General features: G+C 55.2%; 205 protein-coding genes, 6 tRNA genes and 3 pseudogenes (2 of these 214 running past the window's edge). 60 read left to right on the forward strand and 154 right to left on the reverse strand.

All coding sequences use genetic code 11. The features are described from left to right. From nuoL to lrhA, 12 genes are all read right to left on the reverse strand, one after another. Positions 1-1,305 carry the 5' portion of an NADH-quinone oxidoreductase subunit L gene (nuoL, locus tag L362_RS11435; RefSeq protein WP_023344584.1) on the reverse strand. The gene continues 537 nt to the left of window position 1, outside the view, so only the first 1,305 of its 1,842 coding nucleotides appear in the window; it begins with the start codon at positions 1,303-1,305; its stop codon lies beyond the left edge, outside the window. After that, positions 1,302-1,604, reverse strand: coding sequence for an NADH-quinone oxidoreductase subunit NuoK (gene nuoK, locus L362_RS11430; RefSeq protein WP_003861496.1), 303 nt, complete (start codon positions 1,602-1,604; stop codon positions 1,302-1,304). Before nuoK ends, nuoL begins: the two co-directional genes overlap by 4 nt. Further along, positions 1,601-2,155 carry an NADH-quinone oxidoreductase subunit J gene (nuoJ, locus tag L362_RS11425; protein ID WP_023344585.1) on the reverse strand — a complete coding sequence of 185 codons (555 nt, stop codon included), beginning with the start codon at positions 2,153-2,155 and terminating at the stop codon, positions 1,601-1,603. The genes nuoK and nuoJ overlap by 4 nt, the downstream gene beginning before the upstream one ends. Positions 2,156-2,165: 10 nt before the next feature. After that, a complete protein-coding gene (gene nuoI, locus L362_RS11420; protein ID WP_003861491.1) occupies positions 2,166-2,708 on the reverse strand; it encodes an NADH-quinone oxidoreductase subunit NuoI in 543 nt (180 codons plus the stop codon). A gap of 13 nt (positions 2,709-2,721) precedes the next feature. After that, positions 2,722-3,699 (reverse strand): NADH-quinone oxidoreductase subunit NuoH, encoded by a 978-nt coding sequence (gene nuoH, locus L362_RS11415; RefSeq protein ID WP_008500211.1) that lies wholly within the window; start codon positions 3,697-3,699, stop codon positions 2,722-2,724. After that, positions 3,696-6,419: an NADH-quinone oxidoreductase subunit NuoG gene (gene nuoG / locus L362_RS11410; RefSeq protein WP_023344586.1), complete on the reverse strand. Its 2,724-nt coding sequence runs from the start codon at positions 6,417-6,419 to the stop codon at positions 3,696-3,698. Before nuoG ends, nuoH begins: the two co-directional genes overlap by 4 nt. 55 nt (positions 6,420-6,474) lie before the next feature. Next, on the reverse strand, positions 6,475-7,812 hold the full coding sequence (nuoF, locus tag L362_RS11405) for an NADH-quinone oxidoreductase subunit NuoF (RefSeq protein WP_008500209.1): 1,338 nt from the start codon (positions 7,810-7,812) through the stop codon (positions 6,475-6,477). Then, positions 7,809-8,309 carry an NADH-quinone oxidoreductase subunit NuoE gene (gene nuoE, locus L362_RS11400; RefSeq protein WP_023344587.1) on the reverse strand — a complete coding sequence of 167 codons (501 nt, stop codon included), beginning with the start codon at positions 8,307-8,309 and terminating at the stop codon, positions 7,809-7,811. The genes nuoF and nuoE overlap by 4 nt, the downstream gene beginning before the upstream one ends. 2 nt (positions 8,310-8,311) lie before the next feature. Further along, positions 8,312-10,114, reverse strand: coding sequence for an NADH-quinone oxidoreductase subunit C/D (gene nuoC, locus L362_RS11395; protein WP_008500207.1), 1,803 nt, complete (start codon positions 10,112-10,114; stop codon positions 8,312-8,314). Positions 10,115-10,203: 89 nt separating this feature from the next. Then, positions 10,204-10,878, reverse strand: a complete 675-nt coding sequence (nuoB, locus tag L362_RS11390; protein ID WP_003861482.1) for an NADH-quinone oxidoreductase subunit NuoB — start codon at positions 10,876-10,878, stop codon at positions 10,204-10,206. A 15-nt stretch (positions 10,879-10,893) separates the two neighbouring features. Continuing rightward, the gene (gene nuoA / locus L362_RS11385) at positions 10,894-11,334 is read right to left on the reverse strand and encodes an NADH-quinone oxidoreductase subunit NuoA (protein WP_006176516.1); all 441 of its coding nucleotides are present in this window, start codon (positions 11,332-11,334) and stop codon (positions 10,894-10,896) included. 630 nt (positions 11,335-11,964) lie between these two features. Beyond that, positions 11,965-12,903, reverse strand: a complete 939-nt coding sequence (gene lrhA / locus L362_RS11380) for a transcriptional regulator LrhA (protein WP_021241557.1) — start codon at positions 12,901-12,903, stop codon at positions 11,965-11,967. A 938-nt stretch (positions 12,904-13,841) separates the two neighbouring features. On the opposite strand from lrhA, the gene alaA reads away from it, so the two are divergent. Beyond that, positions 13,842-15,056 carry an alanine transaminase AlaA gene (gene alaA / locus L362_RS11375; protein WP_008500204.1) on the forward strand — a complete coding sequence of 405 codons (1,215 nt, stop codon included), beginning with the start codon at positions 13,842-13,844 and terminating at the stop codon, positions 15,054-15,056. A 118-nt stretch (positions 15,057-15,174) separates the two neighbouring features. After that, entirely contained in the window at positions 15,175-15,774 is a 600-nt protein-coding gene (gene yfbR, locus L362_RS11370; RefSeq protein ID WP_023344588.1) for a 5'-deoxynucleotidase, read from the forward strand. 80 nt (positions 15,775-15,854) lie between these two features. Here the strand turns inward: yfbR and L362_RS11365 are convergent, their stop codons facing one another. From L362_RS11365 to yfbV, 4 genes are all read right to left on the reverse strand, one after another. Further along, positions 15,855-17,687, reverse strand: a complete 1,833-nt coding sequence (locus tag L362_RS11365) for an SLC13 family permease (RefSeq protein WP_023344589.1) — start codon at positions 17,685-17,687, stop codon at positions 15,855-15,857. A gap of 75 nt (positions 17,688-17,762) precedes the next feature. Further along, entirely contained in the window at positions 17,763-18,422 is a 660-nt protein-coding gene (locus L362_RS11360) for a sugar phosphatase (RefSeq protein ID WP_021241560.1), read from the reverse strand. A gap of 11 nt (positions 18,423-18,433) precedes the next feature. Further along, positions 18,434-18,928 (reverse strand): YfbU family protein, encoded by a 495-nt coding sequence (locus L362_RS11355; protein ID WP_008502874.1) that lies wholly within the window; start codon positions 18,926-18,928, stop codon positions 18,434-18,436. 91 nt (positions 18,929-19,019) lie between these two features. Then, positions 19,020-19,475, reverse strand: a complete 456-nt coding sequence (yfbV, locus tag L362_RS11350; protein WP_008502875.1) for a terminus macrodomain insulation protein YfbV — start codon at positions 19,473-19,475, stop codon at positions 19,020-19,022. A gap of 337 nt (positions 19,476-19,812) precedes the next feature. On the opposite strand from yfbV, the gene ackA reads away from it, so the two are divergent. Further along, positions 19,813-21,015 carry an acetate kinase gene (gene ackA, locus L362_RS11345; RefSeq protein ID WP_008502876.1) on the forward strand — a complete coding sequence of 401 codons (1,203 nt, stop codon included), beginning with the start codon at positions 19,813-19,815 and terminating at the stop codon, positions 21,013-21,015. 76 nt (positions 21,016-21,091) lie between these two features. Beyond that, positions 21,092-23,233 (forward strand): phosphate acetyltransferase, encoded by a 2,142-nt coding sequence (pta, locus tag L362_RS11340; protein ID WP_023294122.1) that lies wholly within the window; start codon positions 21,092-21,094, stop codon positions 23,231-23,233. A 111-nt stretch (positions 23,234-23,344) separates the two neighbouring features. Here the strand turns inward: pta and L362_RS11335 are convergent, their stop codons facing one another. The 5 genes from L362_RS11335 to L362_RS11315 form a co-directional block, all read right to left on the reverse strand. Further along, on the reverse strand, positions 23,345-24,298 hold the full coding sequence (locus tag L362_RS11335; RefSeq protein WP_023344590.1) for a transketolase family protein: 954 nt from the start codon (positions 24,296-24,298) through the stop codon (positions 23,345-23,347). Beyond that, on the reverse strand, positions 24,291-25,121 hold the full coding sequence (locus tag L362_RS11330; RefSeq protein WP_023344591.1) for a transketolase: 831 nt from the start codon (positions 25,119-25,121) through the stop codon (positions 24,291-24,293). The genes L362_RS11335 and L362_RS11330 overlap by 8 nt, the downstream gene beginning before the upstream one ends. After that, the gene (locus L362_RS11325; RefSeq protein WP_023344592.1) at positions 25,118-26,509 is read right to left on the reverse strand and encodes a PTS ascorbate transporter subunit IIC; all 1,392 of its coding nucleotides are present in this window, start codon (positions 26,507-26,509) and stop codon (positions 25,118-25,120) included. Before L362_RS11325 ends, L362_RS11330 begins: the two co-directional genes overlap by 4 nt. 21 nt (positions 26,510-26,530) lie before the next feature. Beyond that, positions 26,531-26,803, reverse strand: coding sequence for a PTS sugar transporter subunit IIB (locus L362_RS11320; RefSeq protein WP_003861447.1), 273 nt, complete (start codon positions 26,801-26,803; stop codon positions 26,531-26,533). An 80-nt stretch (positions 26,804-26,883) separates the two neighbouring features. Beyond that, the gene (locus L362_RS11315; protein WP_023344593.1) at positions 26,884-27,327 is read right to left on the reverse strand and encodes a PTS sugar transporter subunit IIA; all 444 of its coding nucleotides are present in this window, start codon (positions 27,325-27,327) and stop codon (positions 26,884-26,886) included. Between the two features lie 234 nt (positions 27,328-27,561). On the opposite strand from L362_RS11315, the gene L362_RS11310 reads away from it, so the two are divergent. Continuing rightward, complete coding sequence (locus L362_RS11310) at positions 27,562-28,581, forward strand: LacI family DNA-binding transcriptional regulator (protein WP_021241565.1); 1,020 nt, start codon at positions 27,562-27,564, stop codon at positions 28,579-28,581. A gap of 3 nt (positions 28,582-28,584) precedes the next feature. On the opposite strand, the gene yfcD is transcribed toward L362_RS11310, so the two are convergent. Genes yfcD through yfcF form a run of 3 tightly spaced genes read right to left on the reverse strand, consistent with a single transcriptional unit; the run spans position 28,585 to position 30,447 of the window. After that, positions 28,585-29,139, reverse strand: coding sequence for an NUDIX hydrolase YfcD (yfcD, locus tag L362_RS11305; protein WP_008502582.1), 555 nt, complete (start codon positions 29,137-29,139; stop codon positions 28,585-28,587). A gap of 55 nt (positions 29,140-29,194) precedes the next feature. After that, positions 29,195-29,746 carry a phosphodiesterase gene (yfcE, locus tag L362_RS11300; protein ID WP_023344594.1) on the reverse strand — a complete coding sequence of 184 codons (552 nt, stop codon included), beginning with the start codon at positions 29,744-29,746 and terminating at the stop codon, positions 29,195-29,197. A gap of 56 nt (positions 29,747-29,802) precedes the next feature. Beyond that, entirely contained in the window at positions 29,803-30,447 is a 645-nt protein-coding gene (gene yfcF, locus L362_RS11295; RefSeq protein WP_008502584.1) for a glutathione transferase, read from the reverse strand. A 140-nt stretch (positions 30,448-30,587) separates the two neighbouring features. Between yfcF and yfcG the strand changes: the two genes are divergently transcribed. The 4 genes from yfcG (at position 30,588) to L362_RS11275 (ending at position 33,122) form a co-directional block, all read left to right on the forward strand. After that, positions 30,588-31,217, forward strand: coding sequence for a GSH-dependent disulfide bond oxidoreductase (gene yfcG / locus L362_RS11290; protein ID WP_008502585.1), 630 nt, complete (start codon positions 30,588-30,590; stop codon positions 31,215-31,217). 75 nt (positions 31,218-31,292) lie between these two features. After that, positions 31,293-31,661, forward strand: coding sequence for a dihydroneopterin triphosphate 2'-epimerase (folX, locus tag L362_RS11285; RefSeq protein ID WP_008502586.1), 369 nt, complete (start codon positions 31,293-31,295; stop codon positions 31,659-31,661). Positions 31,662-31,674: 13 nt separating this feature from the next. Further along, positions 31,675-32,568, forward strand: a complete 894-nt coding sequence (locus L362_RS11280; RefSeq protein WP_023344595.1) for a TIGR01777 family oxidoreductase — start codon at positions 31,675-31,677, stop codon at positions 32,566-32,568. A 44-nt stretch (positions 32,569-32,612) separates the two neighbouring features. Beyond that, the gene (locus L362_RS11275) at positions 32,613-33,122 is read left to right on the forward strand and encodes a GNAT family N-acetyltransferase (RefSeq protein WP_023344596.1); all 510 of its coding nucleotides are present in this window, start codon (positions 32,613-32,615) and stop codon (positions 33,120-33,122) included. Positions 33,123-33,220: 98 nt separating this feature from the next. Here the strand turns inward: L362_RS11275 and hisP are convergent, their stop codons facing one another. The 15 genes from hisP to pdxB form a co-directional block, all read right to left on the reverse strand. Continuing rightward, entirely contained in the window at positions 33,221-33,994 is a 774-nt protein-coding gene (gene hisP / locus L362_RS11270) for a histidine ABC transporter ATP-binding protein HisP (RefSeq protein WP_014832781.1), read from the reverse strand. An 8-nt stretch (positions 33,995-34,002) separates the two neighbouring features. Further along, positions 34,003-34,719 carry an ABC transporter permease gene (locus tag L362_RS11265; RefSeq protein WP_023344597.1) on the reverse strand — a complete coding sequence of 239 codons (717 nt, stop codon included), beginning with the start codon at positions 34,717-34,719 and terminating at the stop codon, positions 34,003-34,005. Continuing rightward, positions 34,716-35,402 (reverse strand): histidine ABC transporter permease HisQ, encoded by a 687-nt coding sequence (locus L362_RS11260; protein WP_008502591.1) that lies wholly within the window; start codon positions 35,400-35,402, stop codon positions 34,716-34,718. Before L362_RS11260 ends, L362_RS11265 begins: the two co-directional genes overlap by 4 nt. A gap of 88 nt (positions 35,403-35,490) precedes the next feature. Continuing rightward, complete coding sequence (gene hisJ / locus L362_RS11255; protein ID WP_008502592.1) at positions 35,491-36,273, reverse strand: histidine ABC transporter substrate-binding protein HisJ; 783 nt, start codon at positions 36,271-36,273, stop codon at positions 35,491-35,493. Positions 36,274-36,499: 226 nt separating this feature from the next. Beyond that, positions 36,500-37,282, reverse strand: coding sequence for a lysine/arginine/ornithine ABC transporter substrate-binding protein ArgT (argT, locus tag L362_RS11250; protein WP_008502593.1), 783 nt, complete (start codon positions 37,280-37,282; stop codon positions 36,500-36,502). A gap of 291 nt (positions 37,283-37,573) precedes the next feature. Beyond that, complete coding sequence (locus L362_RS11245; RefSeq protein WP_023344598.1) at positions 37,574-38,143, reverse strand: UbiX family flavin prenyltransferase; 570 nt, start codon at positions 38,141-38,143, stop codon at positions 37,574-37,576. An 89-nt stretch (positions 38,144-38,232) separates the two neighbouring features. After that, complete coding sequence (gene purF, locus L362_RS11240) at positions 38,233-39,750, reverse strand: amidophosphoribosyltransferase (RefSeq protein WP_021241570.1); 1,518 nt, start codon at positions 39,748-39,750, stop codon at positions 38,233-38,235. 33 nt (positions 39,751-39,783) lie between these two features. Then, positions 39,784-40,272, reverse strand: a complete 489-nt coding sequence (cvpA, locus tag L362_RS11235; RefSeq protein ID WP_000262116.1) for a colicin V production protein — start codon at positions 40,270-40,272, stop codon at positions 39,784-39,786. Between the two features lie 165 nt (positions 40,273-40,437). After that, positions 40,438-41,136, reverse strand: a complete 699-nt coding sequence (gene dedD / locus L362_RS11230) for a cell division protein DedD (protein WP_008502596.1) — start codon at positions 41,134-41,136, stop codon at positions 40,438-40,440. Next, positions 41,126-42,394: a bifunctional tetrahydrofolate synthase/dihydrofolate synthase gene (gene folC, locus L362_RS11225; RefSeq protein ID WP_023344599.1), complete on the reverse strand. Its 1,269-nt coding sequence runs from the start codon at positions 42,392-42,394 to the stop codon at positions 41,126-41,128. Before folC ends, dedD begins: the two co-directional genes overlap by 11 nt. Positions 42,395-42,464: 70 nt before the next feature. Further along, positions 42,465-43,370 (reverse strand): acetyl-CoA carboxylase, carboxyltransferase subunit beta, encoded by a 906-nt coding sequence (gene accD, locus L362_RS11220; RefSeq protein ID WP_008502598.1) that lies wholly within the window; start codon positions 43,368-43,370, stop codon positions 42,465-42,467. A gap of 154 nt (positions 43,371-43,524) precedes the next feature. After that, positions 43,525-44,184, reverse strand: coding sequence for a DedA family protein (locus tag L362_RS11215; RefSeq protein ID WP_008502599.1), 660 nt, complete (start codon positions 44,182-44,184; stop codon positions 43,525-43,527). 28 nt (positions 44,185-44,212) lie between these two features. After that, on the reverse strand, positions 44,213-45,025 hold the full coding sequence (gene truA / locus L362_RS11210; protein WP_008502600.1) for a tRNA pseudouridine(38-40) synthase TruA: 813 nt from the start codon (positions 45,023-45,025) through the stop codon (positions 44,213-44,215). Further along, positions 45,025-46,038 (reverse strand): aspartate-semialdehyde dehydrogenase, encoded by a 1,014-nt coding sequence (locus tag L362_RS11205; protein WP_023344600.1) that lies wholly within the window; start codon positions 46,036-46,038, stop codon positions 45,025-45,027. The genes truA and L362_RS11205 overlap by 1 nt, the downstream gene beginning before the upstream one ends. A gap of 67 nt (positions 46,039-46,105) precedes the next feature. Continuing rightward, on the reverse strand, positions 46,106-47,242 hold the full coding sequence (pdxB, locus tag L362_RS11200) for a 4-phosphoerythronate dehydrogenase PdxB (RefSeq protein ID WP_023344601.1): 1,137 nt from the start codon (positions 47,240-47,242) through the stop codon (positions 46,106-46,108). A 113-nt stretch (positions 47,243-47,355) separates the two neighbouring features. Here pdxB and flk point away from each other — a divergent pair, with 113 nt between their 5' ends. Then, positions 47,356-48,360 carry a flagella biosynthesis regulator Flk gene (gene flk, locus L362_RS11195; RefSeq protein WP_023344602.1) on the forward strand — a complete coding sequence of 335 codons (1,005 nt, stop codon included), beginning with the start codon at positions 47,356-47,358 and terminating at the stop codon, positions 48,358-48,360. Between the two features lie 90 nt (positions 48,361-48,450). On the opposite strand, the gene L362_RS11190 is transcribed toward flk, so the two are convergent. Both L362_RS11190 and fabB read right to left on the reverse strand, forming a co-directional pair. Continuing rightward, positions 48,451-49,629, reverse strand: a complete 1,179-nt coding sequence (locus L362_RS11190; RefSeq protein ID WP_023344603.1) for an MFS transporter — start codon at positions 49,627-49,629, stop codon at positions 48,451-48,453. Positions 49,630-49,836: 207 nt separating this feature from the next. Continuing rightward, positions 49,837-51,054 carry a beta-ketoacyl-ACP synthase I gene (gene fabB, locus L362_RS11185; protein WP_008502605.1) on the reverse strand — a complete coding sequence of 406 codons (1,218 nt, stop codon included), beginning with the start codon at positions 51,052-51,054 and terminating at the stop codon, positions 49,837-49,839. A 158-nt stretch (positions 51,055-51,212) separates the two neighbouring features. On the opposite strand from fabB, the gene mnmC reads away from it, so the two are divergent. After that, on the forward strand, positions 51,213-53,210 hold the full coding sequence (mnmC, locus tag L362_RS11180) for a bifunctional tRNA (5-methylaminomethyl-2-thiouridine)(34)-methyltransferase MnmC2/FAD-dependent 5-carboxymethylaminomethyl-2-thiouridine(34) oxidoreductase MnmC1 (protein WP_023344604.1): 1,998 nt from the start codon (positions 51,213-51,215) through the stop codon (positions 53,208-53,210). 97 nt (positions 53,211-53,307) lie between these two features. Here mnmC and L362_RS11175 read toward each other — a convergent pair whose 3' ends face one another. The 6 genes from L362_RS11175 to prmB are packed head-to-tail and all read right to left on the reverse strand — an operon-like array spanning position 53,308 to position 57,856. Then, entirely contained in the window at positions 53,308-53,583 is a 276-nt protein-coding gene (locus L362_RS11175; protein WP_008502607.1) for a YfcL family protein, read from the reverse strand. A gap of 13 nt (positions 53,584-53,596) precedes the next feature. After that, positions 53,597-54,142, reverse strand: coding sequence for an elongation factor P hydroxylase (locus tag L362_RS11170; protein WP_008502608.1), 546 nt, complete (start codon positions 54,140-54,142; stop codon positions 53,597-53,599). Further along, positions 54,142-54,951, reverse strand: a complete 810-nt coding sequence (locus L362_RS11165; RefSeq protein WP_008502609.1) for a sulfite exporter TauE/SafE family protein — start codon at positions 54,949-54,951, stop codon at positions 54,142-54,144. The genes L362_RS11170 and L362_RS11165 overlap by 1 nt, the downstream gene beginning before the upstream one ends. Continuing rightward, positions 54,951-55,775 carry a penicillin-insensitive murein endopeptidase gene (gene mepA, locus L362_RS11160; RefSeq protein WP_008502610.1) on the reverse strand — a complete coding sequence of 275 codons (825 nt, stop codon included), beginning with the start codon at positions 55,773-55,775 and terminating at the stop codon, positions 54,951-54,953. The genes L362_RS11165 and mepA overlap by 1 nt, the downstream gene beginning before the upstream one ends. A gap of 2 nt (positions 55,776-55,777) precedes the next feature. Then, positions 55,778-56,863, reverse strand: a complete 1,086-nt coding sequence (aroC, locus tag L362_RS11155) for a chorismate synthase (RefSeq protein ID WP_023325780.1) — start codon at positions 56,861-56,863, stop codon at positions 55,778-55,780. Positions 56,864-56,923: 60 nt separating this feature from the next. Then, positions 56,924-57,856: a 50S ribosomal protein L3 N(5)-glutamine methyltransferase gene (gene prmB, locus L362_RS11150; protein WP_023344605.1), complete on the reverse strand. Its 933-nt coding sequence runs from the start codon at positions 57,854-57,856 to the stop codon at positions 56,924-56,926. A gap of 145 nt (positions 57,857-58,001) precedes the next feature. On the opposite strand from prmB, the gene smrB reads away from it, so the two are divergent. After that, on the forward strand, positions 58,002-58,553 hold the full coding sequence (smrB, locus tag L362_RS11145) for an endonuclease SmrB (RefSeq protein ID WP_023344606.1): 552 nt from the start codon (positions 58,002-58,004) through the stop codon (positions 58,551-58,553). 46 nt (positions 58,554-58,599) lie between these two features. Here the strand turns inward: smrB and sixA are convergent, their stop codons facing one another. From sixA to L362_RS11125, 4 genes are all read right to left on the reverse strand, one after another. Continuing rightward, positions 58,600-59,085, reverse strand: a complete 486-nt coding sequence (gene sixA / locus L362_RS11140) for a phosphohistidine phosphatase SixA (RefSeq protein ID WP_014884683.1) — start codon at positions 59,083-59,085, stop codon at positions 58,600-58,602. Positions 59,086-59,294: 209 nt separating this feature from the next. After that, positions 59,295-61,442, reverse strand: coding sequence for a fatty acid oxidation complex subunit alpha FadJ (fadJ, locus tag L362_RS11135; RefSeq protein ID WP_023344607.1), 2,148 nt, complete (start codon positions 61,440-61,442; stop codon positions 59,295-59,297). Continuing rightward, positions 61,442-62,752 (reverse strand): acetyl-CoA C-acyltransferase FadI, encoded by a 1,311-nt coding sequence (gene fadI / locus L362_RS11130; protein WP_021241580.1) that lies wholly within the window; start codon positions 62,750-62,752, stop codon positions 61,442-61,444. Before fadI ends, fadJ begins: the two co-directional genes overlap by 1 nt. A gap of 278 nt (positions 62,753-63,030) precedes the next feature. Then, positions 63,031-63,315 carry a YfcZ/YiiS family protein gene (locus L362_RS11125; RefSeq protein WP_023344608.1) on the reverse strand — a complete coding sequence of 95 codons (285 nt, stop codon included), beginning with the start codon at positions 63,313-63,315 and terminating at the stop codon, positions 63,031-63,033. Positions 63,316-63,687: 372 nt separating this feature from the next. Between L362_RS11125 and fadL the strand changes: the two genes are divergently transcribed. After that, positions 63,688-65,010 carry a long-chain fatty acid transporter FadL gene (gene fadL / locus L362_RS11120; protein WP_023344609.1) on the forward strand — a complete coding sequence of 441 codons (1,323 nt, stop codon included), beginning with the start codon at positions 63,688-63,690 and terminating at the stop codon, positions 65,008-65,010. Positions 65,011-65,054: 44 nt separating this feature from the next. Here the strand turns inward: fadL and mlaA are convergent, their stop codons facing one another. Further along, positions 65,055-65,807, reverse strand: coding sequence for a phospholipid-binding lipoprotein MlaA (gene mlaA / locus L362_RS11115; RefSeq protein WP_008502619.1), 753 nt, complete (start codon positions 65,805-65,807; stop codon positions 65,055-65,057). Between the two features lie 315 nt (positions 65,808-66,122). Here mlaA and L362_RS11110 point away from each other — a divergent pair, with 315 nt between their 5' ends. Beyond that, positions 66,123-67,052: a formate/nitrite transporter family protein gene (locus tag L362_RS11110; RefSeq protein WP_023325783.1), complete on the forward strand. Its 930-nt coding sequence runs from the start codon at positions 66,123-66,125 to the stop codon at positions 67,050-67,052. A 75-nt stretch (positions 67,053-67,127) separates the two neighbouring features. Then, positions 67,128-67,199: transfer RNA gene (locus L362_RS11105), tRNA-Arg, on the forward strand. A gap of 40 nt (positions 67,200-67,239) precedes the next feature. Here L362_RS11105 and L362_RS11100 read toward each other — a convergent pair. The 35 genes and pseudogenes from L362_RS11100 to tssB form a co-directional block, all read right to left on the reverse strand. Beyond that, a complete protein-coding gene (locus L362_RS11100; RefSeq protein ID WP_023344610.1) occupies positions 67,240-68,577 on the reverse strand; it encodes a VasL domain-containing protein in 1,338 nt (445 codons plus the stop codon). A 46-nt stretch (positions 68,578-68,623) separates the two neighbouring features. Further along, positions 68,624-69,867: pseudogene (locus L362_RS11095) on the reverse strand (GIY-YIG nuclease family protein). A 78-nt stretch (positions 69,868-69,945) separates the two neighbouring features. Then, the gene (locus L362_RS25105) at positions 69,946-70,350 is read right to left on the reverse strand and encodes a YdcA family protein (RefSeq protein WP_071787683.1); all 405 of its coding nucleotides are present in this window, start codon (positions 70,348-70,350) and stop codon (positions 69,946-69,948) included. 113 nt (positions 70,351-70,463) lie between these two features. Next, positions 70,464-70,934 (reverse strand): hypothetical protein, encoded by a 471-nt coding sequence (locus tag L362_RS11090; protein ID WP_023344612.1) that lies wholly within the window; start codon positions 70,932-70,934, stop codon positions 70,464-70,466. Between the two features lie 14 nt (positions 70,935-70,948). Beyond that, positions 70,949-71,401 (reverse strand): type VI secretion system baseplate subunit TssE, encoded by a 453-nt coding sequence (tssE, locus tag L362_RS11085; RefSeq protein WP_023294209.1) that lies wholly within the window; start codon positions 71,399-71,401, stop codon positions 70,949-70,951. Between the two features lie 658 nt (positions 71,402-72,059). Further along, positions 72,060-72,371: pseudogene (gene tssJ / locus L362_RS0123045) on the reverse strand (type VI secretion system lipoprotein TssJ); the annotation flags it as partial. Positions 72,372-72,652: 281 nt separating this feature from the next. Next, positions 72,653-73,015, reverse strand: a complete 363-nt coding sequence (locus L362_RS11080; RefSeq protein WP_008502625.1) for a DUF6201 family protein — start codon at positions 73,013-73,015, stop codon at positions 72,653-72,655. Continuing rightward, positions 73,016-73,885, reverse strand: a complete 870-nt coding sequence (locus L362_RS11075) for a DUF6402 family protein (protein ID WP_023344613.1) — start codon at positions 73,883-73,885, stop codon at positions 73,016-73,018. After that, positions 73,885-76,356: a type VI secretion system Vgr family protein gene (locus L362_RS11070; RefSeq protein ID WP_023344614.1), complete on the reverse strand. Its 2,472-nt coding sequence runs from the start codon at positions 76,354-76,356 to the stop codon at positions 73,885-73,887. Before L362_RS11070 ends, L362_RS11075 begins: the two co-directional genes overlap by 1 nt. Positions 76,357-76,360: 4 nt before the next feature. Continuing rightward, complete coding sequence (tssJ, locus tag L362_RS11065) at positions 76,361-76,885, reverse strand: type VI secretion system lipoprotein TssJ (protein ID WP_023344615.1); 525 nt, start codon at positions 76,883-76,885, stop codon at positions 76,361-76,363. A 35-nt stretch (positions 76,886-76,920) separates the two neighbouring features. After that, complete coding sequence (gene tssG, locus L362_RS11060; protein WP_023344616.1) at positions 76,921-78,003, reverse strand: type VI secretion system baseplate subunit TssG; 1,083 nt, start codon at positions 78,001-78,003, stop codon at positions 76,921-76,923. Further along, positions 77,967-78,155 (reverse strand): annotated as a pseudogene (locus tag L362_RS11055) (type VI secretion system baseplate subunit TssF); the annotation flags it as partial. The gene tssG and the pseudogene L362_RS11055, both read right to left, overlap by 37 nt. 55 nt (positions 78,156-78,210) lie before the next feature. Next, positions 78,211-78,828: a hypothetical protein gene (locus L362_RS11050; protein WP_023344617.1), complete on the reverse strand. Its 618-nt coding sequence runs from the start codon at positions 78,826-78,828 to the stop codon at positions 78,211-78,213. Then, positions 78,825-81,056 carry a hypothetical protein gene (locus L362_RS11045; RefSeq protein ID WP_023344618.1) on the reverse strand — a complete coding sequence of 744 codons (2,232 nt, stop codon included), beginning with the start codon at positions 81,054-81,056 and terminating at the stop codon, positions 78,825-78,827. The genes L362_RS11050 and L362_RS11045 overlap by 4 nt, the downstream gene beginning before the upstream one ends. 15 nt (positions 81,057-81,071) lie before the next feature. Beyond that, on the reverse strand, positions 81,072-81,248 hold the full coding sequence (locus L362_RS24665) for a hypothetical protein (protein WP_023344619.1): 177 nt from the start codon (positions 81,246-81,248) through the stop codon (positions 81,072-81,074). 33 nt (positions 81,249-81,281) lie between these two features. Then, a complete protein-coding gene (gene tssF, locus L362_RS11040) occupies positions 81,282-83,051 on the reverse strand; it encodes a type VI secretion system baseplate subunit TssF (protein ID WP_023344620.1) in 1,770 nt (589 codons plus the stop codon). A 33-nt stretch (positions 83,052-83,084) separates the two neighbouring features. Further along, on the reverse strand, positions 83,085-84,692 hold the full coding sequence (tssA, locus tag L362_RS11035) for a type VI secretion system protein TssA (RefSeq protein ID WP_023344621.1): 1,608 nt from the start codon (positions 84,690-84,692) through the stop codon (positions 83,085-83,087). Positions 84,693-84,746: 54 nt separating this feature from the next. After that, entirely contained in the window at positions 84,747-88,118 is a 3,372-nt protein-coding gene (locus tag L362_RS11030; RefSeq protein ID WP_023344622.1) for an ImcF-related family protein, read from the reverse strand. Continuing rightward, a complete protein-coding gene (locus L362_RS11025; protein WP_023344623.1) occupies positions 88,111-89,319 on the reverse strand; it encodes a hypothetical protein in 1,209 nt (402 codons plus the stop codon). The genes L362_RS11030 and L362_RS11025 overlap by 8 nt, the downstream gene beginning before the upstream one ends. A 2-nt stretch (positions 89,320-89,321) precedes the next feature. Continuing rightward, positions 89,322-89,585, reverse strand: a complete 264-nt coding sequence (locus L362_RS11020) for a PAAR domain-containing protein (RefSeq protein WP_023344624.1) — start codon at positions 89,583-89,585, stop codon at positions 89,322-89,324. Between the two features lie 620 nt (positions 89,586-90,205). After that, positions 90,206-90,592, reverse strand: a complete 387-nt coding sequence (locus L362_RS24670) for a hypothetical protein (RefSeq protein ID WP_155249605.1) — start codon at positions 90,590-90,592, stop codon at positions 90,206-90,208. A gap of 1 nt (position 90,593) precedes the next feature. Then, entirely contained in the window at positions 90,594-90,881 is a 288-nt protein-coding gene (locus L362_RS25110; RefSeq protein ID WP_369796350.1) for a hypothetical protein, read from the reverse strand. 183 nt (positions 90,882-91,064) lie between these two features. Next, positions 91,065-91,460 carry a DUF4087 domain-containing protein gene (locus L362_RS23920; RefSeq protein WP_071787684.1) on the reverse strand — a complete coding sequence of 132 codons (396 nt, stop codon included), beginning with the start codon at positions 91,458-91,460 and terminating at the stop codon, positions 91,065-91,067. Between the two features lie 144 nt (positions 91,461-91,604). After that, complete coding sequence (locus L362_RS0123055) at positions 91,605-92,048, reverse strand: hypothetical protein (RefSeq protein WP_032637820.1); 444 nt, start codon at positions 92,046-92,048, stop codon at positions 91,605-91,607. Between the two features lie 110 nt (positions 92,049-92,158). Next, positions 92,159-92,602, reverse strand: a complete 444-nt coding sequence (locus L362_RS24675) for a hypothetical protein (protein ID WP_155249606.1) — start codon at positions 92,600-92,602, stop codon at positions 92,159-92,161. 1 nt (position 92,603) lies between these two features. Beyond that, positions 92,604-94,991: a lysozyme family protein gene (locus tag L362_RS24935; protein ID WP_369796358.1), complete on the reverse strand. Its 2,388-nt coding sequence runs from the start codon at positions 94,989-94,991 to the stop codon at positions 92,604-92,606. Positions 94,992-95,343: 352 nt separating this feature from the next. After that, on the reverse strand, positions 95,344-95,826 hold the full coding sequence (locus L362_RS23455; protein ID WP_023344627.1) for a DUF3828 domain-containing protein: 483 nt from the start codon (positions 95,824-95,826) through the stop codon (positions 95,344-95,346). Between the two features lie 75 nt (positions 95,827-95,901). After that, on the reverse strand, positions 95,902-98,259 hold the full coding sequence (locus tag L362_RS11010; protein WP_023344628.1) for a type VI secretion system Vgr family protein: 2,358 nt from the start codon (positions 98,257-98,259) through the stop codon (positions 95,902-95,904). Beyond that, positions 98,256-100,928, reverse strand: coding sequence for a type VI secretion system ATPase TssH (gene tssH, locus L362_RS11005; RefSeq protein ID WP_023344629.1), 2,673 nt, complete (start codon positions 100,926-100,928; stop codon positions 98,256-98,258). The genes L362_RS11010 and tssH overlap by 4 nt, the downstream gene beginning before the upstream one ends. Before the next feature lie 163 nt (positions 100,929-101,091). Further along, complete coding sequence (locus L362_RS11000; RefSeq protein WP_023344630.1) at positions 101,092-101,583, reverse strand: Hcp family type VI secretion system effector; 492 nt, start codon at positions 101,581-101,583, stop codon at positions 101,092-101,094. A 3-nt stretch (positions 101,584-101,586) separates the two neighbouring features. After that, positions 101,587-103,266 carry an OmpA family protein gene (locus tag L362_RS10995; RefSeq protein WP_023344631.1) on the reverse strand — a complete coding sequence of 560 codons (1,680 nt, stop codon included), beginning with the start codon at positions 103,264-103,266 and terminating at the stop codon, positions 101,587-101,589. Then, entirely contained in the window at positions 103,266-103,955 is a 690-nt protein-coding gene (gene tssL / locus L362_RS10990) for a type VI secretion system protein TssL, short form (protein WP_021241776.1), read from the reverse strand. The genes L362_RS10995 and tssL overlap by 1 nt, the downstream gene beginning before the upstream one ends. Then, the gene (tssK, locus tag L362_RS10985) at positions 103,952-105,301 is read right to left on the reverse strand and encodes a type VI secretion system baseplate subunit TssK (protein WP_023344632.1); all 1,350 of its coding nucleotides are present in this window, start codon (positions 105,299-105,301) and stop codon (positions 103,952-103,954) included. The genes tssL and tssK overlap by 4 nt, the downstream gene beginning before the upstream one ends. 13 nt (positions 105,302-105,314) lie before the next feature. Beyond that, entirely contained in the window at positions 105,315-106,859 is a 1,545-nt protein-coding gene (tssC, locus tag L362_RS10980) for a type VI secretion system contractile sheath large subunit (RefSeq protein ID WP_025912767.1), read from the reverse strand. Between the two features lie 32 nt (positions 106,860-106,891). Beyond that, a complete protein-coding gene (gene tssB, locus L362_RS10975) occupies positions 106,892-107,389 on the reverse strand; it encodes a type VI secretion system contractile sheath small subunit (RefSeq protein ID WP_008501580.1) in 498 nt (165 codons plus the stop codon). A gap of 789 nt (positions 107,390-108,178) precedes the next feature. Here tssB and lpxP point away from each other — a divergent pair. Together lpxP and ypdK are read left to right on the forward strand one after the other, a co-directional pair. Continuing rightward, positions 108,179-109,099 carry a kdo(2)-lipid IV(A) palmitoleoyltransferase gene (gene lpxP, locus L362_RS10970; protein ID WP_025912768.1) on the forward strand — a complete coding sequence of 307 codons (921 nt, stop codon included), beginning with the start codon at positions 108,179-108,181 and terminating at the stop codon, positions 109,097-109,099. A gap of 357 nt (positions 109,100-109,456) precedes the next feature. Further along, positions 109,457-109,528, forward strand: coding sequence for a membrane protein YpdK (gene ypdK / locus L362_RS24680; RefSeq protein ID WP_099458937.1), 72 nt, complete (start codon positions 109,457-109,459; stop codon positions 109,526-109,528). A gap of 52 nt (positions 109,529-109,580) precedes the next feature. On the opposite strand, the gene alaC is transcribed toward ypdK, so the two are convergent. Continuing rightward, complete coding sequence (gene alaC, locus L362_RS10965; RefSeq protein WP_008501582.1) at positions 109,581-110,819, reverse strand: alanine transaminase; 1,239 nt, start codon at positions 110,817-110,819, stop codon at positions 109,581-109,583. A 386-nt stretch (positions 110,820-111,205) separates the two neighbouring features. Between alaC and L362_RS10960 the strand changes: the two genes are divergently transcribed. Then, a complete protein-coding gene (locus L362_RS10960; RefSeq protein WP_023344633.1) occupies positions 111,206-112,912 on the forward strand; it encodes a sensor histidine kinase in 1,707 nt (568 codons plus the stop codon). Between the two features lie 3 nt (positions 112,913-112,915). Next, positions 112,916-113,647, forward strand: coding sequence for a LytR/AlgR family response regulator transcription factor (locus tag L362_RS10955; protein ID WP_021241782.1), 732 nt, complete (start codon positions 112,916-112,918; stop codon positions 113,645-113,647). Between the two features lie 35 nt (positions 113,648-113,682). Here L362_RS10955 and glk read toward each other — a convergent pair whose 3' ends face one another. Beyond that, the gene (glk, locus tag L362_RS10950) at positions 113,683-114,648 is read right to left on the reverse strand and encodes a glucokinase (protein WP_008501585.1); all 966 of its coding nucleotides are present in this window, start codon (positions 114,646-114,648) and stop codon (positions 113,683-113,685) included. A gap of 205 nt (positions 114,649-114,853) precedes the next feature. Between glk and L362_RS10945 the strand changes: the two genes are divergently transcribed. Beyond that, positions 114,854-116,089, forward strand: a complete 1,236-nt coding sequence (locus tag L362_RS10945; protein ID WP_008501586.1) for an ion channel protein — start codon at positions 114,854-114,856, stop codon at positions 116,087-116,089. Here L362_RS10945 and ipdC read toward each other — a convergent pair whose 3' ends face one another. Next, on the reverse strand, positions 116,090-117,748 hold the full coding sequence (gene ipdC / locus L362_RS10940; protein WP_021241783.1) for an indolepyruvate decarboxylase: 1,659 nt from the start codon (positions 117,746-117,748) through the stop codon (positions 116,090-116,092). A gap of 185 nt (positions 117,749-117,933) precedes the next feature. Here ipdC and mgrA point away from each other — a divergent pair, with 185 nt between their 5' ends. Continuing rightward, entirely contained in the window at positions 117,934-118,932 is a 999-nt protein-coding gene (gene mgrA / locus L362_RS10935; RefSeq protein ID WP_023344634.1) for an L-glyceraldehyde 3-phosphate reductase, read from the forward strand. A 127-nt stretch (positions 118,933-119,059) separates the two neighbouring features. Beyond that, the gene (locus L362_RS10930; RefSeq protein WP_008501589.1) at positions 119,060-119,401 is read left to right on the forward strand and encodes a DUF2502 domain-containing protein; all 342 of its coding nucleotides are present in this window, start codon (positions 119,060-119,062) and stop codon (positions 119,399-119,401) included. Between the two features lie 32 nt (positions 119,402-119,433). Here L362_RS10930 and L362_RS10925 read toward each other — a convergent pair whose 3' ends face one another. Continuing rightward, positions 119,434-120,672 carry an Nramp family divalent metal transporter gene (locus tag L362_RS10925; RefSeq protein WP_008501590.1) on the reverse strand — a complete coding sequence of 413 codons (1,239 nt, stop codon included), beginning with the start codon at positions 120,670-120,672 and terminating at the stop codon, positions 119,434-119,436. Between the two features lie 348 nt (positions 120,673-121,020). On the opposite strand from L362_RS10925, the gene L362_RS10920 reads away from it, so the two are divergent. Further along, entirely contained in the window at positions 121,021-122,208 is a 1,188-nt protein-coding gene (locus tag L362_RS10920) for a NupC/NupG family nucleoside CNT transporter (protein WP_008501591.1), read from the forward strand. 44 nt (positions 122,209-122,252) lie between these two features. On the opposite strand, the gene L362_RS10915 is transcribed toward L362_RS10920, so the two are convergent. The 4 genes from L362_RS10915 to L362_RS10900 all read right to left on the reverse strand — a co-directional run bounded on the left by L362_RS10915 (position 122,253) and on the right by L362_RS10900 (position 124,967). Continuing rightward, a complete protein-coding gene (locus L362_RS10915; RefSeq protein WP_032622932.1) occupies positions 122,253-124,442 on the reverse strand; it encodes a sensor domain-containing phosphodiesterase in 2,190 nt (729 codons plus the stop codon). A gap of 215 nt (positions 124,443-124,657) precedes the next feature. Continuing rightward, positions 124,658-124,733: transfer RNA gene (locus tag L362_RS10910), tRNA-Ala, on the reverse strand. A 41-nt stretch (positions 124,734-124,774) separates the two neighbouring features. Next, a tRNA-Ala gene (locus L362_RS10905) sits at positions 124,775-124,850 on the reverse strand. Between the two features lie 41 nt (positions 124,851-124,891). Continuing rightward, positions 124,892-124,967 (reverse strand) — tRNA-Ala (locus L362_RS10900). Between the two features lie 217 nt (positions 124,968-125,184). Between L362_RS10900 and L362_RS10895 the strand changes: the two genes are divergently transcribed. Both L362_RS10895 and L362_RS10890 read left to right on the forward strand, forming a co-directional pair. Then, positions 125,185-125,547 carry a YfeC-like transcriptional regulator gene (locus L362_RS10895; protein WP_008501593.1) on the forward strand — a complete coding sequence of 121 codons (363 nt, stop codon included), beginning with the start codon at positions 125,185-125,187 and terminating at the stop codon, positions 125,545-125,547. Position 125,548: 1 nt separating this feature from the next. After that, positions 125,549-125,941 (forward strand): YfeC-like transcriptional regulator, encoded by a 393-nt coding sequence (locus L362_RS10890; RefSeq protein ID WP_023344635.1) that lies wholly within the window; start codon positions 125,549-125,551, stop codon positions 125,939-125,941. Between the two features lie 44 nt (positions 125,942-125,985). On the opposite strand, the gene gltX is transcribed toward L362_RS10890, so the two are convergent. After that, a complete protein-coding gene (gltX, locus tag L362_RS10885) occupies positions 125,986-127,401 on the reverse strand; it encodes a glutamate--tRNA ligase (RefSeq protein WP_023294239.1) in 1,416 nt (471 codons plus the stop codon). A gap of 258 nt (positions 127,402-127,659) precedes the next feature. Here gltX and L362_RS10880 point away from each other — a divergent pair. From L362_RS10880 to L362_RS10870, 3 genes are all read left to right on the forward strand, one after another. Further along, positions 127,660-127,735 (forward strand) — tRNA-Val (locus L362_RS10880). 4 nt (positions 127,736-127,739) lie between these two features. Further along, positions 127,740-127,815 (forward strand) — tRNA-Lys (locus L362_RS10875). A 126-nt stretch (positions 127,816-127,941) separates the two neighbouring features. Continuing rightward, positions 127,942-128,283: a FlxA-like family protein gene (locus L362_RS10870; RefSeq protein WP_023294240.1), complete on the forward strand. Its 342-nt coding sequence runs from the start codon at positions 127,942-127,944 to the stop codon at positions 128,281-128,283. On the opposite strand, the gene L362_RS10865 is transcribed toward L362_RS10870, so the two are convergent. Further along, complete coding sequence (locus tag L362_RS10865; protein ID WP_023294241.1) at positions 128,280-129,215, reverse strand: LysR family transcriptional regulator; 936 nt, start codon at positions 129,213-129,215, stop codon at positions 128,280-128,282. The two genes, L362_RS10870 and L362_RS10865, sit on opposite strands and share 4 nt — an antisense overlap. Before the next feature lie 89 nt (positions 129,216-129,304). Here L362_RS10865 and L362_RS10860 point away from each other — a divergent pair, with 89 nt between their 5' ends. After that, entirely contained in the window at positions 129,305-130,300 is a 996-nt protein-coding gene (locus L362_RS10860) for a bile acid:sodium symporter family protein (protein ID WP_023344636.1), read from the forward strand. Here L362_RS10860 and L362_RS10855 read toward each other — a convergent pair. From L362_RS10855 to zipA, 3 genes are all read right to left on the reverse strand, one after another. Then, positions 130,297-130,512, reverse strand: coding sequence for a DUF3820 family protein (locus L362_RS10855; protein ID WP_003861328.1), 216 nt, complete (start codon positions 130,510-130,512; stop codon positions 130,297-130,299). The genes L362_RS10860 and L362_RS10855 overlap by 4 nt on opposite strands. 1 nt (position 130,513) lies before the next feature. After that, positions 130,514-132,529 carry an NAD-dependent DNA ligase LigA gene (gene ligA, locus L362_RS10850; RefSeq protein ID WP_032637822.1) on the reverse strand — a complete coding sequence of 672 codons (2,016 nt, stop codon included), beginning with the start codon at positions 132,527-132,529 and terminating at the stop codon, positions 130,514-130,516. 69 nt (positions 132,530-132,598) lie between these two features. Then, a complete protein-coding gene (zipA, locus tag L362_RS10845) occupies positions 132,599-133,582 on the reverse strand; it encodes a cell division protein ZipA (RefSeq protein WP_023344638.1) in 984 nt (327 codons plus the stop codon). A 230-nt stretch (positions 133,583-133,812) separates the two neighbouring features. On the opposite strand from zipA, the gene cysZ reads away from it, so the two are divergent. The 5 genes from cysZ (at position 133,813) to crr (ending at position 138,606) form a co-directional block, all read left to right on the forward strand. After that, positions 133,813-134,574 (forward strand): sulfate transporter CysZ, encoded by a 762-nt coding sequence (cysZ, locus tag L362_RS10840; RefSeq protein ID WP_008501602.1) that lies wholly within the window; start codon positions 133,813-133,815, stop codon positions 134,572-134,574. A 163-nt stretch (positions 134,575-134,737) separates the two neighbouring features. Next, a complete protein-coding gene (gene cysK, locus L362_RS10835) occupies positions 134,738-135,709 on the forward strand; it encodes a cysteine synthase A (protein WP_008501603.1) in 972 nt (323 codons plus the stop codon). Between the two features lie 317 nt (positions 135,710-136,026). Beyond that, positions 136,027-136,284 carry a phosphocarrier protein Hpr gene (gene ptsH / locus L362_RS10830; protein WP_000487600.1) on the forward strand — a complete coding sequence of 86 codons (258 nt, stop codon included), beginning with the start codon at positions 136,027-136,029 and terminating at the stop codon, positions 136,282-136,284. 44 nt (positions 136,285-136,328) lie between these two features. After that, positions 136,329-138,056, forward strand: coding sequence for a phosphoenolpyruvate-protein phosphotransferase PtsI (ptsI, locus tag L362_RS10825; RefSeq protein ID WP_008501604.1), 1,728 nt, complete (start codon positions 136,329-136,331; stop codon positions 138,054-138,056). Between the two features lie 40 nt (positions 138,057-138,096). Then, positions 138,097-138,606 carry a PTS glucose transporter subunit IIA gene (crr, locus tag L362_RS10820; protein WP_003861316.1) on the forward strand — a complete coding sequence of 170 codons (510 nt, stop codon included), beginning with the start codon at positions 138,097-138,099 and terminating at the stop codon, positions 138,604-138,606. A gap of 44 nt (positions 138,607-138,650) precedes the next feature. Here the strand turns inward: crr and pdxK are convergent, their stop codons facing one another. The 10 genes from pdxK to L362_RS10770 all read right to left on the reverse strand — a co-directional run bounded on the left by pdxK (position 138,651) and on the right by L362_RS10770 (position 146,996). Beyond that, positions 138,651-139,487: a pyridoxine/pyridoxal/pyridoxamine kinase gene (gene pdxK / locus L362_RS10815; protein ID WP_008501605.1), complete on the reverse strand. Its 837-nt coding sequence runs from the start codon at positions 139,485-139,487 to the stop codon at positions 138,651-138,653. A 5-nt stretch (positions 139,488-139,492) separates the two neighbouring features. Next, positions 139,493-140,404 (reverse strand): cysteine synthase CysM, encoded by a 912-nt coding sequence (cysM, locus tag L362_RS10810; protein ID WP_021241793.1) that lies wholly within the window; start codon positions 140,402-140,404, stop codon positions 139,493-139,495. A gap of 118 nt (positions 140,405-140,522) precedes the next feature. Then, on the reverse strand, positions 140,523-141,617 hold the full coding sequence (cysA, locus tag L362_RS10805) for a sulfate/thiosulfate ABC transporter ATP-binding protein CysA (protein WP_008501607.1): 1,095 nt from the start codon (positions 141,615-141,617) through the stop codon (positions 140,523-140,525). Further along, positions 141,607-142,482, reverse strand: coding sequence for a sulfate/thiosulfate ABC transporter permease CysW (gene cysW, locus L362_RS10800; protein WP_008501608.1), 876 nt, complete (start codon positions 142,480-142,482; stop codon positions 141,607-141,609). The genes cysA and cysW overlap by 11 nt, the downstream gene beginning before the upstream one ends. Then, positions 142,482-143,315 carry a sulfate/thiosulfate ABC transporter permease CysT gene (gene cysT, locus L362_RS10795; protein ID WP_023344639.1) on the reverse strand — a complete coding sequence of 278 codons (834 nt, stop codon included), beginning with the start codon at positions 143,313-143,315 and terminating at the stop codon, positions 142,482-142,484. Before cysT ends, cysW begins: the two co-directional genes overlap by 1 nt. Then, entirely contained in the window at positions 143,315-144,328 is a 1,014-nt protein-coding gene (locus tag L362_RS10790; RefSeq protein WP_023344640.1) for a sulfate ABC transporter substrate-binding protein, read from the reverse strand. Before L362_RS10790 ends, cysT begins: the two co-directional genes overlap by 1 nt. Positions 144,329-144,503: 175 nt before the next feature. Next, on the reverse strand, positions 144,504-145,403 hold the full coding sequence (locus L362_RS10785) for a Dyp-type peroxidase (RefSeq protein WP_023344641.1): 900 nt from the start codon (positions 145,401-145,403) through the stop codon (positions 144,504-144,506). A gap of 92 nt (positions 145,404-145,495) precedes the next feature. Continuing rightward, on the reverse strand, positions 145,496-146,071 hold the full coding sequence (locus L362_RS10780; protein ID WP_023344642.1) for an RpoE-regulated lipoprotein: 576 nt from the start codon (positions 146,069-146,071) through the stop codon (positions 145,496-145,498). A gap of 63 nt (positions 146,072-146,134) precedes the next feature. Next, positions 146,135-146,584, reverse strand: a complete 450-nt coding sequence (locus tag L362_RS10775; RefSeq protein WP_023344643.1) for a DUF2919 domain-containing protein — start codon at positions 146,582-146,584, stop codon at positions 146,135-146,137. Continuing rightward, positions 146,571-146,996, reverse strand: a complete 426-nt coding sequence (locus L362_RS10770; RefSeq protein ID WP_008501614.1) for a GNAT family acetyltransferase — start codon at positions 146,994-146,996, stop codon at positions 146,571-146,573. Before L362_RS10770 ends, L362_RS10775 begins: the two co-directional genes overlap by 14 nt. Positions 146,997-147,208: 212 nt before the next feature. Between L362_RS10770 and amiA the strand changes: the two genes are divergently transcribed. Together amiA and hemF are read left to right on the forward strand one after the other, a co-directional pair. Continuing rightward, a complete protein-coding gene (gene amiA / locus L362_RS10765) occupies positions 147,209-148,084 on the forward strand; it encodes an N-acetylmuramoyl-L-alanine amidase AmiA (protein WP_008501615.1) in 876 nt (291 codons plus the stop codon). After that, the gene (gene hemF / locus L362_RS10760; protein ID WP_023344644.1) at positions 148,084-148,983 is read left to right on the forward strand and encodes an oxygen-dependent coproporphyrinogen oxidase; all 900 of its coding nucleotides are present in this window, start codon (positions 148,084-148,086) and stop codon (positions 148,981-148,983) included. The genes amiA and hemF overlap by 1 nt, the downstream gene beginning before the upstream one ends. 79 nt (positions 148,984-149,062) lie before the next feature. Here hemF and maeB read toward each other — a convergent pair whose 3' ends face one another. Beyond that, the gene (maeB, locus tag L362_RS10755) at positions 149,063-151,342 is read right to left on the reverse strand and encodes an NADP-dependent oxaloacetate-decarboxylating malate dehydrogenase (protein WP_023344645.1); all 2,280 of its coding nucleotides are present in this window, start codon (positions 151,340-151,342) and stop codon (positions 149,063-149,065) included. 289 nt (positions 151,343-151,631) lie between these two features. Between maeB and tal the strand changes: the two genes are divergently transcribed. Both tal and tkt read left to right on the forward strand, forming a co-directional pair. Next, the gene (gene tal, locus L362_RS10750) at positions 151,632-152,582 is read left to right on the forward strand and encodes a transaldolase (protein ID WP_008501618.1); all 951 of its coding nucleotides are present in this window, start codon (positions 151,632-151,634) and stop codon (positions 152,580-152,582) included. Between the two features lie 19 nt (positions 152,583-152,601). Further along, positions 152,602-154,590 (forward strand): transketolase, encoded by a 1,989-nt coding sequence (tkt, locus tag L362_RS10745; protein ID WP_008501619.1) that lies wholly within the window; start codon positions 152,602-152,604, stop codon positions 154,588-154,590. Between the two features lie 96 nt (positions 154,591-154,686). On the opposite strand, the gene L362_RS10740 is transcribed toward tkt, so the two are convergent. The 3 genes from L362_RS10740 to aegA all read right to left on the reverse strand — a co-directional run bounded on the left by L362_RS10740 (position 154,687) and on the right by aegA (position 158,471). Further along, positions 154,687-155,730 carry a DUF1176 domain-containing protein gene (locus L362_RS10740; protein ID WP_008501620.1) on the reverse strand — a complete coding sequence of 348 codons (1,044 nt, stop codon included), beginning with the start codon at positions 155,728-155,730 and terminating at the stop codon, positions 154,687-154,689. A 101-nt stretch (positions 155,731-155,831) separates the two neighbouring features. Next, positions 155,832-156,425 carry a GDP-mannose pyrophosphatase NudK gene (nudK, locus tag L362_RS10735; RefSeq protein ID WP_008501621.1) on the reverse strand — a complete coding sequence of 198 codons (594 nt, stop codon included), beginning with the start codon at positions 156,423-156,425 and terminating at the stop codon, positions 155,832-155,834. 66 nt (positions 156,426-156,491) lie between these two features. Beyond that, positions 156,492-158,471: a formate-dependent uric acid utilization protein AegA gene (gene aegA, locus L362_RS10730; protein ID WP_023344646.1), complete on the reverse strand. Its 1,980-nt coding sequence runs from the start codon at positions 158,469-158,471 to the stop codon at positions 156,492-156,494. Positions 158,472-158,623: 152 nt separating this feature from the next. Between aegA and narQ the strand changes: the two genes are divergently transcribed. Further along, positions 158,624-160,318, forward strand: a complete 1,695-nt coding sequence (narQ, locus tag L362_RS10725) for a nitrate/nitrite two-component system sensor histidine kinase NarQ (RefSeq protein WP_023344647.1) — start codon at positions 158,624-158,626, stop codon at positions 160,316-160,318. Positions 160,319-160,460: 142 nt separating this feature from the next. Continuing rightward, positions 160,461-163,574, forward strand: coding sequence for a multidrug efflux RND transporter permease AcrD (gene acrD, locus L362_RS10720; protein ID WP_023344648.1), 3,114 nt, complete (start codon positions 160,461-160,463; stop codon positions 163,572-163,574). A gap of 109 nt (positions 163,575-163,683) precedes the next feature. Here acrD and ypfM read toward each other — a convergent pair whose 3' ends face one another. Continuing rightward, a complete protein-coding gene (gene ypfM / locus L362_RS24685; protein WP_015572204.1) occupies positions 163,684-163,743 on the reverse strand; it encodes a protein YpfM in 60 nt (19 codons plus the stop codon). Between the two features lie 387 nt (positions 163,744-164,130). Here ypfM and L362_RS10715 point away from each other — a divergent pair, with 387 nt between their 5' ends. Genes L362_RS10715 through L362_RS10705 form a run of 3 tightly spaced genes read left to right on the forward strand, consistent with a single transcriptional unit; the run spans position 164,131 to position 165,841 of the window. Continuing rightward, positions 164,131-164,481, forward strand: a complete 351-nt coding sequence (locus L362_RS10715) for an ArsC family reductase (RefSeq protein ID WP_008501625.1) — start codon at positions 164,131-164,133, stop codon at positions 164,479-164,481. A 10-nt stretch (positions 164,482-164,491) separates the two neighbouring features. Beyond that, positions 164,492-165,619: a succinyl-diaminopimelate desuccinylase gene (gene dapE / locus L362_RS10710; RefSeq protein WP_023344649.1), complete on the forward strand. Its 1,128-nt coding sequence runs from the start codon at positions 164,492-164,494 to the stop codon at positions 165,617-165,619. 24 nt (positions 165,620-165,643) lie between these two features. Further along, entirely contained in the window at positions 165,644-165,841 is a 198-nt protein-coding gene (locus tag L362_RS10705) for a YpfN family protein (protein ID WP_008501627.1), read from the forward strand. A gap of 39 nt (positions 165,842-165,880) precedes the next feature. On the opposite strand, the gene ypfH is transcribed toward L362_RS10705, so the two are convergent. The 6 genes from ypfH to dapA all read right to left on the reverse strand — a co-directional run bounded on the left by ypfH (position 165,881) and on the right by dapA (position 172,338). Next, entirely contained in the window at positions 165,881-166,576 is a 696-nt protein-coding gene (gene ypfH, locus L362_RS10700; RefSeq protein WP_023344650.1) for an esterase, read from the reverse strand. Positions 166,577-166,649: 73 nt separating this feature from the next. After that, positions 166,650-168,596 carry a tRNA(Met) cytidine acetyltransferase TmcA gene (locus L362_RS10695; protein ID WP_023344651.1) on the reverse strand — a complete coding sequence of 649 codons (1,947 nt, stop codon included), beginning with the start codon at positions 168,594-168,596 and terminating at the stop codon, positions 166,650-166,652. After that, on the reverse strand, positions 168,596-169,465 hold the full coding sequence (locus L362_RS10690) for a KPN_02809 family neutral zinc metallopeptidase (RefSeq protein WP_008501630.1): 870 nt from the start codon (positions 169,463-169,465) through the stop codon (positions 168,596-168,598). The genes L362_RS10695 and L362_RS10690 overlap by 1 nt, the downstream gene beginning before the upstream one ends. A 120-nt stretch (positions 169,466-169,585) precedes the next feature. Beyond that, entirely contained in the window at positions 169,586-170,299 is a 714-nt protein-coding gene (purC, locus tag L362_RS10685; RefSeq protein WP_008501631.1) for a phosphoribosylaminoimidazolesuccinocarboxamide synthase, read from the reverse strand. 109 nt (positions 170,300-170,408) lie between these two features. Beyond that, positions 170,409-171,443, reverse strand: a complete 1,035-nt coding sequence (bamC, locus tag L362_RS10680) for an outer membrane protein assembly factor BamC (RefSeq protein WP_008501632.1) — start codon at positions 171,441-171,443, stop codon at positions 170,409-170,411. Positions 171,444-171,459: 16 nt separating this feature from the next. After that, entirely contained in the window at positions 171,460-172,338 is an 879-nt protein-coding gene (dapA, locus tag L362_RS10675; RefSeq protein ID WP_008501633.1) for a 4-hydroxy-tetrahydrodipicolinate synthase, read from the reverse strand. Positions 172,339-172,483: 145 nt separating this feature from the next. Between dapA and L362_RS10670 the strand changes: the two genes are divergently transcribed. Beyond that, positions 172,484-173,053: a glycine cleavage system transcriptional repressor gene (locus L362_RS10670; RefSeq protein ID WP_023325845.1), complete on the forward strand. Its 570-nt coding sequence runs from the start codon at positions 172,484-172,486 to the stop codon at positions 173,051-173,053. After that, entirely contained in the window at positions 173,053-173,523 is a 471-nt protein-coding gene (gene bcp / locus L362_RS10665) for a thioredoxin-dependent thiol peroxidase (protein WP_008501635.1), read from the forward strand. Before L362_RS10670 ends, bcp begins: the two co-directional genes overlap by 1 nt. Before the next feature lie 83 nt (positions 173,524-173,606). Here bcp and L362_RS10660 read toward each other — a convergent pair whose 3' ends face one another. After that, entirely contained in the window at positions 173,607-174,671 is a 1,065-nt protein-coding gene (locus L362_RS10660; protein WP_023344652.1) for an AI-2E family transporter, read from the reverse strand. Between the two features lie 221 nt (positions 174,672-174,892). Between L362_RS10660 and bepA the strand changes: the two genes are divergently transcribed. After that, positions 174,893-176,356: a beta-barrel assembly-enhancing protease gene (bepA, locus tag L362_RS10655; protein ID WP_021241809.1), complete on the forward strand. Its 1,464-nt coding sequence runs from the start codon at positions 174,893-174,895 to the stop codon at positions 176,354-176,356. An 18-nt stretch (positions 176,357-176,374) separates the two neighbouring features. Then, positions 176,375-176,731: an arsenate reductase (glutaredoxin) gene (gene arsC / locus L362_RS10650; RefSeq protein WP_023344653.1), complete on the forward strand. Its 357-nt coding sequence runs from the start codon at positions 176,375-176,377 to the stop codon at positions 176,729-176,731. 84 nt (positions 176,732-176,815) lie between these two features. On the opposite strand, the gene L362_RS10645 is transcribed toward arsC, so the two are convergent. From L362_RS10645 to L362_RS10630, 4 genes are all read right to left on the reverse strand, one after another. Beyond that, entirely contained in the window at positions 176,816-177,517 is a 702-nt protein-coding gene (locus L362_RS10645; RefSeq protein WP_213014348.1) for a DnaA inactivator Hda, read from the reverse strand. A gap of 95 nt (positions 177,518-177,612) precedes the next feature. Then, the gene (uraA, locus tag L362_RS10640; protein ID WP_023294266.1) at positions 177,613-178,902 is read right to left on the reverse strand and encodes a uracil permease; all 1,290 of its coding nucleotides are present in this window, start codon (positions 178,900-178,902) and stop codon (positions 177,613-177,615) included. A gap of 86 nt (positions 178,903-178,988) precedes the next feature. Next, on the reverse strand, positions 178,989-179,615 hold the full coding sequence (gene upp, locus L362_RS10635) for a uracil phosphoribosyltransferase (protein WP_008501641.1): 627 nt from the start codon (positions 179,613-179,615) through the stop codon (positions 178,989-178,991). A gap of 224 nt (positions 179,616-179,839) precedes the next feature. Then, complete coding sequence (locus tag L362_RS10630) at positions 179,840-181,270, reverse strand: 6-phospho-beta-glucosidase (RefSeq protein ID WP_008501642.1); 1,431 nt, start codon at positions 181,268-181,270, stop codon at positions 179,840-179,842. Between the two features lie 266 nt (positions 181,271-181,536). Here L362_RS10630 and purM point away from each other — a divergent pair, with 266 nt between their 5' ends. From purM to ppx, 4 genes are all read left to right on the forward strand, one after another. Then, positions 181,537-182,574 carry a phosphoribosylformylglycinamidine cyclo-ligase gene (gene purM, locus L362_RS10625; RefSeq protein ID WP_008501643.1) on the forward strand — a complete coding sequence of 346 codons (1,038 nt, stop codon included), beginning with the start codon at positions 181,537-181,539 and terminating at the stop codon, positions 182,572-182,574. Further along, complete coding sequence (gene purN, locus L362_RS10620; protein ID WP_023344654.1) at positions 182,571-183,212, forward strand: phosphoribosylglycinamide formyltransferase; 642 nt, start codon at positions 182,571-182,573, stop codon at positions 183,210-183,212. The genes purM and purN overlap by 4 nt, the downstream gene beginning before the upstream one ends. Before the next feature lie 204 nt (positions 183,213-183,416). After that, positions 183,417-185,477 carry a polyphosphate kinase 1 gene (gene ppk1 / locus L362_RS10615; RefSeq protein WP_023344655.1) on the forward strand — a complete coding sequence of 687 codons (2,061 nt, stop codon included), beginning with the start codon at positions 183,417-183,419 and terminating at the stop codon, positions 185,475-185,477. Between the two features lie 3 nt (positions 185,478-185,480). Next, positions 185,481-187,019: an exopolyphosphatase gene (gene ppx, locus L362_RS10610; RefSeq protein WP_008501646.1), complete on the forward strand. Its 1,539-nt coding sequence runs from the start codon at positions 185,481-185,483 to the stop codon at positions 187,017-187,019. A gap of 4 nt (positions 187,020-187,023) precedes the next feature. Here the strand turns inward: ppx and L362_RS10605 are convergent, their stop codons facing one another. Continuing rightward, a complete protein-coding gene (locus tag L362_RS10605; protein ID WP_032638026.1) occupies positions 187,024-189,264 on the reverse strand; it encodes an EAL domain-containing protein in 2,241 nt (746 codons plus the stop codon). A gap of 352 nt (positions 189,265-189,616) precedes the next feature. On the opposite strand from L362_RS10605, the gene L362_RS10600 reads away from it, so the two are divergent. Beyond that, entirely contained in the window at positions 189,617-189,805 is a 189-nt protein-coding gene (locus tag L362_RS10600) for a YfgG family protein (protein WP_021241815.1), read from the forward strand. Here the strand turns inward: L362_RS10600 and L362_RS10595 are convergent. After that, positions 189,802-190,692 carry a LysR family transcriptional regulator gene (locus tag L362_RS10595; protein ID WP_023344657.1) on the reverse strand — a complete coding sequence of 297 codons (891 nt, stop codon included), beginning with the start codon at positions 190,690-190,692 and terminating at the stop codon, positions 189,802-189,804. The two genes, L362_RS10600 and L362_RS10595, sit on opposite strands and share 4 nt — an antisense overlap. Before the next feature lie 97 nt (positions 190,693-190,789). Here L362_RS10595 and L362_RS10590 point away from each other — a divergent pair, with 97 nt between their 5' ends. The 3 genes from L362_RS10590 to L362_RS10580 are packed head-to-tail and all read left to right on the forward strand — an operon-like array spanning position 190,790 to position 193,291. After that, complete coding sequence (locus tag L362_RS10590) at positions 190,790-192,019, forward strand: MFS transporter (RefSeq protein ID WP_023344658.1); 1,230 nt, start codon at positions 190,790-190,792, stop codon at positions 192,017-192,019. Between the two features lie 49 nt (positions 192,020-192,068). Further along, positions 192,069-192,536 carry a DUF6130 family protein gene (locus L362_RS10585; RefSeq protein ID WP_023344659.1) on the forward strand — a complete coding sequence of 156 codons (468 nt, stop codon included), beginning with the start codon at positions 192,069-192,071 and terminating at the stop codon, positions 192,534-192,536. 11 nt (positions 192,537-192,547) lie between these two features. After that, the gene (locus L362_RS10580) at positions 192,548-193,291 is read left to right on the forward strand and encodes an alpha/beta fold hydrolase (RefSeq protein WP_023344660.1); all 744 of its coding nucleotides are present in this window, start codon (positions 192,548-192,550) and stop codon (positions 193,289-193,291) included. 54 nt (positions 193,292-193,345) lie between these two features. Here the strand turns inward: L362_RS10580 and iolB are convergent, their stop codons facing one another. From iolB to L362_RS10530, 10 genes are all read right to left on the reverse strand, one after another. After that, positions 193,346-194,170, reverse strand: a complete 825-nt coding sequence (gene iolB / locus L362_RS10575; protein WP_023344661.1) for a 5-deoxy-glucuronate isomerase — start codon at positions 194,168-194,170, stop codon at positions 193,346-193,348. 9 nt (positions 194,171-194,179) lie between these two features. Further along, a complete protein-coding gene (iolE, locus tag L362_RS10570; protein ID WP_023344662.1) occupies positions 194,180-195,070 on the reverse strand; it encodes a myo-inosose-2 dehydratase in 891 nt (296 codons plus the stop codon). Between the two features lie 11 nt (positions 195,071-195,081). After that, complete coding sequence (iolC, locus tag L362_RS10565) at positions 195,082-196,986, reverse strand: bifunctional 5-dehydro-2-deoxygluconokinase/5-dehydro-2-deoxyphosphogluconate aldolase (RefSeq protein ID WP_023344663.1); 1,905 nt, start codon at positions 196,984-196,986, stop codon at positions 195,082-195,084. A 12-nt stretch (positions 196,987-196,998) separates the two neighbouring features. Further along, positions 196,999-198,132, reverse strand: a complete 1,134-nt coding sequence (locus L362_RS10560) for a Gfo/Idh/MocA family protein (RefSeq protein WP_023344664.1) — start codon at positions 198,130-198,132, stop codon at positions 196,999-197,001. A gap of 8 nt (positions 198,133-198,140) precedes the next feature. Continuing rightward, complete coding sequence (locus L362_RS10555; RefSeq protein WP_008502116.1) at positions 198,141-199,169, reverse strand: ABC transporter permease; 1,029 nt, start codon at positions 199,167-199,169, stop codon at positions 198,141-198,143. A gap of 11 nt (positions 199,170-199,180) precedes the next feature. Further along, positions 199,181-200,728: a sugar ABC transporter ATP-binding protein gene (locus L362_RS10550; protein ID WP_021241823.1), complete on the reverse strand. Its 1,548-nt coding sequence runs from the start codon at positions 200,726-200,728 to the stop codon at positions 199,181-199,183. A 54-nt stretch (positions 200,729-200,782) separates the two neighbouring features. Next, positions 200,783-201,712 (reverse strand): sugar ABC transporter substrate-binding protein, encoded by a 930-nt coding sequence (locus L362_RS10545; protein ID WP_008502118.1) that lies wholly within the window; start codon positions 201,710-201,712, stop codon positions 200,783-200,785. Positions 201,713-201,743: 31 nt separating this feature from the next. Further along, a complete protein-coding gene (iolG, locus tag L362_RS10540) occupies positions 201,744-202,730 on the reverse strand; it encodes an inositol 2-dehydrogenase (protein ID WP_023294280.1) in 987 nt (328 codons plus the stop codon). Positions 202,731-203,035: 305 nt separating this feature from the next. Then, a complete protein-coding gene (gene iolD / locus L362_RS10535) occupies positions 203,036-204,961 on the reverse strand; it encodes a 3D-(3,5/4)-trihydroxycyclohexane-1,2-dione acylhydrolase (decyclizing) (RefSeq protein ID WP_023344665.1) in 1,926 nt (641 codons plus the stop codon). A gap of 11 nt (positions 204,962-204,972) precedes the next feature. Then, entirely contained in the window at positions 204,973-206,478 is a 1,506-nt protein-coding gene (locus L362_RS10530; protein WP_023344666.1) for a CoA-acylating methylmalonate-semialdehyde dehydrogenase, read from the reverse strand. 291 nt (positions 206,479-206,769) lie between these two features. On the opposite strand from L362_RS10530, the gene L362_RS10525 reads away from it, so the two are divergent. Beyond that, entirely contained in the window at positions 206,770-207,603 is an 834-nt protein-coding gene (locus tag L362_RS10525) for a MurR/RpiR family transcriptional regulator (protein ID WP_023344667.1), read from the forward strand. 82 nt (positions 207,604-207,685) lie between these two features. Here the strand turns inward: L362_RS10525 and L362_RS10520 are convergent, their stop codons facing one another. From L362_RS10520 to L362_RS10500, 5 genes are all read right to left on the reverse strand, one after another. Beyond that, positions 207,686-208,066: a helical membrane plugin domain-containing protein gene (locus L362_RS10520; protein ID WP_023344668.1), complete on the reverse strand. Its 381-nt coding sequence runs from the start codon at positions 208,064-208,066 to the stop codon at positions 207,686-207,688. Beyond that, a complete protein-coding gene (locus tag L362_RS10515; RefSeq protein ID WP_023344669.1) occupies positions 208,066-209,262 on the reverse strand; it encodes an NAD(P)/FAD-dependent oxidoreductase in 1,197 nt (398 codons plus the stop codon). Before L362_RS10515 ends, L362_RS10520 begins: the two co-directional genes overlap by 1 nt. A gap of 217 nt (positions 209,263-209,479) precedes the next feature. Then, positions 209,480-209,842: a YcgJ family protein gene (locus L362_RS10510; RefSeq protein WP_023344670.1), complete on the reverse strand. Its 363-nt coding sequence runs from the start codon at positions 209,840-209,842 to the stop codon at positions 209,480-209,482. A 455-nt stretch (positions 209,843-210,297) separates the two neighbouring features. Next, the gene (locus L362_RS10505) at positions 210,298-210,732 is read right to left on the reverse strand and encodes a hypothetical protein (RefSeq protein WP_023344671.1); all 435 of its coding nucleotides are present in this window, start codon (positions 210,730-210,732) and stop codon (positions 210,298-210,300) included. Positions 210,733-210,740: 8 nt separating this feature from the next. Beyond that, positions 210,741-214,430 (reverse strand): RNA-directed DNA polymerase, encoded by a 3,690-nt coding sequence (locus L362_RS10500; protein WP_023344672.1) that lies wholly within the window; start codon positions 214,428-214,430, stop codon positions 210,741-210,743. A gap of 582 nt (positions 214,431-215,012) precedes the next feature. Here L362_RS10500 and L362_RS10495 point away from each other — a divergent pair. Further along, complete coding sequence (locus L362_RS10495; protein ID WP_023344673.1) at positions 215,013-215,231, forward strand: DUF7661 family protein; 219 nt, start codon at positions 215,013-215,015, stop codon at positions 215,229-215,231. A 145-nt stretch (positions 215,232-215,376) separates the two neighbouring features. Here the strand turns inward: L362_RS10495 and guaA are convergent, their stop codons facing one another. Continuing rightward, the gene (gene guaA / locus L362_RS10490) at positions 215,377-216,954 is read right to left on the reverse strand and encodes a glutamine-hydrolyzing GMP synthase (RefSeq protein WP_023344674.1); all 1,578 of its coding nucleotides are present in this window, start codon (positions 216,952-216,954) and stop codon (positions 215,377-215,379) included. 67 nt (positions 216,955-217,021) lie between these two features. Beyond that, positions 217,022-218,488: an IMP dehydrogenase gene (guaB, locus tag L362_RS10485; protein WP_008502128.1), complete on the reverse strand. Its 1,467-nt coding sequence runs from the start codon at positions 218,486-218,488 to the stop codon at positions 217,022-217,024. Between the two features lie 158 nt (positions 218,489-218,646). Here guaB and xseA point away from each other — a divergent pair, with 158 nt between their 5' ends. Genes xseA through L362_RS10470 form a run of 3 tightly spaced genes read left to right on the forward strand, consistent with a single transcriptional unit; the run spans position 218,647 to position 221,449 of the window. Beyond that, positions 218,647-220,020: an exodeoxyribonuclease VII large subunit gene (gene xseA / locus L362_RS10480; RefSeq protein ID WP_023344675.1), complete on the forward strand. Its 1,374-nt coding sequence runs from the start codon at positions 218,647-218,649 to the stop codon at positions 220,018-220,020. 58 nt (positions 220,021-220,078) lie between these two features. Next, entirely contained in the window at positions 220,079-221,098 is a 1,020-nt protein-coding gene (locus L362_RS10475; RefSeq protein WP_023344676.1) for a M4 family metallopeptidase, read from the forward strand. Beyond that, entirely contained in the window at positions 221,099-221,449 is a 351-nt protein-coding gene (locus L362_RS10470; RefSeq protein ID WP_021241848.1) for a protealysin inhibitor emfourin, read from the forward strand. It abuts the gene before it with no gap. Here the strand turns inward: L362_RS10470 and L362_RS10465 are convergent. The 9 genes from L362_RS10465 to rodZ form a co-directional block, all read right to left on the reverse strand. Beyond that, positions 221,446-221,667: a zinc ribbon domain-containing protein gene (locus tag L362_RS10465; RefSeq protein ID WP_023344677.1), complete on the reverse strand. Its 222-nt coding sequence runs from the start codon at positions 221,665-221,667 to the stop codon at positions 221,446-221,448. The two genes, L362_RS10470 and L362_RS10465, sit on opposite strands and share 4 nt — an antisense overlap. A gap of 50 nt (positions 221,668-221,717) precedes the next feature. Beyond that, positions 221,718-222,752 carry a Gfo/Idh/MocA family oxidoreductase gene (locus tag L362_RS10460; protein ID WP_023344678.1) on the reverse strand — a complete coding sequence of 345 codons (1,035 nt, stop codon included), beginning with the start codon at positions 222,750-222,752 and terminating at the stop codon, positions 221,718-221,720. Between the two features lie 57 nt (positions 222,753-222,809). After that, the gene (locus L362_RS10455; protein ID WP_008502133.1) at positions 222,810-224,354 is read right to left on the reverse strand and encodes a peptide MFS transporter; all 1,545 of its coding nucleotides are present in this window, start codon (positions 224,352-224,354) and stop codon (positions 222,810-222,812) included. 300 nt (positions 224,355-224,654) lie between these two features. Continuing rightward, a complete protein-coding gene (der, locus tag L362_RS10450) occupies positions 224,655-226,130 on the reverse strand; it encodes a ribosome biogenesis GTPase Der (protein ID WP_008502134.1) in 1,476 nt (491 codons plus the stop codon). A gap of 112 nt (positions 226,131-226,242) precedes the next feature. Beyond that, positions 226,243-227,421, reverse strand: coding sequence for an outer membrane protein assembly factor BamB (gene bamB / locus L362_RS10445; protein ID WP_008502135.1), 1,179 nt, complete (start codon positions 227,419-227,421; stop codon positions 226,243-226,245). A gap of 10 nt (positions 227,422-227,431) precedes the next feature. Next, positions 227,432-228,052 carry a YfgM family protein gene (locus L362_RS10440; protein WP_008502136.1) on the reverse strand — a complete coding sequence of 207 codons (621 nt, stop codon included), beginning with the start codon at positions 228,050-228,052 and terminating at the stop codon, positions 227,432-227,434. Positions 228,053-228,065: 13 nt separating this feature from the next. Next, complete coding sequence (gene hisS, locus L362_RS10435) at positions 228,066-229,340, reverse strand: histidine--tRNA ligase (protein WP_032637825.1); 1,275 nt, start codon at positions 229,338-229,340, stop codon at positions 228,066-228,068. Between the two features lie 80 nt (positions 229,341-229,420). Next, on the reverse strand, positions 229,421-230,539 hold the full coding sequence (gene ispG / locus L362_RS10430) for a flavodoxin-dependent (E)-4-hydroxy-3-methylbut-2-enyl-diphosphate synthase (RefSeq protein ID WP_008502138.1): 1,119 nt from the start codon (positions 230,537-230,539) through the stop codon (positions 229,421-229,423). A gap of 26 nt (positions 230,540-230,565) precedes the next feature. Then, on the reverse strand, positions 230,566-230,686 hold the final stretch of the coding sequence (gene rodZ, locus L362_RS10425) for a cytoskeleton protein RodZ (protein ID WP_023325867.1). The gene runs 896 nt beyond the window's last position; the window shows 121 of its 1,017 coding nt (coding positions 897-1,017); its start codon lies beyond the right edge, outside the window; the stop codon is at positions 230,566-230,568.

Raw genomic sequence — 230,686 nt, forward strand, 5'->3', positions numbered from 1 at the left:
GATGAAAATCATACGGAAGGTATACAGGGAGGTCATGAACGCACCGACCAGACCCGCAACCATCAGATTGATATGACCATTCGCCATGGCACCCGCAAGGATTTCGTCCTTACTGAAGAAGCCCGCGGTGATCAGCGGCAGAGCCGCCAGCGCCGCGCCGCCCACCAGGAAGCAGACATACACCAGCGGGATGGACTTACGCAGTCCGCCCATTTTGAAGATGTTCTGCTCGTGATGGCAGGCCAGAATCACCGAACCGGATGAGAGGAACAGCAGCGCTTTAAAGAACGCGTGCGTCATCAGGTGGAAAATGGCCGCGTCCCACGCCTGAACGCCCAGCGCGAGGAACATGTAACCAATCTGGCTCATGGTGGAGTACGCGAGAACGCGCTTGATGTCGGTCTGCACCAGCGCGGCAAAGCCTGCCAGCACCAGCGTGACCGCACCGACGATACCCACCAGGTGCAGAATTTCCGGAGTCATCAGGAACAGGCCATGGGTACGCGCAATCAGGTACACACCGGCGGTGACCATGGTCGCAGCGTGGATCAGCGCGGAGACAGGGGTTGGACCCGCCATCGCGTCGGCCAGCCATGTCTGCAACGGCAGCTGCGCGGATTTACCCACGGCACCACCCAGCAGCATCAGCGTTGCCCACCACAGCATGTTGTTGCCTGCGGCGAAGTGCGCTGGCGCCAGTTCCACCATTTCGCGGAAGTTCAGCGTGCCCAGTTCGTTGTAAAGAATAAACAGCGCGAAAGCGAGGAAGACGTCACCCACGCGGGTCACGACGAACGCTTTCATGGCCGCTGCGCCATTCTTCGGATCGGTATAGTAGAAACCGATCAGCAGGTAAGAGCACAGGCCCACGCCTTCCCAGCCCAGATACATCAGCAGCAGGTTATCGGCCAGCACCAGAACGACCATGCTGGCGATAAACAGGTTGGTGTAGGCGAAGAAGCGGGAGTAACCCTCTTCACCGCGCATATACCAGGAGGCGAACATGTGGATCAGGAAGCCGACGCCGGTCACCACGGAAAGCATGGTCAGGGAGAGACCATCCAGCACCAGGTTGAAACCGATGTTGAAATCACCGACTGACATCCAGGTCCACAGCGGCACGCTGAAAGGCTGACGCCCGTTGTTAAAGAAGTCGATACCCGCATACGCTGTCACCAGCGCGGCCAGGCCAACAGAGCCCATGCCGACGGTTGCAGACAGATTCTCAGACCAGCGGCCGCGAGAAAACGCCAGCAGCACGAAGCCAATCAGCGGAAAAATAATGGTTAAGGCAAGCATGTTCATCCACGCAACTCACTTACTGAATCGATGTTCAGATTCTGGCGGCGACGATGGAGCTGCAGCAACAGCGCCAGGCCAATACTCGCTTCGGCAGCCGCAAGGCTGATGGCGAGAATGTACATCACCTGACCATCGGTCTGGCCCCAGTAGCTTCCGGCGACCACGAAGGCCAGCGCGGAGGCGTTAATCATGATTTCCAGCCCGATCAGCATAAACAGCAGATTGCGGCGGATAACCAGACCAGTAAGACCCAGAACGAATAAAATCGCAGCGAGGATCAGTCCATGTGTTAAGGGGATCATGCGCGCTCCTCCGTTTTTCTTTTCGCGCGGTCGTCAGCGCGGTTGCTCAGCACCTCGCCAGCACGCTCTTCGCGGCCAACGTGGAAGGCCACAACCAGACCTGCCAGCAGCAGCATGGAGGCCAGTTCAACCGCCAGAACGTATGGGCCAAAGAGCGTAATACCGACCTCTTTAGCGCCGATCGGCGTGCCGTCGATGCCCTGATCGTTAACACCCAGAATGGCGTACACGATCACCACCAGCATGATGGCCGACAAAATTGCCGGGCCGATCCACACCTGCGGTTTTAACCACTGACGTTCCTGCTCGATTTCAGAGCCGCCCAGGTTCAGCATCATCACGACGAACACGAACAGCACCATGATGGCCCCGGCGTAGACGATGATTTCCAGCGCACCGGCGAAGTGCGCGCCCAGTGCGAAGAACACCCCGGAAATGGCCAGCAGCGAGATGATTAAGTACAGCAGCGCATGCACCGGGTTGGTGTGCGTGATCACTCGCAGCGTAGCCAGGATGGCGATAAGGCCACAGATATAAAAAGCGAATTCCATTGCCCTCTCCTTACGGTAACAGGCTCTTGACGTCGATAGGCTTGGCTTCGTTCTCTGCTTCGCCCTTATCTTTGCCGTCGATTGCCATACCCGCCATCCGGTAGAAGTTATATTCCGGGTATTTGCCCGGACCGGAAATCAGCAGATCCTCTTTCTCGTACACCAGGTCCTGACGCTTGTACTCACCCAGCTCGAAGTCTGGAGTCAGCTGAATCGCCGTGGTTGGGCACGCTTCTTCACACAGACCGCAGAAAATGCAGCGTGAGAAGTTGATGCGGAAGAACTCAGGGTACCAGCGGCCGTCTACCGTCTCGGCTTTCTGCAGAGAGATACAGCCAACCGGGCACGCTACCGCACACAGGTTACAGGCAACGCAGCGCTCGGAACCGTCCGGGTCGCGCGTCAGCACGATACGGCCACGGTAGCGCGGCGGCAGATATACCGGCTCTTCCGGGTACATCCGGGTTTCGCGTTTGGCAAACGCGTGCAGGCCGATCATCCAGATACTGCGTACCTGGGTACCGAAGCCTACCAGTAATTCTTTTAAGGTCATGGTCTATTGCCCCTTATGGCTGCTGCCAGAGAATGACAGCGGCCGTTACCAACAAGTTGACGAGCGTCAGCGGCAGGCACACTTTCCAGCCGAAGGACATTACCTGGTCATAACGCGGACGCGGTAACGCTGCGCGAATCAAAATGAACATCATCATGAAGAACGCGGTTTTCAGCGCGAACCAGATGAACGGCGGTAAGAACGGGCCATGCCAGCCACCGAAGAACAGCGTTACCATCAACGCGGAAATGGTGACGATACCGATGTACTCGCCCACGAAGAACAGACCGAACTTCATACCGGAATATTCGATGTGGTAACCGTCGGCCAGTTCCTGTTCGGCTTCTGGCTGGTCAAACGGGTGACGGTGACACACCGCCACGCCCGCGATAGCAAAGGTAATAAACCCAAAGAACTGCGGAATCACGTTCCAGATGTCGGCCTGGTTGTTGACGATGTCGGTCATGTTAAATGAACCGGCCTGCGCCACCACGCCCATCAGGGAGAGACCCAGGAACACTTCGTAGCTCAGCGTCTGCGCAGACGCACGCATCGCACCCAGCAGCGAGTATTTGTTGTTACTGGACCAGCCTGCGAACAGGACCGCGTAAACCGCGAGGCCTGCCATCATCAGGAAGAACAGAATGCCGATGTTCAGGTCAGCGACCACCCAGGTCGGGCTGACCGGAACGATAGCAAACGCCAGCAGCAGCGAGGTGAAGGCGATCATCGGTGCCAGAGTAAAGATCACGCGATCCGAGAAGCGCGGGATCCAGTCCTCTTTAAAGAACATCTTGATCATGTCCGCCACCAGCTGGAGTGAACCACCCCAGCCCACGCGGTTCGGTCCGTAACGGTTCTGGAACAGACCGAGCAGACGACGTTCACCAAAGCTCATGAACGCGCCGCAGGTGACCACCACCAGCAGGATAACAATCGCTTTCAGAATGCTCAGCAGGATGTCGATAAGATCCGGCGTTAACCAACTCATGCTTTTGCCTCCTGCAGATTATCAAGACGCGCACCCGCCAGAACCGGCGCGATGCCAGGCATACCCATCGGCAGACCGACCTGCCCTGCTGTCAGGCTTTCAGAAATAATCAGCGGCAGGCTGATGGTCTGGCCGTCATAGCTAAAGGCAATGTTCGCGCCCGCGTTAACGCCAAGCTTCGCAGCGTCCGCCGGGTTGAGCTTGATGTACGGCTGTGGCATGCGGGTCTGGAAGACCGGTGAACGCTGGGACAGCTCGTCGCTACCGAACAGGTGGTAGTACGGGGCAATACGCCAGCTACCGTCCTGCGCCTGGAAGCTCGTCGGAACGGTGGTGAAGAAGTCCAGACCGGTTTCGGAGGCTTCAATCAGACGCACGCCCGGATCGCCGTGGCGCAGGGAGCCGCCCACTTCAGCCTGGAACTTGTTCCATGCCTGCGGGGAGTTCCAGCCCGGTGCCCATGCGAACGGGATTTGCGAACGCGGCGCAGACGGCTGGTTGTTCCCTTCCATGGAGAAGGCGAACATGGTGTCTTTATCCTGCGGCTGGCGCGGTTCGTGCACGCTGATGTTGGCGCGCATTGCGGTACGGCCGCTGTAACGGTGCGGTTCACGCGCCAGTTTCTGGCCGCGAATGCGGAAGCTCGCTTCAGGCGCGGCATCTTTAATGCCTGCCAGCTGAGGCAGCTTTTCCACCACCGCGTCGATAACGTGGTCGAGCTGCGTCCAGTCCACTTCACGGCTCTGCACGGTGCTGTGCAGGGAGTGTAGCCAGCGCCAGCTCTCCAGCATCACGGTGTTGCTGTCGTAGTACGACGGGTCATAAACCTGGAAGAAACGCTGCGCGCGGCCTTCGTTGTTGATAACGGTGCCGTCGCTTTCTGCGAAGCTTGCCGCAGAGAGCACCAGGTGCGCTTTGTCCATAATCGCGGTGCGCTGATGGTCAATCACCATCACCAGCGGGGCTTTGGAGAGCGCGGCGTCTACGCGAGCGGCAGACGCATGACGATGCAGGTCGTTTTCCAGCACCACCACGGCGTCAGCGGCACCGGATTCCAGTTCGCTTAACGCAGCTTCCAGCGAGCCGCCGCCAATCATGCCCAGACCGATGCTGTTCACCGCACGGGCGATCATGGTCACGCCAACGTCAGCACCGCGGCCTTTCAGAGCTTTAGCCACGTTGGCTGCTGCCTGAATGATCGCTGCGCTACCGGCGTTGGTACCGGAAATAATCAGCGGTTTCTTCGCACCGGCCAGGGCCTGAACAATCACGTCAACCTTGTTTTGCAGGTCGCGATCCAGCTCAACGGCCGGTGAGTTGTTGTCCAGCGCGTGGGCAATGGCAAAGCCAAGACGCGCCTGATCTTCAACCGGTGCGCAGTAGGTCCACGCCGCAATATCGTCCAGACGGGTATTGTCGACGTTGGTCACAAACAGAGGATGCTTCGCGCGCTGGCCGATGTTCAGGATTGCCGCAATCTGCCAGTCAGCCACTTTCTGCGCCGCTGCCATTTCACGTGCTTTCCCCTTCACCGCCTGACGAACCGCCAGAGCCGCGCGGGCGCCGGTCTGCGTCAGATCTTCGCCCAGCACCAGAACCGCATCATACGATTCGATTTCGCGCAGCGCAGGGGTATGAATACCGCCTTCGCGCAGCACTTTCAGTACCAGCTGCAGACGTTCCTGCTCGCCCTGAGCGATACCGGTGTAGAAGTTTTCCGCCCCCACCAGCTCGCGCAGCGCGAAGTTGCTTTCGATGCTGGCGCGCGGGGAGCCGATACCAATCACTTTCTTCGACTGGCGCAGAATATCTGCCGCGCCCTGCATCGCCTGTTCAGCGTTCAGGGTAATGAAGTCGTCGCCACGGCGCTGAACCGGCTGACGCGGACGGTCTTTCAGGTTCACATAGCCATAGCCGAAACGACCGCGGTCGCACAGGAAGTAGTGGTTAACGGTACCGTTGTAGCGGTTTTCGATACGACGCAGTTCGCCGTAGCGCTCACCCGGGCTGGTGTTACAGCCGAGAGAACATTGCTGGCAGATGCTTGGCGCAAACTGCATGTCCCATTTACGGTTGTAACGCTCGGAGTGGGTTTTATCCGTGAAGACGCCGGTCGGGCAGATTTCTACCAGGTTACCGGAGAATTCGCTTTCCAGTACGCCGTCTTCCGGACGACCGAAGTAGACGTTGTCATGTGCGCCATACACGCCCAGATCCTGACCGTCTGCATAGTCTTTGTAGTAACGCACGCAGCGGTAGCAGGCAATGCAGCGGTTCATTTCGTGAGAGATGAACGGCCCCAGATCCTGATTACGGTGGGTACGCTTGGTAAAGCGATAGCGACGGAAGCTGTGACCGGTCATCACGGTCATATCCTGAAGGTGGCAGTTACCGCCCTCTTCACAGACCGGACAGTCGTGCGGGTGGTTGGTCATCAACCATTCCACAACGCTTTCACGGAACTGTTTCGCTTCTTCGTCATCAATCGAAATAAAGGTGCCTTCGGTGGCTGGCGTCATACAGGACATCACCAGGCGACCACGCGTGTCTTCCGCGTTTTGATATTGCTTCACCGCACACTGGCGGCAAGCACCGACGCTGCCCAGCGCCGGATGCCAGCAAAAGTACGGAATATCAAGGCCAAGAGACAGACAAGCTTCCAGCAGGTTGTCCGCCCCGTTGACTTCGTATTCTTTGCCGTCTACATGAATCGTAGCCATTAGCATGCTTCCAGTTGGCTCGGTCGAAACCGAGCGTTAATCAAAATTCTTGTCGTTACCAGCGCGCTTTAAGCAGGTTCGGCTGAATCCCATTAATCGCATGGGTATTGCTGAACGGCTGCTTGATGCCTGCTTCGAACTCGTCGCGGAAATATTTGATCGCGCTCTGCAGAGGTTCGACGGCACCCGGTGCGTGGGCACAGAAGGTTTTACCCGGGCCTAAGAATCGACACAGTTGCTCAAGCGTTTCGATATCGCCAGGCTGGCCTTCGCCACGTTCGATTGCACGCAGGATCTTCACGCTCCACGGCAGACCATCACGGCACGGTGTACACCAGCCGCAGGACTCACGGGCGAAGAACTCTTCCAGGTTACGCACCAGCGAGACCATGCCGATCTCGTGGTCGACGGCCATCGCCAGCGCCGTACCCAGACGGCTGCCTGCTTTACCAATGCTTTCGAATTCCATCGGCAGGTCAAGGTGGGCTTCGGTCAGAAAGTCTGTCCCTGCCCCACCCGGCTGCCAGGCTTTGAATTTCAGGCCATCGCGCATGCCGCCCGCGTAGTCTTCAAGAATTTCACGTGCGGTAGTACCGAACGGCAGTTCCCAGACGCCAGGATTTTTCACGCGACCGGAGAAGCCCATCAGCTTGGTACCGGCATCTTTGCTTGAGGAGATGCCCTGATACCACTCCACGCCGTTTGCGAGGATAGCCGGAACGTTGCACAGGGTTTCGACGTTGTTGACGCAGGTCGGTTTACCCCACACGCCGGAGCTTGCCGGGAACGGCGGCTTGGAACGCGGGTTCGCACGGCGGCCTTCCAGGGAGTTAATCAGCGCGGTCTCTTCACCGCAGATATAACGCCCGGCACCGGTGTGCACGAACAGTTCGAAGTCAAACCCGGTGCCGAGAATGTTTTTACCCAGCAGTCCCGCTTCGGTGGCTTCTGCAATCGCGCGACGCAGGTTTTCTGCCGCTTCGATGTACTCACCGCGCAGGAAGATGTAGCCACGGTACGCTTTCAGCGCGAACGCGGAGATCAGCATGCCTTCCACCAGCAGGTGCGGCAGCTGCTCCATCAGCAGGCGGTCTTTATAGGTACCCGGCTCCATTTCATCGGCGTTACACAGCAGGTAACGGATGTTCATGGATTCGTCTTTCGGCATCAGGCTCCACTTCAGACCGGTGGAGAAGCCCGCGCCGCCGCGGCCTTTCAGGCCCGACTCTTTTACCGCGTTAACGATGTCGTCCGGCGCCATGCCGCCAAGGGCTTTACGCGCACCGGCATAGCCGTTTTTGCTCTGATATTCGTCGAGCCATACCGGCTGTTTGTCATCACGCAGACGCCAGGTCAGTGGATGCGTCTCAGCAGTACGAATTACAGTTTTCATTTGTACTGCTCCAGCAGGTCAGGAATCGCTTCCGGCGTCAGATGGCTGTGAGTGTCCTCATCAATCATCATGGCCGGCCCCTTGTCGCAGTTACCCAGGCAGCAGGTTGGCAGCAGAGTAAAGCGCCCATCGAACGTGGTCTGGCCCGGCTTGATATTGAGCTTCTTCTCAATCGCAGCCTGAATGCCCTGATAACCGGTGATGTGGCAGACCACGCTGTCACAGTAGCGGATCACATGGCGGCCTACCGGCTGACGGAAGATCTGGCTGTAGAACGTGGCTACGCCTTCTACGTCACTTGCCGGAATACCCAGCACTTTCGCGATCGCATAGATCGCCCCGTCCGGCACCCAACCACGCTGTTTCTGTACGATTTTCAGCGCTTCAATGGACGCCGCACGCGGGTCTTCGTAGTGGTGCATCTCGTGCTCAATGGCGGCACGTTCTGCTTCACTCAGCTCAAAAGCCTCGGTTTGTGGTTGTTGATTCTCGTGCATAATTAGCGGTCCACATCTGACATAACAAAATCGATACTACCCAGATACACAATCAGGTCGGAGACCAGACTGCCGCGGATGGCGGACGGGATCTGCTGCAGGTGCGCAAAGCTCGGCGTACGCACGCGAGTACGGTAGCTCATGGTGCTGCCGTCACTGGTCAGGTAGTAACTGTTAATACCCTTGGTCGCTTCAATCATCTGGAAGGATTCTTGCGCCGGCATGACCGGACCCCAGGAAACCTGCAGGAAGTGGGTGATCAGGGTTTCGATATGTTGCAGCGTGCGCTCTTTCGGTGGCGGCGTGGTCAGCGGGTGATCCGCCTTGAACGGGCCTTCCGGCATGTTGTTGAGGCACTGCTCAAGGATGCGCAGACTCTGGCGCAGCTCTTCCACTTTCAGCATCACGCGGGTGTAGCAGTCGGAAACGCCGCCGCCCACCGGGACTTCAAAGTCGAAGTTCTCGTAGCCAGAGTAAGGACGGGCTTTACGCACGTCGAAATCAATACCGGTCGCGCGCAGGCCAGCACCTGTTGTCCCCCACTCCAGCGCTTCTTTCGCGCCGTAGGCAGCAACGCCCTGGGAACGGCCTTTCAGAATGGTGTTACGCAGCGCGGCTTTCTCGTAAGAGGCCAGTCGTTTCGGCATCCAGTCGAGGAATTCACGCAGCAGACGGTCCCAGCCGCGCGGCAGATCGTGTGCCACACCGCCGATACGGAACCAGGCCGGGTGCATACGGAAACCGGTAATGGCTTCTACCAGATCGTAGATTTTCTGACGATCGGTAAAGGCGAAGAAGACCGGGGTCATTGCGCCGACGTCCTGAATGAACGTGGAGATGTACAGCAGGTGGCTGTTGATACGGAACAGTTCTGACAGCATGACGCGAATCACGTTTACGCGATCCGGCACGGTAATGCCTGCCAGTTTTTCAACGGCCAGCACGTATGGCATTTCGTTGACGCAGCCGCCGAGGTACTCGATACGGTCAGTATACGGAATGTAGCTGTGCCAGGACTGACGCTCGCCCATCTTCTCAGCACCACGGTGGTGGTAGCCGATGTCTGGCACGCAGTCGACAATCTCTTCGCCGTCGAGCTGAAGAATAATACGGAAAGCACCGTGCGCAGACGGGTGGTTCGGACCGAGGTTGAGGAACATGAAGTCCTCGTTGTCGGTACCGCGCTTCATGCCCCAGTCTTCCGGTTTGAAGGTCAGCGCCTCCATCTCCAGATCCTGCTTGGCTTTGGTCAGCTCAAACGGATCGAATTCGGTAGCACGTGCCGGGTAGTCTTTACGCAGCGGGTGGCCGGTCCAGGTCTGCGGCATCATGATGCGCGTCAGGTGTGGATGGCCGTCGAAGGTCATCCCGAACATTTCCCATGTCTCACGCTCGTACCAGTTGGCGTTCGGGAAAAGTTTGGTGATCGTCGGCAGATGCATGTCGTTTTCAGACAATGCCACCTTGAGCATGATATCCGTATTACGGTCTATTGAGATCAGGTGGTAGAAAACGGAAAAATCCGCAGCAGGGAGACCCTGGCGGTGCGTTCTGAGACGTTCATCCATGCCGTGTAAGTCAAACAGCATGACGTATGGTTTTGGCAATTTCTTGAGGAAATCGACAACTTCCAGCAATTGTTCACGCTTCACCCAAACAACGGGTACCCCGGTGCGGGTAGCCTGAACAGTAAAGGCATCCGGCCCAAAACGGTTGCGCAGTTCGCCAATGACTGGGTCATCCAGATGATCCCGGGTCTGCCAGGCGGCTTCTTGCGCGGTTAAGTCGGTCATATTGTTCACCATTGCAAATGGTCCGTGGTGACTGTTGAGCCTGGCTTCGCGCTATTTGAGTAGTGATATGCGAAGGTGTTCTCCAGGCCTACAGGCGCAAATTAAATTTCGTCAGGCGTACGCAGATTGGTGACGGCAATACGTTCACCACGTTTACGCTCGCGCTCAGACTGCATGTTCGCGCGATACACACCCTGATCGCCAACGACCCACGACAGTGGGCGACGTTCTTTACCGATGGACTCCTGCAGCAGCATCAGCGCCTGCATGTAGGCTTCCGGACGAGGCGGACAACCCGGGATGTACACATCCACTGGGATAAATTTATCTACGCCCTGTACGACAGAATAGATGTCGTACATACCGCCAGAGTTAGCACATGCGCCCATGGAGATAACCCATTTTGGCTCCAGCATCTGGTCATAAAGACGCTGAATAACAGGTGCCATCTTGGTAAAGCAGGTACCGGCCACCACCATCAGGTCAGCCTGACGTGGGGAAGCACGCAGTACCTCTGCCCCAAAACGCGCAACGTCATGCACCGCAGTGAATGACGTCACCATTTCAACGTAGCAGCAAGAAAGGCCAAAGTTGTAAGGCCAGATGGAGTTCTTACGACCCCAGTTGACCATATCGTGCATGGCATGTTCGAGTTTGCCCATGTACACGCTTTTATTGACTTCTTGCTCCAGGGGGTCGGTTACGATCTCCTGTTTTTGCAGGGGGTAACGGTCATTCTCACCGTTAGGATCTATGCGGGTGAGCGTATAATCCATCTTATTGCCTCGCTGTTACTGCTGACGATTAGAGATACTGTTTTCCGGGTTGATGTGTTCACGACGTGAACGCGCAGGCGTCCAGTCAAGCGCGCCAATACGCACCAGATAAACCAGACCGGCCAGTAGCACTAAAATGAAAATTGCGGCCTCGACAAAGCCCACCCAACCACTTTCGCGAATGGAGGTAGACCACGCGAAGAGGTAAAGCGCTTCCACGTCGAAGATGACGAAGAACATGGCTACCAGGTAAAACTTGGCAGACAGGCGTAAGCGAGCGGTACCTACTGAATCAATACCTGATTCGAAAGGTGTGTTTTTGTGCCTTGCACGGGCGCGACCGCCCAGGAACCAGCCGCCGACTAACATCAGGCAGCACAGGCCAATGGCTACAATAAGAAAGATTGCGAATGCCCAGTGATGAGCGATGACTTCTGTGGATGTTGACATACTCATTGCTTACTCATCAAAAGTGATACCAACGACACTGCTCTTGCTGGCAGATGGGCATCACATCGATTCATGGGGAGGAACAAATAACCTTACACTAACTGTCAGAAATGAGACGTAGACAGCAAAATGATGGGGTTTTTTACTCCTTTCTATAACCTATTGTCAACTTTAACAAAGGTTTCTTCACATTAAATTACATCGAGCGATTCTCATTAACATTTGGTGCCCTTTAACCCTGGTGGGTACATGACTTTCCGTCAAATGTATGTTGTTGAATCGTGTCCGTTTCGGAAGTAAAAAAAATAACCCTCCTATTTTGACAGGATTTGCCAACGATTCCTCCCCCCAAATAGGAGTATTTTCTTGATCTGCGACACGCTTTTGTTAATTCAACCTGGAAAACGGCAACATATTTCCTGTTTTTTTAACATAGGGGGGATATGGATGAAGTTAGAACGGAAAACGGATGAGTTTTAATCAAAAGCATTTAGCTTATTGATAAATAGAGGATATCCCGGAAATCCACACGGCATACACGGGTATTATTGCTAAAAAAAAGCCACTGCATGTGAAAATCACACGAGTGGCTTTTTTTTACACTTACATTTTGTTACCAGAATTTTGAGCTGGCGATCACTCAAAATCCCCTTCAACGATCAGGGAATCATCCCCCCCTTCGGAGGTAACGCGCTCGAACTGCCACGGGTTATGGTAGTTTTCCATCGCCTCGAACACCACCTTTGCCAGCTCGTTATGGCTGGACGAATTATGGCAGAGCAGATATTCCGTATCCGGCAGCGCAGGCAGGCCATCGGATTTTCCCAGAACGCGCAGATCGGGGCTCATCATTTCTACCGGACGGGCGGTAACACCCAGACCGGCTTTCACGGCGGCACGCACCGCTGGCAGCGTGGACGCCACATACGCCAGACGCCACGGAATATTGGCCTCATTCAGCGCCGTCAGCACCATATCGCGGAACGGGCTCGGGTCATCCAGTAACACCAGCGGCACCGGCTCGCCTTTTTGCAGCACGTATTCGGCCGCGCAATACCAGTGCGTAGGTGATGTTCGCAGCGTCAGGCAATCAAACTGCCCGGGACGATGCGTGGTGACCACCAGGTCGACTTTATTCTCATTTAACATCTCAACCATAAAAGCATTACGCTTTACGCTAACGTCCAGCGCAAGCTTCGGATAAACCGAACTGATGCGATTGAGAAGAAACGGCAATATAGTATCCGCCGACTCATCAGATGCACCTAATGTTAGCACGCCCTGAAGGTTGCTAAACATTAATGACATACATGCTTCATCATTAAAGCGAAGAATTTTCCTGGCATAACCCAGAAGCTGAATACCGTGTTCCGTTAAGAGCTTATTACGCCCGTGACGGGCAAATAGCTCTTTACCAACCAGTTGCTCCAGCCGCTGCATTTGCTGGCTGACGGCGGACTGAGTTCGGCAAACGGCGGCAGCAGCTGCTGCAAAAGTGTTGAGATCGGCGACCGCAACAAACGTTCTCAGCAGATCGAGGTCGAGATTCATTATCGGACGATTTGCATTTATCATATCTATTCACTTTCAGGTTGCTCGTGCGGAGCTGCCCGGGTTGAAGCTGTGTGTGTACAGTTAAGCAATTCCCTCTGAAGATTTTCCCTCGCATCCCGGCCCGGCAGACTGCCTGACAGATAGTTATTGTGCTGCTTTATATCAACAGTCAGAAAGCACGTTTCATGACGTTATTTTTATTCTCTTAAACGTTCAGGATATTTAGATGTTCGCAGGTTTATGTAAATTACATTAAAGGTATAACACCTTTTCTGCCATCTGTATCGCAGCGCTGTCAACGTAGCAGGAGATGTGCGACACATTCCAGCCAGAGATAACTCTAACAATAACAATCAATTAATTCAGAAAACCAGTGTCAGATATACAAAAAACGTGCATCTGTCCTCTGCTTTCCTTGAAGACATCTTAACCCAAATCCACTTTATTTATAAGTCTTATTGCAATATTAAGGATTAAAGAAGAATGTTAAGCTTCTAAACTAATTTTATTAAAATTAACTAAAGTTGCATTTTATAGGTTAATAATAAATAAATTTTAATTTAGATTAAGACTATTCATTAATGGCACTTAACATTAATTTCACATGAGTAACTTTTATCCACAGTATGCTATTACAGAAACAGGTATCAAGCATTCAGGTTTTACGAAAAGTCACTCAGGGTGATTGCCACCTCTGTCCAGCTTACCACTTATTTTTAACAGCACATTATACAGTATTTTGGCAAATGGATAGCACATTTAACCTAACCTCTCGCTAAGCGCGCAACTTTAAGACAGTGAAAAAGCGTACGCGCAGCGAAAAAGATTCATCAATAATTTTCTCCGGGCACAAAATCTTCTCCTGCACACCCTTCAAAACGAAGCGAGGGGGGAGTACATTATTCCGTGCTGACTTCCACGGCAGGGAGCGGCAATAATAGCGAAAAGGTTAAAGGTTCATGTCCCCTATCGAAAAATCCAGCAAGCTAGATAACGTCTGTTATGACATCCGCGGCCCGGTTCTGAAAGAGGCAAAACGCCTTGAAGAAGAAGGCAACAAGGTTCTGAAACTCAACATTGGTAACCCTGCGCCGTTTGGTTTTGAAGCGCCGGATGAAATTCTGGTTGATGTGATCCGCAACCTTCCGACTGCACAAGGCTATTGCGATTCAAAAGGACTTTACTCCGCACGTAAAGCCATTATGCAGCACTACCAGGCACGCGGTATGCGTGATGTTACCGTTGAAGATATCTATATCGGCAACGGCGTCTCCGAACTGATTGTGCAGGCAATGCAGGCCCTGCTGAACAGCGGGGACGAAATGCTGGTACCCGCGCCGGACTATCCGCTGTGGACGGCTGCCGTATCACTGTCCAGCGGTAAAGCAGTGCATTATCTGTGCGACGAATCCTCCGACTGGTTCCCGGACCTGGATGATATACGCGCAAAAATTACGCCCCGCACGCGCGGTATCGTCATTATTAACCCCAACAACCCGACGGGCGCGGTCTACTCAAAAGAGCTGCTGATGGAGATCGTCGAGCTGGCCCGCCAGCACAACCTGATCATCTTTGCAGACGAAATTTACGACAAGATCCTCTACGACGCGGCGCAGCACCATTCCATCGCCGCGCTGGCCCCGGACCTGCTGACCGTCACCTTTAACGGCCTGTCCAAAACCTACCGCGTGGCCGGTTTCCGCCAGGGCTGGATGGTGTTAAACGGTCCTAAAAAACACGCCAAAGGCTATATTGAAGGGCTGGAGATGCTGGCCTCCATGCGTTTATGCGCCAACGTGCCGGCGCAGCACGCGATCCAGACCGCGCTCGGCGGCTATCAGAGCATCAGCGAGTTTATCGTGCCCGGCGGTCGCCTGTACGAACAGCGTAACCGCGCGTGGGAACTGATTAACGATATTCCGGGCGTCTCCTGCGTGAAGCCGAACGGGGCGCTCTATATGTTCCCGAAAATTGACGCAAAGCGCTTCAATATCCACGACGACCAGAAAATGGTGCTCGATTTCCTGCTGCAGGAAAAAGTGCTGCTGGTTCAGGGCACGGCGTTTAACTGGCCGTGGCCGGATCACGTGCGTATCGTGACGCTGCCGCGCGAAGATGACCTGGAAATGGCCATCAGCCGTTTCGGCCGCTTCCTCTCAGGATACCATCAGTAACGTTGCCTTTCTGCCGGGTGGCGCTGCGCTTACCCGGCCTACAAAATCCGCAAATTTGCATCTTGCCTCCCCTCCCCGCACAATGAACGCCTGTCGCAGTGAAGACAAAAGGTAACCTATGAGTCAGAGTCATTTCTTTGCCCACCTCTCCCGCCTGAAACTCATCAACCGCTGGCCGCTGATGCGCAATGTCCGCACGGAAAATGTGTCAGAGCACAGTCTGCAGGTTGCGATGGTCGCTCACGCGCTTGCCGCGATTAAAAATCGCAAATTCAACGGTCAGGTTAATGCGGAACGCATTGCCCTGCTGGCGATGTACCACGATGCGTCAGAAGTGCTCACCGGCGACCTGCCTACGCCGGTGAAATATTTCAATTCGCAGATTGCGCAGGAATATAAGGCCATTGAGAAAATTGCCCAGCAGAAGCTGATTGAGATGGTGCCCGAAGAACTGCGTGATATCTTCGAGCCGCTTATCAACGAGCATCAATACACGGAAGAGGAGAAGTCGCTGGTTAAACAGGCCGACGCGCTGTGTGCCTATCTGAAGTGTCTCGAAGAGTTGTCCGCAGGGAATAACGAATTCTTGCTGGCGAAAACGCGCCTGGAAAAAACGCTGGAATCCCGCCGCAGCGAAGAGATGGATTACTTTATGCAGGTGTTTGTACCGAGCTTCCATTTATCGCTGGATGAGATCAGCCAGGATTCTCCCCTCTGATTTACGCCCAGCGGCGCTGCGCTTGCAGGGCCTGCTGGCTTGTTGGCCGGGTAAGGCGCAGCCGCCACCCGGCAAAATGCTCAGAACGGAAACAGGACCGGTATCAATACCACGCACACCACCATCACCAGCACGGTGAACGGCACGCCCAGCTTCACGAAATCGCTGAATCGATAGTTCCCCGGTCCCAGCACCAGCGTGTTTACCGGTGAAGAGACCGGCGTCATAAACGCCGCGGAAGCGGCCATCGCCACCATCATCGCAAACGGATACGGCGATACGCCCATGGACTTCGCCATCGCCAGGGCGATAGGTGCCATCAGTACCGCCGTTGCGGTGTTCGAGATAAACAGGCCGATGGTGGCGCACATGATAAACAGGCAGACCATCATCATGTATGGCCCATACCCGCCGCCCACGTCCATTAAGCCTTTAACGATCAGATCTACCCCGCCGGTTTTTTGCAGCGCCAGGGCAAAAGGCATCATCCCGACAATGAGAATGATGCTCGGCCAGTGAATGGCCTTATAGGCGCTTTCGGCGTCAATGCAGCGGAATTTACCCATCAACAGGCAGGCGATGATTGCGGCGACCGGATTGGGGATCTCATCGGTCAGCATCAGCGCCACCATCAATACCAGGCAAAAAATCGCATGGGGCGCCTGGCTGTGCGCGGGCGACGCGTCGCTCTCCTCAACGGGCATGTTGAGCACCACAAAATCACGCCCTTTTTGCCCGAGCTGGCTAATCAGCTTCCAGTTACCGACGACGAGAAAAATATCGCCCAGCAGGATCGGCTCATCCACCACCGCCCCTTCCATCGCCACGCCATCGCGCTTCAGCCCCACGACGTTCAGGCCATAGCGGGTGCGGAACCCCATCTCCCGCACGGTTTTACCCAGCAGTTCCGACTCCGGGATCAGCGACACCTCGGCCATGCCGACATCCAGCGCCTGATCGGAGAAATACTCCCCGCGCAGCACCATCGGCTCCAGCAGCTGTTCGCTGCAGAACTCGCGCAGGTCCACATCCGCGGTGGACATATCAATCAGCAGGACGTCACGCGCGCGGAATTCCGACACCCCGTTGACGTTGACGATCACCCGGCGAAACCGTCGCCAGCGCTCTACGCCGATCACATTCGCGCCATAGCGCTCACGCAGCTTCAGGTCATCCAGCCGCTGCCCCACCATCGGCGAGCCGGGCCGGATCGCCAGACGGCGCGCGCGCCCGGTAAGGCGGTACTCTTTAATCAGATCGCGGAAGGTGCGTCGCTTCCATCCTTCTTTATTTTTGTCCTGTTTTTCACCTTTCAGGGCAAAACGGGTCAGCAGCATGTAGACCACGCCCATGACCAGAATGACCAGCCCAAGCGGGGTGACGCTGAAAAAGCTAAAGCCCTCAAATCCTTCCCGGATCAGTTCGCTGTTGACCACCAGGTTCGGCGGCGTGGCCACCAGGGTCATCATGCCGCTGATAAGCCCGGCAAAGCTCAGGGGCATCATCAGGCGCGACGGCGAGCTCTGCATCCGCATGGAGACGCTCAGCACCACCGGGATAAAGATAGCGACCACGCCCGTGGAGCTCATAAACGCCCCCAGCCCGGCGACGGTCACCATCAGGTAGATTAGCATCTTGGTTTCGCTGCTGCCCGCCACCTTCACCAGCCACGACCCCATGATGGTCGCTACGCCGGTGCGCACCAGCCCATCACCGATAATAAACAGGGCGGCAATCAGGATAACGTTGGGATCGCTAAATCCGGAGAAGGCTTCCGGCAGCGTCAGCGTTCCGCTGAGCACAAACGCGACGATGACAAACAGGGCGACGGCGTCCATGCGTACCTTGCCCGTGGCAAAAAGAATGATGGCGATTAAAAGCAGGCTCAGGACCCAAATCAGTTCACCGTTCACAACCTATCCTTGTCAGTGGAAGATGAGGAATTTTGCCATAAAAAAGCCCCAGCAATGTGGGGCCATATCATGGGATTACATTTTTAGCGAGACGGTTACAACTCCGTCAGAGGCTTTTGAAACAGACAGTGCCGTCAGTGAATCCAGCACCAGGTCTGCCTCGTCCAGGCGGGGAGATTCCGCCGGAACGTTAACGGCGATGACGTGGCTTCCTGCGTTCAGCCCGGCCAGTACGCCAGCCGCCGCATCTTCGACCACCACGCACTCTGCAGGGTCCAGGCCCAGCAGTTCAGCGCCCAGTAAAAATGCGTCAGGCTCCGGTTTACCCCGCTTCACGCGCTCCGCCGTGATAAACACGTCCGGCGTTGGCAACCCTGCAGCCTTGTGCCGGGCGTGGGCCACCGGCACGGAACCGGAGGTGACAATAGCCCACGGGATCTGCGCCTCGTTCAGATGCTCAAGCAGTTCGCGCGCGCCCGGTAACGCGGTGATGCCGTCCGTATCGGTGGCTTCAATGTGTTCCAGGTACTTGAACTCCGCCTGAATGTCCTCCTCAGAGCGTCCGGCCAGGAAGTGCCGTAGCGAGGTAATGGCCTGTTTGCCATGGATAAAATTCAGCACGTCCTGATGGTCGATGCCATGTCTGTCAGCCCAATGGCACCAGGAACGTTCCACAACCGGCAGCGAGTCCACCAGCGTACCGTCCAGATCAAACAGAAAACCTCTACACTGCACACGCACCTCCGTCAGGCATTAATGATTTGTTGAATTTCGTTGCTGCTTAAATGGTACTGACGCGGGCAGGCGTGCCACGCGCTCAGCATACGCTGATATTTATCCCACATCGGGGTCTGCGCGTTGAAGCCGTGGGTGCCCGCGTCAAAGTGGGTATAACGCCCTTCTGTATTCACCATAAAGCGAACATAGCTCAGATAACGCGCTTCCGTTGCGGCATCAAAGCCTAAGAAGGTCACGCGGCGCTCGTCAATGGACTGCTGATCTTTGAGATTCGTCCAGGACACATGCAGGGCGTGATACATCTCCATAATGTCGATCACGATGCGACAGGTTTCTTCTTTCAGCTCGCCAAACTCGCGGTCCAGTTCGCGCATTTGTAGACCAAAGCCGCGTTCGACGATGGTTTGCAGGCGGCTGTAGCGCGCAGCGTTATCGGGATCAAGCATAGTCATCATCTTGTACTGGTTAGACAAAATCAGACGTTGGGCATGGGTCATTTCCATCTTTCGACTCCTGTAGCGCATTGCACTTAAAAAAAAGACACGGTAACTGATTGTTACTGTGCCCTCTTTTCTTGGTCGTTTCGATGATCAATCACAAGTCATCGAGGAATGTTTTATCCAGTTGCTTAAATGCACGCTTTAACGTGTCCGCCAGCGCCTGGTAATCCGGCTTGCCTTCCACCGGGGCGAGCGCCTGCCCGGCCTCTTCCAGTTTACCGCGCACTTCATAAAACCAGTGTAAAATAGAAGGGGGAAGTGGCGTGATGGACCGTTTACCTAACCACCACAGGCCCTGCATTGGCAGGCTTAATGCGAAGAGCGCCGTGGCAACGGCAGGACCAAGCTGTCCACCCAACGCAATCTGCCAGCACAGCGTAAAGATAGCGACAGGCGGCATAAAGCGAATCGCATAGCGCGTAGCGCGGATGGTGCGATTCTCAATAAACATCGGCGCAAGGCGCTTTTCCATCGGCCACGTCTTTGCGTAATGCTGTCCCCGACGAAACAGGCTAAAGAAATTAACGGACGGGTTCTCTGGTGTCGACATGGCTGTACCTCAACTTCACATATAAAAATTAAAATTTTCGTGCAAAACCACAACAAGCTATGACAACGTTCAAAATATTTTGTCATCACTACCCCGTATCGGGTATCCTGTGCCAGCCTGATAGGGCCTTAGACGAGAATCATTAGCTCGTCAAATTATTGCATATTATGCCTTTGGCTGAAAATTGTGCAAAATGGCATAAAATCATAGTTATTTCTTCCATCATGCCACAATGTTCGTTTGGCATGATGTTAATCATAAATGTCCGGGTCATCATGCGTTACGCTGTTAGACTCACTGACGTTTTTTTAGCCACGTATCAATAATAGGTACTTCCATGTCGAGTAAGTTAGTACTGGTTCTGAACTGCGGTAGCTCCTCACTGAAATTCGCCATCATCGATGCGCTCAACGGTGACGAATACCTCTCTGGTTTGGCCGAATGTTTCCATCTGCCTGAAGCACGTATCAAGTGGAAGATGGACGGCAGCAAACAAGAAGCGGCTTTAGGTGCAGGCGCCGCTCACAGTGAAGCGCTGAACTTTATCGTTAACACTATTCTGGCACAAAAACCAGAACTGTCTGCTCAGCTGACTGCGATTGGTCACCGTATCGTCCACGGCGGCGAAAAATACACCAGCTCCGTGGTGATCGACGACTCTGTGATCCAGGGCATCAAAGACTCTGCCTCTTTCGCACCGCTGCACAACCCGGCTCACCTGATCGGTATCGCTGAAGCGCTGAAATCCTTCCCGAATCTGAAAGACAAAAACGTGGCCGTATTCGACACCGCGTTCCATCAGACCATGCCGGAAGAGTCTTACCTCTATGCCCTGCCATACAGCCTGTACAAAGAGCACGGCGTACGTCGTTACGGCGCGCACGGCACCAGCCACTTCTATGTGACTCAGGAAGCGGCAAAAGTGCTGAACAAGCCGGTTGAAGAACTGAACATCATCACCTGCCACCTGGGCAACGGTGGTTCTGTTTCTGCTATCCGCAACGGTAAATGTGTTGATACGTCCATGGGTCTGACCCCGCTGGAAGGTCTGGTGATGGGTACCCGTTCCGGTGACATCGACCCGGCGATCATCTTCCACCTGCACGACACCCTGGGCATGAGCGTTGACCAGATCAACAAAATGCTGACCAAAGAGTCTGGCCTGCTGGGTCTGACCGAAGTCACCAGCGACTGCCGTTACGTTGAAGACAACTACGCAGAGAAAGAAGACGCTAAACGTGCAATGGACGTTTACTGCCACCGTCTGGCGAAATACATCGGCTCTTACACTGCGCTGATGGAAGGCCGTCTGGACGCGGTTATCTTCACCGGTGGTATCGGTGAGAACGCGGCAATGGTTCGTGAACTGTCCCTGGGCAAACTGGGCGTTCTGGGCTTCGACGTTGATCACGAGCGTAACCTGGCTGCCCGCTTCGGCAAGTCTGGCTTCATCAACAAAGAAGGCACCCGCCCTGCTCTCGTTATCCCAACTAACGAAGAACTGGTCATCGCGCAAGACGCGCACCGCCTGACTGCCTGATTCCACACCGCCAGCAATGCTGGCGGTGCTGTTTTGTAACCCGCCCGATTTGGGCGGTAACGAAAGAGGATAAACCGTGTCCCGTACTATTATGCTGATCCCTACCGGAACCAGCGTCGGCCTGACCAGCGTCAGCCTTGGCGTTATCCGTGCTATGGAACGCAAAGGCGTTCGTCTGAGCGTCTTTAAGCCAATCGCCCAGCCACGTGCCGGTGGCGATGCACCAGACCAGACCACCACCATCGTTCGCAAGAACTCCAATCTGCCGGCGGCTGAACCGCTGAAGATGAGCCATGTTGAGTCTCTGCTCTCCAGCAACCAGAAAGACGTGCTGATGGAAGAGATCATCGCCAACTACCATGCTAACGCGCAAGACGCAGAAGTGGTGCTGGTTGAAGGTCTGGTTCCAACCCGCAAACACCAGTTTGCCCAGTCTCTGAACTTCGAAATCGCGAAAACCCTGAACGCAGAGATCGTTTTCGTGATGTCTCAGGGCACTGATACCCCGGAACAGCTGAACGAGCGTATCGAACTGACGCGCAGCAGCTTCGGCGGCGCGAAAAATACCAACATCACCGGCGTGATCGTCAACAAACTGAACGCGCCAGTGGATGAGCAGGGCCGTACTCGCCCTGACCTGTCCGAGATCTTCGACGACTCGTCCAAAGCGAAAGTCATCAAAGTTGACCCGGCTAAGCTGCAGGAGTCGAGCCCGCTTCCGGTTCTGGGCGCGGTGCCATGGAGCTTCGATCTGATTGCCACCCGTGCAATCGACATGGCGCGTCACCTGAACGCGACCGTGATTAACGAAGGCGACATTAACACCCGTCGCGTGAAGTCCGTGACCTTCTGTGCGCGTAGCATTCCGCACATGCTGGAACACTTCCGCGCAGGTTCCCTGCTGGTGACCTCCGCAGACCGTCCTGACGTGCTGGTTGCAGCCTGCCTGGCCGCAATGAACGGCGTGGAAATCGGTGCGATCCTGCTGACCGGTGCCTACGAGATGGACCCACGCGTCAGCAAGCTGTGCGAACGCGCGTTCGCTACCGGCCTGCCGGTCTTCATGGTGAACACCAACACCTGGCAGACCTCCCTGAGCCTGCAGAGCTTCAACCTGGAAGTGCCGGTTGATGACCACGAGCGTATCGAGAAAGTTCAGGAATACGTTGCGGGCTACATCAACGCAGACTGGATCGAATCCCTGACCGCGACCTCCGAGCGCAGCCGCCGTCTGTCTCCGCCAGCCTTCCGCTACCAGCTGACCGAGCTGGCGCGTAAAGCGGGCAAACGCGTTGTTCTGCCAGAAGGCGACGAACCACGTACCGTTAAAGCGGCGGCTATCTGTGCAGAGCGCGGCATCGCGACCTGTGTGCTGCTGGGTAACCCGGATGAGATCAACCGCGTAGCGGCCTCTCAGGGCGTTGAGCTGGGCGCTGGCATCGAAATCGTTGACCCGGAAGTGGTTCGCGAAAGCTACGTTGCCCGTCTGGTTGAGCTGCGTAAGAACAAGGGCATGACCGAAGCCGTTGCGCGTGAGCAGCTGGAAGACAACGTGGTGCTGGGCACGCTGATGCTGGAGCAGGACGAAGTTGACGGCCTGGTTTCCGGTGCGGTTCACACCACGGCGAACACCATCCGTCCACCGCTGCAGCTGATCAAAACCGCGCCAGGCAGCTCTCTGGTGTCTTCCGTGTTCTTCATGCTGCTGCCTGAACAGGTTTACGTTTACGGCGACTGCGCGATCAACCCGGATCCAACCGCAGAGCAGCTGGCTGAGATCGCTATCCAGTCCGCAGACTCCGCGACCGCTTTCGGTATCGAGCCACGCGTGGCGATGCTCTCCTACTCCACCGGCACATCTGGTGCAGGTAGCGACGTAGAGAAAGTGCGTGAAGCGACCCGTATTGCGCAGGAAAAACGCCCTGATCTGATGATCGACGGCCCGCTGCAGTACGATGCCGCAGTCATGGCTGACGTTGCAAAATCCAAAGCGCCGAACTCGCCGGTTGCAGGTCGCGCTACCGTGTTCATCTTCCCGGATCTGAACACCGGTAACACCACCTACAAAGCGGTACAGCGTTCTGCCGACCTGATCTCCATCGGGCCAATGCTGCAGGGCATGCGCAAACCTGTGAACGACCTGTCTCGTGGCGCACTGGTAGACGATATCGTTTACACCATCGCGCTGACAGCGATCCAGTCTTCGCAGCAGCAGTAATGTACTGCCGGATGGCGCTTCGCTTATCCGGTCTACAAAACCGTAGGCCCGGTAAGCGCTAGCGCCACCGGGCAACAAAAAGGCGACCACTTAACCGGTCGCCTTTTTTATTTACAGCAGCTCTCTCGCCGCCGATACAATGTCATGTGCCGTCAGGCCATACTCTTTCTGCAGGAAATCCTGCGTTCCCACCTGGCCGTAACGCTCCTTGACCCCGACCCGCCGCATCGGCACCGGACAGGTTTCCACCAGCACTTCCGCTACCGCCGACCCCAGCCCGTTGTGAATGCTGTGGTTTTCACAGGTCACGATGCGCCCGGTTTTCTCGGCGTAGTTTTTCACCAGCATCCGGTCGATGGGCTTCAGGGTAAACATGTCGATGACCGCCGCGCTGACGCCCTCCTGCTCAAGCTGCCGCGCCGCCTCAAGAGCTTCTGCAACCATGATGCCGTTGGCAATCAGCGTAATATCACTCCCCTCGCGCAGCACGTTACCTTTTCCAATGGTGAAGGTGGAGCCCGGCGCATACACGCTCGGCGCCTGCTTACGAATGGTCCGCACCCAGTAGAAACCGTCGAGATCGATAAGCTGGCGCAGCACGTCCTCAAACATCACCGCGTCGGTCACCTCCAGCACCACCGAATGCGCCAGCCCGCGCACAATGCCCATATCCTCAAACGACATATGCGTTCCGCCGTTGTGGCAGGCCGTCACGCCCGCGTCTGAGGCAATCACCTTCACGTTGTTGCGCTGATAGTCCAGGGACATAAACAGCTGGTCAAAGCAGCGGCGGCTGGCAAAGGCGGTGAAGGTGTGAACGAACGGCTTGCGGCCGGTAAGCGACAGCCCGGCTGCCGCGCCGATGACGTTGGCTTCCATAATGCCGCAGTTAATCACGTGCTGCGGATAGTCGCGCGCCACGCCGTCCATCGCCATCGAGCTCATCAGGTCGGCTTCAAGCGCAATGATGTCGCTTCCGGCCTCAATCTGCTTTGCCACGAAGCCCGCGTAAACTTTACGCATCTCAACGGCGTCTTTCTGTCCTGCCGGTGCAACCTTAATCATGTGAAGCCTCCAGTTGGCGAATCGTCTCGTTGAGGGCCGCTTTGCTCTCCGCGGTCAATCGCAGGTGATGCGAGTTGCTGAGCTGCTCCAGGTACGGCACACCCTGCCCCTTAATGCTATCGAGGATGACGACTAGCGGACGCGCATCGGCAGTCGGGACCCGCGACGTCACCGCCAGCAGCGCCGGAATGTCGTTCCCCTTGACCGTCACCACGTCAAAACCAAAGGCGCGGAATTTGCCCTCGAGGTCGAACGCGCAGATGATCTCGTCCAGCTCGCCGTCGAGCTGCTGTTTGTTCCAGTCGACAAATACCGTCAGGTTGTTCAGGCGATGGTGGGCAATAAACTGGAACGCCTCCCAGCACTGCCCTTCGTTCAGCTCGCCGTCGCCGACGATGCAGAAGACCCGATTCGGCCGCCCTGCCAGCCTGTGCGACAGCGCCATGCCGCCGGCGATGGAAATCCCCTGTCCCAGCGAACCGGTGGTAGCATCTACGCCGCGCGTTTTCAGACGGTCCGGGTGGCTCGGCAGGCGCGTCCCGTTTTGGTTGAGCGTGCTCAGCTCTTCTGTCGGGAAGTAGCCCTTGATCGCCAGGGTGCTGTAGAGCGCGGGGCCCGCATGGCCTTTTGACAGCACGAAATAGTCTCGCTCCGGCCAGTCCGGGTCCGCCGGGTCGATTTTCATCACCGCGCCGTACAGCACGGCCAGGGTTTCAACCACCGACATGCTGCCCCCGTAGTGGCCAAAGCCCAGCTGCGTCAGGGATTTCAGCGTCTCCAGGCGGATCTGACGCGCGAGTTCGGTTATCTCTTTCTCATTCATGATTTGGCTCCGGTGTTTTCCTGCGCGTTACCGCCCGCAGGTTTGTTTTTCGCGAAGACGTTGTACGCCACCAGCAGCGCGAACAGCGCCACGACCAGCCCGGTGATGGCCAGCGGCGACAGGAAGCGCGCCAGGTTGCCGAGCACAATCCCAACCGCGCCGAAGTCGGCGTCAGAGAAGGTGGTGTTAGCAAAGCCAATCGCGCCCAGTACCGGCAGCAGCAGGACCGGCAGGAAGGTGATCAGCAGGCCGTTGGCAAAGGCCCCTATCATCGCCCCGCGGCGTCCGCCGGTGGCGTTACCGAACACGCCCGCGGTTGCGCCGGTGAAGAAGTGCGGCACCACGCCCGGGAGGATCAGCACCCAGCTAAACTGACCGCAGATGAACAACCCCACAATCCCGCCGAGGAAGCTGAACAGGAAGCCAATCAGCACCGCGTTAGGTGCATAGGGATACACCACCGGGCAGTCCAGCGCAGGACGCGCGTTCGGCACCAGTTTTTCCGAGAAGCCGGTAAAGGCCGGGACGATTTCCGCCAGAATCAGGCGTACGCCCTGCAGGATGATGAACACGCCTGCCGCGAAAGTGATAGCCATGATGATGGCGTACACGAGGTAGTTCTGACCGGCGCTGAAGGTGGCCTCGACGTACTCACGCCCGGCGCTCACCGCCAGGATGAGGTAGATAATCATCATGGTCAGGGAGATGGAGATTGAGCTGTCGCGCAGGAAGCTCAGGTTCTTCGGCAGGTTCATCTCTTCCGTTGAGCGGGAGCCCTTACCGACCTTGCTGCCAATCCAGCCGGACAGGACGTAGCCCAGCGTGCCGAAGTGGCCGAAGGCAATCTCATCGTTGCCGGTTATGCGCTTCATGTAGCGCTGCGCAATCGCCGGGAAGAAAGCCATGATCAGGCCGAGGATCAGCGACCCGGTAAAGACCAGCCCTACGCCTTCAAAGCCCGCCACCGTCAGGATCACGCCAATCATGCACGCCATATAAAACGTATGGTGTCCTGTCAGGAAGATATACTTCAGGCGGGTAAAGCGGGCGACGATAATATTCGCCACCATCCCGAAGGCCATAATCAGCGCGGTCGCTGCACCGTATTTTTCGAGCGCAATGGACACAATGGCTTCATTGTTTGGAATAATGCCCTGAATAGTAAAAGCGTGTTCAAACATGCCGCCTAACGGATTTAACGATCCGACCAGCACGGTGGCACCACCGCCCAGTACAATAAAGCCCAGAATAGTTTTAATGGTCCCTTTCACCACGTCTGAAAATGCTTTTTTCTGCGCAACCAGACCAATAAGCGCAATTAAGCCGACCAGCACCGAAGGGACTTTTAAAATATCAACAACGAAATTCAGCGTTTCAAGGATAAACATATCCACCTCGCCTTATCAGGGTTATTGTCTTTCGAACCAGGCGCGCAGCTGCGCTTCAAGTTCGTTGATGTCGATGATGTTGTTGATCACCACCAGCTGGCTCTCCGGCACGCTGGCGCTGGCCGCAATGTCTTTTGCCATCACGAACAGATCGGCCGCGCCCGGCGTCGCCGAGGAGAGATCGGAGTGTTCAACCTCAGCCTCAATCTCCAGCTTTTTGAGCACCTTTTTAATATTCATTTCGACCATAAAACTGCTGCCCAGGCCAGAACCGCAAATAGCCATGATTTTCATTGTTGTCCCCTTATTTTGAGTAGAGTACGCCCCATCACGCTGACGCGTAATGTTGTGAAAAACCGGATTACAGAATTAAATCAGAAGCGGTTAATAATTGTTTTAATTTCCTCCAGGGTATTCGCCTGATGCAGTTTCTCCATCTCCTCGTCGCTGGAAAATAATTCTGCGAGTGCGGATATCATTTCGATATGGCTATGTTTGTCAGGTGCAGCGAGCATGATAATCACATCGACAGGGTCAAACTCACCGGCACCAAACGAGACGCCCTGTTTTAGTTTTAATAACGACAACCCCAGTCCTTTGGCGCCTTCCTCCGGCCGCGCATGCGGCATCGCCAGCCCTGGTGCCAGCACATAATAAGGTCCTAACGTGTGGTGCTGCTTGATGATGGCCGTGACGTAGTCAGGCTTAATCACCTGCAAATCCAGCAGCGGCTTCGCACACAGCTTCAGCGCCTGCGGCCAGTCTTCCACGCTCTCCTGCAGCGTGATGGTTGTATCATATATCCATTTTTTGAGCACTTTTCACTCCCGCCACACGTTTAAGATGAGCAAACTTTATTCAACGCATCGCGGAATGACTGCGATCGCGATCACAAAGATAGCGCTACCAATCGTTAACATGCAGAAATGTGATAGCGCTATCAAATTGCAATCACGTTGCTAAATCACAGCAAAAAAAGGGATTTAAGGCGTATACTGCCTGTCACGTGAAACGAAGGAAAAAAAGAACGCGTCTGGTCAGCAGGAAGGTGTATGTCTCTAACCCGAAAACGGCGCAGTACTGGTAAAGTGACACTCGCCGATGTCGCACAGCTTGCCGGTGTGGGCACGATGACCGTGTCCCGTGCGCTTCGCACGCCCGAACAGGTTTCCGATAAACTACGAGAAAAAATAGAAGCCGCGGTACAAGAGTTAGGCTATATGCCCAATCTTGCAGCCAGTGCGCTGGCTTCGGCCTCGTCATGGACAATAGCCATGGTGGTGCCCAACCTCTCCGAAGCCGGCTGCTCGGAGATGTTCGCCGGGCTACAGCAGGTGCTGCAGCCTGCCGGATATCAGATCATGCTGGCAGAATCCCAGCATCGTCTTGAGCAGGAGGAGAAGTTGCTGGAGACGCTGCTGGCGTCAAATATCGCCGCAGCGATTTTGCTCAGCGTTGAACATACCGACACCGTTCGCCACTGGCTGAAAAACGCCTCGATTCCGGTGATGGAGATGGGCGCCATGCGCGCCGATCCGATTGACATGAACATCGGGATTGATAACGTGGCGGCCATGTTTGAGCTCACGGAGATGGTCATTAAGCGCGGCTATCAAAACATTGGCCTGCTGTGCGCCAACCAGGAGCAGTGGATTTTCCAGCAGCATCTGCAGGGCTGGTATAAAGCCATGCTTCGCCACCATATGTCGCCTAACCGGGTCATTAACGCGGCGATGCCGCCGAGCTTCTCGACCGGCGCGGCGCAGCTGCCCGAATTCCTGCTGGCATGGCCTGAGCTGGATGCGCTGGTGTGCGTCTCTGACGAGCTGGCCTGCGGCGCGCTGTACGAGTGCCAGCGCAGGCGAATCAAAGTGCCGGACGATCTGGCAGTGGTAGGGTTTGGCGATAGCGACGTGAGCCGCGTCTGTCAGCCGCCGCTGACGACCATGGCGGTGCCGCATCGTAAGATTGGCATCGAAGCCGGGAAAGCGCTACTGGAGCGCCTGAATGGCGGAGACTGGCGCGATCAAAAGCCCATCGCGTCCAGCCTGTGTCTGAGAGAGAGCTGCTGACGCTTACTCAGCCTCTTCCTCTTTTTCTGATTTGGTCGATTCGTTTTTGGCGTTGCGGGTCATCCACAGCGCCAGCGCTTTTAACGAATCCGGCGTGAACTCGTCGCAGCGCGCGGTGATCTCTTCCGGCGTCATCCAGCTGACTTCACTCACTTCTTCTTCCTGCAGGGCGAACGGGCCGTGGGAGACGCAGCTAAACAGCCCGCCCCAGACGCGGCAGTTCTCGTCTTCGAAATAGAACTGACCGTGCTCGGCAAACGGCACGCCGGCGATGCCTAACTCCTCTTCCGCTTCACGACGCGCAGAATCCAGCAGCACTTCATCCGCCTGGACGACGCCGCCTGCAGTGGCATCCAGCATACCCGGGAGAAAATCTTTGGTGTCCGTGCGGCGCTGAACCAGAATTTTACCCATACCGTCATGCACAACGATATATGTCGCACGGTGACGCAGGCGCTCCGCACGCATTTGCTCGCGGCTGGCCTGCGCGATCACTTCATTCTCTTCGTTGACAATGTCAACCCACTCTGTACTTGCCAAATGACTCTGCTCCACCATCGGGAAACCTTCTTTTCTAAGCGCTCTTTCGGCGCGTTTGCAGTTGAGGTGTAACTTACGGATTAATCGCTACCTGCGCAATAACTTGCTGATCATTAAGTGCGATAACGCTCAGGGTATTTCCTTCCAGCATGCCGTAGCTCGCAGGATACCCGCCTTTTGGGATGCTGACCGAGCCCGGATTAAAGTGATAAATCTCACCGCGTTTTTCCGCAACCGGAATATGAGTATGACCGTAAACCAGGACATCGCCAGCCGCGAGGGCCGGGAGATTATCCGGGCTGAAAAGATGCCCGTGGGTCAGGAACAGACGGTGTTGTTCGAGCAGCACCTGCTGCCACGGCGCGGTAATGGGAAAATGCAGCAGCATCTGGTCCACTTCGCTGTCACAGTTGCCGCGAACGGCGATGATGTGCGAGGCATACGGGTTGAGTTTTTCCGCGACCTGCGCAGGGTCATAGCCTTCCGGCAGCGCGTTGCGTGGGCCGTGATTCAACACGTCACCCAGAATAATCAGCCACTTCGCACCACTTTGCTCAAACAGAGAAAGGACACGCTCGGTCGCGGGCAGCGATCCATGGATATCCGACGCAAACATCAGTTTCATCAGTCACTCCTCGGGAAAACAGACTGCCCCCATCATACCTGAAGCGTCAGGGCTTATCAGCCCGCGCGCTTGGCCGAGAGTGCCACATAGCGCTGCACGGAGGCACGCTGCCACTGGAACGCGGCATAATCCACCAGTAGCTGCGGCACTTCATCACCGTTGAGGATCAGGCGGTTTAGCATCAACGCCAGATCGGCATCCGCAATGCACCACTCGCCGAACAGGTTTGGGTTGCCATGGGCGAGCAGTAAGGAGGCGGTTTCAATCAGCTTCTGCGCGCTTTCCTGGCCTTCTGCGCTGAGGGCGGGCTTTTTCACCCCGGCAAACACGACGTCCGTCGAGCGTTCCACGCGAATCGGCACCAGATCGCTGCGCAGCCACGCCTGGATCTGCCGCGCCCGGGCGCGCTTTTGCAGATCGTGAGGATAGATACGCTCCCACTCCGGGGGGGCGAACCGATCTTCCAGGTATTCATCGATCGCCGACGATTCGCTCAGGGCAAATCCGTCAATCTCCAGCACCGGCACGCGACGGGTCAGGTCGTAACCCTGCCACTGCGGCTTGAGATGTTCACCGCCGTCGAGATCAACGGTCTTCAGGGTAAAAGCGAGTCCTTTTTCGGCCAGCGCAACGTAAACGCTCATGACATAGGGAGAAAAGAAGTTCGCATCGGACCACAACGTGATGACGGGCTGGTTCATAACATCCTCATAGGCTGATCGGTTTTTACTCAACATATAATCTCTTTGCCTCGCTGTCACTTGATGAAAACTCACGATTTACAACAACCACCTATACTCATTTGTCATGGCACCACTATTCGCATGGACAGGAGTTGAGAATGATCGACCTTTATTATGCCCCTACCCCAAACGGCCATAAGATCACCCTCTTTCTTGAAGAAGCCGAGCTGGATTACAGGATCATTCGCGTGGATATCAGCAAAGGCGAGCAGTTCAGCCCTCTCTTTCTGGCTATCTCGCCGAATAATAAAATCCCGGCCATCATTGATAACCAGCCGGCGGACGGGGGCAGACCGTTGAGCCTGTTTGAATCCGGTGAAATTTTGCTCTACCTGGCGGAGAAAACCGGCAAGCTGCTGAGCGGCGAACTGCGCGAGCGCCACCATACGCTGCAATGGCTTTTCTGGCAGGCAAGCGGGCTGGGCCCCATGCTGGGACAAAATCATCATTTTACCGCTTACGCCCCGCAACCCATTCCTTATGCGATAGAGCGCTATCAGGTTGAGACGCAGCGGCTCTACGACGTTCTGAACCGTCGGCTGGAGAAAACGCCGTGGCTCGGGGGCGATCATTACAGTATTGCCGACATCGCCTGCTGGCCGTGGGTGAATACGCATGAAAAACACCGAATTGACCTGGCCGCTTACCCGGCGGTGAACAACTGGTTTGAGCGCATCCGGACCCGCCCGGCGACCGAGCGAGCGATGCAAAAAATCCAGCAAATTTAACCCGGTATGAGGCTGGGTGCCTGTGAGGCTCTCATGTATTATGGGCAGGAAATACTGACACGGAGAAGACCTGCAATGTCACAGCCAGACGCCATTATTCGTATAAAAAATTTACGCCTGCGTACCTTCATCGGTATCAAAGAGGAAGAGATCGCCAACCGTCAGGATATTGTTATTAACGTGGTGATTCACTACCCCGCAGACAAAGCGCGCGCCAGCGAAGACATCAATGACGCGCTGAACTACCGCACAATCACCAAGAACATTATCCAGTTTGTGGAGAATAACCGTTTCTCTCTGCTGGAAAAATTAACTCAGGATGTGCTCGATATCGCACGCGAACATCACTGGGTCACTTATGCTGAAGTTGAGATCGATAAACTTCACGCCCTGCGTTACGCCGACTCCGTCTCTATGACGTTAAGCTGGAAACGCCAGGCGTAAACCTGGAGGTTGTATGAAGATTTTGCTGACCGGCGGTACTGGCCTGATTGGTCGTCACCTCATTGCGCGTCTGCAGGCCTTGCACCACGACATCACCGTGGTCTCGCGCAGCCCGGAAGAAGCGCGTCAGGTGCTGGGGGCAGGTGTTGATATCTGGAAAAATCTGGCCGAGCAGCAAAATCTGGACGGTTTCGACGCCGTTATTAACCTCGCGGGAGAACCCATCGCCGATAAGCGCTGGACGGAAGAGCAAAAACAGCTGTTATGCAGCAGCCGGTGGAACATTACCGAAAAGCTGGTCGAGCTGATCCGCAACAGCCATACGCCGCCTTCCGTGCTGATTTCGGGTTCCGCAGTAGGCTATTACGGCGATCTTGGCGAGGTGGTGGTGACCGAGGAAGAGCCTCCCCATAACGAGTTTACCCATAAGCTCTGCGCCCAGTGGGAGCGTATCGCCTGCGCGGCGCAGAGCGATCGGACCCGCGTCTGCCTGCTGCGGACCGGTGTCGTCCTCGCGCCGAAAGGCGGCATTCTGGCGAAGATGCTCCCGCCATTCCGACTCGGCCTTGGCGGCCCGATCGGTAATGGCCGTCAGTATATGGCGTGGATCCATATCGACGATATGGTCAACGGGATTCTCTGGCTGCTGGATAACGATCTGCGCGGGCCGTTTAACATGGTTGCGCCGTATCCGGTGCGAAATGAACAGTTTGCCCACGCGCTGGGACATGCCCTGCACCGCCCGGCGATATTGCGCGTGCCTGCGACGGCGATTCGGCTGCTGATGGGTGAAGCGTCTGTTCTGGTACTGGGCGGACAGAGAGCGCTGCCAAAACGGCTGGAAGCGGCCGGGTTTGCGTTCCGCTGGTATGAATTAGAAGAGGCGCTGGGGGATGTGGTGCGGTGAATATGGTACAGTGACAGGCCATGTTCCGAAGAAATGGCGTAACAATGGCAACCCTCACCACTCCCCGGCTTTACCTCACCCCTTTTGAACCCACTGACTGGGCCTTCTTCCGCTCGCTGCGTGAAGATTGCCGCATCATGCGCTATATGGCCGCCATCGCCCCGGAAAAAGAGACCCGACGCGTGTTTGCCGCGCGACTCGCTGCTGCTCATGTGTTTGTCATTCGCGCCCGGGATGATGATACGCCGCTGGGCGATATCGGCCTGCAAATCAGCGCTGAGAATCGTGAAGAGGCCGACATCGGCTATACGGTTGTGCCTGCCGCGCAGGGGAAAGGTATCGCCAGCGAAGCGCTGCGCGCGGTGTGTGATTACGCCTTTAACCAGACCGGCGTGAAGGCGATTAATGCGTACGTACTGGCGGACAACGGCGGGTCGATACGGGTGCTGGAGAAAGCCGGGTTTGTGCGTATGCAGGTGCTGGAAAAGGCGTATGAGATTGACGGCGTGCGCTATGACGACTGGGTGTACCGGCTGGAGTGTAGTGCGGCCTGAATGCCGGGCGGCACTGCGTTTGCCCGGCCTACGGTTTTGTAGGCCGGGCAAACGCAGCGCCACCGGGCGATTGGGCTGCACTGCGGTCTGATGCCCTCTTACTTCAGAGAGCCTTTAAGGAACTGCTGCAAACGCGGGCTTTGCGGGTTTGCCAGCACCTCGTCCGGGTGGCCCTGCTCTTCAATTTTCCCCTGATGCAGGAAAATCACGTGGTTCGAGACGTTACGGGCGAAGCCCATCTCGTGCGTCACCACCACCATCGTTTTGCCCTCTTCGGCCAGCTTCTGCATGATGCGCAGCACTTCGCCAACGAGTTCAGGGTCCAGCGCGGAGGTCGGTTCGTCGAACAGCAGCACCTCGGGCTCCATCGCCAGCGCGCGGGCGATAGAGACACGCTGCTGCTGACCGCCGGAGAGATGCACCGGGTATTTCATCTGCTGGCGTTCGTCAATGCCCACTTTCGCCAGGTATTTCACCGCGCGCTCGCGGGCTTCATGCTTGCTCAGGCCCAGCACCTGAACCGGTGCTTCCATCACGTTCTCCAGCACCGTCATGTGGCTCCAGAGGTTAAAGTGCTGGAATACCATCGTCAGGCGCGTACGCAGCAGGCGCAGCTGGTTCTTGTCTGCCACCTTCAGCTGGCCGTCTTTGTCACGCACCAGGTTGATATTCTGCCCGCTCACCACAATTGAGCCTTCACTCGGCTTTTCGAGGAAGTTGATGCAGCGCAGGAAGGTACTTTTTCCCGAGCCGGATGAGCCGATGATACTGATCACGTCGCCCGCATTCGCCTGCAGCGACACCCCTTTCAGCACTTCATGTTCGCCGTAGCGTTTGTGCAAATCAATTACGTTTAATTTGTTCTCAGCCATCATCTTTCTCAGTGCGTCGAAGAAGGTTTTATATGCTGCAACCAGCGTTTTTCAGCCTTACGGAACAGGCTAATCAGAACATAAGAGATAATTAAATAGAGCACCGCCGCAATGCCAAACGCGGTAAACGGCTGATAGGTTGCGGAGTTAATATCGCGCGCTATTTTGAGCAGGTCCGGCACCGTCGCGGTAAAGGCGAGCGCAGTCGAGTGCAGCATCAAAATCACTTCGTTACTGTAGGCCGGTAACGCGATACGCAGGGCCGATGGCAGAATGATGCAGCGGTAGAGTTTCACCGACGAGAAGCCGTAGGCCCGGGCAGCTTCAATTTCACCGTAAGGAACAGAACGAATCGCCCCCGCGAAAATCTCCGTGGTGTAGGCGCAGGTGTTAAGCGTCAACGCCAGCACCGTACAGTTCAGACCGCTGCGGAAGAACGCATTCAGCATCTCAGTGCCTTTTACGATCTCAAGCGTATACATTCCCGAGTAGAACACCAGCAGCTGCACGTACAGCGGCGTACCGCGAAAGACGTAGGTGAACAGCCAGATCGGGAACTGGATAAATTTATTGTTCGAGACGCGGCCAATGGCGAGAAACACCGCCAGAATACCGCCCATTACCACGGAGGTGATCAGCAGCCAGAGCGTAATCGCCACGCCGGTAAAGCGGTAGCCATCTGTCCACAGCAGCGATTTCCAGTATTCCTGAATAATCTCAATCACAGGTCAGCCCTCTTCACACCCACGGAGTAGCGACGCTCCAGCAGAAGCAGCACACCATTGGAGACGGTCGTAAAGACCAGATAAATCACGCCACAGACCACCGCAAAATAGAACGGCTCCCAGGTGCTCTTACCCGCCAGCTGAGTCGCTTTCACGACGTCTTCCAGACCGAGCAGCGAGACCAGCGCTGTTGCTTTGAGGATAACCTGCCAGTTGTTCCCGATGCCCGGCAGCGCGTAGCGCATCATGGCCGGGAACATAATCCGACGAAACGTTTGTGATGAGGTAAAACCAAATGCGGTTGCCGCCTCAATGTGACCTTTCGGCACGGCCATGTAAGCACCGCGGAAGGTTTCAGTGAAGTAGGCGCCGTAGATAAAACCGAGGGTAATAATACCGGCCACCATCGGGTCGATATCAATTTGTCCCATGCCCATCGCGTCTGTTATGCCGTTAAGCGCAATCTGCAGACCGTAAAAGATCAGCAGCATCAGCACCAGATCGGGAACGCCGCGAATGAGCGTGGTGTAGCCTTCAAAGATTAGCGCCAGGGGTTTGTTAGCTGAAAGCTTCGCCCCTGCGCCTGCCAGACCTATCAGCACCGCCAGCACCACGGAGCTGATAGCCAGCTCAAGGGTGACAAGCGCGCCCTGTAAAATAACGCCAGAAAATCCGTACAGCATACCGCGAGCCCTGTCGTATCGTGAGTGGTGGAACCGTGTCTTTTCCCCTCCCGCCGTGGGAGGGGCCGCACGTTATATGACGGGGCGATTAGCCGCCGTAAACATTAAAATCAAAGTACTTTTTCGCCAGCTTGTCGTACGTGCCGTCTGCGCGCATTTCAGCGAACGCCTTGTTCAGCGCCTCACGCAGTTCGTTGTCTTCTTTGCGCAGGCCCATACCGGTGCCCACACCAAACAACTTCACGTCCTTAATAGACGGGCCGCCAAACTTGTAATCTTTACCTACCGGCGTTTTCAGGAAGCCTTCGCTCGCCGCGACTTCATCCTGGAATGCGGCATCAATACGGCCTGCCGTCAGGTCAGCGTAGATATTTTCCTGGCCCTGATAGGAGACAATTTCAATCCCCTTCGGTGCCCAGTGCTCGTTGCCGTAGGTTTCCTGAGTGGTGCCCTGCAGCACGCCCACGCGTTTGCCCTTCAGCGATTCCAGCGTAGGCTGAATATCAGACGATTTCGCCACCACCAGACGTGAATCGGCCGCGTAGAGTTTGTCGGTGAAGGCAATCTCCTGCTGGCGTTTTTCAGTGATGGAGAGGGAGGACATGATTACGTCGATTTTTTTCGCTTTCAGGGACGGGATCAGCGCATCCAGCGGGTTCTCAACGTAGGTACACTGTGCTTTGATGCGTTTGCACAGCTCATTGGCCAGATCGATGTCAAAACCGACCAGTTCACCCTTTGAATTCTTCGATTCGAACGGCGCATAGGTAGGGTCGGTACCAATTCGAATTTTCTGCGGAATAGCTGCGAATGCCGCGGTGGCGCTGGAAAAGGCCAGTACCAGTGATAATGACAACACGAGTTTTTTCATATTTGTCCTCAACAAACTGTCTTCATACGGGATTTTTACGACGACGGGGTGGTGCTAATGTGCCATTAATCCCCTCAGTCAGGCAAAGATTAATGCCTTTCCAGCGGGAATTTTTGCATTATTAATGCGTAAGTATGCACACAGCGATCCAATACAGTGCATCAAATGCACCGTATTGGGTCAGCCGCTCCCGTAACGCACCTTTCCGGTGCGTCACCGCCAGGTGTTATTCACCGTATACGTTGAAGTCGAAGTATTTCTTCGCCAGTTTGTCGTAAGTACCGTCTTTACGCAGCTCTGCAAAGGCTTTGTCGAAGGCGGCTTTCAGCTCGGTATCATCCTTACGCAGGCCAATCCCGGTGCCATCGCCAAAGTACTTTTTGTCTTTCACCGACGGGCCTGCAAACGCGTAGTCTTTACCCGCAGGCTGCTTCAGGAAGCCTTCGCTCGCGGCGACTTCATCCTGGAATGCCGCATCCAGACGGCCTGCCGCCAGGTCAGAGTAAATCAGATCCTGGTTCTGGTAAGCCACCACGTCTACGCCCTTCTCACGCCAGTTAGCATTGGCATAGCCTTCCTGAGTCGAACCCTGAAGCACGCCGACATGCTTGCCCTTCAGCGAGTCGATGGTGGGCTTAATCGGGGAGCCTTTAGGCGCAATCAGGCGAGAATCCGCGGCGTAGAGCTTGTCAGAGAAGGCAATCTCCTGCTGGCGTTTTTCAGTGATGGAAAGAGAAGAGATAATGGCGTCGATTTTCTTGGCTTTCAGCGACGGGATTAACGCGTCAAAGTCGCTGCCTACCCATGTGCATTTCACCGCAATGCGTTTGCACATTTCATTACCCAGATCGATATCAAACCCCACGAAATCGCCTTTCGCATCCTTGGAAGAGAATGGCGCGTAGGTTGCGTCTGTACCGATACGAACCGTCTGTGGAAGCGCTGCGTAGCTACCTGCTGCCGCACTTAACCCCACCAGCAAAGACAGAGCCAGAACCGTCTTCTTCATACATTTACCCTCAAGTACCGTGATTTTATTATGTATTGTGTTGTGTGTTGTGTTGCAGGCTTCATCTTGCAGGTCTTATGCCACATTGCCGTCTGGTTAAAACTTCGACGTTAAATATGTTAATAAAACGTTGCGATACTGCCTTAATGGTGAAAGATAGCAGGTCTGCCGAACGAACCGGAGAGAGAAAAAGGGAAAAAACGAATTAAATGTCGAGGATATGATCGCCGTTGCATAATTGCCCTGAAACAGGGCAACGTGTCTTTTCATGCACCGGCTATGTGCACAGATTCAGGCACCCTGCCAGCGGGTGAAGAGATCCTCGGGCAGGTCGATGTCGAACTGATCGAGTACGCGGTTAACGGTCTGGTTGATAATGTCGTCCAGCGTTTGCGGACGATGGTAGAACGCGGGCACCGGCGGCATGATGACAGCACCCAGCTCAGCAGCCTGCGTCATTAAGCGCAGATGGCCCAGGTGCAGCGGCGTTTCCCGCACGCACAGCACCAGAGGACGCCGCTCCTTCAGCACCACATCCGCCGCACGCGTCACCAGGGTGTCGGTGTAGCTGTTCACAATGCCGGAGAGCGTTTTAATTGAACAGGGCAGGATCACCATGCCGGCGGTTTTAAACGAGCCTGAGGAGATGCTGGCGGCGATATCACGGGCATCGTGAACGACATCCGCAAGCGCCTGAACATCACGCAGGGAGAGATCGGTTTCCAGAGAGAGGGTCTGCCGCGCCGCCTGGCTCATCACCAGATGGGTTTCGACGTCCGCCACGTTACGCAGAACCTGTAGCAAACGTACGCCGTAAATCGCGCCGCTGGCACCGCTGAGCCCAACTATGAGTCGTTTCATGATTTTCGCCCTTACTGATTTCAGGGCAGACTTTGCAGGATTTTGCGGGGAGTTGCAAGTGAGGGCATACGCCCTCACCTGCCGGAACATCAACCTTCGTTGTGCATCTCTAGGCTTTCGAGATCGTTTTGCAGCTGAACGGCTTTGGCGTCGTCGTTGCGCAGCGAATCAAGATAGTCGAGGTACTGCTGGTCAACGTCTTTGGTCACGTAAATGCCGTTGAACACGGAGCATTCAAACTGCTGAATTTCCGGATTCTCGGCACGCACCGCGTCGATGAGGTCGTTGAGATCCTGGAAAATCAGGCCGTCAGCGCCGATGATCTGGCGAATTTCATCCACTTCACGGCCATGAGCGATCAGCTCGTTGGCGGTTGGCATATCAATACCGTACACGTTCGGGAAGCGAATCTCCGGCGCTGCAGAAGCCAGGTAGACTTTCTTCGCACCCGCTTCGCGTGCCATCTCGATAATCTGCTCAGAGGTAGTACCGCGAACGATGGAGTCATCCACCAGCAGAACATTCTTGTCGCGGAATTCCGCGCGGTTAGCGTTCAGCTTGCGGCGCACGGACTTACGGCGCAGATGTTGCCCCGGCATGATGAAGGTGCGGCCAACGTAGCGGTTCTTCACGAAGCCCTGACGGTATGGCTTATCCAGAATGCGGGCGATCTCCAGCGCGATATCGCAGGAGGTTTCCGGGATAGGAATCACCACGTCGATGTCGAGATCGTCCCACTCGCGGGCAATCTTCTCGCCGAGCTTCGTGCCCATATTGACGCGCGCGCTGTAGACGGAAATCTTGTCGATGAAGGAGTCCGGACGGGCAAAGTAAACGTATTCAAACAGGCACGGGTTGCTGACCGGGTTGTCGGCACACTGGCGGGTAAACAGCTGGCCCTTCTCGGTGATATACACCGCTTCGCCCGGCGCAACGTCGCGCAGGAATTCGAAGCCCAGGGTATCCAGCGCCACGCTTTCAGAGGCAACCATATATTCGGTACGGCCATCGCCGAGGTCGCGCTTGCCGAGCACCAGCGGACGAATGCCGTTTGGATCGCGGAAGGCCACCATGCCGTGACCGATGATCATCGCCACGCAGGCGTACGCGCCGCGGATCTGACGGTTTGTCGCGGCAATCGCGGCAAAAATGTTGTCCGCTTCCAGCGGATAGTGACGGAAGTTATCCAGCTCGCTGGCGAACACGTTGAGCAGGATTTCAGAATCAGAGGTGGTGTTAATGTGGCGACGTTTCTCTTCGAACAGCTTTTTACGCAGCTCATGCGCGTTGGTCAGGTTGCCGTTATGGGCAAGGGTGATGCCATACGGTGAGTTGACGTAGAAAGGCTGTGCCTCAGAGGCGCTGGAACTGCCAGCGGTAGGATAACGAACGTGACCGATCCCCATATTACCTTGCAGACGCTGCATATGGCGGGCTTCAAACACATCGTTTACCAGGCCATTCGCCTTGCGTAAACGGAAGCAGTTGTTTGCATCAATGGTGATGATACCCGCAGCATCCTGCCCACGGTGCTGAAGCACCGTTAACGCGTCATAAATCGACTGGTTTACCGGCATGAAACCGGCGATACCGACAATACCGCACATTCGTCTTTTCCTCGTTAAGCCACATCTCAGGGTTTATGCCCTGGGCAAAAAACTCGACGAGCTTTGCAGATAGTCAAAGAACCATCTGATGATGAAGCTGAACTCTGGAATGAGCTGCGATTTCTGCCAGTCTTCACTTTTGGAGAACCCGGTAAAGGTATCCAGGAAGAACAGGATCGCGGCCACAATCAGCACGCCTCGCAACGCCCCGAAACAGATCCCGAGTACCCTGTCCGTTCCTGACAGACCGGTTTTCTCGACCAGCTGACCTATCACGTAATTGACGATAGCGCCAACAATCAGCGTCGCGATAAACAGCACCGCGATGGCGATTCCATTTCGGACCAGTTCATCTTCAAAGCCCGTGAACCAGACAGACAGGTAAGTGTAGTAATGACTGGCGACAAAGAAAGCACAACCCCAGGTCACCAGCGATAACGCTTCACGAACAAAGCCACGGATCAGGCTAACCAGACAGGAAAAACCAATCACCGCAATGATGGCGTAATCAATCCAGACCATATGTGTCCCACGATTAAACGCCCTGTCATCCAGTTCGGGGCGAATTCTAACAGAAAAAGAAAACGTTTGCGTAGGGATTTCCTTCCCGCGCGTAAATAAAAAAGGCGCTGAAAAAATGTTCAACGCCGTGGCTTATCGCCTCTCTCTTACAGGAGCAGGTCGTACTTAGTTCGCGCTGTAGCCCATCACCACACCGCTCAGGCCGGAGATCTGCTTCAGCTCACCCAGCGACCCTTTCAGTTTGTCTTTAGACGCTTCTGGCCCCACGAGGATACGGGTAATTTTACCCTGCACCGGCGTGGAAGGTGAAGTGTAAACACGATATCCCGCACTGCGCAGTTTACCCACCACCTCATTCACCTTGTCCGCATTTTTCAGCGCACCGAGCTGCACCACGTAGGCTTTGCCCGTTGGGGCAGCAGCGTCCTGCTGCGTCGGTTTTGCTGGCGGAGGCGTCTCTGACGCTGCGGCGAGCTGTTCTGCCGCTTTATCACGCTGCGGTTTCGGCTGCGGCTTCTCAACCGGCTTCGGTTTTTCAACCGGTTTAGGCTGCTCGACCGGCACAGGATCGATATCGCTGTTGCTCGTGGCCGCCAGGCGAGATGGATCGAGCGACGGTGCGGCGGCATCGCCCGCGCGCACCTCTTCCGCCGCCCCTTCCGGAGGCTGAGCAGGCAGCGCCTGCGTCGCCGCGGGCAGCATATCCGGCTCATCGCGGTCGCCCGGTTTCGGCACCAGCGGAATCGCGGCAAACTCATCCTGATAATGCTTTTTCTGCCCGTCGAGCAGCCCGGGAAGAATAATCACCCCGAGCGCGACCAGCACAATGGTTCCTGTTAAACGGTTCTGAAACTTACTCGCCACCGGTTCTCCCCGCGTCCATCACTTCCATGACATGTGCCACCGTGTGGAATGAACCACACACCAGCACGGTATCTTCTGGTTTAGCCTCCGCCATCGCGGCATGCCAGGCCTGCGCCACGCTACTGTAGATTGCGCCTTTGCCGAGATGTTCCATCAGCTGCTCAGCCGTCGCGCCGCGTGGCCCCTCCAGAGGAGCACAATACCAGCTATCGACCACACTCTCCATGCAGGCCAGCGTCCCGCCGATATCTTTATCATGAAGCATACCGATAACCGCCAGCACGCGCCCGGTTTTTGGTAGCGATTTGAGACGTCCCGCGAGATACGCCGCCGCGTGGGGGTTGTGCGCCACATCCAGAATCAGGCGCGGTGACTCGCTCACAATCTGGAAACGTCCTGGCAGAATCGCGTTTTGTATACCCTCGCGGATCGCCTGTTCGCTGACCATGAGACTGCTGGCGCGCAGTGCCGCCAGCGCGGTTGCCGCGTTTGGCTGCGGGACCTGCGGCAGCGGCAGGTTATCCAGCGCCCCCTGCGCGTCGCTAAAGCGCCAGCCGTTGTCCTGAACCTCATACTGCCAGTCAACGCCGCGGCGCAGCAGCTGTGCGCCCTTTTCGTTCGCCACGTCAGCAATGGTGTGCGGCATGTCCGGCTCGCCCACCACGGCAGGTTTATTTGCCCGGAAAATACCGGCCTTCTCGCGGCCAATGCTTTCACGATCGGGCCCCAGCCAGTCGATATGATCCAGCGCGATGCTGGTCACTACCGCCACGTCTGCATCGACGATATTGGTCGCATCAAGACGTCCGCCAAGACCAACCTCAAGGATCACCACGTCCAGCTGGGCCTGTTTGAACAGCCACAGGGCCGACAGAGTGCCGTATTCAAAATAGGTTAATGAGGTCTCTCCGCGCGCGGCTTCAATTTCCGCGAACGATGCCGTATGCGCCGACTCCGGCAGCTCGCGGTTCTGCACACGAACCCGCTCGGTGTAGCGTACCAGATGTGGCGAGCTGTACACGCCGACCCTGTAGCCCGCCGCCATCAGGACGGATTCCAGCGTGCGGCAGGTGGTACCTTTGCCGTTGGTGCCTGCGACGGTGAACACGAAAGGCGCCGGTTTCAGCACATCAAGACGCGCGGCAACCTGGCTTACGCGCTCAAGCCCCATATCGATGGTTTTACTGTGCAGGTTTTCCAGATAAGAAAGCCACGCGGCCAGGGGCGACGTGGCTTGGGGAATGCTTTTATTTTCCATAATGCCCGGTTGTCATTAACAGATTAGAAAGCAAAAGGGCAGCGCCAACCGGCCCTGCCCTTTTCAGTTATCAGGCCTCGGGTTCCTGATCCGGTACCACCACGCCTTCACGCGGCTCATCCGGGTTCGGCGCTGGCAGATTCATCAGCTTCGCCAGGATGCGCGCCAGCTTCAGGCGCATTTCCGGACGGCGGACGATCATGTCGATGGCGCCTTTCTCAATGAGGAACTCACTGCGCTGGAATCCCGGCGGCAGTTTTTCACGAACGGTCTGCTCGATAACGCGAGGACCCGCAAAGCCGATCAGCGCTTTTGGCTCAGCGACGTTCAGGTCGCCCAGCATCGCGAAGCTCGCGGAGACGCCGCCCATGGTTGGGTCGGTCAGCACGGAGATGTACGGCAGACCGCGCTCCTGCATCTTCGCCAGCGCTGCAGAGGTTTTAGCCATCTGCATCAGGGACATCAGGGCTTCCTGCATACGTGCTCCGCCGGAGGCAGAGAAGCAGATCAGCGGACAGTTGTCTTCCAGCGCCTGCTCAACGGCACGCACGAAGCGCGCACCGACCACGGAGCCCATTGAGCCGCCCATAAAGGAGAACTCAAACGCAGCGGCAACAACCGGCATCCCATGCAGGGTGCCTTTCATGACGACCAGCGCGTCTTTCTCGCCGGTCTCTTTCTGTGCGGAGGCCAGACGATCTTTATATTTTTTGGAGTCGCGGAACTTCAGCACGTCTTTTGGCTCAAGCTCGCTGCCCAGTTCTACCAGAGAACCTTCGTCCAGCAGGCTATGCAGGCGGTTGCGCGCCGACATACGCATATGGTGGTCACACTTCGGACACACCTCAAGGTTGCGCTCCAGCTCTGCGCGATACAGAACCTGGCCGCAGCTATCACACTTCGTCCATACCCCTTCAGGAATGCTCGCTTTACGCGTTGGGGTAATGTTGCTTTTAATTCGTTCAATCCAGCTCATTGATAACCTTTCTGCCTGAACCTGGTCGTATGCCAGTTTTGCTATAAGAGGCGAATAATGCCATTTTTGCCTCCAACAGACCATGAATGTTGCACATTAAAACATAACAGCCCGAAACTTTGGATAAAAAAGTGGTCGAACCGCCAGTGTGCATTTACTTCGCTTGCTTTGCCGCCGCACGTTTATGACGAATGATTTCGATAACGCCCGGCAGTACGGAAAGCACAATAATCGCTACAATCAGTAACTTAAGATTTTCCTGAACCACAGGGAGATCGCCAAACAGGTAGCCCGCATAGGTAAACAGCAGTACCCAAAGCAGCGCCCCCACGACGTTATACATGGCAAAATGACGATAGGACATATGTCCCATTCCCGCCACAAACGGTGCAAATGTGCGCACAATAGGCACAAAGCGCGCAAGGATAATGGTTTTTCCGCCATGGCGTTCATAAAACGCATGAGTTTTATCTAAATAGCTGCGACGGAAAATTTTTGAATCGGGATTGCTGAACAGCCGCTCACCGAATACGCGTCCAATCGTGTAGTTGACCGCATCACCGACGATGGCGGCAATCACCATCAGCACCACCATAAGATGCACATTCAAATCGTTGGTGGGCAGCGCCGATAACGCCCCGGCGACAAACAGCAGTGAATCGCCCGGCAGGAACGGCGTGACAACCAGCCCGGTTTCACAAAACAGAATGAGGAACAGAATGGCATAAACCCAGACGCCATACTGCGCGACCAGTTCTGCCAGGTGAACATCAATATGCAGGATGAAATCAATCAAAAAACGAATTACGTCCATATTGTCTAAGCCTTAATTGCACCTTTGTTTAGTCCGCTAAAAACAGCGGCCCCATTGGCGGTTTCGGCAGGTCAAACCGATCCGGATAGTCTACCGAGACCAGATACAGCCCTTCCGCTTTCGCCGTGGCTGCCGCAAGCGTTCTGTCCTTCGCTGCCAGCAGGTCTGCAATCCAGCTCTCCGGCTGGTGTCCGGCACCCACTTCCATCAGGCTGCCCACAATATTCCGCACCATATGATGTACAAAGGCATTGGCTTTGATATCCACCACCACATACGCGCCAAAACGGCTGACGTTAATGTGCATGACATTACGCCACGGCGTGCGGGACTGACACTGCACCGCACGAAACGAGGTAAAGTCATTTTCACCAATCAGACACTGCGCCGCGCGATGCATGCGTTCCGCATCGAGCGGTTCATAAAAATGCGTCACGCCCTGGCTTAACACCGCCGGACGCAGACGCTGGTTGTAGATGACATAACGGTAACGACGCGCGGTGGCGCTGAAACGCGCATGAAAATCATCCGGCACAGCTTTCACCCAGCGCACCGCAATGTCACCAGGCAAATTCGCATTTACACCCAGCGTCCAGGCGGCATCCTTACGCACGGCGGTGGTCTCAAAGTGCACCACCTGCCCCGTGCCGTGTACGCCCGCGTCCGTACGGCCTGCGCACAGGACGTTAATCGGCTCGTTTGCCACCTGAGAGAGCGCTTTCTCCAGTTTCTCCTGGACGCTGCGCACCTCATTCTGACGCTGCCAGCCATAATATTTACTGCCATCGTACTCAATACCGAGGGCAATTTTATGAACCGGCTTTTGTTCCACGTCTGACATCAGTACAGGTACTCCTGCACCAGTTTTTCAGCGATCTTGACCGCCATCAGCGCGCCGCCGAAACGAACGTTGTCGGCAACGGACCAGAACTGAACCTGCTCCGGCATACCGTAGTCGTTACGCACGCAGCCAACGGAAAGATGCGCGCTACCGGTGGCGTCGCCCACCTGCGTCGGGAACTCGCTCTCTTCAGAGAGGACGATGTCTTCCCCGCGGCCAAACGCATCGCGCGCCTCTTCTGCCGCCAGGGGACGCAGCGCTTCAAAGCCGACCATCTGCGCGTGACCGTAGAAGACCGGGGACTGCACGACGCTTGCGGAGATCATCAGGCCATCGTCCTGCAGAATTTTACGCACCTCATCAACGATACGACGCTCTTCGCGCACGGAACCCTCGCGGTCCGGCAGCAGCGGCAGCATGTTGAACGCCAGCTGGCGGCCAAAGAAATCATCTTCGTCAATCGGGATGCCGTTCAGCAGCTTCGCGCTCTGCCCGGCCAGCGCGTCAACGGCCTTTTTGCCGTTTGCGGACGCGGAAAGCAGACTGGTCACGGTAATGCGCGACAGGCCGCCGTCGTCGATCAGCGGTTTCAGGGCGGTCAGCAGCTGGCTGGTCAGGCTGTTCGGTACCGCAATGACGTTACGGTTGCGGTAGTCAGCCAGTACAAACGGGTTCACGTCAGGCACCACCAGCGGCACATCCGGCTCCATGGAGAACAGACCGCTCAGATCGATGACCAGGCACCCTGCGTTGGTCGCCTCTTCAACGTACGCCGCAGTGGCTTCAGCGCCCGCTGCGAAAAACGCCAGCTGCGCCTGCGTCCAGTCGAACGCCGCCGCATCCTGAACCATGACGGATTTATTGTTAAAACGCAGATGCTCACCCGCGCTATCCGTTTGCGCCAGCGCATAGATATCGCCCACCGGGAACTGACGCTCAGCAAGCGTTTCGAGCAGGGCTTCGCCCACGGCACCCGTGGCACCTAAAATGGCAATGTTCCAGCCTTCAGACATGGTGGTTTACTCCAGAAATAAAAAAGCGTCCCTGTCGGAGTATCCGACAGGGAGCATTAAGAAGACATTAATGCGCCGGGTGATGAACGGCGTTAAACCCCAGCTTGTGCAGCAGCGTCGCCGCCGACGCGTCGTCGCACATCACATAGAGGGAAGACCACTCGCGGCGCTCAACGTAGTTCTTGCGCAGCTTATCAAACTCACCCGGGATCCCCGCCACTTTACGCAGCAGCGCATCATCGCGGCGCACATCATACACCAAATGCACCAGCCTTTTCAGCGTTGCCTGATCGAGCGGGCCGTGAAGGGTAATGCGGCCAAATTCAGGCGCGGGGAGTAAGGTATCCAGCGCCACCTGCTGCGGATGGCCGATAAAGGCGCTGTAGGCTTCGAAGACCTGCGTCGTACCGCGGGCTTTCCCTTCGAGGGTATAACCAGCGATATGCGCCGTGCCCACATCAACCTGATTTAGCAGCTCAACGTTGAGGTCCGGCTCCGGCTCCCAGACGTCCAGCACCACGCTGAGGTCTTGTCCTTCGTTCAGACACGTCAGCAGCGCGGCGTTATCGACTACCGGACCACGGCAGGCATTTATCAGAATAGTGCCAGCCTTCAGACGGCGAATTAACGCCTCATCGGCCAGATGCAGAGACTTATACGGCCCCTCTTTAAACAGCGGCGTGTGGAACGTCAGCACGTCGCACTGTTCAACCAGCTCGTCCAGCGAACGGAAATCCCCATCATCGCCGTTGTCTTTGCGCGGCGGATCGCACAGCAACGTGCGGATCCCTAACGCTTCCAGGCGCTTTTGCAGGCGTCCGCCGACGTTACCCACGCCGACAATCCCCACGGTGCGGTCTTTCAGCGCAAACCCGTCGCGCTCGGCCAGCATCAGCAGCGAGGAGAAAACGTATTCCACGACGGCAATCGCGTTACAGCCCGGCGCGGCGGAGAAACCGATTCCGGCCTGCTTCAGCCATTTATCATCCACATGATCGGTCCCTGCTGTTGCGGTCCCAACGAACTTAATCGCCTTACCGGCGAGCAACGCCTCATTTACTTTGGTCACCGAGCGCACCATCAGGGCGTCGGCATCGTCCAGTTCGTTGACCGGGATCGGGCGACCAGGAACAGCCTTAACGTTACCCAGGCGGCTAAACAGCTCACGGGCGTAAGGCATATTTTCATCAACGAGGATTTTCACGTCTGAGTACCTGTTTGAGAGGAAGAAAACCTGCCAAGTGTGCCATAATCTGGCCGCCAGGCATATACGTCTGCCAGGTTTACGCTGAGTTTTGACTTTAAGGATTTTTGACGATGCAGCCCATTTCAGGTACGCCGCCACGCCCTCCGGGTGAAGGCCCCGTCACGCCAAACGTTGCCGGTGAACAACCGCTATCTACGCAACAGCGCACCGTGCTGGAGCGACTGATCACGCGCCTGATTGCGCTGACTTCGCAGCAAAACGCGGAAGTCTGGGCCGGGGTGAAGCATGATTTAGGCGTGAGGAACGACGCACCGCTGCAGTCGCGCCATTTCCCCGCTGCCGAGCAAAATCTGAACCAGCGTATTACAACCGCGCAGCAGAACCACACCACGCGCCAGATTGTTTCTCAGCTGACGGAGCTGCTGGGCCAGGGAAATAACCGCCAGGCGGTGAGTGATTTTATTCGCCAGCAGTATGGTCAGACCGCGCTGGGCCAACTGACGCCCGACCAGCTCAAAACTGTGCTGACGCTGCTGCAGAACAATGAGCTGTCGATTCCGCAGCCGCTGGTGCGCCCGGCGACCGAGCGCCCGCTACTGCCCGCCGAGCACAATACGCTCAAGCAGATGGTGACGAAGCTGGCCGCGGCCACCGGCGAACCGACGAAGCTTATCTGGCAATCCATGCTGGAACTGTCGGGCGTGAAGGCAGGAGAGCTGATCCCGGCCAAACAGTTTACCCATCTGGTGACCTGGCTCCAGGCACGCCAGACGCTCAGCACCCAGAGCGCCCCGACTCTGCATACTGTCCAGGCCGCGCTGAAACAGCCGCTTGAGCCGCACGAGTTCGAGGTGATTCGGGATTATGCCCAGCAGAACTGGCAGGCCACGCCGCAAACGGTACTGACTACCGCGCAGGTGCAGGATCTGCTCAACCAGATCTTCGTTCGCCGCGCCGAGCGCGAAGGCGGCGTACCGGAGGTGAGAAATATTCAGCCGATCTACAGCCCGCTGTTTGCGCCGGTCGTGGAGATCTTCAGAACACTTTCTGCGCGTCCGGGATTGATGTTTATTGCATTACTGATTGCGCTGGCGATTTTCTGGCTGGTTGCCTGATATTTTGCCCGGTGGCGCTGCGTTTACCGGGCCTACAACGGCTTGAACCGTAGGCCGGGTAAGGCGCAGCCGCCACCCGGCAACAACGACTCACGTTCTGCGAAACGCCATCAGCGTCACCACGATCCCCACCACCGCGGAAACCGCACCGGCCAGGAAGACGGACGGATAGCCAAACGAGGTGGCTAACACCCCGGCCAGCGGCCCGGTTACCCCGTATGAGATATCCTGAAACGCCGCATAGCCGCCGAGCGCCGTCCCGCGCACCTGCGGAGCCACGCGCTTCACCACTTCTACACCGAGTGCCGGGAAAATCAGAGAACAGCCGCAGCCGGTCAGCGCCGCACCAAGCAGCGCAACGGATGCCACGGGTGCATTCCACAACAGCAGAAGACCGATGGTTTCAATGACCAGCGACGCCACCGCCACCTTCACGCCACCAAAGCGATCCGGCATCCAGCCAAAAAGCACGCGCATCAGAACAAACGCGCCGCCAAACGCGGTAAGCGTAAAACCGGCCATTGCCCAGCCGCGGCTCATAAAATAGAGTGAGACGAACGTCCCAATCACCGCAAAACCCACGCCCTGCAGCGCCAGGCCCAGGCCCGGCTGCCAGATTTGGCCGACCACGCTCCACAGGGAAGGACGCTCGCCTTTGTGCGCGGGCACCTTACGCACCGAGCCGTTAAACGCCCATGCCACCAGCGGCAGCGCCATGGTGGTGGCAGCCAGCGCCGCAAAACCGAACTGGCTGTTGATCAGCAGACCAAGCGGTGCCCCGGCGGCCAGCGCGCCGTAGATGGCCATGCCGTTCCAGGACATCACCTTGCCGGAACGTGCTGGCCCCACCAGCCCCATTCCCCAGGTCAGGGTGCCGGTCAGCAGCTGGCTTTCACCAAAGCCCAGGATTAAACGGCCCAGTACCAGCAGCGCAAATTTATACACGGCGTCTACCGGCAGAACAGCCGCCAGCAGCCATGCGCCGCCCGCCAGGCCGCAGGCAAACATCCCCTGCAGCGCCGAACGTTTGGCACCGTGCTGGTCCGCCAGCCGTCCGGCGTAGCCGCGGGTTAAAACCGTCGCTAAAAACTGGATACCCACGGCGATGCCGACCATGGTGTTGCCATAGCCCAGCTCCTGATGAACGAACAGCGGGATCACCGGCAGCGGCAGGCCAACGGTCATATAGGTCAGGAATACCGCAAAGGCGATACGGAACAGCGAGACGTTCGCTGAAGGGGTTGTTTCTGTTTGAGTTACTGCAGTCATGCTTTACTCCGAAATGAAGAGTAAGGCGGGGAAATGCCACGCCCCCTCTACCTGATTATCAGGATTAAGGTGCGTTGGTTGACGTTAAACGCTTACGCATTATCGTGCGGATAATGTTGAGTGGTGAAGTTTGCCTGTGAGATCAGCCGCTTGTCAATGCATAAAAAAGGGAGCCTTATGGCTCCCCTTTCGAATCAAACATAAAACTTATGCTTTCAGCTTACGCATGACCAGCGTGGCGTTGGTGCCGCCGAAACCGAAGCTGTTGGACATGACGGTAGTCAGCGTCGCGTCCGTTGGTTTGGTCACGATGTTCAGGCCAGCAGCCTGCTCGTCCATCTCTTCGATGTTGATGCTTGGCGCGATAAAGCCGTTTTCCAGCATCAGCAGAGAGTAGATCGCTTCCTGTACGCCAGCCGCACCCAGAGAGTGACCGGTCATGGCTTTGGTCGCGGAGATTGCCGGGCTGTTGTCGCCGAAGACTTCACGGATCGCACCCAGCTCTTTCACGTCGCCTACCGGCGTAGAAGTACCGTGAGAGTTCAGGTAGTCGATTGGGGTGTCAACGCCGTGCATCGCCATCTTCATGCAGCGCACCGCGCCTTCGCCGGATGGCGCAACCATGTCGGCGCCGTCGGACGTTGCACCGTAGCCCACGATCTCAGCATAGATGTGCGCGCCACGTGCCAGCGCGTGCTCCAGCTCTTCAACCACAACCATACCGCCGCCGCCCGCGATAACGAAACCGTCACGGTGCGCATCGTAGGTACGGGAAGCTTTGTCCGGGGTCTCATTGTACTTGGTGGACAGTGCGCCCATCGCGTCGAATTCACAGGCCATTTCCCAGCCCAGCTCTTCGCCGCCGCCAGCAAATACGATGTCCTGTTTACCCAGCTGGATCTGCTCAACAGCGTTACCGATACAGTGTGCGGAGGTCGCACACGCGGAGCTGATGGAGTAGTTCACACCGTGGATTTTGAACGGGGTGGCCAGGCACGCGGAAACCGCAGAACCCATGGCTTTCGTGACCACGTACGGACCTACCGCTTTCAGACCACGCGGGCTACGCATGGCGTCAGCACCGAATACCTGCGCTTTAGATGAGCCGCCAGAACCGGCGATCAGACCCACGCGCGGGTTGTTCTGATAAACCTCTTCGCTCAGGCCAGAATCTTTGATCGCTTCCTGCATGGAGAGATAAGCATAAATAGAGGCATCGTTCATGAAACGAACCACTTTGCGGTCGATCAAACCGGTGGTGTCCAGTTTGACGTTACCCCATACGTGGCTACGCATACCTGAATCTTTAAACTCTTCAGAGAAAGTGATCCCGGAGCGTCCTTCACGCAGAGATGCCAGGACTTCCTGCTGGTTATTACCGATGCTGGAAACAATGCCCAGGCCAGTAATCACTGCACGTTTCATTCAATACCTCTGTAAGTCGCACTATAGTAAGTTTCGAGTCGCACAATAGCGTACACTTGTACGCCGAACAAGTCCGATCAGACATTTTCTGCGGAAATTTGCACCGATGGACTCACATCGTTAAGATCGTGCCACTGCCTGTCAGACGAGTAACTTACGTGAAACAAAACGCAATACAACCCGCCAACCTCGAATTCAACGCTGAGGGTACACCTGTTTCCCGAGATTTTGATGACGTCTATTTTTCTAATGATAACGGACTCGAAGAAACTCGCTATGTTTTCCTCGACGGAAACCAGCTCAGCACCCGCTTCCCGGCGCACCCGCGGAGCCTGTTTGTGGTCGCGGAAAGTGGATTCGGCACCGGTCTGAATTTTTTAACCCTCTGGCAGGCGTTTAATCAGTTCCACGCTGCTCACCCTGAGGCTACGCTACAAAGATTACATTTCATCAGTTTCGAAAAATTCCCGCTCACCGCGCACGATCTGCGGCTTGCCCACCAGCGCTGGCCGGAGCTTGCGCCCTGGGCAGAACAGCTTCAGGCGCAGTGGCCGCCCCACATCGGCGGCTGTCACCGTCTGATTCTGGACGGTGGACGCGTCACGCTGGACTTATGGCTCGGCGACATCAACGACCTGACCGACAGGCTCGATGATTCGATGAATCAGAAGGTCGACGCGTGGTTTCTGGACGGTTTTGCCCCTGCCAAAAACCCGGACATGTGGAGCCAGCATCTGTTTAACGCGATGGCGCGGCTGGCGCGCCCTGGGGCTACCCTTGCCACCTTCACCTCGGCGGGCTTTGTCCGCCGTGGGCTGCAGGAGGCGGGCTTTACCATGCAGAAGACCAAAGGCTTTGGCCGCAAGCGCGACATGCTGGTCGGCAGGATGGAGCAGACGCTGGACATCCCCGCTCAGACGCCCTGGTTTGCGCGCCGCGCCAGCGCATCGCGCGACGTAGCGATCGTTGGCGGCGGGATCGCCAGCGCCCTGCTCTCTCTCGCGCTGCTGCACCGGGGCTGGCAGGTGACGCTCTACTGCGCTGACGAGGCGCCCGCCAGCGGCGCGTCCGGCAACCGCCAGGGCGCGCTTTACCCGCTTTTAAGCGCACACGATCCGGCCCTGTTCCAGTTTTTCCCCGCGGCCTTTACCTTCGCCCGCCGCCTGTACGACGCGCTGCCAGTGGCATTCGACCACGACTGGTGTGGCGTGACGCAGCTCGGCTGGGATGAGAAGAGCCAGCAGAAGATCGCGCAGATGCTGTCGCTGGGCCTGCCGGAAGAGATTGCCCGCGCGGTCAGTGCGCAGGAGGTGGCGGACACCGCTGGCGTAGAAACCGGGTGTGGGGGCATTCAGTACCCGCTCGGCGGCTGGCTGTGTCCGGCTGAACTGACCGCGGCGGTCATTGCCCTGGCGCAGTCGCGCGGGCTGACGACGCATTATGCCCACAAGGTGGAATCGCTCAGCCGGACAGAACGCTGGGATCTGCGTTTTGCTGATGGCAGGGAGGCGAGCCATGCCAGCGTTGTGCTGGCCAACGGGCATCACATCAGCCAGTTTATCCAGACAGCAGCGTTGCCGGTTTATCCGGTCGGCGGCCAGGTAAGCCATATCCCCACCGCGCCTGCGCTCGGCAAACTGCGCCAGGTGCTGTGCTATGACGGCTATCTGACACCGCAAAATCCGTCTAACGGCCATCACTGCATCGGGGCCAGCTATCATCGTGGCGAAACGGATATGCACTACAGCGAAGCGGATCAGGCGCAAAACCGCCAGCGCCTGATTGACTGTTTCCCGGATGCGGCGTGGGCGAAAGAGGTTGACGTCAGCGAGGGTGACGCGCGCTGCGGCGTGCGCTGTGCCACCCGCGATCATCTGCCGATGGCGGGCAACGCGCCGGACTATGACGCGACGCTTGCGGCCTATGAAGATCTGGCTGAAAACAAGGAAACGGCGGTGGCCGCACCGGTGTATCCGGAGCTGTTTATGCTGGGCGGGCTGGGTTCCCGTGGGCTGTGCTCCGCGCCGCTGCTGGCTGAAACGTTAGCCGCGCAAATGAGCGACGAGCCAATTCCGCTGGACAGGGTTACGCTTGCGGGACTGAATCCGAATCGCTTGTGGGTAAGGAAACTGCTGAAGGGGAAAATGGTTAAGTAAGGTGCGGTCTGGTGCCCTCACCCTAACCCTCTCCCACAGGGAGAGGGAAAATTAGTAGGCCCGGTAAGCGCAGCGCCACCGGGCGAAAAACAATGACTTAGCGTTTAGCCTGCTGGAACAGGTTGTCCCACATGCCCAGCACCAGTGACTGGTCGCGCGGAGAGAGCTCCCCGGCCTGAATGGCTTTCTCCAGACTGCGGGTCACTTCCTCATGAACAGCGTCGGCAGAGTGATCGTCACCTGCTTCCAGCTCGGCTACCGCGAGCGTCAGGTGACCACGCAGATAACCGCTGGCGAACAGCTCATCATCGCTGGCGTGTTCCACCATGTCATCAATTAACGCCAGAATGCGTGATTCAAATTCTGCGATCATCTTCTTTCCTCTGTTAAAGATCTTCCGGCCAAGGGAAGCTTTCCGCCGCAATCGCCGGCGTGTGGTAATAATTCTGTAAGGCCTCGATCAGGCGCGCCGGACGTGCCGGGATGCCTTTCTCAAGGTATTCCATCACCTGCGCATGCACGCGGCGCTGGAAGACAATACGATCTGGCTCGAAGTCGCCTTCGAGGTTGTCGCAGCTGACGTTGAACGGGAAACCCGCCGCCACGCAGAACAGCCATTCCAGCGCCTGCGGCTTCACTTCCACATCCTCAAACTGCCCCTGCGTCGCGGCGTCTCGCCCGTCCGGGCAATACCAGTAACCGAAGTCCACCAGTTCGCGACGCGCTTTTCCGGCGATGCACCAGTGCGAAATTTCGTGCAAACCGCTGGCGTAAAAGCCGTGCGCAAAGACGATGCGGTTATACGGAACCTCGTCATCAGCAGGAAGATAGATCGGTTCGTCGTCGCCTTTAATCAGACGGGTATTAAAATCGTCAGCAAAACAGCCGTCAAAGATCTCAATCAGCTGTTCGTATTTATGCGTACTGTTCATTAGTGCATCCCCAACCAGGTGAGGATCTCCTGTCCATGGCTGTCATAAAGAAGTTTGGCGCTCATCACGGCCGAGACGATAACGATCATCGGACGGATCAGCTTTTGCCCTTTGCTTAATACCAGACGCGAGCCTGCGCGCGCGCCCAGGAACTGCCCTGCCATCATCACAAACCCGGTTGCCCAGATAACCTTGCCGCCAATGATAAACAGCAGCAGGCCGCCGACGTTCGAGGTCGCGTTGAGCACTTTGGCATGGGCGGTCGACTTGGCGAGGTTAAACCCGGCCAGCGTCACAAACGCCAGCGCATAAAACGAGCCTGCCCCCGGGCCGAAGAAACCGTCGTAAAAGCCGACGCAGCCCCCGGCAATCAGCGCAAACGGCAGGCCGTGCAGACGACGCTGACGGTCTTCCTCGCCGAGCTTCGGCATCAGCAGGAAATAAAGCCCGATGCAGATGACCAGAACCGGCAGGATCTGGCGCAAAATATCCGACTGCACGTGCTGAACCAGCAGCGCGCCCGACGTGGAACCGATAAAGGTCATCAGGATATTGAGCTTCTGGTCGGCCAGGCTCACCACCTTACGGCGGATAAAATAGAGCGATGCTGAGAGCGAGCCGCCGCAGGCCTGCAGCTTGTTGGTGGCAAGCGCCTGCGCCGGGCTCATGCCCGCCGCCAGCAGCGCGGGTACGGTTAATAGCCCGCCGCCGCCCGCAAGGGCATCAATAAAACCGGCCAGCATAGCCACAAAGAACAACACCACCAGCAGCAGCGGTGACACCATAAACAGATCGACGAAATTATCCATTAAAGTACATGCTCATCCAGTAGCGCCTGGCAGGAAGGCGGCAACGGAGGCGGTGTCTTCTTCTCAGGCTTAGAGGTTCCAGGTTTTGCCGGTTCAAACCAGCTTTGCAGTTCCGCACCACAGCCATCGCCTGGCGGCGGTAGCGGCTGATCTTCGCATTCCAGGCTGTTCGCCGGGCAGCGCAGACGAACGTGCATGTGCGCACGATGCTGGAACCACGGGCGCACTTTGCGCAACCAGTCGCGATCGGTTCCCTCATCGAGGCAGAGCTGTTGCTTGATAGCCGGGTTGACGAAGATCCGCGTGACGTCGTTATCTTTTGCCGCCAGCTTAATCAGGCTGAAGATATCCGGCGTCCACAGTGAGGGCACAACGCGCTTACCGTCGCTCGACACCAGATCCAGCGCCTGCGGTTTCAGCAACTGGGCTGAACTCCAGCGCGCTTTAGGCAGCTGCAGGAAGATATCGACATCCAGTCCGGTCTGGTGACTGGCGTGTCCACCGTTAAAACGCCCGCCCGCAGGCATCCCCATATCGCCGATCAGCATCGTGCCCAGCCCCAGATTATGCACCTGGTTTCCCAGCCGCTGGATGAACAGCACCAGATCCGGGTGGCCGAAGTAACGACGCTGGTCGGTACGCATCACCTGATAGGTATCCGATTGCAGCGGAAGTTCCTGCGCGCCGACGATACAGCCGTTGGAAAAGGCGCCGATGGACTGCGCGCTCCCCGCCACCGGATGGGTGATTTTTTGCCACGGCGTGGCGGCCAGACTGGCTCCACTGGCAAGCAGCGCCAGCAGAGCAATTGCGGTTTTTTTCATGTTTACCAGCGTGGAATGGTGGTCGTCACATCCGCATTCTGCGCGCGCTGACGCAGGAAGTGATCCATCAGCACGATCGCCAGCATCGCTTCTGCGATCGGTACCGCGCGGATCCCCACGCACGGATCGTGACGTCCTTTAGTGATCATCTCAACTTCTTCGCCATCGCGGTTAATCGTGTGGCCCGGCACGGTAATGCTTGAAGTTGGTTTCAGCGCGATATTGGCAATAATCTGCTGCCCGCTGCTGATCCCGCCCAGAATGCCGCCCGCGTGGTTGCTCTGGAAGCCCGCTTTCGTGATTTCGTCGCGATTCTGGCTGCCGCGCAGGGATACCACGTCAAAACCGTCGCCAATCTCAACGCCCTTCACCGCGTTGATGCTCATCAGCGCGTGCGCGATGTCGGCATCGAGACGGTCAAATACCGGCTCGCCCCAGCCTGGCGGGACGCCGTCGGCCACGACGGTGACTTTCGCCCCAATGGAGTCGCCCTCTTTTTTCAGACCGCGCATCAGTTCGTCCAGCGCGTCCAGCTTGTCGGCATCCGCACAGAAGAACGGGTTTTGCTCGACCTGATCCCAGTCTTTGATCGCCAGCGGAATGTCGCCCATCTGGGTCAGACAGCCGCGGATCACGATGCCAAATTTCTGCTGCAGGTATTTCTTAGCAATGGCGCCAGCCGCCACGCGCATCGCGGTTTCACGCGCGGAGGAACGTCCGCCGCCGCGATAGTCGCGGAAGCCGTACTTTTGTTCGTAGGTGTAGTCGGCATGGCCCGGACGGAACACGTCTTTGATGGCGCCGTAGTCCTGGGAGCGCTGATCGGTGTTTTCAATCAGCAGACCAATGCTGGTGCCAGTGGTGCGTCCTTCAAAGACGCCGGAGAGAATTTTGACCTGGTCCGGCTCGCGACGCTGCGTGGTGTAGCGAGAGGTGCCCGGACGACGACGGTCCAGGTCATGCTGCAAATCGGCTTCGGTCAGTTCGATGCCTGGCGGTACGCCATCAACGATACAGCCCAGCGCCAGCCCGTGCGACTCGCCAAAGGTGGTCACGCGGAATACCTGTCCAATACTGTTTCCTGCCATCACGGCTCCGATGTTGTTGTTTGTGTTTGAGCGTTGTGAAACGGGCCGAAGCCCGCTGGATTAATCTTTATAGATGCTGAAGTGTTCGCGCGCGTCGAGCAGCTGCGCTTTGGTCAGCATAAAGACGCCGTCACCGCCGTTGTCGAACTCAAGCCAGGTGAACGGCACATCCGGGTACTGCTCTATCAGATGTACCATGCTGTTGCCCACTTCACAAATCAGAACGCCGTCATCGGTCAGGTAATCCGGCGCGCAGGCCAGAATACGGCGGGTCAGCTTCAGGCCGTCAGAGCCTGACGCCAGACCCAGCTCCGGCTCGTGACGATATTCGTTCGGCAGATCGGACATGTCTTCCGCATCGACGTAAGGCGGGTTAGTGACGATCAGATCGTACTGCAGCATCGGCAGATCGCGGAACAGATCGGAGCGAATTGGCGTAACGTGATGGATCAGGCCGTGCTCTTCAATGTTGTGCTCGGTCACGGCCAGCGCGTCGGTGGAGATATCAACCGCGTCCACTTCCGCTTCCGGGAAGGCGTAAGCGCAGGCAATGGCGATACAGCCGCTCCCGGTACACATATCCAGAATGTGCTGCGGCTGATGGCCGATCAGGCCTTCAAAGTGGTTGTTGATCAGCTCACCAATCGGCGAGCGCGGCACCAGCACGCGTTCATCGACATAGAACTCGTGGCCACAGAACCAGGCTTTGTTGGTCAGATAGGCGACCGGAATACGCTCGTTCACGCGACGGATCACGCGCTCAACGATGCGGTGTTTTTCGCTCGAGGTCAGGCGCGCGGTGCGCATGTCTTCCGGAATATCCAGCGGCAGGTAGAGGGACGGCAGCACCAGCTGCACGGCTTCATCCCACGGGTTGTCGGTACCGTGTCCGTACCAGATATTGGCGGCGCTGAAGCGGCTAACCGACCAGCGCAACATGTCCTGTATGGTATGCAGCTCGTTTACTGCTTCATCGACAAATATTTTATCCACTCTTTCCTCCAGGGCATGCTCGCATAATTTTCGGCGGCTAGTTTGCCATGAAGACGGCGATAAATCAGCAATGACGCGTACCGCTTGAGGTTAAAAAATGCGTTTAGTCGGGTACACTATCGGAAATACGAGATGAGAATGACGAATGAAAAAGAAAACATCGCTCAGCGAGGAGGATCAGGCGCTCTTCCGACAGCTGATGACCGGGACGCGGAAAATCGCGCAGGACACCATCGTCCATCGCCCGCTGCGTAAAAAAATCAGCGAAGTTCCGGTCAAACGGCTGCTGCAGGAGCAGGCCGATAACAGCCACTACTTTTCAGACGAGTTTCAGCCGCTGCTTAATACCCAGGGCGCGGTGAAATACGTGCGCGAGGACGTCAGCCATTTCGAACTGAAAAAGTTACGCCGGGGAGATTATTCGCCGGAGCTGTTTCTGGATCTGCACGGCTTAACGCAAATGCAGGCGAAACAGGAGCTGGGGGCGTTGATTGCCGCCTGTCGCCGCGAACATGTTTTTTGCGCCTGCGTGATGCATGGCCACGGGAAACATATCCTCAAGCAACAAACGCCGCTGTGGCTGGCTCAGCACCCACACGTAATGGCGTTTCATCAGGCACCGAAAGAGTACGGCGGAGATGCCGCCTTGCTGGTATTGATTGAAGTTGAGGAGTGGCAGCCGCCAGAGTTGCCCTGACAGAAGGGCGGGAAAGATATAGCACCCCGCCCTGTCACACGTCACGTCAGATCGCTTTTGCCATCTTCAGGTTGCACGGGCTCATTTGCCAGTTGAAGACCCCTTTGCCGGTTTCGTCGAGGGTGACGTTGGCAATCGCGGAAGTGGTGAACATAGGCGGCGTTTCGCCCGGGCACAGCTCAGATACCAGATAGCCGACCAGCGGCAGGTGGGAAATGACCAGTGCGGAAGCGACACCTTCATTGCACAGCGCCTGAAGATAAGCGCTGACAAGGCCGACATCACCGCATGGTGTCAGTTCGGGGAGAACATCCACACTGGACGGCAGGTTCATACACTCCCCTACCACATCCAGCGTCTGTTCTGCACGCAGGAACGGACTCACAAGAACGCGTTCAATGTCCACTTTTTGACCTTTAAGCCAGGTTGCCATCAGACGGGATTCGTCGCAGCCACAGACGGTTAAAGGACGTACTGAGTCACTGGCGGCATCGAGTGCCGCGTCGCCGTGACGCATGATGAAAACTTGCATATTGCACCGCTTTTGTTAACCAGAATCACCGGCGTTAACTACCCGCGATAAATGCTAAGAGGTAGAAAACCCGATGTCCGGGCATTGTGCCTGATCCATTCGATGAATGAAACGCTGTTTTTTACCTCAATGGCGTAAGTATAGTCAATCTCTGTTTACAAAATCGCCAGAACAGGTTCATTCACCTCAGGATTTACCCTTCTTTGACTTCAGTTTACGAAATCAGTTTCCCGTGCAGGCCAAAATGTCTGGCCCCGTTCCGCCATCTGCAATAATTCGTCGCACGGTGTAAACCGTGGGCCATATTGCGAGGCCAGACGTTGCAAAATGGCAACCACTTCACCCGCGCCGAGTGTATCCATGTAACGGAACGGGCCGCCAAGGAACGGCGGAAAACCAATACCAAATACCGCGCCGATGTCGCCATCGCGTGCGCTATTGATCACCTGCTCACCAAAACAGCGCGCCGCTTCATTGAGCATCATCATCACGCAACGTTCAGCGCACTGAACGGCAGACAGTTTTTCCTGACCGGTGGTCGAAATAAGCCCATAAACCGAAGGGTCGACCTGTTTCTTGCTTTTACGCCCTTTCGCGCCGTAAAGATAGAAACCGCGTTCATTTTTTCTGCCTTTGCGATCGTCCTTCAAAATTGCAGAAACAATGTTTGCAGGCGGGCTAAAACGATCGCCATAAGCCGCCTCCAGCACAGGTATAATTTTAGTGCCGGTGTCTATTCCCACCTCATCCAAAAGTTGGATTGGGCCAACGGGGAAACCAAACTTTACCAGCGCCTCGTCGACGTGCTCGATCTTCTCGCCTTCCGTCAGCAGCCGCATGGCTTCATTAATATAGGGTGCCAGAATACGGTTGACGTAGAAGCCAGCTTTATCTGCGACCACGATCGGCGTTTTACCCTGCTTCTTCGCAAGTTTGACTACCGTGGCGATGGTTTGCGGACTGGTAGTCTCGTGTGGAATAACTTCCACTAGCGGCATTTTTTCTACCGGGCTAAAGAAGTGCAGCCCGATCACCTGCTCCGGACGCGCGGCTTTCGCCGCGATATCGCCAATCGGTAATGACGACGTGTTAGAGGCAAAAATGGTATGCGGGGCGCAATGCTGCTCAACGTCTGCCACCATCTTCTGCTTAAGCGCCAGATCTTCAAACACGGCTTCAATCACCAGATCGCGGTGCGCAAAACCGCTGTAATCCGTCGTACCGGAGATCGTCGCCAGGGTTTTATCACGCTCGCTTGCCTTGATATGGCGGCGTTTGACCTTTTGATCAAGGTTCTGCCAGCTGTACTGCAGCGCGTGGTTGATTCCCTTAGGGTTAATGTCTTTGATGCGTACCGGCAATTTGCCTTTGCTGGCGGTAACAAAAGCGATACCGCCGCCCATGAGCCCCCCACCCAGTACGCCAATGGCACGCAGAGGCGCAGGCTCCGCCTTGCTGCCGGGATCTTTTTTGACGTCAGTGCTGGCGAAGAAGATGCTGCGCAATGCCTGTGACTGCGGCGTCATCGCCAGTTCACCAAAGGCTTTGGCCTCCGCGGCATAGCCGCTGCTGCTGCCCTGCGACAGCCCGGTTTCGATCACGTCGAGGATCCGCTTTGCCGCCGGGTAATTGCCTTTGGTTTTTTGTTCGGTCTTTTTGCCCACCATATTGAACAGGAGCGTTCTCCCCAGCGGACCGGCCAGCACGCGCTCGCGAACCGGCAGAGGACGTTTTGCCTGACGCCCTTTCAGCGCAAGCTCAACGGCGGCCTCCAGCAAAATGGACTGCGGCACGACGTCATCGACCAGACCGGCTTTCAGCGCCTGACGGGCACGCAGCTGTTTACCGGTTAAGATCATCTCCAGCGCCGTGCTGACGCCCACCAGCCGCGGCAGACGCTGCGTTCCGCCAGAACCTGGCAGCAGGCCCAGCTGCACTTCCGGCAGGCCCAGAATGGTTTTCGCATCGTCAGTACAGATGCGGCTGTGGCAGGCCAGCGCCAGCTCCAGCCCACCGCCCAGACACGCACCGTGGATCGCTGCGATGACCGGGATTGGGAGACTGTTGATCTCCGACATCACCTGCTGGCCCTGACGCGCCAGCTCTTCGGCTTCCAGCGCGCTTTGCGCCCGGGCAATCATGTTGATATCCGCCCCGGCGATAAAGTTGTCGGGTTTGGCAGAGATAAACACCAGGCCGCGAATGGCTTTGTTCTCGCGGATCTGCTTTAGCATCGCGCGCACCTGAACGCCAAATTCGGCCTTCAGGGTATTCATCTTTTCATCAGGCACATCAATAGTAATAACGGCCACGTTATCGAGGCGAACCGTCAGATTAAATGCAGATGGCATATCCATTATTCAGCCTCCAGAACCATTGCTGCGCCAAGGCCGCCCGCCGCACAGGCGGTAACAAGGCCAAACCCGCCGCCACGGCGACGGAGTTCATGTAATGTTTGCGTGATCATCCTCGCACCTGTAGCGGCAAACGGATGACCGTAGGCGATAGAGCCGCCCAGCACGTTGAATTTACTCTGATCCACTTCGCCCGTGGCATGCGCGCGGCCCAGCACATCACGTGCGAAACGCTCGCTTGCCAGCAGCTGGACGTTTGCCAGGGTTTGCGCGGCAAACGCTTCGTGCATATCAATCAGGGTTAAATCAGCCAGCGTCAGCCCCGCGCGATCCAGCGCCAGCGGCGTGGACCATGCCGGACCCAACAGCATGTCCTGCCAGACGTCAATGGCGGTGAAGGCGTAGCTGCGTAAATAGCCCAGGGGAGTAATGCCCAGCTCTTTCGCACGGGATTCGGTCATCAGGATCACGGCGGCAGCCCCGTCCGTCAGCGGCGTACTGTTCGCCGCCGTCACGGTGCCGTGCTTGCGGTCAAACGCCGGGCGCAGTTTGGCGTAATCCGCCAGCGTTGACGTGCCACGAATATTGTTATCTTCCGCAAGCGGTTCGCGATAGGGCGGAATATAGGCGGTCATGACCTCATCGGTCAGCTTGCCTTCCGACCAGGCTTTTGCCGCAAGCTGATGTGAACGATGCGCCAGCGCATCCTGCTGTTCACGAGTAATGCCGTAGGTTTTGGCCATCTGCTCGGCGGTGTCGCCCATGCGCAGGCCGGTGGAGTATTCCGCGACGGCAGGAGGTACAGGCATCAGGTCGCGCAGACGTAAACGCGAGAAGAGTTTGAGCTTCTGACCCGTCGTACGGGCTTTGTTGGCATCCACCAGGATGCGCGCCAGCTTTTTACTGACCCCAATTGGCAGTACCGAAGAGGAGTCCGCTCCCCCCGCTATCCCGGCGCGAATGGTGCCCGCCATCAGGCTTTCGGCGACGTTAGCCACGGCCTGGAAGCTGGTTGCGCAGGCGCGGCTGACGCTGTAGGCGTCGGTATGAACATTCATCCCGGTACCGAGGACGATTTCCCGCGCAATGTTGGGGGCTTCAGGCATCTGCACGACCTGGCCGAAGACCAGCTGTTCGATGACCTCCGGCGGAATTTCGCTGCGAGCCAGCATCTCCCCCACTACCATTTTCCCCAGGTCGACGGCCGGTATGCCATGAAACGCCGTTGCCTGACGCGCAAATGGCGTGCGCAATCCACTGACTATGGCAATGCGATCGCCCTGACGGGTAATAAGCGGTAATGCCTGACTCATAACACTCCCCTGTAAAAAAATATTCGCAAACACTAAGTGGTCTGACCTGATAATAGTCTTAACCATTTTTTTACATTCAGCCAATCGGGGAAACGAAAAAGTGCGAGCTAAAACACAGAGAAGAAAAAGAAAATGCCCCTGTATGGCAGGGGCATTTGTGCGGTATGTTGCCGGGTACGCAAGGTAAAAGCAAAACGGTAACCCGTAGGTTACCGTTTTTAATGCTTGCGCCCTCTCCCGTGGGAGAGGGTCGGAGTGAGGGCATCAGGCCGCAGAAATTAACGCAGACCCAGCTGGAAAATCAGCGTTTCAGCTTCGCAGGCAAAAACAAAGTCGATGTCCAGCTTCACGCCGCCTTCCACTTCGGTAAAGGTCGACTTGATTTCACACGGATCGGATTCAACATCACGCGCACGCTTGCTCAGCGCGGCCAGGGTCTTTTCCGCTTCGGCGCGGTTGGTGAACACACGGCTGTAAGACGCGGTGCAATCGGAGTTGTCCATGATGGTGCCAACATCCATACAGCAGCAAACCGGGGTTTCATCAGCACTGCATTTACTCATAGCTCAATTTCCTCTGTATTCGCGCAGCGCGCGAGATAAACACGATGCTGATATTTTACGCCCCGGCGCGGGCTCTCTCCAGCCGTTAATGGCGCAAAATCGGATAAGTGACCAATATCACACTAAAAAATGATCTAAAACAAAAACCACCCTTTTGGGTGAGTCGCGATGGTCACAATTTTGCCAACCAGATCTCGTTTCAAGAAACATGTTTGAAAATATTAATAAACAAACTTGCAACATTTAGGCTGGTCGGACCTATACTCTGGCCACTGGTCTGATTTGTCTGTCATACCTCAGACCCTACACTTCGCGCTCCTGTTACGGTATGTAACAATTATTGAATAAAAATAACTCAATGAGGTTATGGTCATGAGCCAGAAAACCCTGTTCAACAAGACTGCGCTGGCAGTCGCAGTGGCACTCGTCTCCACTTCCGCATGGTCAGCGGGCTTTCAGTTAAACGAATTTTCTTCCTCTGGCCTTGGCCGCGCGTATTCAGGGGAAGGCGCTATTGCTGATGATGCGGGTAACGCAAGTCGTAACCCCGCATTGATCATGATGTTTGATCGTCCGACCTTCTCTGCCGGTGCGATTTTCGTTGATCCGGGCGTTGATATTACGGGCCGTTCACCTACCGGTGCCAGTCTGAATTCAGATAACATCGCGCCAACGGCGTGGGTGCCAAACATGCATTTCGTGGCGCCTATTAACGACCAGTTTGGTTGGGGTGCCTCCGTGACCTCTAACTACGGTTTAGCGACCGAGTTTGGTGATAACTATGCCGCAGGGGCATTTGGCGGTAAAACCGATCTGGAAACCCTGAACCTAAACCTCAGCGGTGCTTACCGTCTGGATAGCCACTGGAGCTTCGGCGTTGGCTTTGATGCTGTGTATGCCAAAGCGAAAATCGAACGTTACGCGGGCGATTTGGGCAAAGTCGTTGCTGGCTCAGGTGCACTGCCGCCTGCCCTGGCGCGTCAAGTTGCGGGTATCCCAGCAGACACTCAGATCGCTTATCTGAAGGGCGATGAGTGGGGCTTTGGCTGGAACGCCGGTATCCTGTATGAACTTGATAAAAACAACCGTTACGGCTTTACCTACCGTTCCGAAGTTAAAATCGATTTCGATGGCGATTATAAGAGCAGCCTGCCTTCTGCCTATAACCAGATCCTCGGCAACTTCGGCCTGCCGATGGGTACCAACGGTAGTACCACTGGCGGTTCTCTGAGCCTGCACCTGCCGGAAATGTGGGAACTGTCAGGTTATAATAAAGTGGCGCCACAGTGGGCAATTCATTATAGCCTAACCTATACCAGTTGGAGTCAGTTCCAGGAGCTGAAAGCAACCAACAGCAAAGGCGACACGCTCTTCTATAAAGATGAAAGCTTCCGCGACGCTTACCGCATCGCGCTGGGGACAACCTACTATATGGATGATAACTGGACGTTCCGTACCGGTATTGCCTTCGATGACAGCCCGGTTCCTGCCGACAAGCGCTCCATCTCTATTCCGGATCAGGACCGTTTCTGGCTGAGCGCAGGTGCTACTTATGCCTTCAACAAGGATGCCTCAATTGACGCCGGTATCTCTTATATGCACGGTCAAAAAGTTTCCTTCAAAGAAGGCCCGTATGAGTTCTCTTCCGAAGGTAAAGCCTGGCTGTATGGTATGAACTTCAACTACGCGTTCTAATCGCGCAGGAATTGAAAAAGGTGAGCATTGCTCACCTTTTTTATTTACTCCGAATCGATATCTTTTAGTTCGTTCTCGATCGCCTTCGCGTTTGGATTCTCTTCCGGTTTCAGCTTACCGCCGTTAGCAATAAAATCATGATTCTGGAAGTACGCTTCTCGCACCATAATATACGGGTCAGAAGACTGGCGCAGTAGGCCATCAGAGTCGAGCAGTTGCGCACGGGTTTCAATCCCTTCCACCGTCCATTTACCCACCGACAGCGGCCAGGTCAGCCACGACAGAACCGGATACAGCGTATCAACCATATCGCCGCCGTCATCACGAAGGGTGAAACTGCCGTAGAACGGTAATTGCATGTACGGACCGTACCCGACGCCATAATGTCCCATTGTGCTGCCGAAACGGTGCGGCTGCTCACGCTGCAGTTTCGGGTTCGCCATGCCTGCCACGTCAATAAAGCCGCCCATCCCCAGAATGGAGTTCAGGAAGAAGCGGGTAAAGTGCACCATCCCCTGATACGGGTCGCCCTGCAGGAAGTAGTTCACCATTACCGCAGGCTCTTCGAGGTTGCTAGTAAAGTTACTTAACCCGTTACGCGCGGGCTGGGGAACATAATCGCGCCATGCCACTGCCACCGGGCGAACCACATACGGGTCCAGCACGTTGTAGTTGAAGTTATACATGGAGCGGTTAAATCCTTCGAGAGGATCGGAGCGTCCCGTTTGCTCCCCGGAGCTGGCGCAGCCCACAAGCATCGTCGCGCCAAGCGCAAGCGCCGACAGCCGAAGTTTCATAAATATCTCCCTGTTCAGTATGGCTATCGTTGATTGCCATCCGTAACGGAGCCGTTGATGCTCCGTCTGTAAACGTGCAAGCGATTGTAACAGCACGTTTACCGATGTCTATGAGCACAATTACGGGCAGTAATCACCGTGACTCTGATCTCAGCATAGCCTGGCTTTTGGAATTCGTTTCGCTGGCAATTTTATAATGTCTTTGAAAGAGATGTATCACCTTTGTTGTCATTGCCGCCAATTTAAGAGCATCCCCACAGGCATCCCGATAAAAGCCGCTACGCTTAACAGAAAGATCAACCTCCGGGAGCAGATATGAAAGACGTGGGCGAAGAAAAAATTGGCGAGAGCGATGAGGAACTTGAAATTGAAAGCGAGGAGAAAGCGCGTGGCGAGAAAATAGAAATTGATGAAGATCGCCTCCCTTCCCGCGCGATGGCCATCCATGAGCATATACGCCAGGACGGTGAAAAAGAGATGGAGCGCGATGCCATGGCCCTCTTCTGGTCAGCTATCGCCGCAGGGCTCTCAATGGGCGCCTCTCTGCTCGCCAAAGGGATATTTCATGTTCAGCTGGAAGGTGTGCCGGGCGGTTTTTTACTCGAGAATCTCGGCTATACCTTCGGCTTTGTGATTGTCATCATGGCCCGCCAGCAGCTGTTTACCGAAAACACGGTGACCGCCGTTCTGCCGGTGATGCAAAACCCTACCCTCGGCAATTTCGGTTTATTGATGCGTCTGTGGAGCGTCGTCCTGCTGGGTAATATCATCGGCACGGGCATCGCGGCCTGGGCGTTTGAGTACATGCCGATCTTTGATGAACCCACCCGGGACGCATTTGTAAAAATCGGCATGGATGTGATGAAAAACACCCCGATCGAAATGTTCTCTAATGCCATCATCTCTGGCTGGATTATCGCCACGATGGTCTGGATGTTTCCTTCAGCAGGGAGCGCCAAAATTGTGGTGATTATATTGATGACCTGGCTGATTGCGCTGGCTGACACCACGCATATTGTGGTCGGTACCGTAGAAATACTGTATCTGGTCTTTAACGGTACGCTTCACTGGAGCGACTTTTTCTGGCCGTTCGCCTTACCGACACTAGCAGGAAACATCTGCGGCGGAACGTTTATCTTCGCGCTGTTAAGCCATGCCCAAATCCGTAACGACATGTCGAACAAACGCAAAGCGGAGCTTAAAGCGCGGGAAAATGATGATAAATCGACAAAAAAATCGTCCTGAATGGTGACTCTTTGAGCAGTCAGGCGGCGATGCGCTTAACGCAAAGTGTAAATGACGCTATACTCGTGCCGCCTCGTCCCCTTAGTTAAATGGATATAACGAGCCCCTCCTAAGGGCTAGTTGCAGGTTCGATTCCTGCAGGGGACACTTTGACCTTCACGCGCATTCACCTGTCTATCGCCAGAATTCACTGAGCAGAAGAATCCTGTTTTATTTGAGCGTAACGCGCAGCAAGCTGTCTTAGGCGCAACTCCAGTTGGGTCTTTTCGGCTTCAGGAAGCGCATCTCCATCTGGATGCTGTGACAGGCGTCTGAGTTGTTCTTCAGCCGGTATTGTTTGGTTAAATGACTGTATAGTCGAAAAAACCACCGATTTAAGCTCACTCACCGTGATATATTTTCCTTTTTGCTCATCCAGACTGCTCAGCCGATGACTCAGTTGCTGAAGCTTCATCATTCCTTCATACCAACTGTTCATAGCGTCGACAGGCAACGCTGCCGCGTTAAATTTTTGCTGCCACTGTGAGGTGAGCGGCTTCGCCTCCTCCGGCCGCAATGTCTGGAGTTGCGCTAACAGCTGAAGGCTGTAGGAAATATTCCAGTCAGGAGGCAGCTTATCCAGTCGGACAAGCTGCTGCTGCGTTTCAGTGATAAATGTGGACGGCAAAGTACCTTGCTGTGCTAACGCGTCTTGCTGAACAGGTGTAAGCACTTCAGGTAACGGCGCCAGAGATGCATTAGCCTGAGTCGTTAAGGGATCGGGTCTGGACAGAAAGCCCCCTCCCCACGCCGCGGCGAGGCTGACCACCAGCATAGAACACATCCCGGCGACAAAGGGTTTCCATGGTCTGACCGCCCCGTGCGCTGTCGTAAGACCCTCTGCATCAGGCTGATTCTCCGGCTGCACAACATAGACCCATTTCACTTCGCCAACCGATTCCGCCCTCTCCTGAGGTAAGTCACGACCGGGCAGCTTAATCGCATTCAAATCTGATGCGTCATTACGGATTTCCAGCCGTTCAGCATTCGAACGTACCAACGTTCGTAATGTATCGAACTGGCTAAGGTGCTTCAGTTCAAGGCGCTGGAGCACCGAACCCAGCCGGGTAAGCAACGCTTCAGCGCTATAAAGCTCGCTAAGATGGCTGTTGTTGAGTGGAAGCATACGCATGCGCTGCTGCAGGCGCTGGCTCAAGCCGCTAAGGATTTCCATACGAGCGTGTAGCGTCTTCGGCCAGAAAACGTCCCACTGGTGGCTAATCAGGGCCTCCAGAATCGCCAGCCCTTCGTTCAGGCCTGCTAATCCAGACAGATGAGTCCGGGCAAGGGTGTACCAGGCTGCAGTCTGCAACTCCACACCGTTCTGTTCGAACAGAGAGAGACAGCGTCTTTCGACATATTGCCAGTTCACATCCGGGCGAGCAGGATGCGTCAGCTTGCTGAGCTCATCGCGGAAAGCAGCGTAATCTGGCAGCGTGCGCGGGTCGCCACCGGTTTTAATTGTATGTGGGATGATGTCATTCATGACCTATTGTCCATTTGACGTATCTGGAGCTAATAAAGGTTATTGTTTATGCGGCTTCGCTTTCTGCATATTCGAGACTCTGCAGATACTGTAGCGCTACCGGGTCAGCAATATATTCAATCTGCCCGTGGTGACGCTCCACCTCTTCAATAATTCGCTAAGCTCGATCCGGAAAAACTCTTTACGCAGATTGATTCGGTTAATCCGGTAGCGTTCCAGATGTTCATGTAACGTCCTTTCTAGCGCAGGGGCGTCATCGCAAGAAATCATGGCGTGGACATCAAAATCAAACGGCACAGCTGCCCCGCTCAATTCTTTCACGCGCTCCATGGGCTCCAGTCGTCGGGTCATACCGATTTTGAAGACGTTTTCACCGAAGGAGCCGATATTCGAAATGACATACACGTATCCCTGTTTGGTGAGCTGGGCCATGGATTTGGCACGTTCATACTGCTGATGCACGTCCTGGATTTTCTGCTCCAACTCCAGGCGCTGTCTTTCCAGTTCTACCCTGTGAGCACCTTCAGCGGCGAGCAGGGCTTCTTCCAGTAAACGCTGCTGTTCGGCGAGACGTTGCTCCTCCTCTTCCGCTTCGCGCTGCTGCTGTTCCAGCTCATCCTGACGCTGTTTTTCTTCACGCATCTGGCGCTTGAGCTCAGCCTGATATTCTTTTTCTTCCTGCGCTTTTTCCAGCAGTGCAACCTTATCCAGAAACTGCTGTTTTACGCCTTCCCAGTCGGCGTTATCTTCCAGTTCCAGAAAGGCGATTTTCTCGCTGATAGCAGCGTAAGCCTCTCTTTCCTTCCTGAGCTGGTCGTACTTGCTTTGCCAGTTATTCACCGTGGTGCCAGAAAGCAGGGTTTTGACTTTGAATTTGTACGCGGAGTCCACAATACGCTGCAGTGTCCGGGAGGCTTTATTTTTGGCATTGTGGAAGTCATCCCACTGACCGGAAAGCTGTTTCTTTTCCTGATACAGACCGCGAGCCACTTCAGTACTGACGGTTTCTTCAAAGGCTTTCTCTTTCTGAATGAGGTTCGACATAGCCTGTTCCAGCTCCGCTGTTTTCTTACGGAAGCCCCGGTACATGAAAACCCGCATTATCAACGCAACGGCTATCAGTAAGCCAAAGAATAAACTGATGATTCCTGCTGGATTAGACACAGACTCGATAAATCGCTCATTAAAATTTATTAATGCTCTTACCGTGACATAAATACCCCAGGCAATTACACCGATAACAACCAAAATAATTCCTGCGGCATTGTCATCTTTTTTCCTTCGTGCCATATGTTATTTATTTCCTTGTTTCATATAAATCTGATTATTTAATCTTTAAAACAAATAGGGCATCTTTGCTATATCTTATTAATATTGACTCCCTGAGCAAACCGGTAAATGGGTATATCCGGGTTTGTTGGCCATATAGAGGGGTACGCATGTTGGCTGTCGGGCTTTTGTGCTGGCCGGTTCGTCGTTTTCTGTCACGCGTTGCTGTTTCTGCTTTTTCGCAGTTGTTATCTTTTTCATCTGCTTTTTTCGGGAGGAAGTTGATGGTGTTAAACGATTGCTGCCTTCTGAGGGACTATACCCGGAACAGAATCGTTTCGACTGACTCAAAGTCCCGTCGTTACAGACAAAGCGTCCATCCGATGTGCAGTGCGCTATACCTCCTTTTGAACCTGAGCAAGGCTGCCTTCCGCGTGCCGCATCGGCCTGTGTTGTCAAAATAATTCCTGAGACCAAAAGGAAGATTAATTCTCTCTTTTTCATACTCGTTACTTACTCTGTTATTTTGGAGTTCCGCTTCCCGCTAGTTTTGTTATTTCTTCTGATGAGAACGGAATAGCTAACGGCACCAAAAATTATTACTCATTCCGTTTTCGCTATGAAAGAAGCGCGATAATTAGCCCAAAAAATGTGCTCTCATCAAATTGCTGTCTTGAGCAGGATAAAGCACCAGGCGGAGTAAAGGTCCAGTCACTCACGGTACCTGATCTCATGAATAAACGGCCCAGGGAGGTCATATGCCCTCGCTCATGGAAAATTGCCTCTACGCACCCAGTCACCCCCTTACCATACAGAAATACCGGCGTAAACTTTACGACCCGGCCATCGTAACGAAGAACGATACCTGAAATTTCAAAAGTGCCGTCCACCACCATCAGGTCCGAGACGAATGCTGTGTACGGTTCTATATTAAGTCCGGTATCCACCAGCCACGCATCCATCTGCTCCTGAAGCTTTACCATTCGCAGGCGAAACTCTGCAATATCGGCCTGACTCTTACTGACAACAGGAACAGGTGCGGGTTGTCTGGCCTGTAGTTTTTTCATAAATTGTGATTTTGCTGACATGGTATTACCTGATATTAATGGGGGGTTACTGAGCCCAGAAGCTGCTGGTTCTTAAGATGTCGCAGCATAACGCGACCTTCGGGCATAAACTGGGTTCCATACCGTACAAGCCCAATACCTCTCAATTCAGCATCAATGGCGTAGCGGAGTTCACCGGGCACTTGCTGTTCGAGTAAAGTGACATTCAGAGACTGCACACGGGGTTCATACTTAAGCAAGACACCAGCCAGCGTATCGATTAACTCATGGGCAGTTCCAGGCATTCCTTGCAGAATTTTAGTCATATCGGGCAAACCATAATCTGGTAAATGGCTTACGGTTCCAGTACGGGCATTTAAAATACGCTGGATATTATCCAGTACTGATAAAATGACCTGGTCTTCTTCGTTTACAACTTCAAGGGAAAGCTCCCCTGTAAAGTTGCCAGTAAGAATTTCATATAAAGATGGGGATTTTCTGTCTGGCATTTTGACCTCAGGAAACTTGCTGAAATGGTTGATTTCTATTTTTAATTAATGTTGAAGACTTCATGTGATGTCCTCTATCATTTCAATGATTACGGATTTTGCACCCTGGTAAAGTCCAGCCTGAAAACCCGCTGTCAGATGGGTATAGAAAATCGGTTCCTGACCATTCAGGTGCAACTAGATCTGAGAACTGATATTCCCAAAAATATCAAGCTGAAATTTTTATTTTTCCTCCAGATTTATCATAGACGGCGAAAAAAGGTTGATTTGAAAAAAGACGTAATACCCGTCCCAATCCGCCAAAAGGTTTGTAGTTAGGAATGTAAGTAATGGCATAGCAAGTGTTGTTCTCATTTCACATTTTTCACCAGGTGTGGTTTAAATATAAGCCAGCATCTTTATAGAAAAAAGGATAAGAAATAATAATATAATACATTAGAGCATCATTTTTAAGATCGATTTAATTGCCCTGCGCACGTTTATTCATCCTCGTCATGAACTCTTCATTGTATAGTCATGAAGTTAAGCCTATGGAATTAATGAATTAAAGAAATGATTCGGCTACACCACTTTTTATGTTGAGAGGAAATCGAGTACCCATCCACACAATTACCTATGTAATTGATTGATAAGAAATCATCTCCAGTTAACTCGCCCGGGAAGAAAACGGCATCACCAGCAGTTCTTTTGATACCAGTACGTCGTATTTAAGTACCGTATCAGCCCTGCGCAATAGCGTCTGGTAATCGCTGGCATCAACTGCTTTACGATCCCTGAGCTGATAAATCCGTACCATTGTCGCCAGCGGCGTCTGTGCGCCATCAGCGTTAATGGCCGTACGCGGGGTAAAATCAAGATGCAGCGTTTTGATTTTCTTGTAGAAGATGGATTTCGTGATGCTGACCGTACCGTCCGTAACGGTCTGAGTCAGACCGCAGCCAGCGAGCAAACCACAGGCAATAAGCGTCAGCGCCCGCTAGCGAGCTATATTTAAAGTGAATACTAACTATAATTAACAGAAAAGATTCGCAACATGGGGAAAAATAATTACGGATTATGTTATTAAAATCACTAATTAATGGCCCGCAATATATACCCAACAAACCTCAAAATGCATGAGCGACTCATCGCTAAGCCCGGAACAACTCGACTGATAAGCCATCTCACCATGCAACTTCAAGTTAATCGAGTATAAACATTACAGAAAATAGCATTTGAATAAGCATCAAAGTAAAAATATAATACATGGATTTATTTTAAAACAAACCCGTCATAGCCTAATTCACCAGGAAAAAGAAGTTCTTTATCCTTACCGTACAAAAATTCAATGGAGTCATATGCCGCAATTTCAGACATACCGTAAAATAGTGAAGGCTTAAATATCACGCCCCCATTAGAATCATATAAAACAAAATAATAATCTTCATCTTTCAGGTATTTATAAAGTGATAACGGAGATATTATTTTAGCATGATATATGTTTACCTTATATTGTTTATCAGGACTGACTATATCAAATACCTTTGTTTTTTCATTGATAAACAAAGTAGAAGGCAAAAATGCCCAAATGATTAGCAATAAAAAAAATGCAAGATATATTTTTTTGATTTTCATTTACAGAGGAATTTCCTTGTCAGTTTCTCTCGGCGAGACCCATAATACATCAGAAAAAACAATGTAATCACCACCTGAATCATGTTTTTTTTGCCACTTCCGGAAGTCTTTGTTAAAAATCGGCACAAATCCTGAAAAACTCCTCACCAGATGCCCCCAAAAACCAGATAAGTAAGTGGACATGTAAATGCCAGTTTCTTCCTTGTTTAGTATACGGTTTTTACTCCAAACCCCTAAAGGCTCTGATGAATTTCCTTCATCAACGAAATCATAAGTATCCTTGAGGTAAAAGCCCAACTTATCTACAATAAAAAATACTTTCCCCTCCCTGGCTTGCGTCATTCCACGAACACACACTTTAAGATTCGAATTTCCCATTGCACCATACCAATCGTTTACCGTATCAAATTTACTTCCTATGGTTATTAGATTTACTTGGGATGTGTTATCCAATTCCATAACATCGTCAGTATACCCAAGAGATATCGCATCTTTATTAATATCACCTTTATTTTGAAGCAATTTTCTTAATCGAGCAATACCTTTCATACTTTTCCAGCGACCAGTAAGCTCTTCAATCCCAGCGCTAACCTGCTCAAATTTAAGTGCCCATGACATTTTGACTATTTCAGTACTAACTTGAGTTGATGGTAAGTTTTTTGCATCTTCATCTAATTTTTTTCTTTTACTTTCAGTAGTAAAAATAAATGCTGGTGAAATTTCAAACCAATGCTCCATTAACTTAGGAGCCATTTCCCATCCCATTTCTCTCATCGCGTTAGGGATCATATCAATATGGAAGAAGTCTACACTGACTTTCTTTTCCTGCTGCTCCGGTTCTTTTGTGGTAGTCGTTGATGAAACTGCCATTACCTTGTCCCCGCTCTGATCTGGAAAACATAGTCCAGGTTTACGTTTTCTTCGGTATCTGAATTTATTGCATGCGTCAGAGCTGAATCAGTTCTTCCTACCACTGTACCGGTAGATGTCTGTAATTGATATGCAAATTCCATATCTTCAGAACCTGTTAAGGAATCCAGGACCCTGAAACACGCTGTATTTGGACCACATGATAAATTTGGTAATGGAGCGGGCATTTCAGCAGTTCCCTGCCCCAGGGTACTGCTTCCCGCCGCCATAGTCCGCTTCACTTTGCGCATATACATCGCCGTCGTACCATACTCGACCTTTCCCGCCTCCAGCCGCAGGTAGCTTCCGCCCCCAATCAGCGTGATGCGTTTTTTCCCCGCAAACGAGATGTCACTCGCTGAACTCAGCGTCAGCTTCTGCTCCGCAAAGAGTCGCAGGCTGGCGTTCTGCGCCTGGACATCCACCGGGCCTTCCGACGCCTTCAGACTCAGTTGCCCCGTCCGCGCAAACAGCCCCAGCTTTTCGCCTGCCAGCACCGTCATGTTCCCCATCACGCCGGTGCTGATATCCCCGCCCGCATTAATGGCGACGTTCTTCGCGGCCGTCATCTGCAGGTGCTCCCCGCTGGTCAGGGCTATCCCTTCCGGAGCGGACATCAGCAGCGCCTCATTGAGCGGCTTCAGCCGCTGCTCAAACATCTTTATCTGGCTGTCAACGTCCGCCTTCAGCGCCTGTGCCTGCTCCGCCGCGATTTCCAGCTGCTGCAGTTGCTGATTCAGCCGGTCGATTTCCTTCAGTGCAGCGTCCCTGTCCAGCGCTTCCCCCTGCGCCTTAGGCTGTGCATCCGCGCTGACAAACAGTCCTTTACCGGCACGTATCGTGCCCCACTCATCGGTGCGCAGCTCTGAGCCTGTGCCGCGACGCTGTCCCTGTGCGTCCACCAGATGCCCGCTGTTTAGCTGCGTTTTGCCGTACTCCGTGGCGAGCTTGATGTGCTCCTCGCCACGTTTATCCTCCATCCGCAGCTTGTTGTTCGCCGGGGTGCGCAGCACGTTGCGGGTGTGGTTGTCGCGGGAGACAGGGTCCGGATGTTCAGAATCGTGCAGGGCATATGCGATATACGGCAGGTCAATATCGCCGTTGCTGTACGCAATCGCCACTTCGGTCCCGTCGGTGAGCGGTGTGTGCCACCCCAGCGTGTCTCCGGCATAAGGCTTTGCCATCCGCAGCCACAGGTAGCCGTACCCGGGTTCCGTCCCCTCCCGGTCGAAGTCGGGCTTCACCCGGTAGCGCCCCTGTTCGTCAAGGTGGGCGTAAATATCATTTTTCTCCCGGCTCTCGACCCGGGCCGGAAGCGTGCCGTGGATTTCCGGGCGCGGGATGTCCGCCGGGCGGAAACAGTAACGCTCGGTGTAGGGCATGCCCCACACCGACACGTGCAGGCGGGAATCACGGGCTCCCCGGAAGGTCACGAGCGTGAGGACAACACCCTCTTTCAGGGCCGTAATGACGTCGCCCTGTGGCTCCAGCACCTGCCCGGGCGTGAGGTGGGCAGCATTGCTGAACAGGTGGATGCGGGCTGATTTGTTCAGTTCCCGCTCATGATGGATGCGGGCATAAAAAGCGCCGGATTCGGTTTCCGGCTCCGGGCTGGTGTCGTCACCTGCGTCACGGTAAGGCGCTGCGTAGCGGTAATGCTCCCCGGTGGTCACCGCATCACTGCGCACACTGACCGTCGCATCCATCGGCGTGGTGGCTGTCCGGTAGTTGTAATCCCGCGTGGCGACGGTGCCGGTGGCAATCCTGTGCCAGGTCCGCACATCCCAGACCGATTCTGCCGCGCCGTCAAACAGGCCCGAGGGCTCGCGGTACGGCAGGCGCACGTCAAACCGGTAGTTCAGCTGGCTGTCGGCAAAAATGTACGTATCCAGACCGCGCACGTCGTCCATCTCCGTGCGCCAGTAAATCCCCACCTCAGACAGAATGCGCCGGATAAACTCCAGGTCCGTTTCCCGCCACTGGGTGATAATTTCACGCGGCGGGTAGGTGCGCTCCAGGCGGAAGTCAAAATCAGGTCCCTCCAGCCCGTGTTTGCGCAGCACCTGCTCAACCACCTCAGGAACGGACTGGTTCTGATATACCGCGCACTGCCGGGTGTATCCCAGCAGCGCCAGGCGGGAACTGAGCGTAAGCCGGTAGTGAGACTGGTCCCTGGATGTGGACAGCCATTCCAGGCGGGTCACCCTGCCGTGGACATTTTTGCCGCTTCGCATCCGGAAGGTGGCATATTTCATCAGCACCTGTTCCGGGGGGATGTTCGCCTGCAGGCAGGTGAACTCAATATCCCACCGGAACGGCTCACTCAGGGCTTCCCTGCCGCGAAAGCGCAGAACATCCGGCTTTACTGGACTGTCATTAATATCCAGAAAATATCGGGTTTGTCCGTCAAAAAGCGCTAACCAGTTATCCATCACGTCACTCCTTCACCGGCACGAGGCTGAACCAACCATCACCCAGTTCAATCGTGCGCGGTTTGTCCGGGTCGAGGTCGTCACGGGTCAGCACCAGACGCCAGCGGTTGTCCTTCTGATCCGGTCGGTTAAACAACCCCACCACCGCCACGAACTGAGTGTCCTCATCCATGGGCATATTGAGCGTCACGCTGCCTTCGGGCATCACCAGCAGCTCTTTTGATGCCAGCACGTCGTCCTTAAGTACCGTATCGGCCTTGCGCAGCAGCGTCTGGTAATCAGCGGCATCCACCGCCTTACGATCCCGGAGCTGATAAACCCGCACCATGGTCGCCAGCGGCGTCTGTGCGCCATCGGCGTTGATGGCCTTGCGCGGGGTAAAATCCAGATGCAGTGTTTTAATTTTCTTGTAGAAGATGGATTTCGTGATGCTGACCGTACCGTCCGTAACGGTCTGAGTCAGACCGCAGCCAGCGAGCAGGCTACAGGCAATAAGCGTCAACGCCCAACAGCGGGTTACTGTTGCCATTCAAAAATTCCTTAATTGAAAGTGGGAATACGTGATTAGTCGAAGCGATAATGTCCGTCTTCAGCGGGGGAGAAAGCAGAACATTGCAACCCTTCATAGCGGCCCAGACTGACGGTCAGAGTTTCCCGGTCATTGCTGAGCTTGCCTTCTTTGAGACCCAGTAAACCGGTCCGGTCCAGCTGGATACGCCTGCCTTTACCAAGGCGCGGTTCAGGCAACAGCCGCACGGGTACCGTGAGGCGCAGTCGGGCATCACTTCGGTAGCCGAGATAGACGCGCAGCAGGACCAGTAAATCGGTATGGAGGACGCCACCGGGTAACCAGCTTTCCGCCTCGGCTGGATCCTCTGTCTCCAGCGTCACCAGCACACGGCTACATGCTTCCTTTGCCGTTTTACCCAGCGTGGCCCGCTGCGAAAGGCGGATGCGGTTTCCGGCACCCAGCCCACTAGGGTTATCGATATGGACCTTCACCGGATCCGGTTCGGTGATAATTGCCCAGGTATTCGGTGCCAGCAGGCTCACCAGGGCCCGGATGCCTTCTGCATTGCGGGTGGGTAATCGCATGGTGCCCAACAAGGCCAGAAAGCGGGAAACCGGCGTTGCCACCTGCTCAGCCGTGCCCGGTATACCGAGTCCCACCAGCCCCAGCAGACACTGTGATGTGGCATCGCGGCCACCCGCCTCGAAGGTCGCCGGATAGGCGTATTTTCGCCAGATCCGGTAATACTGCGTGGTGATCCGGTGGCTAAAAATGTCCAGAAATGAGGTGACCGCCTCATGGCCTTCACGACGCTGCGCAATGTCATCCAGATAGGACGTTGGCAGAGGGGAGTCCACGCCATACACCCCGAGAAATGTCGTGCGGACCGTTGGGGGTAATGTCGGATGGTCTTCGTCGGTCTCAACCGCTTTCAGGGTACTGACCGGGAATCCCATACCAGGCCAGGGCCTGAACCGTACCGGATCGTTGGCCGGATGGCTGGTGGTGCCCAGTTTCGGCGCATCCGGATTTTCCTGCTCCAGCAGCTGGCAGAAACGATAAAAATTGGCCCGCCAGATATCTTTGTTCAGGACCAGAGTCAGCCCGGTACGTGCTGGCTGTGATTCTCGCGCCATCTCAGTCGTTTCCCTGTTGGTTGCAGCACCAGCGTGAGCTGGTTAAAGAGGTGAATATCGGCATAGAGCGCGAAGAACCGGTGCAGCGTCTCGCCGAAGAGATTCACATCGCCTTCGCCTGTAAAATTATCCATGTTAGTCGTAAGATTAATAATCATTTTAAAGTTGGGGCTTGATGTGGTTTTATTGACAATGGTGAATAACCATTTATTTTTCTCTTGTACCAAGCGTTATTTCCTGTATGCGACTGGAGTCTATCCAAGAGGAGTAAATTGTCCCGTTCTTTGCTTGATATTTAATATGCGAGGCACTCCCGGAGTTGTCTTCGACCTCTACATACTCCCCTGGCAAAATGAATAAACCTTGACTTGGAATAGATAACTTATCATCTTTATAGAACTGCAATCGAGCAGTACCAATAACTTTGTAGACTGTTTTTTTGTTCAAGCAGTTAAGATATACTGAAGCATATCTTTCATCAAATTTTAATTTTTCTGGTTTATCTGGGTCAATAGTAATGTCTTCCAAACTGAATTTGAGATAATCATACTTCATCCATAAAAGAAAACCTTCGCCCGGAGTGTCGACGGATTGATTGCTATTGAATTGAACTTTAGCATATATATTATCATTACTGACACGGTCGATGTCTGCTGTAATCAGATCTCTGTCCACTTTCAATTCATTTATCAGATTTGCATCGCTGGAAGCCACTATTTTATCTAGATATTTCGAGCAATTATCAAAATCATCATCAGTAACACCTGAAAATGCTGAGATAGAGTATGTTAGTAACAATAGAGGAAATACTTTAAACTTGATCATTGTTTAGTCTCGGAAAATTCGTTAGTAAATTTAGGTATAATCGCCCCACATTCTTTTCTATATAACTTTTGTGCTGAGTCTTGGGTTGAATACCACCGAGCATAGTTTCCGTCGTGCTTATTGATGTAATACACAATATATTCCATAGAGCTTTCAACGGAATCGAACACTACAAATTGCTTTGGTTTATCCGTGACTTGGGTATTACCTCCCTGTCCACTTAATCCTTTTCCTTCTTTTTTACTCCAAATCCCCGTTGGCTGATATTCTGGGTGCTGCGCAAAAAAATCAGAACTCCATCCATATGCTGGCGGAGTGCCATGTACTTCCATTCCTGGAGCACCACAATGCTGGTATTGACCAGAAGTAAAATGTGTCGTCTCAATGCGAAACATTCTTTCAACTATTACAGACATGTCTTTACCATAATTATCATATATCTTACGTAAAGCATCTTTCCCGTCTTGCACAGTAAAAAGTCCCGCATGTTGTTTTTTTATGTTAATAATCGCCCCCAAAAACATTATTGGGTGCATATGCCAAAGTTCGGGTCCCAGTTTCTCAGTCGTGACATCCTGCATCCATACCATCTTATCGAGAAAATCTTCGCTGTACTTCTTCCATTCCGGCGCTTCTTTCTTCAGCGCATTCAGGAACGGTTGCCAGATAGCATCGCCTTTTTTGAAGTACCAGTCGCTGGGATGTTTTACGATAGTTTTCTGAATGACCTCACGATAGTCAGGATTATGTAGAGCTCTCCAGTATTCCATTGGAGAATAACGATCGCTTCCACTGTCTATTTTATCAAGAAGGCGCTGATAATTATGCTTTACCAGGGCGTGACTGGTTCGCGTATCACCGGTCGCGGCCTCGTAAAGTGAGTTGATAAGGCTGCGGAAGAATCCAACAGGCTGATTCTTTCCATCAAGGTAATCAAAGCTGGTCGGTTCTGCGGTTTCAGTTCTGAAACCAAGCTTTGCCAGATCATACTGTGACAGAAGCTGCGGTTCTGCCTGGCCTTTGGGTACGTAGGCATTCTCTGGTCGCAACTGCCAGTATTCCTGTCTGGTCGATTTATCGACTTCTGTCTGCACCTGTTTCAGTGGCAGGATCCCTGTTCTGGTCGTCACTCTGGTATCCTTTGTGAATGTACCGGTTGCAACATCCTTTTTGTACAGCGCCAGGCCAGGAGTGTATTTCAGCCAGAGCGGATTCTTTTCTCCCGCCTGTTCGGGATTGGTCAGAAACTTTTCCAGATTGTCATCCATGCTCGTGCATTCAATATGTACCTGGTATCGGGCCTCATATCCCCCGTCCTTAGGTGCCTGATAATATCCCATATGACCAACAGGATCACCGGCAGTGATGGAGAACGGAGACGGACACACAACCTGGTCAAATTTCATGGCCTCTTTGGCTGGAGGCATAAGCTTGCGCCACCATGACGGACCAGCGCCGGGAGCGGGTTTAATATTATTATTATCCACTACCACCCAGTAACGTTTACCGAGGATCAATGAGGTACTGACCTTTTGCTTATCATCTGTATTACCATCGGCATCAGGTAAACTTTTCAACGTCACAAGACCATACCGGCGCTGGTTATACCCCGCCGCGTTAAGACTGGTATCAGAGGAGTCCCATTCAACGCCTGCCCCCACAGGCATATACCCTGCAATCTGAGGCTGAAGTTGTTCAGAAGTCAGTTTTGCCGTGAGCCAGTCCATTTCAGAAAACGCTTTAAGTGTATCCTGAGTAATCCACTGATTTTCCGATTCCGACTCATAAGCAGAATACGGAGCCAGGTGCATATACAGGGTATAGAAATGAAGCCCGCTGGATTCCGTTTCACCCGGCTGAATGTAGTGTTTTACCAGGACGAATGAACCGGAGAAACTCAGCGGTCCGGATTCCCATGCAATCGTCTGATAATCCTTGCAGATACGATAAGCAACCACTTCCCCGTCAGCCATGCATCGAATCGCCTGCTCACCTTTAAAGGGAACCGGGAAATCCATCGCTTCAAGAGGAGATTTACCACTGAGTGCGCACCACGGGGTCGTGGCTTCGGTGATATGGATCCCGCCATGCCACATTCCACAGCGGCCTATCGCATATTGTCCGGTAGACTCCCCCGCTAAATGGGAGAGAATATCTTCCTGGTTAATAAATTCCTTGCCCCGGTTGTTAGAGGGAATTGGCCAGACAATTTTGGGTAACACAGACACGATTCACACTCCCTGTCAGTCACTAAACGATTTACAGACGACCTGATTGACATTCATGATCTCAGCCAGGTCGAAAACCGACAATAAATCTTCCGCTGTTAACGAATCAGGTTCATCTTTAGCTGGACTTGGGTTCTCGTCCTCTTCACAAGCTATGTCTGCATCAATATGTGTATTCAAACTCTTAGGCATAAGCTGACTCCATTTTATAATTTAGGGCTAACGTCAGCCCGGTACGTACTGGCTGTGATTCTCGCGCCATCTCAGTCGTTTCCCTGTCGGTTGCAGTACCAGCGTGAGCTGGTTGAAGAGGTGAATATCGGCATAGAGCGCGAAGAACCGGTGCAGCATCTCCCCAAAGAGATTCACATCCCCCTCGCCTGCAAAATTGTCCATATTCAGCGTGACCTCAATATCCACACCCCGGAGCATAAAGCCCTTCTCAAAACGGCGGATCAGGGTGTGCTTCACGGCAACTATCGCTTCAAGACGACGGCGGTTCATCTCATCGTCAGTCCAGTCATAGAGCGCCAGCGTTCCCCGCAGGACCTCCGGATTGTCCATCATACTGAGGAAGTTTGAGCCGAGATGGCTCATCACCCGCCAGTGGAAGCGATCGTTTGCCGGGGGGTACAGCGGCATCGTTGGTGCTGTGACATTCAGGACCCTGACGGGCACTTTGCCGGTTTTGACCACCCTGTCCAGCAACGTACTTTCCAGTGCTTTGCGCGGAAGCTGGCCGTTGGTGCCGGTTATTCGCATCGAGAGGGACTCCGGTTTATCGGACAGCTGCTCCAGTTCGAACGAGCGGCCCCCGAGAATTAACCAGGTGTCATACAGGCCAGAGGGGCCTCGTTTCACGCGGGTGTGGTAATAACGTTCAGGGGCATCGTGGCGCATCATACCGCCCCGGTGCCGGAAACTGGTAAAGGGCACATAGGGATGTTTGCCATTCTTCACCGCGCCGTGGATGTTATCGACGCTATAAATCTCTGTGTGACCATCCTGAAGACGCAGCGGCCTGAGCAAATATTCGTTTTCCAGCGGGTTAAGCGTCAGCGGGTCGGCTTCAAGGGTAAAGAGATTGATGACCGGCGCACAGTGCAGCCGGAAGTTTTCTGTCTCAAAAGGCAGATCGGATGACCAGGCTTCACTGAGCACAATGTCGATTTCAAACCAGGTGCTGGCCTCAGTGAGCCCGATGGAGTCGAGGCCGCGTAGCTCAACAAACATAAATTTAGGACGGAAGCTGAAATACTCCAGCAGCAACTGGTAACCGCTGAAGGCGGTATCGGCTTTCTTCCACAGGCCATCATTGTCATCAAAGCCCATGGGTTTACACCAGCCGTCAAACTGATGACGTTCGGTGTACGTCCCAGCATGACGGGCATACATGGCATGTACACGACGGGTCATTGCCAGATGCAGCGCTGCGCTAATTGGACTCTCCGCATTAAGAAAAATGGCGACTTTGTCGATTTCGGCTTTACTCCAGTCCACTTTTTCAGGGCATTCGAAGCGCAGACGAATAGCGGAGCGGCCATCGGTTTCCGTATGCAGGCGGGCGTCCGCAAGGTGCAGTGGTTGCAGGGGAACATCGCGGGTCGTCCGATACTGACAGGCGGTTTTATGCGGCCCGACAGGACGTGAAAGAATGGAGAAGCCTTCCGCGAGCATTTCGGCCTGACGCAGACTACGCCAGTCAGGGGAGAACTCAACGATGGACAGCGACGGGATAGTCCGCATATAGTGCGGCCACAGCAGACTCACCAGCCCTTCGGTGAGCTCCGGCAGATCATCATCCAGCTTTTCACGTAAACGGCCCATTAGGAAGGCAAAACCTTCAAACAGGCGTTCCACGTAGGGATCGCGGGCGCCGGGTTTATCCAGATTAAGCATTGCTGCCCGATCCGGATGGGCACGGGCAAACTCTTTACCGGCTTCTCGCAGGTAACGCATCTCTGCTTCGTAATAGCGCAGGGTTAAATCATCCATGCACGGCATTCCTGAAAATTATTAAAGAAAACATTAGACACAGAGCACCATGGCACGGGCTGGGTCAATGGCAATAAGTCCGGCAAGTAAGGACTCCATCTCAGGCATCAGACGGGATTTATCAGATTCGCTGCGACCGGCTTTCATACGTAGCAGCTTCAGGCGACGGGCCTGAACTTCAAACAACAGAGTGGGCTCCCAGTCTTCAAGCGTCAGCTGTGGTGCACTGGTGGTCAGTTCGCCAAGCAGATGAAGCGCCATTTCGTTTCGGCCATACTGCTCTGCCACACGGGCCATCAGCAGACGTATCAGCCAGCGATGGCGTGGTGTGTCCATCCCCGGTCGGGACTGAAGCCAGGCAAGCGCCGCTTCGGGCCCTTCCGTGTCTCCCTTTTCCATGGCTTCGGACTCAAGGAGCAGCACATCATCAGCGTGACCATTAACGACGTTAGCGGGTTCATCACCGTAGATCCGGCCTTCTTCATTCACTTTTTCAGCAATCCAGGCGGTGGTAACTTCGTCGGCAAAAGGGGTACCATCATTCCATGCCAGCCCTTCAAGACCCGGGAGACGTATAAGCAGCAGCCGCAGATCGAACAGGACGGAGTCTGTCCAGGCATCCCAGGGATGACCGGCATGGCTGAGCCCCTGCCAGAGGTACCACTGAAGATCGAGCCAGAAATGGTTGACCCCTTCGCAATACATCTGGCTGGCCTGCTCAACCAGCTCAGTCCAGTTTTTCTGAAGATATAGCCGTTTGAGCTGCGCGCGATACTCAGGTTTTGGGGGGATCAAGCGGGTACGTCCGCTACTGTCCAGCGGAGGAAGCTGATCGACCGTATCCCACCGCACGGTTTTTATCAGCCGGTGGGAGGCAAGCCACCCCAGCGGTTGCTCACTCAACCAGCAGGAAAGTAGCTTTGCCTGGTCGAGTAAATCGCGGCCTGATTTCACGGCTGACAGCTTCGGTGAATCCGAGTGGGCAGCTTCACGCCCGTGCTCCTGAGCACTGCTGTTCTGGGGGACCAGAGCTTCCATACCACCTGAACGTGCAAGGCGGTTTTCAAGTGCGGTACAAAACCCTGCAAAAGACGGTTTTTCAGCTTCCGACCAGTCGGACACGGCGGATTGAATCAGGTTTATGGCACCAACCGTCAAACCAGCATCATTGCTGTCCACCTCAGGCCATAACTGCAGGGCATCAATAATTTTTGCACTGTTGAGCCACTCCAGAGCAGCTTTACGGGCCACCGGGCGTCTTGGATGACATGCCTGTCCGTAGCGGATCAGCATCGCGGCAAGAAGCAGTAAACCTTCGGACAGCCCTTTTTCACCGTCGCGGCTGAGTCGGGCCAGCACGTACCAGGTCACCACACGAATATCTTTGGCACATTCACAAAGACACTTCGGGGCCAGGTCACACAACAGAGCCGAATCTGTACCTGAAAGCTTATTAATCTCTTCACGCATCAGCTGAAAATTATCGTCGTATGCGGGATCGTCTCCGGTTGCATTTTCTGGATTGATTGGTTTTAGCCAGTTATCCCAGAGTGGCAGGGCATCATGTGCCCGGGAGATGAGACGCTGCCTTTCTTCCTTGCTTGTGGCACAGGTGGTTAACAAATCTTCCGATGAACTCATTCTTTTTCCCGTTTTTAATCTCTTTCATAAATCTCACGACAGTTTTTGATCTCGTCACTGAAGCTCTTCTTCGTCAGCAGCGACGCTGAAAATACTGTCGGGCAGCGTGAATCCCTGGAGCTTCAGTAACGCAAGCGGACCATCACCTAACTCACTGCGCATCACAAACTTCAGCGGATTCCCGTCGGGCGTGATCCACACCAGTTGCGTGCGGCTCGCATCAAGAGGCGTAATAAGGGCTTTATCCAGCAGGCGAATGAGCCCCCAGTTACCCTGGTTACTGGCATAGAGTTGCATGCCACTGTTGACGCTGCGCCAGCTTAAATTTACGCCCGGATAATATGTGTTTCCCGGCCAGGTAAAACTCTGCCAGCTTTCCGTCTGATTGAAGTAGTCAAGATTCTGCTCATCAAGAGTCAACTGCACTCTGGCAACATCCCGTGAAGGACGCGCCATCAGCTCGAAGTGAACACCCGCATCCCCCTGCGAGAATACGATATCGGACAGTTCCGCCAGCTGATTTATCGCCAGAAGGAAATCCGGACTGACAACCATCCCCTGACTTGCGGAAGGGTCAACGACCCAGCGGTTTCCTTCCTGGTGGAGGATCCCGCCGAGATTCGTTTTCAGGAAGGTCGTGATTCGACCCGAGTCGCTACGCAGGAACTGAGCCAGTAGCGGCAGGGAAGCATCGCTGCCGGTGGCTTTAAACGGGTACCGTCCCGCAAAGGCCTTATTCCACTGATCGACAATGGTCGTCTGCCAGCGGGCATTGAGGCTCCCCGCAGCCGGGGCAAGTACTTGCCGCCAGGCCAGATCCAGCGGCTGCACAAATAACGACTGACCAAATCCATTCCACTCCTGCCCCAGGCTTGCCGCAACCAGACTGCCGTAATCGCGGGTATCGGTCAGATCGATGGCTTTGCCCTGGAACACGGTCTGGGCCAGCATCTGCGACATAGCCTGCGGATCCGGGGCGCTGGTGACCTGCTGAAGCTTCAGCCGCACCTGGGTAACGCGGGCCAGCCAGGACTGGAAGCTGAGGTTACCGTTGGTACCGGTGCCCTCTTTACCTTCCATCAGCCCCATTAGCGGACCGAACACTCCATCAAGCGGACCTTCAGGGCCCTGAGCCTGCTCTATAAATTGTTTTGCATTTTTTTTCTGACCAATTAGCTTTTTCGCTGAGTCCACTATCGAGTCGGCCAGCGCCTCACCCTTCTGCCCCGTTTTTCCCTGCCAGGCCAGCGTGTTCATCAGAGCCACCAGCGGGGACTGGCGGACATCGCCTATCAGACTGAGCTGGGCAATCGCTTCGGAAAGTGACGTAGCTTCCTGCCACTGTATGCTGTTGACCATATTCAGCCAGGCATTACCAAAATCGGTAAAATAGCGTTCAGTCAGGCGGGCCTTCAGCGCCTCCGGGGAGATATCGCTCCCTGTCTGGTGCATCTTATCCGTCAGTACCCAGTCAATTTCATCGCGGCGTGTCTTGACGACCTCGTTAATCGCATCCTGAACCTGCTCTTCCCAGGCCTGACGCGTAAACATACCCGGGACGACTTCGTCAGTGCTGAATACCGTAGTGGCATCGGTGTCGCCGGTCATATCGGCAAGCGTTAAATCAGGCCAGTTGCTGGCCACGCGCTTAAGCATGTCCTGATATAACCCGGACTCAGCGTTCCGCTGGCCAATCTGCTTGAGCAGGATCTGACGGACCGTGCTTATTAATTCAGCGTCAGGCTTAATTTTCCATTCCGGATGAGCCGGGAGGTTCTGCGCATAAAAGCCCAGCAGTTTCGGTGCCAGGTCCTGCCATGTGCCATCCGGCACATTCTGGCGTTTCGGTAAGGCTTTCAGGACGTTTTTTGCCAGCCAGTCAGCGTCTGCTTTGTCAGGACGGGCCAGCATCAGATAACTTTTGAGCACGTCGTAGGTATGCTGTGTGCCCTGCGTTCGGGCATCACTGGCAGGAGGAAGTTGCACAAACGCATTCAGTTGCTGTCTGAGATGGTCTGCTGTGGTATCCCTCATCAGCTGTACGTTATTTTTCGCATACAGGGGCCAGAGTGCGGCCAGCGTATCGCTGTCCTGATTAAGACCAAATCGGGTGTACCACGGAGCACCGGTCGCCTCACGATGTTGCAGACGGGCAATCGCTTGCTGGAGGACGAGCTGGTTGTGCAGGCGTTCAGCAAGTGGTTTTGCGGTATCCGCTGCCTGCCTCGCCGTTTCCTGTGCCTCATAAATCTGGGTACGGTTAACGATCAGGGAAAGCAATGTACCGGTCCCCCACAGGACAATCAGGGAAAGCAGAATTAATCTCAGCATCTTCTGCCAGTCGAAGCCCAGCTTCCTGCCGCTGATGGCATCACAGTCATCATTGACGGCTTTCCATGTCGGTGTGTCGAGGCGCGTGTTCGGTACCGTTCCGGCAACGGCCAGTTCAGGGCTGAACATGACACCGCGTAAACGCCAGGCCGCAGATCCCTGCATTAACCCACTGAGCAAAACAGTCAGACTGGCATTCAGTTCGTGTTGCAGACGGGAAGATAACTGGAGCAGGCCGTTATGAGCCGGATTATTCAGTATCTGTGCCATACCGGCTTTTTGCAGGCGCTGAGACAGCGTAGTCAATGCCTTATCCGCCTCTTTTATAGTGCCTTCCGGTCCGAATATCACCCCTGTCGCTGCCGTGTCCGCGTCCTGCTGAGCGCCTTTGGCTTTATCAGTCAGCCACAGCCAGACAGGTGCCTGCCAGCCCAGCTGATGATCGGCTTTCTGGCGGCAACGCAAGAAAGCATCCCGTTCGCTGTCTGTCGGGAGGGCTGAAGTACTCATCACCTGAATAATGCCATCAACCGGCTGGCCGGATCGCAGACGCTTCAGTTTTGAAAGGAAGATCTCATCCGGGAGTGACTGCGCATCACCGCCATAAATCAGTACGTTGCCGTCACCTTCCTGCCAGAGGTCATGGCACAGACCCGGGGCTGCTTTATGGACGTCGTCCGGGTTGCCCATCACCAGCAGGAGTCGCACCTTACGCTGCCATCGGCGTCCATAGCGAAAGCGCAGGTGTTCGGACACGGCGTCTTCGCTGAAGACCGGTTCGTCGTCATCTTCTTCACTGAGAATGGTGTTCGTCACCGGAGTGATACTCTCAGCCTTTTTCTGGCCCCACTGGAAATACAACCCGGATTTACCGGCGAAGTCGAAAGCCTTCTCTGTCAGCCAGCCGAGTAAAAACATCGCGGCAACCATAATGGCGCAGAAAGTGAGTATGCGCTGGCCGTCATACGGTCCAAATCCGGTGGCCGAGGCCACGTTTTCCGGAAAGGCATAAAACAGAAATGCCACGATGGCTGTCAGAAAAAAAGCGACAGTCACAACGGAGCCGATGAGTGTTTTAACTTTTACCTTAGACATTCTTAGGCGATTCCTTGCGAACTTCTTCTTTGGTGATGACGGCGACCCAGATGTCGTCCTTGTCAGCGGCGGGTTGTGCGGCGATAACCTGCGACCCTCGTTGTTCAACGCCAGCATTAGCAAGCGTGATGGCCAGCCATGGAGCTGCATGGCCGGTATATCCCAGCACGGGATCGATACTGGAATTGTCTTCTGAAAGACTAAATTCCACTTCACTCTCTTCGCAGGCATTATTCCAGCCGCTGCCCGACGTCAATGTGGGACCGGAGATCCAGCTTCCTTTGAGTTCATTGGGCAGGGTCTTCGACCAGAGCAGCGCCCGGGTAAGTGTCTTTGTGAGCGTTGTTTCTGTTCCCCTTTCGGGGCGATGAAGGCGAAGCGCATCCGGCCAGGCATGGGCTTTGCGGTTGCTCAATACCACCATTGAGACAGCATCAGCTTCTTCTTCCCGGGGAGACGCCGGTAACGACAGCGTGATGGCAACCAAAATGCCCGGGGTGTCCCATCGCTTGTCCAGCCAGGCATCAAACGCCCCCAGCCCTTTTCCGACCATCAGGCGAAAAATCCTGCCCGTCTTGAGTGAGAGATCGGCTTTAAGCTGCTCTTCAAACAGGGGATACACATCGCTATCACAATCCAGCACCAGCCAGCATGGCAGTTCGGGCGGAAGCGGTTTAACTATCCCCTCTACACGCGTGGTCAGTTTATTAACCGCTGCTTTTAGCGCCTTCGTTAAATCTGTCTGATACTCTGGTAATGCCGCGTATCTGACCGGTTTGTCACATCCTCTTGGGCGAGAGAATTCGATAACAGGAGCTGCGACTTTCATTGCCTTCAGCAGGTCATCGGCTTTGTTTCCGGCCGGACTCTGAATATAAGTACCGAGGATCCAGGCGCAGCGTTGACCGCGCAGAATTTCACTGTCAATAAGCGCTTCTCGCTCGACATTACGGGACTCGGCCCCCACCTGTTCGGCTTTGTAGGCAAACCGGCGTAAGCCGAAAATAAGCCCCCAGGTGCAAAACGGGAGGCCCAGCGCGGTGAACCAGAAGACAAATCCGGTTCGCTCTGACGTCCAGCACCATAGCGTGAGCGCTATGCCCCCCAGCATGACAAACGCGAGGAAGAGCAGCCAACGCCCGGTACTGGGGCGCACTATCTTAGGTGCCTTTTCAGGGATGGCATCCAGCCAGACGGGCATAATCAGGCAACCTTTGCAGCGGAAAATGAACTGATCAATGTGCAACCACAGGCACATTTGTGGCCGTGAAAGGCAACCGGGATACCATGATCAAGGTAATCAGGGTTTCCTTCTACGATGGTTGTAGGGCCATGTCCCGGAACCGGGCAGGACACTTTGTCACCTTTACGGGCAACGCCAATACCGCCGAATTTCATCGTTTCTGAGGCGGTCAGTACTGAACCACCGTGGGTGGTTATATCGCCTTTGCGGATAATCTGGAGCATTAATAAGGACCTCTGCGAGTTAATAATTATCATTAGGTTAAAGTAACTATCCTCCAGACATATTAATCCTGAATCTGTTCCAGTAAGTCATTTAACTCATTCACTCTTGAAATATTCATGTCCATACGGCATACGCTGTACATTGGCGAACCGATTATAAATCCTTGAACATCACACCAATTTTCACGTGAAGTAATCCAGTTTTTTGCGCCGACTCGAATTTACTTGTAATGTCAGGTATTCCACGCGCTTTAATTATTCTGTATATTTTCTGGTAAACAATGTTCATGTCTTTCTTTGCGGCGTCTGATGCTTGGTCGGCACAGCCCATTACAACAGAGTTATTTATATCTTGATTCATTTTACGACAATCAGTTTCAATCCTGGAATAGTCGGTTAGTACAGCATGTGAAATGCAAGGGAGTATTAGAAGTAAAGTCAGTGCTTTGTTCTTAATATTCATTTAATTTGAACAATCCAGTAGAGGCACTGGTAATTTAACTTACCTATAAGTGCCAGGTTCTACAATTAAAGAGACCCATTCTGGACTCAATGGCATGTATATGCTTTTGAATAGTTATTCTGTATCATACTCGTCACCATTCCATCGCAAGATATATTTAGATCCGCAAAAAATATCTTTTAGCCCTTTGTGTGATTTTTTTTGATATTCCAATGGATGTACACATATATGCTGCATCTATTGATTTTCCATCATGCATTGTGATTTCGAATGTTAAAGTAGGAGAGTTGTCGAGATTAGACATACAGTCCGATTGATCACAAGTACCTGGTGGTGTTGAACTCAGAAACGTATACTCGATGATATCTTTTTCACCGTCACCATTTAAGTCAGTAGTAACGCAACCTGTTTGCCCATCGACAAAATCAGAGTTTTTAACCTTACTTGCCGTTACCAGCATATCAACATCTTTGGTTTGAGAACATTGAGCATATGTTGCCGATGCCATTAAAATTAACATAGCTAAAGAGAATTTTATGTTCATTTTAATAATTATCAACCGCCTTCATATAGGTTTTAATAAAATCATTTAGTTGCTCTACACCATTATATTCGCATTGGTTTTCTATCAAATCTGTTCGTTGACCTTCCATCGAGTTATATAAGCTGCATCGTTCAGAAATATACTTCCATTGACTATTATAAAACACCATATCAATTGAATACTCCTTGCCAGATTTGGTAATAATCTCTTTAATGGAGACCTCTGTTTTTTTGTGCTGGTTTGTATGCAGTCGATCATATCCGGATAAGATCGCATCGAGGAATTGCAAACTTGTGATAATATTGCAAAAGAAATTACTGGCAAGCTAATGGATAATGCGAATAATATGATTTTCACCCTTTAGCCCCAATTTAAGCTAAGTAATTTTAAGATTTGAAATGCTGAGGCTTTTTGTATGACAAACCTCTGATTTTTGTAAAAATCTAACAAGTTTATCCATATGTGAACAACGCTAATTATCATTCATTACATTTTCAATTTCTTTTGTTTTTTCTCTAAGTGATGGGTCCTTTTTGCATACGCGAAGAGGGAGTGCCTTGAAGTTGAATATTCTGGTTATTTCTTTTGATTCCTTTGATGCCTCAGACTGTATGTAACAACAACCGTACCCATAGCTATTATTTGTGTTAATAAATTCTTTAGAAGGAAAGCCAACTAAATATTCCATTCCCTTTGGCCCTTCTTTTCCTTGGGTTGAAATTGTCCAGTCGCCATCTTTATCCGTCAACCAGTAGTTTCCTGGAGTTGGATTTTCTAACCATCCACATCTATTTTCTTTATCATATAATGACGGGGCGATTAGTAAAACTAACAAAGCTATTTTTTGTTCAAGATATCTCTCCTGCATTAAGTTGTTCTAAAAAACTTTCCGCAGAATGTTTGATTTCATCTACCGGAAGCATTGTATTTTTGAATCCATCAAAGCAAAAACCATAGAGCCTGTCAATAAATCTGTTTTACTAAATAATTATTGAAATTAATGACTATCAGATCAATAAAGGTCGGGGATAATATCCTGCATAGGCTCCAAATCTAGCGTGGTAGATTTCTCATTTATTTCTTTCCCTGATAGATTAAATGTCTTGAACGTTTCACCACATGAATTGCAACCACCTGCGCCGGATAAAATAATTATGTCATTTTTACATGAGGCTCCGTAGAAGACGAAATTCATCATTTTTATTTTTTCTTCTTTGCTGTTAATGCGTTCTACAAGACCTGTAGACTTTGATAGATCATGGTTTTCCTTACCAAGGACGAAAATTTGCTTGCTGCAAATTGGTATGTCAAGTTTACCCTGATTACCTTTAAGGTTATTTACACTACAAAATGATTCGATACTGTATTGAACACCACCGCAAGATGATTTGAAAACATTTGCAGTACTTGCATAGCAAAATGCTGGCAATAACAGAATGCCAATAAGACGTTTCATAAATTCACCGAGCGTTTTTTTAAAATCACCACTTCAACTTTTGAAGGCAATTAATTTTACAACTGGAGCTATGCTGACAAATCACCGACCAGTGATTATAGGAAATGTAGCTATTTTAGCTTCGCTAGTTTGTTGTCTTTAAATACCCACACCTCAGATTTTTTAGAATCATTGATATCTTGAATATTAATTTTGACTTTATCGCCGTCATTATTAATCATTACAGACCCCATGCAATAATCTATCGGTTTATGCACCTGGATTTTATTTTCAGAATCCAAGGAAATGATTCTGATTGCTCCTGCCTCACAAGCATTTCCCATTGGAGAGTCCTGGAATATCCATACTCCAGTCCAAGAGTCTGCAAGGAGAGAGTAAGATGTTAAATAGGAAGGAGATTCATACTCACAGTCATGCTTCGAAACAATTTTATCATTAAAAGATATTTCACATTGGTTTCCATTTTTTATTGAATGGACTGTGGGCAAGTCGAAACTGTTTGCCATACTATACATAGGTAAAAGTGTAACTATCAAACACAGAATTTTTTGCATGTTAACCTCGATATCCGTCTGTCATTCCTAATTTTAATTTCTTTCTTACTTTAAAGCCTGCTTCATATTTGGTTATTGCATTGTCTTTATTCAGATCTAAGCCTTTATTATCATTATAGCTTCTCCCTTCATCATACAAGATGAAACTGTTTGGTTTCCCTACAGCCCTGGGGCAGAATATAACCATATAAACATCTTCAATTGTTTTAATCTTTCCAGTGTAAGGTTTGAAATATTTTTCCACATAATCCATTTGCTCAACCGAGGTCATGCCAGCCAATTCATTAGTTGTCGTGCCTAAAGAGCGCGCAGTATTCGACATAAATTGTATCAGGCCAGTAGCACTTCCATTCGGATTTTTAACGCTTGGGGAAAAGGTTTCTCCTGTTTCAAATGCCATACATGACATCAAATAATCTGGGTTTATTTCCAGTCGTTCACAAACTTCAATAACCTTAAGCTTAAATTCTTTTGAAACTTTAGCACCCCATGCGATCTTATCAAGATTTTGGTCCTTTAATGAGCCAAGGAATCTAAGCGGGTGCATATGCCATAACGAAGGCCCTAATTTCTCAGTTGTAACATTCTGCATCCATGCCATTTTATCAAGAAAATCCTCACTGTATTTCTTCCATTCCGGAGCGTCTTTTTTCAGCGAATTAAGGAACGGTTGCCAGATAGCATCGCCTTTTTTAAAATACCAGTCGCTTGGATGTTTTACGACTGTTTTCTGAATAACATCACGATAGTCGGGATTATGAAGCGCCCTCCAGTACTCCATTGGAGAATATCGGTCACTTCCGCTGTCAATTTTATCCAGCAGGCGCTGATAATTATGCTTCACGAGAGCATGACTGGTTCGTGTATCATCTATCGCGGCCTGGTAGAGCGAATCGATGAGGTTACGGAAGAATCCAGCAGGTTGTTTTTTTCCATCCAGGTAATCAAAGCTGTCAGGTTCTGCGGTTTCAGTTCTAAAGCCCAGCTTTGCCAGATCATACTGCGACAAAAGTTGAGGTTCCGCCTGGCCTTTGGGGACATAGGCATTTTCTGGTCGCAAGTGCCAGTATTCCTGTTTGGTCGACTTATCAACTTCCGTTTGCACCTGACTCAGTGGAAGGGTCCCCGTTCTGGTTGTTACCCTTGTATCCTTTGTAAATGTTCCTGTTGTAACATCTTTTTTGTACAACGTAAGGCCCGGAGCGTACTTCAACCAGAGTGGATTCTTTTCTCCCACCTGCTCAGGGTTGGTTAGGAACGTTTCCAGGTTATCATCCATACTCGTGCATTCGATATGAACCTGGTATCGCGCTTCATATCCGCCATCCTTCGGTGCCTGATAATATCCCATATGACCAACAGGGTCACCTGCACTGATAGCAAAGGGAGTCGGGCATACTACCTGGTCAAATTTCATCGCTTCTTTTGCTGGCGGCATGAGTTTCTGCCACCAGGAAGGCTGTACCATCCCATCAGTACCAGGAGACAGGTTGTTTTTGTCCACAAGCATCCAGTATTGCTGCCCTGGCTTCAGGGATGTTTTCTTGCCCTTTTTCAACGCCTGTTCTGAGAGGCTAACAAACGTAACAAGACCATACTCTCGCTTATTAAATGCAACGGTATGGAGTCCGCTGTCTGTTTTATCCCACTCAACAATAGATCCTTTTGGGATCGTGCCCTTGCGATAGCTTTCACTGGTACTTTTATTATTGGTACTGGCGGTCATGACCCATTCTGGATCGTAGGCAGTAAGCGTATCCTGGACTGTCCACTTTGTTTCCGCCGGATTGACATTATAGGCTGAATAGGGGGCCAGGTGCATATACAGGGTATAGAAATGCAGACCACTGGATTCCTTCTCCCCCAGTTGAATAAAGTGTTTAACCAGAACAAACGAACCGGAAAAGCTAAGCGGGCCGGATTCCCATCCAAGCGTGAGATAATCCTTGCAGACACGGTAAGCGACCACTTCGCCGTCAGCCATGCATCGCACTGCCTGTTCACCTTTAAAGGGGACCGGGAAATCCAGTGCTTCAAGAGGAGACTTTCCACTAAGAGCACACCACGGGGTCGTGGCTTCAGTGATATGGATCCCGCCATGCCACATGCCACTGCGGCCAATCATATACTGCCCAGTGGATTCTCCCCCGACATGAGAGAGGATCTCTTCCTGATTATCGAACTCACTTCCCCGGTTATTGGAAGGGATCGGCCAGACAATTTTGATATTTCCTTTTTGGGAAGCCGATGCCTCCGGAGCAGGGCTACTGTTGTCAGAGTAACGGTAAAGCTTATAAGCAATGTTGTTGGTTCGATAGGCTTGTGCCGGGTAAAAGCCTTTGTCCTGGACAAAATCGGAGACCCATTTTGTCCCATTAAACATAGCCATGTGACCATGTTCATGGCCCGGTGCGGCCTGAATAACAACAACATCCCCTGCTTGCTGCCCTGAGATGGAAAATACATTCCCTGCATGGACGGTTGTTGCGCCGTCCACGACCTTGAAATTATTTTCCTCAAGCCACGGACCGTAGTCTTTAGCCGAGTTAATGCCTGAATGGCTGGAGGACGCGCCGCCCTGAATTAACGCAATTTTGACATAATGAGCGCACTGCGATTGACCATATTTCAGGTGGTCATCCAGACCACGCTTGAAGCGATTTTCATTATTTCTGGCGATGACCGCTGCATTCGAATTCAGAGTAGTAATGGCACTTACTTTGTTGAACATGTCATCACCGTTAATTATCGTTACAATGGCCAGTCGCGTTGGATACAAATAAGACTGAGTCTATGAGCCATTTACCATTAGCTCGGACAAGGTTGATTTTATATTTTGACTCACTTTCGCTGTGACCCAGCATCAATTCTATAACGGCTTTGTCTTTATCCAAAGATGAAGCATTCGTAGAAATTTCACTCACCCACTCAGGGCAAATATCCTGAACATTCGTGAAGTAGTCAGCCCCTGAGTCATCCTCACTTTTGAGTTTCTGAAGATGTTTTGTTGTAAAGCTGTCTATAGCGCTCTGGCTTTTTTCGAGACCATGCCCAACGTCCGGGTCATTCCAGGCTGTCAGGTAGTCAGCATAAAAATGCTGAACAACAGATTCTGGTGAACTTTCAATTTTCGTCGCCCCGGACACATTTCCGAAACTAAAGCATGAAAAAATGAATAAAAGTAAGGCATAGAATATCGACGTTAATTTTAAATTGGTTTTCATTGTATTCGTCTTTCCTTGTTATGAACGGCTTCACTTCAGAGTGTTTAAGAAATCGACCACTAAATGGTTTTCTGCTCAATCATTAAATGACTTGCTGCTGATTTTGCTTTCCTGAGTGATATCCGTCAGGCTGAAATTGGGTGTTTCGTTGGGAAGGTTTGCGCCTGAGCCTGGTACCAGATAGTCAGACGCCTTCATAATGAACTCACCAGATGAGCCGTGTTCAATGCCGTTCTTACTCAGCATCAGATAAGACCCGCCACCATTAAGCGTCAGTGTTTCCGGGGTGCTGATAATAATTTCGTCTTCACTACTGGTCACCGTCAGCTGTTTTTCAGAAAACAGTGCCATCGTATTATGCTGAGCCTGAATCTCGATGTCTCCCTGGTTAGCAACCAGCTTCGCCCCGTCTTTATGCACAAACAACCCAAGCGCTTTTTCAACGCTCACGGACAGATTTTTCATCGCACCGACATCAAGATGCTGGCCTGCATTGATCATGGTATTGCGGGCGCTGCTGAGCTGAAGGTGTTCACCTGAGGTCAGTGCCACCCCCTGCGGCGCACTCCCCAGCAGGACCGCAGACTGGAGGTCCCTGATTTTGTCGGTTACGAGACTAATCTGGGTATTGATATCATTCGCCAGCGCTCCGGCGGCTTCGGCGGCGCTGTTCAGCGCCTGCATCTGGCTGTTGGCCTGGTTAATCTGACTTATCGCAGACGCCATTTCCAGCACCGGCCCCTGGGCTTTAGCCTGGGCATCCGCCGTCAGGAACAGCCCTTTTGCCGCACGCACTGCGCCATGCTCGTCCGTACGCAGTTCAAAACCGGCGCCGCGCTTTTCACGCTGGCCATTGACCAGGTGTCCCATGTTCAGCTGCGTTTTGCCGTATTCCGTCGCGAGCTTGATATGCTCTTCCTGGCGCATATCCTCCATCCGCAGCTTATTGTTCGCCGGCGTGCGCCACACATTCCGCGTATGGTTGTCACTGGTGACGTGGTCCGGGTGTTCTGAATCATGCAGGGCATAAGCGATGTAGGGACGATCCGGGTCTCCGCCGTCAAATACGACGGCCACTTCCGTTCCGTCGAGAAGCGGTGAGTGGAATCCGTACTTATCACCGGCATACGGTTTAGCCAGCCGCAGCCACAGATACGCATAACCCTGTTCAGCACTGTTGCGGTCAACGTCCAGCTTCACCCGGTAGCGGCCCTGTGCATCGAGCCAGGAATAGGTGTCACCTTTCTGTGTGCTTTCCACCCGGGCAGGCAGCGAGCCGGATATCACCGGTCGACTGAGCAGTGCCGGACGATAACAGACGGTTTCACTGTAGGGGATACCCTCAAACGTCAGCGTAAAGCTACTTTTGCGCGAACCACTGGTGCGCACCTTGGTGATGACGATGCCTTCCCTGACGGCATCGGGGAGCGTTCCGTCCGTTTCCAGTACCTGACCCGGAGCCAGATGAGGACTGGAGGAATGCCCGCTGACGCGATACTGCGCGTTCAGCATACGTTCGTGACGCAGACGGGCGAAATTCGCCCCGGTCTCCGGGCTTTCAGCGTCGCCAGCGGTCAGGAAGGGTTCCGCATAATGGTACGTTTCTCCGGTGGTGATCCCTTCCCTGCTGAAAATACTTTCGGCGCTGTCCTGAGGCGTCAGCGCTTCACGGTAGTTGTAGTCCCGGGTGGCCACACTTCCGCTCACGACATTGTAGGCGGTCTGAATATCCCAGATGCTCTCCTGCCCGCTGTCACTCATCCCGGCCTGGTTGCGTAATGGCAGCGTGATGCCAAATTCATACTGCTGCTGACTGTCCTGAAAAATCACCACGTCCTGTTCAAGACGGCTGTCCATTTCATAACGCCAGTAAATGCCCACTTCGGCAAGCAGGCGCTGGATAAACGCAAGGTCAGTTTCCCGCCACTGGGTGATGAGCTCCCGGGACGGATATTCGCGGGAGAGCCGGAACTCAAAGTCCTGTCCTTCCAGACCGTGTTTACGCAGTACCTGTTCAACGACTTCCGTGACCGACAGGTTGAGATAAATCTGGCTGCCCTTTGTAAAGCCAAGAAGCGCGATACGGGGAACCAGCGTCAGTGCGTAACGGGTATCCTCACCGGATGTGGATATCCGGCGAAATGACTCCACCACCCCATAGACCGTCCGGACCGGCAGCGCCGGTGTTCCGTCAAACACCGGGGTCTGGAAAGTGAATGACGCCGGCTTCAGCAGCAACGTGTCGCAGGCAATATCCGCCGAGGAGCAGGTGACCGCCACGTCATACCGCCAGGGCTGGCTGAGAGACTCCACCGCGCTGTAACGCAGAATATCAAGGAAATGGCTGCATCCATGAACGCCAACACGATACCGTGACTGCCCTAAAAGCGGTTGCACCATGTCGGTCGCCTTATTGATCAGCGAACCGCTCATAACGGTTCTCCTTCTGCCTGTGCGTCAAACGCCAGCACAATGCCCTCTTCCTCATTCCAGGTCAGCTGTAGCGAGGACGGCTTTTGTTTGACCGCCATATGGCTTAATAACTGCTGGCTCAGAACCGGCAGGATCTGCTGATTAAGCAGACTGTCCACATTGCGGGCACCGGTATCCGGCAGCAAACACGCCTTCGTCAGCTTGTCGATGAGGCTTTCGCCAATATGCGTGGAAATGCCGTAGTGACGTTGCAGACGCGTGCTCACCTGTGCGAGCTTCATGCCGACGATGGTGCGCATGGCATCCATTGCCAGCGGCCGGTATATCACCGTCTGGAAGCGAGCAAGCAGTGCTGGCTGGAAATGATCGCGCAGGATCGGGCGTAACAACTCATGCAGATCGCTCTCAGTGGCTTCTGGCTGCTCATCCAGCAACTGCATAAGCGGATCACTGCCCAGGTTGGACGTCATCAGGATCACGGTGTTGCGGAAATCAATTTCACGCCCTTCCCCGTCCCGCATAAAGCCCCGGTCAAAGACCTGATAAAACAGGTTCATCACATCCCGATGAGCCTTCTCCACTTCATCGAGCAGCACCACGCTGTAAGGCCGCTTACGGACTGCCTCGGTGAGTATTCCCCCCTGACCATATCCTACATAGCCCGGAGGTGAGCCTTTCAACTGCGAGACCGTGTGCGGCTCCTGGTATTCAGACAGGTTGATGGTAATGAGCGACTTCTCACCACCATACATAACGTCAGCAAGCGCCAGCGCGGTTTCCGTTTTACCCACTCCGCTTGGGCCCACCAGTAAAAATACACCCTGAGGTCCGTTTTCCGGCGTCAGGCCGGTTTTTGAAGCCCTCAGACGCTGGGCGATGGCATTAAGGGCAGGGCTTTGGCCGACTACACGAGTTGCCAGCTGATCTTCCAGCGTCAGCAATTCGGTTTGCTCATCTTTCATCAGCGACGAGAGAGGAACCCCTGTCCAGTCGGCGATAACGGTCGCAACGGTGCGGACATCAACATCCAGACCCAGTAATGGGCTGTTATTCTGTACCAGTGCCAATTCCTGCTGGAAGGCAGAGATCTCCTTCTGACGACTGATGTCTTCACGGCAGGCTTTCAGCGAGTCGGTGAGCTGCTTTTCAGTTTCATACTGTGACTGAAGGGCTGTTTTCTGTTGGTTAAGATTAAGAGTAAGTTGTTCGATCTGCGGCAGACGGCTGGTATCAATAGCGTTACCCAGAGCAATATCCTTCAATAACTCCTGTTGTTCTATTACCAGCGATGTCAGTTGGGCCTGCAACCGGGTAAGCTGTTCTGGTAGTGTGTCCAGGCTCATCCGCACCCGGGCCGCAGCGGTATCTAGTAAATCCACCGCTTTATCAGGCAACTGGCGACCTGTCAGGTAGCGGCGGGAGAGAGTCACCGCTGCCCGAACGGCCTCACCGGTAATATGCACGCCGTGATGTTCGGCGTAGCGAGATTTAAGACCGCGCAGCATCAGGCAGGCTGTGTCATCATCGGGCTCATCAACCTTGACCATCTGGAAGCGACGCTCCAGAGCAGCGTCACGTTCGAAATACTGCTTGTATTCACTCCAGGTAGTGGCGGCGATGGTACGCAGTTCGCCACGCGCCAGCGCCGGTTTCAGCAGATTAGCCGCATCTGCCCCGCCAGCTTGATTACCCGCCCCGATAATGGTGTGCGCCTCATCAATAAACAGCAGCACCGGTACAGGGGATTGCTGTACCGCATCGATGATATTTTTCAGACGCTGTTCAAATTCCCCCTTCACACCGGAACCTGCCTGAAGCAAACCCAGATCAAGTGTCCTGACGATGACAGGCTTAAGACTTTCGGGCACATTGCCCTCGGCAATACGTAGCGCCAGGCCTTCTACCAGGGCCGTTTTGCCAACGCCGGGTTCACCAACAAGGATCGGGTTGTTCTTCCTGCGTCTGGAGAGAATATCCACCATCTGACGGATTTCGTTATCGCGCCCAAAGACCGGGTCAATCTTTCCTTCCCGGGCACGGGCAGTCACATCAACTGTAAAACGATTGAGAACGGACTCTTCCTGTGAAACGGCAGGCTGCGCACTTCCGCCTTCAGCCTGATATTGTGCCTCATGCTGTAACGGTGCAGCCCGGCCAATAATGCTGACATTGCCAGGCCGCTCGCTGAGCGTAGCATCAGCCCGCTCATCCGACTGGGCTTCCAGCAGGGGACGTAACCTTTCCAGTTGGCTGGTGGTTAGCGTCATTAAAGGCCAGAGGCCATCACAGCGTGTCAACCCGGACGTTTCAACCATGGCCGTAAGCAAATGAATGCTGCGGATCTGCTCATCTCCCGCGAGCGTGGCGGCAAGCCAGGCCTGTTTCAGTAGGGTCTGGAGGGAAGCAGAAAGCTCTGGGCGTGTACGAACTGAACGAGGCTGTGCATCCAGCCAGCTCAGAAGTGACTGCCAGACGGCATCCATATCCCATTCATAGCGGCGAGCGAGAACAGTCAGATCACCTTCTCCCTGCTCCAGCAACTTTAACAACCAGTGCTCAGGCGTGATTTCTGCATGCGCGCGGGTCTGGCATAAAGAAGCCGCCCCCTCCAGTGCTCTGGCGCAATAAGGGTTAAGTCGTCGTAGCAGGACTGCTGAATGATGTTCCATGTCGTTCCCTCTTGTTCAGGCACGCTACCGCCCCTGGCCGTCAACCGATGCCCATAAGGTTCATGCCGATAAATTGTGAGACTGCTCTGCAAAGCGTCCTTCTGAAAGGCGCTGTGCGGAGCAAAACAAAAAGGCGGACAGAAGGGATCTGCCCGCCAGAGTCTTATGCTGTGGTGCGTTCGTTCCAGGAATCGGAATGAATGATGTTGCCGTCTTTGTAGGTCCAGGTGATTTTTTCGTAGCGCAGTTCGATCTGCTCAAGGTGGTTATGCTTCTCGAAGGAGGCATCCTTGATGTCGTGCATTTTTGGTGCAACTTTCACCAGTTTGACGTTTTCCAGCTTGGTGTTGAAATACTCAACTTCCTGGCCTGCGTCATTGATTTTGTACCACTTGAATTCAGCAGACTTCAGGGTCTGGCCCGTGGTCACGGCTTTGTAGAGGTACGGGCTGGAAGAGTCGATTTCTTTGGTAAACAGGAACGGCGTGTGAATACGGGTGCCGGTCAGTTTGCCAGTATTGTTATCGGTCGGGATGTACAGGCTGTGTTCCTGAGCAACAACTTCGATGCTTCCTTCGCGATCTTTCACATCTACGGAACCCTTAATGTCAGCGCCGCCATCGTCTTTCAGCCACAGATAAACTGGGATTGCCATGTTTTACTTCTCCATTTCTTTAGTTGAAACGTCACGTACATCCTGTGACGCGTGTTTTGCGCCTGGCAAACGACAGGCGTCAGCCTGCGGTACCAGACTAATCTCGACACGCCGGTTATGCGCACGGCCATCAGGCGTGTCGTTTGATGCAATCGGTCGGCTGTCACCGTAACCCTGCACGGCAAAGCAACTTTCCGGTACGTCCCCGGTATCACGCATCCAGTTACGGACGGCCTCAGCTCGTTGTAAAGACAGGGTCTGGTTGAGCTGAACGCCACCGGTATTGTCTGTGTGGCCGCTGACCACGATGAGCCAGCCTGGTCTGGCCTTGATTCCGACCAGCGAGTTGACCAGCATTTTGGTGGAGCCCGGTTTCAGCACGGACTTACCGGAATCAAACAGCGACATGCTGTCGAGACGAACAATTTTCGGTACTGGTTTTGGTTTAGGTGCTGGTGGAGGCGTCCAGGTATCGATAGCCTGTTGCAAGGCCAGCCACAGTCGTTGGCCCGGGTAATAGCCCAGGCTGTAACGCAAAGGTTCACCCTGGCGCTGCCAGCGTTCAAGCAGGAGCGCATCCTGCTTCAGGGTGGCCAGTGATTCTGCCTTAGGGCGATAGTGGTTCATCGGGATTGCATTCCAGCGCTGTAAATCGGCACTCACCTGACGGATCAGGTCACGATTATTGAGCGCAGAAATACCCAATGCGGTCAGGGCACACAGCCACACCAGCAGGATCAGACGACGGGTACGCTGGCCCCCCTGCACAGGTGAAGCAAAAGGAGCCAGCAGCGGCAGAACCGCGTCCGGAAACAAACTTGCCGGTGCTGTCTGCCCTGGTTTTCGAAAAAACTGTAAACAGGTGAGGGTATATAGCCAGTCGGCCCAGACTGACTCTGTACCGGGAAGGACGGTACCGAGGCGCATTGCCACAGAGAATGTTCGTTCTGGAGGCGTTAACCGATCAGGCTTTTCCAGCTCATCAGTAAGCGTATTACGGATAAAGGAAAATGCCTCACTGACGGCTGGCAATGCCAGGATATTGTCTTCCGCCTGCTGCCAGTCGATGAATGCCTGCGGCGAATCATTTACCGGACAGACAATCGGTTTATCACCCCGAACGATTATCCAGGGCGTTTCTGGCCCGGAAAATTCGGCACACAACACAACCGGCAGAGTGAACCCCGTCAGGGATTTAATCTGTTTACACTGCTGGCGGAGCGTTTTCAGTGTGGAACGAAGAACGGCTTCATCCTGGTGATGGTCTGGCAGGCAGCGGTACATCACCGATAGCTGACCGACATGGCGCGGGAACTGCGTCTGTATGCTACGGACAATGTCAGTTAACCGGCAGATGTCACCAGCCCGTAACCACCATCCCTGGGCTGTTTTACGCAGAAAGTTTCCCTGAAACAACGCATCCAGCATGTCACCACACACCAGTACAACGGGGCCCTGGGAGTCGAGTAATGGCAGTTCAGCAGCCGACAGGGTAGCATCGGATGAAGGCTCTACACGCCGACAGTTGTTAAAAACATACCAGCCTGCCAGCAGGAGAATCAGCAGAGTGGCCAGGCTTTTAAACACGTTGCCTGTCGGGATGAAATACCACAGCAACCACAGCAACGCTCCAACGGCTACGAAAGTGTGCAGGATTACCGGAATGATGACTGATCTACGCATTAGCCATGCAGCTCCGGTATTTGTGCTGATAACAGGGCCTGAAGCCACAATTGGCCCCCCCACCAGATAACTCCGGTAAGAACGACGGCTAGCGCGATCCAGAACCATACTGAGCGCATCAGACTCCAGCGATGTTTCCCCATCCGGTGAACAACCAGAGACAGGTCTGCATCAGGCGGAGAAACTCGCTCAGAAAGGGCTTTTTCTACCTCATCACGCTGCGACTGGCTGACCGCCTTGAGGCTGTATAATCCCTGAAAGCCTAGCGCAATCACACGGTGATAACAGGTTAAAACGGCCGGGTTCGGTGAAGGCTGACGCAGAACCTCTGCAATTCGATCCCACAGCGCTTCACCTGCACGAAGTGAGCCAAAAAAACGAGCCTGAAGAGGAGCTTTACGCCAGGCGGCCTGACCATCATCAACTTTCGGCTCCTCATCTTCCTCACTTTTTTCAGGCTTACGGCTCATCACTGTCTCGTCCAGCAGAGCACATTGTGCGTAGGAAATATGCTCGACACTGGCATCGTCATAACCGGCACGTTCCAGCGCTTCCCGCACACTTTCAACCTGTTTAACGCATTTGTTGTAAAGCGCAGCGCCATTAAGCGTGACGGCGCCTTTCTTAAGCATAGTGACGGTAAGCCAGGTCTCCGCCATCAGCTGGTCGATATCGATATCCTTTCTCATGAGCGCAATACCGCAAACAGTTCAAGTTCCAGAGCGCCAAGTAATTCAGGCACATAGAACATACACACGCCCTGCTCCTGCATTTCATGCGCTGCGGGGCTTTCCATATCAAGCGCGAAGTACTGGTTTTCCATACGTACAGGCAACGCTGCCGGGACTCTGCTGACGGGAATCAAAGGGATCCCCTTCAGCGCAGCGCCATAGATCTCGCGGACATCATCAGGTGAACCCGCCTGGCAGAGAGCAGGGAATTTCTCGGCAACCTGCCAGGCCGGGATATCAGAGCGCACAGAGAGATAAAGGTCGGCCTCTTCACGCAGACGGATATCGTGGAGGTTGGCCTTCCAGGTCTGTCCGTCCGGGCGGGACATTTCCAGAGCAATGACACGTGATGGCAGACTGGCCTCCAGCAAACCTGTGATCAGGTCAAACAGCGGGGGAAACGCATTGGCCGGTTCCTCATGGTCATAACCCGGGATGGCGTCAAGATCATGGTCCAGTGAAAAAGTCAGCATACTGCCTGCCAGACGTGCAAGCTCCGCCCAAACCTGTTCAGGCGGACGGGAAGGAAAACGTTCGTATTCTGTCAACACTCTGGCGTGAGAATTCAGTGCATTCAGCAACCAGAAAAGGGAAACATCGGCGACAGCAAAATCGGCGAGCCTTTCGTTGCTCTCACGACGCATCGTCATCAGACGCTGGCGTCGGGACCGTAACTGACGATTGAGCAGCATCAGACGTTCGCGCAGGACTGAGCTTGCCCCAAATGACGCCACTGGAGGAATAAAAGACGGATCCTGTCGCCACGCATTTTGCCCATCCCGGATCAGTCTTGCTACCGAGCACACTTTCCAGGAATCATTGCTTTCATGGGCAAACCGGATAGTGAAATTAAACCTGGCTACTGCCACGGACTCTTCTTCAGAGCCAAAGGCATCCTGCAATGTTACCCACTCTTCCCGATAGCGAAGTGGCCTGTCTGCACTGACCCCCTCCTGTTCAACATTAACCACCCCTGGCTGCATATGGGGAAGTGCAATGACGACAGTTACCGCATCACGACCTGCCAGTTGGCTGGCATCTAACTCACGCGGCGCCGGAGGCAGATCGCTCGTTTGCGCATCAATCAGTGAGCCATCTTCCAGCCAGAGGCGTAACTGCGTAATCTGGATCAGACCGGACGATAGAAGATCGTCATTAAACTCAATCTTTTCCACACCCCAAGGGAATGGGGATGCCAGCGCTGATATACCAGCACTGCGAAAAGACTCCCATTCAGCCTGCTGCTGGAACTGTTGAGGGGACAGTAAAGCCCCCTCGTTCCACAGTGGACGATAAATTTTCATCCCTGCCCTCGCCTTACGATTTCGCTTTCGGCATCTGGGAAACCAGCGACAGGTTGACGTCCATCCCTTCCACCTGGAAGTGCGGAATCGCATACAATTTCACGCGGAAGAAGCCCGGGTTATCTTCAATATCTTCCACCACCACTTTTGCATCACGCAGTGGATGAGACGCCTGCAGCTCGTCACCCGGATCGGTCATTTCGGTTACCAGAGTGCGGACCCAGGTGTTCAGCTCCAGCTCCAGCAGTCGGCGATCCTTGGTGGTACCGATGTTCTCGCGCTGAATCAGCTTCAGGTAGTGGGCGATACGCGACAGCAGGAAGATGTACGGCAGACGCGCGTTGATGCGGCTGTTGGCGGTCGCATCAGCGGTGTCATACAGCGCCGGTTTTTGGGTGGAGTTCGCCGAGAAGAAGCAGGCGTAGTCGCGGTTTTTGTAGTAGGACAACGGAATAAAGCCCAGATTCGCGAATTCGAATTCACGCGTTTCAGGGATCATCACTTCACTCGGGATTTTTACCTGATTGCCGGTACCCAGGTCATACAGATGGATAGGCAGATCCTGAACCGCACCACCGGCCTGTGGGCCACGGATCTGTACACACCAGCCATTATTGATAAAGCTACGCACCATGTTGGACGCGAAGGCAAACGACGCATTCGTCCACAGGTATTTGTCGTGATCCGGACCTTTGACTTCTTCGACATAGTTGAAGCTGCGAACCGGAACGGTATCCGGGCCATACGGCAGTCGTCCCAGTACGCGGGGCATCACCAGACCGATGTAGCGAGCGTCGTCCGTATCGCGGAACGATTTCCACTTGATGTACTCGGCGCGATCAAAATAGTTGCCAATATCTTTAATCGCAGCGACGTCTTCCATTGACTCCTTGAGGAAGAATTTCGGGCCTGCTGAGCCGATAAACGGCATATGTGCAGCTGCGGATACTTTTGAGATGTTGCGCAGCAGAGCGACATCCTGCGCTGAAGCATCGAACTCATAAGCGGAAATCAGCGCCGCAATCGGCTCGCCGCCAGGGGTATCATATTCATCAATATAGGCGTGTTTATACAGGCCACTCTGGATGATTTCCGGGCTGTCTTCAAAGTCCTGGCGCAGCTCTTCTTTAGACATGCTCAGAAGCTCAATTTTCACGTTCTGGCGAAAATCCGTTTTATCAACCAGCGACTTCACGCCTCGCCACAGGCTCTCAACCGCCTGAAACTCTTCATGGTGCATAACGGCGTCAAGCTGGCGGCTTATCTGGTAATCGAGCTCAGCGATGTGGTGATCGATCAGGCTTTTATCCAGTTTTTCGACTTTCGAGCCTGCCTTGGTCAGGCATTCCAGAAAGACCTGCATACCTGCGGTCAGACGCTCGTCAGCGGTCGCATCGGACATCGCCTGTGCATCTTGCCAGATGTCCAGCGCACTCAGCTCGGAGACAGGATTCAGATTGATTTTCTCAAACAGTGAGGCGTATACACCACCCACAGCAGGACGTTCCAGCACCACGCTTTCCCCGCCAGCAATATTATTTTGTACAGACATGAGCATTCCTTGATTAATCCGTTAAAACAGCATGATGGTTAAGGTTGTTTTGAAGCCAGTGCGGACAGTTCATTTCGCAACTCAGCACTAAGCGACTGGTCAACAACGATTTTTTCCAGCTCTTTTCGGAAAGTCTGGTTATCCAACAGGTTAGCTTTGAGATCGCGAAGCAAGTTGCGCATCGCCAGCATCGCCTTCAGCTGCGGAATTTGGGCAGCCACCTGCTCTGGCGTGAAATCTTTCATGCTCTGGAAAGTCAGCTGAATGTTGTCTTCACCACCATCGTCAGACAGTGTATTTTTTACGGCCAGGTTAACTTTTGGGGAATATTCGGAAAGAACGCTATCAAAATTATTTTTGGTGATATTAATCTTTTCACGCTCAGATATTGTCGCAGATTCCTGCCCGTTGCTGAAATCACCCGTAACAAGCAATTTCAAGGGTAATTCCATTTTCTTGCTTGCTCCGCCAGTATGCAGGTCAAGCTTCAGGTTAATACGTGCCTTAGGCACCTCGTTCTGAAAACTGTCAGCCATCTAATCATCCCTCTTTGTTTTGCTATGCCAACTTCACGGTATCGTTCTTGATGCGCAATAATAGAATAATGATCGGAACAAAATCAAATACACAGATCATTTATCCGACACAAGAATTTTCTTAAGAATTTTCCACTAAGACATTATCGCAAATTGCTCAATCAACTCAGAAAAAGAAACTACTCTTTTCTCACAAATCGAATATTTGTATCGCCGAAGGGATTGCAGCCAGAGAGATATTAATAAAAACATCTTATTTTGATTTGCATCACGGCACTATGTCAAAAAACAAGAAAGGACTGCAATATTTTATTGCAGTACGATTAAAAGAAGAGAAAAGTGGGTGATAAAAGACGACTATTCTATTGAGGATATGAATAATAAATAAGATTTTTCACAAAGAAAATTCTTATTTATTAGGTAAGGAAGAAATAAACGAGAAATGATTAATTTGCCGTAACTCAACAATGCCATTCTTTTTCATTACGTCTTCCATCCGATCGCCAGGACTTCTGCTCTCCGCTCAGTCAGGAAAAACGCTTTCAATGCGACTTTCTATAAAATCTGTAAAATCAAGCACCTCCTTAACTGCCGCTTTTTTAATCAAAAACGAGTAATAGCACATATCGTATAACGGTGCTACATTACGCCGCCCGCCCAAATCAGCAGTGGCCAGGCAACGCCGTAAAGTTCGGTAAAGCCTGCAACCATCACCTTGAAGAACGGTCTTATCGGCACGTCGTATCGCAAACTCTGCGCTACCTTTACAGGCTTCACATAGGTTTTACTATTTTGTCTCAATCCAAATTTCAACGCGCGTTTTTACACCCGCGTTACTGGTTTACATGGTTTGGTCTTGGCGTTCTCTGGCTGCTGGTTCAACTTCCGTACCCTGTCCTGCGTTTGCTGGGGTCGAAACTGGGCAGCGCTTCCCGCTTCTTCCTGAAACGCCGCGAATCCATCGCGCGTAAAAATATTGAGCTTTGCTTTCCGCATTACAATGCCGAAGAGCGCGAGAAACTCATCGCTGAAAACTTCAAGTCTATCGGCATGGCACTGCTTGAAACCGGCATGGCCTGGTTCTGGCCGGATGAGCGCGTCCGCAAGTGGTTTGACGTGGAAGGGCTGGATAACCTTAAACGCGCACAGATGCAAAAACGCGGCGTGATGGTCGTCGGCGTTCACTTTATGTCGCTGGAACTGGGTGGCCGCGTGATGGGCCTGTGCCAGCCAATGATGGCGACCTATCGACCACACAACAGTCCGCTGATGGAGTGGGTACAAACGCGTGGCCGCATGCGTTCGAATAAGGCGATGATCAGCCGTAATAACCTGCGCGGTATGGTCGGGGCTCTGAAGAAAGGTGAAGCCGTCTGGTTTGCCCCCGATCAGGATTATGGACGTAAAGGCAGCAGCTTTGCGCCTTTCTTTGCGGTAAAAGATGTTGCGACGACCAACGGCACCTTTGTCATTTCTCGTTTGTCGGGCGCTTCCATGCTGACCGTGACGATGGTGAGAAAAGCAGATAAATCAGGCTATCGTCTGCACATCTCTCCTGAGATGGCTAACTATCCTGAAAACGAGTGCGAAGCCGCGGCGTTTATCAATAAAGTCATCGAAACTGAAATCATGCGTGCGCCAGAGCAGTATCTGTGGATGCATCGTCGTTTCAAAACCCGCCCTATTGGCGAAGCCTCGCTCTATATTTAAGCTCTTCAGAAAGGTTAGTTTCGCTAAGAAACTAACCTTTTCAATCACCTGTCATCCGTTAAGAAACCGTTTTTCATTGCGTCGCCCAAAGTGAATTTATTGCGATGCGAAATCAAACTGTCGCCGTTCCACGACACTCGTAAGTGACGGAAATTATTTAAAAAAATCCCTCTTGTCACCCCTCATTTTTAGGCGTACATTAGCGCCGTCTGGCAACAGGAAAGCACAGAATTCTGAGCTGGAGTGAGCGGTGAAACGGGAAAATTCTCATTTCCGCTTTGACCGGATTTCAGTTCTCTATAATCAGGTGGACTCTGTTTTTAAATGCGTACCACAAGATACGCGGAGCGATGAAACGTGAAATATTTCTTTATGGGCATTTCGGTGATTGTTTTAGTCTGGGCCGGAACCTTTGCCCTGATGATCTAGTGAAGAACATGCAGTCAAAAAAACAGGAGCCATTGGCTCCTGTTTTTTTATGTCATGATGACGCGGGATTTTCAGCCACGCTCTTCGAGGAGAGAAGCCCGTCGGCCCGGAACATACTCTTGATGCCCCTCACCGCCTGACGAATGCGGTCGCTATTTTCAATCAGGGCAAACCGCACATGGGTGTCGCCATAATCACCAAAGCCAATGCCCGGTGATACGCACACCTTCGCATCCTGCAGCAGCTTTTTGGCAAACTCCAGCGATCCCATCGCCGCGTATGGTTCCGGAATTTTCGCCCAGACGTACATGGACGCCTTCGGCATTTCCACCATCCAGCCCGCTTCATGCAAGCCTTTTACCAGCACGTCGCGACGGCGCTTATACTGAGCGGCAATCTCGTGGACGCACTGCTGGTCGCCCTCAAGAGCAGCGATAGCCGCAACCTGCAGCGGCGTGAAGGTGCCGTAGTCGTGGTAACTCTTAATACGCGCCAGCGCGCTCACCAGCGTTTTGTTACCCACCATAAAGCCAATACGCCAGCCCGCCATGTTGTAGCTTTTCGACAGGGTGAAGAACTCTACCGCCACGTCACGCGCGCCCGGGACCTGCATAATAGATGGCGCTTTCCAGCCATCATACACGATGTCGGCATAGGCTAAATCGTGAACCACCAGCACGTCATAACGCTTCGCCAGCGCGACCACTTTCTCGAAGAAATCGAGCTCCACGCACTGGGCCGTTGGGTTCGATGGGAAACCGAGGATCATCATCTTCGGTTTCGGATAGCTTTCGCGAATCGCACGTTCCAGTTCGTTAAAGAAATCGACCCCTTCCACCAGCGGAACCGAACGGACCTGCGCCCCGGCAATCACCGCACCGTAGATGTGGATTGGGTAGCTGGGATTCGGTACCAGCACCGTATCGCCATGATCCAGCGTAGCCAGCATCAGGTGTGCCAGCCCCTCTTTCGAGCCGATGGTGACAATCGCTTCACTTTCCGGATCGATATCAACCTGATAGCGATCCTGATACCAGCGCGAGATCGCGCGACGTAATCTGGGAATACCGCGGGAGGTCGAGTAGCCGTGCGTATCCGGACGCTGGGCAACCGTGCAGAGTTTTTCAACGATATGCGGTGGCGTTGGGCCGTCAGGGTTACCCATGCTGAAATCAATAATATCTTCGCCGCGCCGACGCGCAGCCATCTTAAGTTCAGCGGTGATATTGAAAACATAAGGGGGGAGACGATCGATACGCGTAAAACGGCGTTCAGGACTGAATTCAGCCATAGATTCCTCAGATTAACGTTAGCGCCCGGACCGTCCGAGCGACGCTGCCACCGATGTGGCGTGCTTAGAAAATAACCTGAAAAAAATCACGCTGTCGAGAGGGAAGTGAAAAAAAAGCGATCGCCTGAAAACCGGAACCCGGCGGTGCCGAAAAGCGGAAGCCCTTGTTTCAGGGTTGGCTTTCTGATAGCTGTTATTTAACAGGATGATATCAAAACAGTTACCTGACGATACGCAGGCTATAAAAAATCAGGACGTGTCCGTTACCGACAGACAATCCCCTTTAGAAATTATGGTTTTTCCTCATTTGATAAACCTGACGGATAGCTGGTCAACACGCGTCAGGTTTTTTATCATGGTTCTTTCCCGTTTTCCCAGGTCTACTCGTGCACGAAATATTCACTATGCTGCTGGCGGTTTTTGACCGTGCGGCATTAATGCTGATTTGCCTGTTTTTCCTCATTCGCATTCGCCTGTTTCGCGAGCTATTGCACAAATCCGCACACTCGCCAAAAGAGCTGCTGGCCGTTACCGCCATCTTTTCGCTGTTCGCCCTGTTCAGCACCTGGTCTGGCGTGCCGGTAGAGGGTTCGCTGGTTAACGTGCGCATTATCGCCGTGATGTCCGGCGGAATTTTGTTTGGCCCGTGGGTGGGTGTCATTACCGGCGTGATTGCCGGAACCCATCGCTACCTGATTGATATCGGCGGCGTCACGGCGGTGCCCTGCTTTATTACCAGCATTATCGCCGGGGTGCTCTCCGGCTGGATCAGCCGCAAAATCCCGAAAAAACAGCGCTGGCGCGCCGGGATCGTGGCGGGCATGGTGTGCGAAACGCTGACCATGATCCTGGTCGTCGTCTGGGCCCCGACCATCGAACTTGGGCTGGATATCGTCTCGAAAATCGGTATTCCGATGATCCTGGGCAGCGTGTGCATCGGCTTTATCGTGCTGCTGGTGCAAAGCGTTGAAGGGGAAAAAGAGGCCAGCGCCGCCCGTCAGGCCAAGCTGGCGCTGGATATCGCCAACAAAACGCTGCCGCTCTTCCGCCACGTTAACGCGGAGTCGTTGCGTCAGGTCTGCGAAATCATTCGCCATGACATCCACGCTGACGCTGTCGCCATCACCAATATTGACCACGTGCTGGCCTACGTTGGCGTCGGGGAGCACAACTATCGCGATAATGATGACACCATCAGCCCAACCACCCGACAGGCCATTAACTACGGTAAAATCATTATTAAAAACAATGATGAAGCCCACCGAACGCCGGAAATCCACTCCATGCTGGTGATTCCGCTTTGGGAGAAGGGCGTCGTGACGGGCACGCTGAAAATTTATTACTGCCACGCGCATCAGATCACCTCCACGCTGCAGGAGATGGCCATCGGCCTGTCGCAGATTATCTCCACCCAGCTGGAAGTATCCCGGGCGGAACAACTGCGTGAGATGGCAAATAAGGCAGAGCTGCGCGCGCTGCAGAGCAAAATCAATCCCCATTTCCTGTTTAACGCGCTGAACGCGATCTCCTCGTCCATTCGTCTTAATCCGGACACCGCGCGCCAGCTGATTTTTAACCTGTCGCGCTATCTGCGCTACAACATCGAGCTGAAAGATGACGAGCAGATCGACATCAAAAAAGAGCTGTATCAGATTAAAGACTACATCGCGATTGAGCAGGCGCGCTTTGGTGACAAGCTCACGGTCATTTACGATATTGATGAAGAGGTCAACTGCGTGATCCCAAGCCTGCTTATCCAGCCGCTGGTCGAAAACGCGATTGTTCACGGCATTCAGCCGTGTAAAGGCAAAGGCGTCGTCACCATCAGCGTCACCGAAAGCGGCAACCGCGTACGTATTGCCGTGCGCGATACCGGCCACGGAATTGATCCAAAAGTCATTGAGCGGGTGGAGTCTAACGAGATGCCTGGAAATAAAATCGGCCTGCTGAACGTGCACCACCGGGTCAAGCTGCTTTACGGCGACGGGCTGCATATTCAGCGTCTTGAACCGGGCACCGAAATTGCGTTTTACGTCCCGAACGAGCGCTCTCCCGTTCATTCGGCAACATCACTGTTGCCCCAGGTGGAGTAACCCATGAAAGTCATCATCGTAGAAGATGAAATTCTGGCTCAACAGGAGCTAACCTGGCTTATCAACACCCACAGCCAGATGGAAATTGTGGGTACCTTTGATGACGGTCTGGACGTGCTGAAGTTTCTGCAGCATAACCGGGTCGATGCCATCTTCCTGGACATCAATATTCCGTCGCTGGATGGCGTATTGCTGGCGCAAAACATCAATCAGTTTGCCCATAAGCCGTTTATTGTTTTCGTTACCGCCTGGAAAGAGCACGCCGTAGAGGCCTTCGAGCTGGAGGCGTTTGACTATATCCTTAAGCCTTACCAGGAGTCGCGGATTGTCAGCATGCTGCAAAAGCTGGAGGCCGCGTGGCAGCAGCAGACCGCCCCTGCAAACGCCAGCCCAACGGTACGGGAAAACGACACCATTAATTTGGTCAAAGATGAGCGCATCATCGTGACGCCGGTCAATGATATCTACTATGCCGAAGCCCATGAAAAAATGACGTTTGTCTATACGCGGCGGGAATCTTACGTGATGGCGATGAACATCACCGAGTTTTGCAGCAAGCTGCCTGCGTCGCACTTTTTCCGCTGCCACCGCTCGTTCTGCGTCAATTTAAACAAGATCCGCGAGATCGAACCGTGGTTTAACAACACCTATATCTTGCGTCTGAAGGATCTGGATTTTCAGGTGCCGGTAAGCCGCAGCAAGGTGAAAGAGTTCCGCCAGCTCATGCACCTGTAACAAAAAAGCCCTCTCCTGCGGGAGAGGGCTATGCGTCAGAGGATTTGACCGAGAACCTGACGCAGGTGGGCACCCGACCCCAGCAGGCCTGGGTTATCATGCACGATCAGATAAACCGGAATGTCCTGCACGTAGCTTCTGAAGCGCCCTTTATCCTCAAACCCGCCGCGGAAGCCGGAGGCTTTAAAGAACTCCAGGAAACGCGGCACAATACCACCTGCAATATAAACGCCTCCGAAGGTACCCAGCGTCAGCGCCAGATTGCCGCCGAAGCGCCCCATGATCACGCAGAACAGCGACAGGGCACGACGGCAGTCAATGCAGCTGTCCGCCAGCGCGCGTTCGGTGACGTCTTTCGGCTGCAGATTTTCCGGCAGACGACCGTCCGATTTCACAATCGCCCGGTACAGGTTCACCAGCCCCGGTCCTGACAGCACGCGCTCGGCGGAGACGTGGCCGATCTCCGCGCGTAATTCTTCGAGGATAATGCCCTCTTCTTCGCTGTTTGGCGCAAAGTCCACGTGACCACCTTCACCCGGCAGGCTCACCCAGCGCTGAGCGACATGCACCAGATGTGAAACGCCCAGCCCGGTACCGGCCCCGTAAACCGCAATCGGCTTGCCTTCGACCGGTTCAGCGCCGCCAAACTGGATCAGATGCTCAGGCTTCAGCATCGGGATCGCCATGGACACCGCGGTAAAGTCATTAATGATTTCAAGATGCGCAAAGCCGAGGTTTTTTTTCATCTCGGCGATGGAGAATGCCCAGGTATGGTTGGTCATGGCGACCCAGTCGCCGGTTATCGGACAGGCAATGGCGATGCAGCCATCTTCGACGCTTATCTGATGCTCCTCCAGATAGACGCGGACAACGGCCTCAAGGCTTGGATAATCGAGACCGGAATAGGTTTTCGCCCGGGAAATTTCACCGCTATTTACATCGCATAATGCAAGGCGCGCATTCGTGCCGCCCACATCGCCTACCAAAGCATACTTTGTCATTCTTCTACTGCTCCGCTAAAGTCAGAATAAATCTTTGGGACACTGTAAATTCAAGGCGTGATAACAACAACGACCGGAAGGTGAATGCCCATGGATTATCGATCTTCGTCACAGAATAACTTTACCGTTTCAGCACCTTTTGCACTATTGCCATAAGGCTTAATGTGCAAAGTAACGTAATACCGTTTTGTACAAGGAAATCATCATGCTTCACCCGCGAGCCAGAACCATGCTGTTGCTGGCAATTCCGGCGCTCATCATAGGCGTGGTTTCAAGTCTGGTCCTTATTGTCGTGATGAAAGTCGCGTCGGTGCTGCAAACACTATTATGGAACGCGCTTCCTGCAGGGCTGGGCGTCACCGCTGACTCTCCTGCGTGGATCGTTGGGATGCTGACGTTAACCGGTATTGCGGTGGGCCTGGTGATCCGTTTCAGTCCCGGCCATGCCGGCCCCGATCCGGCACTGGAACCGTTGATCGGTGCCCCGGTGGCCCCCTCGGCGTTGCCAGGGCTAATCATTGCGCTGATTATCGGTCTGGCTGGAGGCGTTAGTCTGGGACCTGAGCATCCGATTATGGCCGTGAACATTGGCCTGGCGGTTTTTCTTGGTTCACGCATTTTGCCCCGCGTTGGCGCGCTGGACTGGACCATTCTCGCCTCCGCAGGCACCATCGGGGCGCTCTTCGGCACGCCCGTTGCGGCGGCACTGATCTTTTCTCAGACGCTCAGCAGTAACAACGATGTCCCACTCTGGGACAAGCTCTTTGCCCCACTGATGGCCGCAGCCGCCGGAGCGTTGACGACCAGCCTGTTTTTCCATCCCCATTTTTCACTCTCTCTCCCCCACTATGGCCAGATGCAAATCGCCGATATTTTCAGCGGTGCCATCGTCGCCGCCATCGCCATTGCGCTGGGCATGGTGGCAGTATGGTGTCTTCCACGCCTTCACCGGCTGATGCACAGACTCAAACACCCGGTGCTGATTCTGGGGGCTGGCGGTTTGATTCTGGGTATTTTAGGTACGATCGGCGGGCCGGTGACGCTGTTTAAAGGACTGGACGAGATGCAGCAGCTGGCCTTCAGCCAGGTGTTTAGCGTCTCCGACTATCTGCTGTTTGCCGTGATCAAGCTGGCAGCGCTGGTGGTGGCGGCCGCCTGCGGTTTCCGTGGTGGACGCATCTTCCCGGCGGTCTTTGTCGGCGTCGCGCTGGGGCTGATGCTGCATGAGCATGTCGATGCCGTTCCGGCTGCGATTACCGTTTCCTGCTCGATTCTGGGGCTGGTGCTGGTGGTCACGCGCGATGCCTGGCTGAGCCTCTTCATGGCCGCCGTGGTGGTACCGGATACCACCCTCATCCCGTTACTTTGCATCGTGATGTTGCCCGCCTGGCTCCTGCTGGCGGGCAAACCGATGATGATGGCCTGGCGAAACGACAAATAATCAGGCACTGTTGCGCGCTTCCAGCGCTTTGGTGATCGCCCCCAGCAGCGGAGGGATATCGGCTTTCGGCAGCATCACCTCAATCAGCGAGAGCCGCTCGTGGTGTGCCACTTTCTCAAGGACGTCCGCCAGCTGCTCCGCTTCACTGACCCGCCAGCACTGGGCCTGAGGATCAAGGCTCAGGGCCTGCGGGATTTGCGTCCAGTTCCATAGCGCAATGTCGTTGTAACGCTGCTCAGGCCCGTGGATCGCTCTTTCCACCGTGTACCCTTCGTTGTTCAGGACCAGAATAATGGGGTGTTGTTTATCCCGCAGCATCGAGCCAAGCTCCTGGATAGTAAGTTGCGCCGCGCCATCCCCCGTCAGGACAATCACGCGCCGGTTCGGGCAGGCCGTTTGCGCGCCAAATGCTGCCGCCAGCGTATAGCCAATCGATCCCCACAGCGGCTGGACGATAAAATTCACGTCAGCCGGCAGACGAAGGTCGATCGCGCCGAAGGCCGAGGTGCCCTGATCCGCAAGAATGATGTCTCCCGGACGAATAAATGTCTGCAACGTTTGCCAGAAATTCGCCTGCGTCAGCGAGCCATCCGGCTGCGGGTAGGCCATCGCGCTTTGAGAAGACTGCGCGGGCGTCTCGTGCACGTGCTGTTTGCACAGTTCCACCAGCGTTTCGATTGCCTGAAGCATAGGGATGCCGGTAAACCAGAGATCACCCACGCGTGAGGCATGAGGCTGAACTTCTATCGTTTGTGCCGGGGTGAGCTGATGCGTGAAGCCGGCGGTCAGGGTATCGGTAAATCGCGTGCCGATGCACAGTACGGTATCCGCCCCTTCAATCGCCTCTTTTACCGCACCGGCGCTCGCTGAACCGCTGTAGGTGCCATAAAATCCGGCGTGACGTTCGTCAAATATCCCTTTGCCCATCAGCATGGTGGCGTGTGCCATCGGCACGTCTTTGACCCATTTTTGTAGCGCATGCTTCAGGCCGTGGCGCAGGACAAGGAAATCGGCCAGCAGCGCAGTACGCTTGCTCCTGGCAAGCTTGTTTTCTGCGGCGTCCCGGAACGCTTTCAGGCAAGCACTATCGGCATGTGGATGCCTGAGCGTGAGAGCGTTTACAGGGGGAGTGGCGGCCTTTTTTGCCACATCGGCAGGCAACATCAGATAGCCGGGGCGACGCTCCCGGAGCATTGTCGTTAACACCCGGTCGATTTCATAACAGGCGTTTTGTTCGGTCAGGATCGCCTGTGCAGCAGTGATCGGCTCGCTCATATGATAAAAATGACGAAACTCACCGTCGCCAAGCGTGTGGTGCAGCAGCTCCCCTCTTTGCTGTGATGCCGTACCCGGTGCCCCCACAATATGCAAGACCGGAACGTGCTCGGCGAAGCTGCCCGCAATGCCGTTCATGGCGCTTAACTCTCCTACGCCAAATGTCGTCAGCAGCGCGGCAAAGCCCTTACATCGGGCGTATCCGTCAGCGGCATAAGAAGCGTTTAACTCGTTGGCACAGCCCACCCAGCAGATATCCGGGCTGTCTATCACATGGTCGAGAAACTGCAGGTTATAGTCGCCCGGCACGCCAAACAGATGATCGGCTCCACAATCAGTAAGACGGTCCAGCAGGTAATCGGCGACGCAGTATGGGGTACGCATGAACAGGTATCCTTCTAATGTTGACCTCACCTTGAGTATTAAATAAGCGTGATGGCTGTCCAGAATTGGTGATAAGAAGGGCATGGAAAGAATGCTTTACAAAAAAGGCTGCGCTATGCTGCTTTTTTTCACGAAAATGTAAACGCATACACTGATTTTTCACTTCAGCGCCAGAGGTCACGAAAATGGGTTATCAGCCGGACAAAAATCGTTATAGAACAATGGAGTATCGCCGCTGCGGGCGAAGCGGGCTCAGGTTGCCTGCCATCTCGCTTGGGCTGTGGCATAACTTTGGTGACACCACCCTTATCGAAAACAGCCGTCAACTTTTACAGCGTGCGTTCGATCTGGGCATTACGCATTTCGACCTTGCCAACAACTATGGCCCGCCCCCCGGATCGGCCGAACGTAATTTCGGACGTATTTTGCAGGAGGATTTCCTGCCCTGGCGCGACGAGCTAATCATCTCCACCAAAGCGGGTTATACCATGTGGGAGGGGCCTTACGGCGACTGGGGGTCACGTAAATATCTGCTGGCAAGCCTCGATCAAAGCCTGAAGCGCACGGGGCTGGAGTATGTGGATATCTTCTATCATCACCGGCCAGACCCTCAAACGCCGCTGCAGGAAACCATGAAAGCGCTTGACCATGTGGTGCGTCAGGGGAAGGCTTTGTATGTCGGATTATCCAACTACCCGGCTGTTCTGGCTCGCCAGGCGATTGATATCCTTAATGACCTCGGGACGCCCTGCCTGATCCACCAGCCGAAATACTCCCTCTTTGAACGTGCGCCGGAAGCGGGGCTGCTGGACGTGTTGCAGGAAAAGGGAGTCGGCTGTATTCCCTTCTCGCCGCTGGCCGGCGGGCAACTGACCAATCGCTATCTGAACGGCATCCCCGCAGACTCGCGCGCGGCAAGCGGCAGTCAGTTCCTTAAACCCGATCAGCTCACCGAAGAGAAGCTGGAGAAAGTCAGGAAGCTGAATGCCCTGGCAGAAAGTCGCGGCCAGAAGCTGTCCCAGATGGCGCTGGCCTGGGTATTACGCCATGAGGACGTGACGTCGGTGCTGATTGGGGCAAGTAAAGCGGCTCAGATTGATGACGCCGTGGGGATGCTGGCAAACCGCCATTTCTCTGCAGAAGAGTTGGCCCGTATAGACGCGATCCTGAGCAGCTCAATATAACATCTCTTTTAGCAAAAAGTGCTCTCACCCAGGAATTCGGAGTTGAGGCGATGATACGACGCTTTACCAACTCGTAAAATTGCGTTAACAGGCCCAACAAAGGCCCCGATCGTGAAGGAGAAAGAGTATGTTCAGGTCACTGATTCTTGCAGCGGTATTACTGGCTTCGGCGCCGCTGATCGCCACTGCGGGCGAAATCACCCTGTTGCCATCAGTAAAATTACAAATTGGCGATCGTGACGACTACGGCAGATACTGGGACGGCGGCTACTGGCGCGACCGTGATTACTGGCATCGTCACTATGAGTGGCGCGGCGATCGCTGGTGGAAACATGATAACGGCAGACACCGCGGCTGGTATAAAGACAGCGCCTATGAGCGCGGTTACCGTGAAGGCTGGAACGATCGTGACGACCGTCGCGGCGGCTGGGGTCGCGGCAAAGGTCATGGTCACGGCCACCATCACTAATCAAAAAGGAGCCTCCACGGCTCCTTTTTTTGTTAAAGACCCAGCGCAGTTCCCACTAACAACCACAGGTTCAGCGCCACGACCACCACCACGATGGCCCACCCGGTTCGTTTCACCAGCGTTGAGTTGACCAGCTCGCCCATCAGAGTTTTGTTGCTGGTAAAGATCAGCAGCGGCACCAGCGCCAGCGCAATACCAAAACTCAGCAGCACCTGGCTCATGACCAGAATTCGCGTTGGGTCGAGTCCCATCAGAATCACCACAAATGACGGCAGCATGGTGACGGAACGACGAACCCACAGCGGAATATGGAACCGGACAAACCCCTGCATCACCACCTGGCCTGCCAGCGTACCCACCACCGTAGAAGAGAGACCAGCAGCCACCAGGCTAAGGCCAAATATCGTGGCGGCAGCATGGCTCAGCAACGGCTCCAGCGTGAGATACGCCTGGTCGAGATCGGCAATACCGGTATGACCGTTAAAGTGGAAAGCTGCGGCTGCAGTAGCCATCATCGCCAGATTGACAAACCCCGCGATGGTCATGGCGATCGCCACGTCCCACTTGGTGGCGGAGTAACGTTCTTTACGCGTCCCACCGTGGAGATGCTGAGTCAGCGAGGAGTGGAGATAGATCACATGCGGCATGATGGTCGCCCCCAGCACCCCGGCGGCCAGGAACACCGCTTCCGAGGTCGGCAGGCTTGGGATCGCCATTCCTTTACCGAGCTGCGCCAGATTCGGCTGTGAGAAGATTAGCTCAACGATATAGGCCGCCGCTACAAACAGCAGCAGACCGCCAATGACCTTCTCCAGCGGCTTTTGACCCCGACGCTGCAGCATCAGGATCAGGAACGTGGCAATCCCGGTGAGGACCGCCCCCTGCAACAGCGACACACCCAAAATCAGCTTAAAGCCGATCGCTGCGCCAATAAATTCAGCAAGGTCAGTGGCCATGGCGATGATTTCAGCCTGAACCCAGTAGAGCCAGACCGCGGGACGCGGATAATGGTCGCGAATTTGCTCCGCCAGGTTTTTGCCCGTCGCAATCCCCAGCTTTGCGGAGAGCATCTGAATCAGCATCGCCATCAGGTTTGCCCAGACGACCACCCAGAGCAGCTTATAGCCGAAGCTAGCCCCGGCCTGAATATTGGTCGCGAAGTTACCTGGATCGATATAACCAATGGCAGCGATGAACGCAGGTCCCATTAATGCGAACCGCAACTTGCGCGCTGCTCTGCCACTGCTACCCTCTACGCGACTGTTTGTCATTTCTGCCTCTGAAATATAGCCTTTGCTATGTTTAATGCTATCAAAATGAGAATGATTATCAAGATCATTTATGAAGTTTGCAGTGATTTCTCTGATAGCTTTGAACGATAGACGGGCGGGTAAGTGGGGCGATCTAACTGAAACTGAAATCGCGCATGCTTTTGTGAAGACTAGCACACAAACTTAACTTTTCACTCATTTACCTAACATAACAAAAATGTATTGTGGATCACTATTTTTGAGACTCGTCACAGGATGTAACTATAGTGTGTCCTCGATCTCGTTTTCTTTTCGCTTGTTACATAGAATGTGCACGAAAATTAAACCTGCCTCATATTTGGAGCAAATATGGACCGCGTCCTTCATTTTGTCCTGGCACTTGTTGTCGTTACTGCACTCGCATTGCTGGTCAGCACAGACCGCAAAAAAATTCGTATTCGTTATGTTGTCCAACTGCTGGTCATTGAAGTTTTACTTGCGTGGTTCTTCCTGAACTCCAACGTAGGCCTCGGCTTCGTGAAAGGATTCTCCGAAATGTTCGAAAAACTGCTCGGATTCGCCAATGAAGGGACCAACTTTGTCTTCGGTAAAATGAACGATGAAGGTCTGGCGTTCTTCTTCCTGAAGGTTCTCTGCCCTATCGTCTTCATCTCCGCGCTGATCGGTATTCTGCAGCACATCCGCGTTCTACCGTTCGTGATTCGTGGAATTGGTTTCCTGTTATCCAAAGTGAACGGCATGGGTAAGCTGGAATCCTTCAACGCCGTCAGTTCCCTGATCCTCGGTCAGTCTGAGAACTTCATCGCGTATAAAGATATTCTCGGCAAGATGTCCCGCAACCGTATGTACACCATGGCGGCAACCGCAATGTCTACCGTTTCCATGTCTATCGTGGGCGCGTATATGACCATGCTGGAACCAAAATACGTGGTGGCTGCGCTGGTACTGAACATGTTCAGCACCTTTATCGTTCTGTCGCTGATCAACCCGTACCGCGTTGACGCCAGCGAAGAGAACATCCAGATGTCTAACCTGCACGAAGGCCAGAGCTTCTTCGAAATGCTGGGTGAATACATCCTGGCCGGTTTCAAAGTCGCGATTATCGTTGCCGCCATGCTGATCGGCTTCATTGCGCTGATTTCTGCACTGAATGCCCTGTTCGCCGCGGTGCTGGGTATCTCCTTCCAGGGCATTCTGGGCTACATCTTCTACCCTGTTGCATGGGTGATGGGTGTTCCGGCTCACGAAGCGCTGCAGGTGGGCAGTATCATGGCAACCAAACTGGTTTCTAACGAATTCGTTGCGATGATGGATCTGCAGAAAATTGCCAGCACGCTTTCTCCGCGCGCGGAAGGGATTCTCTCCGTGTTCCTGGTCTCCTTCGCGAACTTCTCGTCTATCGGTATCATCGCCGGTGCGATTAAGGGTCTGAACGAAGAGCAGGGTAACGTGGTTTCTCGCTTTGGCCTGAAGCTGGTTTACGGCTCTACGCTGGTGAGCGTCCTGTCCGCATCTATCGCGGCACTGGTTCTGTAACGTTTACCGTTAAACAAAAACCGGGAGCCTGGCTCCCGGTTTTTTTATGCCCGCAATTCTTCCAGCGGTTTGGGTTTGCCTATCAGGTATCCCTGCAGGTAATCCACACCAAAGCGAAGCAGCATCTCCCGCTGGGCCGGCGTTTCGACGTATTCCGCGACGACGCACAGCGATTTCGCCTTCGCCAGATTACACATCGACTGGACGATCATTGCATCCATGTCGTCTGTACAAATATCTTTCACAAAGCAGCCGTCAATTTTAATGATGTCCGCCTGCAGGCGTCTGAGACGCTCGTAGTTGGCGTAGCCAGTACCAAAATCATCTATGGCAATTCGGAAACCGTAATCCCGCAGCTGCTGAATATTGTTGATACTTGTGCCTGAATTTGAAAAAGCCTGCTCCTCGGTGATCTCAATCACGACGGCCTGAGATGCCACGCCGTACCGTTCAAACAGCGCGCAAATCTCGGTCGCCACCTCTTTTTGCATCAGCGTGAGCGGCATCAGATTGACGGAGAAACGGGCGCCAGCCTGTGTTGCAGGGTGATCGCGCAGCCACAGCAGTAATTTCTCCATAATGCACATATCAAACCGATGGCTGAGGTTGAACTGGGCAATCAGCGGAATAAAGCGGTCAGGGGTGAAGATCTCGCCCTCGCTCTCCATACGCGCCAGGATTTCGTAATACCCGCTCCCGTCCGCCTTCTGGATCGGTTGCGCGTATAAATGGAACTGCCCCGCCTCAAGGGCATGCTTAATCCGCGCCAGCATCAGGACACGCTCTGTCGTTTGTCCTGATGCCGCCTCAAGGCTATTCGTGAGCGCGAGAACGTTTTGCTCTCCGCAGGCCTGCTCTGCCAGCCAGCTCAGCTGTCCCAGCGTGTGATGCAGCTTTTCGCCGTTTTCGACCATTCCCCACGATGCGCCAAATTCAATATCCAGCCCGGTGTTGTTCCAGAAAATCTTACGGCTGTTCAGCCGATCGACCATATGCTGGAGACGCTCGGCGGTTCCCGGCCCCAGTAATACCAGCACCAGTTCGCTTCCCGGAAGCTGGAAGAGCGTCTCATCTTTCTGCAAAAGTGGCTGTAGCGACGTGGCGATCGTACGTTTGCAGTGGACCCGCATGATAATCCCGTAGTGGCGGCTCAAAAACTCCAGGTTATCCATACGCAGAATGCACACTTTGGCATCCGGGTGAATCTCAAGATAATCTTCCAGCGCACGAATATTGGGTAAACCGGTAAGGGGATCGGTAAGCGCCCTGCCCTGCCAGCCCCGCTTCAGCCACTCGCTGCGCTGGTAAATGCGCGACATGTAAAGCAAACAGATAGCGAAAGAGATCAGCACGGAGAGGATAAAGGAGAGTGAATGGCCCGATTCGACCCCGTTAAGGAAATTGTAGTTGTAGGTCAACAGCAGCAGCGCTGAGGTGGCCCACAGCAGAGAAATCAACGCATAGGTCAGGCGGCTTATTGCCAGGGTAAAAAGAATAAAAATCAGCGGCATCAAATAGCCCGCAATGACCGGTGATTCAAAAGGACCACATAAAATGATGAGAATGGCGCCTAAAAGCATCAGCCAGACAAAAATATATAATGGATTCTTGTGATAAAACACGGGCTTCACGCTTCGCCGCCAGAAGGTGACGGCATAACGAGGATTAATTATCATTCTTAATGGGTAATAGAACATCATGGTAAAAATCAGCCCCGCGCATATCAGGCTTTGAATATCCACAACATTATAAATTACCGTCCCTTCGCCGAAATAGGTTGATATAGTCACCGGAAAATCAAACAAATAGCCTGCCATATACATCGACAGCTTAATACCAAATGGCACAATAAAACCGAGCCAGAATATACGTAGCCCGATGTGCTTGTTAGGGATGGAGTGGCGCCAGCGCTTGCCCAGCATGAGGCGTAGCAGACCGCAGGCCGCGAACAACGCAAAGGTCTGACAGAACAGCAAAACTGAATATTGTAGCGGCGCTAAATTAATATAGAATAAATTAGTGACAGTAAAACCTAACAAAATGGGAAGAATAGCCCTGCGCCCAAATAGCAGAATTACCGCCAGCATCACGCTGAGCGGCAGCCATGCTAAATAAACGTCATGACCATTAACAATTGCGCGTGGAGAGAGATAACGGGAGACAGGTACCGCAATCAGACAAAGTGTCAGGGCAATTATAAATATCTTTACATTATTGTACGTTTTTCTATTCATTAAGCTGATGAGTATATTATCCGTCTGAATCATTGACCGGATGGATAATAGGTTTATTAATTGCACGAATCAAGTTCAAGTCTATTTATAGACACGTTTATTGATTTCGATTGAGGTGAGGTATGGGAATACCTTCTTTTTGATAACAAAAACCAGTGGCGGGCGTTACAAACAGATAAAAAAAACCCTCGTCATTTGACGAGGGTTTACAATTTTGGTGGAGCTAAGCGGGATCGAACCGCTGACCTCTTGCATGCCATGCAAGCGCTCTCCCAGCTGAGCTATAGCCCCACATGTGACTTTACTGACCGCACTCTGTTGGGTTCAGAGTTTGGTGGAGCTAAGCGGGATCGAACCGCTGACCTCTTGCATGCCATGCAAGCGCTCTCCCAGCTGAGCTATAGCCCCACATGTGACTTTACTGACCGCACTCTGTTGGGTTCAGAGTTTGGTGGAGCTAAGCGGGATCGAACCGCTGACCTCTTGCATGCCATGCAAGCGCTCTCCCAGCTGAGCTATAGCCCCATCGTAAAGCTGTCATGTTGACGGGCGGCATAATATGAATTCCGCTGCGGAGTGTCAACGGCAAAATCAATGACCGCCGTTCGATCGCCGAAAAATCATGCAAATGAATCACTTTGCGAGCGTGCTCGTAATCAGGAGTTAAGCCTGTCACGTTTTCATGTAAAACGGTGCTATAAAATGAGCCGTTAATTAACCCCACTGATATTCAGGAAATTGCATGATCAAGGAACGAATGACGCCAGAAGAGTTAGCCCTGCTCACTGGCTATAGCCGACAGACCATCAATAAATGGGTACGCAAAGAGGGTTGGATTACGTCACCAAAACCTGGCGTTCAGGGCGGGAAAGCGCGACTGGTACATGTGAACGAAAAAGTCCGCGACTTTATCCGCAGCGCACGTAGGGCAAGCGAAACGTCCGATATGGCAGAAGGTACCAGCCATAACAGTTCGCTTCACACCCTACTCCTGACGCTGGCTGATGAAATGACGCCGGAAGAGCAGAAACAGATGACATCGCTGTTACTGCGGGAAGGGATCACCGGATTGTTGCAACGTTTAGGGATTCGCGATCGGGACTGATATGAAAAAATTACGGAGCAAAATGACCACGGAAGAGCTGGCGGAGAGTTTGGGCGTTGCCAGGCAAACGGTTAATCGCTGGGTTCGCCAGCAGGGCTGGAAAACAGAAGGACTCAACGGCGTGAAAGGCGGCCGCGCGAGGCTCATTCATATCGATGCGCGCGTGAAGGAACATATCATGAGTCTCCCGGCGATTCGCAACCGTCAGGCGGTATACCATCTCGCGGAGGCCACCTCCGCCTACAATGCCCCCTCTGCAAACCTGTTTCCGGGCATAATTGAGACGCTGGAGAATATGACTGCAGCAGAGCAGAAGCGTCTGGACACCTTCCTGAAGCGCGAAGGCATTCACGGCTTTCTTAAGCGCCTGGGTATAGCAGAAGCAGAAGCATAAAAAAACGGCAGGTTCCCCTGCCGTTTGTTTTATCTGAGACGTTATTACTGCTGATTTTCTCGTTCAGCGATAAAGTCCAGAGCCTTGTTAATGCGCGCTACGCTGCGTGATTTGCCGATAGCATGAACCGTTACGTCCAGCGCCGGAGACTGACCCGCACCGGTCACCGCAACGCGCAGTGGCATACCGACTTTACCCATGCCGACTTCCAGCTCGTCCGCCGTCGCCTGAATGGCGTGATGCACATTCTCTGCGGTCCACTCGGTAATGGCAGCCAGCTTGTCACGCACCACTTCCAGCGGCTGACGCGCAACCGGGCGAAGGTGTTTCTTCGCGGCGTCCGCATCAAACGCATCAAACTCTTCATAGAAGTAGCGGCAGCTTTCAGCAATCTCTTTCAGCGTTTTGCAGCGCTCGCCGAGCAGTTTCACCAGATCCGCCAGCTCAGGGCCTGTGCGGGTATCAATATTTGCCTGCTCAATGTGCCACTGCAGATACGTCGCCACATATTCTGGCGGCATGGTATTGATGTAGTGATGGTTCAGCCACAGGAGCTTGTCGGTGTTGAACGCACTGGCGGATTTGCTGACAGAGCTCAGAGAGAACAGTTCGATCATCTCTTCGCGGCTGAAGATCTCCTGGTCACCGTGAGCCCAGCCCAGACGCACCAGATAGTTCAGCAGCGCTTCTGGCAGATAGCCGTCGTCGCGATACTGCATCACGCTCACCGCACCGTGACGTTTAGACAGCTTTTTCCCGTCGTCGCCGTTGATCATGGAGACGTGCGCATAAACAGGCACAGGGGCGTTCAGCGCCTTCAGGATGTTGATCTGACGTGGCGTGTTGTTGATATGGTCTTCACCGCGCACAACGTGGGTAATTTCCATATCCCAGTCGTCAACCACGACGCAGAAGTTGTAGGTTGGAGAACCATCGGTACGACGGATGATCAGATCGTCGAGCTCCTGGTTGCTGAATTCGATCGGGCCACGGATCTGATCGTCAAAGATCACAGACCCCTCTTGCGGGTTAGCAAAACGCACAACGCAAGGCTCATCTGCAGCATGCTCGCTGTGGTCGTGGCGGCAGCGGCCGTCATAACGCGGCTTTTCACCGTTCGCCATCTGCTCTTCACGCAGCGCATCCAGACGCTCTTTGGAGCAGTAGCACTTATACGCCGTGCCCGCGACCAGCATCTCATCAATGACGGCGTTATACCGGTCAAAGCGTTTGGTCTGGAAGTAGGGACCTTCGTCCCATTCCAGGTTCAGCCAGTTCATCCCATCCATAATGGCTTCAATTGCTTCTGGCGTGGAGCGCTCAAGATCGGTGTCTTCAATACGCAGCACGAACTCACCTTTGTTGTGGCGTGCGAAAAGCCAGGAATAGAGAGCGGTACGTGCACCACCGACGTGCAGATAGCCTGTCGGGCTCGGCGCGAAGCGAGTTTTGATTTTCATGAAATGGCCTTACGTTATAAAGATGCCGGCAATCGGCAAATCCTGGGGAAAAAACGATGGGCAATATTCTATCACTGTGCGGCGATTCCTCAATGTTGTTCCCTGAATCGGGCCCGAGTTTGCGATTTTTGTTTAGAAATCATGCGCCACTGCCCATTTCGCGATCGTTTTGCTTAATTTTACGACGAACGAATAAAAACTTTAGAAAATGCGTTGACTCATTTTCAACTCTCCCTATAATGCGACTCCACACAGCGGGGGTGATTAGCTCAGTTGGTAGAGCATCTCCTTTACACGGAGGGGGTCGGCGGTTCGAGCCCGTCATCGCCCACCATTTCGGGTCGTTAGCTCAGTTGGTAGAGCAGTTGACTTTTAATCAATTGGTCGCAGGTTCGAATCCTGCACGACCCACCAATGTAAAAAAGCGCCCTAAAGGCGCTTTTTTGCTATCTGCGATATAAAAAATGTGAACCAGCCGCATTTTCCTCAAGCTAATCCCGTCGGTGCCGATACCTCTGTTTTATAACGCGAGGAAAAAGTATGACGACCATTCAGGCATCAACCCAATCTATTCAAACCAGCAGTGGCGGGAATGGGGCTTCTGGCGGTAACGATATCTCTGCGCAAATCACCCGCATTCTCGACAAAATCCAAAAGCTGACTCAGCAGTTAAACGAGCTGGCGAACAGTCCCGGCAGCACGGAAGATAAGAAAAAGCAGCAGGAACTGATTCAGACCCAGATCAAAGTGCTTCAGGCGCAGCTCGCCGCACTGCAGCGCCAGCAGGCCGAAGAGGCCCAGAAAAAGCAGGATCAAAAATTGGGCAAAGTGGAAGGTGTGAATAGCCCAACAGACAATAATCAGATTGATATCTACATCTAATCTTCTGAAGCGTTAAACAGTGGATCGCGTATGCGGGCCTCGGTCAATCGCTGTGCCTGGATACGCACCACTTCCCAGATAGCCTGCGCCGCCCCCGAGAGTGAACGATTTTTTCGCCGCACCAGCATTAGCTTTCGTTCGACAACGGGCGTCAACCGCTTCACGGCCAGTCGACTTCCCTGAGGCAGGGGAAGCGCCAGGGCGGGCAACACGCTGATGCCGATCCCGGCTTCCACCATGGGAAACAGCGTTGCCGGGTGACCAATCTCCTGCACGATCGCTGCCTTTACCCCCTGATTCATCAGTGCGGAATCAATCAGCGGGCGGCTGCCCGAGGCATAATCTTGTAAAACCAGGTTTGCGCCCTGCAGTGACTGCCACCTGACGTCAGGCAACGCGGCCAGCGGATCGTCGTCACGGCAGAGCAGCAAAAAGGGCTCCGAAAGTACGCTTTCGCACTCCAGATCGCTCACCTGGCCGGGATCGATAACAATACCAAAATCGACATCCCCCTGGCGGATGCTCTCCAGTACCCACTGCTGTGGCCGGTCATGCAGCACAAAGTCAATGTCCGGGTAGCGATGGTTCCCCTCGGCAATACACTGCGGGATAAGGTGTGCAGATATCGTCTGGCTGGCCGCGACCCGCACGGTACCCGAAAGCTGCTGCCCCAGCCTCCCCACGTCTCTGAGCGTGCTGTTCAGCTCATCCAGCAGCCGTTCAAGGCGCAGAGCAAGCTGCTGCCCGGCTTCGGTCAACACCACTTCGCGCGTGGTGCGGTCAAGCAACCGGACGCCGGTCTGATTTTCCAGTTCTTTCACGCTGTGGCTGACCGCCGACTGGCTCAGGCCAATCATCTCCCCTGCCCGGCTAAAGCTGCGGGCATTGGCGACGGTAACAAAAATGCGGAGCTGGCGTAAGGAATAATTCATCTGTTTAATTCATGAATGGATGCAATAAATCAATTTTATTTCTCAAAAGGAAAAAAGCACAATAGCGACATCTGTTTTCAGGAGTCATTATGAAACTATTTCGTATTGTTGATCCGTTTACGCTCACCCTGGTCGTTACCGTTTTACTGGCCTCGTTCTTTCCCGCTCGCGGCGGGTTCGTCCCGTTCTTTGAAGGGCTGACGACGGCCGCCATCGCACTGCTGTTTTTTATGCACGGTGCGAAGCTGTCCCGTGAAGCGATTATCGCAGGGGGGAGCCACTGGCGGCTGCATCTCTGGGTAATGTGCAGCACGTTCATTCTCTTCCCCATCCTCGGCGTGCTGTTTGCCTGGTGGGCACCGGTCAACGTCGACCCGGCGCTCTATACCGGTTTTCTGTATCTCTGTATTCTGCCGGCTACCGTGCAATCCGCCATTGCCTTTACCTCTCTGGCGGGAGGGAACGTTGCGGCCGCCGTCTGCTCGGCATCCGCATCCAGCCTGCTGGGGATTTTCGTCTCCCCGCTGCTGGTGGGCCTGCTGATGAACATGCACGGCGCGGAAGGTAACCTTGAGCAAGTCGGCAAAATCTGTTTGCAGCTGCTGCTGCCGTTTGTGCTGGGGCATCTCTCGCGTCCGTGGACGGGCGCATTTGTGGCAAAGCACAAGAAATGGATTTCAAAAACCGACCAGTCGTCGATCCTGCTGGTGGTCTATTCCGCCTTCAGCGAAGCGGTCGTGAACGGGATCTGGCACAAGGTGGGCGCTGGTTCGCTGCTCTATATCGTGGTGGTCAGCCTCATCCTGCTGGCAATTGTCATTGCAGTAAACGTCTTTGTGGCACGCAAGTGCGGCTTCAACAAAGCGGATGAAATTACGATTGTGTTCTGCGGTTCGAAGAAGAGCCTGGCAAACGGTATCCCGATGGCCAACATTCTGTTCCCGACCTCGGTGATTGGAATGATGGTGCTGCCGCTAATGATTTTCCATCAGATCCAGCTGATGGTCTGCGCGGTGCTGGCGCGTCGCTACAAGCGCCAGACGGAAAAACTGGCGCAGGAAGGGACCCGCGCCGCAAAGGCTTAAGGACGTTTCAGGGGCTGCACCAGCTGGGTCAGCCCCTCGGTTTTGATCAGTAACGTGATAGCCATCAGCTCGCCCAGTCGCCCTGCCGGGAATTCATCCTTACGGGCAAACCACAGCAGATACTCCTCCGGTAAATCAATCAGCCTGCGGCCCTTGTATTTACCGAACGGCATCTCCGTATTGGCGATCTCAACGAGCTGCTCTTTCTCCACGTTACTCTCCTAACAGACGCATCATTTCTGCTTCATCGATAACCTCAATGCCCAGCTCCTGGGCTTTCGCCAGCTTGGAACCGGCGGCTTCCCCGGCGATCACCAGGTCGGTTTTCTTCGACACGCTGCCCGCCACTTTAGCTCCCAGCGCGACCAGACGTGCCTTTGCATCATCACGGGATAGCTGGCTCAGGCTGCCGGTCAGCACCACCGTTTTACCGGCGAACGGGCTGTCGATCTCTTCGGCGTTGACGACGACCGGCGCAGGCCATTTGATGCCCTCTGCCAGCAGTTGGCCGATGACCTCGCGGTTGCTCTCTTCAGCAAAGAAGTTAAAGACGTGCGTGGCGACGACGATGCCGACATCCGGGACTTTCTGTAGCTCCTCGATGCTTGCCTTTTCCAGCGCCTCCAGCGTACCAAAGTACGCCGCCAGCCCTGCTGCCGTCGCTTCACCCACTTCACGAATGCCCAGCGCATAAAGGAAACGGGCGAAGGTGGTCTCTTTAGCCGCTTCCAGGGCGTTAACCACGTTCTGGGCTGACTTTGGCCCCATGCGATCCAGACCGGTTAGTTTACCTGCGGTCAGCCTGAAGAGATCCGCTGGCGTGTGGACGTACTCTTTCTCAACCAGCTGATCGATAATCTTGTCGCCCATGCCGTCAACGTCCATTGCGCGACGGGAGACAAAGTGCTTCAGTGACTCTTTACGCTGCGCGCCACAGATTAAGCCGCCCGTACAGCGGGCCACTGCTTCACCTTCTACGCGCTCAACGTCCGAGCCGCACACCGGACAATGGGTCGGGAAGACAACCTCGCGCGTATCGTCAGGACGTTCTGACTCCACGACGTTAACCACCTGTGGGATCACATCACCCGCGCGGCGGATCACCACTTTGTCACCGATACGCAGACCCAGGCGGTCGATTTCATCGGCGTTATGCAGCGTGGCATTACTCACCAACACACCCGCCACCTGCACGGGCTCCAGACGAGCGACCGGGGTAATGGCCCCCGTACGTCCCACCTGGAACTCCACGTCGCGGACGAAGGTCATCTGCTCCTGAGCCGGGAACTTAAACGCCACCGCCCAGCGCGGCGCGCGCGCCACAAAGCCCAGCTGCTCCTGCAGCGCCAGGGAGTTGACCTTGATGACCACGCCATCAATATCAAAGCCGAGCGTCGGACGGTCCGCTTCCACCTTGTGGTAGAACGCCAGCACCGCTTCCGGCGAGTCGCAGAGCTGAACGCGGTTGCTCACCGGCAGGCCCCACGCCTTAAACTGCAGCAGACGCCCGAGATGGGTATCCGGCAGCTCGCCGCCCTCCAGAATACCGACGCCGTAGCAGAAGAACGTAAGCGGTCGCTTCGCGGTGATGCGCGGATCAAGCTGTCGCAGCGAGCCCGCCGCCGCGTTACGCGGGTTAGCAAACACCTTACCGCCGGTGCGACGTGCCTCTTCGTTAATTTTCTCGAAGCCCGCCTGGGGCAGAAACACCTCGCCGCGCACTTCCAGACGTGCAGGAATATTGTCACCCTGCAGCTTCAGCGGGATCGCGCGGATGGTACGCACGTTGGTGGTGATGTCTTCGCCCGTCGTACCGTCGCCACGCGTCGCGGCACGCACCAGCACGCCGTTTTCATAGAGAAGACTGACCGCCAGGCCATCCAGCTTCAGTTCGCTGCACCAGGTGAGAGCGTCGCTGCTTTTCAGGCGATCCTGCACGCGCTTGTTAAACGCGAGAAAGCTCTCTTCATCGAAGACGTTATCCAGCGACAGCATCGGTACTTCATGACGCACCTGGCTGAAAGCGCCCAGCGGCTCAGCGCCGACGCGCTGGGTGGGGGAATCCGGTGTAATGAGTTCAGGATGCTGCGCCTCTAATTCGCGCAGCTCGCGCATCAGGCGGTCATACTCCGCATCCGGGACTTCCGGCGCGTCCATAACATGATAGAGATATTCATGATGGCGAAGCGTGGTTCGCAGTTCAGTGAGTTGTTGTTCGATTGAGTCCATATCACACCATCAATGAGAAAAAACCCCCGACATGCGGGGGTTGAGGAGGAGTTGAAGATAACGCGTCGGTTACGCGTTGGCTTCCTTAACTTCGCGGATGCGGTCCTGATACTCACGCAGCTTCTGCGGGGTCATCATGCGACGCTGATCGTCGAGCACCACACCACCCAGTTCGTCAGCGATGTGCTGAGCGGATTGCAGCATCAGCTTAAAGTTTTGCAGTTCGTCGCCGTAGGACGGCACCTGCATAAAGATAGTGACACCCGGCGTCACGAAATCGCCCGTCATTTCTGGGTCGAATGTGCCAGGGTTAACCATATTGGCCAGGCTAAATAGCGCCGGGCCGCTACCGTCCGGGCTCAGGTGACGATGGAAGATATTCATATCACCAAACTTGAAGCCGGCCTGTTGAATACTGTTCAGCAGTACGTCACCGTTCAGATGGCTGCCGTGATGGGCGGCCACGTTCATGATGATCACCGCTTCTTTACGCTGCGGTTTTTCAACAACCGGCTCTGGCTCTACAACGGGCTCAGGCTCAACGTGCGGGGCCGGAGCGGGCTGCGGCGCAGGTTGAACATGAACAGGCTGCTGCGGTTGATGTACCGGTTGCGCAAGCTGCTGTTGCACAGGCTGCTGCACGGGTTGTTGTTGAACCGGCTGTGGCGCCGCAGGCTGCTGATAGACAGGCTGTTGCGGCGGCTGGCGCACCGGTTCTTCCACAGGCTGTGGCGCTGGCTGGCGCGGCTGTGCAGAAGCATACGGCGGTTGATACTGGTGCTGCGAAGGACGAGGTGCTTCATGCTCCCCATGGCCTACGCCGGGCGCAGTATTGACCCGATGAACACGAACTTCACCCACGCCGTCATCGTCGCTTCCATCGATGTCATCTTCACTGTCATCGTCGTCACGACTGGACTTCATGCGCTTCAGTGGGCGATCGCGAAACATCGAGGAACGCTCTTTACGGCTGGTCCAGAAACCATGTACCAGTAAAGCGATTATGGCGATCGCGCCAACAATGATTAATATCAGACGCAAATCCTGCATCATTATATTCTCTGTTGTTCTAACACCTTGCCACCACGGCAAACATTTACTCACTAAGAGTATTTGCCGTTTACGTCAAGTGCAAGTGTGTGCAGAGCATTCACAGCATAAAGATGAAGGAAATCGTGCTTTTTGCTGGTTTTTCGAACATTTCCGAACTGGTCATTGGTCCGTAAGTGGATAATATAGGCGGGCAATTCCACTGGTTGTGTAAAAAGGAGTACAGCCTGGCTATGGTTTCAACATCTTCTTCTCCCCCGCGCAGCGGCGTCTGGTATTTTTCTCAGGGCTGGAAACTGGTCTCTCTGCCGGGTATTCGACGCTTCGTCATTCTGCCGCTGTTGATCAACATTATTCTGATGGGCGGCGCGTTCTGGTGGCTGTTCACAAAACTGGAAAGCTGGATCCCATCGCTGATGAGCTACGTGCCGGACTGGCTGCAGTGGCTTAACTACCTGCTCTGGCCGGTAGCGGTGATCTCCGTTTTGCTGGTATTTGGCTACTTCTTCTCGACGATTGCCAACTGGATAGCCGCGCCGTTTAACGGTTTGCTGGCGGAACAGCTGGAAGCGCGCCTTACCGGCGCAACACCGCCGGACACGGGCATCCTGGGGATCATGAAAGACCTCCCTCGCATTATGAAGCGTGAATGGCAGAAGTTTGCCTGGTACCTGCCCCGCGCGGTTGTGCTGCTTATCCTCTATTTTGTGCCCGGCATTGGCCAGACGGTGGCACCGGTGCTGTGGTTCCTGTTCAGCGCCTGGATGCTGGCCATCCAGTACTGCGACTATCCGTTCGATAACCACAAGGTGCCGTTTAAAGAGATGCGCACCGCCCTGCGCAGCCAGAAGATCGCCAATATGCAGTTTGGCGCGCTGACCAGCCTGTTCACCATGATTCCGTTCCTGAATCTGTTCATCATGCCGGTTGCCGTTTGCGGCGCGACCGCCATGTGGGTCGACTGCTACCGTGCTAAGCACGCGTTATGGAAATAATGCAAAAATGTGTAAAGCAGGGGTGGCTTATGCCGCCCCTTATTCCATACTGATCCCCATTATTTCCTTGCAGTATATAGATATGCGAATTCCTTACTTCCCCCTACCTGCTTAGCAGGTATGCTGGGTCGGTATCCCAATTTCATACAGTTAAGGACAGGCCATGAGTAAGATTTATGAAGACAACTCGCTGACTATCGGTCATACGCCCCTGGTTCGACTGAACCGTATCGGTAATGGACGCATCCTGGCGAAGGTCGAATCACGTAACCCGAGCTTCAGCGTAAAATGCCGTATCGGTGCAAACATGATTTGGGATGCTGAAAAACGTGGCGTACTGAAGCCGGGCGTTGAGCTGGTGGAACCGACCAGCGGCAATACCGGGATCGCTCTGGCCTATGTTGCTGCCGCGCGCGGCTACAAGCTGACGCTGACCATGCCTGAAACCATGAGCATCGAGCGTCGTAAGCTGCTTAAAGCGCTGGGCGCGAACCTGGTGCTGACCGAAGGCGCGAAGGGCATGAAGGGTGCCATTCAGAAAGCCGAAGAGATTGTGGCCAGCGATCCGGCGAAATACCTGCTGCTGCAGCAGTTCAGCAACCCGGCTAACCCGGAAATTCACGAGAAGACTACCGGCCCGGAAATCTGGGAAGATACCGACGGCCAGGTTGACGTCTTTATCTCCGGCGTAGGTACCGGCGGCACGCTGACCGGCGTGTCACGCTATATTAAAGGCACCAAAGGTAAAAAAGAGCTGATCACCGTTGCCGTTGAGCCGACTGATTCACCGGTTATCACCCAGGCCCTGGCGGGGGAAGAGCTCAAACCCGGCCCGCACAAAATTCAGGGGATTGGCGCAGGCTTCATTCCGGGCAACCTGGATCTGAAGCTGATTGATAAAGTGGTCACTATCACGAACGAAGAAGCCATCTCTACCGCGCGTCGCCTGATGGATGAAGAAGGCATTCTGGCAGGTATCTCTTCCGGTGCGGCCGTTGCGGCAGCGCTTAAACTTCAGGAAGATGAGGCCTTTACCAATAAGAATATTGTGGTTATCCTTCCTTCCTCGGGTGAGCGTTACTTGAGCACCGCACTGTTTGCCGATCTGTTCACTGAAAAAGAGCTGCAACAGTAGTGCCACTATGTTAATAACGCGTAAAAAAGCACCTTTTCAGGTGCTTTTTTGTGGCCTGCTTCAAACTTTTGCCCCTCCTGGCATTGCTTCACCCCGTTGGGTCTGGTATTTAAACCAGCAATTATTTTGATGCGTGAAATTAATCAGCGAACGAAATAGCCTTGCTGAATCGATTTTATGATTTGGTTCAAGTCTTGATTTCGCTGCATAATGTTTAATGACGATCGAAACGTCAGCGCTAACAATACAGGCTAAAGTTCAGTCGCCAGGCTAGACTTTAGTTCCACAACACTAAACCTATAAGTTGGGGAAATACAATGTTCCAGCAAGAAGTTACCATTACCGCTCCGAACGGTCTGCACACCCGCCCTGCTGCTCAGTTTGTTAAAGAAGCGAAAGGCTTCACTTCTGAAATCACTGTGACTTCCAACGGCAAAAGCGCCAGCGCAAAAAGCCTGTTCAAACTGCAGACTCTGGGCCTGACTCAGGGCACCGTAGTCACCATCTCTGCGGAAGGTGAAGACGAGCAGAAAGCAGTTGAGCATCTGGTAAAACTGATGGCTGAGCTCGAGTAAGTTTCCGGGTTCTTTTAAATATCAGTCACAAGTAAGGTAGGGTTATGATTTCAGGCATTTTAGCATCCCCGGGTATCGCTTTCGGCAAAGCACTGCTGCTGAAAGAAGACGAGATCGTCATCGACCGGAAAAAAATTTCTGCCGACAAGGTTGATCAGGAAGTTGAACGTTTTCTGAGCGGTCGTGCCAAGGCATCTGCGCAACTGGAAGCAATCAAAACTAAAGCTGGCGAAACTTTCGGTGAAGAAAAAGAAGCCATCTTCGAAGGGCACATCATGCTGCTCGAAGATGAGGAGCTGGAGCAGGAAATCATAGCCCTGATTAAAGATAAAGGCATGACGGCCGACGCGGCTGCGCATGAAGTTATCGAAGGTCAGGCAACTGCCCTGGAAGAACTGGATGATGAATACCTGAAAGAGCGTGCGGCTGACGTACGTGACATCGGTAAGCGCCTGCTGCGCAACATCCTGGGTCTGGCCATTATCGACCTGAGCGCGATTCAGGATGAAGTGATCCTGGTTGCCGCTGACCTCACCCCATCTGAAACCGCACAGCTGAACCTGAAAAAGGTCCTCGGTTTCATCACCGATGCGGGCGGCCGTACCTCCCACACCTCTATCATGGCGCGTTCTCTGGAACTGCCTGCCATCGTGGGTACCGGAAGCGTCACCTCTCAGGTGAAAAACGGCGATTATCTGATTCTGGATGCCGTAAACAATCTGGTTTACGTCAACCCAACTAACGAAGAGATCGAAAAACTGCGCGCGGTTCAGGAGCAGGTTGCGACTGAAAAAGCGGAACTCGCTAAGCTGAAAGACCTGCCAGCCATCACTCTGGACGGCCATCAGGTAGAAGTGTGCGCAAACATCGGTACCGTCCGCGACGTTGATGGCGCTGAGCGCAACGGTGCGGAAGGTGTTGGTCTCTATCGTACAGAATTCCTGTTCATGGACCGCGACGCGCTGCCAACGGAAGAAGAGCAGTTTGCTGCGTATAAAGCCGTTGCTGAAGCCTGTGGCTCTCAGGCGGTTATCGTCCGTACCATGGACATCGGTGGCGACAAAGAGCTGCCGTACATGAACTTCCCGAAAGAAGAGAACCCGTTCCTGGGCTGGCGTGCCGTGCGTATTGCGATGGATCGTAAAGAGATCCTGCGTGACCAGGTTCGCGCAATCCTGCGTGCCTCCGCGTTCGGTAAGCTGCGCATCATGTTCCCAATGATCATCTCTGTTGAAGAAGTGCGTGCACTGAAGAAAGAGATCGAAATCTACAAGCAGGAACTGCGCGACGAAGGTAAAGCATTTGACGAGTCAATCGAGATCGGCGTGATGGTGGAAACACCTGCGGCGGCGACCATTGCGCGTCATTTAGCCAAAGAAGTTGATTTCTTTAGTATCGGCACCAATGATTTAACGCAGTACACCCTGGCAGTTGACCGTGGTAATGATATGATTTCACATCTCTACCAGCCAATGTCACCGTCCGTACTGAACTTGATCAAGCAAGTTATTGATGCTTCTCATGCAGAAGGTAAATGGACTGGCATGTGTGGTGAGCTTGCAGGCGACGAACGTGCTACACTTCTGTTGCTGGGTATGGGTCTGGACGAATTCTCTATGAGCGCCATTTCCATCCCGCGCATTAAGAAGATTATCCGTAACACGAACTTCGAAGATGCGAAGGTGTTAGCAGAGCAGGCTCTTGCTCAACCGACAACGGACGAGTTAATGACGCTGGTTAACAAGTTCATTGAAGAAAAAACAATCTGCTAATCCACGAGATGCGGCCCAAATTACTGCTTAGGAGAAGATCATGGGTTTGTTCGATAAACTGAAATCTCTGGTTTCTGATGATAAGAAAGACTCCGGAACTATTGAGATTGTTGCTCCGCTCTCCGGCGAGATCGTCAACATCGAAGACGTGCCGGATGTAGTGTTTGCTGAGAAAATCGTTGGTGATGGCATTGCTATCAAACCAACTGGCAACAAAATGGTTGCTCCAGTTGACGGCACCATCGGTAAAATTTTTGAAACCAACCATGCGTTCTCTATCGAATCTGATAGCGGTATCGAACTGTTCGTTCACTTCGGTATCGACACCGTTGAACTGAAAGGCGAAGGCTTCAAACGTATCGCGGAAGAAGGCCAGCGTGTGAAAGTTGGCGACCCGGTGATTGAATTCGATCTGCCACTGCTGGAAGAAAAAGCCAAGTCTACCCTGACGCCGGTTGTTATCTCCAACATGGACGAAATCAAAGAACTGATCAAACTGTCGGGCAGCGTCACCGTGGGTGAAACCCCGGTTATCCGCATCAAGAAGTAATTCTTGCCGCACAGAAAAATGGCGCCTTCGGGCGCCATTTTTGTTTATGCCGGGAGGATAAGCTCGTCGTAGCCTTTCGACTGGGTATACAGCATCACGTCAGTCACCCGATCGCCGGCCATGCGAATGGCATCGGCAACGGTTTTCCCCTCAACAATGCCGCTCACCAGCTCTGAACAGAACAGGTCGCCCGTCCCTTTCAGATCGGTCTCTACGCGCGGATGCGCGCTGACGGTGACGCCCTCGCGTGAAACCAGCACCACGTGGATGTTTTGCGGATCGTCGGCAACCGGCGCACTGGTGATCGCCACCCATTTCAGGCTGTCGGAGAGCAGTCCCTGTGCCGCCGCGATGGCGCTTTCCGGCGTGCGGCACGGCTTGCCGCTTAACACTTCCAGCTCGTAGACATTGGGCGTGATCCCCTGCGCCAGCGGCAGCAGGTGCTCCCGATACGCTTCGGGGATCTCAGGCTTCACGTACATCCCGCTGTCAATATCGCCGATAACCGGATCGACCAGCACCAGCAGGTCAGGATGCTGCGCTTTGACCGCTTTCAGCCACTGCGCCAGCAGGACGATCTGGCTGGCGCTGCCCATATAGCCGGTGGTGACCGCCTTAAGCTCGCGCAGGATTTCGCGCTCTTCCAGCGCCTTCAGGTAGCCGCTGAACCACTCGTCGGGGATCACGCCGCCGTAGAAGGTGTCATAGTGTGGCGTGTTGCTGAACAGTACCGTCGGCACGGCGGTAACGTTCAGCCTGTGGGTACGAATATTCGGTACCGCAATGCTGTTCCCCACGCTGCCGTACACCACCTGAGACTGCACCGCGACAATATCGGTTTGCTGCGCCCGGGTATTATCCCGGAATAGAATCATCTCCATGACGCTTAAATCCCCGCCCCCTGCGAATAACTCTCTTCACCAAAAACGCCGGTAGACAGATAGCGATCGCCGCGATCGCAAATAATCGCCACCACTACCGCACCCGGGTTTGCCTGCGCCACCCGAATCGCACCCGCTACCGCGCCGCCCGAACTGACGCCGCAGAAGATACCTTCGCGGACGGCCAGCTCACGCATGGTATTTTCCGCCTCGCGCTGGTGAAGATCCAGCACCTGGTCCACAAGCTGTGCATTAAAAATGCCCGGCATATACTCCGCCGGCCAGCGGCGAATGCCCGGAATGCTGCTCCCCTCTTCCGGCTGCAGGCCTACGATGGTGACGGTTTTCGCCTGCTCGCGCAGAAAACGGGATACGCCGGTAATGGTTCCCGTGGTGCCCATGCTGGAGACAAAATGGGTAATGCGCCCGTCGGTTTGCTGCCAGATTTCCGGGCCGGTGGTGGTGTAGTGCGCGTAAGGGTTGTCCGGGTTGTTAAACTGATCGAGCAGTTTACCTTCGCCGCGCTCGGCCATTTCTAACGCCAGGTCGCGCGCGCCTTCCATCCCCTGCTCTTTGGTCACCAGAATCAGCTCGGCTCCGTAGGCACGCATCGCGGCGCGACGCTCCTGACTCATGTTGTCCGGCATCAGCAGCTTCATGCGGTAGCCTTTCAGCGCCGCAATCATCGCCAGGGCGATACCGGTGTTGCCGCTGGTGGCTTCGATCAGCACGTCGCCCGGCTTAATCTCGCCGCGCTTTTCAGCCTGGACGATCATCGACAGTGCGGCACGGTCTTTCACCGACCCCGCCGGGTTATTGCCTTCGAGTTTGACCCAGATTTCGCTGCCGTTATCCGGCCCCATGCGCTGAAGTTTGACCAGAGGGGTATTGCCGATGGTGTGTTCGAGTGTATTCACGATTTTTACTCAATAAAAAAGCCGGGTGGCGTTTCGCTTACCCGGCCTACAAGACGCAGTTTTAGCTGTAGGCCCGGTCAGCGCAGCGCCACCGGGCGATAAACATCCTAATAACCTATCAGGCTGACTCCGCCAGAGCAATATCCTCGCGCGTCTCGATGCGCTCCTTCCCGTGATAAATACGGGCATGCTGCAGTCCAACAAACAGGCGCTCCCCCCGGTGCGGCGGCACGTCGTCGCGCATGACCACGGTCAGGGGCTCGGTATACCAGCCCAGCGGCTGTACCACCAGTTGGGTGTAGTGACCTTTAGGGCTCGCTTCCAGCACCTGTACCGGCAGCGGTGAGTCCAGACTGGTTCGACGGCTCACGTCCACTTCCCACGGACGCAGGAACAGATCGACCGGGCCCTGGTGCGCGGAGGTATAGCCCAGCGGCCAGCGGTGCGCGCCAACGTGGAACTGACCGCCGCGAATGGTGCCCTGCAGGCGGTTCACCTCGCCCATAAACTCCAGCACGAAGCGGGTCGCCGGTTCACGCCAGAGCTGCTCCGGCTCGTCAACCTGCTCAATGTTGCCCTGACTCATGACCACCACGCGATCCGCGACTTCCATCGCCTCTTCCTGGTCGTGGGTCACGAAGACGCTGGTGAATTTCAGCTCTTCATGCAGCTGACGCAGCCAGCGGCGCAGCTCTTTACGCACCTGCGCATCCAGCGCGCCGAAGGGTTCATCCAGCAGCAGAATTTGCGGCTCAACGGCCAGCGCGCGCGCCAGCGCCACGCGCTGCTTCTGCCCGCCGGAAAGCTGCGCCGGGAAACGGTCCGCCAGATGCGCCAGCTGCACCATCTCCAGCAGTTTGGTTACTTTCGCCTTAATGGTTGCTGCATCCGGGCGTTCACGACGCGGCAGCACCGTCAGGCCAAAGGCGATATTGTCGAAAACGGTCATGTGGCGGAACAGCGCGTAATGCTGGAAGACAAAACCCACTTTACGATCGCGGGCGTGCAGGCGGCTCACGTCAGTGCCGTGGAAGCGGATGTGCCCGCTGGTCTGGTGCTCAAGCCCGGCGATAATACGCAGCAGCGTGGTTTTGCCCGAGCCAGACGGCCCCAGCAGCGCCACCATTTGTCCGGAAGGGATATCCAGCGAGATATCATTCAGCACCTGGGTGCGACCAAAAGACTTCTTAATATTGGCAATCTCAATGCTCATGATTTCCCTCCTGATGCTGACGTTTTTCCTGATTTTCTAAACGCCACTGCACCACACTCTTCAAAAACAGGGTCAAAATCGCCATCAGCGTCAGCAACGCTGCGGCAGTAAAGGCGCCGATGGTGTTGTAGTCCTGCTGCAGGAGTTCAATCTGCAGCGGCAGCGACAGGGTTTCACCCCGAATGGAGCCAGAGACGACGGAAACGGCACCGAATTCACCAATCGCGCGGGCATTGGTCAGCACCACGCCATAAAGCAGCGCCCAGCGGATGTTCGGCAGGGTCACGCGGCGGAACATTTGCCAGCCTGAAGCCCCCAGCAGCACCGCCGCTTCGTCTTCGTTGCTCCCCTGGCTTAACATCACCGGCACCAGCTCACGCACCACGAACGGGCAGGTCACGAAGATGGTGACCAGCACCATGCCCGGCCAGGCGAACATGATCTGCAGGTTATGCGCATCCAGCCAGCCGCCCAGCGGTCCGTTAGAGCCGTAGAAGAGCAGATACACCAGGCCCGCCACCACCGGCGACACGGCAAACGGAATATCCAGCAGGGTCAGCAGCAGCTGACGTCCCGGGAAATTAAAGCGCGTCACCAGCCACGCCAGCAGGGTACCGAACACCAGGTTCACCGGGACGGTGATCAGGGCAATCAGCACGGTCAGCCAGATGGCGTGCAACATATCCGGGTTCGCCAGGTTTTCCAGCGCGGGCATCAGGCCCTTGCTGAACGCCTGAACGAAGATATAAATCGTCGGCACGACGAGAATGAGGGCGGAAACCAGCACGCCCGCCCCAATCAGAAACCATTTACCCCAGTTGATGCGGGGCGCATCGTATCGCTTCAATTGCGTAACTTCCGCCATCAGTGACCTACCACACGTCGACCAAAGCGACTTTGCAGAGTGTTAATCGAGTACAGCAGCAGCAGCGATGCCGCGAGGATCACCGAAGCGATCGCGCTCGCCGCCGGATAATCAAACTCCTGCAGGCGAATGAAAATCATCAGCGAGGTCACTTCCGTTTTCCAGGCGATGTTCCCGGCGATAAAAATCACCGCGCCGAACTCGCCGAGGCTGCGGGTAAACGACAGCGCGACGCCCGCCATCAGCGCCGGAGACAGCTCCGGCAGCACCACTTTGCGGAAGCTCTGCCAGCGCGTGGCGCCCAGCGTTTCCGCCGCTTCTTCGTATTCCGGACCTAACTCTTCCAGCACCGGCTGCACGGTACGCACCACAAACGGGATGCTGGTAAAGGCCATCGCCACCGCGATACCAAGCCAGGTGTAGGTCACCTTGATGTCAAATTTCGCCAGCCACTCGCCGTACAGCCCGTTCACGGAGAAGAGCGACGCGAGGGTTAAGCCCGCGACCGCCGTCGGCAGCGCAAACGGCAGATCCATCAGGGCGTCAAGCAGCGTGCGGCCCGGGAAGCGATAGCGGATCAAAATCCACGCCATCAGCAGGCCAAACACGCCGTTAAAAATGGAGGCGACAAACGCCGACAGCAGCGTCACCTTATAGGCCGCCACCACCTGCGGGTTGGTGATCACGTCCCAGTACTGCGCCCAGCTCATCTGCGCAAGCTGCATCACCAGCGCGCTGAGCGGCAACAGCAGAATCAGGCAGACGAACAGCAGGCTGGTTCCGAGGCTTAATGTAAAGCCCGGCAGCACGCGTTTGGTCGAGACTGCAAACATTACTTATGCCCCGCCGCCAGCAGTTTGTCTAACTCACCGCCGCTGGCAAAATGCGTTTTCATCACGTCTGGCCAGGAGCCAAAATGGTCTTCCACGCGGAACAGCGCGGTCTGCGGGAACTTATCTTTCAGCTTGTTCATCACGTCCGGGTTGTTCACGCGGTAGTAGTAATCGGTAATGATGGTCTGCGCCTGAGGGCTGTACAGGTAATTGAGATAGGCTTTTGCCGCTTTCTCGGTACCGTTCGCCTGCACGTTTTTATCCACCCATGCGACCGGGAACTCGGCCAGAATGTTGGTTTTCGGGATAACCACCTCAAAGCCCTGCGCTTCATACTGCTTGCGGATGTTATTCACTTCCGACTCAAAGCTGATCAGCACATCGCCCAGGCCGCGCTCTGCGAAGGTCGTGGTCGCCCCGCGGCCGCCGGTATCGAACACTTCGACGTTTTTCAGGAACTGGGTCATGAACTGCTCGGTTTTGGCTTTATCGTTGCCGTCAGCCTTGTCCGCCGCGCCCCACGCCGCTAAATAGGTGTAACGCGCGTTACCGGAGGTTTTTGGGTTCGGGAAGATCAGCTTCACGTCGGAACGCACCAGATCGCTCCAGTCGTGGATATTCTTCGGATTGCCCTTGCGCACCAGGAAGCCCATGGTGGAGTAGAACGGCGAGCTGTTGTTCGGCAGACGGCTCTGCCAGTCCGCCGGGATGAGCTTGCCTTTGTCGTGCAGGATCTGCACGTCAGTCACCTGGTTGTAGGTCACGACGTCCGCTTTCAGGCCTTGGAGGATGGCCAGCGCCTGCTTGGACGAACCGGCGTGAGACTGCTTGATGGTCAGCTTGTCGCCGTTATTGTCTTTCGCCCACTGCTGTTCGAACGGGGGATTAAGGGCGGCAAACAGCTCGCGGGAGACGTCATACGAACTGTTCAACAGTTCAGTCGCCTGCGCCTGTGCCACCAGCAGTAAACCTGCCAGCGCCAGAGTTCCTTTTTTCAGTACAGTAACGGCCATTGCGCACCCTTATAAATGTGATGACTATCTTATAGTCATAATATTTATAACGGTGATGAAAGCAGTAACGGTTTTATATACCGTTTGGTGATTTAGAAGCAGAAAAGGGAATAAGGCGCGGGGAAAATTGCCGGGTGGCGCTAACGCTTACCCGGCCTACGTATGGAAAGCGGTTTTACAGCGCCAGCAGACGCTCGACGGACGGCGCGAAGTAGTAGCCGCCGGTGACCGGTTTGGTGAAGCGCAGCATGGCGTCGCGCTTGCCGTCGGTATCGCCGAACATGCTCAGCAGCTGCTGTTCAATGTTATGCAGGCGCGCGCAGTAGGCGCAGAAGTAGAGGCCGTGCGTGCCGCTTGCGGTACCGTACGGCAGGCTCTGGCGGACAATCTTCAGCCCTTTGCCGTCTTCTTTTAGGTCAACGCGGGTCAGGTGCGAGGTGACCGGACGGTCATCGCCGTCGATCTCTTCGTTAGCTTCTTTGGTGCGGCCAATCATCATCTCCTGGTCGTGCACGCTCATGCGGTTAAGCTGCTTGAGGTTATGCTCCCAGCGCTGCACGAACACGTAGCTGCCGCCCGCGTCCACGCCGTCTTTGATTACCGCGACTTCACGACGCGTCTCTTCACCCGCTGGGTTTTCCGTCCCGTCGACGAAGCCGCTCAGATCGCGCTCTTCTACCCAGCGGAAACCGTGAACCTCTTCCTGCACCTCGACGCTGTCGCCAAAGGCCGCCACCGCCGCCTGCGCAACCGAGAAGTTCACGTCGTGACGCAGAGAAAGGATATGGATCAGCACGTCGTACTGGGTCGCAGGTGCAAGGCCTTTGCCATAAGGAATGAAGTCCTTCAGCTCTTCTGCCCCTTCACCGCCGCTCAGCTGACGCCAGACGTTATTGCCAAACGCAACAACGGCGCCGAGGTGGGCTTCCGGGAATTTGGCCTGGAAGGTCGCCAGTTTATCAATAAACGCTTTGCTGGCCGCACGCAGGGCATCCACGTCCCCTTTGACATTGGCTTCAATCCAAATCGCCGCGCGGCAATGTTCTGGCAAAATGCCACTCTGAACCTGAGACATCGCTCCTCCTGAAATAAAGATGCCACGTCAGCGTGGCATTGATGGCGGCTATTATACCCGGATTTCAGCGAGGCGGTTTGTTCAGACGCAAATTACTGCTTCCAGAGTATTTTGCTCACCTTCCAGCTCTTCAGGGTGTCGTCAGACGGCATCAACCCTTCCGGGCCGCTCCAGGTGCCGGTAAAAACATAGCTGATGTGCTGGCTGCCTTCCGCCTTACACTCCACCGCCACTTCATCGTCGGATGGCACGCTGGTGCAGTTGCCAAAGGCCTGCTTATAAAGATCGCTAAACGGCGTCCCGACCTTCACGCCGCTGGCGGTCGGAATATCTTCATCCATCACCGCGATCCGGTTTACCGTGCCTTTGTCACCGTTGATCGCCAGTGCCAGCTTGTCGCCTTTCAGCGCCTCGTAATAGCGCACTATATTGCCATTCTCTGTTTTCATGCCGCTGCGCAGGCGGTAGTCACTGCTGAGCGCATCCTGAATAGCATTCTGATCCAGCGCCGTCGCGGCGGTAATTTTCCCCACGCCCTGCTCGGTCACTTCCGTTGATGAGCCAAACCAGTTCCACGGATACGCGGCAGACCAGTTAATGGAGGAGAGCGTCGAACAGCCGGTCAATGCCAGCGGAAGAGCGCATAAGAGTAAACGCAGCGATTTCATTGAAACGTCCTTACGTGTTAAATCAACGCTTGTTGGAGTGCGACATCGGCAAAAAGTGCCGGATTAATCATCCTGAGGCACAAAACAGGCGCGAAGACGTGGGTTGGTCAGCAGCCACATCAGCGCCACGATATCGGCAACCACCAGCGCAACGCCGATGCCCGTCAGCGGTTCACCGTACCACCAGAGTACCGGCTGCCAGAAGAGCAGCGCAACTTGGGCAAGGATCAGCAGCCCGCGAAGCGCGCGCCACAAGCGCGGGATTACGTGCCGCCGACCGCTGCACAAGAAAGCCACCACCGCCGGTACGCCCGGCAGCAAGCCGAGCCAGAAGGCATCGTGATCGGGATAGAAGAGCGTCAGCAGCGTGTCGCCCTGCCCGCGCGACGCGGCGGCCATTACAAACAGCACCCAGGTGCGGGCCTGAAGCAGCAGAACGCACCAGAATAAAAAGGGCAGCCTGACGCGACCCTGCGCGTCATAATCTGCCGGATGGATCTCAGTACTCTTCATCTTCGATGAGACGCTTTCCTAAATTCAGCACGTCAGCGTGTACGTAGCCCAGGCGTTCATACATGCCCAGCACCACGTCGTTATCTTCCCGCACCATGATCTGGATTTTCGGACAGCCGCGGGCGATCAGCTTCTTCTCGAGCCGGTTGAGCAGCGCATTGGCAATACCGCGACCACGGTATTCCGGATGGACGCCCAGATAATAGGCCGAGCCGCGATGGCCGTCATAACCGCCCATCACCGTCCCCACAACCTCGCCATTAACTTCCGCAACCAGAAACAGACTGACGTCGTGATTCACCTTACGTTCGATATCCATTTCCGGATCGTTCCACGGACGCAGCAGATCGCAGCGCTCCCAAAGGGTGATCACCTCTTCGAAATCTTCCTGGCGAAAAACGCGTATCTCCATGGTATTAACCGCCTTTTCGGGTTTAAAAACAGTGATTATGGCGCGAACCACGCCTTTAGCCAATAACCGGGGAAAATCTCGCCAAAATTTGGCATAATGTCACTTTGTCACGTATTGAAATGAAAAGTAAAACAATTCTCAATAAGGACTGTCGTAACGCTAAACGCGATACGATATAACACCAGGACCCCTTTTTTTAGTATTCAGGCCGCATGAGCACATTCAAACCATTAAAAGCACTCACATCGCGTCGTCAGGTTCTCAAAGCGGGGCTGGCGGCCTTAACGTTAACGGGCATCGCAAAGCAGGCTCAGGCAAAAGACGAGAGCACGCTTAAAACCAGTAACGGACACAGCAAACCGAAAACCAAAAAGCCGGGCGCAAAGCGCCTGGTGATGCTCGACCCGGGCCACGGCGGTATTGATACCGGCGCCATCGGCAAAAACGGGTCGAAAGAAAAACACGTCGTGCTGGCGATTGCAAAAAATGTGCGGGCGATTCTACGCAGCAACGGCATTGACGCGCGTCTGACGCGCTCTGGCGACACCTTTATTCCGCTGTACGATCGCGTAGAGATCGCCCACCAGCACGGGGCGGATCTGTTTATGTCGATTCACGCGGACGGCTTTACCAACCCGTCTGCCGCCGGTGCCTCGGTGTTTGCGCTGTCCAACCGCGGCGCCAGTAGCGCCATGGCAAAATACCTCTCCGACCGAGAAAACCGGGCGGATGAAGTCGCCGGGAAAAAAGCCACCGACAAAGACCACCTGCTACAGCAGGTGCTGTTCGACCTCGTGCAGACGGATACGATCAAAAACAGCCTGACGCTCGGCTCGCACATCCTGAAGAAGATTAAGCCAGTGCATCGCCTGCACAGCAGGAGCACCGAACAGGCGGCGTTTGTGGTGTTGAAATCACCATCTATCCCGTCCGTGCTGGTGGAAACCTCGTTCATTACCAACCCGGAAGAGGAGCGACTCCTCGGCACTACGGCGTTTCGTCAGAAGATCGCCAACGCCATCGCCTCCGGCATTATCAGTTACTTCAACTGGTTTGATAACCAAAAAGCGCACTCCAGGAAACGCTGATGAAACCCAATGCTCAACTGGTCAAAACCTTCCTGCTGCAGTTACAGGATGAGATTTGCCAGAAACTGGCCGCCGCTGACGGCGGAGAATTTCAGGAAGACAACTGGCAGCGCGAAGCCGGCGGCGGCGGGCGTAGCCGCGTGCTGCGTAACGGCGGCATCTTCGAACAGGCGGGCGTGAATTTTTCCCACGTTCATGGCGACGCGATGCCCGCGTCTGCGACGGCACACCGTCCTGAACTTGCGGGCCGCAGCTTCGAAGCGATGGGCGTTTCGCTGGTGGTGCATCCGCACAATCCGTTTGTGCCGACCAGCCACGCCAACGTGCGCTTTTTCATTGCGGAAAAAGCGGGGGCCGATCCGGTCTGGTGGTTTGGCGGCGGTTTCGACATGACGCCCTACTACGGCTTCGAAGAGGATGCCGTGCACTGGCACACCACCGCGCGGGATCTTTGCCTGCCGTTTGGCGAAGACATTTACCCGAAATTTAAAAAGTGGTGTGATGACTACTTTTACCTGAAGCACCGCGACGAGCAGCGCGGCATCGGCGGGCTGTTCTTTGACGATCTCAACACGCCTGATTTTGATACCGCATTCAGCTTTATGCGCGCGGTGGGCGAAGGCTATACCGACGCGTACCTGCCCATCGTCGAACGCCGTAAAGACACCAGCTATGGCGTGCGCGAGCGCGAGTTCCAGCTCTACCGTCGCGGGCGCTACGTGGAGTTCAACCTGGTATGGGATCGCGGGACGCTGTTTGGCCTGCAGACCGGCGGGCGCACGGAGTCGATTCTGATGTCGATGCCGCCGCTGGTGCGCTGGGAGTACTGCTACGAGCCAAAAGAAGGCAGCCCGGAGGCTGCCTTGAGTGAGTTCCTTAAAGTACGCGACTGGGTTTAACTGCCCGATGGCGCTGCGCTTATCCGGCCTGCTCAACCCGTAGGTCGGGTAATCGAACGCGCCACCCGACTCACAATGCTTACAGCGGCTGCGTCTGCGCCTCAACCACCGCCAGCGCCACCATATTCACGATACGGCGCACGGAGGCAATCGGCGTTAACACATGCACCGGCTTCGCCACCCCCATCAGCACCGGTCCTACGGTCACCCCTTCAGAGCTGGAGACGCGCAGCAGGTTATAGCTGATACGCGCCGCCTCCACGTTCGGCATAATCAGGATGTTTGCCGATCCCTTCAGCGGGCTGTCAGGCATACGTTCGTTACGGATGCTCTCCACCAGCGCCGCATCGCCGTGCATTTCCCCGTCAATCATCAGCTCCGGCGCACGCTCGCGCACCAGCGCCAGCGTCTGACGCATTTTGCAGGCCGCCGCGGATTTAGACGAACCAAAGTTCGAGTGCGACAGCAGCGCCACCTTCGGCTCGATACCAAAGCGGCGCACGGTCTCGGCGGCCATCACGGTGATCTCCGCCAGCTCGTCCGGGGTCGGATCGTCGTTAACGTAGGTGTCAGCGATAAAGGTGTTCCCGCTCGGCAGCAGCAGCGCGTTCATCGCCCCGGCGGTATGGACGCCGTCGCGATAGCCGAAGATCTCCTGCACCACGCTAAAGTGCTCGTGGTAATCGCCAATGGTGCCGCAAATCAGCGCATCCGCCTCGCCGCGATGCACCATGATCGCGCCGATCACCGTGGTGTTGCTGATGACGGCTTTCTGCGCCTGCTCCTGGGTGATCCCACGGCGCTTCATGATCGCGTAGTATTCGCTCCAGTACTCTTTGAAGCGCGGATCGGATTCGTTGTTGACGATCTCGAAGTCGACGCCCGGCTTAATCTGCAGGCCCAGTTTCTGGATACGCATTTCAATCACGCTCGGACGACCAATCAGGATCGGTTTCGCCAGGCCTAAGGTGATCAGCTCCTGGGTGGCGTGCAGCACGCGCGCCTCTTCCCCTTCCGCCAGCACCACGCGCTTCGCGTCGGCGCGCGCCTGAGAGAAGATCGGCTTCATGAACAGGTTGGTTTTATAGACAAACTCGGTGAGCTTATCGACGTAAGCGTCGAAGTCTTCAATCGGACGCGTCGCCACGCCGGAATCCATCGCCGCTTTTGCCACCGCAGGGGCAATTTTGACAATCAGACGCGGGTCGAACGGTTTTGGAATGATGTAGTCCGGGCCAAAGCTCAGATCCTGATCGCCATAGGCTGAGGCAACCACTTCACTCTGCTCGGCGTGGGCCAGCTCCGCAATGGCGTGCACCGCGGCCAGCTTCATCTCTTCGTTGATCGCCGTCGCGCCGACGTCCAGCGCGCCGCGGAAGATGAACGGGAAGCAGAGCACGTTGTTCACCTGGTTCGGGTAGTCGGAACGCCCGGTGCAGATAATGGCGTCTTCACGCACCGCTTTCGCCAGCGGCGGCAGAATTTCCGGCTCAGGGTTCGCCAGGGCCAGGATCATCGGCGCGCGCGCCATCTTCTTCACCATCTCCTGGGTCAGCACTTTCGGACCCGAGCAGCCGAGGAAGATATCCGCGCCGTCAATCACGTCCTCAAGCGTGCGCTTGCCGTCGTCTTCTACCGCATACGCCGCTTTGGTTTCCGCCATGTTCGGCTCACGATCTTTGTAAATCACCCCTTTTGAGTCGCAGACCACAATGTTGTGTTTCTGCATACCCAGCGCCACCAGCAGGTTCATACAGGCGATGGCCGCGGCGCCAGCGCCGGAGACCACCATGCGCACGTCGGAGAGATTTTTCTCTACCACGCGCAGGCCGTTGAGAATGGCGGCGGTGCTGATAATGGCCGTTCCGTGCTGGTCGTCATGGAACACGGGAATGTTCATACGCTCGCGCAGCTTCTGCTCGATATAGAAACATTCCGGCGCTTTGATGTCTTCCAGGTTGATCCCGCCGAAGGTCGGCTCCAGCGCGGCCACCACGTTGATGAATTTGTCAGGATCGAGCTCGTCCACCTCGATATCAAACACGTCGATACCGGCGAATTTCTTGAACAGCACCCCCTTGCCTTCCATCACCGGCTTACCGGCCAGCGCGCCGATGTTACCGAGACCCAGTACCGCCGTGCCGTTAGAGATCACGGCAACAAGGTTGCCGCGCGCGGTATATTTGTAGGCCGCCAGCGGATCTTTTTCGATTTCCAGACACGGGGCCGCTACGCCCGGCGAATAGGCCAGCGCCAGATCGCGCTGTGTCGCCAGCGGCTTGGTTGGGGAGACCTGAATTTTGCCCGGGACAGGGAACTCGTGAAAATCGAGGGCACTCTGTTTCAACTGCTCATCCATCTTATTTTTCCTTTCACGTATCGGTCAAAAGGGTGACGAAAACGATCCGGTTGCACACCCTGGTGTGCCGCCTAGTATCGCCTCAGGCCGCCTCCTAAACTTTGAAGGCTGCCAAACTCTCACCATCACACATTAAAAATTGTTATCAATTTATAACAGCCATGTTACCCGTCTCAAAAGCAATGCCTCCCCCGTCTGCTATGCTTTTTTGTTAAGTCCATCATGATTTTCTCAGAAGTGTGAACTAACGCACTCAGCTAACGCTTTTATTTCCAAGGAGTAATCATTTATGAACCAGCTAGACGGCATCAAACAATTCACCACGGTGGTGGCAGACAGCGGCGATATCGAGTCGATTCGCCACTATCAGCCGGAGGATGCGACCACCAATCCTTCGCTACTGCTCAAGGCAGCCGGGCTTACCCATTTTAGTCATCTGATTGATGACGCCATTGCCTACGGAAAACAGCGCGGGAAAACGCAGGAGCAGCAGGTCGCCGAAGCCAGCGACAAGCTGGCAGTTAATTTTGGTGCGGAAATTCTTAAAAGCATTCCGGGGCGCGTCTCGACCGAAGTTGACGCCCGCCTCTCGTTCGATAAAGAAAAGAGCATCAACAAGGCTCGCCGCCTGGTGGAACTCTACCAGGAGCAGGGGATCGATAAATCACGCATTCTGATCAAGCTGGCGTCGACCTGGGAAGGCATCCGCGCGGCAGAGGTGCTGGAAAAAGAGGGAATTCACTGCAACCTGACGCTGCTGTTCTCCTTTGCCCAGGCGCGCGCCTGTGCCGAAGCGGGCGTGTTCCTGGTGTCACCGTTTGTTGGCCGCATCTACGACTGGTACCAGGCGAAACAGCCGATGGATCCGTACGTGGTGGATGAGGACCCGGGCGTGAAATCGGTTCGCAATATCTACGACTACTACAAGCAGCATCGCTACGAAACCATCGTGATGGGGGCCAGCTTCCGCCGTACCGAGCAGATCCTCGCCCTGGCGGGCTGCGACCGCCTGACCATCTCCCCTAACCTGCTCCAGGAGCTACAGGATAAAGAAGAGACGGTCATCCGCAAGCTGATCCCAACCTCTACCGTTCTGCCAAAACCGAAAGCCATGACCGAAGCCGAATTCCGCTGGGAGCACAATCAGGACGCCATGGCCGTGGAAAAACTGGCGGAAGGTATCCGCCTGTTCGCTGTCGACCAGCGCAAACTTGAAGATCTTCTCGCTGCCAAACTTTAACCTTGCCACGGAGTGAACTATGTCCCGTAAAGAGCTCGCCAATGCCATCCGCGCCCTCAGCATGGATGCCGTGCAGAAAGCCAATTCCGGCCACCCCGGCGCACCGATGGGCATGGCCGATATTGCCGAAGTGCTGTGGAACGACTTCCTGAAGCACAACCCCAACGATCCCACCTGGTACGATCGTGACCGCTTTATTCTCTCCAACGGTCACGCCTCGATGCTGCTCTACAGCCTGCTGCACCTGTCCGGTTACGATCTGCCGCTTGAGGAGCTGAAAAACTTCCGCCAGCTGCACTCCAAAACCCCGGGGCACCCGGAGATCGGCTATACGCCGGGCGTGGAAACCACCACCGGGCCGCTCGGTCAGGGGCTGGCAAATGCGGTCGGGCTGGCGATTGCCGAGCGTACGCTGGCGGCACAGTTCAACCAGCCGGACCACGAGATTGTCGATCACTACACCTACGTGTTTATGGGTGACGGCTGCCTGATGGAGGGGATTTCCCATGAGGTCTGCTCCCTGGCGGGCACCCTGGGGCTCGGCAAGCTGATTGGCTTCTACGATCACAACGGCATCTCCATCGACGGGGAAACCGAGGGCTGGTTCACCGACGACACGGCAAAACGCTTCGAGGCCTACCACTGGCACGTGGTGCACGAGATCGACGGCCACGATCCTGAGGCGGTGAAAAAAGCGATTCAGGAAGCGCAGAGCGTGAAGGACAAACCGTCCCTGATTATCTGCCGCACGGTTATCGGCTTCGGCTCGCCGAACAAGGCGGGCAAAGAAGAGGCGCACGGCGCGGCGCTGGGTGACGAAGAAGTGGCGCTGACCCGGCAGAAGCTGGGCTGGAAATACCCGCCATTTGAAATCCCGAAAGAGATCTACCGGGCGTGGGATGCCCGTGAAGACGGTGAGAAAGCCCAGCAGGCCTGGAACGAGAAATTCGCCGCCTACAAAAAAGCGTACCCGGAGCTGGCCGCCGAGTTTTCCCGGCGCATGAGCGGCGGTCTGCCGGAGGACTGGGACGATAAAACCCAGGCGCTGATTGAAAACCTGCAGTCCAACCCGGCAAAAATCGCCACCCGTAAGGCGTCGCAAAACACCCTGAATGCGATTGGCCCTCTCCTTCCTGAGCTGCTGGGCGGCTCGGCGGACCTGGCACCGAGTAACCTGACCATCTGGTCGGGCTCGAAATCGCTGAAGGAGGATATTGCCGGGAACTATATCCACTACGGCGTGCGCGAGTTCGGGATGACCGCGATCGCCAACGGCATCGCCCACCACGGCGGCTTCGTGCCCTACACCGCCACCTTCCTGATGTTCGTCGAGTACGCCCGTAACGCGGCGCGCATGGCAGCGCTGATGAAGGCGCGGCAGATTATGGTCTATACCCACGACTCCATCGGTCTGGGAGAAGACGGTCCCACCCACCAGGCGGTGGAACAGCTGGCGAGCCTGCGTTTAACGCCCAACTTCAGCACCTGGCGCCCGTGCGATCAGGTCGAAGCGGCGGTGGGCTGGAAGCTGGCGGTAGAACGCCATAACGGCCCGACGGCGCTGATCCTGTCACGCCAGAACCTGACGCAGATTGAGCGCACGCCGGAGCAGGTGAAAAACATTGCCCGCGGGGGCTATATCCTGAAAGACAGCGGCGGCAAGCCGGACGTGATCCTGATTGCGACCGGTTCAGAGGTGGAAATCACGGTGAAAGCGGCGGAAAAACTGACCGCCGAAGGCCACGCGGTGCGCGTGGTGTCCTTGCCCTCAACGGATATCTTTGACGCCCAGGACGAGGCGTACCGGGAATCGGTGCTGCCCTCTAACGTCGCGGCGCGCGTGGCGGTGGAGGCCGGTATTGCCGACTACTGGTACAAGTATGTCGGGCTCAAAGGAGCGATTGTGGGGATGCGGGGCTACGGTGAGTCCGCCCCTGCCGACAAGCTGTTCCCGTACTTTGGCTTTACCGTTGAGAACGTGGTAGAGAAGGCGCTGAGCGTGATTTAGTGCGGTCTGCGTTGCCGGGTGGCGGCTACGCCTTACCCGGCCTACAAAACCACCAAACCGTAGGCCGGGTAAGCGACAGCGCCACCCGGCAAAAAGCTACCGCGTGATCCACAGCGTGGGCCAGGCGTCTGGCCCATTCCAGTTATCACAGCTGGGTTCCTCGGCATAGCGCACCAGGCGGAAACGCTGGCCGTCAAACCGCCAGCGCGTCTGGATCCCACAATCCCCCATACCGCGCCCCAGCGAGAGCGTGGTCAGCTCACGCGTCTTTTCATCAAAGCTGGCGTTCATCAACTCGATTTCGCTGCTGTCGCTTGACGGCGTAAACGGCAGACGCAGCCTCACGCTGCGGGCAGAGAACGGTTTTTTACGTGACACCAGCCACGCCAGATCGACCGTGTTATAGGCCCCCGCCTCGCAGCTGACGATCAGCAGCGCTTTGTCATCGGTTAACGCGGTGACGCGCACTTCGCGACGGTTAGGATCCAGCGAGCACTGGCTGCTGTTCATCCTGCCGGTACCATAATCCAGCAGATCGTTCAGTTCAGCGTGGGAAAGCGGTGTTGGGGTAGGATTAACGATCGCCACCTTTTTCAGGGCAGGTGCGGGCGGCACGCTTAACGGCGGATCGTCACCTTTCTTGATCCACGCGGTTTCGCTGCCAACGCGCTTTTGCTGGGCATCAATGAACAGCAGCGCGGCTTTCAGACCGGCCAGTGAAATCACCTGCTTACCGCCTCGCAGAGTCAGGGCTTTTCCTTCCTGGATGTTTTTCAGAAAGGCGGTGATGGTGGCCGCATCGTCCGTTTTCAGATGCCAGGGGGTGAGCTGCCAGCGCTGTTTGTCGAGCTTCAGGGGAACATTATCCAGCAGCAGCCGCGGGGCAATATCCGGCTCTTTCACGGAGGGAGTATCAAGACCGCCGAGATCGATACGCAGCGTGGCATCCGTTTTCGCCCCGGCGCTCCGGGTGAGCGTCATGACCAGACCGCGGTGTTCGCCCGTGTTGCGGGCAAGGCAAAAGTTCTGGTTATTGCAGGTCACCTGCCAGTCAGAGAAGGCTTGCTGCGCGGGTGCAGCCCGCACCTGCGGCGCGAGGAGCACACAAAACAGGGAAAATAAAAAGACGCTGTAGCGCATGAATGACACAATCCCGGAACGAAAACGCATAACAGGGCAGTATCTTCGTGTTCCCGCCGGGGTTGCTCAATCGGATTTATCAGATATACCTGAAAAACAGGCTATATCCGTTCGAAAGGGGTGTTCATCAGCCCGGTTGTCTGTAAATACTGCAGCAATATCACCGCTTTACCATCCCTGATTTCGCCTGAACGCACCATCTCCAGCGCTTGGGCAAAAGGAAGCTCCAGCACGTCGATATCTTCATCCTCTACGCCACCGCCCCGGTGCGTGCGCTGTGCGTCGCTGTATTCAGCAATGAAGAAATGGACAATTTCCGTCACGCCGCCCGGGGACATGTACAGCTCGAAGACCTTTTTGACCTCGCCCACTTCAAAGCCGGTCTCTTCGACGGCCTCTTTGCGGATACAGACTTCCGGCTCATCGTCATCGAGCAGGCCCGCGCAGGTTTCAATCAGACGTCCGTCAGGATTGCCATTGACCCATGTTGCCACCCTGAACTGACGGATCAGCACCACGCTCTGCTTTTCACGGTTATAGAGCAGGATGGTTGCTCCGTTACCACGGTCATAGACCTCGCGCTTGTGGCGGATCACTTCACCGTTGTTACGTGTAAGATCATAGGTGATGTTACGCAGGACAAAGTAGTTTTCAGAGAGAATTTTGTCTTTGATAACGTCAATTTTCAGGGTCATACGGGCTCCACGGCACAATGAGTCGTCCTATACTACGCCGTGAATCCCGCTTTGTCGTCCGCCGGATTAATGATGTTGTGGTACATCAACTCCCAGCCAGTCGAGTATCCCCTGCGCGGCATGACGCCCTTCCGCCATCGCGGTGACGACCAGATCCGCGCCGCGTACCGCATCGCCCCCGGCGAAGATCTGCGGGTTGGTCGTCTGGTAACGATAGCGGCTCTTGACCGAGGCCACGATCCGCCCCCAGTCATCCGTTTCGACACCCTGCGCCTGCAGCCACGGCATCGCGTGCGGATTAAAGCCAAACGCCATGATGACTGCATCCGCGGCCATCACAAACTCGCTGCCCGCCACCGGAACGGGCCGACGACGCCCCTGCGCATCCGGCTCACCGAGCGCGGTACGCAGCATCCGGATACCGTTGACCTTACCGTTCGGATCCAGCGTCAGCTCAACCGGCTGGACGTTAAACTCAAATGACGCCCCCTCTTCTCTGGCGTTCTGCACCTCTTTCTTCGAGCCCGGCATGTTGGCCTCATCCCGACGATAGGCGCAGGTGACCGTCGCTGCACCGTGACGTAACGCCGTGCGGACGCAGTCCATCGCGGTATCGCCTCCGCCCAGCACCACCACGTTCAGGCCACGGGTGTCGATGAACGGCTCGCTGGCCGTCGCCTCCAGCCCCATAACATGCCGCGTGTTGCCCACCAGGAAAGGCAGCGCGTCGTAGACCCCTGGCGCATCCTCGTTCGGGATACCCGCTTTCATCGAACGATAGGTACCCACGCCAATAAACAGGGCATCGTTATCGCTCTTGAGCTGCGACATCGACACGTCCTGGCCCACCTCGCAGTTCAGCTCGAAGCGGATCCCCATCGCGGTAAAGATCTCTCTGCGCCGCGCGAGCAGCGATTTATCGAGCTTAAATGCTGGGATGCCAAAGGTCAGCAAACCGCCGATCTCCGGATGCCGGTCATAGACCGTCACGCTCACGCCGCGGCGCGCCAGCACGTCGGCGCACGCCAGCCCGGCGGGCCCCGCGCCGACAATCGCGACACGTTTACCTGACGGCGTGACGGCGGACATATCCGGCCGCCAGCCCATCGCCAGCGCCCGATCGGAGATGTAGCGCTCGATGTTGCCGATCGTCACGGCCCCCGCTGCGTCACGAAGCGTGCAGGCTCCCTCGCATAGCCGGTCCTGCGGGCAGACGCGACCGGTAATTTCAGGTAAACAGTTGGTCTGATGAGAAAGCTCGGCCGCGCCGGTGATATCCCCCGCGTTGAGGCGCTCAATCCACTGCGGGATGTGGTTGTGCAGCGGGCAGGTCCATTCGCAAATGCTGTGCTCTCCGCACTTCAGGCAGCGCGACACCTCGCGGGCGGCCTGTTCGGCCCGGAACGGCAGGTAAATTTCGTTAAAATGGCCCACGCGCTCTGCGCCAGCCAGCTTGTCGGGCTCGCCGCGGGGCGGGGTCGTTTGCATCTGCTGCAGTTTGGTACGCGGCGCGTCCACGCTGACGGCCTCGGCACCCTGCCAGGGCTGCGCCTCCAGGCAGGCCGTGCGCTGTCGGCGCGATTTCGCCAGGTTTTCCAGCGCGGCGGGCGTCGCCAGGGAGAGGACATCCGCCGGGCAATTTTCGATACAGGCCGGGCCGTGTGGACGCGTCAGACAGAGATCGCATTTATTCGCCGAGGCCTTCACGCTGCCATTGTCGAGCGGAGTGACGATAATCTCCATCGTGCCAAACGGGCAGGCCACTACGCAGGCCTTACAGCCGATGCATTTTTGTTGATTCACCTGTACGCTGTCATCGCATTTGCTGATGGCGCCGTTCGGGCAGCTTTGCGCACAGGGTGCATTTTCGCAATGATGACAGGTCACGGGGTGGCTCTTCTCGCCGGATCTCAGGACCGTGATACGGGGATGAAAATGGCGCTCGCTCAGGGCATGCTGCTCACCGTTGTGCGCCATCACGCAGGCGACTTCGCAGGCGCGACACCCAATGCACTGCTGGCTGTTAGCCATAATAAAACGATTCATAACCACACCTGTTTTTGGTTCAATAACCTTTCTCTTTATAAGAGTATGGTATTTACGCATCACGGTGCGTTCGGGCAATGTTCAAATGCCTGAAGCGCCCAATTATTTCCAGTGAACCTGTGGCAGATCAATTTTATTCAGAGAGCCGTTCTGTGACCGTTAAACGACCCGTTTCCGGAAGCCTTGCCTGGGCTTTCTTTTCGATCATTGCCCTATCCGTACTCAGCAGCACCGTCGCGTTGCTGACGCTGGCCAGCAGCCAGCGCGATGCCGAAGCCATCAACATCGCTGGCTCACTGCGCATGCAGAGCTATCGTCTGGGCTACGAGATGCAGCGCAACAGCCCTTCCCTTGCGGCACATCGCGAGAGCTGGCAACAGACGCTCGGCGCGCCTGCCCTGCAGAAGCTGGATCGCTGGTACGTCCCGGACAATGTGAAAGCACGCTATCAGCAACTGCATGTGGCCTGGCAGGAGATGAATGCGCACATCGCCCGCGGCGACAGCGCGTGGTACCAACGCAATATTGAGGATTTTGTGGGCCGCATTGATGCCTTTGTGCTCGCCCTCCAGCACTACACCGAACATAAAATTCAAACGGTCACCCTGCTCTCGCTGGCTGGCGCACTCGGGATCCTGCTGCTGACGCTGTTTACCCTGCGACGCATCCGTCGTCAGGTGGTGCTTCCGCTGAATAACCTGGTGGCGGCCAGCGAACGCATTGAGCGCGGCGAGTTTGCCACTCCTGCGCCGGATAGCGCCCTGCCGAACGAGCTGGGCCAGCTTTCGCGCGCCTTTAACCACATGTCAGCCGAGCTTGATACACTCTACCGTTCGCTCGAAGCCTCGGTTGCGGAAAAGACGCGGCACCTGCACGAAGCCCACCAGCAGCTCGACATGCTGTTCAAGTGCTCGCAGGCGCTCAATACCGGCCAGATAGACAGCCACTGTTTCCGGCATATCCTGCAGATTGTACATGACTATACGCAGATGAATTATCTGGAACTGCGCACCAGCGACGACTGGCGGCTGTGTGAAGGGACGGAGGCTGAGGGTATCCCTCTGCAAAACCTGCCGGTACTGATGCAGGACACGCTCTATGGCGAGCTGCGCTGGCAAAGCGAGGCGGACAGCGTCCCCCTTCCGCTGATGAGAAGCGTGGCGACCATGCTCGGGCGCGGGCTGTACTTTAACCAGGCGCAAAAGCATTACCAGCAGCTGCTGCTGATGGAAGAGCGCGCCACCATTGCCCGCGAGCTGCACGATTCGCTGGCGCAGGTGCTGTCGTATCTGCGCATTCAGCTTGCGCTGCTCAAACGCGCCGTGCCGGAAGAAAATACCCAAGCGCAGGCCATTATCACCGACTTCTCCCGCGAGCTGAACAACGCCTGGCAGCAGCTTCGCGAGCTGCTGACTACCTTCCGCCTGACGTTGAACCACGCGAATTTACCCGCGGCGCTGCAGGAGTCACTCGATGCCCTGCAGAGCCAGACGCAGGCGAAACTGCATCTCGACTGCCGCCTCTCCTCGCTGGCGCTCGACGCGCAAAAGCAGGTGCACCTGTTACAGATCGTGCGTGAGGCGGTGTTGAACGCCATTAAGCACGCGCAGGCCAGCGAGATCACCGTGAGCTGCGTGACCGCAGCGGACGGTACGCACAGCGTCAGCATTCGCGACAACGGCATCGGGATTGGCGAGGCCAGCGAGCCGCCGGGACACTACGGTCTGAACATTATGCGCGAACGCGCGCAGCGGCTTGGAGGAGTGCTGCACTTTTCACAGCCGCAAAACGGCGGCACGCTGGTCAGCGTGACGTTTCCGGCGCCCACGCCGTTAACGGGTAAATAACGGTAAAGAGGGAAGCGCAGGGAAAAGCGCATGATAATTTACACTATCTCCTTTATTTCTCCACGTTTGACCTGGGCCTTACCGCTAAAGTTATGCGGGCAATAAACAATAATGACGTGCAGCAAAACGAGGTCACACTTTCATGGCGAATTTTTTCATCGATCGCCCCATTTTTGCCTGGGTGCTTGCCATCCTGTTGTGTCTGACAGGTGTCCTGGCGATTACGTCACTTCCCGTTGAGCAATACCCCGACCTGGCACCGCCGAACGTGCGCGTCACCGCAAACTACCCCGGCGCGTCCGCTCAGACGCTGGAAAATACCGTGACGCAGGTTATCGAGCAGAACATGACGGGTCTGGATAACCTGATGTACATGTCCTCACAAAGCAGCGCCACGGGACAGGCGACGGTCACCCTGAGCTTTAAGGCGGGCACCGACCCGGACGAAGCGGTGCAGCAGGTCCAAAACCAGCTGCAGTCGGCCATGCGCAAGCTGCCCCAGGCGGTGCAAAACCAGGGCGTGACCGTGCGTAAAACCGGCGATACCAACATATTGACCATCGCGTTTGTCTCGACAGATGGCTCGATGGATAAACAGGACATCGCGGACTACGTCGCCAGTAATATTCAGGATCCCATCAGCCGGATTAACGGCGTCGGGGATATCGACGCCTACGGCTCACAGTACTCCATGCGTATCTGGCTCGATCCCAACAAGCTGAACAGCTACCAGATGACGGCAACCGACGTGACGGATGCTATCAAAGCCCAGAACGCCCAGATTGCCGTGGGGCAACTGGGGGGAACGCCTTCCGTTGATAAGCAAGCCCTGAACGCCACCATTAATTCGCAATCCCTGCTGCAGACACCGGACCAGTTCCGCAATATCACCCTGCGCGTGAATCAGGACGGGTCGGAAGTGCGTCTCGGCGATGTCGCCACGGTGGAAATGGGGGCGGAGAAATACGACTACCTGAGCCGCTTTAACGGCAATCAGGCCTCCGGTCTGGGGATTAAGCTGGCCTCCGGCGCGAACGAAATGGCGACGGCAAAACTGGTGTTAGACCGTCTGGACGAGCTGTCGCAGTATTTCCCGCACGGGCTGGAGTACAAAGTCGCCTATGAAACCACCTCCTTCGTTAAAGCGTCGATTGAGGACGTGGTGAAAACCCTGCTGGAAGCCATCGCGCTGGTGTTCCTGGTCATGTACCTGTTCCTGCAAAACTTCCGCGCGACGCTGATCCCCACCATTGCCGTCCCCGTGGTGCTGCTGGGGACCTTTGCGGTGCTTTACGCCTTCGGGTACAGCATTAATACCCTGACGATGTTTGCGATGGTGCTGGCGATCGGCCTTCTGGTGGATGATGCCATCGTGGTGGTTGAAAACGTCGAGCGCATCATGAGCGAAGAAGGGCTCTCTCCGCGCCAGGCGACGCGCAAGTCCATGGGGCAAATTCAGGGGGCGCTGGTCGGGATTGCGATGGTGCTGTCGGCCGTCTTTATCCCAATGGCCATCTTTGGCGGCACCACCGGGGCGATTTATCGCCAGTTCTCGATCACCATCGTCTCGGCGATGGTGCTCTCCGTGCTGGTCGCGCTGATCCTCACCCCCGCGCTGTGCGCCACCATTCTGAAACCGCTGCACAAAGGGGAGCATCACGGGCAGAAAGGGTTCTTCGGCTGGTTTAACCGGATGTTCAACCGCAACGCCGCGCGCTATGAATCTGCCGTTGGTCGCGTACTGCACCGCAGCCTGCGCTGGATGATGATTTACGTTGTGCTGCTGGGCGGGATGGTGTGGCTGTTCCTGCACCTGCCCACCTCGTTCCTGCCGATGGAAGACCGGGGGATGTTCACCACCTCGGTGCAGCTTCCGAGCGGCGCAACGCAGCAGCAGACGCTTAAAGTGGTGCAGAAAGTGGAGCAGTACTTCTTCACCAAAGAGAAAGATAACGTTGTCTCGGTCTTCTCCACCGTCGGTTCCGGCCCGGGCGGAAACGGGCAGAACGTTGCCCGCATGTTTGTCCGCCTGAAGGACTGGGACGAACGCGATACCCGGACGGGCACCTCGTTTGCCATCATTGAACGTGCGACAAAAGCCTTTGCGCACATCAAAGAAGCGCGCGTCTTTGCCAGCAGCCCGCCGGCGATAAGCGGCCTGGGCAGTTCTGCCGGGTTCGATATGGAGCTGCAGGATCACGCCGGGGCGGGCCACACGGCGCTGATGGCCGCACGCGATAAGCTGTTAGCGCTGGCAGGCAACGATCCCGGCCTGACCCGCGTTCGCCATAACGGCCTCGACGACAGCCCGCAGCTTCAGGTGGATATCGATCAGCGTAAGGCTCAGGCGCTGGGTGTGTCGATCAACGATATCAACGACACCCTGCAAACGGCGTGGGGGTCGAGCTATGTGAATGACTTTATGGATCGCGGCCGCGTGAAAAAAGTGTATGTCCAGTCCGCCGCGCCGTTCCGCATGCTGCCGGATGATATTAACCGCTGGTTTGTCAGAAATAATGCTGGCGGCATGGTGCCGTTCTCCGCCTTTGCCAGTTCGCACTGGGAGAGCGGATCGCCACGCCTGGAACGCTATAACGGCTATTCTGCGGTTGAAATCGTCGGGGAAGCCGCGCCGGGCGTCAGCACCGGTACCGCCATGGACACCATGGAAAAACTGGTGCAACAGCTGCCCGCCGGTTTTGGTCTCGAGTGGACGGCCATGTCTTACCAGGAGCGTCTCTCCGGGGCGCAGGCCCCCGCCCTTTACGCGCTCTCTCTGCTGGTGGTCTTCCTCTGCCTTGCCGCCCTGTATGAGAGCTGGTCGGTCCCGTTCTCGGTCATGCTGGTCGTGCCCCTTGGGGTTATCGGTGCGCTGCTCGCAACGTGGATGCGCGGCCTGGAGAACGATGTCTACTTCCAGGTGGGCCTGCTCACCGTCATTGGGCTATCGGCGAAAAACGCCATTCTGATCGTTGAGTTTGCTAACGAGATGAATGCCAAAGGCCACGAGCTGATGGCCGCCACGCTGCACGCCTGCCGTCAGCGCCTGCGTCCGATCCTGATGACCTCGCTGGCGTTTATTTTTGGTGTACTGCCGATGGCGACCAGCACCGGTGCAGGCTCCAGCAGCCAGCATGCCGTCGGCACGGGGGTGATGGGCGGCATGATTTCGGCCACTATTCTGGCCATTTACTTCGTTCCGCTGTTCTTTGTGCTGGTGCGTCGCCGCTTCCCGCTAAAGGAACGTCCTGAGTAAGTGGTTGAAATAAAAAAAGGCGGCTTTATCGGCCGCCTTTTTACTGTGTGATTAATTCACACTATGGTTATTTTACTTATTTTAGTGCTCTTGCAATTCTTACTGAATGTCATTTACGAAGCATGCCTTCGATAAAATCTTTCCAGTTCCCCAGTTCACGTTCAATCATAACAACCTCTCTTATTATTATGCGCATTCTACAAAAACGTACCATCATTGTGAAGACTATTTAACCAATTGCTGTGATTGTACCCTACGTCCTGCGGGGATTTATGATAAATATGAACGGAGAGCCCTCAATTTTTTGTGACGGCCAGCAATATTTTGAAATAACCCTACGAACGGGTGAGTTTTATTTTATTTGCTGAGTTTATTGGATTTTTAAAGTTAATGGACATCTATGCTTAAATGATGAAAGAATATTCAGCGTACAGTTGTGAGTCGAATTAAGAAGACGTATTAATCCAGACAATTCCTGAATGTGTTATATTCCACTTAAGGATATATCTTCGAATTTACTGAACATTTAATTATCAGAACATCAAAAGGATTCACCATGGTTGTGATGTACGGCATTAAAAATTGCGACACCATCAAAAAAGCCCGCCGCTGGCTGGACGCTAACAGCGTGGAGTACCGCTTCCACGATTACCGTGCCGACGGGCTCGATGCAGAATTTCTGCATAGCGCTATTCGCGAACTGGGTTGGGAAGCCCTGCTGAACACCCGCGGCACCACCTGGCGTAAACTGGACGACTCTCTGCGCGCCAGCATCACCGATGCTGACAGCGCGGCAAAACTGATGCTCGAGATGCCGGCAATTATCAAACGCCCATTGCTCTGCGCGCCAGGGCAGCCTATGCTGCTGGGTTTCAGTGAAACCCTTTATTCCGACTTTTTTCGTTGAGGTGTAGTTTATGTCATGCCCGGTCATTGAGCTGACTCAGAAGCTTATTCGCCGTCCTTCCCTTAGCCCGGACGACGCAGGTTGTCAGGCTCTTATGATTGAACGCCTGCGTGCCATCGGTTTTACCGTTGAACGCATGGACTTTGGCGATACCCAGAACTTCTGGGCGTGGCGCGGACAGGGCGAAACGCTTGCCTTCGCCGGGCATACTGACGTCGTTCCCGCCGGTGACGCGGATCGCTGGATTAACCCGCCGTTTGAGCCGACCATTCGCGATGGCATGCTGTTTGGTCGCGGCGCGGCAGACATGAAAGGTTCTCTGGCGGCGATGGTCGTGGCGGCAGAGCGCTTTGTGGCGCAGCATCCCAACCACAAAAACCGTCTCGCGTTTTTGATCACCTCCGACGAAGAAGCCAGCGCGCACAACGGCACCGTGAAGGTCGTCGAAGCGCTGATGGCCCGCAACGAGCGTCTCGACTACTGCCTGGTCGGTGAGCCGTCCAGCACCGAAGTGGTGGGTGACGTCGTCAAAAACGGACGCCGTGGCTCGCTGACCTGTAACCTGACCATTCACGGTGTGCAGGGCCACGTCGCTTATCCGCATCTGGCCGATAACCCGGTCCACCGCGCCGCGCCAATGCTGAGCGAACTGGTGGCGATTGAGTGGGATAAGGGCAACGAGTTCTTCCCGCCGACCAGCATGCAGATTGCGAACGTCAAGGCCGGGACCGGCAGCAATAACGTGATCCCGGGGGATTACGTCGTCCAGTTCAACTTCCGCTTCAGCACGGAACTGACCGATGAGATGATCAAGGCGCGCGTTATCGCCCTGCTGGAAAAATATCAGCTGCGCTACACCGTGGAGTGGTGGCTTTCCGGCCAGCCGTTCCTGACGCAGCGCGGCAAACTGGTGGATGCGGTGGTGAACGCCATCGAGCACTATAATGAAATTAAGCCACAGCTGCTGACAACGGGTGGCACCTCAGACGGACGCTTTATCGCCCGTATGGGTGCTCAGGTTGTCGAACTGGGGCCAGTGAACGCAACCATTCATAAAATAAATGAGTGTGTCAATGCGGCAGATTTACAACTGCTGGCCCGTATGTATCAACGTATTATGGAGCAAATCGTCGCCTGACGAACGCTCTGAGAGGAATAGCGAATGGATTGGCTTTCAAAGTACTGGTGGGTTCTGGTGTTGGTTTTTCTTGTCGGCGTACTGCTGAACGTGATTAAAGACCTTAAGCGCGTGGACCATAAAAAATTTCTCGCCAACAAGCCGGATCTTCCCCCGCACCGTGATTTCAACGACAAGTGGGACGATGACGACGACTGGCCGAAGAAGGATCAGAAGAAGTAATCGATCCGATTCCCCCTCTCCATGGGAGAGGGGGAAGAATCACATAAACTCAACAATATCATCGTCATCCGGCTTACCGCCGCTGAGCGCTTCATCAAAGTAGTGCTTCGGTACGGTATAGCGCAGATGGTCAAGCGCAAACTGCATGCTGCGGTCGTCAATGGCGTGGCCCAGATCGTCAACGATATCCAGCGTCACATCCCCACCCTCACGCATCAGCGCTTCCTGGGCAGCAACCGCATGCGAGAGCTCAATCACCCGGTCTTCACCGCCGTGGATTAAGTGGATCGTGGTTTGCGTGGTTGCGCTTGTCGGTAACGTCGCAAAACGGCCGTTAAACGCAATCACCCGTGACACCAGACCCGGGTGCGCCTTTACGCTTTCCAGCGACATGATTGACCCCTGCGAGAAGCCAATCAGCGCGGTCGCTTCGGCTCCTACGCCGCTCTGCTGCTGCCAGTAACGGATGACGTCGATAAAGGCCGGCATGATGGCGTCGATACGCGCCTGACGGTTCTCTTCCGTCACGCCCTGAACCGAGAACCACTGGCGCCCGTTCGGGCCGCATGGCTCTACGCCGCCGATGCTGACAATCAGCGCTTCCGGGAAAACGGGCGCAAACCAGCTGCCAATCTGCCCCATATTGACGGCATTATCGCCAACCCCATGAAACAGAAGCAGTAACTGTTTAGCCGGTTTGTCAGGGCTTTGAACAACAAAATGGTCATGTTTCATGGTGGTCTCCTTAATAGATGACCTGGATTCTACGCCTCCCGGCGGGAATGACCATGCCACTTTACTGAAGAAGTCATTGAAAAAATTGCCATTGCAAAATGGCTTCCTTCAACTGCTGGCAGCGGGGATAATCAAGGCTTTCAAGCGCTTGCGCGGTTTCAGAGCGCAGCTTTGCCAGCAACGCTTTTCGCCCGAGCTCATCCGTTTTCCCTGCTAGTTTCCCCCGCAGGGCCGGAAGCGGCATATCAACATTGAGCAACAACCGCGTCAGCGCGGCAACCGAGGTTGAAAACGCGCGATGGGCAAAAGCAAACCCCGCCAGCTCCCGCCAGTCATCACTATTAAGGGTAGCTTCCCAGCCGTCGTCCACCGGGATCTTTTCACCGTTCCAGGCCGACAGGACGCGCATATCCCGGCATAAACGGTGATGTTCCTGCGCGCACAGCCGACGCCCGGCCTCGCTCAGCGGCAGCAGCGCCATCGCCGTGTAGCAGCCGCTGCTGGCTTCCCGGTGGCTCCCCATCCGCACCAGCACAAACCCGCACCGCTGCCAGAAACGCCACAGCTCGTCGGTATAACCAAAACTCACCGACAGATAATCTTCCCCGCTGGCGCTACGGATAAGCCGTTGCCCGATGCCTTCCCGCTGGCGCAGGGGGTGAACCGCAATGCGGCTAACCCGTCGCCCTTTCAGCGTCGCCGCGAGCGGAGAGCCGCCGTGCGCCGCCAGCGACTGCGCCACGAGATTCCCGCGTGGACGCCGGTATCCCGCCCACACGGCGCGGCTAAGCTCCGGTGACAACCCGCCCTCTTCCACCAGCCAGAGCGCGCCTGCAATATCAGCCCCCGTCTCTGCAACAGCAAAGTGCTGGCCGGGCGCGTCCATCATCCGGCGTAAATCGAGTGGTGACGTGCGGTAATGAGCAGCACACAGCAGTTCATATACGCTTGCCGCGCGTGCCGGGTCGCTCTCCCACATCCGCGGCGCCAGCGGCGTTATACGAACCTCACCTTCCGGTTTGCGATCGATAAGCGCATCATCAAATAACAGAGCATTTGCCACGAACCGCTCAAGCGGACATCCGGCGGCCCAGCGAATGGGGGTCGATAAGGCATAATGCCGCAGTCCGCTGAAACGGGCGCAGAACTTCAGCAGGAAGCCCCTGCCCGTCCCTTCATAGCCCTGCACCGTGGTGGTTAATAATACGCGCGTAAAGCGCGTCACCAGCTTCTCCAGCAGCGGGCCCGGGATGGCAGCCGCTTCATCGACAATCAGCCAGTCGGCCTGCAGCGTGGAGGCCAGCAGCGCATCCGGGGCCATAAAGTGGAAATGCTCGCCCGCAAAGCGCGCAATGACATCCGTTGCCCCTTTAGCCGGTGCCGTGACCACCGCACTCCCCTGAATGCTATTGAGCAGCATCCCCGCCAGCGCTGACTTTCCGCGCCCGCGCGGTGCCGTTACGGCAGCGATGCCCGCAGGCATGGTCAGAAGCGCGTCGAGGATCTCCGCCTGCTCGCGCTGCGGTGCGCCGCTGGCAGGCTGCCAGTCGGGTAAATCCGGCGTAACGGGAACGGACAAAGGACGATGCTGCTGCCAGACAATCGCATCCGAATCGGCGGCAAGCGTCCGGCAGAAGTGGTGCACAAAGTGTGGAGTGGCGATCGGCTCCGCGCTGTCGCTCCAGCGCAAAGAGTCGCTGTCTGGCCTGTCGGCCCAGTCAGCAAGCGGAGGAACCAGCAGCACCAGGAGGCTTCCGGCGCGCAGCGTTCCGCTGAGCGCGGCGAAGGCTGAGACGTCAAACCCAGCGCGCGCGTCAAAAACGGCGTGAAGGTATTCGCGTCCCAGCAGTCCGCTGAGGGTTTTTGAGGGAATGTCATCCAGCCACAGCCAGTCTCCCGGCAGGGTATTACGCAGGTCAGCCGCCTGACATAACGTCCACTGCGTCTCACCGCTGAGCACCACCAGCCGACGATGGCCGGTGCGCTCAAGCTCGCGTATCAGCTGTTCAAACGCCAGCATTACATCGCTTTACCGAAGGTATTACACTGCGCCGGGTCGCCGCTGTCGAAACCGCGTTTAAACCAGCTGTAGCGCTGCTGCGAAGTACCGTGAGTGAAGCTGTCCGGCACGACGCGCCCCTGGCTCTGCTGCTGAAGACGGTCGTCACCGATCGCCTGAGCGGCATTCAGCGCCTCCTCAAGATCGCCGGATTCCAGCACGCCCTGCTGCTGCATGCTGTGGCCCCAGACGCCCGCGAAGCAGTCCGCCTGCAGCTCCATTTTAACGGACAGGCGGTTCACGTCAGCCTGCGACGCATTTTGCTGGAGCTGGCGCACTTTTGGCTCAATCCCCAGCAGCTTTTGCACGTGATGGCCGACTTCATGCGCGATCACGTAGCCCTGGGCAAAATCGCCGTCAGCGCCAAGCTTGCGTTTCATGTCATCGTAAAAGGAGAGATCGATATAGACGGTGCCGTCCGCCGGGCAGTAGAACGGCCCCATCACGGACTGTCCGGTGCCGCATCCGGTGCGGGTTGCGCCCCGGTACATCACCAGCTTCGGCTGCTGGTAGGTACGCCCCATCTTCTCAAACAGCTGACCCCAGGTGTCTTCCGTTGTGGCGAGGATCACGGAGGTAAATTTGGCCGCTTCATCTTCATTCGGGCTGATGGAGCGCTGAGAATGCTGCTGCTGTTGCAGCGGCTGACCGGTCATTAACCCGGTGAGATCGACGCCGTAATAGCCCGCGACCAGCACCACAATCAGCAGAATGATACCGCCCTTGCCGCTGGGTAACCGGAAGCCCGGTCCGCCCATGGAAGGACCGCCGCCGCCATCACTGCGTCTGTCTTCTACATTGTCACTTTCACGACGCCCTTGCCAGCGCATAACCACCTCTAACTATTCCATTTATAATAGCTATGATCGTAGGCGGTTAACGGCAAGATTACCATAGGAAACAAAGGTAAGACGCCAAAGGATGCGAACATCCTTTGGCAAGTGAGGGAGTTAGTCGAGCTTAACGCCTAAACGGTGAGCAACCGCTTCGTACGCTTCAATCAGGCCACCCAGGCTCTGACGGAAACGGTCTTTGTCCATTTTATCCAGGGTTTCTTTGTCCCACAGGCGGCTACCGTCCGGTGAGAACTCATCGCCCAGCACCACTTCGCCTTTGAACAGACCAAACTCCAGCTTGAAGTCGACGAGGATCAGGCCCGCGTCATCAAACAATTTTTTCAGCACGTCGTTGGCTTTGTAGGTCAGCTCTTTCATGCGCGCCAGGTTCTCTTTGTTCACCCAGCCGAAGGTTTCGCAGTAGGAATCATTGACCATCGGGTCATGCATGGCATCGTTTTTCAGGAACAGATCGAACAGCGGTGGATTCAGTTCGATACCTTCTTCAATGCCCAGACGCTTCACCAGGGAGCCCGCCGCACGGTTACGAATAACGCACTCAACCGGAACCATATCCAGTTTTTTCACCAGACATTCCGTATCGGACAGCAACGCTTCCATCTGAGTCGGGATACCCGCTTCGGCCAGTTTGGTCATAATGAAGTGGTTGAACTTGTTGTTCACCATGCCTTTACGATCGAACTGCTCAATGCGCGCGCCATCCCCTGCTGACGTATCATTGCGGAACTCGAGCACCAACAGATCCGGGTTTTCCGTGCTGTATACGGTCTTCGCTTTGCCACGATACAACTCAGCTTGCTTCTGCATCTTCATTACTCCTGGTGTGATGATTTGTGTTCAAAACTGGGGATATTATGCCACGCACACGTTTGCGTAGCACGAAAATAAAAAGGGCTGGATTCACCAGCCCTCGTATTTATTTGCTGAATGCTGCCTGGAAGACAGCGACCAGCGCATCGTTCTGCGACTGGGTCAGCGTGTGACCTTTTGGATCGATAAACTGCAGGCTACTGCGGTTATCAAGGTCACCGACCTGAATCTTGTAGTCGCCGGAGGCAAGCTGAGGATCTTTCGCGCCCAGTTCCTGCCACGCGCTGTCGGAGAGCGGCTTATAGGTTGCCGTCATGCTGCCGGTTGAGCGGGTGCTGTCGGTCACTTTCATGCCCACTTTTTCCAGCGTCGCTGGCAGACGCTGCCAGGTCTGGTTAAACGGTGCACGCACCACCAGCATTGGCAGGCCGGTATCATCCGCGCCGCTCTGGACATCGAAGGTCACACCGTTGCGGCTCTGCGCGGCGTTGGCAGCATCGGTCGCGTTTTTATCCAGGCCTGCGGCAATCACGTTCAGCATTTCGGTGCTGTAACGCTGCAGGGATGCGGCATCCGCAACCGGTTTACCCGCCTGCTCCAGGTTCAACAGCTTAACGTTAACCGCCTGCTGATAACCCTGCGGTTTAACGGAGACTTGATAACGACCACGGTACTGCTGGTCTTCATCCAGACGGTTCCATTCGATCCAGTCGGTGGTTAACGTCTGGCTGGCATCATCGCGTTTATCGATGGTGTAGTTCTTCGCCTGAATGACGCTGACAACCTGCGGCCACAGGGTGCTACCGCGCGCGCTCTCAACCATCAGAGACGCCGTATCACCGGTGAACTGGGTACGCGCCCCGCTCACCAGCGCCAGAGGCTGTGCTGGTGGACGAATATCAAGCGCTTTACCGACCAGGCCGCTGCCGTTGGTCACGGGAATATTATAATCGCCGTTCTGAATCGGCAGGATCATACCAGCCGGTGCGTGAAGTTCAGCAAGCGGGGTCGCATCCAGATAGGATTCATCACCGCTCACCTGGCGCTTGTAGCGCGAGTCTGAACTACAGGCAGCGAGCAGCATAACAAGCGAAACACTCGCAACCTTCGCCAGGCGCGACTTCTGTACTGAATAAGCCATCAAATCTCCCTAAACTTTACAGCAAACCGGCATGCTTCAGCGCTGCCCTGACGATATCACGACCGTGGTCGGTAATCGGTGTCATTGGCAGACGCAGCGTGTCGGTTGCTACAAGCCCCAACTCCTTACATGCCCATTTCACTGGGATCGGATTGGGTTCGACAAATAATTTATTGTGCAGCGGCATCAGACGCTGATTTATGACACGCGCTTCATCAAAGTGACCGGCCGCGGCCAGTTTGCACATTTCAGCCATGTCGCGCGCCGCAACGTTTGCCGTTACGGAGATCACGCCATGGCCACCGAGCTGCATAAAGTCCAGCGCGGTCGCATCATCACCGCTCAACAGGATAAAGTCGTCTGAAACCAGCTCTTTGATCTGATGAACGCGGCTTAAGTTCCCTGTCGCCTCTTTAATACCGATAATATTTTTGACTTCCGAGAGACGACCAACGGTTTCCGGCAGCATATCGCAACCGGTACGGGACGGCACATTATACAGAATTTGTGGCAAGTCAGTATGTTCAGCGATGGCTTTGAAGTGCTGGAACAAACCTTCCTGAGTAGGACGGTTATAGTAAGGGGTCACCGTCAGACAGCCGACAATGCCGCTGTCGTTAAAACGTTTAGTCAGGCTGATCGCTTCTGCGGTGGCATTCGCGCCTGTGCCCGCGATGACCGGAATACGTCCGTCAGCCAGTTCCAGGGTCAGCATAACCACATCGCCGTGCTCGTCGTGGCTCAGCGTTGCAGATTCACCGGTAGTCCCTACCGAAACGATCGCCGAGGTTCCATTGGCGACATGGTAATCAATCAGCTTCTTCATGCTAGACCGGCAGACGTTACCTTTTTCATCCATCGGTGTTACAAGCGCGACAATACTTCCCGTGAACATGAGCCATCCTCTGTGCGAACAAGAGTCTCAATGGTACGTTTGGAACTGTAATAAAAGCAAGCGACCTGAGGCCCTCAGGCGGTTGTATGCATGTTTTTTTTATGCTTTCCTTAGGAAGACTTAACCATGCAAAGGAAGAACAGGTTTGACAACCTCATCACAACATTACCTGGTTATCACTGCGCTGGGTGCCGACAGGCCGGGTATCGTGAACACCATCACCCGCCACGTAAGCAGTTGCGGCTGTAATATTGAAGACAGCCGTTTGGCCATGCTCGGCGAAGAGTTCACATTCATTATGTTGCTTTCAGGGACATGGAACGCCATCACGTTGATTGAATCGACCCTGCCGCTGAAAGGTGCCGAGCTGGATTTGCTGATCGTCATGAAGCGCACCACCGCGAGACCGCGTCCGGCTATGCCTTCTACCGTCTGGGTGCAGGTTGAAGTGCCTGATTCTCCGCATCTGATTGAGCGCTTCACCGCGCTGTTTGACAGCCATCAGATGAACATCGCCGAGCTCGTTTCCCGCACACAGCCGGGCGACGCAAGCACGGTTCCCACGCTCTTTATTCAAATTACCGCGCACAGTCCTGCGTCACAGGATGCGTCAAATATCGAGCAAGCGTTCAAAGCCCTCTGTACAGAATTAAACGCGCAGGGCAGTATAAGCGTCGTCAATTATTCGCAGCACGAACAGGATGGAGTTGAGTAATGAATCCACTGAAAGCCGGTGACATCGCACCGAAATTTAGCTTACCGGATCAAGACGGCGAGCAAGTAAATTTGACCGACTTCCAGGGACAGCGTGTTCTGGTCTATTTCTACCCGAAAGCCATGACCCCCGGCTGCACCGTACAGGCCTGCGGCTTACGCGATAACATGGATGAGTTGAAAAAAGTCGGCGTGGAAGTGCTGGGTATCAGCACCGATAAACCAGAAAAGCTGTCACGATTTGCTGAAAAAGAGCTGCTGAACTTCACGCTGCTTTCTGACGAAGATCATCAAGTATGCGAGCAGTTCGGCGTCTGGGGCGAGAAGACGTTTATGGGTAAAACCTACGACGGTATTCACCGCATCAGCTTCCTGATTGACGCCGACGGTAAAGTTGAACACGTGTTTGACGACTTCAAAACCAGCAACCACCACGACGTGGTGTTGAACTGGCTGAAAGAAAGTGCCTGAAAGTGAGTGTCGGGTGGCGGCTTCGCCTTACCCGACCTACAAGGATAAATAGGCCGGGTAAGCGCAGCGCCACCCGGCAAAATTTACTTCTCCTCCACAGCCGGCACATCCGGCCACGCGTGGACGACCGCTTTAATCAGCGTCGCCAGCGGAATGGCGAAGAACACGCCCCAGAATCCCCACAGCCCGCCGAAAATCACCACCGATAAGATAATCACCAGCGGATGCAGGTTCACCGCTTCGGAGAACAGCACCGGTACAAGCAGGTTACCGTCCAGCCCCTGAATAATCAGATATACCGCGAAGCAGCTCCAGAACTCGGTACCCATCCCAAACTGGAACAACGCCACGCCAACCACCGGAATGGTCACCACAAACGCGCCGATGTAGGGGATCAAAACCGAAAATCCGACCAGCACGGCCAGCAGCAGCGAGTAGTTGAGGCCGAAAATCAGGAAGCCAATCCAGGTGGCGACCCCCACCACAATCATCTCCAGCACCTTGCCGCGTATGTAGTTGGTGATCTGCTGGTTCATCTCTTCCCAGACCTGCCCCGCCAGCCCGCGGTTGCGCGGCAGAATACGGCGTACGGCGTTGAGCATCTGGTCTTTATCTTTCACCAGGAAGAAGACCATCAGCGGCACCAGCACGAGGTAGACCGCCAGCGTCAGCAGTCCGACCAGGGACGCCAGAGAGTACTTCACCACCGAATCGCCCATCGTCATGATGCGGGCGCGCATATTTTCGGCCATCGCGTCGATAATCCCGGCATCCATCAGCGCAGGATAACGGCGCGGCAGCGTGGCGGCGAAATCAGAAAGCTTATTCAGCATGCCGGGCATATCGCGGATCAGGTTAATTCCCTGTTGCCAGGCTACCGGCATCACCACAAAGGCCATCAGCAGGAGAATGCCGACAAACAGCACCAGCACGATGCTGGTCGCCCAGCGGCGGGAACACCCAATATTCTCCAGGCGCGCCGTTGGCCACTCCAGCAGGTACGCCAGCACAATCGCTACCAGCAGAGGGGCGAGCAGGCCGCTGAAGAAGAACAGGATACCGAACCCGGCGACCAGAATAACCAACAAAGCAATGGCTTCCGGGTCGCTGAAGCGACGCCGGTACCACTGCATTAACATTTCGAGCATACAACCCTTCCCTGAATCGAATGGCGGGAGTGAGACGGTGAATTGTATCTAACTGTCACAAAAAAGACTTTCGCTTTTTGTATCCCGATCGCAATCCGCAAAAGCCTGATGAATGGGATTTTCTTCATGCTACAACACGGCTACACTCCCAGGGCAGCAGAGATGAACGATATGCCGGTTCATCGGTCAAACTAGCACATCTAACATACAGGACAGTGGTTATGTTCAGGCAGTTGAGAAAAACACTGGTTGCAACACTGATTGCCGCGGTGACGGTCGGTCAGGTGTTGCCCGCTTTTGCTGACTCGTCCGATACATTGCCGGACATGGGCACCACGGCAGGAAGCACGCTCTCTATTGGGCAAGAGATGCAAATGGGCGACTACTATGTCCGCCAGCTGCGCGGCAGCGCCCCGCTGATTAACGACCCTTTGCTGGTACAGTACATAAACGGGCTGGGAATGCGTCTGGTGGCGCACGCCGACTCGGTAAAAACCCCCTTCCATTTTTATTTAATCAATAATGACGAAATCAACGCCTTCGCCTTCTTTGGCGGTAACGTGGTGCTGCATTCGGCGTTATTCCGTTATTCGGACAACGAAAGCCAGCTGGCCTCGGTCATGGCGCACGAAATTTCGCACGTCACCCAGCGGCACCTGGCACGTGCGATGGAAGACCAGAAACGTAACGCTCCCCTCACCTGGGTGGGCGCACTGGGTTCCATTCTGCTGGCGATGGCCAGCCCGCAGGCCGGGATGGCGGCGCTGACCGGTACGCTGGCCGGGACGCGCCAGGGGATGATCAGCTTTACCCAACAAAACGAGCAGGAAGCGGACCGTATCGGCATCCAGGTGTTACAGCGCTCAGGCTTTGACCCGCAGGCCATGCCGAGCTTCCTCGAAAAACTGCTCGATCAGGCGCGTTATTCTTCCCGCCCACCGGAAATTTTGCTCACGCACCCGCTGCCTGAAAGCCGTCTGTCGGACGCGCGTAACCGTGCCAACCAGATGCGCCCGGTCGTGGTCCAGTCTTCGCAGGATTTCTACATGGCGAAAGTGAGAACGCTGGGGATGTACAATTCCGGGCGTAACCAGCTCACCAGCGACCTGCTGGATGCCCTGGCGAAAGGCAACGTGCGTGAGAAAAACGCCGCGCAGTATGGTCAGGCGCTCCAGGCGATGGAAGCCAGCAAATACGACGAGGCGCGTAAAGCGCTGCAACCGCTTCTGGCTGCCGACCCGAACAACCCGTGGTACCTCGATCTGTCGACGGATATCGATCTGGGGCAGAAGAAGCCTGCCGATGCGATTAACCGCCTGAAAGGGGCGAAAGACGTCCGCACCAACCCGGTGCTGCAGCTTAACCTGGCGAACGCTTACCTGCAGGGCGGCCAGCCGGGTGAAGCGGCGACCATCCTGAACCGTTACACCTTTAACAATAAAGACGATCAAAACGGCTGGGATCTGCTCGCTCAGGCGGAAGCCCAGCTTGGCAACCGCGACCAGGAGCTCGCGGCGCGTGCCGAAGGCTTTGCCCTGGTGGGCCGCCTCGATCAGGCCATTTCCGCGCTCAGCAGCGCCAGCTCGCAGGTCAAACTCGGCAGCCTCCAGCAGGCCCGATACGACGCGCGTATCGATCAGCTTCGCGGCCTGCAGCAGCGCTTCAAGCCGTACGAGAAGATGTAATCAAGGAGAATTCACGTCATGACAGACGCCGTAAAAATTTATCACAACCCGCGCTGCTCCAAGAGCCGCGATACCCTGAGCCTGTTGAAGTCTAACGGCGTGGAGCCGGAGGTGGTGCTGTACCTCGACACCCCACCGGACGCGCAAACCCTCCGCCAGCTGCTGCATATGCTGGGCATGGGCAGTGCACGGGATCTGATGCGCAAGAAAGAAGATCTGTATACATCGCTTAACCTGAATGACGACCGTCTCTCCGAGGAGCGGCTGATACAGGCGATGGTTGAAAATCCAAAGCTGATTGAGCGCCCGATTGTGGTGGCGAACGGCCAGGTGCGCATTGGACGCCCGCCGGAAGACGTGCTCGAGATCCTCTGATGGTTTCGCCCGGTGGCGCTGCGCTTACCGGGCCTACGGGTGCCATATGTAGGCCGGGTAAGGCGCAGCCGCCACCCGGCACAACTATAGCTTCAGAATATCTTTCACAAACGGAATGGTCAGCTTGCGCTGGGCGGTAATCGAGGCGCGATCGAGCTGATCCAGCGTGTCGAACAGCGTGCGCATTTCGCGGTCCAGCCGCTTCAGCAGGAAACGGCCCACGTCTTCCGGCAGCTCAAACCCACGCTGCTTTGCACGCAGCTGTAGCGCCTGAAGCTTATCTTCATCCGACAGCGGCTGGAGCTTGTAGATTTGTCCCCAATCCAGGCGAGACGCCAGATCCGGCAGGCCCAGATTCAGCTGTCGAGGTGGGCGATCGCCAGTGATCAGCAGCCGGGTTTTGCCCGATTCCAGAATGCGGTTGTAGAGGTTAAAGATCGCCATTTCCCACGGCTCATCCCCCGCCACGCATTCGATGTTATCGATGCAGACCAGGGAGAGATGTTCCATCCCCTCCAGCACGTCAGGGACAAACCAGGTTCGTTTATCCAGCGGCACGTAGCCTACCGCATCACCGCGCGCAGAAAGCTCCGCACAGGCGGCATGCAGCAGATGGCTGCGCCCCGCACCTTCGCGTGACCAGATATAGATGTATCCGCTGTGTTCCTGACGCAGCACGTTTTGCAGTGCAGCCAGTAAAGAGGGGTTATCACCCGGCCAGAAACTTGCAAACGTTTCGTCGTCAGGGAGATAGAGTGGCAGAGAGAGCTGTGCCGGTCCGTTCAGAAGTACCTCAACCAGATCTGACATAAAATCGGCATGGAGTTTAACACGGAACCTGCAAGGAGAGAACCGGGCGGATCGTCCGCCCGGTTAAAGGATCACTGTGACGCTTTTTCGCTTTCGTCAGCGTCCAGCACCACCTCTTCCGGGCGGATCACGGAGATCAGCTTGAAAATGAGGCTCAGGCCCACGCCGACGATGGTCGCCAGCGCCATGCCTTTCAGCTCGGCCGCCCCGATGTGCACCTTCGCGCCGCTCACGCCGATAATCAGGATCACCGACGTCAGGATCAGGTTCTGCGCTTTGCTGTAATCCACTTTGGATTCAATCAGCACGCGAATACCGGAGGCACCGATGACCCCGTACAGCAGCAGAGACACGCCGCCCATCACCGGCACCGGGATGATCTGAATCGCTGCCGCCAGCTTGCCGACGCAGGAGAGCAGAATGGCGATGATCGCCGCGCCGCCGATAACCCAGGTACTGTAGACGCGGGTAATCGCCATCACGCCGATATTTTCACCGTAGGTGGTGTTTGGCGTAGATCCAAAGAAACCGGAGATGATGGTGGAGAAACCGTTCGCAAACATGGAACGGTGCAGGCCCGGGTCGCGGATCAGGTCACGTTTGACAATGTTTGCCGTCACCACCAGGTGGCCGACGTGCTCTGCAATCACCACCAGCGCCGCAGGCAGAATGGTGAAAATCGCAAACCATTCGAAGCGCGGCGTATAGAAGGTAGGCAGCGCGAACCAGTGCGCCTGCGCAATCGGGGTGGTATCCACCACGCCCATCATAAAGGAGAGCGCATAGCCCGCCAGCACGCCGATCAGGATCGGGATAATCGCCATAAAGCCGCGGAACAGCACGGAACCAAAGACCGTTACGCCCAGGGTCACCAGCGAGATGATAATGGTTTTGGAATCCGGTGACTGGCCGTCTGCTGGCAGCAGGCCGGCCATATTCGCCGCCACGCCCGCCAGCTCAAGACCGATGACGGCCACGATGGCGCCCATCGCCGCAGGGGGGAACATCACGTCCAGCCAGCCGGTACCGGCTTTCTTCACGATGAAGGAGACCAGGCAGAACAGCACGCCACACATGATAAAGCCGCCCAGCGCGACCTCATAGCCCAGCGGCAGCAACAATAACACCGGAGAGATAAAGGCGAAGCTCGACCCGAGATACGCCGGGATTTTGCCTTTACAGATAAAGAGGTACAGCAGCGTACCAATGCCGTTGAACAGCAGCACGGTTGCCGGGTTAATGTGGAACAGGATTGGCACCAGCACGGTTGCGCCAAACATGGCGAACAGGTGCTGCAAACTAAGCGGGATAGTCTGTAAAAGCGGCGGTCTTTCACTCACCCCGATAGCACGGCGCGTCATAGTGTTTTCCTCTGAGTAGTATCGTTGTTGGTGTTTTATTCAAAAAAAAGCCGACTATCAAAGTCGGCTTATTTATCGTTATTCGATTATTTCGTACCAAAGATCTTATCGCCGGCATCGCCGAGCCCCGGGATGATGTACCCGTGCTCGTTCAGGCCCTGGTCGATAGAGGCGGTATACAGCTCAACGTCCGGGTGCGCTTTTTCCAGTGCCGCGATCCCTTCCGGTGCCGCAACCAGCACCAGCACTTTAATGCTGCTGCAGCCCGCTTTTTTCAGCAGGTCGATGGTAGCGATCATTGAACCGCCGGTCGCCAGCATTGGGTCAACTACCAGCGCCATACGCTCGTCGATGTTGGACACCAGCTTCTGGAAGTAAGGAACCGGCTCGAGGGTTTCTTCGTTACGGTAGATCCCCACCACGCTGATGCGCGCGCTTGGCACATGCTCCAGCACGCCTTCCATCATGCCGAGACCGGCACGCAGGATTGGCACAACGGTAATTTTCTTACCTTTGATCTGCTCAACCTGCACCGGGCCGTTCCAGCCTTCGATGGTGACTTTTTCTGTCTCCAGATCGGAGGTCGCTTCGTAAGTCAGCAGGCTGCCGACTTCAGAGGCCAGTTCGCGAAAACGCTTCGTGCTGATGTCATGCTCACGCATCAGGCCCAACTTGTGTTTAACGAGTGGGTGTTTCACTTCCACAATCTTCATTCTCTTTCTCCTCTGAATGGCATCCGCAAAAAAATCGCGGGATTATACCGCTTTTTTCGGATTGCGCCATACCCATGTTGCTTGACGTATATCAAGCAAAGTGATTTAGAGACAAAAAAACCGGAGGCGAGACTCCGGCTTGGGTGCGGGTTCTGCCGGGTGGCGCTAACGCTTACCCGGCCTACACGTCCCGTAGGCCCGGTAAGCGCAGCGCCACCGGGCAATTATAGCTGCTCGCCGTTGCTCGCAATCACCTGCTTATACCAGTCGAACGACTTTTTCTTACTGCGGTTCAGCGTGCCGTTGCCTTCATTGTCTTTATCGACAAAGATAAAGCCGTAGCGTTTTTTCATTTCACCGGTACCGGCAGATACGAGGTCGATGCAGCCCCACGGGGTGTAACCCATCAGGTCTACGCCATCTTCCACCACCGCTTTTTTCATCTCGCGGATGTGGGCGGCCAGGTAGTCAATGCGGTACTGGTCGTTCACGGTGCCGTCGCTCTCCTGCACGTCGATTGCGCCAAAGCCGTTTTCAACGATAAACAGCGGCAGCTGGTAGTGATCCCAGAACCAGTTGAGGGAGTAGCGCAGCCCCACCGGGTCAATCTGCCAGCCCCAGTCGGATTTCTGCACGTACGGGTTAGAAACCAGGCTCTTGCTCTCGTCATAGTCCAGCTGCGGGTTGTCCGCCGTCGCCTTGGTGGCGAAGGACATATAATAGCTAAACCCGATGTAATCCACGCAGCCCTGCGTCAGCGCGACTTTATCTTCTTCGGTGATATCCAGCGCGAAGCCGCGACGTTCAAAGTAGTTGAGCAGATGCTGCGGATACTTACCGCGCACATGGACGTCGGTGAACCAGTAGCGGCGGTGCATGGCGTTCATCGCCATCATCATGTCGTCCGGCGCGCAGGTCAGCGGGTAGATGGGGCACATGGCAATCATGCAGCCAATCTGCAGGGACGGGTTAATCTCGCGCCCCGCCTTCACCGCCAGGGCGCTGGCCACCAGTTCATAGTGCGCGGCCTGGAACATCACCGGCTCACGATCTTCACCCGGCGCGTACTTCAGCCCGGAGTTGGTAAACGGCGCAAAATCTTCATGGAAGTTGGCCTGGTTGTTGATCTCGTTAAAGGTCATCCAGTACTTCACTTTATGCTGATAGCGCTGGAAAACCACTTTCGCAAAACGAACGAAGAAGTCGATCAGCTTACGGTTGCGCCAGCCGCCGTATTCCGTGACCAGGTGGAAAGGCATCTCGAAGTGGGAAAGCGTAATCACCGGTTCGATGCCGTACTTCAGGCACTCGTCGAACAGATCGTCATAGAATTTCAGACCGGCCTCGTTCGGCTCAAGCTCGTCACCTTTCGGGAAGATACGCGTCCAGGCGATGGAGGTACGGAAGCATTTGAACCCCATCTCGGCAAAGAGTTTGATGTCTTCTTTATAGCGGTGGTAGAAATCGATGGCTTCATGGTTAGGGTAATTTTTCCCCTCAAGCACGCCGTTGGTGATTTCGCGCGGTACGCCGTGCGCACCCGCCGTCATCACATCGGCAACGCTAACGCCCTTGCCGCCCTCTTTCCAGCCGCCCTCAAGCTGATGCGCCGCAACGGCCCCCCCCCACAGAAAATCTGCTTTAAATCCTGACATTTGCTTTCCCTCATTCTGCGTTATTTTCTGCAAAAACAATTACAGAAACCGGTTTCATTTCGATGATGAGCAAAGGGGATAGCCGTTGCAAGCAGAACGCCGAAACCGGTTTCATTTTCGTGAACAGAGTCAAGTTTGTCGCCCTGCATAAGCCAGAGAGAAAAAAAGATCCCCGCACCGAGAATAGGCTCGCAAACGTTTGCCTGGACTGTTAGAATTGCGCCGATTTTTCTTACTAGCTATGCAATCGCGTGGGGACTTGAGCCGTGACCAACAAAACTTCTCTCAGCTACAAAGATGCCGGTGTTGATATTGACGCAGGTAATGCGCTGGTTGACCGAATCAAAGGTGTGGTGAAAAAAACCCGCCGCCCGGAAGTGATGGGTGGTCTGGGTGGATTCGGCGCACTGTGCGCGCTGCCGCAAAAATATCGTGAACCTGTTCTGGTCTCGGGTACTGACGGTGTAGGCACCAAGCTGCGCCTGGCGATGGATTTAAAACGTCACGACACGATCGGTATCGATCTGGTCGCGATGTGTGTGAATGACCTGGTGGTTCAGGGCGCAGAGCCGCTGTTCTTCCTCGATTACTACGCGACCGGCAAACTGGACGTGGATACCGCGGCCAGCGTCATTAACGGTATCGCCGAAGGCTGTCTGCAGTCCGGCTGTGCGCTGGTCGGCGGCGAAACCGCTGAAATGCCGGGTATGTATCACGGCGAAGATTATGACGTCGCGGGCTTCTGCGTCGGCGTAGTAGAAAAATCAGAAATTATCGACGGCAGCAAAGTGGCGGATGGCGATGTGCTGATCGCGCTGGCCTCCAGCGGCCCACACTCCAACGGCTACTCCCTGGTGCGTAAAATCCTCGAAGTGAGCGGCTGCGACCCGCTGACCACCGAGCTTGACGGTAAACCGCTGGCAGACCATCTGCTGGCACCGACCCGCATCTACGTGAAAAACGTGCTGGAACTGATTGAGAACGTTGACGTGCACGCTATCGCCCACCTGACCGGCGGCGGCTTCTGGGAGAACATCCCGCGCGTGCTGCCGGATAACACCCAGGCCGTAATCGACGAATCCTCATGGCAGTGGCCAGCCGTGTTTAACTGGCTGCAGACCGCAGGCAACGTGAGCTCTCACGAAATGTACCGCACCTTTAACTGCGGCGTGGGCATGGTTATCGCCCTGCCGGCAAGCGAAGCGGATAAAGCGGTTAAACTGCTGACCGAAAAAGGTGAAAACGCGTGGAAAATCGGTACGATTAAAGCCTCCGATTCCGAACAGCGTGTGGTCATTGAATGAAAAACATCGTGGTGCTCATTTCCGGCAACGGAAGCAATTTGCAGGCCATCATAGACGCCTGCAAACAGAAGAAAATCAACGGCACCATTCGGGCAGTATTCAGCAACAAGGCCGACGCGTTCGGCCTTGAGCGCGCGCGGGAAGCGAACATTCCCGCGCACGCGCTGGAAGCCAGCCAGTTCGCCGGGCGTGAAGCCTTTGACCGCGAGCTGGTTCAGGAGATTGATGCCTACGCACCGGACGTCGTGGTGCTGGCGGGCTATATGCGCATTCTGAGCCCGGCTTTTGTTGCGCACTACGCCGGACGTCTGCTGAATATTCACCCTTCTCTTCTGCCGAAATATCCCGGCCTGCACACCCATCGTCAGGTTCTGGAAAACGGCGATGAGGAGCACGGCACCTCCGTGCATTTCGTGACCGACGAGCTGGACGGCGGTCCGGTGATCCTGCAGGCCAAAGTCCCGGTCTTTGCCGGCGACAGCGAAGAAGATGTGACCGAACGCGTGCAGACCCAGGAACACGCCATTTACCCGCTGGTGGTAAGCTGGTTTGTCGACGGGCGCCTCGAAATGCGCGACGGCGCTGCCTGGCTGGATGGCGTGAAGTTACCCCCGCAGGGCCATGCGGCGGAAGAGTAGTTTGTTATGTCGGGTGGCGCCGCGCTTACCCGACATCTACCTTGCATTACCCGATATTCCCTTCTCCAACCTTCTAAATTCCCCAACAAAAAAAATAACTGTCATACTTTTCTGGCACTGTTGGACATATCGTGGAAATGCTCGCCATAATAAGGACGAGACGGATTTACCACGTCCTGTGATTGAACTGGAGTGTGAGCTGTAATGGGTCAGGAAAAGTTATATATCGAGAAAGAGCTAAGCTGGTTAGCATTTAACGAACGTGTACTCCAGGAAGCGGCTGACAAAAGTAACCCGCTGATCGAACGCATGCGTTTTTTGGGCATCTATTCCAACAACCTGGATGAGTTCTACAAGGTTCGCTTTGCCGAGCTGAAAAGACGGATCATCATCAGTGAAGAACAGGGCTTAAACTCTCACTCGCGGCATCTGCTGGGCAAAATCCAGTCCCGCGTGTTGAAAGCCGATCAGGAATTTGACGGCCTGTATAACGAACTGCTGCTGGAGATGGCGCGCAATCAAATCTTCCTGATTAACGAACGTCAGCTTTCCGTTAACCAACAAAACTGGCTGCGCCACTATTTTAAACAGTACCTGCGCCAGCACATTACCCCGATTCTCATCAACCGCGAAACCGATCTGGTGCAGTTCCTGAAAGATGACTACACCTATCTGGCCGTAGAAATTATTCGCGGTGAATCCATTCGCTACGCGCTGCTGGAGATCCCGTCCGACAAGGTCCCGCGCTTCGTGAACCTGCCGCCGGAAACCCCGCGCAGACGCAAGCCGATGATCCTGCTGGATAACATCCTGCGCTACTGTCTCGACGACATTTTCAAAGGCTTCTTCGATTACGATGCGTTAAACGCCTACTCGATGAAGATGACCCGTGACGCCGAATATGACCTGGTGCACGAGATGGAGGCCAGCCTGATGGAGCTAATGTCCTCCAGCCTGAAACAACGCCTGACGGCCGAGCCGGTGCGCTTTGTTTATCAGCGCGATATGCCGGACGCCATGGTAGAAATGCTGCGCGAGAAGCTGACCATTTCGCGCTATGACTCCATCGTGCCGGGCGGCCGTTACCACAACTTTAAAGACTTTATTGGCTTCCCGAACGTCGGCAAGACCAATCTGGTGAACAAGCCGCTGCCGCGCCTGCGCCATCTGTGGTTTGATAAATTCCGCAACGGGTTCGACGCCATTCGCGAGCGCGATGTTCTGCTCTACTATCCGTATCACACGTTTGAACACGTGCTGGAGCTGCTGCGTCAGGCCTCGTTCGACCCGAGCGTGCTGGCGATCAAAATCAACATCTACCGCGTGGCTAAAGATTCCCGCATCATCGATGCGATGATCCACGCCGCGCACAACGGCAAAAAAGTGACCGTGGTGGTTGAGCTGCAGGCGCGCTTCGACGAAGAGGCGAACATTCACTGGGCGCGCCGTCTGACGGAAGCGGGCGTGCACGTGATCTTCTCCGCGCCGGGTCTGAAAATTCACGCCAAGCTGTTCCTGATCTCCCGTAAAGAGGGCGACGACGTGGTGCGCTATGCCCACATCGGTACCGGGAACTTTAACGAGAAAACGGCGCGGATTTATACCGACTACTCGCTGCTGACCGCCGATGCGCGCATCACCAACGAGGTACGCCGGGTCTTTAACTTCATTGAGAACCCGTACCGCCCTGTCAGCTTCGACTATCTGCTGGTTTCGCCGCAGAACTCGCGCCGTCTGCTGTACGATATGATTGATAAAGAGATTGCCAATGCCCAGAAAGGGCTGTCGTCCGGCATCACGCTGAAGCTGAACAATCTGGTCGACAAAGGACTGGTGGACAGGCTGTACGCCGCGTCCAGCTCCGGCGTACCGGTTAACCTGCTGATCCGCGGCATGTGCTCGCTGATCCCGGAACTGGAAGGCATCAGCGACAATATTCGGGTGATCAGCATTGTTGACCGTTACCTGGAACACGATCGGGTCTATATTTTCGATAATGCAGGCGACAAACAGGTCTATCTCTCTTCGGCAGACTGGATGACGCGCAATATTGACTACCGAATTGAAGTCGCAACCCCGCTGCTGGATCCGCGTCTGAAACAGCGTATTCTCGACATTATCGAGATCCTGTTCAGCGATACGGTGAAGGCGCGCTATATCGACAAAGAACTCAGTAACCGCTATGTACCGCGCGGCAACCGCCGTAAAGTGCGGTCGCAACTGGCGATTTACGACTATATCAAATCACTCGAGCAACCCGATTAACCTATGCCGATAAATGATAAGACCCCACGCCCGCAGGAATTCGCCGCGGTCGATCTTGGCTCTAACAGTTTCCACATGGTCATCGCCCGTGAGGTGGATGGCGCGCTGCAGATCATCGGTCGTCTGAAGCAGCGCGTACACCTGGCGGATGGCCTTGATGAACGCAGCATGCTCAGCGAAGAGGCGATGGAGCGCGGGTTAAACTGCCTGTCGCTGTTTGCTGAACGCCTGCAGGGCTTCTCGCCCTCCAGCGTATGCATCGTGGGCACCCACACCCTGCGCCAGGCGCTGAACGCGCCAGAGTTTCTCAAGCGGGCCGAAAAGGTGATCCCCTACCCGATTGAGATCATCTCCGGTAACGAGGAAGCGCGTCTGATCTTCATGGGCGTCGAGCACACCCAGCCGGAAAAAGGGCGCAAGCTGGTGATCGACATCGGCGGCGGTTCTACGGAGCTTGTGATCGGCGAAGACTTTGAGCCTCGCCTGGTGGAAAGCCGCCGTATGGGCTGCGTCAGCTTCGCGCAGATGTATTTCCCGGGCGGCACCATCACCCGCGAGAACTTCCAGCGTGCACGTATGGCGGCTGTCCAGAAGCTGGAAAACCTGGCCTGGCAGTACCGTATTCAGGGCTGGAACGTGGCGCTGGGCGCGTCGGGCACCATCAAGGCGGCGCATGAAGTGCTGCTGGCAATGGGTGAAAAAGACGGGTTCATCACGCCCGAACGCCTGACGCTGCTGACCGACGAAGTGCTGAAGCATAAAAGTTTTGACGCCTTAAGCCTGCCGGGGCTTTCCGACGAGCGTAAGGCGGTCTTCGTGCCGGGGCTGGCCATTCTCTGCGGCGTGTTTGATGCGCTGGCCATTAAAGAGCTGCGCCTGTCCGACGGCGCGCTGCGCGAAGGCGTGCTGTACGAAATGGAAGGCCGCTTCCGCCATCAGGATATTCGCAGCCGCACCGCGCAAAGCCTGGCCAACCAGTACAACATCGACCGCGAGCAGGCGAAGCGCGTGCTGGACACCACGGTGCAGATGTATGAACAGTGGGAAGAGCAGAATCCGAAGCTGGCGCACCCGCAGCTTGCCGCGCTGCTGAAATGGGCCGCGATGCTGCACGAGGTGGGTCTGAATATCAACCATAGCGGGATGCACCGCCATTCGGCCTATATTTTGCAAAACAGCGATCTGCCTGGCTTCAACCAGGAGCAGCAAACTATGATGGCGACCCTGGTGCGCTATCACCGCAAAGCCATCAAGCTCGACGACCTGCCGCGCTTCACGCTGTTTAAGAAAAAGCAGTTCCTGCCGCTCATTCAGCTGCTGCGTCTGGGCGTGCTGCTCAATAACCAGCGTCAGGCGACCACCACGCCGCCCACGCTGAAGCTGAAAACCGACGACCATCACTGGACGTTGAGCTTCCCGCACGACTGGTTCAGCCAGAACGCGCTGGTCCTGCTGGACCTGGAAAAGGAGCAGCAGTACTGGGAAGCGGTCACCGGCTGGCTGCTCAAAATCGAGGAAGAGAGCGCCGACGTCGCCGCGTAACGGTTCAGGCGTCCGCGCAGGACGCCTCTGTTTCCAGCAGTGACTCAAGCGGTGCCGGTCTGCCAATCAGATAGCCCTGCACATAATCAATACCTAGCGCGTGAACCGCGCTACGTATCTCTTCGGTCTCGACATATTCCGCCACCACCAGCATCTTCTTCATGCGCGCCAGATGGCAGATAGACGCCACAATCTGATAATCCAGGCTGTTGATGACGATATTGCGGATGAAGTCGCCGTCGATTTTAAGAATATCTGCGTCCACGCTTTTTAGCCGCGCATAGCTTGCATAGCCGGTACCAAAATCATCAATCGCAATGCGTACCCCCATTTTCTGCAGCTGACTGAGGATATGCAGCGCCTGCTCCGCGTTGCAGAAGTTGCTGCACTCCGTCACTTCAAAGATCAGCTGCCACGGCTCAATAGCGTATTTCGCCAGCACGCGGCTCACCTCAAGCGGGAACTGCACCCGACACACTGTTGAAGGCGCCAGGTTAATAGCAAAGCGCTGGCCGGGCAGTCTTTCCCGATGCGCGGCCAGGAAGCGCAGCGTATGCTCAAGCACCCACAGATCCACCCGGGAGGACAAACCAAACTCCTGCGCGACGGGCAGGAACTGATCGGGGGAGATCAGTATCCCATTGGTATCCGGCATCCGCAGCAGGACTTCGTGATAGCAATCGCCACGCAGGCCGCGAACGGGTTGAACTAGCAGGATGAATTCGTCGTTGTCGAGCGCCTTCTGCAGGCGGCTCATCATCGCGACTTTATCCTTCAGGCTGCGCTGCAAATGGACGGCACCGCGCTGCTGAAGATTTTCCGGGTGATTAGAGGAGAGTGACAGATCGGCCACCACCGCCAGTTCCCCCAGCACCAGATAAAGATGGTTAACCGGGGACCGGACATAGCAGTAGCTTACGCCAACCTGCGGCTGCAGCGGCATGCCGTCCCAGACAAAGCGGAACTGCTTGATATGCTCGTCCAGGGCGTCAATCCGCTGCTGGTGCGATTCCGCGTTGAGCCGCACCGCCATGTCATATCCGGTGAGGTGATACACCTGCTCATTGGGCTGGAGCGTAGCGTTAACCCACTGCGCCAGCTGCTGTTTGTACTGAATACGCAGCTGCACGCCGTAATTTCGGCCCAGAATTTCCAGCTCCGGAATGCGCAGCAGGCAGAGCGCCGACCACGGATTCTTCGCCAGATCGCGCGACAGCGCCCGCAGGTTAGGCATATGGACAACCGGATCGAGCAGTGCCAGCCTGCGGGCATGTTTGTTCACCGCGCGCTGGCGGGTCGCCAGCATCGACATATAAATCACCACAAACGAAAAGACCAGGTAACTGGAAGAGGTGATCGCCAGCTGAATATCGTACCCCGCGTTCACTGGGATATAGCGGTAAAAATAGTGAATGGACACCAGCAGTATCGGGGTCCAGATCAGCGAAATCAGCTTATAGCCAAAACGCATCGCGCCCCAGAGCATCACCGGCATCAGCAGCGACAGGGTATAGTTAGTGGTGAAGATGGAGCTGTTTTCATTTATCGGGAGCAGCAGCAGCGACAGCAGCCCGCCAAGCGCAATCGCCCACAGCAAAAACTCCGCGGCCGTCACCTTTTTATCTATCTGGAAACGGATCTGCGAGAGAAGACTTTTGATATACCGCGGATGACGGATCAGGCGGATTAGCAAATAGCTCAACGGCACGCCCGTCAGCCCGCTGACCAGCAGCGCCTGGTAGTTAATGAGCGTACGAATGTTAAGAGGGTTCAACCCCGCGAGGCTCTGGCGACTCTCATACACGCCCAGATACACCGCAAACTGAAACAGCACCAGAAACAGCGTCGCGGGGCAGATAACCTGCCAGAAGATGCGCTGCGCCATCAGCCGGATGTCGCCGTACGCCGTCATATTGCGTCTGGGCGCAAACACCCGGTAGCCGCCCCAGCTGAGGACTAAAGGGACAATAAAATGGAGCACCCCGGCAACCGTTTCGAACATCCCGACCGACGGGTAATAGCGGATAAACAGCGACAACACGATCCCGGGAAGGGCTTCCAGGCCAAAGAACATCATCAGTGAGAGCAAAAAGGAGAGCGGTAAATAATAAAGCGCCGCGATACCGTCCCCCAGCTGCGTGAACGTATTTGCCACGCTCAGCACGGGAAGCAAAACCACCGGTAATAGTAGCGGCAATGCCCACCAACGGTATTTATTGTTTTTCAGAAAAGCGAAAATCTTCATAGATGCCCGGTTAAACCCCTTTTTCTCCAGAGGGAAAATAAAGACAGGCATCCAACCTGACCTGGCGCCACCCCGCGACGTGCAGAGTGAACAGTGTGGAGGAGGGATTTTAAATATCAGAGCCGGGAATCCGTTGACTTAAATCAAACTATTTCACGCAAATAAGCCTTGCAGAAGAATTTTGTGAAATAATTTTCTTCATATTATCAATATGGTAAATGCAATTATTAATTTCAATAACAATAGTTAATGCAAACGTTGACGGTTATTTACACATCACAGAATTGACCCCATCTTCCCGCTGTGCCTTAATATCCTTATCGCCCGGGCGGGCTTATCCAGGAAAAACAGAGTGAGTCAGGTCACGCGTATGCGCAAACGACATCGATTTAACACCCGAATGACCCGCATCATACTGCTTATCAGTTTCCTGTTTTTCTTTGGCCGCTTCGTTTACTCTTCGATTGGCGCCTGGTACCACCATCAGGACAAAACCCAATCACAGCAATCCAGCCTGACCGTCGACACCGCTGACCGCTAACCCCCCAAAGGATGTTGTACGAGCCGAATAAGGGCCGCGATCCCTTTGCTGAGGATTTTATCCTGCCGCATCACCACCGCCAGCTGCCGCTGCAGCATGGGCGTCAGCGACATCACGCATAGCCCCTCGCGATCGGCATCCTGTTCTACCGCCATTCTCGGCACGATGCTGTAGCCCAGCCCCGCGCGAACCATGCGTTTGATCGCCTCGATGCTGCCAAGCTGCATCACCGGCGCCATCGCTACCCCATGGGCGGCAAACCAGCCATCGATCAGCGCCCGGGTCCCGCTGCCTGTCTCAAAGGCGATCAGCGGCTGGGCATGGAGCGCCTCCGGGGTTAACTCCCTGAAAGCGTCCTGCTGCTCCCTTGAGGCGATAAAGACAAACTCTTCGTCCATCACCGGCATGACGTCCAGCGCTCTGCCGCTGACCGGCAGGGTCACCAGCCCCATATCGAGACGGTTCTCTTCAATGGCCCTGACGATGTCGAGGGTGTTGCCCGTCGTGACTCCCACGCTCAGGAGCGGATAGTCGCGGCGTAGCTGCTCCAGCAGCGGCGGCAGAAGATGAATGCAGGCCGTCGCCCCCGTGCCAAGGGTAATGGTGCCGCTCACGTCGTGGCTAAACGCATTCACGGCCCGGATGGCGTCATCCACCACCTGCTGAATACGCTCCCCGTGCGCCAGCAAGGTTTCTCCGGCAGCCGTCGCCTTAATCCCTCGCCCGGTACGCTCCACCAGCCGCGTTTGCAGAAACTGCTCCAGCTGGCGTATTTGCAGGCTGACGGCGGGCTGGGAGAGGCCCAGAACGTCCGCTGCCGCTGAAAAGCTGCCGCGCTGGTGAACCAGGCGGAAGGTGGCGAGATAGCCCAAATTAAGCGTCGTCATTCAAAGTTTCTCTTATACCGCGCATAAGGTTGCAGCCCTGCCAGCACAATACCGCGCCCGTTATGCTCAGGACAACTGCATAACGGAATGAAAACTCATGGAAACCTCTGCCCTTCCTCGTCGCCTCGCCCTCACCGCCGGGTGTAATCAACTCATCAACTGGGGGATTTCGTTTTATATGCCCGGCACCTTTGCGCGGGCCATTTCAGCCGACCGGGGATGGTCGTCACCGCAGATTTACCTCGGCCTGACGCTGGCGATGCTGGTGATGGCGGCGGTATCTCCTTTTGTCGCCCGCCTGCTGGCACGCTTTGGCGGTCAAAAAGTGGTGATGATCGGAACGCTGCTGATCGCCGCAAGCTGCGCAGAAATGGCGTATACCCGGACGCTTTATGGCTGGTACAGCGCCTGGATTGTCGCCGGCACTGGGATGCGCCTGTCGCTGTACGATGCGCTGTTCGCCGCGCTGGTCAACCTCTACGGGCAGCAGGCGCGAAGAACGATCTCACGCGTCACGCTGGCAGGCGGGCTGGCCTCCGCCGTCTTCTGGCCGCTGGGCGATGGTCTGCTTCACATCATGAGCTGGCAGGACGCGTTACGCATTTATGCCCTGCTTGGCCTGCTGAGCGCAGTGCTGATCCGCACGCTTCCCCGGCAGCGGCTGACGGAAAACACGAAGGCCATCGCGCCGCCCCTGCGCAACGAGCGGCGTAACGCCTGGCTTTATGCGGCCTTCATCGCCCTTATCACCTTTGTCTCTAACGGCACCTCCACCCATCTGCCGGAGTTTATTGCCCACTTTGGCCTGCCGGTCGCCATCGGCATGCTGTGGGGGATCGGCCAGACGGGCGCGCGATCGCTGGAGGTGCTGGCAGGTGGCCGCTTAACCCCCTTCAAACTTACGCTTTTTACCGCTCTTGCCATGCCGCTGTGTTTTCTTGTGGGAATAAGCAGCGCCCTGTTTGTCTGGTGCGCGGCCGGGTTTGTGCTGGGCTACGGCGCCATCAACGGGCTGGTCACCATAGTAAAAGCCACGCTGCCACTGGAGCTGTTTAGCGCGGAAAGCTATGCCCGCCGCACGGGCATGCTGCTTATCCCGGGCCAGCTGATGGCCGCAGCCGCACCGTTTGCCTATGCGTGGCTGAACAAAATGCTGGGGATCGCGGGTGCAATGGGAGTGTCGACGGGGTTAACGCTGGTGATTGCCGGGCTGGCGATAGCGATCGTGCGCCGTCCCGGGAGGCAAACTGTATCGCACTGTATCCCGCGCGACGCGCTGACAAACGGGTACAAAACGCCCCCTCCGGCAAATATCTCCGATACATAAAAATGGTTTTCTTTCCCTGTTGTCATTCAGAACCGATGAGGAGAGAACCATGATTCGTCGTTACGCAATTTTACCCCTGCTCGTCCTGGCCTCTGTAACACATGCCCAGGCCACGCCGCTGGACAACCTGAGCGCCGCGGACGTTAACGGCCCCGCCGCCGTTGCCCCGCTGGCGCAGCCGCAACCGCCGGCAAAACTGATCGTCGATCCGCCGCTTTCCGGGCCGCTGAGTAAAGGCGCGGTGTTTATCCAGTACCGTGCCGAAAACCTGCGCATCGAGCCGGTATTCGGACCTGAAGCGCTCAAGGTCACCCCGCGCATCGGGCACATTCACGTGGTGGTGGATGACGCGCCGTGGCACTGGGCTGACGCCAGCGGAGAGCCGGTAATTCTGGTGGGACTCCCCGCCGGTAAACACAAGTTGACGATTATTCTGGCCGACCCGACGCACAAGCCGCTCGACCACAAAACCATCGAATTCACCGTACCGCCTCATGCGGCGGTCCACCATTTTTAAGGAGTCTGAAGATGAAAGCACTGTCTGTAGTCACGGCAGGCCTGCTGGCGCTTTCCGCCAGTGCCTTTGCACAGAGCAAAACCAGCGTCGTGCTGGTGCACGGCGCGTTTGCCGACGGCAGCAGCTGGAATAAGGTGATTACCCTGTTGCATAAACAGCACGCAGAGGTCATTGCCGTCCAGCTGCCGCTCACGTCGCTTAACGATGACGTTGCGGCCACAAAGCGGGCCATCGCCCGCGCGCAGGGGGATGTCGTGCTGGTGGGTCACTCCTGGGGCGGCACCGTGATTAGCGAAGCGGGCAACGATGCGCGGGTGAAATCGCTGGTGTATGTGGCGGCGTTCGCGCCGGATGCCGGCCAGTCGACGGCGGACCTGGCAGGAAGCTACCCTGCACCGCCGGGCAGCGGGGGCATTGCCAAAACGGCGGACGGCTATTTATACCTGCCGACGGACGCCGTCAGGAAGGATTTCGCGCCGGACGTGAAGCCCGAGGAACAAACTGCAATCGCGGCCACGCAGGGGCCAATTAAGGCCGATGCGTTTGGTGAAAAGGTGACCCACGCGGCGTGGCATGATAAGCCGAGCTGGTTTGTGGTCAGCAAAAATGACCGAATGATCAACCCCGATCTTGAACGTGCGATGGCGAAGACGATCCATGCGAAAACCACCGAGGTCTCCGCGAGCCACGTGTCGATGGTGAGCCAGCCGGAGGCTATCGCCCGGACGATTGAGCAGGCGATTGAAGCAAAGTAATTTTTTGCGAATTGTAGGCCGGGTAAGCGCAGCGCCACCCGGCAAAAAACAGCCTCAGCGCCCGCCATCCGCGGGATAATCCCGATTAATCCACGCGTGGTCCTCTTCCCAGGTGAACATCCACTTGCGCACCGGCCCGGCCATCACGTTGAGGTAGTAGCTGTCATACCCGGCCATCGTCGCCACCGGGTGGTATCCCTTCGGCACCATGACCACGTCACGGTTGTAGACCGCCATGCACTCATCCAGCGCTCTGTCGTCGGTGTAAACCCGCTGCATGCAGAACCCCTGCTCCGGGTTGAGGCGATGGTAGTAGGTCTCCTCCAGGTAAGTCTCCCGGGGCGGGTTATCCGCGTCGTGCTTGTGGCTCGGGTACGAGCTGGTGCAGCCCTCGTTAGTCCAGACTTCCACCACCAGCAGGCTGTCGGCGGGCTTATCTTCCGGCAGAATGTTGTGCACGTAGCGCTGGTTATGGCCCTTGCCGCGCGCTTCAGCGTCGATATCCTGCGGCGCAATCAGCCGCGTCGGATACGTGCCCTTGCCGGGGGCGGCGCAGACCGCCAGCTCGAGCCTCGTCAGCGCCTTCACCTGCACCGTCTCCTGCGGGGTAACGTACACCGCCCACGGCTTGATGCGCTCGAACGGGCTCATCCGCTCGCCGATGTCGTTAAACTGCGCGGAAGGCGTGCTGATGGAGGCGCGCCCGGCGACCAGCACCAGACAGCGCTCTTCGCGAACGGCGGGCAGCGTCAGCGTCTGCCCCTCCTGCAGCTCATACGCCTCAAAGCCGACGTATCCCCACCCTGCGCGTTCCGGCGTGACGGACTGGGTCCGCCCCTCCGCGTTTGGCTGTTGCCAGCGTGATAACAGACGTGACATGTCACCTCCTCAAATAAGCCCGGCGTCGCGCGCCAGGCGGCTCAGGTTGTTATACCCCAGACGGGCATAGGTCAGCGGATGGGCAACCACCGGGTCCTGCTCCGCCTCCACCACCAGCCAGCCGTGATAGTCCTGCGCCTTCAGCAGCCGCATAATCGGCGGGTAATCCACGCTGCCGTCGCCCGGCACCGTAAACACGCCGCTCAGTACCGCATCAAGGAAGCTGGTTTTACGGTTTTTCACGTCCGCCAGCACGTCGGCACGCACGTCTTTGCAGTGAACGTGGTTGATACGCGACGCCCAGCGCTGCGCCACCGCCAGCGGATCGGCCCCGGCAAAGGTCAGGTGACCGGTGTCCAGCAGCAGTCCAACCTCTTCGCCGGTATGGGTCATCAGGTTGTCCACGTCGTCAGCGGACTCAATCACCGTCCCCATATGGTGGTGATAGGCAATCTGCACCCCCTGCTGCTGGGTGTAGCGGGCAAATTCCGTGAGCTTCTCGCCATACTCCTTCCAGCGTGCCTGTGGGAAACGCGGACGCAGATGCACCGGCGTCTGCTGCTCGCCGTGAATGCAGCCGCTCACTTCCGCAAACACCAGCACCTTCGCCCCCAGCTCGCGCAGCAGCGTCAGGTGGGACTGCACGGCGGCGATCTCCTCCTCCACGCTGCGCTCCAGCAGTCGGCCGGAGTACCAGCCGGAGACCAGCTGCAGGTCATGGCGCTGCAGGATGGGGCCAAGCAGCCGCGCTTCGCGCGGGAATTTATTGCCCAGTTCAAACCCTGCAAAACCGGCCTCTTTCCCTTCGCTCAGGCAGGTCTCCAGCGACGTCTCTGCGCCCAGAGAAGGCAGATCGTCGTTCGTCCACGTCAGCGGGTTAATGCCCAGTTGTACACTCATTGTCGTCTCCATTATGCGTGTCCGCGCTCGCGCCACCAGGCGATAAGCTGCAGGTAGTTGTCCCGGATGCGCGCCACCAGCTGCGCATCGTCAATATCGTGCTTCAGCCACGCGCGGGAGGCATCGCCGAACAGCGTGCGCCCTACGGCGAAGCCTTTTACTACCGTCTGCCCCGCTGCGGCCCTGAAGTCGGCGCGCAGCTGTTCTGCAGGGGCATCCAGGCCGAGGATCACCACCCCGCGGCAGTGCGGGTCCCGGCGTTCGATAATCTCGCTCAGTGCCGTCCAGCCCTCGGCGGAAAGCGGCGGCAGCTTCCACCAGTCCGGGTAAATGCCGAGGTTGTAGAAGCGGGAGATGGCGCGCAGGTAGAGCTCGTCGCTGCGCGGCATGGTCGCAGGCAGGATCACCTCCAGCAGCAGCTCGTGCCCGGACCGGCAGCAGGCGTGGTACACCTCGGCGATTTTCTGCTCCTGCTCCAGGCGCAGGCCGTGGGCATCTTCCGGATGGAAAAAGACCAGGCACTTCACCACGTGCTCCTGCGGCCAGCTGATGAGCTGGGTGCCGATGTTGCCGTGCTCCATCTCCAGCGGACGCGAGCCAGGCAGCTCAATGGGGCGACCAATCCACCACCCCTCGCCGGTGATGGCGTTCAGCGCGTCCTGACCAAAGGTGCCGTCGCACAGCAGGCCGGCTTTGCCCTCCAGCCCGGCACGGCTCGCCGCCTCACGGCTGGCCTGCAGGATCAGCTGCTTCAGCGCCGGAATGCGCCCGATCGACGCGCCGCACTGCAGCGCCATATCCTCAAGCTGGCTGCGGTGATCGAAGGCCATCACGCACAGCTCCGGCCACTCGCGGCGGCGGGTGGTCACCCGGTGGAGGTGGTTCAGACGCGGGTCGAGATCCGGGCGCGGCACATCCGCAGCGCGGGAGAGATAGTCATCCAGCTCGATTTTGCTCGGCATCGCCGGGGCGCAGCCGTGGCGCGAGACCACCAGCGCGCCGCAGGCGTTGGCATAGCGGCACGCCTGCTCCCAGCCCTCGTCGTTCAGGTAGCCGCGCAGCAGGCCGGACATAAACGCGTCCCCCGCGCCGAGAACGTTCAGCACCTCCACGCGCACGCCGGTCACCGTCAGGCCGTCGTCAAGCCGGGGTGGAATGGCGTCGGTATAGACCGAGCAGCCGAGGGCGCCGCGCTTGCAGACCAGCGTTGCGTCACTCACGGCACGCACCTGCCCCAGCGCCTGCAGGGTCTCCGTGCTGCCGCCCGCAATGTGAAACTCCTCCTCGGTGCCGACAATAACGTCGAAGAGGTGCAGCACCTCCTGCAGCTCGCGGGTGACCTTATCCGCGGCGATAAAGCGCGTTTCGCCGTCGCCTAAGGAGGTCAGCCCCCACAGCACCGGACGGTAGTCGATGTCCAGCACCGTGCGCACGCCGTGACGGCGGGCATAGCCCAGCGCCGTCAGCACCGCCTCGCGGGTCTGAGGATGAGAAAGGTGAGTCCCGGTGATGGCAAGACACCGTGCGGAGGCAATGTAGCTTTCGTCCACATCGCTGGCCGTAATGGCCATATCCGCGCAGTTATCTCGATAAAAAATCAGAGGAAAGGTGTCCCGGTCTTTAATGCCGAGTAGCACCAGCGCCGTGAGGCGGTCTTTATCGGTAATCAGATGGCTGGTATCGCAGCCCACCTGGCTGAGCTCTTCGCGCAGGAAGCGGCCCATATGTTCATCGCCGACGCGCGCCAGCATCGACGAGCGCAGCCCCTGGCGCGCGGTGCCGTACGCCACGTTGCCGGACGAGCCGCCGAGGTATTTGGCAAAGCTCGACACATCCTCCAGACGGGCACCAATCTGCTGACTGTAGAGGTCTACCGCCACGCGGCCCATGCATATCACATCAAACTGCTTTTCCACGTTGATACCTCATCAGACAATGTCATTCACGTTCAGCCAGCGGCCTTCCCGGTGCGAGAGCGCGATCGCGTCCAGCACGCGCGACACCTTCCAGCCCTCTTCGAAGTCCGGCCACATCGGCGCGTCGGCGGCAATCCCGTCCACCAGGTCGCGCACCTCCACCGTTTTTTGATCGTTAAAGCCAATCCCATGGCCTGCGCCCATGCAGAACGCGGCGTAATCCGGGTGTGACGGGCCGACGAGCAGGGTGCGAAACCCCTGACGGTTTACCGGATCGTCATGCAGATAGAGCTTCAGCTCCGCCATGCGCTCCTGGGTGAAGCTGATGGCGCCTTTGGTCCCGGTGATGACGTACGACAGCCCCATCTTGCGGCCGCAGGCGACGCGGGAGGTTTCAATCACGCCCTGCGCCCCGCCCGCGAAGCGCACCATCGCGTGGGCCTGGTCCTCATTTTCGACGGCAATCATCTCTGACGATCCGGCCTTTGCCGGACGTGCCGGGACCACAATCTTCAGGTCGCCGCAGACCTGCTCAATCTCCCCGACCAGGTACTGGGCCATGTTGACGATATGCGCCGCGAGGTCACCCAGCGCCCCCAGCCCGGCGGTCTCTTTGAAGCAGTGCCAGTGAATGGGCGAGAGCGGGTCGGCCATATAGTCTTCGTTGTGGGTGCCGTAGAAGTGGATCACTTCGCCAATCTCGCCGCGGGCAATAATCTCCTTCGCCAGCTGCGCCGTCGGGTTCTTCATGTAGTTGAACCCCACCAGCGTTTTCACCCCGGCCCGCTTCGCGGCGTCGACCATCTCGCGCGCGTCATGGGCGTTCAGCGCCAGCGGCTTCTCCGAGTAGACGTGCTTACCGTGGCGGATCGCCTCCAGCGCCATCTCTTTGTGCAGGTGGTTGGGTGAGCAAATATCCACCACGTCAATCGCCGGGTCGGCCACCAGCGCCCGCCAGTCGCCGGTGGAGCGGTTGAAGCCAAACGCCTGCGCGCGTGCTGCCGCCAGCTCCGGCGTGACTTCCGCTACCATCTCGCGCACCAGCCTGCCCCGCAGGTTGAACACCGTCGGGGCTTGGGCATAGGCGATAGCGTGCGCCTTGCCGATATACCCGGTGCCAATCAATCCAATACGAACCTCTTTCATCACTATCCTCACAGTGCGCCGCGACGGCTCTTGGCGTAGGTGTCGAACGCCACCGCCAGAACGATAATTAACCCGGTGATAATCTGCTGGTAGTAGGCCGAGACGTTCATCAGCACCAGGCCGTTAATCAGAATACCCATGATGATGGAGCCGATAATGGTGCCGCCGATGCGCCCGTAGCCGCCCATCAGCGAGGTGCCGCCAATCACCACCGAGGCGATGACGCGCAGCTCAAAGGAGATCCCGGCCACAGCCTCGGCGCTCCCCAGACGCGCGCTCAGAATGAAGCCCGCCAGCCCCGCCAGGCAGCCAATCAGCACGTAGACGCTGACCAGCACGCGCTTGACGTTGACCCCCGCCAGGCGCGCCGCCTCCGGGTTGCCGCCGATGGCGTAAACGAAGCGCCCCCAGCGGGTTTTATGCAGCGCCAGATAGCCGCCGAGGGCGACGATGGCGAAGATCCAGATCGGAATGGAGATGCCGAGCAGCTCCCCGCGCCCCCACCAGCGGTAGCCCTGATCGAAACCGGCGATCGGCGCGCCGTCGTTGATCACCAGCGTCAGGCCGCGCCAGATGGTCATCCCGCCGAGGGTGACGATGAACGGCGGCAGGCGCAGGCGGGTCACGCCCAGACCGTGCAGGAAGCCAATCGCCGTGCCCATCGCCAGACAAATCCCCAGCCCAATCAGCCAGCTCATGCCGCCCCAGGCGTTCGGGTCGACGGTGGTGAAGTTGTCGCCCTTAATCACGTACGCCGCGGTCATGGCGCACACCGCCAGAATGGAGCCCACGGAGAGGTCAATCCCGGCGGTCAGGATGACGAAGGTCATCCCCACGGCCATGATCCCGTAGATGGAGACTTCGGTCAGGATGTTGAAAATATTGCGTTCAGAGAAAAAGTTGCTGTTCTGCGACTGGAAGAAGATCAGCAGCAGGATCATGAAAATCAGCACCCCGAAGCGCTCGAAGAAGGCGATGGGATCGATGCGTCCGGCGCGTTTGACCGGGGCCTGCGTTTTAGAAATCATCTGCGTCATGAGAAACTCCGTTATGCCGCGTTCAGGGCGTTGTGGTTGATGGCCATCATCGTCATCAGCCGTTCTTCGTTAGCGTCGTCACCGTGGATCTCGCCGGTCACTCGCCCTTCGCTGAGGGTGATGATCCGGTCTGACACCGCCATCACTTCAGGCAGATCGGAGGAGATCACGATCACCGCCACGCCCTTTTTCGCCATGTCAAACAGCACCTGGTGCACTTCTGATTTGGTCCCCACGTCGATGCCTCGCGTCGGCTCGTCGACGATCAGCACCCGCGGGTTGAGCGCCATGCAGCGCGCGAGGATCACTTTTTGCTGGTTACCGCCGGAGAGCTTGCGCACTTCCTGCGCGCTGTTGACCATTTTGATCTGCAGCGCCTTGCGGTAGGACTCGATCAGATCGTCCTCTTTGCGGGTATTCACGAACCAGCGCCACTGCAGCAGCGAGGAGAGGCAGGAGAGCGACAGGTTGTCGCGAATCGACAACCCCAGCACTGCCCCCTCTTTTTTACGATCTTCCGGCACCAGCGCCACGCCCTGGTCAAGGGCATAGAGCGGGTCGCGCGGCTGGTAGGGCACGCCGTCCAGCTCAAAGCTGCCCGAGGTAAACGCGTCTGCGCCAAAGAGGCAGCGGGCCACCTCGGTGCGCCCGGCGCCCACCAGTCCGGCAATGCCTAAGACCTCCCCGGCGTGGACGTGGAAGCTGATGTCGTGCAGGGCGATGCCGTGCGGATCCAGCGGCGGCTTTTCGCGGCTCAGCCCCTTCACCGCCAGGCGGACGGGTTTGTCCTCATGATGCGTTTCGCTGGCGGGACGGCGATTAAAGGCCACGTCGCGACCGACCATCAGGCGGATCAGCTGTTCGACGTTGGTCTCTGCCACCGCGCCGGTGCCGGTGAAACGGCCGTCCTGGAAAACGGTGAAGCGGTCGCAGAGCTGGAAAACCTCATGCAGGCGGTGGGTGACATAGATAATGCTCACGCCACGGTTTTTAAGCTCGCGCACCACGCGGTGCAGGCTTTCGACCTCGCTGTCGCTCAGCGCGGCGGAGGGTTCGTCCATAATGATGAGCCTGGCGTTGAGGGTCAGCGCCCGGGCGATCTCCACCATCTGCTGCTGGGCAACGCTCAGGCGGGCGACCGGGGTGGTCGGCGCAACGTTCAGCTGCAGATAGTCGAGAATAACCTGCGCCTCCTGGTTTACCGCCTTTTCGTCGACGATCAGGTTACGTTTACGCGGCTCGCGCCCGAGAAACATGTTTTCCGCGACGGTCATGTTGGGCAGCAGGTTGAATTCCTGATAGATGGTGATAATGCCCTTGTTCTGGCGCTCCACCGGGGAGTCGTCCACCGGCAGCGTTTCGCCGTTGAACCAGATCTCCCCGCGGGTTTGCGGCTGCGCCCCCGCGAGCGCCTTCAGCAGCGTGGATTTACCCGCCCCGTTCTCCCCCAGCAGGGCGTGGATCTCGCCCGCGCCGACGGTCAGCTGGGCGCTGCTTAGCGCCCAGACGCCGGAAAAGCTTTTTGCCAGGTCGGTCACTTTCAGTAAGGGTTGCGACATCGGTCTGCTCCTCCTTTAGAGTGAGCCGCCGCGCCAGCGACGGCTGCGGATAAATCAGTTACCGGCCTCACCGATACGCTCAGCCTGCTGCAGGTTCTCTTTGGTGATCAGCGTCGGCGGGTAGTCGGCCCCGGTGATGGCCTTCTTCTCGCGCACGTTGGCCACCAGCTGGCTCATCGCCGTCTGCACCGCAAAGCCCGGACGCTGGTCCGCCGTTACCGCCAGCCAGCCGTCGCGCACGCGGGCCAGCGCTTCCGGTACCGCGTCAAAGCCGGTGACCAGAATTTCGCCCGGCTTCACGCCCTGGCTCTGCAGGGCTTCGATCGCCCCCAGCGCCATATCGTCGTTGGCGGAGAGGATCACCTGCGGGCGTTTCGGCAGCGATGGCAGCACGCTTTCCACGATGCGCATCCCTTCAGAACGCATCCAGTTGCCGGTCTGATCGGCGACGATCTTGTACTTATCGCCACCCGCCTTCAGGCTGTCGCGGATCCCTTTGGTGCGTTCGATGTTGGAGGAGGAGCCCGGCTGGCCGGTCAGCAGAATGATTTCCGCCCCGTCGGGGAATTTGGTTTTCACAAAATCGCCAATCGCCTGACCGCCCTTGTAGTTATTGGCGCCAAAGTGCGGCACTTTTTTCTGGCTGTCGACGGAGCGGTCAAGGGTGACCACCGGCAGCTTCGCATCCTGAATTTCATCCACCGCGCTGGAGACCGCGTTCACGTCGTTCGGGGAGACGATAAAGCCCTGCGCCCCGCGGGTGATGGCGTTTTCCAGGTCAGCCACCTGCTTCGGTGAACTGCCCTGCCCGTCCAGCACCTGAAGCTTCACGCCCATCTCTTTTGCGGCTTTTACCGCCGTGCGCTGCATGTGAACTTCAAACGGCATGGCCAGGTTTGGCGTACTGAACACAATTTGCTCGTTTTCGGCGAGGGCGGCCCCGGACGTCATGGCGATGAGGGCGGCTACGATCAGTTTTTTCATTATTATGTCTCTCTGTGTAGGGTGGTTGTGTTTAGAGGACGATCTCGCGCTGGCTGCGAAGCGACTCCAGCGCTTTATCCGCGAGGTACAGCGCACGTTCACCATCATCGCCGCTGCAGTCAGGCACCGCTTCGCCGCGCAGGACCGCAACAAAGTGTTCCCATTCCGCGGCGTAAGCGGATTTGTAGCGCTGCAGGAAGAAGTGTTCCGGCAGCGCGCTGGTGCAGCCCTGTTTGCCGTAGTGCTGCACCTGGTTTTCCAGAATGTTGCCCGCGCAAAGCAGCCCTTCGGAGCCGTGCAGCTCCAGGCGCTGGTCGTAGCCGTAAGATGAACGGCGGCTGTTAACGATGGTCGCCATCGCGCCGGAGGCATATTTCAGAACGATAAACGCGGTATCGATGTCCCCCGCCTCGCCAATCGCCGGATCGACCAGGTTGCTGCCCTGGGCATACACCGACACCGGCTCTTCGCCCATGATGAAGCGCGCCATGTCAAAGTCATGAATGGTCATATCGCGGAACATGCCGCCGGAGACGCGCACGTACTCCGCGGGCGGCGGAGACGGATCGCGGGAGATGATGAGCAGCGATTCCGGCTTGCCGATGCGCCCGGCCTGCGCGTCGGTTTTCACGCGGCGGAACTGCGGGTCAAAGCGGCGGTTAAAGCCGATGAACAGAGGCACGTCGTACTCTTTGACCACCTTCAGGCAGTCGCGCACGCGGGCGAGGTCGAGGTGTACCGGCTTTTCGCAGAAGATGGCCTTGCCGTGGCGGGCGGCCATTTCAATCAGGTCCGCGTGGGTATCGGTGGCGGAGGCGATCAGCACGGCGTGAACGTTAGGGTCGGTCATCGCTTCATCCAGGCTCTGCTGGCGGGCCTGATACTGCGTGGCGAGGCGGGTGGCAAATTCCTGATTCGGGTCAACCACGGACCAGAGCGTGGTCGCGCCGTGGCTGGCGATGTTAGCTGCATGTACCTGGCCAATTCGGCCAGCGCCCAGTAAAGCAATGTTAAACATAACGGCTCCCGGTGTTGGTGAATGCTGTGAACTAACGACCCTATAAATAAAACATTTATTTCATTTTTATAAATAGTGAAAATTATGTTTTTGAGTGCGGGTTAACACTTTTGAGATGAATGAGATAAATTTTGTTATCAATCTCACAACACAGGTGAACGTGCGGCAACTCCCCTCACCCCGGCCCCCTCCCTCAGGGAGAGGGAGTAAAAAAACTACACCGAGCCGTCCCCTCTCCCTGAGGGAGAGGGTTAGGATGAGGGGAAAACAAAAATGAAATGAAAATTTCGTTACTTCGGGAAAACTCAATACTGACGGGCTTTTTTCACCTGCGACTGCGTTTGCTCCGCGGCCTCACGCACGGCAGACGATTCCGCCACCTGCGCATCGCCGGTTCGCCACCAGGAGGCGTAGTCGTGGGTCATGGTCTTCGGCAGCACCTTGATGTCCAGCAGCGTCGGGCCAGGATGGACGCGGGCCGCCTCCAGCGCCGCCAGCAGGCTTTGCTCATCGTTTACCCGCCACGCGCGGCAGCCGTAGCTTTCCGCATTTTGCGCAAAATCGACCTTCACCAGCGGCCCGTCAAGCCGTCCGGTTTCCGGGTTGCGATGGCGGTTTTCCGTGCCAAAGCTGCCCATGCCGTGCCCCATCTGCAGGTTGTTAATGCAGCCGAAGCTGGCGTTATCAAACAGCAGAACGGTGACCTTAATGCCCTCCTGAACGGCGGTTTGCAGCTCGGAGTGGAGCATCATGTAGGAGCCATCCCCCACCATGGCGTATACCGGCTGCTCGGGTCGGGCGAGCTTCGCGCCGATGGCTGCCGCAATCTCGTAGCCCATGCAGGAGTAGCCGTACTCCAGGTGATAGCTGTCCGGCGTTTTGACCTGCCAGAGGCGCTGTAAATCCCCCGGCAGCGAACCGGCCGCCCCCACCACGATGGCGTTATCTTCCACATGCTGGTTGATCAGCCCCAGCACCCGCGTCTGGGTCAGGCGGGTATTGAGCGCCTCGCCGTATTCCGCCAGCTGCGCGTCCAGGTGCCCCGCCACTTCGGGCGCGTCGTCAGGACGCCACTGGCGATCCCACAGGCGACGGCACTCGTCGCGCCAGGCGGATTTCGCCTCAGCGATCGCCTCTCCCCAGCCGCTGCGGTAATCACCAAGCGCGTGGGTCAATGCCTCGAGCCCGGTTTGAGCGTCGGCAATCAGCGCCGTGGCGTCCAGCTTCAGGGCGTCAAACTCGGCCACGTTCAGCAGCAGGAATTCCACGTCCGGATGGGAAAAGAGCGCCTTGGAGCCGGTGGTAAAGTCGGTCAGGCGCGTGCCGATGCCGATCACCAGGTCAGCCTGCGGCGCGAGCTGGTTGGCCGCCATCCCCCCCGTCACCCCTACGCCACCGAGGTTAAGTGGGTGGTCACTTACCAGCGCCCCCTTTCCGGCCTGGGTTTCGGCAAACGGCAGCTGCAGCGTCTCGACAAAGTCGCGAAACGCCTCATGCGCGCCGGAATAGCGCACGCCGCCGCCGCACACCACCAGCGGGCGACGCTTGCGGGCAATCAGCGCCCGCGCCTGCGCCAGACGCTGCGGATCGGGCGGACGGCGCTCGATGTGGTGCACACGACGCGCGAAGAAGCTCAGCGGGTAATCCCACGCTTCCCCCTGCACGTCCTGCGGGAGGCAAATCGTCACCGCACCGGTATCTGCCGGGTCAGTAAGCGTTCGCATCGCGCTGAGCATCGCGCTCATGAGTTGCTCCGGGCGGTTAATGCGGTCCCAGTAGCGGGAGACCGGACGGAAGCAGTCGTTGGTGCTAATGCTGAGATCGTGATACTGCTCGATCTGCTGCAGCACCGGGTCCGGCTGGCGGCTGGCGTAGATATCGCCCGGAAGCAGCAGCAGCGGGATGCGGTTCGCCGTAGCGGTTGCCGCGGCCGTGACCATATTGGCGGCGCCCGGCCCGACGGAGGAGGTGACGGCAAAGATGCGCTGACGGCGGTGCTGTTTGGCGAATCCCGTCGCCATATGGGCAATGCCCTGCTCGTTGCAGCCCTGCATCACCTGCAGATGGCCCGGATCCTGCTCCAGCGCCTGGCCGATGCCCAGCACGTTGCCGTGCCCAAAGATCGTTGCCACACCCTCCACGAAGGGCGTTTCGTTGCCGTCAACGCTGACGTACTGTTGATTCAGGAACCGGACCAGCGCCTGGGCCATGGTCATACGTTCGGTTTGCATAAAATCTCCTGTCAGCCCAGCGTCGGCATGGAGAACGCAGCGCCTGTCTCCTGCTGCATTTCCGGCCAGCGCGCGGTGATGGTTTTCATTCGGGTGTAGAAGCGCACGCCGTCGTTGCCGTGGACGTTGAGCGCGCCGAAGATGGAACGCTTCCAGCCGCCGAAGCTGTGGAACGCCATCGGCACCGGGATCGGCACGTTGACGCCCACCATACCTGCCTGCACCTCTTCGCAGAAGCGGCGCGCGCAGCCGCCGTCGCGGGTGAAGATTGCCGAGCCATTACCATATTCATGGCGGTTAATCAGGTCCACCGCGCTGGCGTAATCTGCTACGCGCACCACAGAAAGCACCGGGCCGAAAATTTCTTCTTTATAGATGGTCATCTCCGGGGTGACGTTATCGAACAGCGTCGGCCCAACGAAGTAGCCCTGTTCGTGCCCCTTCACGCTGAAGCCGCGACCGTCCACGCGAAGTTTTGCCCCCTGCGACTCGCCGCTGTCGATGTAGCCCAGTACCTTGCTGCGGTGCGCGGAGGAGATGAGCGGCCCCATTTCGTTTTCCGGCGACTGGTCCAGGCCCGGCCCGACGCGCAGCGCAGCAATCTGTTTTTCCAGCCGGGTGCAGAGGTCATCGGCGGTGTTATCCCCCACCGCCAGCACCACCGAGAGCGCCATGCAGCGCTCGCCCGCCGCGCCGTAGGCCGCGCCCATGATGGCGTTGGTCGCCATCTCCATGTCGGCATCCGGCATTAAAATGCAGTGGTTTTTCGCGCCGCCCAGTGCCTGACAGCGTTTCCCGTGGGCGGAGGCGGTCTGGTAAATGTATTCGGCAATCGGCGTGGAGCCGACAAAGCTCACCGCCTGCACGCGCGGGTCGGTCAGGAGCACGTCAACGGACTCTTTATCGCCCTGCACCACGTTGAAGACGCCGTCCGGCAGGCCGGCCTCTTTCAGCAGCTGCGCCAGCGCGAGCGCCAGAGAAGGGTCTTTTTCCGACGGTTTCAGCACGAAGGTATTCCCGGTCGCCAGCGCAATCGGGAACATCCACATCGGCACCATCGCCGGGAAGTTAAACGGCGTGATCCCGGCGCAGACGCCGAGCGGCTGCATCAGCGAGTGGCTGTCGACGCCGGTCCCGACGTTCGCCGAGTGTTCGCCCTTTTGCAGATGCGGAATACCGCAGGCAAACTCCACCACTTCCAGGCCGCGGGTCAGCTCGCCCACCGCGTCGGAGAAGACCTTGCCGTGCTCTTCGCTGATAAGACGGGCCAGACGTTCCATATTCTCTTCCAGCAGCGCCTTGAAGCGGAACATGACGCGCGCGCGCTTAAGCGGAGCATGACGCGCCCACGCCGGAAACGCCTGCTGCGCGGCGGCAATCGCCTGCTCCGTTTCCTGTGCCGTACTCATCACCACCTGGCGGATCTGCTCGCCGCTGGCCGGGTTGAAGATCGCCTGAACGCGCTGGCCTGAACCGGTGACACATTCGCCGTGAATAAAATTCGCTACCGTCTCCATCCTTAACCTCTCGCTGTTGATACGTGACTTGACCTGAACACTGTGTACTGAACACTATATATGAAACAAATATTCCATTTTAAGTTGAAATAAAATAAATGATGATTATTGTGATCAAGGATGGATTTTTATGTTAACAGCCAGCACCACTGACGCCGCGTGCGCTATTAAGGGTTCTCGGGCGAGGAAATGACTGAATCTTCTGTTTCATTTTTGCTGCCAGATGGATGGCCGACATTTAAAAGACGCGGTTTTGCGTTTAGAATCATATGACTGTATTTGGGGGATAACATGACGACAGCAACCAGCCTGAACGAACTGCAGCAGCAAATCCGCGATCGCTACGATAGCCTGAGCAAGAGGCTGCAGCAGGTCTCCCGCTACGTGCTGGACAATACCAACAGCGTGGCGTTTGATACGGTTGCCGTTATTGCCGAGCGCGCCGACGTGCCGCCCTCGACGCTGATCCGCTTTGCCAACGCCTTTGACTTCACCGGCTTCAACGAAATGAAACAGCTGTTTCGCATGAACCTGGTGGAGGAGACCGCCAGCTACAGCGACCGCGCCCGACTGTTCCGCGAGATGGAGAGCGAGGCCGTGCCGGAAACGCCGCTCGATATCCTGCAGGAGTTTGCCCGTTCAAACGCGCAGGCGCTGCAGCAGCTGGCCGCCCGCGCCGAGCCGGAGATGCTGGAGCGCGCGGTACAGCTGCTGGCCGACGCCGACACCATCTACATCGCCGGACTGCGTCGATCCTTTAGCGTCGCCGCATACCTTACCTATGCCCTGAGCCATCTGGAGTGCCGCCCTATCCTGCTTGACGGCATGGGCGGGATGCTGCGCGAGCAGATCAGCCGCATTAAGGCGCGCGACATTGTGGTGTCGATCAGCTTCTCGCCGTACGCGGAAGAGACGGTGATGGTCAGCGAAACCGCCGCCAGCGTTGGCGCGCGGCAGATTGTGATTACGGACAGCCAGATCAGCCCGCTGGCGACGTTCAGCGATCTCTGCTTTGTGGTGAAAGAGGCGCAGGTGGACGCGTTTCGGTCTCAGTCGGCGACGCTGTGCCTGGTGCAGTCGCTGGTGGTGGCGCTGGCGTATCGGTTGGGTGGTGGGGATAAATAGCCCACGGTACCGCTCAACAGGCCGGGTAACATAAACCCGCTACCCGGCATAATCGCCGTTTCCGGTGAACATCCGCCCGATCTTAGCGGTTTTCGATCTCAGGACACTCAGGATAGCTGACCGAAGCGAGGGCATTTAGACGCTGCCCCGTAATCTGTAACACGCGCAGCAAAAGCATGATGCCGCGGCGGGTATCAGGGTCGTTGAGCAGAGTGAACACCTGCCGAAGCGAGATATCCCCTTCCCGGTTAACCTGCTCCCCCCACGCCATGCGTAGCGCGGTTCCCCCTTCCCAGCCGACGGTCACGACATCGTCAAAAACGCCAGCCAGTTTTTCGACCATCGCGTTATCGGCCATTTCCAGCAGGTCTGCGACGACGGCAAGCAGATCAACCAGATTATTCAGGCGATTGCCCGCCATAAGCGGGGCAAGGCTTTTTAGTAACTGTTCCTGGTCACTCATCAGAACATCCCCCTCACGACGCCCCAATACAGTCCACGGTTAAAACCGTTTCGCAGCATGCCGCCGAGTTTTGTCGCCGGCATGGGGGTCACGTCATTGCGATAGTCATATACCAACGGCATGCCGGCCCAGAGTCCCATCTGCGCGACGGCCTGAACCCGTCCATCATAATGGTTACCGCTTCCGGGCGGTCTGCCGTAGAGCTCCGCCACAATGTTGTCAGCAATGACGGGCGCCTGGTTGTGGCACGACCCTCCCGCTTTACTGATCGGCAGGTCAACGGTATCGCCGATCACATATACCCCTTCTAAACCGTAGACGCCCAGCGTCTGGTGATCCGTCGGCAGCCAGCCTTCACCGTTCTGAACCTCACTGAGCCCGGTGTTACGCACCGCTTCTACTGCCCTGATGGGCGGCGTTGCCATCAGGATGTCGAAATTCTGTGAATCGCCCTCGGCGGAATAGGCAATTTTGCTGTCAGGATCGACATGGCTTAAGGTAAAACCACGCTGATGCTGTATTCCTTTGGCGGCAAAAATATCGCCCAGCGCCTCCCCCACCGGACGTTGCAGGAACAGGCAGTTTCGCAGCAACTGCGCGACGGTCGGATAGGTATAAACAATCTCAACCTGATTACGTACGCCACGCTGACGCAAATAGTCATCAACCATCAGCGTGGTTTCAATGGGGGCAATGCCGCACTGGTGGGGAACATTCGGTGTTTCAGGGAAAGAGACAGTAATAAATATTCGCCCCTTTTTGAGGGTGGCGAGCTTATGCGCTAATTGTCTGGCAGCCGCGTATTGATAAAAATGATCGCCCGCGTCGGCAAGGCCAGGGATTTTTTGTGTAAAAGGTGTGCAGCCAGTGGCAATAACCAGCAGATCCCAGTCGTAATGTCGCTTACTGGCCCCGTACAGTCGACGCTGCTTAAAATCGAAAGATTCAATCCTGTCGGTAATAAATTGAATTTCCGGACTCAGTAATTGCCGTTCAGGCCGGGCCAGTTCATGGTGATGGAAGAGGTTAAAGGCGACATACATAAAGGCGGGTTTGTAGTAGTGCACCGGTGATTCGGAAATCAGTACCAGCTCTACCTGACCGGCAGCAATTTCACGTCGTAATTTCCTGGCCAGCAGATTGGCAACAATGGTTCCTCCCGTGCCGCCGCCGACAATCATTATGCGGTTTTTCATTCCTTTATTCGCTCATGGTAGTGAATGGGAATTCACGTAACCAGACCGCTTCACTGTTACGCTCAGCTAAAGCGTAGTGACAGAGTAATATTCCGCAACATAACCAATAACAAGAAATTTAATTTTGACAACCCGATCAGCATTTATAATATACACTACAAAATATAATTTATATCTCTATAACGTAGCCTTTCACTGTGGTCTCTTTTCATCACCATTATTCGCCAAAGAGCAGCGTTGTGTACTTTTTAGACACCGCCCCGGAGCGCTGTCCGTTCGCGCCATAATAGCGATCTTCACGGCACAGTCGCTCCTTCACATCGCAGAAAATACCGTTGGCAAAGGTGAATTCAGTCAGATCGACATTGCTCGACGTGAACACCTCGTTTGCAGCAGCCTTCTTACCGAGATAGGTCTCTGTCAACGCGCGGGATAATCCCTTGTCATTGGCGCATACATATCGGTCGCAGAGCACGCCCGATACTGGCGACTTGAGCCTGGCGGGGGTCCTGGCCTGGGCGGACATGGCGGACACGGCCAGCAGCGCGGCCACAGAGCATGCGAGTATTGATTTGTTCAAGATGATAATCTCCGTTGGTTAATGAGTGTCGGCTTTACGCCGGGCGCGGTGGTACCATCATGAGGGTGAAAAACCCTGGAGGGTTTTAAGCTTCAGCAGGGAACGCCCCGTATGGCTTTTTGTCGACCGAAACGTCGTCGAAAGTTCAGCTCGTAGGCAATTGTAAGGGCCCTATCCCGGTGAGTCATGCGATTTTAAAGAGCTGAACTAATATGCTGTATACGGAGTGGGTTTGTGGGGCGGGTTAGGTCCGCTCTGAGCGAAGAGCGGAAGTTAAAGCCGCGATGCCAAATTTATCTCGCAATATAAACCCGCCCCACAAAATGGTTTACAGCCCCACCGGTTGACAACGATCTTGACACTTACCGCCCACGGAGAGCCCCCCAAAACTATCTTGGGAGGTTACAGTTTCCAGTGGGCTTCTTGTGTGGAATACACTCTTTTAGAATAGATTCTTAGTTAGTCGCACATTTTATAAGATCCAAAATTGGGGAAATATAGAGTATCTCTTCAACAACTTTTGTTTTCTTAAAATGTTCAGAATGAAACTTCAAATGTTTTTCCAGCGTATTCGTCCAAGAGCTATCTTTTAAGTTTCCTTCAACCTCAATAATTTTCTCAAAACAGAATATCATTCTGGCTACGTACCAAACATATTGGTCATACATAGGGTCTCGCTCTTGTCGACAATCCGCACTATAACCTTTCGAAAATTGAGGGTTCTCCATCGCTAGCTGCAAATATGCCTGGTAGGCCGTATCTGCAATGGTTTTCTTAGCAATTTCTTTGTTTTCATTGATAGTTGATTTGGCAACTAAAATTGCCCAAATAGCTACCCCAGCACTTACTAATGGAGAAGCAATCGTAGCTAACTTAACTAATATATCCATATGAATCCTTAATGTTTTCGATTAAATCCAGCAGGCTGGGTTTTGGTTTTTTTATATTCTTTAATCTTTCGTCTAAATGCTGCTAAATCTATATCAGCAGTACTAATTGCTATTTGACCAGTTCCATGAGCATGAGAAATCAGTCTGTGATGTTTCTCTTTGTACGGGGCTTGCATTGTTGAGCCACCATATTCTCCAGTATTCGTAATAACAACATGCTGATACATATGCCATTGTAGAGCTGAAGCCATATTGTCAAACGTATCTACATCTTTATTGTACGCTGCAATGACAAACATATCAGTCAAATCTCTCAGGTCCGCAGCAAGCTTTATATCTGTTGCATCGTACAAAATCGCACCAGTTAATTTAAATGGTCCTTCAGTGTGACCCTCAATAGAAATAATATGTTGAGATGGTCTATATCCATGAACACCCAGAGCCATTTCACCACTGGTCATATGAAATTTCCCTTGATCACGAACACGCCATTGAGTCCCCGATTCGGACGAATCTGGAATAATCCAGCGAGCTTTGTTAACTATTTGACCATCTTGTTCACAGAAGACAAAACCGCAAAAAATAATGGATCTGGTTCTAAATGCAAGTGCTCTTACTATATCTTCATCTTCCGGGTGAACAGCCAATTCAGAAAAGACAATCAGATCAGCGGTACTTGTATGATCCCTAGACTCAGTTTTAAGTTTTGCATCTAAAGTCTGCTCTGTTAGTTTACAAATTTGCGCAAGGTGTTCTCTGTGTTTCCAACGCACCTCTGGATTATCAAGTGTTACGTCAGAAGGGTGAAAATGCTTATCCTTCGGAAATAATTGCTGAACTGTAACAATTCTAAAATAGTTAGATGCCAATTCAGGTCTGCTGACAACAGTAGGTAAGGTCGGAACACTCGATGAAGTGCATATTTGCGTGTTCAGGTAGCCTAACCTTTCCAACAAGCATTTTTTAAACTCACCAAGGCTGGTAATTGACAATATATCTTCTTGATTTATATATGAAGATGAAAAGCCTGGCCATTGCAATCCATGCTGAAGAAAGCTTGCAAACCAATCAGTTATAGTTGCATATGAGCCAACAATTGACTCTGGTGTATGTAACATTCCCATACGTCGCTTGTAAAACTGAGAGTGGATCCCATCATACTCTACTCTATCAGGCTTTAAATCATTTCGCTGTGTGTAATCTACATTACCTAAAGCAGCACTTCTTAGTACACTGCAAACCCAATATATTTTTTTTTCATCATTTTTGGCTTGTTGACAATTCACCAACCATTTAGGGCTTTCATAGCGAGGATCTTGAGCTATTTTATCAATTGAACACGAAATAATAGAATTTTGGCGCCATAATTCAGCCCATGATGTTGAATGGCTTTCTAACTTTACTTTTATTTCATGTGGGGAATACTGCTTTCCATCAGATTGCCATACGTTTTTCTCTGTATCTTCTAAAAGATTAACTAATGCTATACCTAGCTTGAGAAGCGCATGTTCGTATTTAAATGGATTTTCCTTAAAACTTATCACTGATGAAAGATAGTGGTCCGAACCATTTGGTTTCGCCTCATTTTTTGGTATGGCCCATCTAAATTTGTTGATCCTAACTTTATCTTGCGTCCTAACAAACTCTTTCCAAATGCTATTCCAAAACTCACCACCACGGTAAGCAAATTTCTCGACGATTGAGTCTACTACTTCACTAGTATTTGTATGAGAAAGTAAAAAAGCAACATTTGCTTGGTAGTCTTTACTAATTTGAGCAGATAATTCAAATAGGTATCCATCACTACTACTCAACGACTCTAAATGTCGTTTAATTAAGACATGTTGAAGCTTTGAAAGATCAGAAGAAGATTTTTTACTAGCAATAAATGGCTTATTGATCACTGCAAGATAAAATAGTGCTTGCTGATATGCGTAGTTTGGAATAACGGTTCTACAAGAAAGAAGTTTATGGGCAAATGATGTAACTTCACTCATCAATTTCTGATAATCAGAGGTACACTCTGGGGAAAGTTTTCTATAGATATCAACAACGCTACGAAATATATCGGAGAGAAGATACAACATTATATATCTATCGCATTTTTCACGATTACGTTGTATTCTTAGGAATATAATTTCAAGAATTGTTTTATAAGCATCTAGATTAGGGTTTATAGTTATCGCTTTGCGGAAAATAACCATAATTGATGGATCTTTTAACCAGGTTTTTAATAATTTTTTTGCAATCAACGCAGATTCATTATCAAACTGCTTTCTTTCTGCAGGTGAGATTAGTTTGCTTTTATTAGCCAAACTTGTTTCCAGCCTATGGGCAGAAAATCTACGTAAAGATTCTAATTTAATCGACTTATCATTGTTAAATCCAGAAAATAAACCTTCTGCATCATCTAAAAAATTATCTTGCTCAGTCAATAATAACTGTTGAAGCGCCGGTATGTTATTATCTAATCCATTACGCTCTGGAATACTCGAAGTTCCTACTTCATTCTGGATTTCATTGATTCGATTTGTAAGGCTACTTCCGTTATCAATATCTGAGAGTCCCAATATATAAGTTTTTTTATCATTAATTTTTAAATATGGTTCGTTATCTGACTCATCTTGATCTAGCGTTTCATCGAGGATCCTCTGAACTAACTCATGAATGGATTTCTTAATTTCCTCATTTGTCAATGCTTCTCCAGAAATTACCATCCTAATATCATCGACGTATCGACAATAATCATGCAGTATAATTTGGCTACCGTCTATCTTAGTACGGAGGTTAGAAGTTAAAGATTCGTCAAACTCAATCAGATATGCATTAGCCAAAGCTCCGGCAGATGCTAAACCTTGTGGGAGCCCAACATTTTCTTCTTCAACATCCAAATCTTTAAGTAAAGATAAAGAGTTTTCAGGCCACTTCCAATTTAAAATCTGACTCGCAAAATCCCAAAACTCATTCTCATTTATAATATTATGACCATAATGCTCAGAAGATATTTTCTTAAGTTTTTCTAACAGTGTGCTTATTTTTATAGAACCGAAAAAATTTTTCAGATCCAAACTGATAATATAAACATCATCAATTTCACTAATTTTATTTACAGTTTCCCTACCTATATAGACAGGTCTTTGTAGAAAGTTTCGATAATCTGAGGAAAATTTCCTATAATACTCGCTGCCGCCCCAACGAAATCTCGCCTTTTCATTGTCCCAATCACAGACAAGCCTATTTCCGTAACTAACAACCTTTTTATTTACATGCTCAGCATAGTCATGATTACGCAATGAGCAGTCTTTCTGTCTCGTTTCTATCGCATCAGCAAGACACATGGTTATTGCTGTTGCAAAAGACTGTTCCTTAATAGATATATTAGCTAAAGGTCTTAGTTTTCTATCATCTTTATTAGTAGTCCACTTCCCTTTATTAAAGAACCAGCTTGCTCCTTTTGGAGCTGGTATTAATTCAATATCACTTTTAGACAGTTTTCTATTTACGGCCTCACTTGACCAACTAGTAACCTCATCACTAATATCAAATGCACACTTGTCTAGCTCTAAAAGATCTGCATACCAATTATGAGTTCTTATAAAACGATCCGTTTTTTTCCAAGCTAGCCCTAAAATAAATGAGTCCTTAAGGTACTCAAAGTTTGGTTCGAGATTGTAATACTTTTTATTAAGTAGTTTCATTTTTTTCTCAACTTAATGCTAAGCGTTTTACTCATTTCAACTACAGTATTGAAATTCACTGTTTGTATCACCTTAATATAACTATACTACCGTTCCTGAATCGAATAATCCACGGGAAGTATCAAAAGTTTGTCATGTCTAATGGGTTAACCTGATAAATCAGTCGCGTCTGTCATGCCATAAACTAAGTTGTACAAGAGAGAGCGTTGTAAGGGTCAACAAAAATTGCCCACTTAGTTAGAGTTTTTCAGGTATCGGTTTTCCGGTTCTTTGAGTGGTAAGATAATCCCCCGACAAATCGATGTGGGCATAAGTAGAATATTCTCCGACTCTAAGACATTTTGATGAAGCGTTCGAGTTTTACTGGACGCTGTATCAAGACCATTCTCATATAAGCCCTAGGTGATACTTAAATTTGGTTATCAACGTCCCCTTTTGGCACAGAGCAGATAAAGAAGCATGATGTCCACTGTGAGCGAGATGCGAACGCTGACCTTTCATCTTTGTACAATTTACACTCTGGCCTGATCTGACGTATGTATCATAGATACAGGAACTCACTAGCATGATCGGAGATTGCATATGCTGATATATAACGTTTTTGGACGGCATATTGGCGTTCAACGTAAGCATGATCGGTGGCTGGTATTTCGTGCTGACCTGACGGAGAGAAAGTTTTCTCGACTCTATGACATCGCTATTCCTGACGATATGACTGAAGACGAGATTGCCGGCTGGCTGGGTGACATTTTCCATGAATCCGCAACCGACCGTCATCCAAATGTGGAACGCATCGAATAAGGATTTAATGGATAGCCTTACGTTGCGCCCGCTCCTGGCACTCACCTGACATGGTATTGCCAGCCATGGCCCAAAAAAAGCCCGCAATCCGCGGGCTTAGAGATAATTTAGAACCTGTTAGTACCAGACGTATCCGGTTGGGAAATCATTCCCACTCAATCGTAGCCGGTGGCTTACCGCTGATGTCATACACCACGCGGGAAATGCCGTTCACTTCGTTGATAATGCGGTTAGACACGCGGCCCAGGAAGTCATACGGCAGGTGCGCCCAGTGCGCGGTCATGAAGTCGATGGTTTCCACCGCACGCAGGGAAACAACCCAGTCGTACTTACGGCCATCGCCCATCACGCCAACGGAGCGAACCGGCAGGAACACGGTGAACGCCTGGCTTACCTTGTTGTACAGGTCAGCTTTGTGCAGCTCTTCGATGAAGATCGCGTCCGCGCGACGCAGCAGGTCGCAGTACTCTTTCTTCACTTCGCCCAGCACGCGCACGCCCAGACCCGGGCCCGGGAACGGGTGACGGTAGAGCATGTCGTACGGCAGACCCAGTTCCAGACCGATCTTACGCACTTCGTCTTTGAACAGCTCGCGCAGTGGCTCAACCAGGCCCATCTTCATCTCTTTCGGCAGGCCGCCCACGTTGTGGTGAGATTTGATGACGTGTGCTTTACCGGTTGCGGAGGCCGCAGATTCAATCACGTCAGGGTAGATGGTACCCTGCGCCAGCCACTTCACGTCGTCCAGCTTCAGCGCTTCTTCGTCGAACACTTCAACGAACACGCGGCCGATGATCTTACGTTTCGCTTCCGGATCGTTCTCGCCTTTCAGCGCGTCCAGGAAGCGCTGCTCGCCTTCCACGTGAACGATGTTCAGACCGAAGTGGTCGCCGAACATGTCCATAACCTGATGGGCTTCGTTCAGACGAAGCAGGCCGTTGTCCACGAAGACGCAGGTCAGGTTTTTACCGATGGCGCGGTGCAGCAGCATCGCGGTCACGGAGGAGTCCACGCCGCCGGAGAGGCCGAGGATCACTTTGTCATCGCCAACCTGCTGGCGGATACGCTCAACAGCGTCGTCGATGATTTTAGCCGGGGTCCACAGGGCTTCACACTGGCAGATGTCGCGCACGAAGCGCTCCAGCATGCGCATACCCTGACGGGTGTGGGTCACTTCCGGGTGGAACTGCACGCCGTAGAAGCGTTTTTCTTCGTTCGCCATGATGGCAAACGGGCAGCTCTCGGTGCTGGCAACGGTCACGAAGTCAGACGGGATAGCGGTGACTTTGTCGCCGTGGCTCATCCACACGTCCAGCAGCGGTTTGCCGTCTGCGGTCAGGGAGTCTTCGATACCGCGCACCAGCGCGCTGTCGTTAACCACTTCAACCTGCGCATAGCCGAACTCGCGCTCGCTGGAGCCTTCTACGTGGCCGCCCAGCTGCATTGCCATGGTCTGCATACCGTAGCAAACGCCGAATACCGGCACGCCAGCTTCGAATACGTACTGCGGCGCGCGCGGGCTGTTCTCTTCGGTCGTGCTTTCCGGGCCGCCGGACAGGATGATGCCGCTTGGATTGAATTCGCGAATCTGTGCTTCCGTGACATCCCACGCCCACAGTTCACAGTAAACGCCCAGTTCACGCACGCGACGCGCCACCAGTTGAGTGTACTGAGAACCAAAGTCCAGGATGAGAATGCGATGTTTATGAATGTTTTCCGTCATTGACGCTAATTCCGAGGCAAGTGAAACAAAAACAGAGCGCCCGGCAGAAGCCGGGCGCGGAAATTAATCAGGAGCCCAGACGGTAGTTCGGGGACTCTTTGGTGATCGTCACGTCGTGAACGTGGCTCTCCTGGATACCCGCACCGCTGATGCGTACGAATTCCGCTTTAGTACGCAGCAGGTCAATGGTACCACAGCCGGTCAGACCCATACAGGAGCGCAGGCCGCCCATCTGCTGGTGGATGATCTCTTTCAGACGGCCTTTATAGGCAACGCGACCTTCGATACCTTCCGGCACCAGTTTGTCAGCAGCATTGTCGGTCTGGAAGTAACGGTCAGAGGAACCTTTGGACATCGCGCCCAGGGAGCCCATGCCGCGGTAGGATTTGTAAGAACGGCCCTGGTAGAGTTCGATTTCACCCGGGGATTCTTCGGTACCGGCCAGCATAGAGCCCACCATCACCGCCGCTGCGCCCGCAGCGATCGCTTTCGCGATGTCGCCAGAGAAGCGGATACCGCCGTCAGCGATAACCGGAATACCGGTGCCTTCCAGCGCTTCAACCGCGTCAGACACCGCGGTGATCTGCGGAACGCCCACGCCGGTCACGATACGCGTGGTACAGATAGAGCCAGGACCGATACCCACTTTCACCGCGCTGCAGCCAGCGTCAGCAAGCGCGCGAGCGCCTGCGCCAGTGGCTACGTTACCGCCGATGATCTGCAGGTCAGGGTATTTGGCACGGGTATCACGGATACGCTGCAGCACGCCTTCGGAGTGGCCGTGAGAGGAGTCAATCAGCAGGACGTCAACGCCCGCGGCAACCAGCGCGTCAACGCGCTCTTCGTTACCGGCACCTGCGCCTACCGCAGCGCCTACGCGCAGACGGCCATGCTCGTCTTTACAGGCGTTAGGCTTACGTTCTGCTTTCTGGAAATCTTTAACGGTGATCATGCCGCGCAGGTGGAAGTTGCTGTCAACAACCAGCGCTTTTTCAACGCGTTTTTCGTGCATTTTTGCCAGCACCACGTCGCGGGTTTCACCTTCGCGAACGGTAACCAGACGCTCTTTTGGCGTCATGTACACGCTGACAGGCTGGTTCAGGTCAGTCACGAAACGCACGTCACGACCGGTAATAATACCGACAAGCTCGTTCTCTTCGGTCACCACCGGGTAACCGGCGAAGCCGTTACGCTCGGTCAGGGCTTTCACTTCGTGCAGGGTGGTGGTTGGCAGAACGGTCTGTGGATCGGACACGATGCCGGATTCATGTTTCTTCACGCGGCGAACTTCTTCCGCCTGACGTTCGATAGACATGTTTTTGTGAATAAAGCCAATGCCACCTTCCTGTGCCAGGGCAATTGCCAGGCGCGCTTCAGTCACGGTGTCCATTGCCGCAGAGAGCATAGGAATGTTCAGGCGAATGGTTTTCGTCAACTGCGTGCTGAGATCGGCAGTATTCGGCAGAACGGTGGAATGAGCGGGAACGAGGAGGACGTCGTCAAACGTCAGTGCTTCTTTAGCGATACGTAGCATGGGCAATATCTCTGACCTGGGTGGTTAAATATTGCCGTGGCATTATACAGAGCGTAACCGATTGCATCTACACTTTTTTATAAAAAAGCTTGCGATTGCCTCTCAGCAGGTTACTATCGACTGAATAACTTGCTGATTTAGAATTTGATCCCGCTCACATGTTATCCTCTCAATCCCCCTCAATTTATACCGTCAGCCGCCTGAATCAGACGGTGCGTTTGCTGCTTGAGCAGGAAATGGGGCAGGTCTGGATCAGCGGTGAGATCTCTAACTTCACGCAGCCCTCCTCCGGCCACTGGTACTTTACGCTAAAAGACGATACCGCCCAGGTGCGCTGTGCGATGTTCCGCAACAGCAACCGCCGCGTGACGTTCCGTCCACAGCACGGCCAGCAGGTTCTGGTGCGCGCCAATATCACCCTCTATGAGCCGCGCGGTGATTATCAGATTATCGTCGAGAGCATGCAGCCTGCGGGCGAAGGTCTGCTGCAGCAGAAGTACGAACAGTTAAAGGCTAAGCTCTCGGAAGAGGGACTTTTCGACCAGCAGTTCAAAAAGCCGCTGCCCTCGCCTGCCCACTGCGTGGGGGTCATCACCTCGAAAACCGGTGCGGCACTGCACGATATTTTGCACGTTCTGAAGCGTCGCGACCCTTCCCTGCCCGTCATTATCTACCCGACCGCCGTGCAGGGTGACGATGCGCCGGGGCAGATTGTGCGCGCCATAGCGCTGGCGAACGCGCGTCAGGAGTGCGACGTCTTAATCGTCGGACGCGGCGGCGGCTCGCTGGAAGACTTGTGGAGCTTTAACGACGAGCGCGTGGCGCGGGCAATCTTTGCCAGCCTTATCCCCGTGGTGAGCGCCGTCGGCCACGAAACGGACGTGACGATCGCCGATTTTGTCGCGGATCTCCGCGCGCCGACGCCGTCCGCGGCGGCAGAGGTGGTCAGCCGCAACCAGCTGGAGCTGCTGCGTCAGATCCAGAGCGGCCAGCAGCGCCTTGAGATGGCGATGGACTACTACCTCGCCAACCGGACCCGGCGCTTTACCCAGCTTCATCACCGTCTACAGCAGCAGCACCCGCAGCTGCGCCTGGCGCGTCAGCAGACCGTGCTGGAGCGCCTGCGCCAGCGCATGAACGTGGCGGTGGACATGCAGATCAAGCGCGCGGTGTCGCGCCAGCAGCGCGTGACGCAGCGTCTGAACCAGCAGAATCCGCAGCCGAAAATTTATCGTGCGCAAACGCGGATTCAGCAGCTTGAGTACCGTCTGGCGGAAACTCTCCGCGCGCGACTGAGCACGACCCGGGAACGCTTTGGCAATGCGGTGACCCACCTTGAAGCGGTCAGCCCCCTCTCCACGCTGGCGCGCGGCTATAGCGTGACGACGGCAACGGACGGCAAGGTGCTGAAGCAAACTAAACAGGTGAATACCGGCGATGTGCTGACGACGCGTCTGTCAGACGGCTGGGTAGAAAGCGAAGTGAAATCAATTAAACCGGTGAAAAAGACGCGTCAGCGTAAAACCGGATAATTCTTCGCCGGTCACTTACTATACTGCTGCTATTCCCTTTTTTAATAAGGAGAGCAGCATGCCCCATCTTCATAGCGTTATTCCCCCGTATATTCTTCGTCGTATTATCGAAAGCGGTTCCGAACCGCAGCAGCGCTGTGCCCGCCAGACCTTAACCCACGTCCAGACGCTGATGGCCCATATGCCGGGCAAACCCGCCGCGCCGCACGTGAATAAAGCCGGACAGCTGGAGCGAGATATCTACGACGCGAAGCAGACCCAGGAGCTACCTGGTACGCAGGTGCGTTATGAAGGTCAGCCGTCGAACGGCGATGTGGCGGTAGACGAAGCGTACGAGTATTTGGGTATTACCCATGATTTCTTCTGGAAGGAATATCAGCGCGATTCGCTCGATAACAAAGGGCTTATTTTAACCGGCACCGTTCACTACGGTCGGGAATATCAGAACGCCTTCTGGAACGGTCAGCAGATGGTATTTGGCGACGGCGACGGGGAAATATTTAACCGCTTTACCATCGCCATAGACGTCGTGGCGCATGAGCTGAGCCACGGCGTGACCGAGACCGAAGCCGGGCTTATCTACTTTGAGCAGTCCGGCGCGCTGAACGAGTCGCTGTCGGACGTGTTTGGCTCACTGGTGAAGCAGTACCGTCTGAAGCAAACCGCCGATAAAGCAGACTGGCTGATTGGTGAAGGGCTGCTGGCAAAAGGCATCAACGGCAAAGGGCTGCGCTCGATGTCTGAACCGGGCACCGCCTACAACGATCCGCTGCTCGGCAAAGACCCGCAGCCTGCACACATGAAGGATTTCATCAAAACGCGTGAGGATAACGGCGGCGTGCATCTAAACTCCGGCATCCCCAACCGGGCATTTTATCTGGCCGCGACGGCGATTGGCGGCTACGCCTGGGAAAAAGCGGGTTATGCCTGGTACGACACGGTTTGCGATCGCAATCTGGCTCAGGATGCGGATTTTGAGGCCTTCGCAAAACTGACGATCGCGCACGGAGAGAAACGCTCCGGCGGCGACGTTGGGGCGGCCATAAAACAAGCCTGGGAACAGGTGGGAGTGTTGTAAATGCAGGTTCCGGAACTGACGGATGACGCCGTGGTTGAGCTGGCCCGGGAAGGCGGCGTCGCTTATATTCCCAAGCTGAGCGGCCAGCGCACCATCGCGCTCTCCTCGCTCAATGAGGCCCAGCGCCAGCGCCTGGTCAGCATCCTGGAGCAGGCCTTTCCGCGCGGTCAGCCGCCGGGACAGGCCTCGTCACCCGGCAGCGGCGACCAGCGCTATTTCCGCATCCAGATTATCTGGACCGGGCAAAATCAGGCGCACTACGCCGATATCATCGTGCTGGTGCCGGAGCAGGAAGCTCCCGAGTCGCTGGTCGAGCTGTGGAAGAAAGGCGAAGGCTGCGTGTGTGATTAACCTTCGGTCCGAACAAACTCCACGCGTTTTTTAGAGATAAGACCGTGGCCGTTCTGGCAGAAGTAGTCCACCGCCCCGCAGGCTTTTAAGACCTGGAGTGGCTGATGGCACTCCGGGCAGCGGGCTTCAAGCGCAATATCCTTATTACAGCTCTCGCAGTGTGCCATCCCGTTCAGGGGCTCAAGCGGTGCCTTGCAATCCGGGCAGGTAATCGTCATGGTGACTCCTTAAAAGCATTCTGGTCTGCGATCATTTTACCACGTCGCGTTCAGTGCGGGCCACGCAGCTGTTGCTGTAACGCCAGCAGCAGTTCCACTTCCGCTATCCTGCGGCGCGTCGTGCGGCTCACCTCGTGCGGATCCCGTTCAAAAAGACTGCTGGCGCCCAGAATATGCCCGGCAAGACAGTGCTCGTAGAGTGTCCCGGGAATATGCCAGCGCTGAATATCCTTACCCTCAATCAGCTCAAGCACATCCTCCGCGCCGCGCCGGTCGTGGCTGATGATGCGCCCGTCGCGCAAACAGAGCCGTAATCCTTTTTGCCCGCCCGCGGGTCCCGCGTATTTGTTCAGCCAGATATCCACCGGCACGCCGCTGATGCGGCCCTGAATATGCGCCTCGCCCTCCGCCGTGGACATGTCGCCTTTTGCGATAGCGCGGCCCAGGCGATCTTTAGCCGTGACGACCTGCAGGGTCATATCATCACTTCCGCCCAGATAACGCACCGTTTCGCGCAGCATCGCCAGCACGTGCGTACCGATATCCAGAATCACGCCGTCCGGGTGGCGAAGCGTTCGGGTGTCCGGCTCGCCGGTGGCAAAGTTAAGCGCGATGGGTTCTCCTGCGGCGTTAACTCCGCTCGGCTCCTGCAAAAAGCCGTCTATTTTGACGATGTCAGAGACGCTGCCAACCAGCGACCGCTTTACCGTTTCGATGCGCGCCATCCAGTGATCGAGCGCCAGCACGCGGGAAGCAGCGTCGGGGTTTGCCAGAAGCGCGTTGAGCTTTTCGATTTGGGGAAGCGTGGCGACGATCGGTTTTTCAATCACAATCAGCGGAACGGCCGAGGCTATGGCCTGTTCCAGCACCTCGAGGTGTTGCAGCGATGCGGTGGTAATAAAGAGAGTATCAAGCGGTACGGCGAGAAGTTCCGTAAGCGAAGCGCAGCGCGTGACGCCTTCAGGCTGCCTGGTGGGGAGAACATCAAATCCAAAACAATGAACAGTGTGACCAAAAAGGCGACGTAACGCGGGCAGATACGCGGTTTCCACGACCGCACCAAGACCGACAAATCCTAACTGCATAGTTTCACCTCAGGGAATCGATGCCGGGGCATAACGCCGCCCCGGCAAGCCCGAGGTTTAAGAGGCGTTAGCAGCCGGTTTAGTCTGCGCATTTTCCAGCATGCGGCGTACCGGAACAATGAGGACGATCAGTACCGCGGCACAAATCAGCAGCGCGACGGAGCAGCGCGCAAAGAGATCCGGCAGCATATCCAGCTGGTCGGCCTTCACGTGGCCGCCAATCAGACCCGCCGCCAGGTTACCCAGCGCGCTCGCACAGAACCACAGCCCCATCATCTGGCCGCGCATTCTCTCCGGCGCCAGCAGCGTCATGGTCGCCAGGCCAATCGGGCTGAGACACAGCTCGCCGAGCGTCAGCATCAGGATACTGCCCACCAGCCAGAACGGCGATACGCCCGCCCCACCGCTGCTCAGCACGTTCTGTGCCGCCAGCATCATCAGGCCAAAGCCCGCTGCGGCACACAGGATACCGATAACAAACTTGGTGATGCTGCTCGGACGAATGTTCATGCTCGCCAGCTTCGGCCACGCCCAGCTGAACACCGGTGCCAGCAGGATGATGAACAGGGCGTTGATTGACTGGAACCACACCGCCGGGATTTCGAAATCGCCGATCATGCGGTTAGTGTAGTCGTTGGCAAACAGGTTGAACGAGGTTGGCTTCTGCTCGAACGCGGACCAGAAGAACGCCGCGGAGATCAGCAGAATAAAGCAGACCAGCAGTCTGGCGCGCTCTTTGCGGTTCAGTCCTGCAAAAACAAACAGATAAATAAAGTAGAGGGCAACGGATGCCGCAATCACGTAGACCAGCACGCTGGCTACCGCGACCGGGTTAATCACAATCACACCCTGCGCAATCAGCGTCACGATCGTTGCCACACCTGCCGCCAGCGCCAGCAGCCAGGCGCCCACGCCGTTACGCTTCACCACCGGGCTGTTCCAGGTGGAGTCGAGGCCGACTTCGCCGTCATAGCGTTTCATTGCCGGAACGGCAAACACGCGGAAGATAATCAGCGCCACCAGCATCCCGATACCGCCAATACCAAAGCCCCAGTGCCAGCCGTGGGTTTTGATCAGCCAGCCGGAAATCAGCGGGGCAATGAACGAGCCCATGTTGATGCCCATATAGAACAGCGAGAAACCGCCGTCACGGCGCGCGTCGCCTTTTTTATACAGGGTACCGACCATTACCGAGATACAGGTCTTAAACAGCCCGGAGCCGAGCACGATGAACATCAGGCCGATAAAGAACAGGTTATTGCCCATGATGGCCGAGAGCGCAATCGACAGGTGACCGAGCGCAATCAGGATCGAACCGTACCAGACGGCTCTCTGCTGGCCGAGCCAGTTATCCGCCAGCCAGCCGCCCGGCAGCGCGGCCAGGTACATGGTGCCGGCAAAGATACCGACAATCGCCGAGGCGTTTTCACGCGCCAGGCCCATCCCGCCGTCATAGACGGTGGCAGCCATAAACAGGATCAGTAACGGACGAATGCCGTAAAACGAGAAACGCTCCCACATCTCGGTGAAGAACAGCGAACCGAGCGGATACGGGTGGCCGAAGAACGTTCGGCTTTCTTTTTGATTAACAGAGGATTGCATAATTCTCCCGAAAGGTATGTCGTCGTGCTTGTAAACACCAGCATGTACGCCGGCCAGTTACGTATCTGGCCGATTTTTTACATGCGGCGAAAAGTTGGTTAACCATTTGATAACCAGGCGCTAGTTTTGTCTAGTACCGGACCCTGGACTTTAAGATGAAAATTCGACGATTGTCTACTTTCTTAGATTTAAACTTGGTTAAAAGTGAATAGTGATTGACTTCACACAGAGAAAACCGGCGGTATGAATGGGCAAAAAAAAGCCCGCGATAGTCGCGGGCTTTCGTGCGTTCAGCAAAGCTTATTTGCTTTTCTTAATGTGCTTAATCAGACGCTTACGCTTGCGCATCTGGTTCGGCGTCAGGGTGTTGCGCTTGTTGGCGAACGGGTTTTCCCCTTCCTTGAACTGGATACGGATAGGCGTGCCCATCACGTCCAGCGACTTACGGAAGTAGTTCATCAGATAGCGCTTGTAGGAATCCGGCAGGTCTTTCACCTGGTTGCCGTGGATCACCACGATTGGCGGGTTATAACCACCGGCGTGGGCGTATTTCAGCTTCACGCGACGGCCGCGCACCAGCGGCGGCTGATGGTCTTCCGCAGCCATATTCATGATCCGGGTCAGCATGGCGGTGCTCTGACGACGGGTGGAGCTGTCGTACGCTTCGCGCACGGATTCGAACAGGTTACCCACGCCGCTGCCGTGCAGCGCAGAGATGAAGTGTACGCGAGCAAAGTCGATAAAGCCCAGACGGAAGTCGAGGGTCTCTTTCACCTGCTCACGCACTTCATTGCTCAGGCCATCCCATTTGTTGACCACGATAACCAGTGAGCGCCCACTATTGAGGATAAAGCCGAGCAGAGAGAGGTCCTGATCGGAGATCCCTTCGCGTGCGTCGATAACCAGCAGCACAACGTTGGCATCTTCAATCGCCTGCAGGGTTTTGATAACGGAGAATTTTTCCACCACATCGGTGATTTTCCCGCGCTTACGCACCCCGGCGGTGTCGATGAGGACATACTCACGCTCATCGCGCTGCATCGGGATGTAGATACTGTCGCGGGTGGTTCCCGGCATATCGTAAACGACCACGCGCTCTTCACCCAGAATACGGTTAGTAAGTGTAGACTTACCTACGTTTGGACGACCTACGATGGCCAGCTTGATCGGCAGATCCTGCGGGTTGAAGTCGTCTTCAGGCTCTTCTTCTTCGCCCGCTTCTCCGTCTTCGAACTGCGCCCAGTATTCCGCGTCTTCGTCCACCTCTTCCGGCGGGTTCACTTCGTCAACCCACGGCAGCAGAACGGTTTCCAGCAGGCTGGTGACGCCACGGCCATGCGATGCCGCGATAGGGTAGATCTCACCCAGACCCAGTGACCAGAAATCTGCGATGGCCTGATCGGCATCGATGCCGTCGGTTTTGTTCGCCACCAGGAAGGTCGGTTTTTCACGCGAACGCAGGTGTTTTGCGATAGCGGAGTCCGCAGGCATCAGGCCAGCGCGCGCGTCCACCATGAACAGCACCACGTCCGCTTCTTCAATCGCCAGCAGCGACTGTTCCGCCATGCGGGTTTCCACGCCGTCTTCTGTGCCGTCAATACCACCGGTATCAATACAGATGAACTCGCGTCCTTCCACCTCTGCACGACCGTACTTACGGTCACGCGTCAGCCCCGGGAAATCCGCAACCAGCGCATCACGGGTGCGTGTTAAACGGTTAAAAAGAGTGGATTTTCCAACGTTAGGGCGCCCGACAAGCGCGACCACAGGTACCATGTTTGAAGCCTCATAAAATTCAAAATAACGTCGCTTTCGCGGCGTTTTTAAAAATGTCAAAACGGCTCCTGAGTGAACAGGAGCCGTTTAGTATACTACAACCGCCGGGTAATTAACGCGTGATCGCGTACAGCGTGCCGTCTTTTGCCTGAATCAGCAGTTTGCCGTCGGCCACGACCGGGTCGGTCAGGAAACCGGAGCTGTCGACTTTTTGCTGTGCAACAAAGCGGCCGTTATCCGGATCGATCCAGTGCATATACCCTTCGCTGTCGCCCACAACCAGGCTACCGTTGTACAGCGCTGGCGCAGTCAGCAGACGGTGCAGCAGGTCGCTTTGCGTCCACAGCGTCACGCCGCCTTCGGTGCTCAGGGCCAGCAGACGGTCGTTCTGGTCAACCATATAGATACGGTTACCTTCAACGATGAAATCATTCACCGAGCCCAGCTCACGTTTCCACATGATCTGGCCGCTGCGCAGATCCAGCGCGGTCAGGTTGCCGTTGTAGGCCAGCGCGTAAACCACACCGTTAACGATGACCGGCGTTGTGTCCACGTCGCTCAGACGGTCAATTTCCGTTGAGCCAGTGGCCTGAGAGATACGCTGCTGCCAGATCATCTGGCCCTGCTGCATCAGCACGGCGCTTACGCGACCGTTGTCGCCGCCGACAATGGCAGCACCAAATGCGGTAGCCGGGGCAGATTCGCCACGCAGAGAGAGCGCAGGCATATCCAGGTTAACGGTCCATTTCACCAGGCCGTCCGCTTCGTTCAGCGCCTGCAGCTGGCCGTTGCTGGTATGAATCAGCACCAGGCCATCGCTCACCACCGGACGAGAGAGGGATTCCCCCGCCACGGTCGTTTGCCAGGCAATGGAACCGTCGCTGCTGTTCAGGGCATACACCTGCGCTTTTTCGCTGCCCACGTAGACGTGGCCACCGGCAACGGTCAGGCCGCCAGACAGCAGTGCAGGCTTACGGGAGAACCAGCCGTCTTTTTCCGCCAGGTTAACGGACCACACTTCTTTTCCGTCATCCGCGTTCACCGCTTTCACGGTACCTTTGCGATCGGCCGCATAGACAACGCTGTCTGCATACGCAGGATGAAGGTTGGAATAGAAATCACCAATCCCATTGCCCACGGAGACATCCCACGCGGTGGATGGGGTAAACTGGTTTTCAACCGTCGGCAGTGGGGACATTTTCACAACGTCTTCTTCGCCACTGAACAGTGAACAACCACTCAATAACGTAACAGAAAGCAGTCCTGGCAGAAGTAATTTACGCAATTGCATCGGGTCCCTCTCAGACGGACAAATTATTTATTTTCATCTGCATCATTTCGCTCAGCGCAGGTGAGGCATTGCTCTCTACGCCAGCTTGCCACGCTTTACGCGCGCCCGCTTTGTCACCTTTGCTCAGTAGTGCTTCACCGCGCAGATCGGCAACGATGGCAGCAAAACCTTCGCCTTTGATGGTATCGAGCGTTTTCAGCGCATCGTCAGCTTTTTTCTGCTGAACCTGAATACGTGCCAGGCGCAGATTGATCACCGCTTTCAGATTTTCATCACTGGCGGCAGCAAGGCCCTGAGACAGCTGAGCAACGGCTTTATCCAGTTCGTTCTTATCAACGTACTGCTGAGCCACTTCCAGCGCAGCCAGTGCACCGTAGGTGTTTTTGTTGTCAGCCGCAAATTTTTCTGCCGCCGTCAGCGTTTGCGGCTGATCGGCACGAATTGCGCTCACGGTATTTTCATAGGACAGGGACGCGCCGCGCGCGGAATCCGCCTGATGATTGTTCCAGTAACGCCAGCCTACCAGCGCACCGACACCTAAAATAACCCCAACAACCAGCGCTTTGCCGTTTTCAGCAAAGAAGCGTTTAATCGCGTCGACCTGATCGTGTTCGTTCTCGTAAATTTCCACGCAGTCCTTCTCCTTAGCCCAATAGAGTGCGCAAGTGCGCCGCAACGCCGTCCTGCGTTACCGTTGTCTGCTCACCAGAGCGCAGGTCTTTCACCACCACTTCGCCGTTGGCCACTTCGGACTCCCCCAGCACCAGTGCGATACTTGCGCCCCACTTATCGGCACGAGCAAACTGTTTTTTGAAGTTGCCGCCGCCATGGTTGGTCATCAGCTTAACGCCCGGCAGCGCATCGCGCACGCGTTCGGCAAGCTGCATTGCCGCAGACTGCGTTTCCGCGCCTGAGGCCACCAGGTATATATCGACAACGGAATCTGCTTTAAATTCCGGATTAACTGCCTGAACCAGCAAAACAAGTCGCTCAAGACCCATCGCGAAGCCAACCGCAGGCGCAGCGCGACCGCCAAGTTGCTCAACCAGACCGTCGTAACGGCCGCCCGCGCACACGGTGCCCTGAGAGCCGAGGCTGGTGGTCACCCACTCAAACACGGTACGGTTGTAGTAGTCCAGACCGCGCACCAGGCGCTGGTTTACGGTGTAGGCGATGCCAGCCGCTTCAAGCAGCTTGCACAAGCCCGCGAAGTGTTCGCGAGATTCTTCATCCAGGTAATCACCCAGCGCAGGCGCATCGTTCAGCAGTGCCTGAACATCGGCGTTTTTGGAATCCAGAACGCGCAGCGGGTTGCTGTACATGCGACGTTTGCAGTCTTCGTCCAGTTTCTCTTTATGCTGTTCCAGGAACGCCACCAGCGCATCGCGGTAGTTCGCACGCGCTTCGAGAGAACCGATAGAGTTCAGCTCGAGGGAAACGTGCTCGGCGATACCGAGCGCACGCCACCAGCGGGCGGTCAGCATAATCAGTTCAGCGTCGATGTCCGGGCCCTGCAGGCCAAAGACTTCCACACCCAGCTGATTGAACTGGCGATAACGCCCTTTCTGCGGACGTTCGTGGCGGAACATCGGGCCGATATACCACAGACGCTGCTCCTGATTGTACAGAAGACCATGTTCGATGCCGGCGCGTACGCAGCCCGCCGTCCCTTCCGGACGCAGGGTCAGGCTGTCGCCGTTGCGGTCCTCAAAGGTGTACATCTCTTTTTCAACCACGTCGGTCACTTCACCGATCGCGCGTTTGAATAACGGGGTCTGCTCTACAATCGGCAAACGAATTTCGCTGTAACCGTAGCTGCCGAGCACCTGCTTCAGCGTGCCTTCAATGCGCTGCCAGATGGCGGTTTCGCCAGGCAGATAATCGTTCATGCCGCGGATGGCTTGAATGTTTTTTGCCACGTTTATTCTCTTTCTATATACAAAAAAAACCCAAAGAATGGGTTCAATCATACATGGGAAGCTCACGGCTTCCCATCACGTTATTTTTCAACCTGCTGAACGTTGATACGCTGTGTCTCGTCCATCATGGCGGCTTTGGCGCGGATGCGGGCTTCAAGCTGGTCGATCATGTCGCTATTATCCAGACGATCTTTTCGAACGCCATCTTCATAGAGACCACTTTTCTTGTTACCGCCGGTCACGCCCAGGGTTGACACCAGGGCTTCACCCGGACCGTTCACCACGCAGCCGATGATGGAGACGTCCATCGGGGTGATAATGTCTTCCAGACGTTGCTCCAGGGCATTCACCGTACCGATCACATCGAACTCCTGACGTGAACAGGTTGGGCAGGCAATGAAGTTGATCCCACGCGCGCGAATACGCAGTGATTTCAGAATATCGAAGCCGACCTTGATCTCTTCGACAGGATCCGCCGCCAGCGAGACGCGCAGGGTGTCACCGATCCCTTCAGAGAGCAGCAGCCCCAGACCGATCGCGGATTTTACCGAGCCGCTACGCAGGCCGCCCGCTTCGGTAATCCCGAGGTGCAGAGGCTGATCGATCTGCTTTGCCAGCAGGCGATAAGATTCTACGGCCAGGAACACGTCGGACGCTTTTACGCTGACTTTGAACTGATCGAAGTTAAGGCGATCGAGATGATCGACGTGACGCATCGCGGATTCGAGCAGCGCCTGCGGCGTAGGCTCACCGTATTTTTCCTGCAGATCTTTTTCCAGGGAACCGGCGTTAACGCCGATACGGATAGGAATATTTTTATCGCGGGCGCAGTCCACGACCATGCGGATACGCTCTTCGTTACCGATGTTGCCCGGGTTAATACGCAGGCAATCGACGCCGTACTCGGCCACTTTCAGTGCGATGCGGTAGTCGAAGTGAATATCAGCCACAAGCGGAACGCTGACCTGCTGTTTGATCAGTTTGAACGCCTCAGCCGCATCCATGGTCGGGACGGAGACGCGAACAATATCCGCGCCGACACGTTCTAATGCTTTGATTTGATTGACCGTCGCTTCCACATCGGTGGTGCGCGTATTGGTCATCGACTGAACGGCGATAGGTGCCCCATCGCCGATTGGCACATTCCCAACGTAAATCCGTTTCGATTTTCTACGTTGAATCGGAGCCTGGTTATGCATGAAAAATCTCCCGCGTTGCCCGTCTGTTACTGTGCTGCTGATTGTTCGGCATTAACGGTAAGACGTGCAACCTGGTTAGTTCTGATAAAGCGGCTCAGGTCGACAGGTTTTCCTTGATACTGGATCTGTACCGCTGCCGGAGCGCCG

Origin of the sequence: Enterobacter sp. MGH 16 (assembly GCF_000493175.1) — a bacterium.
In the GTDB taxonomy this organism is placed as follows: Bacteria; Pseudomonadota; Gammaproteobacteria; order Enterobacterales; family Enterobacteriaceae; genus Enterobacter; species Enterobacter roggenkampii.

What these genes read in the sequence shown, in the direction of transcription:
- nuoK (WP_003861496.1), bottom strand. Translation starts at nt 1,604, where the DNA reads ATGATCCCCTTAACACATGGACTGATCCTCGCTGCGATTTTATTCGTT.
- nuoJ (WP_023344585.1), bottom strand. Translation starts at nt 2,155, where the DNA reads ATGGAATTCGCTTTTTATATCTGTGGCCTTATCGCCATCCTGGCTACG.
- nuoI (WP_003861491.1), bottom strand. Translation starts at nt 2,708, where the DNA reads ATGACCTTAAAAGAATTACTGGTAGGCTTCGGTACCCAGGTACGCAGT.
- nuoH (WP_008500211.1), bottom strand. Translation starts at nt 3,699, where the DNA reads ATGAGTTGGTTAACGCCGGATCTTATCGACATCCTGCTGAGCATTCTG.
- nuoG (WP_023344586.1), bottom strand. Translation starts at nt 6,419, where the DNA reads ATGGCTACGATTCATGTAGACGGCAAAGAATACGAAGTCAACGGGGCG.
- nuoF (WP_008500209.1), bottom strand. Translation starts at nt 7,812, where the DNA reads ATGAAAACTGTAATTCGTACTGCTGAGACGCATCCACTGACCTGGCGT.
- nuoE (WP_023344587.1), bottom strand. Translation starts at nt 8,309, where the DNA reads ATGCACGAGAATCAACAACCACAAACCGAGGCTTTTGAGCTGAGTGAA.
- nuoC (WP_008500207.1), bottom strand. Translation starts at nt 10,114, where the DNA reads ATGGTGAACAATATGACCGACTTAACCGCGCAAGAAGCCGCCTGGCAG.
- nuoB (WP_003861482.1), bottom strand. Translation starts at nt 10,878, where the DNA reads ATGGATTATACGCTCACCCGCATAGATCCTAACGGTGAGAATGACCGT.
- nuoA (WP_006176516.1), bottom strand. Translation starts at nt 11,334, where the DNA reads ATGAGTATGTCAACATCCACAGAAGTCATCGCTCATCACTGGGCATTC.
- lrhA (WP_021241557.1), bottom strand. Translation starts at nt 12,903, where the DNA reads ATGATAAATGCAAATCGTCCGATAATGAATCTCGACCTCGATCTGCTG.
- alaA (WP_008500204.1), top strand. Translation starts at nt 13,842, where the DNA reads ATGTCCCCTATCGAAAAATCCAGCAAGCTAGATAACGTCTGTTATGAC.
- yfbR (WP_023344588.1), top strand. Translation starts at nt 15,175, where the DNA reads ATGAGTCAGAGTCATTTCTTTGCCCACCTCTCCCGCCTGAAACTCATC.
- L362_RS11355 (WP_008502874.1), bottom strand. Translation starts at nt 18,928, where the DNA reads ATGGAAATGACCCATGCCCAACGTCTGATTTTGTCTAACCAGTACAAG.
- yfbV (WP_008502875.1), bottom strand. Translation starts at nt 19,475, where the DNA reads ATGTCGACACCAGAGAACCCGTCCGTTAATTTCTTTAGCCTGTTTCGT.
- ackA (WP_008502876.1), top strand. Translation starts at nt 19,813, where the DNA reads ATGTCGAGTAAGTTAGTACTGGTTCTGAACTGCGGTAGCTCCTCACTG.
- L362_RS11335 (WP_023344590.1), bottom strand. Translation starts at nt 24,298, where the DNA reads ATGATTAAGGTTGCACCGGCAGGACAGAAAGACGCCGTTGAGATGCGT.
- L362_RS11330 (WP_023344591.1), bottom strand. Translation starts at nt 25,121, where the DNA reads ATGAATGAGAAAGAGATAACCGAACTCGCGCGTCAGATCCGCCTGGAG.
- L362_RS11325 (WP_023344592.1), bottom strand. Translation starts at nt 26,509, where the DNA reads ATGTTTATCCTTGAAACGCTGAATTTCGTTGTTGATATTTTAAAAGTC.
- L362_RS11320 (WP_003861447.1), bottom strand. Translation starts at nt 26,803, where the DNA reads ATGAAAATCATGGCTATTTGCGGTTCTGGCCTGGGCAGCAGTTTTATG.
- L362_RS11310 (WP_021241565.1), top strand. Translation starts at nt 27,562, where the DNA reads ATGTCTCTAACCCGAAAACGGCGCAGTACTGGTAAAGTGACACTCGCC.
- yfcD (WP_008502582.1), bottom strand. Translation starts at nt 29,139, where the DNA reads ATGGTGGAGCAGAGTCATTTGGCAAGTACAGAGTGGGTTGACATTGTC.
- yfcE (WP_023344594.1), bottom strand. Translation starts at nt 29,746, where the DNA reads ATGAAACTGATGTTTGCGTCGGATATCCATGGATCGCTGCCCGCGACC.
- yfcF (WP_008502584.1), bottom strand. Translation starts at nt 30,447, where the DNA reads ATGAACCAGCCCGTCATCACGTTGTGGTCCGATGCGAACTTCTTTTCT.
- yfcG (WP_008502585.1), top strand. Translation starts at nt 30,588, where the DNA reads ATGATCGACCTTTATTATGCCCCTACCCCAAACGGCCATAAGATCACC.
- folX (WP_008502586.1), top strand. Translation starts at nt 31,293, where the DNA reads ATGTCACAGCCAGACGCCATTATTCGTATAAAAAATTTACGCCTGCGT.
- L362_RS11280 (WP_023344595.1), top strand. Translation starts at nt 31,675, where the DNA reads ATGAAGATTTTGCTGACCGGCGGTACTGGCCTGATTGGTCGTCACCTC.
- L362_RS11275 (WP_023344596.1), top strand. Translation starts at nt 32,613, where the DNA reads ATGGCAACCCTCACCACTCCCCGGCTTTACCTCACCCCTTTTGAACCC.
- hisP (WP_014832781.1), bottom strand. Translation starts at nt 33,994, where the DNA reads ATGGCTGAGAACAAATTAAACGTAATTGATTTGCACAAACGCTACGGC.
- L362_RS11260 (WP_008502591.1), bottom strand. Translation starts at nt 35,402, where the DNA reads ATGCTGTACGGATTTTCTGGCGTTATTTTACAGGGCGCGCTTGTCACC.
- hisJ (WP_008502592.1), bottom strand. Translation starts at nt 36,273, where the DNA reads ATGAAAAAACTCGTGTTGTCATTATCACTGGTACTGGCCTTTTCCAGC.
- argT (WP_008502593.1), bottom strand. Translation starts at nt 37,282, where the DNA reads ATGAAGAAGACGGTTCTGGCTCTGTCTTTGCTGGTGGGGTTAAGTGCG.
- L362_RS11245 (WP_023344598.1), bottom strand. Translation starts at nt 38,143, where the DNA reads ATGAAACGACTCATAGTTGGGCTCAGCGGTGCCAGCGGCGCGATTTAC.
- purF (WP_021241570.1), bottom strand. Translation starts at nt 39,750, where the DNA reads ATGTGCGGTATTGTCGGTATCGCCGGTTTCATGCCGGTAAACCAGTCG.
- cvpA (WP_000262116.1), bottom strand. Translation starts at nt 40,272, where the DNA reads ATGGTCTGGATTGATTACGCCATCATTGCGGTGATTGGTTTTTCCTGT.
- folC (WP_023344599.1), bottom strand. Translation starts at nt 42,394, where the DNA reads ATGGAAAATAAAAGCATTCCCCAAGCCACGTCGCCCCTGGCCGCGTGG.
- accD (WP_008502598.1), bottom strand. Translation starts at nt 43,370, where the DNA reads ATGAGCTGGATTGAACGAATTAAAAGCAACATTACCCCAACGCGTAAA.
- L362_RS11215 (WP_008502599.1), bottom strand. Translation starts at nt 44,184, where the DNA reads ATGGACGTAATTCGTTTTTTGATTGATTTCATCCTGCATATTGATGTT.
- truA (WP_008502600.1), bottom strand. Translation starts at nt 45,025, where the DNA reads ATGTCAGACGTGGAACAAAAGCCGGTTCATAAAATTGCCCTCGGTATT.
- L362_RS11205 (WP_023344600.1), bottom strand. Translation starts at nt 46,038, where the DNA reads ATGTCTGAAGGCTGGAACATTGCCATTTTAGGTGCCACGGGTGCCGTG.
- flk (WP_023344602.1), top strand. Translation starts at nt 47,356, where the DNA reads ATGCAGCCCATTTCAGGTACGCCGCCACGCCCTCCGGGTGAAGGCCCC.
- L362_RS11190 (WP_023344603.1), bottom strand. Translation starts at nt 49,629, where the DNA reads ATGACTGCAGTAACTCAAACAGAAACAACCCCTTCAGCGAACGTCTCG.
- fabB (WP_008502605.1), bottom strand. Translation starts at nt 51,054, where the DNA reads ATGAAACGTGCAGTGATTACTGGCCTGGGCATTGTTTCCAGCATCGGT.
- L362_RS11175 (WP_008502607.1), bottom strand. Translation starts at nt 53,583, where the DNA reads ATGATCGCAGAATTTGAATCACGCATTCTGGCGTTAATTGATGACATG.
- L362_RS11170 (WP_008502608.1), bottom strand. Translation starts at nt 54,142, where the DNA reads ATGAACAGTACGCATAAATACGAACAGCTGATTGAGATCTTTGACGGC.
- L362_RS11165 (WP_008502609.1), bottom strand. Translation starts at nt 54,951, where the DNA reads ATGGATAATTTCGTCGATCTGTTTATGGTGTCACCGCTGCTGCTGGTG.
- mepA (WP_008502610.1), bottom strand. Translation starts at nt 55,775, where the DNA reads ATGAAAAAAACCGCAATTGCTCTGCTGGCGCTGCTTGCCAGTGGAGCC.
- aroC (WP_023325780.1), bottom strand. Translation starts at nt 56,863, where the DNA reads ATGGCAGGAAACAGTATTGGACAGGTATTCCGCGTGACCACCTTTGGC.
- smrB (WP_023344606.1), top strand. Translation starts at nt 58,002, where the DNA reads ATGAAAAAGAAAACATCGCTCAGCGAGGAGGATCAGGCGCTCTTCCGA.
- sixA (WP_014884683.1), bottom strand. Translation starts at nt 59,085, where the DNA reads ATGCAAGTTTTCATCATGCGTCACGGCGACGCGGCACTCGATGCCGCC.
- fadJ (WP_023344607.1), bottom strand. Translation starts at nt 61,442, where the DNA reads ATGGATATGCCATCTGCATTTAATCTGACGGTTCGCCTCGATAACGTG.
- fadI (WP_021241580.1), bottom strand. Translation starts at nt 62,752, where the DNA reads ATGAGTCAGGCATTACCGCTTATTACCCGTCAGGGCGATCGCATTGCC.
- L362_RS11125 (WP_023344608.1), bottom strand. Translation starts at nt 63,315, where the DNA reads ATGAGTAAATGCAGTGCTGATGAAACCCCGGTTTGCTGCTGTATGGAT.
- fadL (WP_023344609.1), top strand. Translation starts at nt 63,688, where the DNA reads ATGAGCCAGAAAACCCTGTTCAACAAGACTGCGCTGGCAGTCGCAGTG.
- mlaA (WP_008502619.1), bottom strand. Translation starts at nt 65,807, where the DNA reads ATGAAACTTCGGCTGTCGGCGCTTGCGCTTGGCGCGACGATGCTTGTG.
- L362_RS11110 (WP_023325783.1), top strand. Translation starts at nt 66,123, where the DNA reads ATGAAAGACGTGGGCGAAGAAAAAATTGGCGAGAGCGATGAGGAACTT.
- L362_RS11100 (WP_023344610.1), bottom strand. Translation starts at nt 68,577, where the DNA reads ATGAATGACATCATCCCACATACAATTAAAACCGGTGGCGACCCGCGC.
- L362_RS25105 (WP_071787683.1), bottom strand. Translation starts at nt 70,350, where the DNA reads ATGAAAAAGAGAGAATTAATCTTCCTTTTGGTCTCAGGAATTATTTTG.
- L362_RS11090 (WP_023344612.1), bottom strand. Translation starts at nt 70,934, where the DNA reads ATGTCAGCAAAATCACAATTTATGAAAAAACTACAGGCCAGACAACCC.
- tssE (WP_023294209.1), bottom strand. Translation starts at nt 71,401, where the DNA reads ATGCCAGACAGAAAATCCCCATCTTTATATGAAATTCTTACTGGCAAC.
- L362_RS11080 (WP_008502625.1), bottom strand. Translation starts at nt 73,015, where the DNA reads ATGAAAATCAAAAAAATATATCTTGCATTTTTTTTATTGCTAATCATT.
- L362_RS11075 (WP_023344613.1), bottom strand. Translation starts at nt 73,885, where the DNA reads ATGGCAGTTTCATCAACGACTACCACAAAAGAACCGGAGCAGCAGGAA.
- L362_RS11070 (WP_023344614.1), bottom strand. Translation starts at nt 76,356, where the DNA reads ATGGATAACTGGTTAGCGCTTTTTGACGGACAAACCCGATATTTTCTG.
- tssJ (WP_023344615.1), bottom strand. Translation starts at nt 76,885, where the DNA reads ATGGCAACAGTAACCCGCTGTTGGGCGTTGACGCTTATTGCCTGTAGC.
- tssG (WP_023344616.1), bottom strand. Translation starts at nt 78,003, where the DNA reads ATGGCGCGAGAATCACAGCCAGCACGTACCGGGCTGACTCTGGTCCTG.
- L362_RS11050 (WP_023344617.1), bottom strand. Translation starts at nt 78,828, where the DNA reads ATGATCAAGTTTAAAGTATTTCCTCTATTGTTACTAACATACTCTATC.
- L362_RS24665 (WP_023344619.1), bottom strand. Translation starts at nt 81,248, where the DNA reads ATGCCTAAGAGTTTGAATACACATATTGATGCAGACATAGCTTGTGAA.
- tssF (WP_023344620.1), bottom strand. Translation starts at nt 83,051, where the DNA reads ATGGATGATTTAACCCTGCGCTATTACGAAGCAGAGATGCGTTACCTG.
- tssA (WP_023344621.1), bottom strand. Translation starts at nt 84,692, where the DNA reads ATGAGTTCATCGGAAGATTTGTTAACCACCTGTGCCACAAGCAAGGAA.
- L362_RS11030 (WP_023344622.1), bottom strand. Translation starts at nt 88,118, where the DNA reads ATGTCTAAGGTAAAAGTTAAAACACTCATCGGCTCCGTTGTGACTGTC.
- L362_RS11025 (WP_023344623.1), bottom strand. Translation starts at nt 89,319, where the DNA reads ATGCCCGTCTGGCTGGATGCCATCCCTGAAAAGGCACCTAAGATAGTG.
- L362_RS11020 (WP_023344624.1), bottom strand. Translation starts at nt 89,585, where the DNA reads ATGCTCCAGATTATCCGCAAAGGCGATATAACCACCCACGGTGGTTCA.
- L362_RS24670 (WP_155249605.1), bottom strand. Translation starts at nt 90,592, where the DNA reads ATGAACATAAAATTCTCTTTAGCTATGTTAATTTTAATGGCATCGGCA.
- L362_RS23920 (WP_071787684.1), bottom strand. Translation starts at nt 91,460, where the DNA reads ATGCAGGAGAGATATCTTGAACAAAAAATAGCTTTGTTAGTTTTACTA.
- L362_RS0123055 (WP_032637820.1), bottom strand. Translation starts at nt 92,048, where the DNA reads ATGAAACGTCTTATTGGCATTCTGTTATTGCCAGCATTTTGCTATGCA.
- L362_RS24675 (WP_155249606.1), bottom strand. Translation starts at nt 92,602, where the DNA reads ATGCAAAAAATTCTGTGTTTGATAGTTACACTTTTACCTATGTATAGT.
- L362_RS24935 (WP_369796358.1), bottom strand. Translation starts at nt 94,991, where the DNA reads ATGGCTATGTTTAATGGGACAAAATGGGTCTCCGATTTTGTCCAGGAC.
- L362_RS23455 (WP_023344627.1), bottom strand. Translation starts at nt 95,826, where the DNA reads ATGAAAACCAATTTAAAATTAACGTCGATATTCTATGCCTTACTTTTA.
- L362_RS11010 (WP_023344628.1), bottom strand. Translation starts at nt 98,259, where the DNA reads ATGAGCGGTTCGCTGATCAATAAGGCGACCGACATGGTGCAACCGCTT.
- tssH (WP_023344629.1), bottom strand. Translation starts at nt 100,928, where the DNA reads ATGGAACATCATTCAGCAGTCCTGCTACGACGACTTAACCCTTATTGC.
- L362_RS11000 (WP_023344630.1), bottom strand. Translation starts at nt 101,583, where the DNA reads ATGGCAATCCCAGTTTATCTGTGGCTGAAAGACGATGGCGGCGCTGAC.
- L362_RS10995 (WP_023344631.1), bottom strand. Translation starts at nt 103,266, where the DNA reads ATGCGTAGATCAGTCATCATTCCGGTAATCCTGCACACTTTCGTAGCC.
- tssL (WP_021241776.1), bottom strand. Translation starts at nt 103,955, where the DNA reads ATGAGAAAGGATATCGATATCGACCAGCTGATGGCGGAGACCTGGCTT.
- tssK (WP_023344632.1), bottom strand. Translation starts at nt 105,301, where the DNA reads ATGAAAATTTATCGTCCACTGTGGAACGAGGGGGCTTTACTGTCCCCT.
- tssC (WP_025912767.1), bottom strand. Translation starts at nt 106,859, where the DNA reads ATGCTCATGTCTGTACAAAATAATATTGCTGGCGGGGAAAGCGTGGTG.
- tssB (WP_008501580.1), bottom strand. Translation starts at nt 107,389, where the DNA reads ATGGCTGACAGTTTTCAGAACGAGGTGCCTAAGGCACGTATTAACCTG.
- alaC (WP_008501582.1), bottom strand. Translation starts at nt 110,819, where the DNA reads ATGGCTGAATTCAGTCCTGAACGCCGTTTTACGCGTATCGATCGTCTC.
- L362_RS10955 (WP_021241782.1), top strand. Translation starts at nt 112,916, where the DNA reads ATGAAAGTCATCATCGTAGAAGATGAAATTCTGGCTCAACAGGAGCTA.
- glk (WP_008501585.1), bottom strand. Translation starts at nt 114,648, where the DNA reads ATGACAAAGTATGCTTTGGTAGGCGATGTGGGCGGCACGAATGCGCGC.
- L362_RS10945 (WP_008501586.1), top strand. Translation starts at nt 114,854, where the DNA reads ATGCTTCACCCGCGAGCCAGAACCATGCTGTTGCTGGCAATTCCGGCG.
- ipdC (WP_021241783.1), bottom strand. Translation starts at nt 117,748, where the DNA reads ATGCGTACCCCATACTGCGTCGCCGATTACCTGCTGGACCGTCTTACT.
- mgrA (WP_023344634.1), top strand. Translation starts at nt 117,934, where the DNA reads ATGGGTTATCAGCCGGACAAAAATCGTTATAGAACAATGGAGTATCGC.
- L362_RS10930 (WP_008501589.1), top strand. Translation starts at nt 119,060, where the DNA reads ATGTTCAGGTCACTGATTCTTGCAGCGGTATTACTGGCTTCGGCGCCG.
- L362_RS10925 (WP_008501590.1), bottom strand. Translation starts at nt 120,672, where the DNA reads ATGACAAACAGTCGCGTAGAGGGTAGCAGTGGCAGAGCAGCGCGCAAG.
- L362_RS10920 (WP_008501591.1), top strand. Translation starts at nt 121,021, where the DNA reads ATGGACCGCGTCCTTCATTTTGTCCTGGCACTTGTTGTCGTTACTGCA.
- L362_RS10915 (WP_032622932.1), bottom strand. Translation starts at nt 124,442, where the DNA reads ATGAATAGAAAAACGTACAATAATGTAAAGATATTTATAATTGCCCTG.
- L362_RS10895 (WP_008501593.1), top strand. Translation starts at nt 125,185, where the DNA reads ATGATCAAGGAACGAATGACGCCAGAAGAGTTAGCCCTGCTCACTGGC.
- L362_RS10890 (WP_023344635.1), top strand. Translation starts at nt 125,549, where the DNA reads ATGAAAAAATTACGGAGCAAAATGACCACGGAAGAGCTGGCGGAGAGT.
- gltX (WP_023294239.1), bottom strand. Translation starts at nt 127,401, where the DNA reads ATGAAAATCAAAACTCGCTTCGCGCCGAGCCCGACAGGCTATCTGCAC.
- L362_RS10870 (WP_023294240.1), top strand. Translation starts at nt 127,942, where the DNA reads ATGACGACCATTCAGGCATCAACCCAATCTATTCAAACCAGCAGTGGC.
- L362_RS10865 (WP_023294241.1), bottom strand. Translation starts at nt 129,215, where the DNA reads ATGAATTATTCCTTACGCCAGCTCCGCATTTTTGTTACCGTCGCCAAT.
- L362_RS10860 (WP_023344636.1), top strand. Translation starts at nt 129,305, where the DNA reads ATGAAACTATTTCGTATTGTTGATCCGTTTACGCTCACCCTGGTCGTT.
- ligA (WP_032637822.1), bottom strand. Translation starts at nt 132,529, where the DNA reads ATGGACTCAATCGAACAACAACTCACTGAACTGCGAACCACGCTTCGC.
- zipA (WP_023344638.1), bottom strand. Translation starts at nt 133,582, where the DNA reads ATGATGCAGGATTTGCGTCTGATATTAATCATTGTTGGCGCGATCGCC.
- cysZ (WP_008501602.1), top strand. Translation starts at nt 133,813, where the DNA reads ATGGTTTCAACATCTTCTTCTCCCCCGCGCAGCGGCGTCTGGTATTTT.
- cysK (WP_008501603.1), top strand. Translation starts at nt 134,738, where the DNA reads ATGAGTAAGATTTATGAAGACAACTCGCTGACTATCGGTCATACGCCC.
- ptsH (WP_000487600.1), top strand. Translation starts at nt 136,027, where the DNA reads ATGTTCCAGCAAGAAGTTACCATTACCGCTCCGAACGGTCTGCACACC.
- ptsI (WP_008501604.1), top strand. Translation starts at nt 136,329, where the DNA reads ATGATTTCAGGCATTTTAGCATCCCCGGGTATCGCTTTCGGCAAAGCA.
- crr (WP_003861316.1), top strand. Translation starts at nt 138,097, where the DNA reads ATGGGTTTGTTCGATAAACTGAAATCTCTGGTTTCTGATGATAAGAAA.
- pdxK (WP_008501605.1), bottom strand. Translation starts at nt 139,487, where the DNA reads ATGGAGATGATTCTATTCCGGGATAATACCCGGGCGCAGCAAACCGAT.
- cysA (WP_008501607.1), bottom strand. Translation starts at nt 141,617, where the DNA reads ATGAGCATTGAGATTGCCAATATTAAGAAGTCTTTTGGTCGCACCCAG.
- cysW (WP_008501608.1), bottom strand. Translation starts at nt 142,482, where the DNA reads ATGGCGGAAGTTACGCAATTGAAGCGATACGATGCGCCCCGCATCAAC.
- cysT (WP_023344639.1), bottom strand. Translation starts at nt 143,315, where the DNA reads ATGTTTGCAGTCTCGACCAAACGCGTGCTGCCGGGCTTTACATTAAGC.
- L362_RS10790 (WP_023344640.1), bottom strand. Translation starts at nt 144,328, where the DNA reads ATGGCCGTTACTGTACTGAAAAAAGGAACTCTGGCGCTGGCAGGTTTA.
- L362_RS10785 (WP_023344641.1), bottom strand. Translation starts at nt 145,403, where the DNA reads ATGTCTCAGGTTCAGAGTGGCATTTTGCCAGAACATTGCCGCGCGGCG.
- L362_RS10780 (WP_023344642.1), bottom strand. Translation starts at nt 146,071, where the DNA reads ATGAAATCGCTGCGTTTACTCTTATGCGCTCTTCCGCTGGCATTGACC.
- L362_RS10775 (WP_023344643.1), bottom strand. Translation starts at nt 146,584, where the DNA reads ATGAAGAGTACTGAGATCCATCCGGCAGATTATGACGCGCAGGGTCGC.
- L362_RS10770 (WP_008501614.1), bottom strand. Translation starts at nt 146,996, where the DNA reads ATGGAGATACGCGTTTTTCGCCAGGAAGATTTCGAAGAGGTGATCACC.
- amiA (WP_008501615.1), top strand. Translation starts at nt 147,209, where the DNA reads ATGAGCACATTCAAACCATTAAAAGCACTCACATCGCGTCGTCAGGTT.
- hemF (WP_023344644.1), top strand. Translation starts at nt 148,084, where the DNA reads ATGAAACCCAATGCTCAACTGGTCAAAACCTTCCTGCTGCAGTTACAG.
- maeB (WP_023344645.1), bottom strand. Translation starts at nt 151,342, where the DNA reads ATGGATGAGCAGTTGAAACAGAGTGCCCTCGATTTTCACGAGTTCCCT.
- tal (WP_008501618.1), top strand. Translation starts at nt 151,632, where the DNA reads ATGAACCAGCTAGACGGCATCAAACAATTCACCACGGTGGTGGCAGAC.
- tkt (WP_008501619.1), top strand. Translation starts at nt 152,602, where the DNA reads ATGTCCCGTAAAGAGCTCGCCAATGCCATCCGCGCCCTCAGCATGGAT.
- L362_RS10740 (WP_008501620.1), bottom strand. Translation starts at nt 155,730, where the DNA reads ATGCGCTACAGCGTCTTTTTATTTTCCCTGTTTTGTGTGCTCCTCGCG.
- nudK (WP_008501621.1), bottom strand. Translation starts at nt 156,425, where the DNA reads ATGACCCTGAAAATTGACGTTATCAAAGACAAAATTCTCTCTGAAAAC.
- aegA (WP_023344646.1), bottom strand. Translation starts at nt 158,471, where the DNA reads ATGAATCGTTTTATTATGGCTAACAGCCAGCAGTGCATTGGGTGTCGC.
- acrD (WP_023344648.1), top strand. Translation starts at nt 160,461, where the DNA reads ATGGCGAATTTTTTCATCGATCGCCCCATTTTTGCCTGGGTGCTTGCC.
- L362_RS10715 (WP_008501625.1), top strand. Translation starts at nt 164,131, where the DNA reads ATGGTTGTGATGTACGGCATTAAAAATTGCGACACCATCAAAAAAGCC.
- dapE (WP_023344649.1), top strand. Translation starts at nt 164,492, where the DNA reads ATGTCATGCCCGGTCATTGAGCTGACTCAGAAGCTTATTCGCCGTCCT.
- L362_RS10705 (WP_008501627.1), top strand. Translation starts at nt 165,644, where the DNA reads ATGGATTGGCTTTCAAAGTACTGGTGGGTTCTGGTGTTGGTTTTTCTT.
- ypfH (WP_023344650.1), bottom strand. Translation starts at nt 166,576, where the DNA reads ATGAAACATGACCATTTTGTTGTTCAAAGCCCTGACAAACCGGCTAAA.
- L362_RS10695 (WP_023344651.1), bottom strand. Translation starts at nt 168,596, where the DNA reads ATGCTGGCGTTTGAACAGCTGATACGCGAGCTTGAGCGCACCGGCCAT.
- L362_RS10690 (WP_008501630.1), bottom strand. Translation starts at nt 169,465, where the DNA reads ATGCGCTGGCAAGGGCGTCGTGAAAGTGACAATGTAGAAGACAGACGC.
- purC (WP_008501631.1), bottom strand. Translation starts at nt 170,299, where the DNA reads ATGCAGAAGCAAGCTGAGTTGTATCGTGGCAAAGCGAAGACCGTATAC.
- bamC (WP_008501632.1), bottom strand. Translation starts at nt 171,443, where the DNA reads ATGGCTTATTCAGTACAGAAGTCGCGCCTGGCGAAGGTTGCGAGTGTT.
- dapA (WP_008501633.1), bottom strand. Translation starts at nt 172,338, where the DNA reads ATGTTCACGGGAAGTATTGTCGCGCTTGTAACACCGATGGATGAAAAA.
- bcp (WP_008501635.1), top strand. Translation starts at nt 173,053, where the DNA reads ATGAATCCACTGAAAGCCGGTGACATCGCACCGAAATTTAGCTTACCG.
- L362_RS10660 (WP_023344652.1), bottom strand. Translation starts at nt 174,671, where the DNA reads ATGCTCGAAATGTTAATGCAGTGGTACCGGCGTCGCTTCAGCGACCCG.
- bepA (WP_021241809.1), top strand. Translation starts at nt 174,893, where the DNA reads ATGTTCAGGCAGTTGAGAAAAACACTGGTTGCAACACTGATTGCCGCG.
- arsC (WP_023344653.1), top strand. Translation starts at nt 176,375, where the DNA reads ATGACAGACGCCGTAAAAATTTATCACAACCCGCGCTGCTCCAAGAGC.
- uraA (WP_023294266.1), bottom strand. Translation starts at nt 178,902, where the DNA reads ATGACGCGCCGTGCTATCGGGGTGAGTGAAAGACCGCCGCTTTTACAG.
- upp (WP_008501641.1), bottom strand. Translation starts at nt 179,615, where the DNA reads ATGAAGATTGTGGAAGTGAAACACCCACTCGTTAAACACAAGTTGGGC.
- L362_RS10630 (WP_008501642.1), bottom strand. Translation starts at nt 181,270, where the DNA reads ATGTCAGGATTTAAAGCAGATTTTCTGTGGGGGGGGGCCGTTGCGGCG.
- purN (WP_023344654.1), top strand. Translation starts at nt 182,571, where the DNA reads ATGAAAAACATCGTGGTGCTCATTTCCGGCAACGGAAGCAATTTGCAG.
- ppk1 (WP_023344655.1), top strand. Translation starts at nt 183,417, where the DNA reads ATGGGTCAGGAAAAGTTATATATCGAGAAAGAGCTAAGCTGGTTAGCA.
- ppx (WP_008501646.1), top strand. Translation starts at nt 185,481, where the DNA reads ATGCCGATAAATGATAAGACCCCACGCCCGCAGGAATTCGCCGCGGTC.
- L362_RS10605 (WP_032638026.1), bottom strand. Translation starts at nt 189,264, where the DNA reads ATGAAGATTTTCGCTTTTCTGAAAAACAATAAATACCGTTGGTGGGCA.
- L362_RS10595 (WP_023344657.1), bottom strand. Translation starts at nt 190,692, where the DNA reads ATGACGACGCTTAATTTGGGCTATCTCGCCACCTTCCGCCTGGTTCAC.
- L362_RS10590 (WP_023344658.1), top strand. Translation starts at nt 190,790, where the DNA reads ATGGAAACCTCTGCCCTTCCTCGTCGCCTCGCCCTCACCGCCGGGTGT.
- L362_RS10585 (WP_023344659.1), top strand. Translation starts at nt 192,069, where the DNA reads ATGATTCGTCGTTACGCAATTTTACCCCTGCTCGTCCTGGCCTCTGTA.
- L362_RS10580 (WP_023344660.1), top strand. Translation starts at nt 192,548, where the DNA reads ATGAAAGCACTGTCTGTAGTCACGGCAGGCCTGCTGGCGCTTTCCGCC.
- iolB (WP_023344661.1), bottom strand. Translation starts at nt 194,170, where the DNA reads ATGTCACGTCTGTTATCACGCTGGCAACAGCCAAACGCGGAGGGGCGG.
- iolE (WP_023344662.1), bottom strand. Translation starts at nt 195,070, where the DNA reads ATGAGTGTACAACTGGGCATTAACCCGCTGACGTGGACGAACGACGAT.
- L362_RS10560 (WP_023344664.1), bottom strand. Translation starts at nt 198,132, where the DNA reads ATGAAAGAGGTTCGTATTGGATTGATTGGCACCGGGTATATCGGCAAG.
- L362_RS10555 (WP_008502116.1), bottom strand. Translation starts at nt 199,169, where the DNA reads ATGACGCAGATGATTTCTAAAACGCAGGCCCCGGTCAAACGCGCCGGA.
- L362_RS10550 (WP_021241823.1), bottom strand. Translation starts at nt 200,728, where the DNA reads ATGTCGCAACCCTTACTGAAAGTGACCGACCTGGCAAAAAGCTTTTCC.
- L362_RS10545 (WP_008502118.1), bottom strand. Translation starts at nt 201,712, where the DNA reads ATGAAAAAACTGATCGTAGCCGCCCTCATCGCCATGACGTCCGGGGCC.
- iolG (WP_023294280.1), bottom strand. Translation starts at nt 202,730, where the DNA reads ATGTTTAACATTGCTTTACTGGGCGCTGGCCGAATTGGCCAGGTACAT.
- iolD (WP_023344665.1), bottom strand. Translation starts at nt 204,961, where the DNA reads ATGCAAACCGAACGTATGACCATGGCCCAGGCGCTGGTCCGGTTCCTG.
- L362_RS10530 (WP_023344666.1), bottom strand. Translation starts at nt 206,478, where the DNA reads ATGGAGACGGTAGCGAATTTTATTCACGGCGAATGTGTCACCGGTTCA.
- L362_RS10525 (WP_023344667.1), top strand. Translation starts at nt 206,770, where the DNA reads ATGACGACAGCAACCAGCCTGAACGAACTGCAGCAGCAAATCCGCGAT.
- L362_RS10520 (WP_023344668.1), bottom strand. Translation starts at nt 208,066, where the DNA reads ATGAGTGACCAGGAACAGTTACTAAAAAGCCTTGCCCCGCTTATGGCG.
- L362_RS10515 (WP_023344669.1), bottom strand. Translation starts at nt 209,262, where the DNA reads ATGAAAAACCGCATAATGATTGTCGGCGGCGGCACGGGAGGAACCATT.
- L362_RS10505 (WP_023344671.1), bottom strand. Translation starts at nt 210,732, where the DNA reads ATGGATATATTAGTTAAGTTAGCTACGATTGCTTCTCCATTAGTAAGT.
- L362_RS10500 (WP_023344672.1), bottom strand. Translation starts at nt 214,430, where the DNA reads ATGAAACTACTTAATAAAAAGTATTACAATCTCGAACCAAACTTTGAG.
- L362_RS10495 (WP_023344673.1), top strand. Translation starts at nt 215,013, where the DNA reads ATGCTGATATATAACGTTTTTGGACGGCATATTGGCGTTCAACGTAAG.
- guaA (WP_023344674.1), bottom strand. Translation starts at nt 216,954, where the DNA reads ATGACGGAAAACATTCATAAACATCGCATTCTCATCCTGGACTTTGGT.
- guaB (WP_008502128.1), bottom strand. Translation starts at nt 218,488, where the DNA reads ATGCTACGTATCGCTAAAGAAGCACTGACGTTTGACGACGTCCTCCTC.
- xseA (WP_023344675.1), top strand. Translation starts at nt 218,647, where the DNA reads ATGTTATCCTCTCAATCCCCCTCAATTTATACCGTCAGCCGCCTGAAT.
- L362_RS10475 (WP_023344676.1), top strand. Translation starts at nt 220,079, where the DNA reads ATGCCCCATCTTCATAGCGTTATTCCCCCGTATATTCTTCGTCGTATT.
- L362_RS10470 (WP_021241848.1), top strand. Translation starts at nt 221,099, where the DNA reads ATGCAGGTTCCGGAACTGACGGATGACGCCGTGGTTGAGCTGGCCCGG.
- L362_RS10465 (WP_023344677.1), bottom strand. Translation starts at nt 221,667, where the DNA reads ATGACGATTACCTGCCCGGATTGCAAGGCACCGCTTGAGCCCCTGAAC.
- L362_RS10460 (WP_023344678.1), bottom strand. Translation starts at nt 222,752, where the DNA reads ATGCAGTTAGGATTTGTCGGTCTTGGTGCGGTCGTGGAAACCGCGTAT.
- L362_RS10455 (WP_008502133.1), bottom strand. Translation starts at nt 224,354, where the DNA reads ATGCAATCCTCTGTTAATCAAAAAGAAAGCCGAACGTTCTTCGGCCAC.
- der (WP_008502134.1), bottom strand. Translation starts at nt 226,130, where the DNA reads ATGGTACCTGTGGTCGCGCTTGTCGGGCGCCCTAACGTTGGAAAATCC.
- bamB (WP_008502135.1), bottom strand. Translation starts at nt 227,421, where the DNA reads ATGCAATTGCGTAAATTACTTCTGCCAGGACTGCTTTCTGTTACGTTA.
- ispG (WP_008502138.1), bottom strand. Translation starts at nt 230,539, where the DNA reads ATGCATAACCAGGCTCCGATTCAACGTAGAAAATCGAAACGGATTTAC.